Origin of the sequence: Micromonospora sp. CPCC 205554, assembly GCF_036902745.1 — a bacterium.
GTDB lineage: Bacteria > Actinomycetota > Actinomycetes > Mycobacteriales > Micromonosporaceae > Micromonospora > Micromonospora tulbaghiae.
This window is the reverse complement of the sequence record NZ_JBAKHP010000007.1, coordinates 56,209-282,265: the sequence shown is the minus strand read 5'-3', so window position 1 is coordinate 282,265 and position 226,057 is coordinate 56,209. Positions and strand designations below refer to the sequence as shown.

At 72.3% G+C, this 226,057-nt stretch carries 214 protein-coding genes and 2 tRNA genes (2 of these 216 running past the window's edge); 86 read left to right on the top strand and 130 right to left on the bottom strand.

Annotated elements, in window-relative coordinates:
- Positions 1-490, bottom strand: partial view of a helix-turn-helix domain-containing protein gene (locus tag V6U82_RS13155; protein ID WP_128137874.1) — the 5' portion only. It extends 392 nt beyond the left edge of the window; the window shows 490 of its 882 coding nt (coding positions 1-490); the start codon lies at positions 488-490; its stop codon lies off the left edge, out of view.
- 851 nt (positions 491-1,341) lie between these two features.
- Between V6U82_RS13155 and V6U82_RS13150 the strand changes: the two genes are divergently transcribed.
- Together V6U82_RS13150 and V6U82_RS13145 are read left to right on the top strand one after the other, a co-directional pair.
- Positions 1,342-1,629, top strand: a complete 288-nt coding sequence (locus V6U82_RS13150; protein WP_018785581.1) for a hypothetical protein — start codon at positions 1,342-1,344, stop codon at positions 1,627-1,629.
- Positions 1,630-1,727: 98 nt separating this feature from the next.
- Entirely contained in the window at positions 1,728-2,225 is a 498-nt protein-coding gene (locus V6U82_RS13145; protein WP_334461084.1) for a hypothetical protein, read from the top strand.
- A gap of 12 nt (positions 2,226-2,237) precedes the next feature.
- On the opposite strand, the gene V6U82_RS13140 is transcribed toward V6U82_RS13145, so the two are convergent.
- Entirely contained in the window at positions 2,238-3,257 is a 1,020-nt protein-coding gene (locus V6U82_RS13140) for a PASTA domain-containing protein (protein WP_334461069.1), read from the bottom strand.
- A gap of 97 nt (positions 3,258-3,354) precedes the next feature.
- Positions 3,355-4,026 (bottom strand): PASTA domain-containing protein, encoded by a 672-nt coding sequence (locus tag V6U82_RS13135; RefSeq protein ID WP_334461068.1) that lies wholly within the window; start codon positions 4,024-4,026, stop codon positions 3,355-3,357.
- Positions 4,027-4,129: 103 nt separating this feature from the next.
- On the opposite strand from V6U82_RS13135, the gene V6U82_RS13130 reads away from it, so the two are divergent.
- Positions 4,130-5,629 carry a hypothetical protein gene (locus tag V6U82_RS13130; protein WP_334461067.1) on the top strand — a complete coding sequence of 500 codons (1,500 nt, stop codon included), beginning with the start codon at positions 4,130-4,132 and terminating at the stop codon, positions 5,627-5,629.
- Positions 5,630-5,772: 143 nt separating this feature from the next.
- Here V6U82_RS13130 and V6U82_RS13125 read toward each other — a convergent pair whose 3' ends face one another.
- The gene (locus tag V6U82_RS13125) at positions 5,773-7,251 is read right to left on the bottom strand and encodes a glutamate--cysteine ligase (RefSeq protein ID WP_128138736.1); all 1,479 of its coding nucleotides are present in this window, start codon (positions 7,249-7,251) and stop codon (positions 5,773-5,775) included.
- A 254-nt stretch (positions 7,252-7,505) separates the two neighbouring features.
- The gene (locus V6U82_RS13120) at positions 7,506-8,087 is read right to left on the bottom strand and encodes a YceI family protein (RefSeq protein ID WP_334461066.1); all 582 of its coding nucleotides are present in this window, start codon (positions 8,085-8,087) and stop codon (positions 7,506-7,508) included.
- A gap of 101 nt (positions 8,088-8,188) precedes the next feature.
- On the opposite strand from V6U82_RS13120, the gene V6U82_RS13115 reads away from it, so the two are divergent.
- Positions 8,189-8,680, top strand: a complete 492-nt coding sequence (locus V6U82_RS13115; protein WP_128138734.1) for a MarR family winged helix-turn-helix transcriptional regulator — start codon at positions 8,189-8,191, stop codon at positions 8,678-8,680.
- Between the two features lie 259 nt (positions 8,681-8,939).
- Here the strand turns inward: V6U82_RS13115 and V6U82_RS13110 are convergent, their stop codons facing one another.
- The 8 genes from V6U82_RS13110 to V6U82_RS13075 form a co-directional block, all read right to left on the bottom strand.
- Complete coding sequence (locus V6U82_RS13110; RefSeq protein ID WP_334461065.1) at positions 8,940-11,477, bottom strand: ATP-binding protein; 2,538 nt, start codon at positions 11,475-11,477, stop codon at positions 8,940-8,942.
- A 100-nt stretch (positions 11,478-11,577) separates the two neighbouring features.
- Entirely contained in the window at positions 11,578-12,726 is a 1,149-nt protein-coding gene (locus V6U82_RS13105) for an acyl-CoA dehydrogenase family protein (protein WP_334461063.1), read from the bottom strand.
- A gap of 90 nt (positions 12,727-12,816) precedes the next feature.
- Positions 12,817-14,349, bottom strand: coding sequence for an acyl-CoA carboxylase subunit beta (locus tag V6U82_RS13100; RefSeq protein ID WP_334461061.1), 1,533 nt, complete (start codon positions 14,347-14,349; stop codon positions 12,817-12,819).
- A 203-nt stretch (positions 14,350-14,552) separates the two neighbouring features.
- Complete coding sequence (locus tag V6U82_RS13095) at positions 14,553-15,473, bottom strand: hydroxymethylglutaryl-CoA lyase (RefSeq protein ID WP_334461060.1); 921 nt, start codon at positions 15,471-15,473, stop codon at positions 14,553-14,555.
- Positions 15,474-15,514: 41 nt separating this feature from the next.
- Entirely contained in the window at positions 15,515-16,852 is a 1,338-nt protein-coding gene (locus tag V6U82_RS13090) for an acetyl-CoA carboxylase biotin carboxylase subunit (protein WP_334461083.1), read from the bottom strand.
- Positions 16,853-16,929: 77 nt separating this feature from the next.
- Positions 16,930-17,544 (bottom strand): TetR/AcrR family transcriptional regulator, encoded by a 615-nt coding sequence (locus tag V6U82_RS13085; RefSeq protein ID WP_120572441.1) that lies wholly within the window; start codon positions 17,542-17,544, stop codon positions 16,930-16,932.
- Between the two features lie 71 nt (positions 17,545-17,615).
- A complete protein-coding gene (locus V6U82_RS13080) occupies positions 17,616-20,459 on the bottom strand; it encodes a hypothetical protein (protein WP_334461059.1) in 2,844 nt (947 codons plus the stop codon).
- A complete protein-coding gene (locus tag V6U82_RS13075; RefSeq protein WP_334461058.1) occupies positions 20,452-22,245 on the bottom strand; it encodes an HSP90 family protein in 1,794 nt (597 codons plus the stop codon). Before V6U82_RS13075 ends, V6U82_RS13080 begins: the two co-directional genes overlap by 8 nt.
- Before the next feature lie 118 nt (positions 22,246-22,363).
- Between V6U82_RS13075 and V6U82_RS13070 the strand changes: the two genes are divergently transcribed.
- A complete protein-coding gene (locus V6U82_RS13070; RefSeq protein ID WP_334461057.1) occupies positions 22,364-23,635 on the top strand; it encodes an MFS transporter in 1,272 nt (423 codons plus the stop codon).
- A gap of 106 nt (positions 23,636-23,741) precedes the next feature.
- Here V6U82_RS13070 and V6U82_RS13065 read toward each other — a convergent pair whose 3' ends face one another.
- A complete protein-coding gene (locus V6U82_RS13065) occupies positions 23,742-24,887 on the bottom strand; it encodes an FAD-dependent monooxygenase (protein WP_334461055.1) in 1,146 nt (381 codons plus the stop codon).
- Between the two features lie 91 nt (positions 24,888-24,978).
- Here V6U82_RS13065 and V6U82_RS13060 point away from each other — a divergent pair, with 91 nt between their 5' ends.
- The 3 genes from V6U82_RS13060 to V6U82_RS13050 are packed head-to-tail and all read left to right on the top strand — an operon-like array spanning position 24,979 to position 27,650.
- The gene (locus V6U82_RS13060; RefSeq protein ID WP_334461054.1) at positions 24,979-25,578 is read left to right on the top strand and encodes a TetR/AcrR family transcriptional regulator; all 600 of its coding nucleotides are present in this window, start codon (positions 24,979-24,981) and stop codon (positions 25,576-25,578) included.
- A gap of 16 nt (positions 25,579-25,594) precedes the next feature.
- The gene (locus V6U82_RS13055) at positions 25,595-26,035 is read left to right on the top strand and encodes a SigE family RNA polymerase sigma factor (RefSeq protein WP_334461053.1); all 441 of its coding nucleotides are present in this window, start codon (positions 25,595-25,597) and stop codon (positions 26,033-26,035) included.
- A gap of 52 nt (positions 26,036-26,087) precedes the next feature.
- Complete coding sequence (locus tag V6U82_RS13050; protein ID WP_334461052.1) at positions 26,088-27,650, top strand: recombinase family protein; 1,563 nt, start codon at positions 26,088-26,090, stop codon at positions 27,648-27,650.
- A 151-nt stretch (positions 27,651-27,801) separates the two neighbouring features.
- On the opposite strand, the gene V6U82_RS13045 is transcribed toward V6U82_RS13050, so the two are convergent.
- Together V6U82_RS13045 and V6U82_RS13040 are read right to left on the bottom strand one after the other, a co-directional pair.
- Positions 27,802-28,017 (bottom strand): hypothetical protein, encoded by a 216-nt coding sequence (locus tag V6U82_RS13045; RefSeq protein ID WP_147252735.1) that lies wholly within the window; start codon positions 28,015-28,017, stop codon positions 27,802-27,804.
- A gap of 82 nt (positions 28,018-28,099) precedes the next feature.
- Complete coding sequence (locus V6U82_RS13040; RefSeq protein ID WP_128136648.1) at positions 28,100-28,879, bottom strand: hypothetical protein; 780 nt, start codon at positions 28,877-28,879, stop codon at positions 28,100-28,102.
- A 723-nt stretch (positions 28,880-29,602) separates the two neighbouring features.
- Between V6U82_RS13040 and V6U82_RS13035 the strand changes: the two genes are divergently transcribed.
- The 7 genes from V6U82_RS13035 to V6U82_RS13005 all read left to right on the top strand — a co-directional run bounded on the left by V6U82_RS13035 (position 29,603) and on the right by V6U82_RS13005 (position 36,046).
- Positions 29,603-29,782, top strand: coding sequence for a hypothetical protein (locus V6U82_RS13035; RefSeq protein ID WP_334461051.1), 180 nt, complete (start codon positions 29,603-29,605; stop codon positions 29,780-29,782).
- A gap of 955 nt (positions 29,783-30,737) precedes the next feature.
- The gene (locus V6U82_RS13030) at positions 30,738-31,493 is read left to right on the top strand and encodes a DUF2637 domain-containing protein (protein WP_442933434.1); all 756 of its coding nucleotides are present in this window, start codon (positions 30,738-30,740) and stop codon (positions 31,491-31,493) included.
- A 453-nt stretch (positions 31,494-31,946) separates the two neighbouring features.
- The gene (locus V6U82_RS13025; protein ID WP_334461049.1) at positions 31,947-32,882 is read left to right on the top strand and encodes a replication-relaxation family protein; all 936 of its coding nucleotides are present in this window, start codon (positions 31,947-31,949) and stop codon (positions 32,880-32,882) included.
- An 855-nt stretch (positions 32,883-33,737) separates the two neighbouring features.
- On the top strand, positions 33,738-34,088 hold the full coding sequence (locus V6U82_RS13020) for a hypothetical protein (protein ID WP_334461048.1): 351 nt from the start codon (positions 33,738-33,740) through the stop codon (positions 34,086-34,088).
- A 122-nt stretch (positions 34,089-34,210) separates the two neighbouring features.
- On the top strand, positions 34,211-34,555 hold the full coding sequence (locus V6U82_RS13015) for an STAS domain-containing protein (protein ID WP_334461047.1): 345 nt from the start codon (positions 34,211-34,213) through the stop codon (positions 34,553-34,555).
- A 54-nt stretch (positions 34,556-34,609) separates the two neighbouring features.
- Positions 34,610-35,368, top strand: coding sequence for an XRE family transcriptional regulator (locus V6U82_RS13010; protein ID WP_334461046.1), 759 nt, complete (start codon positions 34,610-34,612; stop codon positions 35,366-35,368).
- Positions 35,369-35,401: 33 nt separating this feature from the next.
- Positions 35,402-36,046: a GNAT family N-acetyltransferase gene (locus V6U82_RS13005; RefSeq protein ID WP_334461045.1), complete on the top strand. Its 645-nt coding sequence runs from the start codon at positions 35,402-35,404 to the stop codon at positions 36,044-36,046.
- Positions 36,047-36,081: 35 nt separating this feature from the next.
- Here V6U82_RS13005 and V6U82_RS13000 read toward each other — a convergent pair whose 3' ends face one another.
- Positions 36,082-37,242, bottom strand: coding sequence for a hypothetical protein (locus V6U82_RS13000; RefSeq protein WP_334461044.1), 1,161 nt, complete (start codon positions 37,240-37,242; stop codon positions 36,082-36,084).
- 254 nt (positions 37,243-37,496) lie between these two features.
- On the bottom strand, positions 37,497-37,895 hold the full coding sequence (locus tag V6U82_RS12995; protein ID WP_334461043.1) for a peptidase inhibitor family I36 protein: 399 nt from the start codon (positions 37,893-37,895) through the stop codon (positions 37,497-37,499).
- A 363-nt stretch (positions 37,896-38,258) separates the two neighbouring features.
- Here V6U82_RS12995 and V6U82_RS12990 point away from each other — a divergent pair, with 363 nt between their 5' ends.
- Entirely contained in the window at positions 38,259-39,452 is a 1,194-nt protein-coding gene (locus V6U82_RS12990) for a hypothetical protein (RefSeq protein WP_334461042.1), read from the top strand.
- 43 nt (positions 39,453-39,495) lie between these two features.
- On the opposite strand, the gene V6U82_RS12985 is transcribed toward V6U82_RS12990, so the two are convergent.
- The 4 genes from V6U82_RS12985 to V6U82_RS12970 all read right to left on the bottom strand — a co-directional run bounded on the left by V6U82_RS12985 (position 39,496) and on the right by V6U82_RS12970 (position 44,800).
- A complete protein-coding gene (locus V6U82_RS12985) occupies positions 39,496-40,398 on the bottom strand; it encodes a sulfurtransferase (protein WP_334461041.1) in 903 nt (300 codons plus the stop codon).
- A gap of 90 nt (positions 40,399-40,488) precedes the next feature.
- The gene (locus tag V6U82_RS12980; RefSeq protein ID WP_334461040.1) at positions 40,489-43,422 is read right to left on the bottom strand and encodes a hypothetical protein; all 2,934 of its coding nucleotides are present in this window, start codon (positions 43,420-43,422) and stop codon (positions 40,489-40,491) included.
- A gap of 158 nt (positions 43,423-43,580) precedes the next feature.
- Complete coding sequence (locus V6U82_RS12975; protein WP_334461039.1) at positions 43,581-44,027, bottom strand: hypothetical protein; 447 nt, start codon at positions 44,025-44,027, stop codon at positions 43,581-43,583.
- Between the two features lie 2 nt (positions 44,028-44,029).
- Positions 44,030-44,800: an SGNH/GDSL hydrolase family protein gene (locus V6U82_RS12970; RefSeq protein WP_334461038.1), complete on the bottom strand. Its 771-nt coding sequence runs from the start codon at positions 44,798-44,800 to the stop codon at positions 44,030-44,032.
- 254 nt (positions 44,801-45,054) lie between these two features.
- Between V6U82_RS12970 and V6U82_RS12965 the strand changes: the two genes are divergently transcribed.
- Positions 45,055-46,539, top strand: a complete 1,485-nt coding sequence (locus tag V6U82_RS12965) for a hypothetical protein (RefSeq protein ID WP_334461037.1) — start codon at positions 45,055-45,057, stop codon at positions 46,537-46,539.
- Positions 46,540-46,558: 19 nt separating this feature from the next.
- Entirely contained in the window at positions 46,559-47,959 is a 1,401-nt protein-coding gene (locus V6U82_RS12960) for a PQQ-like beta-propeller repeat protein (RefSeq protein WP_334461036.1), read from the top strand.
- Positions 47,960-47,974: 15 nt separating this feature from the next.
- Here V6U82_RS12960 and V6U82_RS12955 read toward each other — a convergent pair whose 3' ends face one another.
- From V6U82_RS12955 to V6U82_RS12945, 3 genes are read right to left on the bottom strand one after another with little or no spacing between them, the layout of a single operon-like run.
- A complete protein-coding gene (locus V6U82_RS12955) occupies positions 47,975-48,490 on the bottom strand; it encodes a putative immunity protein (protein WP_128137519.1) in 516 nt (171 codons plus the stop codon).
- Positions 48,487-49,044 carry a putative immunity protein gene (locus V6U82_RS12950; protein WP_334461034.1) on the bottom strand — a complete coding sequence of 186 codons (558 nt, stop codon included), beginning with the start codon at positions 49,042-49,044 and terminating at the stop codon, positions 48,487-48,489. The genes V6U82_RS12955 and V6U82_RS12950 overlap by 4 nt, the downstream gene beginning before the upstream one ends.
- Positions 49,041-49,376 (bottom strand): hypothetical protein, encoded by a 336-nt coding sequence (locus V6U82_RS12945; protein ID WP_252451212.1) that lies wholly within the window; start codon positions 49,374-49,376, stop codon positions 49,041-49,043. Before V6U82_RS12945 ends, V6U82_RS12950 begins: the two co-directional genes overlap by 4 nt.
- Positions 49,377-49,471: 95 nt before the next feature.
- Here V6U82_RS12945 and V6U82_RS12940 point away from each other — a divergent pair, with 95 nt between their 5' ends.
- The gene (locus tag V6U82_RS12940) at positions 49,472-50,275 is read left to right on the top strand and encodes a DUF5753 domain-containing protein (RefSeq protein WP_334461033.1); all 804 of its coding nucleotides are present in this window, start codon (positions 49,472-49,474) and stop codon (positions 50,273-50,275) included.
- On the top strand, positions 50,266-50,457 hold the full coding sequence (locus V6U82_RS12935) for a DUF397 domain-containing protein (protein ID WP_128137428.1): 192 nt from the start codon (positions 50,266-50,268) through the stop codon (positions 50,455-50,457). The genes V6U82_RS12940 and V6U82_RS12935 overlap by 10 nt, the downstream gene beginning before the upstream one ends.
- Here V6U82_RS12935 and V6U82_RS12930 read toward each other — a convergent pair.
- Positions 50,432-51,199 (bottom strand): class I SAM-dependent methyltransferase, encoded by a 768-nt coding sequence (locus V6U82_RS12930; RefSeq protein ID WP_128137427.1) that lies wholly within the window; start codon positions 51,197-51,199, stop codon positions 50,432-50,434. The two genes, V6U82_RS12935 and V6U82_RS12930, sit on opposite strands and share 26 nt — an antisense overlap.
- A 119-nt stretch (positions 51,200-51,318) precedes the next feature.
- Here V6U82_RS12930 and V6U82_RS12925 point away from each other — a divergent pair, with 119 nt between their 5' ends.
- The 4 genes from V6U82_RS12925 to V6U82_RS12910 are packed head-to-tail and all read left to right on the top strand — an operon-like array spanning position 51,319 to position 53,616.
- On the top strand, positions 51,319-51,666 hold the full coding sequence (locus V6U82_RS12925; protein WP_262012885.1) for a PadR family transcriptional regulator: 348 nt from the start codon (positions 51,319-51,321) through the stop codon (positions 51,664-51,666).
- Positions 51,667-51,668: 2 nt separating this feature from the next.
- A complete protein-coding gene (locus V6U82_RS12920; RefSeq protein WP_128137983.1) occupies positions 51,669-52,046 on the top strand; it encodes a DUF1048 domain-containing protein in 378 nt (125 codons plus the stop codon).
- Positions 52,043-52,855 (top strand): ABC transporter ATP-binding protein, encoded by an 813-nt coding sequence (locus tag V6U82_RS12915; protein ID WP_128137984.1) that lies wholly within the window; start codon positions 52,043-52,045, stop codon positions 52,853-52,855. Before V6U82_RS12920 ends, V6U82_RS12915 begins: the two co-directional genes overlap by 4 nt.
- A complete protein-coding gene (locus V6U82_RS12910; RefSeq protein WP_128137985.1) occupies positions 52,852-53,616 on the top strand; it encodes an ABC transporter permease in 765 nt (254 codons plus the stop codon). The genes V6U82_RS12915 and V6U82_RS12910 overlap by 4 nt, the downstream gene beginning before the upstream one ends.
- Here the strand turns inward: V6U82_RS12910 and V6U82_RS12905 are convergent.
- Positions 53,609-54,016: a VOC family protein gene (locus V6U82_RS12905; RefSeq protein ID WP_334461032.1), complete on the bottom strand. Its 408-nt coding sequence runs from the start codon at positions 54,014-54,016 to the stop codon at positions 53,609-53,611. The genes V6U82_RS12910 and V6U82_RS12905 overlap by 8 nt on opposite strands.
- 94 nt (positions 54,017-54,110) lie before the next feature.
- Here V6U82_RS12905 and V6U82_RS12900 point away from each other — a divergent pair, with 94 nt between their 5' ends.
- The 4 genes from V6U82_RS12900 to V6U82_RS12885 all read left to right on the top strand — a co-directional run bounded on the left by V6U82_RS12900 (position 54,111) and on the right by V6U82_RS12885 (position 57,512).
- Complete coding sequence (locus tag V6U82_RS12900) at positions 54,111-55,880, top strand: proline--tRNA ligase (RefSeq protein WP_334461031.1); 1,770 nt, start codon at positions 54,111-54,113, stop codon at positions 55,878-55,880.
- A 54-nt stretch (positions 55,881-55,934) separates the two neighbouring features.
- The gene (locus V6U82_RS12895) at positions 55,935-56,354 is read left to right on the top strand and encodes a CBS domain-containing protein (protein ID WP_128137988.1); all 420 of its coding nucleotides are present in this window, start codon (positions 55,935-55,937) and stop codon (positions 56,352-56,354) included.
- Positions 56,355-56,433: 79 nt separating this feature from the next.
- Complete coding sequence (locus V6U82_RS12890) at positions 56,434-56,859, top strand: SufE family protein (RefSeq protein ID WP_128137989.1); 426 nt, start codon at positions 56,434-56,436, stop codon at positions 56,857-56,859.
- Positions 56,860-56,879: 20 nt separating this feature from the next.
- Positions 56,880-57,512 (top strand): DsbA family oxidoreductase, encoded by a 633-nt coding sequence (locus V6U82_RS12885; protein WP_128137990.1) that lies wholly within the window; start codon positions 56,880-56,882, stop codon positions 57,510-57,512.
- A 36-nt stretch (positions 57,513-57,548) separates the two neighbouring features.
- On the opposite strand, the gene V6U82_RS12880 is transcribed toward V6U82_RS12885, so the two are convergent.
- The 4 genes from V6U82_RS12880 to V6U82_RS12865 all read right to left on the bottom strand — a co-directional run bounded on the left by V6U82_RS12880 (position 57,549) and on the right by V6U82_RS12865 (position 60,856).
- Entirely contained in the window at positions 57,549-58,097 is a 549-nt protein-coding gene (locus V6U82_RS12880) for a YbaK/EbsC family protein (RefSeq protein WP_334461082.1), read from the bottom strand.
- Positions 58,098-58,156: 59 nt separating this feature from the next.
- Positions 58,157-58,354, bottom strand: coding sequence for a hypothetical protein (locus V6U82_RS12875; RefSeq protein ID WP_334461030.1), 198 nt, complete (start codon positions 58,352-58,354; stop codon positions 58,157-58,159).
- A 36-nt stretch (positions 58,355-58,390) separates the two neighbouring features.
- Positions 58,391-59,170, bottom strand: a complete 780-nt coding sequence (locus V6U82_RS12870; RefSeq protein ID WP_334461029.1) for an SDR family oxidoreductase — start codon at positions 59,168-59,170, stop codon at positions 58,391-58,393.
- A 309-nt stretch (positions 59,171-59,479) separates the two neighbouring features.
- The gene (locus tag V6U82_RS12865; RefSeq protein WP_334461028.1) at positions 59,480-60,856 is read right to left on the bottom strand and encodes an MFS transporter; all 1,377 of its coding nucleotides are present in this window, start codon (positions 60,854-60,856) and stop codon (positions 59,480-59,482) included.
- Between the two features lie 159 nt (positions 60,857-61,015).
- On the opposite strand from V6U82_RS12865, the gene V6U82_RS12860 reads away from it, so the two are divergent.
- Positions 61,016-65,530, top strand: a complete 4,515-nt coding sequence (locus tag V6U82_RS12860) for a cation-translocating P-type ATPase (protein WP_334461027.1) — start codon at positions 61,016-61,018, stop codon at positions 65,528-65,530.
- Positions 65,517-66,308: an MBL fold metallo-hydrolase gene (locus tag V6U82_RS12855; protein ID WP_128139202.1), complete on the top strand. Its 792-nt coding sequence runs from the start codon at positions 65,517-65,519 to the stop codon at positions 66,306-66,308. The genes V6U82_RS12860 and V6U82_RS12855 overlap by 14 nt, the downstream gene beginning before the upstream one ends.
- A 7-nt stretch (positions 66,309-66,315) precedes the next feature.
- On the opposite strand, the gene V6U82_RS12850 is transcribed toward V6U82_RS12855, so the two are convergent.
- Both V6U82_RS12850 and V6U82_RS12845 read right to left on the bottom strand, forming a co-directional pair.
- Positions 66,316-67,263, bottom strand: coding sequence for an L-threonylcarbamoyladenylate synthase (locus tag V6U82_RS12850; RefSeq protein WP_334461081.1), 948 nt, complete (start codon positions 67,261-67,263; stop codon positions 66,316-66,318).
- 89 nt (positions 67,264-67,352) lie between these two features.
- Positions 67,353-67,931 carry a helix-turn-helix domain-containing protein gene (locus V6U82_RS12845; RefSeq protein WP_334461026.1) on the bottom strand — a complete coding sequence of 193 codons (579 nt, stop codon included), beginning with the start codon at positions 67,929-67,931 and terminating at the stop codon, positions 67,353-67,355.
- Between the two features lie 65 nt (positions 67,932-67,996).
- On the opposite strand from V6U82_RS12845, the gene V6U82_RS12840 reads away from it, so the two are divergent.
- The gene (locus V6U82_RS12840) at positions 67,997-68,587 is read left to right on the top strand and encodes a dienelactone hydrolase family protein (protein ID WP_334461025.1); all 591 of its coding nucleotides are present in this window, start codon (positions 67,997-67,999) and stop codon (positions 68,585-68,587) included.
- A 42-nt stretch (positions 68,588-68,629) separates the two neighbouring features.
- Here the strand turns inward: V6U82_RS12840 and V6U82_RS12835 are convergent, their stop codons facing one another.
- From V6U82_RS12835 to V6U82_RS12825, 3 genes are read right to left on the bottom strand one after another with little or no spacing between them, the layout of a single operon-like run.
- The gene (locus V6U82_RS12835; RefSeq protein WP_258545002.1) at positions 68,630-69,184 is read right to left on the bottom strand and encodes a hypothetical protein; all 555 of its coding nucleotides are present in this window, start codon (positions 69,182-69,184) and stop codon (positions 68,630-68,632) included.
- Positions 69,185-69,195: 11 nt separating this feature from the next.
- On the bottom strand, positions 69,196-69,582 hold the full coding sequence (locus V6U82_RS12830; protein ID WP_128137629.1) for a VOC family protein: 387 nt from the start codon (positions 69,580-69,582) through the stop codon (positions 69,196-69,198).
- Positions 69,579-69,884 (bottom strand): ArsR/SmtB family transcription factor, encoded by a 306-nt coding sequence (locus tag V6U82_RS12825; RefSeq protein ID WP_128137630.1) that lies wholly within the window; start codon positions 69,882-69,884, stop codon positions 69,579-69,581. The genes V6U82_RS12830 and V6U82_RS12825 overlap by 4 nt, the downstream gene beginning before the upstream one ends.
- 51 nt (positions 69,885-69,935) lie before the next feature.
- Between V6U82_RS12825 and V6U82_RS12820 the strand changes: the two genes are divergently transcribed.
- From V6U82_RS12820 to V6U82_RS12810, 3 genes are all read left to right on the top strand, one after another.
- Positions 69,936-70,475 (top strand): AAA family ATPase, encoded by a 540-nt coding sequence (locus V6U82_RS12820; protein ID WP_334461024.1) that lies wholly within the window; start codon positions 69,936-69,938, stop codon positions 70,473-70,475.
- Positions 70,476-70,514: 39 nt separating this feature from the next.
- On the top strand, positions 70,515-71,249 hold the full coding sequence (locus V6U82_RS12815) for an LPXTG cell wall anchor domain-containing protein (RefSeq protein WP_334461023.1): 735 nt from the start codon (positions 70,515-70,517) through the stop codon (positions 71,247-71,249).
- A gap of 68 nt (positions 71,250-71,317) precedes the next feature.
- The gene (locus V6U82_RS12810; protein ID WP_334461022.1) at positions 71,318-71,800 is read left to right on the top strand and encodes an NUDIX hydrolase; all 483 of its coding nucleotides are present in this window, start codon (positions 71,318-71,320) and stop codon (positions 71,798-71,800) included.
- Here the strand turns inward: V6U82_RS12810 and V6U82_RS12805 are convergent.
- Positions 71,789-72,259, bottom strand: coding sequence for an ester cyclase (locus tag V6U82_RS12805; RefSeq protein ID WP_334461021.1), 471 nt, complete (start codon positions 72,257-72,259; stop codon positions 71,789-71,791). The genes V6U82_RS12810 and V6U82_RS12805 overlap by 12 nt on opposite strands.
- A 100-nt stretch (positions 72,260-72,359) precedes the next feature.
- Here V6U82_RS12805 and V6U82_RS12800 point away from each other — a divergent pair, with 100 nt between their 5' ends.
- Positions 72,360-73,001 carry a TetR/AcrR family transcriptional regulator gene (locus V6U82_RS12800; protein WP_334461020.1) on the top strand — a complete coding sequence of 214 codons (642 nt, stop codon included), beginning with the start codon at positions 72,360-72,362 and terminating at the stop codon, positions 72,999-73,001.
- Here V6U82_RS12800 and V6U82_RS12795 read toward each other — a convergent pair.
- The gene (locus V6U82_RS12795) at positions 72,938-73,642 is read right to left on the bottom strand and encodes a TetR/AcrR family transcriptional regulator (protein WP_128137634.1); all 705 of its coding nucleotides are present in this window, start codon (positions 73,640-73,642) and stop codon (positions 72,938-72,940) included. The genes V6U82_RS12800 and V6U82_RS12795 overlap by 64 nt on opposite strands.
- Positions 73,643-73,768: 126 nt before the next feature.
- On the opposite strand from V6U82_RS12795, the gene V6U82_RS12790 reads away from it, so the two are divergent.
- Entirely contained in the window at positions 73,769-74,548 is a 780-nt protein-coding gene (locus V6U82_RS12790; RefSeq protein ID WP_334461019.1) for an SDR family NAD(P)-dependent oxidoreductase, read from the top strand.
- The gene (locus V6U82_RS12785; protein WP_334461018.1) at positions 74,545-75,006 is read left to right on the top strand and encodes a nitroreductase/quinone reductase family protein; all 462 of its coding nucleotides are present in this window, start codon (positions 74,545-74,547) and stop codon (positions 75,004-75,006) included. Before V6U82_RS12790 ends, V6U82_RS12785 begins: the two co-directional genes overlap by 4 nt.
- Before the next feature lie 76 nt (positions 75,007-75,082).
- Here V6U82_RS12785 and V6U82_RS12780 read toward each other — a convergent pair.
- From V6U82_RS12780 to gyrB, 6 genes are all read right to left on the bottom strand, one after another.
- Positions 75,083-75,158, bottom strand: a tRNA-Ala gene (locus V6U82_RS12780).
- Positions 75,159-75,168: 10 nt separating this feature from the next.
- The gene (locus V6U82_RS12775; RefSeq protein WP_013283222.1) at positions 75,169-75,297 is read right to left on the bottom strand and encodes a DLW-39 family protein; all 129 of its coding nucleotides are present in this window, start codon (positions 75,295-75,297) and stop codon (positions 75,169-75,171) included.
- Between the two features lie 43 nt (positions 75,298-75,340).
- Positions 75,341-75,414: transfer RNA gene (locus tag V6U82_RS12770), tRNA-Ile, on the bottom strand.
- A gap of 144 nt (positions 75,415-75,558) precedes the next feature.
- Positions 75,559-76,485, bottom strand: coding sequence for a DUF3566 domain-containing protein (locus V6U82_RS12765; RefSeq protein ID WP_334461017.1), 927 nt, complete (start codon positions 76,483-76,485; stop codon positions 75,559-75,561).
- A gap of 3 nt (positions 76,486-76,488) precedes the next feature.
- A complete protein-coding gene (gyrA, locus tag V6U82_RS12760) occupies positions 76,489-80,268 on the bottom strand; it encodes an intein-containing DNA gyrase subunit A (protein WP_128137070.1) in 3,780 nt (1,259 codons plus the stop codon).
- A gap of 130 nt (positions 80,269-80,398) precedes the next feature.
- Positions 80,399-82,345, bottom strand: a complete 1,947-nt coding sequence (gene gyrB, locus V6U82_RS12755) for a DNA topoisomerase (ATP-hydrolyzing) subunit B (protein ID WP_128137069.1) — start codon at positions 82,343-82,345, stop codon at positions 80,399-80,401.
- 546 nt (positions 82,346-82,891) lie between these two features.
- On the opposite strand from gyrB, the gene V6U82_RS12750 reads away from it, so the two are divergent.
- Positions 82,892-83,446, top strand: coding sequence for a hypothetical protein (locus tag V6U82_RS12750; RefSeq protein WP_128137068.1), 555 nt, complete (start codon positions 82,892-82,894; stop codon positions 83,444-83,446).
- On the opposite strand, the gene V6U82_RS12745 is transcribed toward V6U82_RS12750, so the two are convergent.
- Positions 83,431-83,919: a MarR family winged helix-turn-helix transcriptional regulator gene (locus V6U82_RS12745; RefSeq protein WP_334461016.1), complete on the bottom strand. Its 489-nt coding sequence runs from the start codon at positions 83,917-83,919 to the stop codon at positions 83,431-83,433. The two genes, V6U82_RS12750 and V6U82_RS12745, sit on opposite strands and share 16 nt — an antisense overlap.
- Positions 83,920-84,003: 84 nt before the next feature.
- Between V6U82_RS12745 and V6U82_RS12740 the strand changes: the two genes are divergently transcribed.
- Entirely contained in the window at positions 84,004-84,243 is a 240-nt protein-coding gene (locus tag V6U82_RS12740) for a hypothetical protein (protein ID WP_013283216.1), read from the top strand.
- Here V6U82_RS12740 and V6U82_RS12735 read toward each other — a convergent pair.
- The 5 genes from V6U82_RS12735 to dnaA all read right to left on the bottom strand — a co-directional run bounded on the left by V6U82_RS12735 (position 84,234) and on the right by dnaA (position 91,146).
- A complete protein-coding gene (locus V6U82_RS12735; protein ID WP_334461015.1) occupies positions 84,234-84,839 on the bottom strand; it encodes a DUF721 domain-containing protein in 606 nt (201 codons plus the stop codon). The genes V6U82_RS12740 and V6U82_RS12735 overlap by 10 nt on opposite strands.
- A complete protein-coding gene (gene recF / locus V6U82_RS12730) occupies positions 84,829-85,962 on the bottom strand; it encodes a DNA replication/repair protein RecF (RefSeq protein WP_334461014.1) in 1,134 nt (377 codons plus the stop codon). Before recF ends, V6U82_RS12735 begins: the two co-directional genes overlap by 11 nt.
- Positions 85,963-85,978: 16 nt before the next feature.
- Positions 85,979-86,851 (bottom strand): phosphogluconate dehydrogenase (NAD(+)-dependent, decarboxylating), encoded by an 873-nt coding sequence (gene gnd / locus V6U82_RS12725; protein WP_334461013.1) that lies wholly within the window; start codon positions 86,849-86,851, stop codon positions 85,979-85,981.
- A gap of 40 nt (positions 86,852-86,891) precedes the next feature.
- Positions 86,892-88,025 carry a DNA polymerase III subunit beta gene (dnaN, locus tag V6U82_RS12720; RefSeq protein WP_013283212.1) on the bottom strand — a complete coding sequence of 378 codons (1,134 nt, stop codon included), beginning with the start codon at positions 88,023-88,025 and terminating at the stop codon, positions 86,892-86,894.
- A 1,276-nt stretch (positions 88,026-89,301) separates the two neighbouring features.
- Positions 89,302-91,146, bottom strand: a complete 1,845-nt coding sequence (gene dnaA, locus V6U82_RS12715) for a chromosomal replication initiator protein DnaA (RefSeq protein WP_442933436.1) — start codon at positions 91,144-91,146, stop codon at positions 89,302-89,304.
- A gap of 603 nt (positions 91,147-91,749) precedes the next feature.
- On the opposite strand from dnaA, the gene rpmH reads away from it, so the two are divergent.
- The 9 genes from rpmH (at position 91,750) to V6U82_RS12670 (ending at position 100,929) form a co-directional block, all read left to right on the top strand.
- Positions 91,750-91,887 carry a 50S ribosomal protein L34 gene (rpmH, locus tag V6U82_RS12710; RefSeq protein WP_013289388.1) on the top strand — a complete coding sequence of 46 codons (138 nt, stop codon included), beginning with the start codon at positions 91,750-91,752 and terminating at the stop codon, positions 91,885-91,887.
- Positions 91,888-91,921: 34 nt separating this feature from the next.
- Positions 91,922-92,335, top strand: a complete 414-nt coding sequence (gene rnpA / locus V6U82_RS12705) for a ribonuclease P protein component (protein WP_334461011.1) — start codon at positions 91,922-91,924, stop codon at positions 92,333-92,335.
- Between the two features lie 44 nt (positions 92,336-92,379).
- Positions 92,380-92,619, top strand: a complete 240-nt coding sequence (gene yidD / locus V6U82_RS12700; RefSeq protein WP_258544755.1) for a membrane protein insertion efficiency factor YidD — start codon at positions 92,380-92,382, stop codon at positions 92,617-92,619.
- A complete protein-coding gene (gene yidC, locus V6U82_RS12695; protein ID WP_128136864.1) occupies positions 92,620-93,621 on the top strand; it encodes a membrane protein insertase YidC in 1,002 nt (333 codons plus the stop codon). It abuts the gene before it with no gap.
- A 210-nt stretch (positions 93,622-93,831) separates the two neighbouring features.
- On the top strand, positions 93,832-94,422 hold the full coding sequence (locus V6U82_RS12690) for a Jag family protein (protein ID WP_334461010.1): 591 nt from the start codon (positions 93,832-93,834) through the stop codon (positions 94,420-94,422).
- Positions 94,423-94,616: 194 nt separating this feature from the next.
- On the top strand, positions 94,617-95,516 hold the full coding sequence (gene rsmG / locus V6U82_RS12685; protein WP_442933435.1) for a 16S rRNA (guanine(527)-N(7))-methyltransferase RsmG: 900 nt from the start codon (positions 94,617-94,619) through the stop codon (positions 95,514-95,516).
- A 244-nt stretch (positions 95,517-95,760) separates the two neighbouring features.
- Positions 95,761-97,098: a ParA family protein gene (locus tag V6U82_RS12680; RefSeq protein ID WP_334461009.1), complete on the top strand. Its 1,338-nt coding sequence runs from the start codon at positions 95,761-95,763 to the stop codon at positions 97,096-97,098.
- Between the two features lie 27 nt (positions 97,099-97,125).
- The gene (locus V6U82_RS12675; RefSeq protein WP_334461008.1) at positions 97,126-98,166 is read left to right on the top strand and encodes a ParB/RepB/Spo0J family partition protein; all 1,041 of its coding nucleotides are present in this window, start codon (positions 97,126-97,128) and stop codon (positions 98,164-98,166) included.
- Between the two features lie 1,875 nt (positions 98,167-100,041).
- Positions 100,042-100,929: a hypothetical protein gene (locus V6U82_RS12670; protein WP_128136866.1), complete on the top strand. Its 888-nt coding sequence runs from the start codon at positions 100,042-100,044 to the stop codon at positions 100,927-100,929.
- A gap of 2 nt (positions 100,930-100,931) precedes the next feature.
- Here V6U82_RS12670 and V6U82_RS12665 read toward each other — a convergent pair whose 3' ends face one another.
- Entirely contained in the window at positions 100,932-101,924 is a 993-nt protein-coding gene (locus V6U82_RS12665; protein WP_334461007.1) for a D-alanine--D-alanine ligase family protein, read from the bottom strand.
- Positions 101,925-101,931: 7 nt separating this feature from the next.
- Positions 101,932-103,245 (bottom strand): aminotransferase-like domain-containing protein, encoded by a 1,314-nt coding sequence (locus V6U82_RS12660; RefSeq protein WP_128136867.1) that lies wholly within the window; start codon positions 103,243-103,245, stop codon positions 101,932-101,934.
- Between the two features lie 282 nt (positions 103,246-103,527).
- Between V6U82_RS12660 and V6U82_RS12655 the strand changes: the two genes are divergently transcribed.
- The gene (locus V6U82_RS12655; protein WP_334461006.1) at positions 103,528-104,193 is read left to right on the top strand and encodes a GNAT family N-acetyltransferase; all 666 of its coding nucleotides are present in this window, start codon (positions 103,528-103,530) and stop codon (positions 104,191-104,193) included.
- Between the two features lie 8 nt (positions 104,194-104,201).
- Here the strand turns inward: V6U82_RS12655 and V6U82_RS12650 are convergent, their stop codons facing one another.
- From V6U82_RS12650 to murJ, 7 genes are all read right to left on the bottom strand, one after another.
- Entirely contained in the window at positions 104,202-105,362 is a 1,161-nt protein-coding gene (locus tag V6U82_RS12650; protein WP_128136869.1) for an N-acetylmuramoyl-L-alanine amidase, read from the bottom strand.
- A gap of 162 nt (positions 105,363-105,524) precedes the next feature.
- Positions 105,525-105,848 (bottom strand): thioredoxin, encoded by a 324-nt coding sequence (trxA, locus tag V6U82_RS12645; protein WP_013289375.1) that lies wholly within the window; start codon positions 105,846-105,848, stop codon positions 105,525-105,527.
- A 38-nt stretch (positions 105,849-105,886) separates the two neighbouring features.
- Positions 105,887-106,840 carry a thioredoxin-disulfide reductase gene (gene trxB / locus V6U82_RS12640; protein WP_128136870.1) on the bottom strand — a complete coding sequence of 318 codons (954 nt, stop codon included), beginning with the start codon at positions 106,838-106,840 and terminating at the stop codon, positions 105,887-105,889.
- Positions 106,841-107,017: 177 nt separating this feature from the next.
- On the bottom strand, positions 107,018-107,959 hold the full coding sequence (locus V6U82_RS12635; RefSeq protein WP_334461005.1) for a hypothetical protein: 942 nt from the start codon (positions 107,957-107,959) through the stop codon (positions 107,018-107,020).
- Complete coding sequence (sigM, locus tag V6U82_RS12630; RefSeq protein WP_334461004.1) at positions 107,956-108,660, bottom strand: RNA polymerase sigma factor SigM; 705 nt, start codon at positions 108,658-108,660, stop codon at positions 107,956-107,958. The genes V6U82_RS12635 and sigM overlap by 4 nt, the downstream gene beginning before the upstream one ends.
- A gap of 43 nt (positions 108,661-108,703) precedes the next feature.
- Positions 108,704-110,314 (bottom strand): protein kinase family protein, encoded by a 1,611-nt coding sequence (locus V6U82_RS12625; protein ID WP_334461003.1) that lies wholly within the window; start codon positions 110,312-110,314, stop codon positions 108,704-108,706.
- A 410-nt stretch (positions 110,315-110,724) separates the two neighbouring features.
- A complete protein-coding gene (gene murJ / locus V6U82_RS12620; protein WP_128137627.1) occupies positions 110,725-112,473 on the bottom strand; it encodes a murein biosynthesis integral membrane protein MurJ in 1,749 nt (582 codons plus the stop codon).
- 132 nt (positions 112,474-112,605) lie between these two features.
- Here murJ and V6U82_RS12615 point away from each other — a divergent pair, with 132 nt between their 5' ends.
- Both V6U82_RS12615 and V6U82_RS12610 read left to right on the top strand, forming a co-directional pair.
- Positions 112,606-114,066, top strand: a complete 1,461-nt coding sequence (locus V6U82_RS12615) for a CCA tRNA nucleotidyltransferase (protein WP_128137626.1) — start codon at positions 112,606-112,608, stop codon at positions 114,064-114,066.
- A gap of 177 nt (positions 114,067-114,243) precedes the next feature.
- Positions 114,244-116,280 (top strand): S8 family serine peptidase, encoded by a 2,037-nt coding sequence (locus V6U82_RS12610; protein ID WP_334461002.1) that lies wholly within the window; start codon positions 114,244-114,246, stop codon positions 116,278-116,280.
- 57 nt (positions 116,281-116,337) lie between these two features.
- On the opposite strand, the gene V6U82_RS12605 is transcribed toward V6U82_RS12610, so the two are convergent.
- From V6U82_RS12605 to V6U82_RS12590, 4 genes are read right to left on the bottom strand one after another with little or no spacing between them, the layout of a single operon-like run.
- Positions 116,338-117,846, bottom strand: coding sequence for a flotillin family protein (locus V6U82_RS12605; RefSeq protein WP_334461001.1), 1,509 nt, complete (start codon positions 117,844-117,846; stop codon positions 116,338-116,340).
- A 25-nt stretch (positions 117,847-117,871) separates the two neighbouring features.
- A complete protein-coding gene (locus V6U82_RS12600; RefSeq protein WP_135244113.1) occupies positions 117,872-118,414 on the bottom strand; it encodes an NfeD family protein in 543 nt (180 codons plus the stop codon).
- A gap of 31 nt (positions 118,415-118,445) precedes the next feature.
- The gene (locus tag V6U82_RS12595) at positions 118,446-119,546 is read right to left on the bottom strand and encodes a TolB family protein (RefSeq protein WP_334461000.1); all 1,101 of its coding nucleotides are present in this window, start codon (positions 119,544-119,546) and stop codon (positions 118,446-118,448) included.
- Positions 119,543-120,052 (bottom strand): SigE family RNA polymerase sigma factor, encoded by a 510-nt coding sequence (locus tag V6U82_RS12590; protein WP_258545373.1) that lies wholly within the window; start codon positions 120,050-120,052, stop codon positions 119,543-119,545. Before V6U82_RS12590 ends, V6U82_RS12595 begins: the two co-directional genes overlap by 4 nt.
- A 67-nt stretch (positions 120,053-120,119) precedes the next feature.
- Here V6U82_RS12590 and V6U82_RS12585 point away from each other — a divergent pair, with 67 nt between their 5' ends.
- Positions 120,120-120,599, top strand: coding sequence for a methylated-DNA--[protein]-cysteine S-methyltransferase (locus tag V6U82_RS12585; RefSeq protein WP_128138743.1), 480 nt, complete (start codon positions 120,120-120,122; stop codon positions 120,597-120,599).
- A 65-nt stretch (positions 120,600-120,664) separates the two neighbouring features.
- Here V6U82_RS12585 and V6U82_RS12580 read toward each other — a convergent pair whose 3' ends face one another.
- A complete protein-coding gene (locus V6U82_RS12580) occupies positions 120,665-121,744 on the bottom strand; it encodes an inositol-3-phosphate synthase (protein WP_128138742.1) in 1,080 nt (359 codons plus the stop codon).
- A 23-nt stretch (positions 121,745-121,767) separates the two neighbouring features.
- Positions 121,768-122,406 (bottom strand): PadR family transcriptional regulator, encoded by a 639-nt coding sequence (locus tag V6U82_RS12575; protein ID WP_120572535.1) that lies wholly within the window; start codon positions 122,404-122,406, stop codon positions 121,768-121,770.
- A 174-nt stretch (positions 122,407-122,580) separates the two neighbouring features.
- On the opposite strand from V6U82_RS12575, the gene V6U82_RS12570 reads away from it, so the two are divergent.
- The 3 genes from V6U82_RS12570 (at position 122,581) to V6U82_RS12560 (ending at position 127,703) form a co-directional block, all read left to right on the top strand.
- Entirely contained in the window at positions 122,581-123,027 is a 447-nt protein-coding gene (locus tag V6U82_RS12570; RefSeq protein ID WP_120572536.1) for a DUF5318 domain-containing protein, read from the top strand.
- A 194-nt stretch (positions 123,028-123,221) separates the two neighbouring features.
- Complete coding sequence (locus V6U82_RS12565) at positions 123,222-126,026, top strand: transglycosylase domain-containing protein (protein WP_334460999.1); 2,805 nt, start codon at positions 123,222-123,224, stop codon at positions 126,024-126,026.
- A 120-nt stretch (positions 126,027-126,146) separates the two neighbouring features.
- Complete coding sequence (locus V6U82_RS12560; protein ID WP_128137517.1) at positions 126,147-127,703, top strand: glycosyltransferase family 87 protein; 1,557 nt, start codon at positions 126,147-126,149, stop codon at positions 127,701-127,703.
- 21 nt (positions 127,704-127,724) lie between these two features.
- Here the strand turns inward: V6U82_RS12560 and V6U82_RS12555 are convergent, their stop codons facing one another.
- Together V6U82_RS12555 and V6U82_RS12550 are read right to left on the bottom strand one after the other, a co-directional pair.
- On the bottom strand, positions 127,725-129,806 hold the full coding sequence (locus V6U82_RS12555) for a hypothetical protein (RefSeq protein WP_334460998.1): 2,082 nt from the start codon (positions 129,804-129,806) through the stop codon (positions 127,725-127,727).
- Positions 129,803-130,585, bottom strand: coding sequence for a deoxyribonuclease IV (locus V6U82_RS12550; protein WP_128137518.1), 783 nt, complete (start codon positions 130,583-130,585; stop codon positions 129,803-129,805). The genes V6U82_RS12555 and V6U82_RS12550 overlap by 4 nt, the downstream gene beginning before the upstream one ends.
- Positions 130,586-131,219: 634 nt before the next feature.
- On the opposite strand from V6U82_RS12550, the gene rpsF reads away from it, so the two are divergent.
- The 4 genes from rpsF (at position 131,220) to rplI (ending at position 132,861) form a co-directional block, all read left to right on the top strand.
- Complete coding sequence (gene rpsF / locus V6U82_RS12545) at positions 131,220-131,510, top strand: 30S ribosomal protein S6 (RefSeq protein ID WP_013289357.1); 291 nt, start codon at positions 131,220-131,222, stop codon at positions 131,508-131,510.
- A gap of 81 nt (positions 131,511-131,591) precedes the next feature.
- Positions 131,592-132,119 carry a single-stranded DNA-binding protein gene (locus V6U82_RS12540; protein WP_018788497.1) on the top strand — a complete coding sequence of 176 codons (528 nt, stop codon included), beginning with the start codon at positions 131,592-131,594 and terminating at the stop codon, positions 132,117-132,119.
- Positions 132,120-132,160: 41 nt separating this feature from the next.
- Entirely contained in the window at positions 132,161-132,400 is a 240-nt protein-coding gene (rpsR, locus tag V6U82_RS12535; protein ID WP_013289355.1) for a 30S ribosomal protein S18, read from the top strand.
- A 14-nt stretch (positions 132,401-132,414) separates the two neighbouring features.
- On the top strand, positions 132,415-132,861 hold the full coding sequence (gene rplI, locus V6U82_RS12530; protein ID WP_091413477.1) for a 50S ribosomal protein L9: 447 nt from the start codon (positions 132,415-132,417) through the stop codon (positions 132,859-132,861).
- 66 nt (positions 132,862-132,927) lie between these two features.
- Here the strand turns inward: rplI and V6U82_RS12525 are convergent, their stop codons facing one another.
- Positions 132,928-134,589, bottom strand: coding sequence for a hypothetical protein (locus V6U82_RS12525; RefSeq protein ID WP_334460997.1), 1,662 nt, complete (start codon positions 134,587-134,589; stop codon positions 132,928-132,930).
- 397 nt (positions 134,590-134,986) lie between these two features.
- Between V6U82_RS12525 and dnaB the strand changes: the two genes are divergently transcribed.
- Positions 134,987-136,390: a replicative DNA helicase gene (gene dnaB / locus V6U82_RS12520; RefSeq protein WP_334460996.1), complete on the top strand. Its 1,404-nt coding sequence runs from the start codon at positions 134,987-134,989 to the stop codon at positions 136,388-136,390.
- A 163-nt stretch (positions 136,391-136,553) separates the two neighbouring features.
- Entirely contained in the window at positions 136,554-137,162 is a 609-nt protein-coding gene (locus tag V6U82_RS12515) for a hypothetical protein (RefSeq protein ID WP_334460995.1), read from the top strand.
- A gap of 11 nt (positions 137,163-137,173) precedes the next feature.
- Here V6U82_RS12515 and V6U82_RS12510 read toward each other — a convergent pair whose 3' ends face one another.
- The 5 genes from V6U82_RS12510 to V6U82_RS12490 form a co-directional block, all read right to left on the bottom strand.
- Entirely contained in the window at positions 137,174-137,854 is a 681-nt protein-coding gene (locus V6U82_RS12510) for a maleylpyruvate isomerase N-terminal domain-containing protein (RefSeq protein WP_334460994.1), read from the bottom strand.
- Positions 137,855-137,948: 94 nt separating this feature from the next.
- Positions 137,949-138,344: a TFIIB-type zinc ribbon-containing protein gene (locus tag V6U82_RS12505; protein WP_334460993.1), complete on the bottom strand. Its 396-nt coding sequence runs from the start codon at positions 138,342-138,344 to the stop codon at positions 137,949-137,951.
- Positions 138,345-138,367: 23 nt separating this feature from the next.
- Complete coding sequence (locus V6U82_RS12500) at positions 138,368-139,000, bottom strand: phosphoribosyltransferase (protein ID WP_334460992.1); 633 nt, start codon at positions 138,998-139,000, stop codon at positions 138,368-138,370.
- A complete protein-coding gene (locus tag V6U82_RS12495) occupies positions 138,997-140,340 on the bottom strand; it encodes a glycosyltransferase 87 family protein (RefSeq protein ID WP_334460991.1) in 1,344 nt (447 codons plus the stop codon). The genes V6U82_RS12500 and V6U82_RS12495 overlap by 4 nt, the downstream gene beginning before the upstream one ends.
- A 40-nt stretch (positions 140,341-140,380) precedes the next feature.
- On the bottom strand, positions 140,381-142,915 hold the full coding sequence (locus V6U82_RS12490; protein ID WP_334460990.1) for a putative bifunctional diguanylate cyclase/phosphodiesterase: 2,535 nt from the start codon (positions 142,913-142,915) through the stop codon (positions 140,381-140,383).
- Positions 142,916-143,459: 544 nt separating this feature from the next.
- Here V6U82_RS12490 and V6U82_RS12485 point away from each other — a divergent pair.
- The 5 genes from V6U82_RS12485 (at position 143,460) to V6U82_RS12465 (ending at position 149,426) form a co-directional block, all read left to right on the top strand.
- Complete coding sequence (locus V6U82_RS12485; RefSeq protein ID WP_128137949.1) at positions 143,460-146,474, top strand: AfsR/SARP family transcriptional regulator; 3,015 nt, start codon at positions 143,460-143,462, stop codon at positions 146,472-146,474.
- A 235-nt stretch (positions 146,475-146,709) separates the two neighbouring features.
- Positions 146,710-147,201, top strand: coding sequence for a cyclic pyranopterin monophosphate synthase MoaC (moaC, locus tag V6U82_RS12480; RefSeq protein ID WP_252451841.1), 492 nt, complete (start codon positions 146,710-146,712; stop codon positions 147,199-147,201).
- Positions 147,198-147,668: a MogA/MoaB family molybdenum cofactor biosynthesis protein gene (locus tag V6U82_RS12475; RefSeq protein ID WP_013477514.1), complete on the top strand. Its 471-nt coding sequence runs from the start codon at positions 147,198-147,200 to the stop codon at positions 147,666-147,668. The genes moaC and V6U82_RS12475 overlap by 4 nt, the downstream gene beginning before the upstream one ends.
- A gap of 37 nt (positions 147,669-147,705) precedes the next feature.
- Positions 147,706-148,965, top strand: a complete 1,260-nt coding sequence (locus V6U82_RS12470; protein WP_334460989.1) for a molybdopterin molybdotransferase MoeA — start codon at positions 147,706-147,708, stop codon at positions 148,963-148,965.
- Positions 148,966-149,000: 35 nt separating this feature from the next.
- Positions 149,001-149,426: a molybdenum cofactor biosynthesis protein MoaE gene (locus V6U82_RS12465; RefSeq protein WP_334461080.1), complete on the top strand. Its 426-nt coding sequence runs from the start codon at positions 149,001-149,003 to the stop codon at positions 149,424-149,426.
- 9 nt (positions 149,427-149,435) lie between these two features.
- Here the strand turns inward: V6U82_RS12465 and V6U82_RS12460 are convergent, their stop codons facing one another.
- Positions 149,436-150,860, bottom strand: coding sequence for a glycosyltransferase 87 family protein (locus tag V6U82_RS12460; RefSeq protein WP_128138268.1), 1,425 nt, complete (start codon positions 150,858-150,860; stop codon positions 149,436-149,438).
- 206 nt (positions 150,861-151,066) lie between these two features.
- Positions 151,067-151,612, bottom strand: a complete 546-nt coding sequence (locus tag V6U82_RS12455) for a DoxX family protein (protein WP_120572551.1) — start codon at positions 151,610-151,612, stop codon at positions 151,067-151,069.
- Positions 151,613-151,747: 135 nt separating this feature from the next.
- On the opposite strand from V6U82_RS12455, the gene V6U82_RS12450 reads away from it, so the two are divergent.
- Complete coding sequence (locus V6U82_RS12450; RefSeq protein WP_334460988.1) at positions 151,748-152,293, top strand: GNAT family N-acetyltransferase; 546 nt, start codon at positions 151,748-151,750, stop codon at positions 152,291-152,293.
- A gap of 31 nt (positions 152,294-152,324) precedes the next feature.
- Here V6U82_RS12450 and V6U82_RS12445 read toward each other — a convergent pair whose 3' ends face one another.
- A complete protein-coding gene (locus V6U82_RS12445; RefSeq protein ID WP_120572553.1) occupies positions 152,325-153,560 on the bottom strand; it encodes an ATP-binding protein in 1,236 nt (411 codons plus the stop codon).
- Between the two features lie 165 nt (positions 153,561-153,725).
- A complete protein-coding gene (locus V6U82_RS12440) occupies positions 153,726-154,526 on the bottom strand; it encodes an LppU/SCO3897 family protein (RefSeq protein ID WP_334460987.1) in 801 nt (266 codons plus the stop codon).
- Positions 154,527-154,611: 85 nt separating this feature from the next.
- Between V6U82_RS12440 and V6U82_RS12435 the strand changes: the two genes are divergently transcribed.
- Positions 154,612-155,619 carry an EamA family transporter gene (locus tag V6U82_RS12435; protein WP_334460986.1) on the top strand — a complete coding sequence of 336 codons (1,008 nt, stop codon included), beginning with the start codon at positions 154,612-154,614 and terminating at the stop codon, positions 155,617-155,619.
- Between the two features lie 11 nt (positions 155,620-155,630).
- Entirely contained in the window at positions 155,631-156,260 is a 630-nt protein-coding gene (locus V6U82_RS12430; RefSeq protein ID WP_334460985.1) for an A24 family peptidase, read from the top strand.
- A gap of 9 nt (positions 156,261-156,269) precedes the next feature.
- Here the strand turns inward: V6U82_RS12430 and V6U82_RS12425 are convergent, their stop codons facing one another.
- The 5 genes from V6U82_RS12425 to V6U82_RS12405 all read right to left on the bottom strand — a co-directional run bounded on the left by V6U82_RS12425 (position 156,270) and on the right by V6U82_RS12405 (position 163,005).
- Positions 156,270-159,455, bottom strand: a complete 3,186-nt coding sequence (locus tag V6U82_RS12425; RefSeq protein ID WP_334460984.1) for a UvrD-helicase domain-containing protein — start codon at positions 159,453-159,455, stop codon at positions 156,270-156,272.
- A 94-nt stretch (positions 159,456-159,549) separates the two neighbouring features.
- Positions 159,550-160,812: a metallophosphoesterase gene (locus V6U82_RS12420; protein WP_435123992.1), complete on the bottom strand. Its 1,263-nt coding sequence runs from the start codon at positions 160,810-160,812 to the stop codon at positions 159,550-159,552.
- 20 nt (positions 160,813-160,832) lie between these two features.
- The gene (locus V6U82_RS12415) at positions 160,833-161,078 is read right to left on the bottom strand and encodes a MoaD/ThiS family protein (protein WP_013289332.1); all 246 of its coding nucleotides are present in this window, start codon (positions 161,076-161,078) and stop codon (positions 160,833-160,835) included.
- A 2-nt stretch (positions 161,079-161,080) separates the two neighbouring features.
- Positions 161,081-162,094, bottom strand: coding sequence for a GTP 3',8-cyclase MoaA (gene moaA / locus V6U82_RS12410; protein ID WP_334460982.1), 1,014 nt, complete (start codon positions 162,092-162,094; stop codon positions 161,081-161,083).
- Positions 162,091-163,005: a fructosamine kinase family protein gene (locus tag V6U82_RS12405; protein ID WP_334460981.1), complete on the bottom strand. Its 915-nt coding sequence runs from the start codon at positions 163,003-163,005 to the stop codon at positions 162,091-162,093. Before V6U82_RS12405 ends, moaA begins: the two co-directional genes overlap by 4 nt.
- A 152-nt stretch (positions 163,006-163,157) precedes the next feature.
- Here V6U82_RS12405 and V6U82_RS12400 point away from each other — a divergent pair, with 152 nt between their 5' ends.
- Entirely contained in the window at positions 163,158-164,243 is a 1,086-nt protein-coding gene (locus tag V6U82_RS12400) for a DUF4192 domain-containing protein (RefSeq protein ID WP_334460980.1), read from the top strand.
- A gap of 5 nt (positions 164,244-164,248) precedes the next feature.
- Here V6U82_RS12400 and fdhD read toward each other — a convergent pair whose 3' ends face one another.
- Positions 164,249-165,103, bottom strand: a complete 855-nt coding sequence (fdhD, locus tag V6U82_RS12395; protein WP_334460979.1) for a formate dehydrogenase accessory sulfurtransferase FdhD — start codon at positions 165,101-165,103, stop codon at positions 164,249-164,251.
- Positions 165,104-165,414: 311 nt separating this feature from the next.
- Here fdhD and mobA point away from each other — a divergent pair, with 311 nt between their 5' ends.
- The 3 genes from mobA (at position 165,415) to V6U82_RS12380 (ending at position 167,557) form a co-directional block, all read left to right on the top strand.
- A complete protein-coding gene (mobA, locus tag V6U82_RS12390; protein ID WP_334460978.1) occupies positions 165,415-166,110 on the top strand; it encodes a molybdenum cofactor guanylyltransferase in 696 nt (231 codons plus the stop codon).
- Entirely contained in the window at positions 166,107-166,364 is a 258-nt protein-coding gene (locus V6U82_RS12385) for a DUF6457 domain-containing protein (protein ID WP_091415945.1), read from the top strand. The genes mobA and V6U82_RS12385 overlap by 4 nt, the downstream gene beginning before the upstream one ends.
- A gap of 65 nt (positions 166,365-166,429) precedes the next feature.
- Positions 166,430-167,557, top strand: a complete 1,128-nt coding sequence (locus V6U82_RS12380) for a T3SS (YopN, CesT) and YbjN peptide-binding chaperone 1 (RefSeq protein ID WP_128139229.1) — start codon at positions 166,430-166,432, stop codon at positions 167,555-167,557.
- Between the two features lie 7 nt (positions 167,558-167,564).
- Here V6U82_RS12380 and V6U82_RS12375 read toward each other — a convergent pair whose 3' ends face one another.
- Positions 167,565-168,521, bottom strand: coding sequence for a zinc-binding dehydrogenase (locus tag V6U82_RS12375; RefSeq protein ID WP_334460977.1), 957 nt, complete (start codon positions 168,519-168,521; stop codon positions 167,565-167,567).
- A 55-nt stretch (positions 168,522-168,576) separates the two neighbouring features.
- Positions 168,577-169,035: an Lrp/AsnC family transcriptional regulator gene (locus V6U82_RS12370; protein ID WP_013289323.1), complete on the bottom strand. Its 459-nt coding sequence runs from the start codon at positions 169,033-169,035 to the stop codon at positions 168,577-168,579.
- A 59-nt stretch (positions 169,036-169,094) separates the two neighbouring features.
- Between V6U82_RS12370 and ddaH the strand changes: the two genes are divergently transcribed.
- Positions 169,095-169,928, top strand: coding sequence for a dimethylargininase (ddaH, locus tag V6U82_RS12365; protein ID WP_334460976.1), 834 nt, complete (start codon positions 169,095-169,097; stop codon positions 169,926-169,928).
- 66 nt (positions 169,929-169,994) lie between these two features.
- On the opposite strand, the gene V6U82_RS12360 is transcribed toward ddaH, so the two are convergent.
- The gene (locus V6U82_RS12360; RefSeq protein WP_128137659.1) at positions 169,995-171,215 is read right to left on the bottom strand and encodes an ABC transporter substrate-binding protein; all 1,221 of its coding nucleotides are present in this window, start codon (positions 171,213-171,215) and stop codon (positions 169,995-169,997) included.
- Positions 171,216-171,263: 48 nt separating this feature from the next.
- Positions 171,264-172,091 carry an alpha/beta hydrolase family protein gene (locus V6U82_RS12355; RefSeq protein ID WP_334460975.1) on the bottom strand — a complete coding sequence of 276 codons (828 nt, stop codon included), beginning with the start codon at positions 172,089-172,091 and terminating at the stop codon, positions 171,264-171,266.
- Positions 172,092-172,148: 57 nt separating this feature from the next.
- On the opposite strand from V6U82_RS12355, the gene V6U82_RS12350 reads away from it, so the two are divergent.
- Complete coding sequence (locus V6U82_RS12350) at positions 172,149-172,736, top strand: bacterial proteasome activator family protein (protein WP_334460974.1); 588 nt, start codon at positions 172,149-172,151, stop codon at positions 172,734-172,736.
- A gap of 35 nt (positions 172,737-172,771) precedes the next feature.
- Here V6U82_RS12350 and V6U82_RS12345 read toward each other — a convergent pair whose 3' ends face one another.
- From V6U82_RS12345 to V6U82_RS12335, 3 genes are all read right to left on the bottom strand, one after another.
- Positions 172,772-173,584: an HAD family hydrolase gene (locus V6U82_RS12345; protein ID WP_187691744.1), complete on the bottom strand. Its 813-nt coding sequence runs from the start codon at positions 173,582-173,584 to the stop codon at positions 172,772-172,774.
- Entirely contained in the window at positions 173,584-174,405 is an 822-nt protein-coding gene (locus V6U82_RS12340; protein ID WP_128137663.1) for an HAD family hydrolase, read from the bottom strand. The genes V6U82_RS12345 and V6U82_RS12340 overlap by 1 nt, the downstream gene beginning before the upstream one ends.
- A gap of 167 nt (positions 174,406-174,572) precedes the next feature.
- The gene (locus V6U82_RS12335) at positions 174,573-175,307 is read right to left on the bottom strand and encodes a hypothetical protein (protein WP_334460973.1); all 735 of its coding nucleotides are present in this window, start codon (positions 175,305-175,307) and stop codon (positions 174,573-174,575) included.
- 118 nt (positions 175,308-175,425) lie between these two features.
- Here V6U82_RS12335 and V6U82_RS12330 point away from each other — a divergent pair, with 118 nt between their 5' ends.
- The 3 genes from V6U82_RS12330 (at position 175,426) to V6U82_RS12320 (ending at position 177,102) form a co-directional block, all read left to right on the top strand.
- Positions 175,426-175,854: an OsmC family protein gene (locus tag V6U82_RS12330; protein ID WP_013289315.1), complete on the top strand. Its 429-nt coding sequence runs from the start codon at positions 175,426-175,428 to the stop codon at positions 175,852-175,854.
- Positions 175,855-175,943: 89 nt separating this feature from the next.
- Positions 175,944-176,288, top strand: a complete 345-nt coding sequence (locus V6U82_RS12325) for a metallopeptidase family protein (RefSeq protein WP_181726620.1) — start codon at positions 175,944-175,946, stop codon at positions 176,286-176,288.
- Positions 176,289-176,382: 94 nt separating this feature from the next.
- On the top strand, positions 176,383-177,102 hold the full coding sequence (locus tag V6U82_RS12320; RefSeq protein ID WP_120572570.1) for an AIM24 family protein: 720 nt from the start codon (positions 176,383-176,385) through the stop codon (positions 177,100-177,102).
- A 43-nt stretch (positions 177,103-177,145) separates the two neighbouring features.
- Here the strand turns inward: V6U82_RS12320 and pheA are convergent, their stop codons facing one another.
- The 4 genes from pheA to V6U82_RS12300 all read right to left on the bottom strand — a co-directional run bounded on the left by pheA (position 177,146) and on the right by V6U82_RS12300 (position 180,080).
- Complete coding sequence (gene pheA, locus V6U82_RS12315; RefSeq protein ID WP_334460972.1) at positions 177,146-178,102, bottom strand: prephenate dehydratase; 957 nt, start codon at positions 178,100-178,102, stop codon at positions 177,146-177,148.
- 10 nt (positions 178,103-178,112) lie between these two features.
- Positions 178,113-178,661: a hypothetical protein gene (locus tag V6U82_RS12310; RefSeq protein ID WP_334460971.1), complete on the bottom strand. Its 549-nt coding sequence runs from the start codon at positions 178,659-178,661 to the stop codon at positions 178,113-178,115.
- An 87-nt stretch (positions 178,662-178,748) separates the two neighbouring features.
- A complete protein-coding gene (locus V6U82_RS12305; RefSeq protein ID WP_128137083.1) occupies positions 178,749-179,198 on the bottom strand; it encodes a hypothetical protein in 450 nt (149 codons plus the stop codon).
- Between the two features lie 144 nt (positions 179,199-179,342).
- Positions 179,343-180,080, bottom strand: coding sequence for a hypothetical protein (locus V6U82_RS12300; protein ID WP_334460970.1), 738 nt, complete (start codon positions 180,078-180,080; stop codon positions 179,343-179,345).
- Between the two features lie 162 nt (positions 180,081-180,242).
- On the opposite strand from V6U82_RS12300, the gene V6U82_RS12295 reads away from it, so the two are divergent.
- The gene (locus tag V6U82_RS12295) at positions 180,243-181,457 is read left to right on the top strand and encodes an arginine deiminase (protein ID WP_334460969.1); all 1,215 of its coding nucleotides are present in this window, start codon (positions 180,243-180,245) and stop codon (positions 181,455-181,457) included.
- A gap of 10 nt (positions 181,458-181,467) precedes the next feature.
- On the opposite strand, the gene V6U82_RS12290 is transcribed toward V6U82_RS12295, so the two are convergent.
- The 12 genes from V6U82_RS12290 to V6U82_RS12235 form a co-directional block, all read right to left on the bottom strand.
- Entirely contained in the window at positions 181,468-182,352 is an 885-nt protein-coding gene (locus tag V6U82_RS12290) for a DUF5926 family protein (protein ID WP_128137084.1), read from the bottom strand.
- A gap of 86 nt (positions 182,353-182,438) precedes the next feature.
- Positions 182,439-182,888, bottom strand: coding sequence for an ATP-binding protein (locus V6U82_RS12285; protein WP_128137085.1), 450 nt, complete (start codon positions 182,886-182,888; stop codon positions 182,439-182,441).
- 31 nt (positions 182,889-182,919) lie between these two features.
- Positions 182,920-184,374: an ATP-binding protein gene (locus V6U82_RS12280; protein WP_128137086.1), complete on the bottom strand. Its 1,455-nt coding sequence runs from the start codon at positions 184,372-184,374 to the stop codon at positions 182,920-182,922.
- Positions 184,375-184,450: 76 nt separating this feature from the next.
- Positions 184,451-185,242 (bottom strand): glycerophosphodiester phosphodiesterase, encoded by a 792-nt coding sequence (locus V6U82_RS12275; protein ID WP_128137087.1) that lies wholly within the window; start codon positions 185,240-185,242, stop codon positions 184,451-184,453.
- A 15-nt stretch (positions 185,243-185,257) separates the two neighbouring features.
- On the bottom strand, positions 185,258-185,593 hold the full coding sequence (locus V6U82_RS12270; RefSeq protein WP_013289303.1) for a rhodanese-like domain-containing protein: 336 nt from the start codon (positions 185,591-185,593) through the stop codon (positions 185,258-185,260).
- A 28-nt stretch (positions 185,594-185,621) separates the two neighbouring features.
- Positions 185,622-186,497, bottom strand: a complete 876-nt coding sequence (locus V6U82_RS12265; RefSeq protein WP_128137089.1) for an LCP family protein — start codon at positions 186,495-186,497, stop codon at positions 185,622-185,624.
- A gap of 239 nt (positions 186,498-186,736) precedes the next feature.
- Positions 186,737-187,948, bottom strand: a complete 1,212-nt coding sequence (locus V6U82_RS12260) for an LCP family protein (RefSeq protein ID WP_128137090.1) — start codon at positions 187,946-187,948, stop codon at positions 186,737-186,739.
- A gap of 203 nt (positions 187,949-188,151) precedes the next feature.
- Entirely contained in the window at positions 188,152-189,399 is a 1,248-nt protein-coding gene (locus V6U82_RS12255; RefSeq protein WP_334460968.1) for an LCP family protein, read from the bottom strand.
- Positions 189,400-189,473: 74 nt separating this feature from the next.
- Complete coding sequence (locus tag V6U82_RS12250; RefSeq protein ID WP_128138238.1) at positions 189,474-190,451, bottom strand: NAD-dependent epimerase/dehydratase family protein; 978 nt, start codon at positions 190,449-190,451, stop codon at positions 189,474-189,476.
- Positions 190,452-190,518: 67 nt separating this feature from the next.
- Complete coding sequence (locus tag V6U82_RS12245; protein WP_128138237.1) at positions 190,519-192,192, bottom strand: solute symporter family protein; 1,674 nt, start codon at positions 192,190-192,192, stop codon at positions 190,519-190,521.
- On the bottom strand, positions 192,170-192,538 hold the full coding sequence (locus tag V6U82_RS12240; protein ID WP_018787449.1) for a DUF485 domain-containing protein: 369 nt from the start codon (positions 192,536-192,538) through the stop codon (positions 192,170-192,172). The genes V6U82_RS12245 and V6U82_RS12240 overlap by 23 nt, the downstream gene beginning before the upstream one ends.
- 238 nt (positions 192,539-192,776) lie before the next feature.
- The gene (locus V6U82_RS12235) at positions 192,777-193,364 is read right to left on the bottom strand and encodes a flavin reductase family protein (protein WP_334460967.1); all 588 of its coding nucleotides are present in this window, start codon (positions 193,362-193,364) and stop codon (positions 192,777-192,779) included.
- Between V6U82_RS12235 and V6U82_RS12230 the strand changes: the two genes are divergently transcribed.
- The gene (locus tag V6U82_RS12230) at positions 193,363-193,620 is read left to right on the top strand and encodes a hypothetical protein (protein ID WP_013289295.1); all 258 of its coding nucleotides are present in this window, start codon (positions 193,363-193,365) and stop codon (positions 193,618-193,620) included. The two genes, V6U82_RS12235 and V6U82_RS12230, sit on opposite strands and share 2 nt — an antisense overlap.
- A 6-nt stretch (positions 193,621-193,626) precedes the next feature.
- Here V6U82_RS12230 and V6U82_RS12225 read toward each other — a convergent pair whose 3' ends face one another.
- The 3 genes from V6U82_RS12225 to V6U82_RS12215 are packed head-to-tail and all read right to left on the bottom strand — an operon-like array spanning position 193,627 to position 196,561.
- The gene (locus tag V6U82_RS12225) at positions 193,627-194,118 is read right to left on the bottom strand and encodes an SRPBCC family protein (RefSeq protein WP_128138235.1); all 492 of its coding nucleotides are present in this window, start codon (positions 194,116-194,118) and stop codon (positions 193,627-193,629) included.
- Positions 194,118-195,812 (bottom strand): ABC transporter permease, encoded by a 1,695-nt coding sequence (locus tag V6U82_RS12220; RefSeq protein WP_334460966.1) that lies wholly within the window; start codon positions 195,810-195,812, stop codon positions 194,118-194,120. The genes V6U82_RS12225 and V6U82_RS12220 overlap by 1 nt, the downstream gene beginning before the upstream one ends.
- Entirely contained in the window at positions 195,797-196,561 is a 765-nt protein-coding gene (locus V6U82_RS12215) for an ABC transporter ATP-binding protein (protein WP_334460965.1), read from the bottom strand. Before V6U82_RS12215 ends, V6U82_RS12220 begins: the two co-directional genes overlap by 16 nt.
- 151 nt (positions 196,562-196,712) lie before the next feature.
- Here V6U82_RS12215 and V6U82_RS12210 point away from each other — a divergent pair, with 151 nt between their 5' ends.
- Both V6U82_RS12210 and V6U82_RS12205 read left to right on the top strand, forming a co-directional pair.
- Complete coding sequence (locus V6U82_RS12210) at positions 196,713-197,213, top strand: SigE family RNA polymerase sigma factor (protein ID WP_128139142.1); 501 nt, start codon at positions 196,713-196,715, stop codon at positions 197,211-197,213.
- Positions 197,206-198,063 (top strand): hypothetical protein, encoded by an 858-nt coding sequence (locus tag V6U82_RS12205; RefSeq protein WP_334460964.1) that lies wholly within the window; start codon positions 197,206-197,208, stop codon positions 198,061-198,063. The genes V6U82_RS12210 and V6U82_RS12205 overlap by 8 nt, the downstream gene beginning before the upstream one ends.
- A 38-nt stretch (positions 198,064-198,101) precedes the next feature.
- On the opposite strand, the gene V6U82_RS12200 is transcribed toward V6U82_RS12205, so the two are convergent.
- The 7 genes from V6U82_RS12200 to V6U82_RS12170 all read right to left on the bottom strand — a co-directional run bounded on the left by V6U82_RS12200 (position 198,102) and on the right by V6U82_RS12170 (position 205,828).
- On the bottom strand, positions 198,102-199,742 hold the full coding sequence (locus V6U82_RS12200; protein ID WP_128139023.1) for a sodium/solute symporter: 1,641 nt from the start codon (positions 199,740-199,742) through the stop codon (positions 198,102-198,104).
- Positions 199,742-200,092 carry a hypothetical protein gene (locus tag V6U82_RS12195; RefSeq protein ID WP_051090505.1) on the bottom strand — a complete coding sequence of 117 codons (351 nt, stop codon included), beginning with the start codon at positions 200,090-200,092 and terminating at the stop codon, positions 199,742-199,744. Before V6U82_RS12195 ends, V6U82_RS12200 begins: the two co-directional genes overlap by 1 nt.
- A 262-nt stretch (positions 200,093-200,354) precedes the next feature.
- Positions 200,355-201,020 carry a DUF5701 family protein gene (locus V6U82_RS12190; RefSeq protein WP_334460963.1) on the bottom strand — a complete coding sequence of 222 codons (666 nt, stop codon included), beginning with the start codon at positions 201,018-201,020 and terminating at the stop codon, positions 200,355-200,357.
- Between the two features lie 96 nt (positions 201,021-201,116).
- A complete protein-coding gene (locus V6U82_RS12185) occupies positions 201,117-201,884 on the bottom strand; it encodes a LytR/AlgR family response regulator transcription factor (protein WP_013289288.1) in 768 nt (255 codons plus the stop codon).
- The gene (locus V6U82_RS12180; protein WP_334460962.1) at positions 201,881-203,104 is read right to left on the bottom strand and encodes a histidine kinase; all 1,224 of its coding nucleotides are present in this window, start codon (positions 203,102-203,104) and stop codon (positions 201,881-201,883) included. Before V6U82_RS12180 ends, V6U82_RS12185 begins: the two co-directional genes overlap by 4 nt.
- Before the next feature lie 33 nt (positions 203,105-203,137).
- Positions 203,138-204,643 (bottom strand): sugar transferase, encoded by a 1,506-nt coding sequence (locus V6U82_RS12175; protein ID WP_334460961.1) that lies wholly within the window; start codon positions 204,641-204,643, stop codon positions 203,138-203,140.
- Positions 204,644-204,967: 324 nt separating this feature from the next.
- Complete coding sequence (locus tag V6U82_RS12170; protein ID WP_334460960.1) at positions 204,968-205,828, bottom strand: Fpg/Nei family DNA glycosylase; 861 nt, start codon at positions 205,826-205,828, stop codon at positions 204,968-204,970.
- 80 nt (positions 205,829-205,908) lie between these two features.
- On the opposite strand from V6U82_RS12170, the gene V6U82_RS12165 reads away from it, so the two are divergent.
- On the top strand, positions 205,909-207,168 hold the full coding sequence (locus V6U82_RS12165) for a glycosyltransferase (RefSeq protein WP_334460959.1): 1,260 nt from the start codon (positions 205,909-205,911) through the stop codon (positions 207,166-207,168).
- Positions 207,169-207,601: 433 nt separating this feature from the next.
- Here V6U82_RS12165 and V6U82_RS12160 read toward each other — a convergent pair whose 3' ends face one another.
- The 4 genes from V6U82_RS12160 to V6U82_RS12145 form a co-directional block, all read right to left on the bottom strand.
- Positions 207,602-208,324: a CDP-alcohol phosphatidyltransferase family protein gene (locus V6U82_RS12160; protein WP_334460958.1), complete on the bottom strand. Its 723-nt coding sequence runs from the start codon at positions 208,322-208,324 to the stop codon at positions 207,602-207,604.
- On the bottom strand, positions 208,299-209,366 hold the full coding sequence (locus V6U82_RS12155) for an iron-containing alcohol dehydrogenase family protein (protein ID WP_013289282.1): 1,068 nt from the start codon (positions 209,364-209,366) through the stop codon (positions 208,299-208,301). Before V6U82_RS12155 ends, V6U82_RS12160 begins: the two co-directional genes overlap by 26 nt.
- On the bottom strand, positions 209,354-210,085 hold the full coding sequence (locus V6U82_RS12150) for a phosphocholine cytidylyltransferase family protein (protein WP_128137126.1): 732 nt from the start codon (positions 210,083-210,085) through the stop codon (positions 209,354-209,356). The genes V6U82_RS12155 and V6U82_RS12150 overlap by 13 nt, the downstream gene beginning before the upstream one ends.
- A gap of 70 nt (positions 210,086-210,155) precedes the next feature.
- Positions 210,156-210,611 (bottom strand): NUDIX domain-containing protein, encoded by a 456-nt coding sequence (locus tag V6U82_RS12145; protein WP_258544816.1) that lies wholly within the window; start codon positions 210,609-210,611, stop codon positions 210,156-210,158.
- A 112-nt stretch (positions 210,612-210,723) separates the two neighbouring features.
- Here V6U82_RS12145 and V6U82_RS12140 point away from each other — a divergent pair, with 112 nt between their 5' ends.
- Positions 210,724-211,116, top strand: a complete 393-nt coding sequence (locus tag V6U82_RS12140) for a CBS domain-containing protein (protein ID WP_334460957.1) — start codon at positions 210,724-210,726, stop codon at positions 211,114-211,116.
- 94 nt (positions 211,117-211,210) lie between these two features.
- Here the strand turns inward: V6U82_RS12140 and V6U82_RS12135 are convergent, their stop codons facing one another.
- The 10 genes from V6U82_RS12135 to V6U82_RS12090 form a co-directional block, all read right to left on the bottom strand.
- Positions 211,211-213,052, bottom strand: a complete 1,842-nt coding sequence (locus V6U82_RS12135; protein WP_334461077.1) for a malectin domain-containing carbohydrate-binding protein — start codon at positions 213,050-213,052, stop codon at positions 211,211-211,213.
- Positions 213,053-213,111: 59 nt separating this feature from the next.
- Entirely contained in the window at positions 213,112-214,266 is a 1,155-nt protein-coding gene (locus V6U82_RS12130) for a hypothetical protein (RefSeq protein WP_334460956.1), read from the bottom strand.
- A gap of 244 nt (positions 214,267-214,510) precedes the next feature.
- Positions 214,511-215,527, bottom strand: a complete 1,017-nt coding sequence (locus tag V6U82_RS12125) for a glycoside hydrolase family 26 protein (RefSeq protein ID WP_334460955.1) — start codon at positions 215,525-215,527, stop codon at positions 214,511-214,513.
- 144 nt (positions 215,528-215,671) lie between these two features.
- On the bottom strand, positions 215,672-216,604 hold the full coding sequence (locus V6U82_RS12120; protein ID WP_128137130.1) for a sulfotransferase family protein: 933 nt from the start codon (positions 216,602-216,604) through the stop codon (positions 215,672-215,674).
- Between the two features lie 28 nt (positions 216,605-216,632).
- Positions 216,633-218,246, bottom strand: a complete 1,614-nt coding sequence (locus V6U82_RS12115; RefSeq protein WP_334460954.1) for an oligosaccharide flippase family protein — start codon at positions 218,244-218,246, stop codon at positions 216,633-216,635.
- A complete protein-coding gene (locus tag V6U82_RS12110) occupies positions 218,213-219,076 on the bottom strand; it encodes a sulfotransferase family protein (protein WP_121683229.1) in 864 nt (287 codons plus the stop codon). The genes V6U82_RS12115 and V6U82_RS12110 overlap by 34 nt, the downstream gene beginning before the upstream one ends.
- Positions 219,077-219,093: 17 nt before the next feature.
- Entirely contained in the window at positions 219,094-220,299 is a 1,206-nt protein-coding gene (locus V6U82_RS12105; protein ID WP_334460953.1) for a hypothetical protein, read from the bottom strand.
- Positions 220,299-221,783: an O-antigen ligase family protein gene (locus V6U82_RS12100; protein WP_334460952.1), complete on the bottom strand. Its 1,485-nt coding sequence runs from the start codon at positions 221,781-221,783 to the stop codon at positions 220,299-220,301. Before V6U82_RS12100 ends, V6U82_RS12105 begins: the two co-directional genes overlap by 1 nt.
- Positions 221,780-222,787 carry a DUF3048 domain-containing protein gene (locus V6U82_RS12095; protein ID WP_334460951.1) on the bottom strand — a complete coding sequence of 336 codons (1,008 nt, stop codon included), beginning with the start codon at positions 222,785-222,787 and terminating at the stop codon, positions 221,780-221,782. Before V6U82_RS12095 ends, V6U82_RS12100 begins: the two co-directional genes overlap by 4 nt.
- The gene (locus V6U82_RS12090) at positions 222,784-224,607 is read right to left on the bottom strand and encodes a Wzz/FepE/Etk N-terminal domain-containing protein (protein ID WP_334460950.1); all 1,824 of its coding nucleotides are present in this window, start codon (positions 224,605-224,607) and stop codon (positions 222,784-222,786) included. Before V6U82_RS12090 ends, V6U82_RS12095 begins: the two co-directional genes overlap by 4 nt.
- 499 nt (positions 224,608-225,106) lie before the next feature.
- Here V6U82_RS12090 and V6U82_RS12085 point away from each other — a divergent pair, with 499 nt between their 5' ends.
- Entirely contained in the window at positions 225,107-225,583 is a 477-nt protein-coding gene (locus V6U82_RS12085; protein ID WP_013289269.1) for a polysaccharide biosynthesis protein, read from the top strand.
- Positions 225,583-226,057, top strand: the 5' portion of a protein-coding gene (locus V6U82_RS12080) for a glycosyltransferase (RefSeq protein WP_128138883.1). It continues 107 nt past the right edge of the window; the window shows 475 of its 582 coding nt (coding positions 1-475); it begins with the start codon at positions 225,583-225,585; its stop codon lies off the right edge, out of view. The genes V6U82_RS12085 and V6U82_RS12080 overlap by 1 nt, the downstream gene beginning before the upstream one ends.

Here is a 226,057-nt window from a genome sequence, read left to right as displayed (position 1 = left end):
CGACCGGATCGTCCTGCGTCAACAACGACTGACGGCCCAGACGGACACGCACCCGTTGGTCGACCTGATCGTCGGTGAAGTCCGGCCGAGCCGCCCGGATCATCGCGCCGGCGTACTCCTCGGTCTCCAGCAGGCCCGGCACGACCTGCTGCTCGTACGCGCGGATGGAGCTGGCCGCGGCCTCCAGGCCGACGTACGCGCCGACGAGCACCGTGCTGTACGGATGCCACCAGCCCTTCTGCCGGGCCTCCCGGGCGATCTGCACCAGCTCGTCGCTCTCCGCGCCGACCACCCCGTAGATGCGGAGCATGTCGCGTACGTCGCGCGGGGTCGCCGTGGTGTGGCCGGTCTCGATCCGGGAGATCTTGGACGCCGAGCACTCCAACTGCTCGGCGACGACTTCGATGGTGATGCCCGCCGCCTCCCGCTGCCGGCGGAGTTCCGCCCCCAGCCGGCGGCGCCGGATGGTGGGGCTGCGCCGTTCGCTCACGGTGCCACCTCAGTTCGCGACTGCGGGGCTCGCAGGACCGGCTCACTCCTCGCGCTCACGGTGCCACCTCAGTTCGCGACTGCGGGGCTCGCAGGACCGGCTCACTCCTCGCGCTCACGGTGCCACCTCAGTTCGCGACTGCGGGGCTCGCAGGACCGGCTCACTCCTCGCGCTCACGGTGCCACCTCAGTTCGCGACTGCGGGGCTCGCAGGACCGGCTCACTCCTCGCGCTCACGGTGCCGTCCATCGGCTTGCGGGACCACGCTTCACAGTCACCCGGCTACCTCCGGTCGGTCGCGCCCGGTTCGGCTCCCACCGCGGGCGCGACCGGCGGGCGGCGGGTGTTCGTTCGCGGCAGGGGTGGTGCCGGTCGTCGACCGGCCGCGACGGGCGAAACCGGCGTCCAGTGTGCCGCTCCGATACCTGGCGCTTCAAGTTTCGGTGTTTGCGTGTCCGACTCACCTATCAGCAAAACTCGACGTGCAACTTGCATGTCGCACGTCCCTGATGCAGTCTGTCCGTATGGCACGGGTTACTCACCGTCTTCGCTTGATCTCCGGGCGTGGTGACACCACGGTCCGTGGGACGGCCGGAGGGGAGCCGTCCCGCGCCGTGCGACCTGCCCCGGAATGAAGACCCCGTCGCTGCACGCCAGCTTGGCTGCGGCGGCGGGAGCGGTAACCGGGAGCAGCCGGGTGATGGTCGGGTGGCGGTCCGCCACAGCGGGTACGGCCCGACCAGCACCGACACACCGACCGCCGGTCCACGAGGCAGACCCCCCGTCACCGGACCGCATCTGACCCCCGTTCAGCCTCGCCGGTCCTGCCGGCCGACCTTCCCAGGAGCCCATGTGCTTCCCCGCTCCGGTGACGTACTGCACGTGACACGCGCGGCGAGTGTCCAGTTCCTCCGACCGATCATGTTCCGGGTGATCCGGGTGCTCGACTGGCCGACCTACGACGGTTGGCTCTGGCTCGACGGCTACGAGTTGAACGCGGCGGGGGACGCGGTCAACCGGAGGTCGATCTTCGTACTCCAGGAGGGGTTGCGGCAGCTCCAGGCCGCGCCGGCTCCGCGTCAGCACACCGTGCGGACGGCCCGCCGCCCGGTGGTCCGGACCCCGGTCCGGGTCGGCTGACCTCACGATTCCCGGTCGGGAGGGCGTGCCGTCGCCATAGAATCGGTACGCCCACCCCGGCATGTTCCACCCCGCGCGCCATGGACCCTGAACCTGGGATGGTCATGGTCAACTTGCCCGCCGCGCGCCGGCACCACCGGTCCCGTATCGGCTATGCCCTCGGGCTCTTCCTCTTCCTCGTCACCGCGACCGCCCTCGCGCTCGCGGTACGTCATCCCGCCTTCTCCGCCACCCAGCAGCTCGCCGAGCCCGTACCGGCCCCGGAGATCACCGTGGCCGGCGAGGAAGGCCGGTCGGGGTCCGACGCGGCCGGGTCCGACAACGCCGGGTCCGGTCCGGCCGACTCCGATGCCGCCGACTCCGATGCCGCCGACTCCGACGAGCCGGACGACGAGGGCGGCTGGGCCGGCGCCGACCCGGCGGAGGACGAGGACGAACCGGCCTCGGGTGCCGGGGGCGGCGAGGGCGCGCTCGCCGAACGGCCCACCGACACGACCGACAACCTCAGCCGGTCGCTGTTCTACTCCGGGCTGCTCGGGCTCGCCATCTCGCTGGCCGGGCTGGGTCTGGTCGGCACCCGCAGACGCCAGTGGTGAGTCAGGGGCGCGTCAGGGCGTGGTGGTCGTCGCCGGAGCCGATCCGGGAGTGCTCGGCCCGCTCGTCGGCGGCGCGGGTACGGCCACCACGATGGTGACCCGGTCGTCCTCGCCCACCGGGTAACCGGCCTCCGGATCGGTGGAGATCACCGTGCCGGCGGGGCGGTCCGACGCCCGCCGCTGCACCCGGTAGTCCAGGTCCAGCCGGTCGAGCGCCGCCCGGGCAGCCGCCTCCGGCAGCCCCACCAGCGGCGGCATCGGCACCTCGACCGGTGCGGTCGTGGCCGGGGGCGTACTCGGCGGTGAGCTACTCGGCGCGGCACTGGTCGGCGCGGCGGTCGTCGGGGCGGCGCTCGTCTGCGCCGAGATGCTCGGCACCGCCGGGCCCGGATCGGAGTTCCGGTCGGCGGCACGCAGCGCCAGCCACACCCCCACCCCGATCAACCCGAGCAGGAGCAGTGCCAGGATGCCGAGCAGGATCGGCATCCACCAGCGGCGCCCGGCCTGCTCGTCGCCGTACCACTCGGCCCCGGGCTCGGGATAGCCCGCCGGCCGTGGTGGCGGCACCCCGGCCCGGCCGGACCAGGCGCCCACCGGTTCCTGCGGGGCGGTGGCGTCGAGCGGACGGCGCGGGCCGCCCTGCCCGGCGGGGCCGCCCGGTCCTGCCGCCCCGCCCTGTCCTGCCGGTGCGCCGGGCAACGGGCGGGTGGCGTCGCCCGCCTTCCGTGGCATGGCGCGGGTCGCCTCCACGTCTTCCCCGGCTGCATTCCGCGGCATCGCCCGCGTGGCGTCCACGTCCTCGCCGGTTGCGCCCCGGGGCATGGCGCGGGTGGCGTCCGGATCCTCCCCGGCCGCGTTCCTCGGCATCGCCCGCGTGGCGTCCGCGTCCGGCTCGGGAGGCGACGCTCGGGACGGGTCGGCGTCTGCACCGGCCGCGTCGCGAGGCATCGCGCGGGTCGCGTCGGCGTCCGGGGGCAGCGCCCGGGTCGCGTCCGCGTCGCCGGCGGGTGGTTCCTGACGGTCGTCGCTCATGGCACGTCCTTTCCCCACCGGGACGGGGCGCACGGCCCTCGATCGTCCACCGTAACGGTCCCCGGCGACACCGGCTGGGATCAGCGCGCCGCGCCCGTCAGGGAGTCGGCGACGGGGAGACAGTCGGCGGCGTGGACGCCTTGTCGCCGCAGGTGAGCGTCACCTGGTCGTTCCACCGGGCGGTGCCACCGGCCGCCGGCTCCTGCGCTGTGACCGGACCCTGGCGTCCGGTGGCGTACCGGGGATAGAGCCCCGCCTCCACCAGGTCGTCGGCCGCGTCGGAGCAGGACAGGGTGCTCACGTCGGGCACGGTGACGGCCGGCGCCGGCCCGGAGACCCACACGGTGACAGTGGTGCCGCGCTTCACCGGGGTGCCGGGAGCCGGTGAGGTGCGCTCCACGGTGCGTCCGGCGCCCGTACCGAACACCAGGCGCCAGCCGAGCCGGCGCTCGCGCAGGTCCCGGCGGGCCTGCTCGAAGTCCACGCCCACCACCTCGGGCACCGTGAGCCCGGCCGGGGCGCTGCTGCGCGTACCGGTCGGCCGGGCGGTGGCGGTCGGCGGCGCTGTGGTCGCGGAGGCCGATGTGGACGGGGCACCGACCGGTGCGGCGTCGCCGGGTGCGGCCGGGCGCTCCGGCTCACCGGCGAGGATCCACCCGACGCTGGCACCGATCACCGCCAGCAGGATCACGGCCACGCCACCGCCGAGGAGCATCCTGCCCCGTCCCGGTCCGCCGCCGTCGGCCACCGGTTCCCGCTCGTCCGTCATGCTCCCCGCCCCGATCATCGACGACCGTATCCGTTGCTGCGGAACGGTCACGGCCTGTCGTCACGACTCGCCGCGCCGACCTCGGGACGTTACGCTCCCCGGCATGGTCAGACGGGGCTGGGGAGGATCGACAGCCGCCGCGCTCGGCGTCGCCGCCGGCGCGGGCGCCGCGCAGCTCGGTTTCGGGTACGGGCTGGGCATCATCAACTGGGCGCCGGCCGGCGCGGTACGGGCCGAGGCGGCCTGGGTGGCGAGCCTCGCCTGGGCGACCTGGATCGCGGCGACATCGGTCATCGTCGGTGCGGTCTGCGCCCAGCGCCTGCGCGGGAGCGACGACGAGCCGCGGGGCACACTGCCCCGGCTCGGCCTGGCGCTCGCCGCGGGTGCCGGCGCGATCGTCACCGTGCTGCTGGTGGCGGTTCCGGCGCGGGCGGCACGGGTGCCGGACGTCGCCGCCCCGCAGGTCGTCGCCGCCGCGTACGCGGGTGCGGGGCTGCTGCTCGGTGTGCTGCTCGCCGTCTGGGCGCTGCACACCCGGGCCGCCGCCACGAACCTGATCGCCACCACCGGCTGGCTCTGGCTGCTCGCCGTGGTGTCGGTGGTCGACGGGGTGGTCGCCGGCCGTGGCCTGACCACCGCCCAGCTCGGCATCTGGCAGATCAGCGCGGACCGTGGCGCGTTCTGGATCCGCGACTACTTCTACTGGCCCGGTGCGCTCCTGTCGGTGCTCTCCGCCCTGGTGATCGGCCTGGTGGCGGCTCGCCGAGCCGCCCGTGCACCCGAGATCCGGGTCGGTGCGGCGGCCTCCGGGGCGGCCGGGCCGCTGCTCGTCGCGCTGGCGTACCTGCTGGCGGTGCCGCGCCTCGCCGGGATCGCCGCGGAACAGTTGTCGGCCCATCTGATCGCCCCGTACGCGGTGATCGCCGGTGTCGGCGGTTCGATGGTGATGGCCGCGCTGGCCCAGCGCGGCGAGCGCCGGAGCGCCCAGCGGGTGACACTGCCACGGCAGCGCACCGGCGAGCCGGACGAGATCAGCGGGGATGCCGACCCGGCCCCCGCAGACCTGACCGAGGCGGACCCGCAGTCGCCGTCGGGCACGTCGTCTACGACCCGGTCAGGCACGTCGCCGTCGGGCACCTCGAAGTCGGGCACGTCGGCTACGGGCCGGTCGGACAAGTCGGCGGCGAGCGGATCGGCTTCGGGCCTGTCAGACACCCCGGCATCGGGCCGGTCCGTGCCGGATGGCTCCGCGTCGAGCCGGTCGACGCCGGGCCGGTCGGCATCGGGCCTCGCCGACCTGGCGACCGCGCCGGACAAGGCACCGGACACGTCGGTCGGGCCGAGCCGGAACACCGGGGTGGAGGACGGACCGGGCACGGCATCCGGCCGGACGGACACCGAGCGGGGTCGTGCCACCCGGTCCGCCACCGGCCGCCGGGGCCGGGCCATCCCACCGCAGCGGCAACCCGAGGCATCCGAGCAGGCCGCCTCCGCAGGACCACACGACGGGACGAACCCGCAGGACGCCCTCCCGTCCCCGGGCAAGCCTTCCTCCCCAACCGACCCACCGGCCACCGACACCACCCGCCGCCGAGGCCGCTGAGCCCTCCCCACACCCACCCAGCCACGCCGATCTTGCAGTAGTGGCCCCTCGAATCTCCCGAATGCGAGGTTTGTCGGGGCGACAAGTGCAAGATCGACGAGGCGGAGGGCGGGCGGCGGGGAGAGGGGGCCCCGGGGGGGGTGTCAGTCGACGGGCCAGGTGTGGACGGGCTCGTTGCCGCGTTGCAGTTCGGCGTACCGCTGGACCATGTGGTGCAGCGCGGCTTCCCGGTCCAGGCCCCGGGTCCGCTCGGCCGTCCACACCGTCTCGGTCTGCCAGACCGCACCGTTGCGGCCGGTACGGCAGCGGCCCTCGATCACACCGAGCAGGCGGTCCCGCTCGGCCGGGGCGACGCCGAACCGGTCGAGCCCCTGGGCGGCCACCGGCAGCAGCGTGTCGAGTACGAGCGTGGTGACCGGCACGTCGCCGAGCCGGGGCCAGTGCAGGACCGCCTCGATGCCGCGCCGGGCGGCGGCGTGGAAGTTCTCCTCCGCCGAGCTGAACGTCAACTGGCTCCAGATGGGACGGTCCGACTCGGCGAGGCCGCGGGCCAGCCCGAAGTAGAAGGCGGCGTTGGCGAGCATGTCCACCACTGTCGGGCCGGCGGGCAGCACCCGGTTCTCCACCCGCAGGTGCGGGCGGTCGTTCATGATGTCGTAGACCGGGCGGTTCCAGCGGTAGACGGTGCCGTTGTGCAGCCGCAGCTCGCCGAGCTGGGGCACACCACCGGCGTGCAGCACCTCGACCGGGTCCTCCTCCTCGCAGATGGGCAGCAGCGGCGGGAAGTAGCGGACGTTCTCCTCGAACAGGTCGAAGATCGAGGTGATCCAGCGTTCGCCGAACCACACCCGGGGGCGTACGCCCTGGGCCTTCAGCTCGTCGGGCCGGGTGTCGGTGGCCTGCTGGAACAGCGCGATCCGGGTCTCCGCCCAGAGTTGCCGGCCGTAGAGGAACGGCGAGTTGGCACCGACGGCGACCTGTACGCCGGCGATGGCCTGGGAGGCGTTCCAGTAGTCGGCGAAGCTGTCCGGCGCGACCTGGAGGTGGAACTGGAGGCTGGTGCAGGCGGCCTCCGGCGCGATCGAGTCGGTGTGCGTACGCAGCCGCTCGACGCCGTTGATGTCCAGCTCGATGTCCTCGCCCCGGGCACCGACGATCTGGTCGTTGAGGACGCGGTACCGCTCGTTCGTGGAGAGGTTGTCGGCGACCAGGTGGCGTTCGGTGAGCGTCGGCAGGATCCCGACCATCATGATCGTCGCGTCGGACTTGGCGGCCCGTTCGTCGGCGCGGCTGAGGCTGCTGCGCAGGTCCTGCTCGTAGTCGGCGAAGCCGCTGCCCTCGATCAGCCGGGGCGAGGCGTTCAGTTCGAGGTTGAACTGCCCCAGTTCGGTCTGGAACAGCGGGTCGGCGATGTCGGCCAGGATCTGGTCGTTGCGCATCGCGGGTTCGGCGGCGGCGTCGATCAGGTTCAGCTCGATCTCCAGCCCGGTCATCGGGCGGTCGGCGTCGAAGCCGAAGTCGTCGAGCATCAGCGCGAAGACGTCCAGACATCGCCGGACCTTCTGCCGGTAGCGGACCCGATCCTCGCGGGAGAAGGCGCCCTGCTCGACGTCTCTGCCCATGTGTCCTCCCGGCGCTGGTGCGACGGAACCGTACCGTTCCGCAACGCATTGTGAACCATTCACGTGGTGGGCGTAAGTGCGCCCACCCCGCCGCCCGGCTGACGGGGCGACAGGTCTGCACCTGTACCCCGTCACCGCCGTCACCAGCGCGTCGGGGCGGAGAACTTCACGTGACGATTCGCACCGCCGGGGCGTACGCGAGAAGGGCCCGCACCGTCGGCGGACGGTGCGGGCCCCACGAGCCGGTGCCGGGCTCAGCCCTGGCGGATGGCCTCGCCCTCGATCTCGATCTTGACCTTGCGGCCGACCAGGACGCCGCCGGTCTCCAGCGCCACGTTCCAGGTCAGACCGAAGTCCTCCCGGTCGATCTCGGTGGAGGCGGAGAAGCCGAAGATGTCCTGCCCGAACGGGCTGCGGCCGACGCCCTCGAACTCCACCTCGAGCTCGACCTGACGGGTCACGCCCTTGATGGTCAGCTCGCCGACGAGCACGAACTCGTTGCCGTCGCGGGACTTCACCTCGGTGCTGCGGAACTCCAGCGTCGGGAACTGCTCCGCGTCGAGGAACTCCGGGCTGCGCAGGTGCGCGTCGCGGTCGGACTGCGCGGTGTTGATGCTGGCCGCCTGGATGCTGGCGGTGACCGAGGACTGCATCGGGTCGTCGGCGACGGTGATGGTGGCGGTGGCGTCCGCGAACTCACCGCGTACCTTGCTGACCATCATGTGCCGCGCGACGAATCCGACACGCTTGTGCGCGGCGTCCAGCACGTAGGTGCCGGGGGTGGGGATGGTGAGACCCTCCCAGTCGCGGGTAGTCGCCTCGGTGCTGCTGGTCATGATGCTCTCCTCCGGAGAAGAATGTTTAGGAGCCCAACGACTGACTGAGCAACTATAGTTGAGACAATATTCCCCGTGTCAAGTGTTGCTAGGATGGTGGCGTGGACCAGAACGTGTTCGACGACCCCCGGATCACTGCCGTCGGCCTGCTCGTCGAGGCGCACGCCGGGCTCGCCGCCCGGTTCGCCGCCCAGTTCGAGGAGCACGGCCTCTCCCCGGTCGAGTTCGAGGTGCTGACCCGGCTCGCCCGCTCACCCAACAACCAGCTGCGGATGACCGACCTGGCCGCGCAGACCTCGCTCTCCACCAGCGGCGTGACCCGCGTGGTGGACCGGATGGAGCGGGACGGGCTGATCTGCCGGCGCGCCTGCCCGTCCGACCGGCGCAGCTCCTTCGCCGTGGTGACCACCGCTGGCCTGAGCCGCCTGGACGACGTCCTTCCCGGCCACCTGCGGATCATCGAGCAGTGGTTCACCAGCCAGCTCGACCCGGCGCAGCTCGACGGGCTGCTGGACGGGCTGCGCCGGGTACGCGACGCGGTCCATCCGGGCGCGACCGCCGGCAGCACCGAGCCGGCCGAGAACGCCGCCTGACGGTCCGCGACCTGCCTGGTACTACCGACCGGTCACCGGCAGAATGACCGGCAGAACCGCCCGAACGGCCGGACAAAACGGTCCACATATTCGCGAATCGCTCGTCTGACCTCGGTAGTCTTCCGGCAGCGGGGGGCACCGGGGGGTGCTGGCGCGAGCGTGGAGCGAGGGGCAGCACCAGGGGGCTACTTCGCTCGCGCCACCCCCGCGCCCTCCGCCTCCCCGTGTCCGGCCGACGCGATCCGCCGGCCACTGGTGCTCATCGCCCGCGCCGGGCCGACAGGGAGAACAGCAGCTCCTCCTCCTGCGGCAGCAGGCTGACGCCGGTGACCCGCCGCGCCGCATCCAGCCGGTCCAGTACACGCGGGTCCGCGGTGCTGACCGCCAGCCCCACGAGCGCCTCGACCAGATCCCGCCGGTCCGCGACACCCTCGGCCGCGTCGGCAGCCGCGGCGAACCACTCCGCCGCCAGCTCCCGGTCCCCCCGGTGCAGCGCCACGTGCCCCTCGATCAACCCGCGCAGCGCGTCCTCGGTGCGGGCGTCCCCACCCGCGCCGGGTGGGTCGAGCATCTCCACGGCCGGTGGCCGGCGCCGTCCCGGCACCGCGCCCGACGGCCACAACTCGGCGACCGTGGCCAGCGCCTCGTCGGTGCGCCCGGCATGGGCGAGCGCCAACCCGACCGCGCCGACGGTCCGGCGCCGCCGCCCCGGATCACCCAGCTCCGCCAGCGCGACGGCCACCCGGCGCCCCTGCTCGACCGCCTCGGCGAACCGGCCCTCCAGGCGGGTCAGTTCGGCCTGATCGGCCCGCGCCAGCACCCGCAGGCGCTGGTCACCGCACTGCGCCGCCAGCCGGTCCACAGCGGCCAGCCGCCGCCGGGCGCCGGCCAGCCGCCCTTCGCGTACGTCGTGCCAGGTCAGGTGCGCCTGGGCGACGGCCATCTCGCGTACCCGGTGGTGGCGGGTGGCCGAGGCCAGCGCGGACTCGGCCTGCTCGCGGGCCTCGTCGTGCGCGCCGAGCCCGAGCAGCAGCGCGCAGAGCACGGACCGGGCGGACAGTTCACCGGTCACGTCGCCCGCCTCGGCGAAGACGGCCAGGGCGGCTCGGGCCGCCGGCAGTTCCTCCGCGCCCGCGCCGTGCTCGGCGGCCAGCCGGGCCGCGCCCAGCATGGCCCAGGCCCGCAGCGTGGGACGGGCACCCGCGGTACGCGGATCGGCGAGCAACCGCCGCAGGCGGCGGCGGCCGGAGACGTCCCGCCCGCGCAGCCGCCACCACCGGGGCAGTGAGGCGGCGAGCAGGAGCGCGGTCTCCGGCGCGTGCTCGGCGGCGTACGCCAGCGCGGCGGTGATGTCGCTCGTCGCCTCGTCGAGCGCGTGCACCGCGCCGGGCATCTGTGCGCCCACCAGCCCCGGGGCGGTGCGGTGGACCAGACCGGCGATCACCGCGGCGTGCCGCATCCGGATCCGGGCGGTCTCGCCGTCGGCGTCGGCCTGCTCCGCGGCGAAGTCGCGGACCGCGTCGAGCAGGCGGAACCGGAACGGGCCGGTGCCCCGGACGCTGAGCAGGCCCAGCTCGCGCAGCCGGTCCAGCATCGGCGCGGCGTCCCACCGCCGGCCGCCGTCGGCGAGCAGTTCCTCGGCCAGCTCGACCGACCAGCGGTTACGGAACGCGGACAGCCGCCGCAGCGCCGCCCGGTCGGCCGTGGCGAGCAGGTGATAGCTGGTCGCCACCGCGTCGCGCAGCGTCACCGTGCCGGCGGACGGGTCGGCGGGTTCCCAGCCGGGGCGTACGCCGGTCAGGTCCAGGACGCGGTCGCCGTAGCGGTCGAGCAGCTCCGTGACGTCGAGGATGCGTCCCCGTGCCGCCATCAGCTCGATGGCGAGCGGCAGTCCGCCGAGCCGGCGCACGAGCGCTGCCAGCGCCGGCAGCTCGGCCGGGGTGGGCGGTTCCCGGCGGGCCTGGGCCAGCCGGGCGGCGAACAGCGCCGCCGCCGGCCAGCGGTCCAGGTCGGCCCGGTCGGCGGGCTCGACGCCGGCCGGTGGCACGTCGAGCGGCGCGACCGGCCGGACCAGCTCGCCGGGCAGGCCCGCCGGGCGGCGACCGGTCACCAGCACCCGCAGCGCCGGCACGGCGGCGGTCAGGACGCGGAGCGCCTCGGCCACCGCGTCCGGCGCCCGGTCGACGGCGTCGACGAGCAGCAGCGCCCGCCGGTCGCCGATCCGGCAGGACAGGTCGGCCAGCCGGTTCACGCCGAACATCGACGCCGACGCGGCGAGCACGTCCGTGGCGTCCGAGCCCTCGCCCACGAGCACCCCGGCCACGCCCGCCGGGTGGCGGGCCGCCACCGCGTGCGCGACAGTGACGGCAAGCGCCGTCTTGCCCACCCCCGCGAGCCCCACCAGGCTCACCACCGGGTACGCGTCGAGCAGTCCGGACACCTCCGCCACGTCCCGTTCGCGGCCGAGCAGCGGTACGGGCTGGGGCAGCGCCACCGGCGGATCGTCGGCGGCGGCACCGGCGGCGGGAAGGCGGGACGCCGGGGGCCGGGCGGTGTCGACGAACTCGCGCCGCTCGTCACCGCTCAGGCCGAGCGCGTCGGCCAGCAGGTCGACTGTGGTGCGCTGGGGCCGGGTGGCCCGCCCCCGTTCCAGATCGCGGACCGTGCGCACGCCCACGCCGGCCCGGCCCGCCAGCTCGGCCTGGGTCAGGCCGACGGCGAGCCGGTGCCCGCGCAGCAGGTCGGACAGACCGGTACGACCGCCCGGGCCCCGCGCACGGTCATGATCCGGAGTCATGGGCACGAAGATTACGGATGGACTCCGACGCTCCACAGCCCATCGTCAACCACCCGACCGTCCACTGCCGATATCCGACAGGACGCTGTTTCGGGCGTCCTCACATGCCGAGGTCGCGCGCGATGATCATGCGCTGGACCTCGCTGGTGCCCTCGCCGATCTCCAGGATCTTGGAGTCGCGCCAGAAGCGGGCCACCGGGTACTCGTTCATGAAGCCGTACCCGCCGTGGATCTGCGTCGCCTCGCGGGCGTTGTCCACGGCGACGGTGGAGGCGTGCAGCTTGGCGATGGCCGCCTGGCGCTTGAACGGCTCACCGGCGAGCATCCGGGCGGCCGCGTCGTAGTAGGCGAGCCGGGCCGTGTGCGCCTTCATCTCCATGTCCGCGATCTTGAACTGGATCGCCTGGTAGTTGCCGATCGGCTGACCGAACGCCTGGCGCTCCTTCGCGTACTTGATCGACTCGTCCACGCAGCCCTGGGCCAGGCCGACGGCGAGCGCCGCGATGGCGATGCGGCCCTCGTCCAGGATGCGCAGGAACTGCGCGAAGCCCCGGCCGCGCTCTCCGAGCAGGTTCGCCGCCGGCACCCGGCAGTCGCCGAACGTCAGTTCGTGCGTGTCCGACGCGGTCCAGCCGACCTTCGAGTAGCCGGGCGCGACGGTGAAGCCGGGCGTACCCGACGGCACGATGATCGTGGACAGCTCCTTGCCGCCGTCCGGCCGCGTACCGGTGACGGCGGTGACGGTGACCAGCGCGGTGATGTCGGTGCCGGAGTTGGTGATGAACGCCTTCGAGCCGTTGATCACCCACTCGTCGCCGTCCAGGACCGCCCGCGTGCGGGTGCCGCCCGCGTCCGAGCCGGTGCCCGGCTCGGTGAGCCCGAACCCGGCCAGCGCCTCACCGCTGAGCAGCTTCGGCAGCCACTGCGCCTTCTGCTCCTCGGTGCCGAAGCGGTAGATCGGCATCGCGCCGAGCGACACCGCCGCCTCCAGCGTGATCGCCACGCTGGAGTCGACCCGGGCCAGCTCCTCCAGCGCCAGGCAGAGCGCGAAGTAGTCGCCGCCCATGCCGCCGTGCTCCTCCGCGAAGGGCAGCCCGAACAGGCCCATCTTGCCCATCTGCCGGACGATCTCGTACGGGAAGGTGTGCTGCTCGTAGTGCTCGGCGATGGTGGGTGCGACCACCTCGCGGGCGAACTCCCGCACGCTGGAGCGCAGCGCCTCCTGTTCGTCGCTGAGCCGGAAGTCCATCTGATCCTCCTGGTGGGACGGCGGTACGGACGGGCCGGGCGCTCGTGACGCCGGGGCGTGGGTCGGTCGGCCGGGGTGGGCGTGGGCCGGTCAGACGGGGGTGACGCCGTGCCGGCGCCGGGAGAAGTGCCGCTCCTTGCCGCGCGCGGCGGCGAACCGGCGTACCAGCTCGGCGCGCAGCTCGTGCGGCTCGACGATCGCGTCCACCACCAGCTCGCTGGCGAGGCGGACCACGTCGATGTCGCGCTCGTACTCCTCGCGCTTCGCGGCCACGAACGCGGCCCGCTCGGTCTCGTCCTCGATGGCCGCGATCTTGTTGGCGTAGACCGCGTTGACGGCGGCCTCCGCGCCCATCACCGCGATCTTCGCGGTGGGCAGCGCGATCGTGGCGTCCGGCTCGAAGCCGGGACCGGCCATCGCGTACAGACCAGCGCCGTACGCCTTGCGGACCACCACACAGATCTTGGGTACGGTCGCCTCGGAGATCGCCGTGATCATCTTCGCGCCGTGCCGGATGATGCCCTGCTTCTCCACCGCGCTGCCGACCATGAACCCGGGCACGTCGCTGAGGAACAGCAGCGGCACGTTGAACGCGTCGCAGAGCTGCACGAACCGGGTCGCCTTGTCGGCCGAGTCGACGAAGAGCACGCCGCCCTTGAACATCGAGTTGTTGCCGACCACGCCGACGACCTCGCCGTTCAGCCGGCCGAACCCGATGGTCAGCTCCTTGGCCCAGAGCGCCTGGATCTCGAAGAAGCTGCCGGAGTCGAGCAGACCCTTGACGTACCGGCGCATGTCGAACGCCTGCCGCTCGCTGGCCGGGACCAGCGCGGCCAGGTCGGCCTTCTCCGGCGCGCCCACCGCCTCGGCGGACGGCGGGTCCTGCTGCCAGTTCGACGGCAGGTAGGACAGGTACGTCCGCACCACGTCGAGCGCGTCGTTCTCGGTCTTGCAGAGGAAGTGACCCACGCCGGACTCGGCGCAGTGCACCTTCGCGCCGCCCATCGCCTCCAGCGTGGTCTTCTCGCCGGTGACCATCTCGACCATCCGGTCGGAGCCGAGGTACATGCTGGCGTTGCCGTCCACCATGGCGACCACGTCGCAGAACGCCGGGATGTACGCCCCGCCCGCCGCGCTCGGCCCGAACAGCGCGCAGACCTGCGGGATCGAGCCCGAGGCCCGGACCTGGTTCCAGAAGATCTTGCCGGCGCCGCGCCGCCCCGGGAACAGGTCGACCTGGTCGGTGATCCGGGCACCGGCCGAGTCGACCAGGTAGACCATCGGGACGCCGGTCGCGTACGCCCGCTCGATGATCCGGATGATCTTCTCGACGGTACGCGCGCCCCAGCTGCCGGCCTTGACCGTGGAGTCGTTGGCCATCAGGCACACCTGGCGGCCGTCGATCGTCGCGGTGCCGGTGATGACGCCGTCGGCGGGCAGACCGTCGGCCATCGCGTTGGCGTAGAGCCCGTCCTCGACGAAGGAACCCTCGTCGACCAGGTACGCCACGCGCTCGCGGGCGAACAGCTTCCCCTTCGCGGCGTTGGCCGCGTGGTACTTGTCCGCTCCGCCGGCGCGGGCGCGCTTGCGTAGCTGCTCCAGAGCCTCACCGTCGAGCGTCACGCCGACTCCCGTTGCCACGGCCCCCGCACAGGGCGCCCACCGACCTGAACGATCGTTAGGCTACCCCACCCGCCCCGTCCCCGGCACCCCGCCACACCCCCGCACCCCGTCCACCCCCGCTCATTTCGGTGATCAAGGAGTTCGTGTCCTCGATCGGGCACCCGGAGGACACGAACTCCTTGATCAACGGGAGACAGGGCTGGTCAGGAGGGGAGGGGGGTGAGGCGGGTTCGAGGGCCGGCCCGCAGGACTCCGGACGGGAGCTTCTTGCCCACCAGGGATTCGGCCAGCTCGGCGGCCCCGATCAGTGCGTCCAGGTCGATGCCGGTGTCGATGCCCATGTCGTGCAGCATGTGCACCGCCTCCTCGGTGGCCAGGTTGCCGCTGGCACCCGGGGCGTACGGGCAGCCGCCGAGGCCGCCGACGCTGGCGTCGAACTCGGTGACGCCCAGTTCCATCGCGGTGAGCATGTTCGCCAGGGCGGTACCCCGGGTGTTGTGGAAGTGCAGCAGCACCGGCAGGTGGGCGTTGCGGTCCCGGACCGCCGTGACCAGTTCGCGGACGCGCCGGGGCGTACCCATGCCCGTGGTGTCGCCGAAGGCGACGCGGTCCGCGCCGTCGCGGGCGACGCGGTCGACGATCGCGGCGACCCGGCGGGGGTCCACGTCGCCCTCGTAGGGGCAGCCGAAGCTGGTCGCCACGATCACCTCGGCGGTGGCACCCGCGCCGTGCAGCAGGTCGATCAGCTCGGCGATGTCGTCGAGGGACTCGTCGGTGGAGCGGTTGACGTTGCGGCGGTTGTGCGTGTCGCTGGCCGAGACCACCACCTCGATCTCGGTGAAGCCCGCCGCCAGCGCCCGCTGCGCGCCCCGGGTGTTCGGCACCAGGGCCGAGTAGCGCACCCCGTCGGCCTTCTCCGCCCGCTGCCACACCTCGTCGGCGTCGGCCATCTGCGGGATCGCCTTCGGGTGGACGAAGGAGACGGCCTCGATACGGCGTACCCCGGTGTGGGACAGCGCGTCGAGCAGCCGCACCTTGGCGTCGGTGGGAATGGGCTCCTCGTTCTGGAGGCCGTCGCGGGGACCGACCTCACGGATGCTCACGGATTCCGGAAGTTGCGCCATCAGGTTCACCTCACTTGAGTCGAGCATGACACCGGGTGGCGTCAGCGCATCCGGGAGACGATGCCGGTGTCGTAGTCGCCGGAGAGGAACTCCTCGTTCTCCAGCAGCTCGGCGAAGAACGGCAGGTTGCACTTCGGGCCGACGATCTCGAACTGGGCCACAGCCGCCCGCGCCCGCTGGATCGCCTCCTCGCGGGTGTCCCCGGTGAGGATCAGCTTGGCCATCAGGCTGTCGTAGAACGGCGTGACGGTGTTGCCGGCGACGTAGCCGGAGTCGACGCGCACGCCGGTGCCGGACGGCTCGTTCCAGGTGGTGATCGCGCCCGGACCGGGCAGGAAGCGCTTCGGGTCCTCGGCGTTGATCCGCAGCTCGATGGCGTGCCCGCGCGGGGTGAGCGCGTCCGGGTCGAACGTCGGCGCCAGGCCGGCCGCCACCCGCAACTGCTCCTCGACCAGGTCGACGCCGTAGACGTACTCGGTGACCGGATGCTCGACCTGGAGCCGCGTGTTCATCTCCAGGAAGAAGAACTCCTGCGTGGAGGGATCGAGCAAACATTCCACAGTCCCGGCGTTGCGGTAGTTCACCGCCTCGCCGGCCCGTACCGCCGCGGCCAGGAACCGCTCGCGCAGCTCGGGCGAGACCGCCGGGGACGGCGACTCCTCGACCAGCTTCTGGTTGCGCCGCTGCACCGAGCACTCCCGCTCGCCGAGGGCCACCACCCGGCCGTCGGCCAGGCCGAGGATCTGCACCTCGACGTGGCGCACCCGGGGGAAGTACCGCTCGATCAGCACCGAACCGTCGCCGAACATCCGCTCGGCGAACGCGCGGACCTTGTCGTACTCGGTGCGCAGCGCCGCTTCGTCGGCGGCCACGCCCATGCCCATGCCGCCGCCGCCCGCCGCGGCCTTGACCATCACCGGGTAGCCGATCTCCGCGGCGGCCGCGACCGCCGCGTCCAGGTCGCTCGCCGGCTCGGTGGTGCCGGGCGCGACCGGCACGCCGGCCGCCGCCATCAGGTTCCGAGCGTTGATCTTGTCGCCCATCGCGGTGATCGCGTCGGCGCCGGGCCCGACCCAGATCAGGCCGGCCCCTTCGACGGTACGGGCGAAGTCCGCGTTCTCGGACAGGAAGCCGTAGCCGGGGTGGATCGCCTGCGCGCCGGTGCTACGGGCGGCGTCGAGGATCGCCTCCACGTTCCGGTAGCTCTGCGCCGGGTTCGCCGGGCCGACGCAGACCGCCTCGTCGGCCTCGGTCACGAACGGCAGCCCGCCGTCGGCCTCCGAGTGCACCGCGATCGTCCGGATCCCGAGCCGCCTGCCGGTACGGATGATCCGCCGCGCGATCTCCCCCCGATTCGCGACCAACAACGATTCGATCATCTTCTGCACGGACGTGACCCCTTCTCGACGCAAAGCCGGGGTCTCTTCTTAACACGCGTTAAGGTGAGCGCGGCGTGTCAGGTCGGGTCGGTGGGCGCGAGCAGGGCCGCGAGGGTCGCGCCGCGCAACAGCTCGGCCCGGCGCCGGCGGTCCACCTCGCCGCCGAGGAACGGGGTCGAGTTCATCAGGCCGAACGCCGCGTGGGCGAGCACCCGGGCCTCGCCGTCGGGCAGGCCGGGGTGGAGCGCGGTCAGCACGGTGACCCATTCCTCGACGTACATCCGCTGGAGCCGGCGGATCCGGCGGCGCGGCTCGTCCGGGAGGCGGTCCAGCTCGTGCAGGTGCAACGCGATCACCGCCGGATTGGCCAGCGCGAAGTCGACATGAAAGTCGATCAGCGACTCCAGCGCCGCCCGCGGGTCGCCCGGGTGACCGGCGGCGCGTTCCCGCCCGCCCGCGAGCAACCCCTCGCTCACCGGGATCAGCGCGGCGACGAGCATCGCCTCCTTGCCGGCGAAGTGGTGGTAGAGCGCGGGACCGGTGACCCCGGCCGCCGCGCCGATGTCGTCCATCGACACACCGTGGTAGCCGCGCGCCGCGAAGAGGCCGACCGCGATCTCCAGGATCTCGTCCCGCCGGGACCGGCGCCGGGCCGCACCCGCCGCCCCCCGTGCCTGCTGTTCCACCGCCACCGGACCAGCCTAGACCTCGCGTTCGAGCTGGGGCAGCCGCGGTTACCCAACGGTTGCCCCAGCCCGTCGCGTCAGTCCTCCTCGATGCCGTGGTCGGCGCGGACCTTCGCCGCCTCGGCCTCCCGGCCCTGCTCGTCGAGCGCGCGGGCCAGCAGCCAGGCGGCCTGCGTGGCCGGGCGGGAACCGGTGGGCAGCCCGCCGAGGACCGGGCGCAGCAACCCCTCGGCCTGCTCCGGCCGGCCGTCGCGCAGCAGCAGCTCGCCGGTCAGCACCTCGACCTGCGCCGCCTCGCCGAACGCCTCGATCGACCGCAGGCGCTCCGGCACGCCGTCCACCCGGTCCAGCGCGGCGGTGAGCCGGTCCTCGCCGATCAGCACCCGGGCCACCGCGTCGGCGGCCATCGCCCGCTCGTACGTGACCACCGGCGGCTCGTCGGCCCCGGCCGGGAGCGCGGCCAACGCCTCGTCCACCCGCTCGATCGCGGCCACCGCGGCCGGCAGGTCACCGGACCAGTGCAGGGCGAGCAGTTCCCGCCGCCGGGCCCGCAGCTCGTCCACCTGGTAGCCGGCGAGCCGCCAGGCGGTCGCCGCCGCCGCGAACCGCTGCGCGGCCAGAGCGTCCCGGTCGGCGTCGTAGAGCAGACCACCGGACTCCTCCAGCACCTGCGCCCGGTGGGGGAGATTGTCCGGCCCGTCCAGGTTCTCGGCCAGCGTGTCGAGCACCGCCAGCGCCAGATCCGTCTCGCCGAGACCCGCGTAGATGCCCGACAGCAGGTGCCGGCACCGGTCCGCCTCGGCCTGCGCGCCGGCCCGGTCGAGCCCGAGCACCGCCTCCTCGGCCACCTCGGCGGCCTCGGCCAGCCGGCCGGCCACCCGGTACGCCTCGGCCAGCTCCCAGCGCAGCAGCGCGTCGCCCTCCAGCCCCTGCTCGACGCAGAGGGTGACCGCCTCGGCCAGATCCTCCACCGCCTCGCCGGCCCGGTCGGCGGCCATCAGCGCCCGGCCCCGGGTCACCCGCAGCGGCAGGTGGGCGCCGGCCGGTGCGACGGACAGCGCCTCCTCACAGGCGGCCACCGCGTCGGCCGGGTCGTCGGTGGCGCGGGCGTACGCCAGGCAGGCGCCAGTGAGCATCTCGGCGTCGCCCAGCTCGCCCGCCAGCCGACGCGACCGCGCCGCCGCGTCCCGGAACTCCTCGGCCCGTTCCAACTGCTCCAGCACGTGCGTGCGGTGCAGCGCGACCCGTCCGGCCAGCCACGCATCGGCGTCCGCGTCCGCCTCGGCCCGGTCGAGCGCGTCGAGCGCCTCCGCCCACCGCTCACGGTGCACGTGGGCCAGGGCGAGGCGGTCCCAACCGGCGGCCCGGTCACGCGGCCCGCCGTGCCCGGTCAGGTAGTCGGCCGACTCCCGGGCCAGGGCCAGGCCCTCGTCCGCGCTCTCGTCGACCATGCTGAGCAGCACACCGAGCCGCCCGGCCACCACCTGGGCGCGCAGCGGATCCGGCACCTCCCGCCACGCGGCCAGCGCCTCCCGGTTGACCTCGATCGCCACCGGTACGCCGTCGTCGTCCTGGGACAGTTCACCGGCCCGCAGCTCCAGCCGCCACGCCCTGGTGGTCGCGGGCAGGTCGGCGTCGCCGAACCGCTCGTCGTACGCGCGCAACGCGGCGACCAGGCCGTCCCGGCGGTTGGTGCGCCAGCACTCCTCGGCCAGCGCGAGCAGCTCGTCGGCACCGGCGTCGGCCGGCACGGTGACCGGCTGCGCGGAGGCCACCGGAGCCTCCGAGCCGGTACGCGGCGCGGGCACCGCCGGGCGGCGCAGGCTCGCGGACAGCGGCAGGTGCTCACCGACCGGCCCGGCCGCCAGCTTGCGGGCGATCAACCCGGACTGGTGCGTGGTGCCGTTGCGCGCGTCGAAGCGCTCGGCCAGCGCGGTCGCCGTACCGGCCAGCTCGTCGGCGAGCACGCCCGCCGGCACGTCGGCGGCCGGCCGCTCGCCGGAGGCGCGGCGGTGCACCGTCAACTCGGCCGGCACCTGACGCAGCGCGGCCGAGGCGGCGGCCGCGAAGTGCATCGCGGCGGCCGGGGTGGGTGCCCGGTCCAGCCAGTCCAGATGCCGCTCGACCAGCTCCAGCGCGCGGGCCTCGTTGCCGGTCACGGTGCAGAACTCGACATGGTCGGCGATGTCCCACAGGTCGGCCAGGTTGCCGCGCACCCGCCGGTACGCCTCCCGGTGCGCGTCCCGCGCGGCGTCGCCCCGGCCGGTCTCCCGGTAGGGCGTGAGCAGCGCGGTGAGGATCCCCTGCGGCTGCTCGCTACAGGTCAGCCGCCCGGCGAGCACCGGCTCGGCCAGCGCCACCGCCTCCTCGTGCCGGCCGTGCCGCACCAGGTGCGCGACCTGCGTGGTCGGGTCGCAGCCGGCGCAGTCGGACAGCGCGTCGCGGGGCGTGGTCATCCACTTGCGGTACCACTGCTCCGCCGCCTCGTCGTCGCCCAGGTGCGCGGCCACCAGGTAGCGGTGCTTGTAGACCGCCTGGAGCGAGTGCCCGGAGTCACGGTAGCGCCGTTCCATGTCGTCGAGCACCGCGTACGTCCGGTCCAGCGGCAGCTCCGGGAACTTCACCATGGCGTTGACCATGTACTTGAAGAACCAGAGCAGCTGGTGCGTGTAGCGCTGGTGGTAGGGCTGCGGATCCTTGTCGTACTCGGCCAGGCACCAGGAGAACGTGACGAAGGACTTCGCCGGTTCGCCGCCGTAGACGTACGCGGTGGTGCCCGTGACCCGGGCGGCGAAGGCGAGGTGCCGGTCGTCGCCCGCGTCGGCGCGGCGCAGCAGCTGTTCCAGCGCGGCGATCTGCCCCGGGCCGTACGGCATGGATTCGATCTCGTGGTGCATCCGCCAGAGGTCGTCGTCAGTCACGGATCTCTCCCGGTACGGCCCGGCCGAGCAGGCCGAGGAAGGAACTGTTCAGCAGTGCGGCGTCGGCCGCCCGGATCGGGTGGTGCCCGAGCAGCAGCGCCTGCCCGTAGAGCGCCTCGACGGCCAGCCCGACCAGCTCCGGGTCGGCGAGCGTGGTGACCCGGCGGACCAGCGGGTTGCGGTGGTTGAGCACCAGTTGCGGGCGGTCCGGCGGGGCGGACGCGGCGAGCGCGTCGAGCACGCCGCCCCACAGCTCGTCGGCCTTGTCCCGGCTGGCGGCGAGCTGGTCGTGGAACGCGGCCGAGCGGGACACCAGGTAGAGCGCCGGCAGCGAGACCGGGTCGTACGCCCGGATCACGACCTCGCAGCCGAGCCGTTCCAGGGCCCGCTGCGCGGCGGTGAGGAACGGCCGCAGGGCCAGTTCGGTCGCCGGGTCGAGGATCTCGAACCGGGTGGTCAGGTCGCTCGGCTCCAGCCGCTCGATCAGCACCGACCGGTCCACAGTGGGCAGCCGCTCGATCAGCTCGGTGTCGTACGTGTAGCCGCCGTTGACGACGGCCAGGTCCTGCGCGGCGGCCACGGCGGCGAGCTGGCGGAACTCGTCCAGGCTGGCGGCGTACCGGAGCACGCCGTGCCGCTGCCGGAACTCGGCGAGCGTGAGCGTGCCGACGTTGGTGTCCATCGGCCACCACTGGTCGACCAGCCGCAGCATCTCGTCGTCGTGCATCGCGAGCGCCTTGACCCCGAGGTGGTGCACCTGGAGGAACTCGCCGAGCCGGCGCGGGTCGTGCTTGGCGAGCCGGACCAGCCAGCCCCGGATCTGGTCGCCGAGCGCCTCCCGGACGGAGGTGAGCAGCGCGTCCTCGTAGAGCGCCTCCCGGCTGGCGGTGGGACGCAGCTCGCTGGCGTCGACCACGCAGTGGGCGAAGAAGGCCCACTCCGGCAGCAACCCGTCGGCGTGCTCGCTGAGCAGCATCCGCTTGAGGTAGACCCGGTGCCCGGCCCGCGCGGCCGGGTTCACCGCGGCGGGCAGGATGAACGCGACGCCGGTCAGGCCGGCCTCGGGCACCGACAGCGGCACCACGTCGAACGGGACGAAACCGAGCAGCTCCTGCGCGTACCGCTGGAGCGCGGCCCGGTCGACCGGCGCACCGGGCGTGGTCGGCCACGGCGGCGGGCCGGAGGTGGTCGGCGTGTCACCGACCCGGACGTCGACCGGCAGCAGGCTGCCGTAGAGGCGGGCCAGCTCGGTGACAGTGGGCACGCCGAGCCACTGGTCGGCGTCGCGCCGGGGCACCAGCGTCACCGTGGTGCCGGGCTCGTCGCGGGCCTGTTCCGGGTCGGCGAGCCGCACCGCGTACCGCCCGTCGGACCAGCCCGTCCAGAGCACTGTGGACTCGTCGGCGTGCCGGGTGACCACCCGGATCTCGTCCGCGACCAGGAAGCAGGAGAGCAGGCCGATGCCGAACTGGCCGAGGAACTCGTGCCGGGAGAAGCCCAGCCCGTCGCGCTTGGAGCTGCGGCCGATGGTGGCGAGCAGCTCGTGCACCTGCGCCTCGGTCAGGCCGATGCCGGTGTCGTACACGCGCAGCGTCCCGTCACCGGTCAGCTCGGGCGGCTCGATGCGGACCCGCGCCGGGGCGTTCGGCTCGGCCGACCGGCGCGCGGTGATCGCGTCGACGGCGTTCTGGAGCAGCTCGCGCACGTACACCCGCGGACTGCCGTAGAGGTGATGACTGAGCAGGTCGACCACGCCACGGAGGTCCACCTGGAAGGTGCGGTCCAATCGCGCTCCCGGTTCGGATTTTCGGCGCTCACCGTACCGGTCGGCGCCGACAGTGTCCGTCCCGTCCAACCCCGGCGGCTTGACCCTCGACCGGGTGCAGGGCACACCGTCTCCCGGCATGACGACCACCGCCGTCCTGGGCCGCGACTACCGGCTGCTCTGGTCCGCCGCCGTCTGCTCGCAGGTGGGGGACTCCCTGCGTACGCCGGCTCTGGCCCTGCTGGCCGCCACGCTCACCCGCGACCCTCGCGCGGTCGCCGCGGTGACGGTGGCCGGGCTCCTTCCGCCGCTGCTGTTCGGCCTGCACAGTGGCGTGTACGCGGACCGGTGGGACCGGCGGCGGACGATGGCGGTGGTGGACGGGGCGCGGGCCGTGGTGGTGGCGGCGCTGGCGTGGTCCGTGGCGACCGGACACGCCGGGATCGCCACGCTGGTCGTCGCCGCGTCGCTGCTCGCCCTGCTGGGCACGCTCTTCGACGCGTCCGCGTACGCGCTGCTGCCCACTGTGGTGCCACCCGAGGGAATGGCCGCCGCCAACGCCCGCCTCCAGGCCGGAACCGCTGTGGCGGGCGGTTTCGTCGGCGCACCGCTCGCCGGTGTCCTCTTCGCCGTATCCCCCGCGATCCCGTTCACCGCCGACGCCCTGACCTTCGCCCTCGCCGCCGCCCTCATCCTCGCCCTCCCCACCCCGACTCCCCGCCGATCTTGCACTTTCCGCCCGGTCAGGGCCGTACAAAGAGGACAGGCAAGGGGCCACAACCGCAAGATCAGCGAAAGCGGGGGCGGGGTGGGGGAAGGGGTTCGGGTTCTTCTCGGGGATCGGGTTCTCCGAGGGCTGACCGTGGGGACCGCCGGGTCGAATCTGGCCATCGGAGGGCTGGCCTCGGTGCTCGTGCTCTACGTGTTGGGCGTGCTGCGGGTGCCGGAGGCGGCGTACGGGCTGTTCGCCGCCGGTGCGATCGCGGGCGGGCTGGGCGGCGCGCTGCTCGCCGGACGGCTGGCCGCCCGCTTCGGCACGCTGCCCACGCTGCGCGTCGTGTTGCTCGGGCAGACGCTGGCACTGGCCGGATTCGCGCTGGCCCGGCACCCGCTGACCGGCGGGCTCGCGATGGCCGGGTTCACCGCCGGCACCACGATCTGGAACAGTCTGCGAGCCGCGTACGGGCAGCGGCACGTACCCCCGGATCTGCTCGGCCGGGTGGGTGCGGCACAGCGGGTGGCCGGGCTGGCCGCCGCACCGGTCGGGGCGGTGCTGGCCGGTCTCGCCGCCCAGGCGTTCGGCCTGACGCCTGTCCCCTGGGCCGCCGCCGCGGTCTTCGCCCTGGTCACGGCCGCCGTCTGGGCGACCTTCCGAGCGCCCAGCGGCCCGCCCGCCGCGCCACCGCACTGACCACCTGCCGGGCCGCGCGGGTCGGTCCACCGTCGGCCGAGCAGGTCACCTGCCGGGCGACGCGTGTCAGCAGCCAGGCCGCTCGGGTCACCCCCATGCCGCGCGGTCAACTGCCGGGCCGGGCGGGCTCGAAGCCGGCCAGGCGGACGGCGATGCGGTGGCGAACCGGCGGCAGCGCGGAGACCGCCCGGAGCAGCAGATTCCGCAGCGATCGCACGGCCGGTGGGGCGGCGGCGAGACGGGTCAGCCCGGCGGCGAAACCGAGCACCTCCTCGGCGAGGGGACGGCGGTCGGCGGCGTACCCGTCGAGGGCCTGCGGCCCGGCGGCGAGCGCGTCGCCGAGGGCGACCGCGTCCCGCAGGCCGAGGTTCATCCCCTGCCCACCGGCTGGGCTGTGCACGTGCGCCGCGTCCCCGGCGAGCAGCACCGGGCCGGAACGGTACGTGCTCGCGATCCGGTGGTGGATCCGGAACCGGGACGACCACGCCATGCCGGTGACCCGGTCCGGCCGGCGCGCCGGGCCGCGCTCGTCGAGCAGCGCCTGGAAGTGGTGCGCCTGCGGCTCGCGCGGCGCGTCGTCCACCGTGGCGACCAGCCGGACCGTGCCGTCGGGCAGCGGCGCCCAGACCAGTGGACCCTGCCGGGACAGGAAGAGGCTCACCTGGTCGCGCGGGAGCGTGCTGTCCACGTGGACGTCGGCGAGCAGGAACGACTCCCCGGGGTCGGCCGGGCCGCCGAAGCCGATGCCGGCGAGCTCGCGGACCCGGCTGTGCATCCCGTCCGCACCGACGACCCAGCGCGCCCGGACCGCGCGGCCGCCGTCGAAGCGCGCGACGGCGCCGTCGCCGTCGAGGTCCAGCCCGGTCATCTCGTACGGCCGCAGCACGCGCCCGCCGAGTGCGGTGAGCCGGTCGGTGAGCACCGCCTCGGTCTCAGCCTGCGAGATCAGCAGCGCGTACGGGTAGCGCGACGGCAACCGGTCGAAGGGGACGGTGAGCAGCACCCGGTCCCGGTCGCGGACGCTGAACCGGGCCGAGCGCAGCCCTCGGGCGGCCAGTGGCGCGGCGATCCCGATCCGGTCCAGCACTTCGAGGGTGCCGGCGTGCACGACTGCGGCGCGCGAGGTGACCGGCGGCTCGGCGAGCCGGTCGACGACTGTCGCGGTCACGCCGTGCCGGGCCAGCGTCACCGCCACGGCCAGGCCGGTCGGCCCGGCTCCCACCACGAGGACGTCAGTGCGTTCGGGCAGCATCGTTCCACCTCCGGGCTCGGGTCAACACCTGTTTGCCAACGCTTGTTGACTTCACTGTAGAGCCGATGTCAACACGTGTTGGCCTACAGTCGTGGACGTGACCGAACCCGCCACCCGCGCCCGCCGCTCGGACGCCACCCGGGCGGCCATCCTGCGCGCCGCCCGGGAACGCTTCGCCACCGACGGCTACGACCGGGCCACCATCCGGGCCATCGCCGCCGACGCCCGCATCGACCCCTCGATGGTGATGCGCTACTACGGCAGCAAGGAGGGACTCTTCGCCGCGGCGGCCGAGTTCGACCTGCGCCTGCCCGACCTGGCCGAGGTGCCGCCGGACCGGCTCGGCGAGACACTGACCCGGCACTTCGTGCGCCGCTGGGAGGCGGACGGGACACTCGTCGCCCTGCTCCGGGCCGCCGCCACCAACCCCGGCGCGGCCGAACGCATGCGCGGCGTCTTCGCCGACCAGCTCGCCACCGCGGTGGCCCGTTCCGTTGCCGGCCCGGCGACCGCCGCCCGCCGGGCCGGCCTGGTGGCCAGCCAGATCCTCGGTCTCGCGTTCACCCGGTACGTCGTCCGGCTGCCACCCGTGGTGGACCTCGACCCGGAGGAACTGGCCGCCTGGGTCGGCCCGACGATTCAGCGCTACCTGACCCAACCTTTGCCCCCGTCCCGCGCGTCTGGCGGGTGACGGAGGGAGGAGCCGGATGGGGCGGAACGCGGACGACGGGCGGGCGGACTACCTCGCCTTCGTCGAGTCGCACCAGCACCGGCTGCTGCGCGCCGCGTACCTGATCTGCGGGAACCGCCACCAGGCCGAGGACCTGCTCCAGGACGCGCTGCTCAAGCTGGCGCTGCGCTGGTCGTCGGTGCGCGACGGCGACCCGGCCGCATACGTGCGCGCCATCCTCTACCGCGACGCCGTCTCCTGGTGGCGGCGCCGACGACGGGAGTGGCTCAGCGCGTACCCCCCGGACCGGCCGGGCGCCGACGCGGACGCCGCGCTGCGGCTCACCGTGCGCGCGGCGCTGGACCGGCTGCCGCCACGCCAGCGGGCCGTCGTGGTGCTGCGCTACTTCGAGGACCTGACCGAGGTCGCCACCGCCGAGGCGCTGGGCGTCACAGTGGGCACTGTCAAGAATCGTTAGAAGCTAGGGTCGATGTTGCCGACATGAACGTCGATTTAGGGGGACGGTTCTGATGGTACGGCGTAAGGCCCGGTCGGGGAATCGGGGCCGGTTCGACAGCAAGGACGCGCTGCTGGCCGGTGGCGTAGAGGTGCGGGCGTTGCGGTATCAGCGTGCAAGTCAGGACAAGAAGGAGCAGGGCAAGAGCGTCCACGACCAGGGCGTGCTCAACCTGGCGGAGATCACGAAGCGGTCCTGGACGGACGTGGGGTCGTTCACCGACAACCACCGCTCGGCCAGCCGCCGCGCCACCAAGGAGCGCGAGCAGTTCGAGTTGCTGATCGAGCAGATACGCGCGGGCAAGGGCGACGTGCTGGTGGTCTGGGAGATCTCCCGCAAGGAACGCGACCTCGCGGTGTTCGTGAAGATCCGGGACATGTGCCACGAGGTCGGCCTCTACTTCTGGCTCGTCGGTGGAGTCTTGTATGACCTGCGGGACAAGAACGACCGGATGATGCTCGGTTTCCAGGCGGTGCAGGCGGAGTGGATGGCCGACTCGATCCGCGACAACGTGCTGCGCGGCATCGTCGGCGCCGCGGAAGCGGGCCGCCCGCACGGGAAGATTACCTACGGGTACCGGCGGATCTACGACCAGCGCACGAAGGCGTTGCTGCGGCAGGAGCCGGACAGCGAGATCCGCACGGCTGTCGCCGCGGACGGGACCATCACGGAGTACTCGCATGCGCAGGTGGTGCGGGATAACTTCCGCAAGGTCTCCGAGGGCATGCCCCTCACGGTCCGGGAGGCCGAACTCAACCGTCTCGGCATTCCTGCCTCGCAGGGTGGGATCTGGCGGCGGGGGATCTTGCGCAAGCAGTTGATGAACCCGGCCTACATCGGTAAGCGCGTCCTACGCGGGGAGATCGTCGGCGACGGGATTTGGCCGGCTCTGGTCGAGGAGGAGACGTACTGGTCGGTGGTGCGGATGCTGGGCGACCCGTCGCGGACGACGACCCGTCCCGCTCGTGCGGTGCATCTGCTGTCGTACTTGGTGCGCTGCGGGGTGTGTGACGGGCCGTTGTCGTCGCAGCGGCTCAACCGGCACAGCTGGACCGGCCAGGTGTACTCGTGCCTGCACCGGCGGTGCACGGCGGTGAAGGCCGAGTTCTTGGACGAGTACGTGCAGCGCACGGTGGTGGCGTGGCTGTCCCGCTCCGACGTGCACGACATCCTCACCGCCGCCAGCGCCACCGACGAGGAGGTCGCGCACGCCCGCGCCGAAGCCCAACGACTGCGCGGCGAGCTGGAGGACTGGCGCAAGCTGGGCGAGGAGGGCGAGGTCACCGCGATCGCCTACGCCCGCGCCGAGAAAGGCCTGCTCGCGCAGATCGCCGAGCACGAGCAACGCGCCGCCGATGCCGGGATTCCCGCCGTGCTCCGCGGACGCATCGGCGACCAGGCCGTGACGGCGTGGCAGGACCTCGGTGACGACATCCCGGTCAAGCGGGAGATCATCCGCCTCGTCGCCGACATCAAACTCCTGCGCGCCGGGTTCAAGGGCGAACGCCGCACCTTCGGCCGCCACCGCCTCGACTGGCGGTGGAAGTTCGGCCCGCAGGACCAGCAGGCCGGCTAAGTCGCGCGGGACGGCTGAGGCAAGTCGCAGGGGCGACTTGACCTTTTGAACGGGGTGAGTGTCGGTCGTGTCCGTCGCCCGCCCGCAGCGCATCGTGCCTGGCGTGGGACAGGCCGTCCGCTGGAAAGCGGCGGCTCGCGCGAAAGGGTGCTCAGGATTGGCTGTGGACCTCTTCGGCGCGCTCGAGTTTCGCGTTGGCCCGGCGTTCCTCCGTCAGGCCGGCGGCTAGGAAAATTGAACCAGTCACCATTATTGCCAGGAATAGCATGAGAATTCCCCACAGCCGGTGAACGGGCATCGTGAGGAGTGAAATAGCCGCAGCGACTATGAGGAGCAGCAACCCCGATCGACTCTTGCTATTAGCCATGTCGGTGATCATATCACTACGGGCATTGACGGGCCTCGGGGCCGGCGGATGCCGTCGGCCCCGAGGCTCTGTCCATCGACTGTCAGAGGTACGTCGCGCTGGTGGACTTCCTCAGCTTGCTGCCACCGTTGGCGTAGCTGATGCTGAAGAATCCCCACCCCGCGCTGGCGGTAAATCCGCCCGAGCCGTCCTGGTTGTGCTCGTATTGGAACTGGGCTCCGAGCTTGGTCGAACCGCAACCACTGGCGCCCGTCTTGTTGTAGGTCGCCTTGAAGTAGCCGTTGTCCGTCAGCAGCTTGAATCCGCTGGTTCGGTCGCGGATGCCGAAGATGGGGCTTCCGTTGACGCCGCCGTCGTCGACGTAGGTCTGGCCCGTGTAGTCGGCGCCGGTGTAGTCGGCCGCCTTCCTGACCAGGGCACCGGTTCGGAAGCAGCCGCTGCCGAGGTTGGACTGGATGGTCGCGACATCGTCCGGGTCGCTGCCGTTGACGTAGTTGTCGCGGAAGTTCCAGGACCCTGTGACGACGCGGTTCAGGTACAGGTCGTAGTTGAGGGTGATGGCCACGGTGAAGGCATCGGTCGGGACAGCGAAGGTGCGAGCACCCGGGGTGGCCTTGGCTTCCGCCGACTTCCTCGCGGCGAGTTCAGCTTCCGCCTCAGATGCGGTCAGGTCACGGTCGATACCGTTGATGCGGACCTTCATCGGCGGAAGGCCGTACTTCGTCAGCAACCGGTCGATGCCGGTGTAGTCGTTCGGATGCTGGTCGCTGAAGGTGTCGATTTCGGCCTGCGCTGCCACTCGCCAGTCCTTGGCGAGTGCCGCAGTGTGCCCGGTCAGCGATACTGCGATCGCGCTGAGCACGGCAACCACGGTCCGTGCTCCGATAGTACGGTACTTCACTCCCGGTCTCCCTACTTGGAATGAGTAATGGGACGCCAGGGGATTTGCTCAAGTGTCGGAATTCGGCACGCCGCAGCTGCTTAGCGCAAGTGCGCCTGAACTGTGATGGCCTGCTTCCATGCGCGAATGCCCCCGTAGGAAAGATCTCAACCCATCTACAAAGTGATGTCAACCGCTAACGCTTTGTAATCGTCGGCCGTCACTGGTGGTGAACGTTTCAGCGTCACAACAACGCGAGCGATTACCCTCTGCTGGCATGGCTGACTCACCGTGATCGAGGCCAATTTGTTTGTTATGTTAGCTTTTAAAGGCTTGTGACCGGGATAGGTGGTTCGAAGCAGCGGATGGGGTGGAGTTTCGCCGGGAGCTGGTGCCTTGCGTCTCGTGGGGTCGAGCGGCGGCTTGGGAGGTGGCGCCATCGGTCCACTTGTCGACCGCTCAGGGTGCCAGTGGCCTCACGCTGGGTCGGAAGCCAACGCAAGAGCATGTTTTCGCACTGACCAGGGACGAAGCCCACTCCCTGGTCGCCTGGTTCCAGGTGGCCGTCGACGCGGTGGCCGACGACCGGCCCTGCCAGTGCAGCCGTTCCTGCGCTGTGGTGGCCGTGCACCTGCATGAGGAAGATGGGCTGGACCAGTGTGCCTGTGTGAGTCCCACTCCGACACCGAGCATGACCCGAGGGCGATGCGTCCTCCGTTCGACAGCGGCTTCGGGAGCGGCCCGCCCCGGCACCGCGTGACCTTCTCCGGGGCACTCGCCGAATGGCCACTAGACGCATTCGGCTGGCTGGGCGACTTCCTCGCCGACCTGAGCGCACAGCACGGCATCACCACACCGGTGCCGCTCACCGTCACCTGCTCCTAGCAACCCCAAGCCGCCACAGCCGGCCAGGCGCTGAGATGAGGCCCGGCGAGCGCTAACCCCACCAGCCAGGCCCGCATTCGGAGGCCGCGTCTCAGCATGTGGACGGCTAGGGAAATCGTTTTGCCGGCGCAGAGTGGACGTGCCAGCACAACGACGGACACAGGCGGACTCGATAGCACTTAACCGGAGCGTTGGCAAGACTCGGTGGCGATCCGTTGCCAATCGGGGGTTGACTCCGTCAGATTCCCGGGGCGTAATGGAGAGACGTTCCCGCAGCGCCGACCGGCGCGGTCGGCCACACATGCAGCGGGCAGGCACCCCACGAATGGGGTGCCTGCCGTTGTTCGTACCGACGCCGAGGGGCGTGCAGAGATGGGAGGCCCCCGCATGAAGGACCGTTCGTCGGCGAGTTGAGCCGCCGCACCACGTGAGCGCTCCTGTGGCGCCGGTGGTGAGTCTTGATCCTTTGTGGCTCGGCTTGGCCGCCTGCCCCGTGTCCGTGCGTGTTGACCACAGCCCGCTGTGCGGGTTGTGGCGACGCCTGCTGCCCTGCTGCCTGCCCCTGCGCGGGGTCTGGCGTGTTCGTTGACTCGACCATAGTGACGTTTGTCGTCCCCAGCGTTTGCGAGGGGTCCGCCCAGCCGGGCATCACCCGGCAGGGTCGCGCCTGCCCGGACACCGACCGGAAGTCGGGCAGGCGCGGTCTGGGACGGACCTGAACCACCTGAAGTCGAACCGATCATCCACTTCTTTCGGGAGCAGAACGTGACCTCACACAACAACTACACGGAGGCGGCTGCCGCCGCGGTCCGCCTCCAGACGACAACGCCGAACGCGGCCGTGCACGCGCCGCCCGTACTCAGGTGGTGGGCCGTTGGCGACACCTGACCGACGAGATCCCCGCTCACCTGTCCGTCCGGGCTCGGGGCGGGAGCGGTGGGAGGACCGCGTCCAGGTGGCGATCATGTTGTTGATCGGCGGGGCGGCCGGCGCGGCGTCGTTCACCCACGTGCATGACGTCGCCGCCGGGCACGGGCAGCCGGGCTGGCTGGCCTGGGCCGACGCGGTCGTCCTGGAATTGATGTCGATCGCCGCCGGTTTGGAGTTGCGGCGCAAGCGGCGCCTGGGCACGAGCGTCGTCTTCCCCGCTTCGGTGCTGGTGGTGGCGGTGTCGCTGTCGCTGGCCGCGCAGGTGGTGGAGGCGGAAGCCTCGGTGATCGGCTGGATCGCCGCCGCCCTACCGGCCCTCGGGTTCCTGGCGATGGTGAAGATCGCCCTCGGCCGCGCCGATCCCACCACATCCCGCCCGACCGGCCAGCCAGTGCGCACCGAGCCCGGACCGCCGCCGACGGTCGACGCGTCGGTCCCGGACACCGGCCCGCCGGTGCCCGTCACCGCCACCGCGGTCCCGGACTCGCGGGCGGCGGTCCCCGCCGTCGCGAACCAACCTCGGGCGGTCCCGGACCGCCCGGACCATGAGGCGTCGACCGGCGAGGGCGGTCCGGAGGTCGGGGCGCTGGTCCCGGCCGCCCGGACCGCCGCCCGCGCCCTCACCGCCGAGGGGACACCGTTGTCCCGCAAGGCCCTCGCCCGACAGCTGCGCGCCGACGGGCACCAGTTGTCCAACGCCACCGCCTCCGCCCTCGTGCGCGTCCTGCGCGCCAACACCGCCCCGCCCACACCGGATCTGTCACAGAGGGAGGCCGCGTGACAGAGCCTCAACCCGTACGTCTGTCAGACCTGGCCGCCGCTGTCAGAGCACCGCGCGCGCCTGCTCAGGAAGCCTGCGACCTGACACAACCTGTCAGCGCACCCCCGCCGGCCGTCCGCCACCTCGCAGCGGTTGATGTACGCCCCGCACACCCAACCCACCTCTTCGACCTTGGAGCACCAACGATGATGTCGCAGTACAGCCATTACCAGCGTCGACCGTCCCGCCACTGGCGAGACTCATACGCACTCTCACCGCATCCTCACTCCCGGCCCGGTGCGGCCGGCGGTGTAGGGGTCAGCGTCGCTCTCCGTTCTCCGGTCCGTCTTGATCCTGACCCCCAACCTGACCCCCCACATCCGCTCACAGCCCAGGTCAACCCCGCTCTCAGCAGTCCGGGACCGCTCCAGACAGACCCTCCAGTCTCGGGTCTCCCCCCAGGGGCTTCTGCCCATGGGTAAACACCTACCTACCGCGGATCCGCTGCTGCGGCTACAGGCCAGCATCACCGCCCGCGATGACCGGCTCCTCGGCTGGCTCTACGACCACGGGGTGCTCACCACCGACCAGATCGCCGCCGCCCTGTTCCCGTCCCTGGACTTCACCCAACGCCGGCTGCGCCGCCTCACCGCCCTGCGCGCGGTCGACCGGTTCCGGCCCAACAAAGCCGACGGCGGCTCCTACCCCTACCACTACGTCCTGGACCAACTCGGCTACGACCACGTCCACGCCCAACGCGGACTCCCACGAGGCCGCCGGGACCAGGCCCGCCGCCGGAAACAGTCCCTGACCTCCCGGCCGGACCTGCCGCACCTGCTCGGCGGCAACCAGGTCTTCATCGACCTCGCCGCCCACGCCCGCACCCACGACGACGGGGACCTGGTCCGCTGGGAGCCCGCATCCGCCTACCACGAACCCGGCACCCTCTACCGGCAAGGCGGCGACCCGCACATCATCATCGCCGGAGCGACCGGTTTCCCCCGCCCGGACGGGGCCGGGGTGTGGACCGAGGACGGACGGTCCGTGCCGTTCTTCCTCGAGTACGACACCGGAGGTGAAAACCTGCAGGCCCTCATCGACAAGGTCATCAAGTACGAACGGCTCTATACCATGAGCACCTGGGCGTGGCCGGTGTTGTTCCATCTCCCGTCGGCCCGCCGGGAGGGGAACCTGCACCACCGGATCGCCGGCATCGGCCTCGAGACGATCGTCGCCACCACCACCGCCGACCTGCGCGCCGCACTGCACGCCAGCCCCGCCGAGCAGGTCTGGCAACTGGCCGACCGCGCCGGCCGTCACCGCCTCATCGACCTGCCCTACACCGACACCCGCCACGACACCGAGTTCCCCACCCACACCCCGCCCGACCAGGCAGACCGGGCCGCCTGATGGGGGCGGGGCGGAGCAAACGGCGCGCACGGGCCGCCCACTCGCCCACACGCCGCCGAACCCGCCCGTGCCCGCCCCCAATTCGGGGGCTGCCGTCACCGCCCGCCCTGTGGCCGGCACCGAGGCGACCGGGCCGGGCTGCGCGCCGGGCGGCAGCGGAGCGGCGGTTCCCGGAAGCTGTCACCGTCTGCCAACCGGACGCTGTTCGGCGACAGAGCCCACGACCGCCCGGCCCACTCACACCAGCGGCTCGCCCCTGTGAGTCGCTGTGAGTGGCGCATGTCTTCACTTCCACGGCCACCGGAGCTACAGTCCGCGGCCCTTCACCGACGCCGACCACGCCGCCGTCTCTGCACGGCCGGTCCGGCGATCGATCTTCAACGAGTTCCTACCACCGCGAAGGAGGTCCCCATGGCCCCACACCACGTCCTCACGCCACGAGCCGTCCTGGGAGGGACATGGCCACACGCCGTGACCAGACATCACGCGCGAACACACCACACCCGTCGCCGCCGACCCCGCCCACGCGGACAACCGACGGCGAGGCCCCGACCGCACACCCCGACACCGACCCTCCCGTCCTTCCGGGAACGCTGTCGATGGCCCGCTACCTGACCGACCCCGACACCGAAACCGAGATCCAAGCCCTCGCCGCCGAAGCCAACCTCCCCACCGTCGACCAAGCCGCCACCCTCGCCCGCCTACTCCGCCTACACCAACCCGCACCGCCACGCGCCGCGTGACCTGCGCCCGCCCGCACCGGGCGGGCGCAGCCCCCTTCACCCCGACGTCGTCAGAGTGAGCATCGCATCGCCTGGGCGACCTGCGCCGTGCGGCGACACTACGATGCGGGTCGTGGACACCCCACGCCGATGCGAGCACGCCTCCTACCTGCCGCCGGAGCTGCGTGACCAGGAGATCGCGCCCGAGCAGCTGTTCGCCGAGCCCTGCTCCTGCTATGGGACCGTCTACGTGCACAAAGGCCGCGATCTGCACCGGCGTGTCGTCTGGGTCGCCGCTTGGGTGGACGAGATCAACGGCCACACCGCCGGCATCGACCAGATCGAAGGCACCCGCGAAACTGTGCTCGCCTGGGCCCGCTCCCGGCCCGCCGCCGCGCACCTGATGCCCGCAGCTGACGGGTCGGGATGGGTGCCGCTGCCCGACACCGACGACGACATCGACCTGCCACCCCTCACGGACTGACGCCTGCGTCCCTCGCGGTCGGACGTCACGCCTACTCGCAGAGTAACCTTCAGGTGTCACCCAGCACCTCGCCGCGCTCGCAACCCCTCTCCTGCCAGCGGCGAGGCGCGGAGCGAGGAATCATGGACCTGACGATCATCACCTGCGGCGAGGGCCCGCTCGTGCGCCTGAGCCTCACCGGTCGCCTCGGCGCAGACGCCAGCGGACTCGTGTACGACGCCGTACTCGCCGCCCTGCCCGCCGACACCGTCCAGGACGTCGACCTCGACCTCGTCGGTGTGACGCGCTTCGATCCCGCCGCCACCAGCATCCTGGTGGCCTGCCACCGGGCCGTGCACGTCCGCGGCGGCACCCTGCGGCTGACCAACATCCCGCCCGCAGTCCGGCGGCAACTGTTCACCGCCGGACTGCTCGGCCTACTCGACGGAGACGGAAGCACCGCGCAGGTCCCGGCCCAGCCTGCATAGGCTGCCGGGACGGGACCTGTTGACTAGCGGCCAGCCGACGAGGTTGGCCTCCACATGGACCTGATCGCCAAGGCGAGCCAGGACCTCGGCCGCTTCCACGAAGCCATGACCCACGCCCGCACCCTGTACGTGTGCGCCGACAACGCCGACCACCAGGGACTTCGGGCCTGGGCACGTGGGCTGCAGAGCCTCATCGCCTACTGGGCCGGCCGTCCGCAGGAGGCCGTACGCTACGCCCGGAGCGGCGCCGAGTGCGCCACCAGCGTCAGCGGCTCCGTCGCCTCCTGGCTACCCGCCCTGGAGGCCCGCGCCTGGGCGGTCATGAACTCCCCCGACGACGCCAGCCAGGCACTCCGACGGGCCGTAGACCAGCGGGCCGCCCACCGACCCGACGACCTCGACGCCATCGGCGGCCTGCTCGCGTTCCCCCAGGCCAAGCAGAACTACTACGCCGCCGGAACGTACGTCTGCCTTGACGGCGAACACGACCGGGCCCAGGCCGAGGCGCTGTCCGCCCTCGACCTGTTCGAGCACGGCCGACCAGAAGACCGCTCGTTCAGCGATGAGGCCGGTGCCCGCGCCGAACTCGCCCTCGCCCGCGTCAACGCCGGCCACGTCGACGGCGCCCAAGAAGCACTCGCACCCGTCCTCGCACTCGAGCCCGACCGGCGCATCAGCGGAATCCTCACCAGCACCACCCGGATCCACCAGGCGCTGCGCAGGCGGCACCACGCCAACTCCCCGTTAGCAAGGAACCTCCGCGAGGAGATCGAAGCGTTCTGCCGCGTCCCTGCCGCCGCCCTCCCCGCCTAACTAACACTCACCGGCCCGACTACCGTCATCGTCGTGTTCCCCGTGACGATCACCGGCCCCCGCCTGACCCTGCGCGAGTTCCGGACCGACGACCTGGACGCGTCGATGGCGGTAGTCGGCGACCCCGAAGTCACCCGCACCCTCAGCTTCGAACCCCGCAGCCTGGCAGAACAGACCACACGCCTGGCACAAGACATCGAGCGGGCGCAGGCAGAACCGCGGCCGGACTACTACCTCGCGGTGGCCAACAACGCCGATCTGCTCATCGGGTTCATCCGCATAGGTCTCGGGCGCGACCACAGCGGCGAACTGGGCTACGCCATCCGCCCCGAAGACTGGGGCAGAGGCTACGCCACCGAAGCCGCCACACTCATGCTTAGCTTCGGCTTCAACACCCTGCGGCTACACCGCATCCAAGCAGCGTGCGGCCCGGACAATCACGCCTCCCAGCGCCTGCTCGCCCGACTCGCCTTCATACCCGAAGGCCGCATCCGAGACCACGTCTTCACCAACGGCGCCTGGAGGGACTCGCTCCTGTACTCGATCCTCGATCATGAATGGCAGAACTTCGTCTCGCCGGATGGTGCAGCGCCTCGAAGCCTCCATGGGATGATAGAAACCCTTCAGCGGCGCACCGAGTCGGACGACAGCGCGATGCCCGAATCGGGGGAGCTTTGACAGAAATAAATGTCGCTGCCGATAGGTACGGCTGGTTAGTTCCCAGGCGATCCAGAGGGCGCTGTCGTGGACAGAAAGTCTGCAGGCACACCGGCGTCGATCAACTGGTCGCGCATGCGGTCGAGCGAGCTGGGAGTCCAGTCAGGATAGGTCGACAGAAATAGCAGCCGCTGGGCAGCATCGCGGTCTACCCGAGCTGCCTCGATCGATGATTCGACCGCGCTCGCGGCCTGTTCCCAGAACTCGCCACGACGTGCGGTTCTCCCTGGAGTCAGGGTGGCGTGAATCGGATGCGACCGGGCGGCGAGAATCAGCGTTACAACGGCGAGCAGGCCGCCCGCGCCACTCAGAACGGGTAGCAGCCACGTGGGAGCGGCGGGCCAGTATGAGCTTGGCAAGAGAGCGCTATGTACGGTGGCTACCGGGCCACCGCTCTCGTCCTGCGCGCCTAACGTGCGTACGAGATTGCCATACATAGCGACAGTGGGGGCCACTAGAACCAGCGCGGTGGTGATGGCCAATGCGATGACCGTGGCCCGTTGTGCGGGTTGCGCTGGACGGATCCGCCGCGACGCCGTCGCAGCGAGCGACCATCCGGTGAACAGCCCAAGGCTCATTCCGGCGAGGCTGAGGGCGGGCAACGCGGGTGAGCTGGCAGCCCAGCTGCTCACCCGCACGATGCCGTCGTCGGCGACGGAACTGCCGTTGACTTCGATGATCAAGCCCTGCGATTCGGCCGTGAACCGGGCATACCGGCTCGGGAGGTAGGTGACAATCTTGTCGCCGGGATACAGCACGCCCGTCTGGTCGTCAACGACGGTGAGACCGGAGACGGACCAGCCAGCCGCGGCGAAGCGCTGCCGTGCCTGCGCGGGATCCCACTGAGAACTCAGCCTGACGTCGGCAGCTATCTTGCCAGCCGTCCTGGGTGAGGCTTCGCGTGAAATCACTGGTGCCTCCTCAACTCTGGTGGCCAGCCGAGTGAGGTCGTTCAGCGCTGCCGTGTCGGGTAGGTTAACCAGGGTCCGGACGCCTAGGTAGGAGCCGGCTGCCGCGCCGAAGGCGCCCACCAGCACCGAAGCGAGGACTACCGCGGCCAACGTGATGGGACGGCGATCGGGCAGCGAGAGCCATTGACGTATCCGTCTGACGATCGGGCGCGTCCAGTCGAGGACCGTGGACCAGAAGACGCTCATCCGGCCGCTCCCGTCGCGCGCTGCGTTCCGCCAAGCCGACTACTTGGCATGCCCCATACAGTACGGGTGCCTCTACCTACCGTCCATCGGACGGCGATCTCCGGACGACTCGCGAGGAAATCCCTGATAACTCCGGATGCCGGACAAGAAGTAGGCGTAGCTGCGATTGACGGAGTCGGTCGCCCGCCGGCCCACCAAGAGGTCAGGGCCTGCGGACGACCCCTATAGTGCTCGACGATCAACTGAACGAGTCGCTAGTTGACCGGCGCGTCGGTGTGAGCCTGACGGCAGACCCCGCAGTAGGAGTACGAGTTGATCACGAAGGGGAACGAGCCCCGGTCCTGGCCTGCGTAGACGATCGCCGACGAACCGCCGGAGACTCCGCACTTGTTCTGGCTGAACGTGAGGGTCACACTGGTGCCGTTGCTGACCGACCGCATCCCGAACGGCATGTTCTTGCACCAGGTGGAACCCGCGGGCCGCGGGCCCTGGTAGAAGGTGCCGGTGAAGTTCGAGCCCGACCAGGCGCAGATGAGCTCTCCGCTGCACCGGGCGAACGCAGAGTCGGCCTTCGCTTGGGCCACCCCCGGGACGGCGGCGGCTGACGAGACGGCAGCGGCGACCGCGAGCGCTGCGAACATTCTCTTGGTCATACTTTCTCCCTCCGTTAGACAGGCGAAGGGCATGACGACCAAGCGGGCATCGAGCCGCTCCGGTGATCCTCAAGAACGTTCCCCCGCTTAGGATCACACCCGTGACTCGACCCTAACCGTCGATCACCGTCAATGGCAAGCATCGACGAACTCGAATCGTGCAACTTCCACGTCGAATACGGCAAACCGGGAGGCACTTCTCGCCCAACAACCACACGGAAGCTGCCGTGTCGTTCGTGGCTTCTATGATCGCTTGACTACCGTCAAGAGCCAGTGCCACGACGCGCTGCGCCGACTGCGCGACGTCGTACCCGCCCCCGGCACGCCCGGAGACGACCTGGTGACCGGGATGGAGGCGAACCCGTGAACGAACCCGAGCTGACCCGGCTGCTGACCCGGGCCGCCGAGGACATCCGGCCGACCCGGCCGGCCGGGACGGGATGGCACCGGGCCGGGCGGGTCCGCCGCGCCCGCCGGGCCGCCGGTGCCGCAGCCGTCGCCGTGGTCCTGCTCGGCGGCGGTACGACGGCGCTGCTGCACCGCTCCGGCCCGCCCCCCACCACACCGGCCCGCCCGACTGTGACCTCGGCACCGAGCGCGCCGGTGGTGCAGCGGCCCCCGGACCGGCTCGGACAGGCGGGCGACCCGCTGGGCCGGCTCGGCGACCGGGTCGCCTACGACCTCTCCGACCGCCCGGTGCGCCGGGCGCTGGCGCTGTACCAGCCGGTCGACCCGGAGACCGGCGAGGCCGGCCCGGTCCGGGTGCTGGGCGACGACGGCATGGTCCGGGAACTGGACGTGGTGACGCTCGCGCCCACCCGCGACGCCGGGGGCAACGAGGCTGCGCCGCTCAAGCCGGGCAGCCTGTCGCCGGACGGCCGGACCGCCGCGTTCGCCCAGACCGGCGAGGTCGTCGTGGTCGGCCTGACCGACGGCGCGGTCCGCCGCTACCCGCTCACCGGCTACCTGGAACACGTGCTCTGGGCCGGGGACCGGCTGGTGGTCGGGGACAACGACACCGCGTACGAGCTGGACCGGCGCACCGGATCGGCACGGAAGCTCCCGGTCGACCCCTGGACGCTCGTCGTACCCGAGCCGGCCCGGTCCGGCGACCTGTTCACTGTGGGCGGCTGGTCCGGTGACGGCGGCCTGGCCGTACGCCGGTTCCCCGCCTCCGGTGGCACGCCGGAGCGGCTGCCGGTGACCACCGGGAAGCTGCCCCCCGGTTACCAGGTGAACGAGGTCTACGGGCGGGGCTGGCAGCGCGGCGACCGGATCGGCCAGGCCGGATGGACCACCACCACGGGTGCCGCCGGCACGATGAGCGGCGCCGAGGGCGTGGCGGTGCTCGACGCCCGTACCGGGGCGGTGACGCGCCTGCTCGACCTGGGCCGCGAGGACCGGGCGAAGGGGTGCTGCGAGGTGTACGGCTGGACCGCCGACGGCGCGCTGCTGCTCCGCTACGACGCCGGGCTGGCCCGGTGGCGGCCGGAGACCGGCGAGGTCGACCGGGTGGCGAGCAACGTCCCCGGCCGGCTGTCGATCGCCGCCCGCTGACCGGCCGGTCCCACCGCGGCGACGGCGGGACCGGCCGGGACGCTCAGCGGGTCAGGCCGCCGGGCTGGTCGCCCTTCACGACGGGCGCCCGGACCAGGTTGCCCCACTCGGTCCACGAGCCGTCGTAGTTGCGCACCTGCGGGAATCCGAGCAGGTGGTGCAGCACGAACCAGGTGTGGCTGGACCGCTCGCCGATCCGGCAGTACGCCACCACGTCGTCGGACGGGCTCAGCCCGAGCTGGTCGGCGTAGATGGCGCGCAGCTCGTCGGCGGACTTGAACGTGCCGTCGTCGTTCGCGGCGGACTTCCACGGCTTGCTCACCGCGCCCGGGATGTGCCCGCCACGCAGCGCGCCCTCCTGCGGGTAGTCCGGCATGTGCAGCATCTCGCCGGTGTACTCGCCGGGCGAACGCACGTCCACCAGCGGCCGGCCGGCCGCCACGTGCGCCATGACCTGCTCCCGGTACGCGCGGATCGGCGCGTCGTTGCGCTCCGGCACCGGGTACGAGGCGCGGGGCCGGCTCACCTTGTCCCGGGTCAGCTCCCGTCCCTCGGCGATCCACTTCTGCCGGCCGCCGTCGAGCAGCCGCACGTCCGGGTGACCGAAGAGGGAGAAGACCCAGAGGGCGTACGCGGCCCACCAGTTGAAGTTGTCGCCGTAGAAGACGACGGTGTCGTCCCGCCCGATGCCCTTCGCCGCGCACAGCTCGGCGAAGCTCGCGGCGTCCAGGTAGTCGCGGGTGACCTGGTCGTTTAGTTCGGTGTGCCAGTCGACCTTGACGGCGCCGGGGATGTGGCCGGTGTCGTAGAGGAGCACGTCCTCGTCGGACTCGACCACCACGAGCCCTTCGTCGCCCAGGTGCTCGGCCAGCCACTCGGTGGTGACGAGGCGCTGCGGGTCGGCGTACGACTGGAGGTGGGGATGCGGATCGGTCGGCACAGGCATGATCCCCAAGGTACGCCGGATCCGGAGCCCCGGATGTGACACCGGCCCCACCACCTCGGAAAGGTGGTGGGGCCGGTGCGGGTCAGGCGCTCAGCCCTCGACGACGAACCACTGGTACGCGGGGTCCGACTGGTTGCCGGACTTGTCGATCGCGTACACGGTCAGGGTGTGCCAGCCGGCCTCGGCCGGCGTGAGGGTGACCGAGGCGGAGCCGTCCGCACCCGCCGGGACGGTGACCTCCGGCGCGTAGTCGAACTGGTAGACGTACCTGTCGACGTCCGGCATCCCGGGGGTGAACGTGAAGACACCCGGCACGCCCGGACCGCCACCGGACCCGCCGATCGGGTATGTCGTCGAGCTGACGCCCGGCATGCTGCTGACGAGGAACGAGTAGCTCGCCTCCGGGGACAGCTCGCCGGACGCCGAGCGGGCCCGGACGGTGAGCGTGTTCCGGAAGGCCCGGTCCGGGGTGACGGTCAGCTCGGCGGCGGTGCCGTCGTTCACGTCGACGGTCTGCTCCGGGCCGCCGTTGAGCCGGTAGACGAACGCCACGGTGTCCGGCAGGTCGGAGTCGAAGCGGAAGCCACCGGGCACGCCGATGCCGCCGCTCGAACCCCACTCGTTGTACAGGTACGAGATGACCCGCGGCTGCGGGTCGCGGACGGTGAACCGGTATTCGCGCTGCTCGGTACGGGTGCCGTCAGCGGTCTCCGCGATCACCGTCAACTGGTGCCAGCCGGCCTGCTCCGGGGTCCAGGTGACGACGGCGGTCCCGTCGGCCGCCGCGTCGACGCTCGTCGTCTCCGCGCCCTGGAACGAGTAGTGGTACCGGACCACGTTCGACCGCTGCGGCGTGAAGGTGAACGTCCCGGCGACGCCGGGCAGCCCGCTGCTGCGGTCCTCCGGGTATTCCGCCGACCGGACCAGCGGCGCGTCGTTCACCAGGAACGTCCAGACCTGCTCGGGCGAGCGGGTGCCGTCCGCGGTGACCCCGACGACAGTGAGCGTGTGCGTCCCGCCCTCGGTGGGCGTCCAGCTCACCGTCGCCCGGTCGCCGGTCTCGACGCGCTGCTCGGCGCCGTCGTCGAACCGGTAGAGGAAGGCCACCGTCTCCGGGATCTCCGAGGTGAAGCGGAACTCGCCCGGCTGGCCCGGGCCACCCGTCGGCCAGTCGGCCCGGTACGGGTCGGCGGAGACCGCGGGACGCAGGTCCCGCACGCGGAAGAACCAGCTCGCCGGCTCCGACTCGGTGCCGTCCCGGCTCACGCTCCACACGGCGAGGTCGACCCAGCCCGCCTCGGTCGGTGTCCAGGTGACCGACGCGGTGCCGTCCGCCTCGGCCTCGACCGTCCGCTCCTCGCCCGCGATCCGGTAGCGGTAGCTGACGGTGTCGGGCAGTCGTGGGGTGAAGGTGAAGACACCCGGGATGCCCTGTCCGCCGCCGGCGCCGTACTCCTCGTAGACGGTGGCCGAGATCTTCGGTTCGGTCGGCAGGAAGAACTCGTGGCTGCCGGTGACCTCCACGCCGCCGGCCGTGACGCTGGTGACGGTGAGGGTGCGGAAGCCGCCCCGGGTCGCGGTGACGGTGATCGCGGCGGAGCCGTCCGCCGCGGCCTCCACCGTCCGCTCGGGGTCGCCGTCCAGGGCGTAGCGGTAGCGCACCACCCCGTCCATCTGCGGCCGCAGCTGGAACGTGGCAGGCACCCCGATCTCGTTCAGGCGTCCCTCGACGATCGGCGACACGTCCCGGGCGAAGAAGTCGTACTCGGTGCTCTCGGAGCGGTTCCCGGCCGCGTCGTAGCTCCACACCCGCAACATGTTGATGCTCGGACGGGGCGTCAGCGTGACGGTCGCCGACCCGCCCGGCCGGTCCGCGCCGACCGTCTTCTCACCGAGCTGGTTCAACGAGTAGCCGAACCGCACCGCGTCGGTGGCACCGTTGGCGCTGAAGGTGAACTCGCCGGGCAGGGCCGGGTGCGACTCGCGGTCGTCGGGGAAGTCGGTGGAGGTGACGGTCGGTGCCGTGGCCGGGCCACGGACGTCGAGGCGGAAGTAGCAGACCGGGCTCCACTCGCCGGTGGCACGGCTGTCCTTCGCCCGCATCTGCCAGGCGTACGTCCGGTCGTGTTCGAACGGCGACGGATACATCTGGTCGTAGCGGCCGGTGGCGCGCTCGCCGTCGCGGGCGTAGTCCGCCCGCTCGATGCGCGCCTCCGGCTGGTCGACCGGCCAGGCGGCGAAGGAGACGTCGAGCTGGTCGGTGCCACCGCCGTCGTTACGATCCCGGTCGTGCACCACTCCGGAAAGGGTGGGGTTGCGGGTCACCTGGTACGGCTCGGTGGTGGTGCACGCCGTGCCGTCGGTGGTCTGCAGGTCGGTCGGCACGCCGGGGCGGAAGTTGTAGTCGATCGAGATGCCGACGGTGGTGGCGTACTTGCGTGCCAGTGCCGGATCCCGTTCGGCGTCGGCGGGCAGCCGCAGCGAGAGGGTCAGCGTCGACCGGCCCTCGGCGAGCGCCTGGCGCAGCCCTTCGATCGCGTCGAACTCCACCCGGGGCGCCGGGCAGATGATCTGGTCGGTGAGCTGGCGACTGTCGACCAGGCCCAGGTCGGCCGGTGGCTTCCGCCAGCTCGACCGGGTGTTGTAGGCGGCGGTGCGCCACAGCTCGATCTTCGGGCGCTTGGTGCAGTCCGCGCCGGCCGTCTCCTTGACGTCGAGCTTGGCCGACTCGATGTCCGCTCCCCGGTAGCGGGAGATGTCGAACGTGAAGTAGGCGCGCGACGTGTGCGGGCGACCCTTCGCGTCCGTCCAGGTGCCGACCGGCACGTCACCGGGCCGATCGATATTGATCTTGGCGGGCGAGTGCGAGTCGGTCCAGGCCCACGAGGTGTTTCTCTCGTAGCGGATGTCGTACGCGGCCGCCGGCGCCGCGGTGGCGGTCACCGTTCCGGCCGCGACCACGATCGACAGCGCGGCGGCGAGCAGGCTTCGCCGGCCGGTCCGACGTGGATTTCTGTCAGGCATGAGGGTCAAACCCCATCCACCTTTCCCCGATGTCTCCCCGTGCTCGATCGACGGGGGCAGCGGATGCTATCCAGCCGGGCGGACATCGGGCGATCCCGATAGGCGACCGAGGGATCACATCGGACGATCGGCGGTGAAGGTCGGCCCGTCCGGCGGGGTCAGGCGCGGCGGTGCACCAGCCGTCCGGCGACCACTGTGGCCAGGCAGGAGCCGTCCGGGCCGAACACGGCGAGGTCGGCCCGCCCGCCGGTCACCAGCGCGGGCGGCCGGGCGGCGGGCAGCACCGCCACGTCGTTGCGGGCCGCGGCGGACCGCAGCGCCGGATCGGCCACGTGCTCGTCGAGCACGGCGGCGACGCCGAGCCGGAACAGCGCGTGCACCCGCTCGCGGGGCGTGGGCGCCGGGGGCAGCGGGCCGTCGTGCACGAGCGCCGGACCGAGCGTGCCGGCCCACCGCCGCACCCGCACCCGGGGGTACGCGCCGGACAGCTCGGCCGCCGGCACGATCGCCTCGACCCGGTCACCGGCGACCACGACGGCGAGCCCGGCGCGGGGTGGATCGCCGGATGTCAGCCGCAGCAGGTCGGCGGCGTGGACCGTACGCACGCTCAGTCGGCGTCGACCGGCCCGAGCACCGGCCGTTTCGCGGTGACGAAGTCGCCGGAGGACCGCCCGGTCAGCCGGCGCTTGATCCACGGCGCCAGGTGCTTGCCGGCCCAGCGCAGGTCGGCGGCGCGCGCGGCGAGCCACGGGCTGGGCGCCGGGTGCGGCGGCACCAGCAGCCACTCCTCGTCACAGCCGACGCCGAGCGCGGTCAGCACCTGCGCGGCGACCCGGCGGTGGCCCTCCGCCGACAGGTGGATCCGGTCGGTGCTCCAGAGCAGCGGGTTGAGGTAGGTGTCGTCGGCGTACAGGTCGACCAGGATCGCGCCGTGCCGCTCGGCCACCTCGCCGACCACCCGGTTGAGCAGCTTCACACGCGGAACCATCATCCGCTGGCCGGGCAGCCGGGACATCACGTCGGCGAACCGGAACAGCACCACGTCGCTGCCGCCGGACCGCAGCCGCTGCACGACCGCGTCGAAGCGGGGGACGAACGCGTCCGGGTCGAAGCTGCGGCGGAGCACGTCGTTGCCGCCGGCCGCGAAGCTGATCAGGTCGGGCTTCATGGCCAGCGCGGCGGGCACCTGCTCGGCCACCACGTTCGGGAACAGCCGGCCCCGGATGGCCAGGTTGGCGTACCCGAAGTCGGGACCGGCCTCGGCGGCGAGGCGGGTGGCGACCAGATCGGCCCAGCCCCGGTAGCTGCCGTCCGGATAGGCGTCGTCCATACCCTCGGTGAAGCTGTCGCCCACCGCCACGTAGCTGCGCCAGCGCACGGCGCCTCCCTCAGACGTCCCGGCAGAAGTGCGTCGCACAGTCTGTCACCGCGCGGGCCGGTCCCGCTGGCCCTGGACGCCGGACGTGGCGGATGTCTCGACGTCCTGTTCACGCGAGGCACCCGAGGGGACAAATCCGTCCGACACGTCCGGCGGGGCAGAATCCGTCGCCCGGACCGGGGATGATGTCTGCCGTCATCCGGCCGGGCGAAACCGTCCGGCCGGTCCCGCACACCGCACGAGCGAGGAACCACATGACGCAGGGGCACCCACCGGCGGCGGGCTGGCCACCGCCCGGCAACGCCGACCCCCGGTACGGCGCAGCACCGCCGCCCGCGCAGCCGGGGTCGTGGGGGCCGCCGCCCGCGGCACCGAAGTCCCGCCGAGGGCTGTGGATCGGGCTCGCGGCGGGCGCGCTCGCGCTGGCGGTCTGCGCCGGTACGGCGGTCGGCGTCGGACTGGGCATGCGTGGCGACGACGAGGACGGCCCGGCGCCGAAGGCCGCGGCCGGCGCGAACGGCGTCACCGTCACGAACGCCGAGCTGACCGCCCTGCTCGACCGGCACAGCAAGGCGCTGGCGGCGAAGGACCTGGACGGCTATCTGGCCGCCTTCGACCCGGCCCGCAAGGAGCTGATCGCCGGGCAGACCCGGCTCTTCCGCAACCTGGCGAGGCTGCCGCTGTCGGTGGCCCGCTACGAGACGATCGAGCAGCAGGGCCGCACCAGCGACGCGTTCGGGAAGGGCGTGACGTTCCAGCTCGACGTCTCCTTCGTGCACCAGTTCGACGGCTTCGACCTGGCCCCGGTCACCGAGTGGTACCGCTGGACCGTCGTCCGCACCGGCAAGGACGCGCCGATCCGGGTCACCGCTGTGACCGGCGCGCCGGCGGCCGGGAACGGCGGCTCGAAGACCGTCTACTACCCCGGCCCGTGGGACAAGTGGCGGGAGATCCACGTCGAGCGGACCCCGCACGCCCTGGTCATCGCCGACGCCACCCGGGCCGAGGTGGCGAAGCGGTACGCCCCGGCCGCCGAGGCCGCCGTCGTGCACGATCTGAACGTGTGGCGGGCCGGTGGCCTGCCCGGCCCGGTGCCGAACGGCTTCGTCTTCGCCCTGGCCAAGGGGAAGGACGAGCTGACCACGCTCTACCGGATCGGCACCGAGAAGGCCACCGAGGCGGGCTTCTCGCTGGGCCTGGTAGCGGCCGAGCGCAAGGACGGCAAGGACACGATCGGCGGCACCCGGATCGTGGTGGACACCGAGGAGCCGTACTTCACCCGTACCGGCGGCGCCAACGACGCCGGCATGGTGTTCCGGCACGAGGTGGCGCACTCGCTGATGACGCCCCGTACCGACCTGGCCGCCTCGGACGCGTTCAGCAGGCTCGACGAGTGGGTGGTCGAGGGCTTCGCCGAGTACGTCGCGTTCCACGGCCGGCCGCTGAGCGCCAGCGACCGCACCGCGCCCGCGAAGCGGCTGGTCCGCGACGGGTGGAACGGCAGGCTGCCCGGCAACGGCGAGTGGGACAACCCGGACCGGCTGGGCTTCCACTACTGGCTCGGGCACGCCGCGATGAACCACCTGGCCGAGAAGCACGGCGAGGCGAAGCTGTTCCGCTTCGTCGAGGCGGTCTACGGCGGCGCACCGGCCGACCGCGCCGCCCGGGACGTGCTGGGCGTGTCGCTCGACGAGTTCGAGGCCGGCTGGGCCGCCTACGTCCGCGCACAGGCGCGTTGACCGGGAACGGAGACGACTGATGACGTACCACCAGCAGCAGCCGCCGCCCGCGTACCCACCGGCGGGCTGGCCGGGCCCGGCCGGTGCGCCGCCGACGGCGCCGAAGAAGCGCGGCCGCGTGGCGTTGCTCGTCGCCGGTGGCCTGGTGGCCGTGCTGGCCATCGCCGGCGGCACCGCCTACGGCGTGTCCCGGCTGGTCGGCGGCGGTGACGACGACGGGAAGAAGCTGCGTACCGCCTGGGTGCTCGACTTCCCGGAGCGGCAGCGCAACGGGCTGAAGACGTACGACGGGCAGGACATGTTCGGCGCCTGGCTGATCGGCGACGCGGTGGTCCGGGCACAGCCGGACGGGATCATCGCCTACCGGCTCGACGACGGCGCCCAGGCGTGGGGCGTGCCCGCGCCACAGGCGACGTCACTGTGCGCGGCCGCGCAGACGCTGGCCGAGGGGCGGGGTGTGGTGGCGCTCGGTTCCGCCGACTCCTGCGACACGCTCGTCGGGTTCGACGCGGCCGGCGGCACGCAGACGTGGCGCGTGACGTTCCCCGTCGAACGCCGGACGGGCCGGTCCGAGATCGTCGCCCCGGACCTGTCGGTGGCCGCCGGGCAGGTGGTCGTCCGCAGCGGCGAGAGCGTCCTCGGCTACTCGCTGGCCGACGGCAAGCGGCTGTGGCAGACCGACGCCGACCGGCTGCTGCCCGGCCGCGACTGCCGCCTGACCGACGCGCAGGCCGCCGGGGACCAGGCGGTGGTGACCACGCTCTGCGACGGGGACCGGGGGGCGCTGCTCGGCCTGGATCCGGCCACCGGCAAGCCGCGCTGGCAGCAGCAACTGCCGGCCGCGCAGCAGAGCGACGGGGTGCTGAGCGTCGACCCGCTGGTCAGCCTGCCCGGCCTGAGCACCGAGACGTTCGTCGCCCGCGACGCCACCGGCAAGGCGCGGGCCACGTTCGGCAACCCCGTCGACGGTACGCGGTTCAGCGACCTTCCGGTCAACCGCTCCAACACGGTCAGCGGGCCGGACATCCGGCCGTACCTGGCCGACGCGGACACGCTCTACCTGCCGACCGAGGCGGCGAACGTCGGCGGCAAGATGCGCCAGGCCAACCAGGTGGTGGCGATCGACCTGGCCACCGGCAAGCGGCGCTGGGTGTCGGCCGGGCACACCGACAGCGAGGTGGAACTCGTCCGCCTCGACGAACAGGGCGTGCTGGCGTGGGAGGTGGGCGACCGGCGGGATCTCGCCCCGCGACTGGTCCGGATCGACCCCGCCACCGGCACGGTGAGCGTGCTGGCCGAGGCGCCGCTGTCGGCCGGCACCGAGGGCAGCGACGCGAAGGTGCTGGAGCGCGACGGCACCGTGGTGCTGGTGCCGTGGAAGCACGTCACCGCGGACGCGGCCGTCACCGTGCTGCGCTGACCGGCCGCAGCGGCGTCAGCAGTCGAAGACCGACCAGCAGATGTCGTTGCGCAACCGCTGGTCGTCCAGGACCAGCTCGCGGATCTCCACCGGGAGCTGGTCACGCTGCCACCGGCACTCGTCGCGCCCGGCCGCCTCGCCGAGACCGGCGGGCGCCGCCGCGCGTACCGCCTTGATCGCGTACGCGGCGGCGCCGAGTTCGTGGGCGGCCACGTGGGCCACGACGGCGGCCTGACCGGCGGCGTACGCGGCGTTGCGCGCGGCACCGCGCAGGTCCCGGGCCGCGCCCATGGCGTGACCGCCGGCCGCGCGCGCCTGCATCATCCGGACCTCGCCCCGCACCCAGGCCCGGGCGTGCTCGATCGCCTCGCGCGGACGCGGATCGTCCGGCCGGACCGCCTCGAACAGCCCGAGGACGTGCTCGGCGCAGGTGGCCGCCCAGAGCGCCAGCAGGTGGTGGTGCTCGTCGGTGAGCGTGCCGCCCCGGCGGATGGTGGTGAACCGGGGATCGCGGATCTTCGGCAGGATCACGACGCGGTCTCCGGTCCGGTGCCGCCCCGGCGCAGGTCGTGGTCGAGGCTGCTCATCAGCCGCGCGACCCGGCTGCCGCCGCCGGTCACCGGCGGATAGCGGCGCAGCACGTCCACGAGCGCGGGCGTGGCGAGCCGCCGGTACCGGTCCAGCACCGCCTGCCCGACGGTCTCGTCGCCGCCGGCCTCCAGTTCGGCGACGCGCGCGGCGTTGGCGGCGGCCCGCAGGATGTGGCCGACCTGGGTGGCTTTCGCGATCGGGTGCAGGTACGCGGCCGCGGCGGCGTCACCGGCGGCCCGGGCGGCCAGGCGCGCGGCCTCGGTGGGCGCGGACCGGGCGGCCCGGTGCGCGTCGAGGGACGTGACCCGCTGGAGTTTCGTCCGGGCGGCGCCGCGCGCGAACGTCCGGGCCGCCTCGACAGCCGCGCGGGGGCGCGGGTCACCGGGAACCGCCCGCTCGTAGACCGGGAGGACGTCCTCCGCGTGCCGGACCGCGTACCGCGCCACCTCGCGCAGCTCGTCCGTCGTCAGGTCGAAGTCCCCGGGCGCTGTCATGTCGCGGGCATCGTATCGGTGATGCTCCGCCGGTACGGGCCCCAGCCGACGAACCGTTCGAACAGCTCGCGCGGGGTCGGCCCGTCGTGTGGGTTGAGGCGGAACAGGTCGTGGGTGGCCTCGTGGTACAGCCCGGACAGGTAGACGGCCAGGTCGACGGGGTGGTCCGCGTACTCGACCTTGAGCAGCAGGCGGGCCTGCGCGCAGGGCCACGGTCCGCCGCAGGCGCGGCAGAGCCAGAGCGGCCTGATCGGCAGGTGGGCCGGGTGGTCCGGCGGGTAGGGGCGGGGCCGATCGGGGTACGGCCCGAGCCGCGGTACGGGAAGGTTCATGCGTGACAGTCTGCTGACGGCACCACTACGCTCGGAAGCCGTCACGGTCGGTCCGGGGAGAGGCCGGGAGACCGGCGGCGGACTGAGGAGGGCGTGTGGAGAACGAGCCGACCGCCGAGCTGATCCGCGCGCAACTGCGGCGGCTGCGGCTGCGGGCCGAGCTGAGCCAGGAGGAGTTCGGGAGGCTCGTGCACTTCTCCGGCTCCCAGGTGTCGGCGGTCGAGCTGGGCCACCGGCCGCTCGACCGGTTCTTCCTCGCCCGGGCCGACGAGGTGCTCGGCACCGGCGGGCTGTTGATGTCGCTGCTCAAGCTCGCCGAGCGCGACGGCCAGCCGAGCTGGTTCCGCCCCTGGCTCGAAGCCGAACGCCAGGCGCAGCAGTTGCGCTGTTACCAGCCGAGCCTCATCCCGGGCCTGTTGCAGACCGAGAACTACGCCCGCGCGATGATCCGCACCGACGACATGCTCGCCGAACAGGAGGCCGAACGGCGACTCGCGGTCCGGCTCGACCGGCAGACGGTGCTCGCCGGCGCCGATCCACCCAAGTTCGTTGCCGTAATCGAGGAAACCGTGCTGCGCCGCGCCGACGAGAGCTTTCGCGGGTTGATGAGCCAGCAGGTGGCACACCTGATCGACGCGAGCAGCCACCCACATGTCGCGGTACACGTCATCCCGGCCGACGTCGGCCTGCACATCGGACTGACCGGACCGTTCACTCTCGCTAGGGGCGGCGACGGAGGGTGGATCGGGTATCTGGAGAACCAACTCGGCGGAACAGCGATCGACAAAGATGAAGACGTAGCTATCCTGCTGTCCAGATGGGAGAGCGTCCGGAGTGAGGCACTGTCCCGCCGGCAGTCGATCGAGCTGATGAAGGAAGTGGTCGAGTCATGGAGCTGATCGGCGCGGTCTGGCGCAAGTCCACCCGTAGCGGGCAGAGCGAGTGTGTCGAGGTGGCGGACAATTTGGCCGGGGTGGTCGGGGTACGGGACAGCAAGGACCCGGCCGGGCCGGCACTCACCTTCACGCCCGACGCCTGGCGCGCCTTCGTCCGGGTCAGCGGGAGCCGCGCGCCGCGCTGATCAGCACCGTGTGCTTGCGTACCCGGAAGGCGCCTTCGGCGTCGATGCGGGCCTGGATCGCCGCGCGGGCGGCCGCCTCCTGCGCGGCGGTGAGCGGCCCGATCATGCTGGCGACGTACGCCAGGATCGGCTCCGCGGCCGGCACCACCAGCTCGTCCGGGTAGCGCTCGACCGTCACGTCGTCGAAGTGGGCGGCGACCCGGGCCGGTGTCGCCTCGGCGGTGACGTCGTTCCGGTCGTGGAACCGGACGGCCAGGTCGGGACGCCCGATCACCGGGCCGAGCGTGTTCAGCTCGGCCAGGTGGTCGCGGCCGTTCACGGCGACGGCCAGCCGCCCGCCGGGGCGCAGCACCCGGGCGAACTCGCGCAGCGCGGCGTCCGGGTCGTCCAGGTGGTAGAGCATGCTGTTGGCGATCACCGCATCGGCGACGCCGGCACGGATCGGCAGGTACGTGGCGTCGCAGCGCAGCACCCGGGCGCCGGGCACCTCGCGCAGCCGCGCGCACATGGCGGGTGAGAAGTCGGTGAGGGTGAGCCGGCCGCGACGGCCGACCCGGCGCCACAGCTCGCCGGTGCCGGCGCCCACCTCCAGCACATCCCCGGTCAGCGGCAGCCGCTCGCCCAGCCAGGCGAACCAGCCCTGCGGGTTCGTGCCGTACGAGTGCAGCGCGATGCGGGCGGTCAGGTTTCCGGTGGTCGTCGCGTACTGGCTCACGGCTCGGGCCGACGGAGTGGTGGTCATCACCCGAACGTAGAGGAAGCGGTTCTCCGAGACCTCGGTATCAAGCGTTGCTAGCTACCGGTACCTAGTGTTACTTTCTACTGGTACTCAGCGACGCTTAATAGCGAGGGGACGAGGACATGGCCAACCAGATGACGGAGATGCTGAAGGGCACTCTCGAAGGCATCGTCCTGGCGATCCTGGCCCGCCGATCCGCGTACGGCTACGAGATCACCGCCTGGCTGCGCGACCGCGGATTCTCGGACATCGCGGAAGGCACCATCTACGCGCTGCTCGTCCGCGTCGAGCAACGCGGTTTCGTGGACGTGGAGAAGGTTCCCTCCGAGAAGGGGCCCCCGCGGAAGGTGTATTCGATCAACGCGAAGGGGCGGGAGCAGCTCGCCGAGTTCTGGCGGACGTGGAGCGTCCTCGCGGAGCGCATCGACCACCTTCGTGACAACGACGACCGGCACGACGAAGGAGCATGAGCATGGCCGCGAAGTGGATCGAGACGCTCGTCGGATCGCTCGACCAGAAGAAGCAGTACAAGCGACACATGGCCCGCATGGAGGCCCTGCCGGAACCCCATCGCAGCGCGGCCAAGGCGCTCCAGCGGTACTTCATGTACCAGGGAGGGATCGTCGACGGGAACACACTCGTCGCGATGCTCGGCGACTCCGTGGACCTCTGGGAGCGCGCGGTCGCCGACGGCACGCCCGTCCGCGCGATCGTCGGCGACGACCCCGTCGAGTTCGCCGAGACGTTCGTGCAGGCGTACTCCGGGAGGCAGTGGATCGACAAGGAGCGCGAGCGCCTCCGGAAGGCGATCGACGCCGCCGGCGGCGACAGCGGGGAGGAACACGCATGACCACCACGACGCGCGGACCCGCCATCCGGGTACGTGGCATCACCAAGTCCTACAAGGACCTGCACGTGCTGCGGGGCGTCGACTTCGAGGTGACGGCCGGGAGCATCTTCGCTCTGCTCGGCTCGAACGGCGCCGGAAAGACCACGCTCGTGCGGATCCTGTCGACGCTGCTGAAGGCGGACACCGGCACCGCGATCGTCCACGGCTTCGACGTCGCTTCGGCTCCCGCCGAGGTACGCAAGTCGATCAGCCTGACCGGCCAGTTCGCCGCCGTCGACGAAATGCTCACCGGCCGGGAGAACCTGGTCCTGGTCGCGAAGCTCCGTCACCTGAGGAATCCGGGTGCGATCGCCGACGACATGCTGGCCCGTTTCTCGCTCACCGACGCGGGGAACCGCCGGGCGGGGACGTACTCGGGCGGCATGCGCCGACGGCTGGACATCGCGATGAGTCTCGTCGGCAACCCGCCGGTCGTGTTCCTCGACGAGCCGACCACCGGCCTCGACCCGCAGGCCCGCATCGAGGTCTGGCGGACGGTGCGGCAGCTCGCCGAGGACGGCACCACCATCCTGCTGACCACCCAGTACCTCGACGAGGCCGAGCAACTCGCCGACCGGATCGCGATCCTGCACGAGGGGACGATCATCCAGAACGGCACTCTCGCCGAGCTGAAGCGGCTTCTCCCGACCGCGAAGGTCGAGTACGTCGAGAAGCAGCCGACCCTTGAGGACGTCTTCCTCGCCCTCGTGGGCCACACCGCCGGCACCGGCGACAAGGCAGCCGTGCCCGCAGGAGAGGAATCCCGATGACCACCCATGTCCTCAGCGACACCGGAACCCTCACCGGCCGCTCCCTGCGGCACATCCTCCGCAGCCCGGACACCATCATCACCACGGCGGTCACCCCCGTCGCGCTGATGCTGCTCTTCGTGTACGTGCTCGGTGGAGCCATCGACACCGGATCCGGCGAGTCGTACATCAACTACATGCTCCCGGGCATCCTCCTCATCACGATCGCATCCGGCATCGCCTACACGGCGTACCGCCTGTTCCTCGACATGCAGGGCGGCATCTTCGAGCGCTTCCAGTCGATGCCGATCCCGCGGCCCTCAGTGCTCTGGGCGCACGTCCTGACCTCACTCGTCGCCAACCTGGCCTCGCTCGTGATCGTCACGGGCGTCGCCCTGATCATGGGATTCCGGACGGGCGCATCGGTGGTCGACTGGCTCGCCGCAGCCGGCATCCTGATCCTGTTCACCCTCGCCCTGACCTGGGTCGCCGTGATCGCGGGCCTGTCCGCCAAGACCGTCGACGGCGCGAGCGCCTTCAGCTACCCGCTGATCTTCCTGCCCTTCATCAGCTCGGCGTTCGTCCCCACCGACTCGATGCCCGGCCCGGTCGCCTGGTTCGCCGACAACCAGCCGGTGACGTCGATCGTGAACACTCTCCGCGCGCTCTTCGCTCAGCAACCCGTCGGCAACGACGTCTGGATCGCGCTCGCCTGGTGCGCCGGCCTGCTCCTGGCCGCCTACGCCGCCGCGACGGCGATCTACCGCACGAAGGTCAGCTAACCGATGGTGGGAGCCGGTCACCCGTGGAGAGGTAGAGGCAGAACGGGTGACCGGCCGGGTCGAGGTGCACCCGGACGTCGTCCTGCGGCTGGAAGTCGGCCACGGTCGCGCCCACCGACACCGCGTACGCCGAGGCGGCCTCCAATTCGTCGACCTTGATGTCCAGGTGGGTCATCATCGGCGTGTCGCCGGGCCCGGCGGGCCACACCGGGCGCACGTAGGCCGGCTCGTCCTGGAACGCCAGCCAGGTGCCGCCGTCCGGCGGAGCCAGCACCACCCAGTCGGGCTCGTCCTCGCGGCGGGACCAGCCGAGCAGCCGCTCGTAGAACGCGGCCAGGTCCTGTGCGGACGGTGCGTCGAGCACGAAACTGCTCAGTTCCAACGTCGGTCGATCCACCATGCCACCCTTCCTACCCCGCCCCTGCGACAACCTCACCCGGCACTAGCGCGGAAAGGGATCGCCCGGCCGTACGCGCTCGCCGTACGCTGCGGCAATGCTGCTGCGCATGTCGACCCTGCTGCTCCGGACCCTGCGCGAGGACCCGGCCGACGCGGAGGTGCCGAGCCACCGGCTGCTGCTGCGCGCCGGTTACGTCCGCCGGGCCGCGCCGGGCGGCTACACCTGGCTGCCGCTGGGCAAGCTCGTGCTGGACCGGATCACCGCGATCGTGCGGGACGAGATGACCGCGATCGGCGACCAGGAGGTGCACTTCCCGGCACTGCTCCCGGCCGAGCCGTACCGGACCAGCGGGCGGTGGACCGAGTACGGGGACGACATCTTCACGCTCGCCGACCGCAAGGGCGCCGAGCACCTGCTCGCACCGACCCACGAGGAGTTGGCCGCGCTGCTGGTGAAGGATCTGTTCACGTCGTACCGGGACTTCCCGGTGACGCTGTTCCAGATCCAGACCAAGTTCCGCGACGAGGCGCGGCCCCGGGCCGGTCTGCTGCGCGGGCGCGAGTTCCTGATGAAGGACGCCTACTCGTTCGACCTGGACGAGGCCGGGCTCCGGGCGGCCTACGACCGGCACCGGGCCGCCTACGAGCGCGTCTTCACCCGGCTCGGGCTGGACTTCACCACCGTCCACGCGATGTCCGGCGCGATGGGTGGGTCCGCGTCGGAGGAGTTCCTGGCCGCCACGCCGGTCGGCGAGGACACGTTCGTCGGCTGCACCGCCTGCGACTACGCGGCGAACACCGAGGCGGTGGTGACCCGTGCGCCGGCCGCCGGTGACCCGGACGCGCACCCGCCCGCCGAGGTGCACGACACCCCGGAGACGCCGACCATCGCCGCCCTGGTCGAGCTGGCCGAGGCCCGGAAACTGGGCGGGCGCACCGGCTGGACCGCCGCCGACACGTTGAAGAACGTGGTCCTCACCGTCCGCCGCCCCGGCGCCGAACAGGGCGAGCCGCTGGTCATCGGTCTGCCCGGGGACCGCGAGGTGGACCTCAAGCGGGTCGAGGCGGTGCTCGCCCCGGCCACGGTGGCGGTATTCGAGGACTGGGACGCCCACCCGGAGCTGGTCCGCGGCTACATCGGGCCGCAGATCCTCGCCAAGCACGGCATCCGCTACCTGGTCGACCCCCGCGTGGTGCCCGGCACCACGTGGCTGACCGGCGCGAACGAGCCGGGCCGGCACGCCACCGACGTGGTCTGCGGGCGCGACTTCGTACCGGACGGCACGATCGAGGCGGCCGAGGTGCGGCCCGGCGATCCCTGCCCGGCCTGCGCCGACGGCGAGCTGACCATCCGGCGGGGCATCGAGGTCGGGCACATCTTCCAGCTCGGACGCCGGTACACCGACGCGTTCGCGGTCGACGTGCTCGGCCCCGAGGGCAAGCCGGTCCGGCCGACCATGGGCTGTTACGGCATCGGCGTGTCCCGGGCGGTCGCCGCTGTCGCCGAACAGCACCACGACGACCGAGGGCTGGTCTGGCCGGCCGCTGTCGCGCCGTGCGACGTACACCTGATCGCCGCCGGGAAGGGGCCGCAGCTCGACGCGGCGCTCGACCTCGGCGGGCGTCTCGCCGCCGCCGGCCTGCGGGTGCTGGTCGACGACCGCACGCACGTGTCCGCCGGGGTGAAGTTCACCGACGCCGAGCTGATCGGCATCCCGCGCGCCGTCGTGGTCGGCCGCCGCCTGGCCGACGGGTACGTGGAACTGCGCGACCGGGCCACCGGCGAGCGCACCGAGCTGCCGGTGGAGGCCATCGTGGAGCGCCTGCGCGACGAGGTGGGCACGACGCGCCGCGACGGGGTGTAGCGAGCGCGCCACCGGGTACCGCAGACGGATCGACCGAAGCTTTCGGAGGCTCTCATGTTCCGCGTCAGTGACGTGATGACCAGGCAGGTGGTCTACCTCCCGGCGGAGACCCCGTTGGACGAGGCGGCCCGGGTGATGAAGGAGTCGGACATCGGCGACGTGGTGGTGACCGACGGCGCCACGCTCGCCGGCATGTTGACCGACCGCGACATCGTGGTCCGGGCGGTCGCCGAGCGGGCCGACCCCGGCACCACCACGATCGGCTCGATCATCACCCGCGAGGTGGTGATGATCGAGCAGCACTGCACGGCGAACGAGGCGGCGGCGCTGATGCGCGAGCGCAACATCCGCCGGGTGCTCGTGTGCGACAACGACCGCAAGCTCGTCGGCATCGTCTCCCTCGGCGACCTCGCCATGCAGCTCGACCCCCAGTCGGCGCTCAGCGACATCAGCGAGGCCGCGCCGAACGTGTGAGCCGAGGGCCCCGCACGTGCGGCGGGGCCCCGCTCGGCACCGCCGGGTGGCGACGCGCGGCGGCGGATAGCCTCGACCCATGCCCGAGATGCCGACCAAGCTGGCCGAGATCGTCGACGAGTTCGCCGCCGCGCCCCGCGACGTCGTCCTGGAGATGCTGCTGGAGTTCGCCGACGTGATCCCGCCCCTGCCCGAGGGCGTGAACCGGGAGGAGCTGGAGCAGGTCCCCGAGTGCCAGACCGCGTTCTTCCTGCGCGCCGAGGTGAACGCGGACAAGACCGTGAGCACCGTCTTCGACTGCCCGCCGGAGGCGCCCACCACCCGGGCGTTCGCCGGCATCCTCGCCGAAGGGCTGGCCGGGGCGAGCGCCGAGGACGTGCTGGCCGTACCGGACGACCTCTACCAGCGGATGGGCCTCGCGCAGGCGATCAGCCCGCTGCGGGTACGCGGCGGCACCGCCATCCTGGCCCGGCTCAAGCGCCAGGTCCGGGAACAGATCTCCTGACCTGCGGGTTGTCGCTGGTCATGGACATCGAGATCTACGCCGACGTGGTCTGCCCCTGGTGCTGGATCGGCAAGCGCCGGCTGGAACAGGCCCTGGAGTCGTACGACGGCGAGGTGACCGTCCGGTTCCGGCCGTTCCAGCTCGACCCGACGCCGGTCACCGAGCCGAAGCCGCTGCTGGAGGCGCTCGGCGACAAGTTCGGCGGACGGGACAAGGCCGAGGGGATGGCCGCGCACGTGACGGGCGTCGCGGCGGGCGCGGGCCTCGACCTGCGGTTCGACCGGGCGGTGGCGGCGAACACCTTCGACGCGCACCGCCTCGTGCGCTTCGCCACCGAGCACGGCCGCTCGGCCGAGATGGTCGAGCGGCTCTACCGGGCGCACTTCCACGACGGCGTCGACGTCGGCTCGATCGACGCGCTCGTCACACTGGCCGGCGAGGCCGGACTGGACGAGACCGAGGCGCGGCAGTACCTGGAGTCGAACCTGGGCCGCCGGGAGGTCGCCGCCGACCTGAGCACCGCCCACCAGCTCGGCGTCTCCAGCGTGCCCACGTTCGTGCTGGCCGGGAAGTACGCGGTCACCGGCGCTCAGGAGCCGGAGACGCTGCTCGCCGCGCTGCGCGAGGTGGCGCAGCGCGAAGCGGCAGCCTGATGTTTCACGTGGAACAAGATCGATGCGGATGAGGACCTAGGCCGACCTGGCCAGGTTCTCCACCACCCTCGCCCCGGGCAGCGCGCCGAGCGCCGGCCCGGGCAGGGCGATCTTGCTGTGCCGTACGCCGGACCCGATGATCACGTGCGGCGTGGCGACCACCCGGGAGTCGACGAGGATCGGCCAGTCCGCCGGCAGGCCGATCGGCGTGATGCCGCCGTACTCCATGCCGCTCGACTCCACCGCCTCGGCCATCGGCGCGAAGCTCGCCTTGCGCACGTCGAGCAGCTTGCGGACCACGCCGTTCACGTCGGCGCGGGTGGTGGCGAGCACGACACAGGCCGCGTACCGGGTCTCGCCGCCGCGCTTACCGGCGACCACCACGCAGTTGGCCGACTCCTCCAGCCCCACCTCGTACGCCTCGCAGAAGGCAGCGGTGTCGGCCAGGTCGGCGTCGATCGGGGCGACCAGTACGTCGTCCACGTCCACCGGGGCCTCGTCCGGCCACACCTGCACCGCGGCGGCGACCGGCGGGGCGAGCAGGTCGAGCCGGGTACGGACCGGCTCCGTCTTCAGCGTCCCCATCATGCCGCGATCCTCGCACCCGCCCGGCGGATCGACCCGCCGGACCCCGCCTCAGCCCTTCAGTTGGGATTGGTGAGGAACGCGTTCTCCTGGGTGAAGTCCCGGCTCTCGGTCGTGGTGAGCTGCCGGCGGCGCAGCACCTCGGTACGGTTCGCCTCGGCGTCCTCGATGCCGTGCCGGACGCCGACCCGGATCACGCCGTAGAGGAAGACGAAACCGAAGACGTAGAGGACCACTGTGGCGACGAAGACCAGCATGCGGTCACCGTAGGCCGGCGCGGACCCGACTGGTTCTCATCTTCCGTCGGTTCCCCCGTACGTGTCCGCGAGGTAGTCGACCCAGGTCCGGGTGCCGGCCGGTGTGGCGGTCGTGGTGAGACCACCGGCGCGCAACTCCCGCCCGAGCCGGCCGGGAATCCGGACCGGCAGCAGCGGGCGGCGCACCCGCCGCGCCGCGAGCCAGGCCCGGGCCGCCTCGTCGAAGCGCAGCACCTCCGGCCCGCCGAAGTCCTCCACCCGGTTCGACGGGCCGGCCAGCAGCAGGACCGCGAGCCGGTCCGCCACCTCACCCGGGTCGACCGGCTGGGCGAGCACCGCCCGGTCCCCGATCACCGGACCGAGGCGGCTCGCGCCGCTCAGCAGCCCGGCCAGGAACTCCGGGAACTGGGTCGCCCGCAGCACGCTCCACGGCACCGGTCCGGCGGCCACCACCTGCTCGGCCGCGAGTTTGTGCCGGTAATAGCCGAGCGGCACCCGGTCGACGCCGACGATCGACACGAAGACCAGGTGACGAACCCCGGCGTGACCGGCGGCCACTGCCAGCCGGCGGGTGCCGAGCACATCGACGTCGTGGGTACGCCGCTGCGGCGACGAGGCCAGGTGCAGCACCGCGTCCACTCCGGCGACCGCCTCCGCCAGCCCGGCGCCGGTGGCCAGGTCGGCGGTCACCCACTCGACCCCGTCCCCGGTACGCGGCCGGCGGCTCGTCGCACGCAGCGTGAAGCCCTCGTCCCGCAGCCGCAGCACCGCCACCCGCCCGAGCCGCCCGGTCGCGCCGGTCACCAGCACCCGCATCGCCACTCCTCCCGCTCACGCGCAGCCGCCACACCGCGGCTCCCCGGTGGGACGGAACGCCGACCCGCATCGTGACAGCCGCCCGACCGCTACGCCCCCCACCCGATCCTGCGCCACCCGACGCCCTGCCCGGCCCGGATCACTCCGTCCGAGCCCGCACCCGGCCCTCTCGGCCCTCCGCTCCCCTCGCCCTGCCAACCGATCAAGGAGTTTGTGTCAGATTCCGGGCCGCCATCCGACACAAACTCCTTGATCAACCGGGAGGGGAGGGCGGAACGGGTACGGGCGGTCAGACGATGGGGGTGGGGGTCAGGGGGTGGGGCGGGGGACCACGCGGCCGGCCACTACCAGGCCGAGCAGGGCGCAGGCGGCGGCGACGGCCAGCGTGGTGGCGTAGCCGGCCGGGCCGGGGGACGCACCGGCGGCCAGGACCGCGCCGGTGAGCGCCAGCACCGTGGCGGCGGCGAGCGAGTCGCCCAGTTGCAGCGCGGAACTGTTGCGGCCCTGCTCGGCCGGGGCGGACTGCTCCAGGGTGAGCACCGACAGCGACGGATAGAGCAGGCCCATGCCCAGCCCGGCCACCGACCAGCTCAGCACGGCCGGCAGCACCGGCAGTCCGGGCACCAGCGCCGACGCCACGCCCGCCGTACCGATCGTGATGCAGGCCAGCCCGGCCCGGGGCAGCGTCGCCGCCGAACGGGGTGAGCCGATCCGGCCCTGGATCCACGAACCCACCGACCAGGACAGTGCCCCGACGGTCAGCACCAGGCCGGCGCCGGTGGGCGAGAACCCGCGCTCCCGGGACAGCATCAGCGGGATCACCACCTCGGCGGCGACGAACGCCGCCGACGCCAGCGCGCGCAGCCCGATCACCGTCGGCAGTCCCCGTGCCGCGCGCAGGAAACCGGCCGGCAGCAGGTGCGGCACGCAGACCAGCAGCCCGGCCAGCGCCACGGCGATCAGACCGGCGGCGAGCGCGCCGCGCTGCTGCCCCCCGTAGTGCAGCAGTGCGGCGCTCGCCCCCGCCCCGCAGGCCCAGCCGATCCGGGCCAGGGCACCCGCCGGCGGGCGGGTCGCCACGGTGGCGGTCAGCGCCCGCAGCCCCGGCTGGATCAGCAGCGCCGCCGGGATCGCCACCGCCGGCACCGCGAGGAACACCCACCGCCAGCCCAGGTGTTCCACGATCAGTCCGGCCAGCGCCGGGCCGACCAGCGACGGCACCACCCACGCCGCGGCGAACGCGGCGAAGATCCGCCGCCGCAACTGCTCCGGGTACGCCTGACCGACGATCACGTAGAGCGCCACCGAGACCAGTCCGGAGCCGAAGCCCTGCACCACCCGCCCGACGACGAGCACCTCCATGGTCGTCGCGGCGCCGGCCACCACAAGCCCCGCGACGAACCAGACGACCCCGTGCCACATGGCCGGGCGTGGCCCCCGCGCGTCGCACCAGATGCCGGAGGCGACCATCGCCACCACGCCGGAGGCGAACGGGCCGCCGAACGCCAGCGCGTACAGGCCGAGCCCGTCGAGGCTGCGCGCCACAGTCGGCATGGCGGTGCCCACCGCCAGCGCCTCGAACGCGAGCAGGGACACCAGGGCGACGCTGCCCACCGTCATCGCCCGCAGGCGCGGCGACCACAGGTCGACGGGTGGATCAGCCGGTACGGCGGTGGTGCTGGTCATGGCGTTCAGCCTCGGACCTCACCCCCGGTTGAGGTCAACTGTGTCGCGCGTCTCGTCGGCACGGCAACGACAGGCCGACGCCGGAACTTCTGCCGTCGGGGTGGCATAACGGACGCCGCGCCGGGAAGTCGGGCCGCCGGGACGAGACCGGGAGGCGAGATGGCGCTGGGACGGTTCGCCGGCCTCCTGCTGTCGCCGACGGTCGTGCCGGAGGCCGCCGCACGCGTCGCGCGTACCATCGGGTCGGCCCTGCCCACGGACGCCGTGCCGGCCCGGGTCACCGAGGTCGCGGGGAGCGTCGGTACGGCAGCGGCCCGGCTGGCCCGCCTCACCGGTCTGACCAGCCGCCGGGTGTGGTCGCAGGACGGCCGGCACCACATCGAGGTGCACGGCGTCTGCCAGGACGGCGGTGACCGGCTGGCCCGTCAGGTCGAGGCGGCGCTGGAGTCGATGCCGGGCGTCACCTGGGCGCGGGTCAACGCCCCGTCGGGCCGGGTGGTGGTGGCGACCGGGGATCCGGCGCCCAAGCTGCGCGACCTGATCGCCACGGTGGCGCGCGTGGAGCGGACCTGCCCGTACGAGCCGGACCCGGAGATCGAACCGCCGCAGCCGCCCGAGGACGGTCCGCGCACCGCGCGGACGTTCGGCGCGCTGCTGTCCGACGTGCTCGGGCTGGGCATCTCCGCCGCCACCCGGGTGCTGCCGCTGACCCCGATTCCCGCCGAGGTGGCCGGGCTGCTGGGCGCTGTCGACCTCCACCCGAAGCTGCACGCGCTGGCCGGGCTGGGCATCCGCGCCGACCCGCGCGCCGAGGTGCTGTTCCCGCTGGCCGAGGCCGTGGTGCAGGGTCTCACCGGCGGCTGGGCCGGGATCGTGCTCGACGGGGCGCAGCGCGTCGTGCAGTGGGGCGAGGCGGGTGCCCAACTGGCCGCGTGGAGCCGGGCCGAACCGCGCCTGACCGGCGACCCGGAACACGCGGTCGCCCGGGTGCCGGACGGCGAGCGGCCCTGCCCGGTGCCGGACGGGCAGCCCGAGCGGTACGCCAAGCGGGTGCTTCCGGCCGGCGCGGTCGCCGGGGCGGCGGCGCTGCCGGTGCTGGGACCGAAGCGGGCCGCCGCGCTGGCGCTGTCCTCGCTGCCGAAGGCACCCGGCTCCGGCCGCGAGGGGTACGGCGCCCAGCTCGGCCGGATGCTCGCCCGGCGCGGTGTGATCGCGATGGACCGCAGCGTGCTGCGGGAGCTGGACCGGATCGACACTGTGGTGCTCGATGCGGCGGTGCTCGGCTCGGACCGGGGCGTCCTGGCCGATCTCGCGCCGCTGGCCGACGTCGACACCGGGCAGGTCGCCGCCCGGGCGTTCGCGTTGTTCGACCCGGCCGAGCCGGACGCGGTACGCGCCGACGGCGGCTGGCGGATCGGCCCGCTGGACCGCCTCGGCGCCGACGATCCCGGGGACACCCCGGACAGCGCCCGGCTGCGCGCCGACGGTGGACGGCTGCTCGGGCTGGCCGAGAACGGACGGCTCGCCGCCGTCCTGCGGGTCGAGCCGGAGCCCGCGCCCGGCGTGGACGCGCTGGCGTCGGCCGCCCGGCAGGCGGGCCTGCGGCTCGTGGTCGGCGGCCCGGACGACGGCCGGTACGACTTCGCCGACCTGCTCGTGCCCGGTGGTCCCCGGCTCGCCGACGCGGTGCACGACCTGCAACGCGAGGGCGCTGTGGTGATGGTGGTCTCCGGTGAGCGGTCGGCGCTCGCCGCGTCCGACTGCGGCCTCGGCGTGTACGGCCCGGACGACCTGCCGCCGTGGGGGGCGCACCTGCTCGTCGGCGACGACCTGCGGGTGCCGGCCCTGCTCGTCGACGCCGCCGGGGTGGCCCGCCGGATGACCGAGCAGAACATCCGGATCGCCATGGCGGGCAGCGGGCTCGGCGCGCTCGGCGCGTTCACCGCCGACCGGCGGCGACTGCCCCGCCCGGCCCTGGCGGCGGTGAACGGCGCGGCGGCGCTCGCGTTCGCGCACGGCGTGTTCCGGGCGCACCGGCTGCCGGACCGTACCGGCGCCCCGATGCCCGCGCTCACCGCCTGGCACCTCATGCCGGCGCAGACCGTCCTGGACCAGCTCGACACCGGCCCGTCCGGGCTGACCGACGAGGAGGCGGCCCGTCGCCGGCGCGTCGAGGTCGGGGACGAGCACGGCCCGGCCGGGCTGCTCCGCTCGTTCGTCGAGGAGCTGTCCAACCCGCTCACCCCGGTGCTGGCCGCCGGTGCGGTGCTCTCCGCCGCGTTCGGCTCACTCGTCGACGCGGCACTGGTCGGCGGCGTGGTGGGCGGTTCGGCGCTGGTCGGCGCGGTGCACCAGCGCAACACGGAACGGTCCCTGGCCGAGTTGCTGTCCCGCTCGGCGGTCACCGCCCGGGTGGTGCGCGACGGCGAGGAGCGGGTGGTGCCCGCCGAGGAGCTGGTACGCGGCGACGTGATCACCGTCAGCTCCGGGGACGCCGTACCGGCCGACTGCCGGGTGCTGACCAGCGACGGGCTGGAGGCGGACGAGTCGTCACTGACCGGCGAGTCGCTGCCGGTGGCGAAGAGCCCCGATCCGGTGGTGGCGGCGGCCATCGCGGAACGGCACTCGATGCTGTTCGAGGGCACCACTGTCGCCGCCGGGCACGGCACCGCCGTGGTGGTGGCCACCGGCGCGGAGACCGAGGCCGGGCGGAGCCTCGCCATGGCCCGGGAGGCCCCGCCCGCCAGTGGCGTGGAGGCGCGACTCGGCAAGCTGACCAGCAGCGCCGTACCCCTGGCGGCCGCCTCGGCGATCGCGGTCGCGGGCGCGGGGCTGCTTCGGGGCGTACCCCTTGCCGAAACGGCGGCGACCGCCGCGAACCTGGCCGTGGCGTCGGTGCCGGAAGGGCTGCCGTTCCTGGTCAGCGCCGCGCAGCTGGCGGCGGCGCGGCGGCTGGCCGAGCACGGCGCCCTGGTCCGCAACCCCCGGACCATCGAGGCGCTGGGCCGGGTCGACGTGCTCTGTTTCGACAAGACCGGCACGCTCACCGAGGGGAAGCTGCTGCTGGCCGGGGTGGGTACGGGCGACGGCCGGTACGCCGTCCTGGACGAACTGGACGAGCCACTCCGGTCGACGCTGGCCGCCGCGGTGCGGGCCACCCCGTCCGCCGCCGACCCGGACGAGTTGCCGCAGCAGACCGACCGGACGGTACGCCACGGCGCGGACGCCGCCGGGGTGACCGAGCGGACCGGTGCGGCGGACTGGACCGCCACGGCCGGACTCCCGTTCGAGCCGTCCCGCGGCTACAGCGCCGCTGTCGGCCGCACCGCCGGCGGGCTGCTGCTGAGCGTGAAGGGCGCCCCCGAGTCGGTGCTGCCGCGCTGCGCGTCCCGGCGCACCGCCGAGGGCGACCGGCCGCTCGACGCGGCCGGACGCGAGGAGGTGCAGGCCATGCTGGCCGGGCGGGCCGGCGCCGGGCACCGCATCCTCGCCGTGGCCGAGTGCCCGGTCTCCACCGAGCAGGTGAGCGACGAGCAGGTCGACGGCCTGGTCTTCGTGGGTTTCCTGACCCTCGCCGACGGGGTGCGGGAGAGCGCCCGGCCGGCGGTGGCCCGGATCCGGGCGGCGGGCGTGCACACCGTCATGATCACCGGCGACCACCCGGCCACCGCCGAGGCGATCGCCGCCACGATCAGCCCGGACGACGGCGGGCAGCGCGTGGTCACGGCCACCGACCTGGACCGGCTGGACGACGCCGCGCTCGCCGAGCGCCTGATGGCGACCGACGTGGTGGCACGCTGCACGCCCGCCCACAAGGTACGGATCATCCAGGCGTTGCAGCGCCAGGACCGGACCGTCGCGATGACAGGTGACGGCGCCAACGACGCCCCGGCGATCCGGCTCGCCGACGTCGGTATCGCGCTCGGTCAACGGGGCACCCCCGCCGCACGCGCCGCCGCCGACCTGGTGGTCACCGACGACCGGCTGGAGACGATCATCGCCACGCTCGTCGAGGGACGGGCCATGTGGTCGTCGGTACGGCACGCGCTGAGCATCCTGGTCGGCGGCAACCTCGGCGAGATCGCGTTCAGTGTGCTGACCGCCGCCGCGACCGGCCGGTCCGCCCTGAACGGCCGGCAACTGCTGCTGGTCAACCTGCTCACCGACCTGGCGCCCGCGCTCGCCATCGCGGTCCGCCCGCCCGCCGACGACAGCGCCGACCACCTGCTGCGGGAAGGGCCGGACTCCTCGCTCGGCGTCACCATGACCCGGGAGATCGGGCTGCGCGCGGCGTCGACCACGCTGGGCGCGACCGCCGGCTGGACCATCGCCAGGTGGACCGGCACCCAGCGGCGGGCCGGCACCGTCGCGCTCGCCTCGCTGATCGGCACGCAGCTCGGGCAGACCGTCCTGGCCGGCGGCACCAGCCCCAGCGTGCTCGCCGCCACCGCCGCGTCGGTGGGTGTGCTCGTGGCCGTGGTGCAGACGCCCGGCGTCAGCCAGTTCTTCGGCTGCACCCCGCTCGGCCCGGTGGGCTGGACCATCGCCACCGGCTCCGCGCTCGGCGCCACGTTCGCCAACGGCGCGCTGACCAAGCTGGTCGACCGTCTGCCGCAGCCCGGCTCGCATGGGCGTCCCGATCAGGGGTACGGCGAAGGACATGACGACGCCTGAGGTCACGTTCGTCGGTACGGCGACCACTGTGCTGCGGATCGGCGGCTTCACGCTGCTCACCGACCCGAACTTCCTGCACCGGGGTCAGCGGGCGTACCTGGGCCGGGGCCTGTGGTCGAAGCGGAGCACCGACCCGGCGCTGACCATCCCCGAACTGCCCGCGCTGGACGCGGTGGTCCTGTCCCACCTGCACGGCGACCACTTCGACCGGGTCGCCCGGCGTGGACTGGACCGGTCGCTGCCGATCCTCACCACGCCGCAGGCGGAACGGAAGCTGCGCCGTTGGGGCTTCGGCGCGGCGGAAGGGCTGCCCACCTGGCGCGCGTTCGAGCTGCACCGGGGCGACGAGACGCTGCGCCTGACCGCCCTGCCCGGCCAGCACGGGCCCGGCCTGCTGGACCGCGCGCTCCCCGACGTGATGGGCAGCCTGATCGACCTGGAACAGGGCGGCGAGCGACGGTTCCGCCTCTACGTCACCGGGGACACGCTGCGCCGCCCGCAGCTCGCCGAGATCCCCGCCCGTTTCCCGGACATCGACGCCATGCTGATCCACCTGGGCGGCACCCGGATCGCCGGCATCCTGCTCACCATGGACGCCCGGCAGGGCGCCGACGTGGTGGAGCTGATCCGGCCGCGGCTCACCGTACCGATCCACTACGACGACTACCCGGTGTTCCGGTCGCCGCTGCGGCACTTCGTCGAGGAGGCCCGGCGGCGCGGCTTCGCCGGCCGGGTCCGTACCGTCAGTCGCGGCGAGACGGTCCCGCTGACGCCCTGACCGCCGCTCAGTGCCAGGTGGCGGCGGCCCGGCGCAGCCGGTCGTTGATCGCACGGCCCACGCCGGTCTCCGGCACCGGCTCGGCGACGATCTCGCTCACCCCGGCCGCGTCGAGCCGGTGCAGCGCGTCGAACAGGCGCGCCGCCGCGGCCGTCACGTCGCCGTCGGGCGACAGCACCTCCACCGCCGCCCAGTCGCCGTCCGCCGGTGGCTCCCGGAAGGCCAGGAATCCCCGCCGGCCGCCGCCGGGCTCGGCCGCCGCGCCCAACCGCAACGGGGTACGCGGGGCGTAGTGCGCGGCCAGCGTCCCGGGCGCGACCGGCTGACCGGAGCTGCCCTGGCGCACCTCGACCGGGCCGACCGCCTCGACGAGCGCCTCGACCGGCAGCGCGCCCAGCCGCAGCACCACCGGCCGGTCGCCCCGGGCGTCCACGATCGTCGACTCGATGCCGCACCGGGTGGGCCCGCCGTCGAGCACCACGTCCACCGCCCCGCCCAGCCCGGCCACCACGTGCTCGGCCCGGGTCGGGCTGAGCTGGCCGAACCGGTTGGCGCTCGGCGCGGCCACCGGTACGCCCGCGGCGGCGATCAGCGCCCGCGCCGACGGCTCGTCCGGCACCCGTACCGCCATGGTGTCCAGGCCGGAGGTGACGATCGGCGGGATGATCTCCGGCCGGTCCACGATCAGGGTGAGCGGACCGGGCCAGAACCGCTTCGCCAGCTCGGCCACCGCCGTGGGCACCTCGCCCACCAGCGCGGCCAGGTCGGCGGCGTCGGCCAGGTGGCTGATCAGCGGGTCGAAGCTGGGTCGCGCCTTCGCCTCGAAGATCCGCGCCGCGGCCCGGGCGTCGAGCGCGTTGGCGCCCAGCCCGTAGACCGTCTCGGTGGGAAAGGCGACCAGCCCGCCGGCGCGCAGGACGACGGCTGCCTCGTCGATGCCGCTCTCGGCCGGCAGGACGCGCGGGGATCCGGTGCTCACGCTTCCGACGCTAGCCTGCCCGGTCCGCCGCCCCGGCAAGACCCTGCCGTCGCGTGGCGGGGCCGTCAGTCGCGGGGATCGGTGTCGGGGAGCGTCGGCGCGTCCGTGGGGTAGAGGCCGGCGGCGAAGCCGTACACCTGGTCGCCGGCCCGGGGGATCTGCGCGAACCGCCGGGCCAGCGCCTGCACCTCCGCCCAGAACTCGCGGACGTCCTCGATCGGGATACGCGCGTGCACGAGCGTGCACCGCAACTCGTCGGCGGCGTGCGCGGCCGCCGCTTCGGCGGCTGCCTCGGCGAGCCCGTTCATCCGGGACACCACCTGCTTGTCCTCCGCCCGGCTGAGCGCGCCGACGTAGTAGGTGCGGGCCACCCGCCCGTAGAACCGCTCCTCGATGGCGCGTACCCGCCGGGTCCGCACCACGCGCAGCAGACCGGCGTCCACCAGCTGGTTCACGTGGTACGCGACGCTGCTCTTCGGCCGGTCGACGGCGCGGGCCATCTCGTTCACGGTGGCGGCGCGCTCCAGGAGCAGCTCCAGCAGCGTGCTCCGCAGCGGGTCGGCGAGCGCGCGCAGCTGCTCCGGAGCGGTGACCACGAGCAGGTCGTCGAGGTCGTAGTCCGGGATCCGCTGATTGACCGACATTTCTCGACCGTTCTAAGATTCTGGTTCGTTCGATAACTCTGGTCTGACAACTCAGGAGTGTAGTGATGGCCGAGATCGTGCTCTTCCACCACATTCAAGGGCTCACGGACGGCGTCCGCGCCCTCGCCGACTCCCTCCGGTCCGCCGGGCACACCGTCCACGCCCCCGACCTCTTCGACGGCGAACGGCCGGCCACCATCGAGGACGGTGCCGCGCTGACCAAGCGGATCGGCGGCGACGTCCTCGACCGGCGCGCCGACGCGCTCGTCGCCGACCTGCCCGCCGGCCTCGTCTACGCGGGTGTCTCCTGGGGTGCCGCCATCGCCCAGCGGCTCGCCCAGACCCGGGCCGGCGCCCGCGCCGCCCTGCTCTACGAGGCCTGCCTGCCGGTGACCGGCGAGTGGGCGATCGGCCCGTGGCCCGACGGGGTGGCGGTGCAGGTGCACGGCATGGAGCACGACCCGTTCTTCGGGCTGGAAGGAGACGTGGACGCCGCCCGCGAGCTGGTGTCGATCGTCGGTCCCGAACGCGGCGAGCTGTACGTCTACCCCGGCGACCGGCACCTCTTCACCGACAGTTCGCTGCCCTCGTACGACCCCGAGGCGACAGCGCTGGTGGTGAGCCGCAGCCGCGAACTGCTCGACCGGCTCACCTGAGGAGCGCGCGGCTCTGCGCGCAGCCGGGCCCTCGACGCCGAATCAACGCCCTCCCGCCAGATCCTCCACGTCGGCGAAGCTCGCCACCCGGTCGCACTCGCCCTCGGTCAGTTTGTTGATCAGCGCCTTGGCCGCCTGCGCCTGGGCAGTGGTGGGCAACGCACCGGCCAACAGGTCCGGTAGGACCAGCTCGTAGCCGACCCGGGCCCGCGGTGAGTAGCGGTGACGGCTGCGGGTCACCGCTGTCGCCACCCGGAGCGCGTGCTCGTTGCCGCGCGGCACGTGCGGGCGGTCCTGTTCGCGCGCGCCGAACCGCATCCGGTGGCGGAACTCGCACACCTCACACGTGATCGGCCCGGCAGTGAGCCGCTCCCGGCAGGCGGGACAGGTCAACCGGTCCACCGCACCGTCCACGGTCCGCCAGTCGTACGCCCCGGGGTCGTCCACGACGAGCCAGGCCAGCTCACATTCCTCCGGCGACCCCGGGACCACGTCCAGCTCACCACGCAGCCGCTCCCAGGCGTCGCGGATCTCGCCTTCCAACCGCGCCACCGCCGCGGCCAGCGCCGGACTTCGCCACGGCCTCAGCTCGTCCACGCTCCGGCCGGCTACCGGTACTGTGCGATCTGGATCAGGTTGCCACAGGTGTCGTCGAACACCGCGGTGGTCACCGGACCCATGTCGACCGGCTCCTGGGTGAACAGCACGCCGAGGCCCCGCAGCCGGTCGTGCTCGGCGGCGACGTCGTCCACCGCGAACTGCGTCAGCGGGATCCCGTCCGTCGCCAGCGCCTCCTTGAACGCCTTGGCGGCCGGGTGCGCGTCGGGCTCCAGCAGCAGCTCCACGCCGTCCGGCGCGTCGGGCGAGACCACCGTCAGCCAGCGGTACTCCCCGGTCGGCACGTCGGTCTTCTTCACGAAGCCCAGCACCTCGGTGTAGAAGCGCAGGGCCCTGTCCTGGTCGTCGACGTACACGCTGGTGAGGTTGATTCTCATGGGTTCTCCTGGATGGGTGCGGCGGACCTGAGCCAACGCTCGGTGATGGACCGCAGCGGGCGGGTGTCGAGGTGGTGGAACTTGTAGCGACCCTGGCGCCGCGTGACGATCAGGCCGGCGGCCTCCAGGACGTCGAGGTGCTGGGAGATCGCCTGCCGGGACGAGCCGACCTGGTGCTTGGTGGCCAGCCGGCCGCAGATCTCGAACAAGGTCTGACCGTCGCGCTCGGTCAGCTCGTCGAGGATCAGGCGCCGGGTGGGATCGGCCAGCGCCTGGTAGAGATCGCCCACGTCACCCACCATATGCAAGTAGCAGCTTGCCTATCAAGAGGCTGCACACCATCGGAGGACGTCATGCCCGGATACATCCTCACCGGCACCCCCGGCTCCGGTAAGACCGCGATCCTGCGGCACCTGGAGATCGACGGCCATCCCGTCGTGGAGGAGGCCGCGACCGACGTGATCGCGCTTGACCAGGCGCTCGGCCGACCGGAACCGTGGCGCGAGCCGGGCTTCGCCGAGCGGGTGCTGGATCTCCAGCGGAGGCGCCGGCGCCGCGCCGACACCCATGCCGACCTCGTGGTCTTCCACGACCGCTCACCCGTCTGCACGCTCGCGTTGTGCCGCCACCTGGGGTTGACGCCGCCGCGCGCCCTGCTCGACGAGATCGAGCGCATGACCGTCGAGCGTCAGTACGAACGGACCGTCTTCTTCGTCCGGAATCAGGGCTTCGTCGAGGCGACCGCGGCCCGGCGGATCAGCTTCGAGGAGTCGCTCGTCTTCGAGCGGATCCACGAGCTGACGTACCGCGAGGCGGGATTCGATCTCGTCGACGTGCCCGCCGGCACGCTGCCGGCGCGGGTGGCGGCGATCAAGCGGGCCGTCGACCAGTAACATCTCCATGTTTTGATTTCTCACGGGGAGGAAAACCGCATGCGGAAGATCGCGGCCGGCGCCTTGATGGCTCTGGCCTTCTTGATTCCGGCGGCGCCTACGGCGGCCCAGGCGGCAACGCCGGGGCTGAACGAGGCATGCCAAACGGTCGAACGCAAGGTGTACAAGGACATCCGGGAACTCGTCACCATCGACCTGGACACAGCCGACGTCGGCCAGGTGCGGCTGCTGGCCTACCGGATTCTGGATGCGGCGAAGGCCGACTCGTTGACCGTCCTGCCCGGCGCGATCGAGGAGCGGCTGAAGGGCACCTCGGACGATCTCCGCGCGTTCCTCAAGGACGACGTGCAGGACGTCTGGTCGAGGGATCTGCGCGTCGCAGTGGCCCAGTCGTTGGCCGGTGCCGGGACCAACGTGCGGGCAGCCGCGCAGAAGTTGCTCGACAACCCGTCGACCGACGCCTACCTGGCCTACCTGAACAACGGCCTGTACGCCGCACGTGAACTCGACTGCGCGTCGCAGCCCACGCCGACGCCGTCGTCCCGGCCCACGTCGGCGCCGAGCGCCACGCCCAGCGCCACGACGACTTTCGCACCGCCCCCTGCTCCCTCCGCCAGCGAGGGTGCCCCCGGCGGCGAGGGCGGCGAAGGCGGTGGACTGCCCGTGACCGGTGCCGACAGCGTGACCGTGGCCGGCATCGGCGGTGCGCTCCTGCTCCTCGGCGGCGCGGCCTTCGTGATCGGACGCCGTCGGCGCTCCCGCTTCGTGGCATAGCTCCATCGGCGCGCCCAGCTCGACGTCTCATCGGGCTGGGCGCGCTCGTCTTTCGATAACCTTCGTGGATGTCGTCGATCCGCGCGGTCGCCATCGCCGTACCGCGGCGTGGCGACGACGTCCTCGTGTTCGAGTACCACGACTCCACGAAGGACGAGACGTTCTACCGCCCCTTGGGCGGGGGGATCGACTTCGGCGAGACGGCCGAGGCGGCCGTACGACGCGAACTGCGCGAGGAACTCGGCGTCGAGCTTCTCGACGTGCGCCTCCTGGGCGTTCTGGAGAACCTCTTCCACGCCTTCGGCCGCGACGGGCACGAGATCGTCTTCAGCTTCGACTGCCGGCTCGCCGACCGGTCCCTCTACGAGCGGGACGCCGTCGGTGAGATACGCGACGACGCGGGCACGAAGGTGATGTGGCGATCGCTGCACAGCTTCGACGCCGGTAGTCCGCTCTACCCGGCCGGCCTCGTCGAGTTGCTTCGCGGCGAGATGAACCGGTCGAGGATTCCGTTGTCGCAGGCGGTGCCGCGCGTGGAGCTACGCCCCTGAGGCGTCTGCCTCGGCGGCCTCGATCGCCGACGTGAAGTCGGGGCCGGCCCCGATCTGGGCGAGCAACACGTTCGCCGCGTTGTAGCAGTTGAAGGTCTCGACTTTCCCCTCACGGAGGTACCAGAGATCCGCCGTCGGCACATCGATACGGTTACCGGTCGGACGGATGTCGCCGACCGGAGTGGGGAAGGCACCCAGATGCGTCCCCTGAATTCGTAGTTCGACAGCGACGACGTCACCGATCACATGAACGCCGAGCAACTCCCGGTGCACATCGGGAAAGATGCCGGCGAAGCCCGTCAACGCCTGCGGAATCTGATCCCCGCGGAAGGTCTGCGAATTCGGCACGTCGTTGAACGTCCCGTCCTCGGTGAACAGGTCACGAAAACCCGGGCCGTCGAGCACGCTCCCCTCCGCCAACCGGTATGCCTCGCGTACCACCTCTTCGTTACTTCTCACGTCTGCGCCTCCTCGGCGGTTGGTGTCGCGCTCTCATCGATGCGCTCCGACGAAGCTAGCAAGTTTTTGACCATATGGTCAATAACGTAGGCTCGGTCACATGCCGCGGCCCCGCAAGTTCGTCGAGAGCGATGTCGTCAGCAGCGCGAGCGAGGTGTTCGCGGTGCACGGCCTCGCCGCGACGCTGGACGACCTGGTGCGAGCGACGGGCCTGGGAAAACAGAGCTTGTACAACGCGTTCGGCGGGAAGCGGGAACTGTTCTTCCGGGCCCTCTCCGAGGACCGGGAGGAAGCGACGCGCGCCGTCTCGGAAGCACTCGGACACGACGCCGCGTCGCCGCTGGAACGAATCCGGGGTCACATGCTCACGATGGCGATCGAGTTCAGCAGCGGTGATCGGCGGATCTCGCTCACCACGCGCGCGCTGGTCGACTCGACCGGCGAGGAGGATCCCCTCTCGACCGTCACGAAGGCCGGCATCGAGCAGCTCGCCGGGATCTACGCCCAGTGCCTGGAGCATGCGCGGGACAACGGGGACCTCCCGGAGGACGCGAACGTGCAGTCACTGGCGGTGTACTTCGTCGCCATCACCCGAGGGATGGAGTTGCTCGGGCGCGCCGGCGTGGGCCGCGCCGTTCTCACCGCTGTCGCACTCGATGCGCTTCGCGTGCTCCACGGTCAGCGGATGGGCGAGGCCGGTGGACGGACGCGGTTCGGGGAACCGCCGGCAGCTGAGGACTGACCTTCGTCCGGCCGAGACGCGTCTTCGGTGCCGTATCGCGCGACCATGGTTCGGACGGCCTCCTCCACGACCTCGGTTGCGCGGGCAGGCGTCACCGTCCAGTCCGGGAGCAGAAGGTTCGGCCAGAACAGGTAGTTGGAGATCATCCCGAGGAACTGCGTAGCGGCCATCTCCGGGTCGGCGATGTCCGCGATCCCCGCGTCGCGCTCGGCCAGCAGGTAGATCCGGACGGACTCGAAGTACGGCAGCTTGCCCTGCGAGAAGTGTGCCTTGGCCAGCTCGGGAAAGCGTGGCAGCTCGGCGATGACGATGCGGAACAGGTCGGTCATCTCCGGCTGGCTCACCAGCGTCGCGTAGCGCCGTCCCAGAACGGTCAGGCCGGCCGCCAGGTCACCGGCGGGCGGCACGTCGGCGACGTCCTTCTCGGCCCACGAGTCGACGACGATGGCATCGAACAATGCCGCCTTCGTCGGAAACTGCTTGAACAGCGTTGCTTTCGACACGCCGGCACTGTCGGCGATACGCGCCAGTGATGCCCGGTCGTAGCCCAACTCGAGGAAGAGCTCAGTGGCGGCCTGGACGATGAGCGCGCGCTTCTCCTCAGCCACACGCTGGTGATAGGCCGACGGCGCTGGGGTCATCCACCCATCATAGCGAGGTGAGTGGGTTGACTCACCACCAGAGGGGGCGTAGCTTCGGCATGGTGAGTCGCTCGACTCACCGCCCGGTCTCGGGTTGACGTCCCTCGTACACACTCGGAGGATCCGATGTCCCGCTTCGCCGATCAGACCGTTCTCGTCACCGGCGGCACCGGTGGGCAGGGGGCCAGCCACGTTCGCGCCCTGCATGCCGAAGGCGCCAACGTCGTCATCGCCGACATCGACGCCGAGCGTGGCGCCGGCCTCGCCGCCGAACTGGGAGACGGGGCGCGTTTCGTCCGCCTCGACGTGTCCCGGGAGGAGTCGTGGGCCGCCGCCGTCGCAGAGACCGAGAATGCCTTCGGCGCGCTCACGATCCTGGTCAACAACGCCGGGGTGCAGAACCCGCCGGCCCTCATCGAGTCCACCGACCCGGCTACGTGGGCCCGCATCCTCGACATCAACCTCACCGGCACTTTCCTCGGCATCAAGGCAGCCGCCCCGGCGCTGCGGCGCGCGGGGGGAGGAGTGATCGTCAACATCGGCTCCACCATGGGCATCGGCGGTACCGCCTTCTACGCGCCCTATGTCGCCAGCAAATGGGCGGTTCGAGGACTCACGCAGACCGCCGCCCTTGAGCTGGGCCGCGACAACATCCGCGTCAACGCGATCCACCCCGGCGTCGTCGCCACTCCGTTCATCACCGAGCCGGCAGCCGGCAGCGACGCCCCGATCGCCGACTTCTACTCACCCGAACCGTTCGCCGTCCCGCGACTCGGGCAGCCCGCCGACATCACCGCGCTGCTGTTGTTCCTCACGTCGCCGCACGCGGCCTTCATCACCGGCGCCGAGTACGTCATCGACGGCGGACTGCTCCTCGGCCCCGCACTGCAGAAGGAAGCCGCATGAACCCCGCGGACCAGCACGGTGAGCGCAACGCGCCTGACCCGCTGGCGCACCTGCCGCACGAGATCAGACGCGCCATCGAGATCACGCCCGCGGCCGGAACCCGCGAACGAATCGTGGACATCACCACCACCGGCCGACGTACCGGACGACCCCGCCGCATCAAGATCTTCTTCTATCGCGCGCACGGCGCGACCTATCTCTGCAGCGGAGCGGGCGGAGGCGCGACCAGCTGGTACGCGAACCTACGAGCGAACCCCGCTTTCACCTTCCACCTCAAGAACGGCATCAGAGCGGACCTGCCGGCGCACGCGACCACCGTCACCGACCCCACGGAACGGGCCGCAGTGATCGCGGCCATCGTGGACGACCTCAACCAGCCCCACGACCCGGGCACCATCAGACCGACCCGTCCAGACGACTGGGCCGCCAGCAGGCTGATGCGAATCGACTTCGACTGAGCCGCTTCGGATGTCGTGAAGCGGTGAACGAGACAGGTACGACGCACCCGGGACCGAGGTCAACCGGGGAAAGTGCTGGTGGAGCCCAGGGGACTCGAACCCCTAACCCCTGCCTTGCAAAGGCAGTGCTCTGCCAGTTGAGCTAGGGCCCCGTGACGGTGCTCAGCGCAGGTCGGGCGCCGTGGTCGCCTCGTGCCACAGGGCGCGCTCGTCGTTCGAGGCCTTGACCTTCTTGGCCACGACGGCGGCCACACCGACGATGCCGGCCAGGATCAGGAGCTTCTTGAACATGTGCTTGACCCCTCGCGCTCGACTGTCGTCGGACGATGTGCGGTGGGGCTAGCTGGAATCGAACCAGCGACCTCAGAGTTATCAGCTCTGCGCTCTAACCGACTGAGCTATAGCCCCGCGTAGCGACGAGCTAGGTTAACCCATCGCCTCCACCGCGCCCAAATCGGGGGTCCGTGGTGGAAGCACCCGCGCCATCTCGAACCTACCCGGACGCACGACGCCGGGGCGACCGCTTTACGCGGCGCCCCGGCGTCGGATTGATCAGTCCCGCTCGGCGAGCGTCAGCTCGATCCCGCCGACCAGGTCGGCGCAGACGTTGTAGACGAACGCGCTGAGCGTGGCCAGCGCGGTGAACAGCACGACGTTCACCAGGCCGATCAGCGCCGACGTCAGGATCACGCCCTTGGCGGTGATCCGGAAGCCGCCGCCACCCTGGCCGCCACCGGCGTTCACCAGGTCGGTGAGGCTGTCGTTGACGCTCTTGAACACACCCATGGCGTCCAGCGCCAGGTAGAGCACCGACGTCGCCACGACGACCACGATGAAGAGCACCACGGACACCGCGAAGGCGAACTTCATCACCGACCACGGGTCGATCCGCTTCAGGTTCAGCCGGGCCCGTCGCGGTCCGCGCGACGCGGCCGAGCTGACCGAGGTACGCGCGGCGCGTACCGCCTCACCCACGCGCGCGGCGCCGACGGCCGCCGCGCCGCTGATGCCCGGCGGCAGGCCACCACCGTTGGCGGGGCGGGCCTGGGCGCTCGCGGCGCCGCTCGGGCGCGAGCCGTCGGGCGACGCCTTCGGGGCGGTGCCCAGGCCGGCGCCGATCCGCGGCTGCGTGCCGGTCGTCCCGGTTGAGGCCCGGCCGGCAGCCGACGAGGGCTTGATCGGCTGGGTGCTCGTGGCGTTCGCGGGCTTGGCGGCCGGTGCGGCCAGGCCGTCGGCCGACGTCGGCGCGTCGACCTTGGTCTCGGCCGAGTCCCGGGGACCGGAGTCCTCTCCCGGCTTGTCCGGAGGCGGGGCCATGCCGGGAGCCCGGGTGAACTTCGGGGCAGGCGCGTCGGCGGGAACCGTGGCCCGGCCCACAGCCGCGCGGCCGGTCGCTGGTGTGCCGCCCTGCGCGGCCTCCTCCTCGACCGGAGTGGCCGAGGTCCCCTTGTTCCCCGACTTCGCCTGTGTCTCCGTCATCAACTAGTCCTGTTCGTCAGGCTCGTCGGCATTGCGAGCAATCGCCACGATAGTCACGCCGTCCGGGAGGTCCATCAGCTTGACCCCCATTGTGTTCCGGTCACGCGTACGGCGTACAGGCTTCACCGGAGTCCGGATGACGCCGCCGTTGCTCGTGATGGCGAACAGCTCGTCCTCCGGATCGATCACGACCGCGCCGACCAGGCCACCGCGTCGCTCGGTGATCTTCGCGGTCAGCACGCCCTTACCTCCCCGGCCCTGGACCGGGTATTCCTCGATCGGGGTACGTTTCGCATAACCCCCGTTCGTCGCGACCAGAACGTCCAGACCCTCTCGCACCACCTCGACGGCGAGCAACTCGTCCTCGCCGCTGAAGCGCATGCCGATCACCCCGGAAGTGGCCCGGCCCATCGGGCGCAGCGCCTCGTCGGTGGCGTTGAAGCGGATCGCCTGGGCGTTCTTCGACACGAGCAGCAGGTCGTCCTCCGGAGCGACCAGGACCGCACCGACCAGTTCGTCCTCATCGCGCAGGTTGACCGCGATGATGCCGCCGGAACGGTTGGAGTCGAACTCCTCGAGCCGCGTCTTCTTCACCAGGCCGTTCTTCGTGGCCAGTACCAGGTAGGGGGCCACCTGGTAATTCGGGATTTCAATGATCTGCGCGATCTGCTCGTCGGGCTGGAACGCGAGCAGGTTGGCCACGTGCTGGCCCTTGGCCACCCTACTGGCCTCGGGAAGCTCGTACGCCTTCGCCCGGTAGACCCGACCCTTGTTCGTGAAGAACAGGATCCAGTCGTGGGTAGAGCATACGAAGAAGTGGCTGACGATGTCGTCCTGGCGGAGCGTCGCCCCGCTGACGCCCTTCCCGCCGCGCCGCTGCGACCGGTAGAGGTCGACCTTGGTCCGCTTCGCGTACCCGGTGCGGGTGATCGTCACCACCACGTCCTCGCGGGCGATGAGGTCCTCCATCGAGACCTCGCCGTCGAACGGGACGATCTTCGTGCGCCGCTCGTCGCCCCACTTCGCGACGATCTCGCCCAGCTCCTCCGAGACGATCTGCCGCTGCCGCTCCGGCTTGGCCAGGATGTCCTTGAGGTCGGCGATCTCCAGTTCGAGCTTCGCCAGGTCGTCCAGGATCCGCTGCCGCTCCAGGGCGGCGAGCCGGCGCAGCTGCATGTCCAGGATCGCGGTCGCCTGGACCTCGTCGATGTCCAGCAGCCGGATCAGGCCCTGCCGGGCGTCCTCCACCGTGGGCGAGCGGCGGATCAGGGCGATCACCTCGTCCAGCGCGTCCAGCGCCTTGGACAGACCGCGCAGGATGTGCGCCCGCTCCTCGGCCTTGCGCAGCCGGAACGCGGTCCGCCGCCGGATCACCTCGATCTGGTGCTCGACGTAGTAGCGGATGAACTGGGCCAGGTTGAGCGTGCGCGGCACACCGTCGACCAGCGCCAGCATGTTGGCGCCGAACGTCTCCTGGAGCTGGGTGTGCTTGTAGAGGTTGTTCAGCACCACCTTGGCGACCGCGTCGCGCTTGAGCACGAGCACGATCCGCATGCCGGTACGGCCGGAGGACTCGTCGCGGATGTCGGCGATGCCGGCGAGCTTGCCCTCCTTGATCAGCTCAGCGATGCGCTCGGCGAGGTTGTCCGGGTTGACCTGGTAGGGCAGCTCGCTGACCACGAGCGCCGGCCGGCCCCGCTTGTCCTCCTCCACCTCGACCACGGCGCGCATCCGAATCGAGCCGCGCCCGGTCCGGTACGCGTCCTGGATGGCCGCCTGGCCGACGATCAGGCCGTGGGTCGGGAAGTCCGGGCCCTTGACGATCTCCAGCAGGGCTTCCAGCGTGGTGGCCTCGTCGGCCTCCGGGTGCTCCAGGCACCACTGCACGGCCGCGCCGATCTCGCGCAGGTTGTGCGGCGGGATCTTGGTGGCCATGCCGACCGCGATGCCCTCGGAGCCGTTGATCAGGAGGTTCGGGATACGCGACGGCAGGATGGTGGGCTCCTTGGCCCGGCCGTCGTAGTTGTCCTGCAGGTCGACGGTGTCCTCGTCGATGTCCCGCAGCATCTCCATCGCCAGCGGGTCGAGCTTGCACTCGGTGTTGTGGCTGACGAATCCGTCGGAGACGAACGAGTGATCCTCGGTGTCCACCCGGATGCTGTAGACCGGCTGCACTCCCGCGTCGGTGACGTCGGTCACCTCGGCGTAGTAGAAGCGGCCGTCTACGAGCGGTTCGACCACGTCGAGGATGCCCGGCTCGGTGATCCGGGCGGCGATCTCGTCGCGGTCCCGCTCCCAGCGCTCGATCCGGTCCACGTTGTGCCGGCGCAGCCAGTCGCGCTCGGTCCACCGGCTCGCGCCGTGCTCGCGGACGAAGTCGCCGACGAACGGCACGTGATCGCCGGAGAGCGCGGTGCTGCTCGCCGGCACCTGGGCCAGCTCGGATTCCAGTTTGGCCTGCTTGCGGCCGAGGAAGCCGACGTGAGCGGCGAAGATCCGGGCGTCCCGCCGGTTGGTGACGACGACCTTGATCTCGCCGTCGTCGTACCGGCACTGCCGGCTGACCACGCCGAACTCCAGCAGCAGCTGCTGCACCTCGCGGGCCAGCCGCTCGCTGCGGGTCGAGTAGGAGACCTGGATCGTGTGGCGGGGCAGCAGCGACGACGAGCCGTCGCCCTCGAACAGCGCCTGGAGGAAGGCCCGCTTGACCGCGGCCGGTCCGCGCCAGACGAACTCCGGCACGAACTTGCCGGCGCTCCGCGCGCCCACCATCTCGCCGAGCACGCTCGCCCGCAGTGCGGAGAGGTTCTGTACGTCGAGTTCGTGCAGCGTGCTGCCGGAGGCGATGACCCGCTCGGCGACGTACCGGGGGCCGCCGACCGCGATGTCGTAGGCGGTGAGGACCCGGACGAAGAACTCCCGGTCCACGTTGTTGAAGCCGGCCCGCTGCTCCGACACCCAGCCCTCGGACACGAACGCGCCCGCGAGCACGGCTGCCTCGACGTGCTCCAGCATCGGGTAGCCGATCTCGTCCGGCACCGTGCGCTGCAGGACCACCCGGTCGCCCGGGGCGATCTCGGCGAGCAGCTTCCACAGCAGGGTCGGCACGCCGGCCACGTTCACCAGGCAGAGCACCGGGTGGTTGTGGGTGCCGGTCAGCTCGTACCCCTCGCGGGTGCGCAGCCGCAGCGTCGGGTGCTCGCCGGAGTGGAAGAACCTGCTGGCGCGGACCAGGTCACCGTTGCGGTCACGGACCTTCAGGTCGACGTCGGTCTCGCTGCTCGGCGCGGCGTCCGGCACGATGTCGCCGATCCGGACGGTGCCGTCGACGGTACGAACCCGGGCATCTGCCGTGAGGCAGTAACGCATGGCGGCGGCCGGATCGTTTCCGGGCGAGCCGAAGTTGCCGTTGCCGTCGACCAGCGGGTAGCGCAGCGACCACGGCTGCGCCATCCGGACCAGCGCGTCGTAGATGGCCGAGTCGCCGTGCGGGTGGAACTGGCCCATCACGTCACCGACGACGCGGGAGCACTTCACGTACCCGCGGTCCGGCCGGTAGCCGGAGTCGAACATGGCGTAGAGGATCTTGCGGTGGACCGGCTTGAGCCCGTCCCGGACGTCCGGCAGGGCCCGCCCGACGATGACGCTCATCGCGTAGTCGAGGTACGAGCGCTGCATCTCGACCTCGAGGCCGACCGGCTCGATGCGGTCGTGCTGGACGACCGCCGCCAGTGTCTCCGGGGTCTCCGGCTCGTTCGGGGTGGACTCGGGAGTATCGGTCACTGTTAACCCTTATCAGACTCAGAGTCGTGGTCTCGCTGTGGATAACGGCTGTGGAAAGCGGCCAGACTGTGGATAACTCTGTGGACTGCCGGGCCGGCCGGTGGATGTCCGGCCGGCCCGGGCGCGTCCGTCAGATGTCCAGGAACCGCACGTCCTTGGCGTTGCGCTGGATGAACGACCGGCGAGCCTCGACGTCCTCGCCCATCAGGACGCTGAACAGCTCGTCCGCGGTGGCGGCGTCGTCGAGCGTGACCTGGCGCAGCGTACGCGTGGCCGGGTTCATCGTGGTCTCCCACAGCTCGGGGTAGTTCATCTCGCCGAGACCCTTGAACCGCTGGATGTCGTCCGGGCGGGCGTTGGGCTTCTTCTGCTGGCGCAGGGCGATCAGCCCGTCGCGCTCGCGGTCCGAGTACGCGTACTGGGCGTCGTCACCCTTCTTGTTCCACTTGATCTTGTAGAGCGGCGGGGCGGCCAGGTAGACGTGGCCCAGCTCGACCAGCGGCCGCATGAAGCGGAACAGCAGGGTGAGCAGCAGCGTCTGGATGTGCTGGCCGTCCACGTCGGCGTCGGCCATCAGCACGATCTTGTGGTAGCGCAGCTTCTCGATGTCGAAGTCGTCGTGGATGCCGGTGCCGAGCGCGGTGATCAGCGCCTGCACCTCGGCGTTCTTGAGCACCCGGTCGATCCGGGCCTTCTCGACGTTGAGGATCTTGCCGCGGATCGGCAGGATCGCCTGGACGCGCGGGTCGCGGCCCTGCTTGGCCGAGCCGCCGGCCGAGTCGCCCTCGACGATGAAGACCTCGGACTCGCGCGGGTCGGTGGACTGGCAGTCGGCCAGCTTGCCGGGCATCGAGCCGGACTCCAGCAGCGACTTGCGCCGAGCGAGCTTGCGCGCCTGCTGGGCGGCGATCCGGGCCCGCGCCGCCTGGGACGCCTTCTGGATGATGATCTTCGCCTCGGCCGGGTTGCGGTCGAACCAGTCGACGAGCGACTCGTTGCAGACCCGCTGCACGAAGCCCTTGACCGGGGTGTTGCCCAGCTTGGTCTTGGTCTGGCCCTCGAACTGCGGGTCGGTGAGCTTGACCGAGATGATCGCGGCCAGGCCCTCGCGGATGTCCTCACCCGAGAGGCGCTCGTCGCCCTTGAGCAGCTTGCGCTCCGCGCCGTAGCGGTTCACGACGCTGGTCAGCGCGGCCCGGAAGCCCTCCTCGTGGGTGCCGCCCTCGTGGGTGTTGATGTTGTTGGCGAAGGTGTAGACCGACTCGCCGTACGACTCGTTCCACTGCATGGCGATCTCGACCGACATGCCCGTCTCCTCGGCGCCGAACTCGACCACCGTCTTGTGGATCGGGCTCTTGGAGGCGTTGAGGTGCCGGACGAAGTCGGCGATGCCGCCCTCGTAGTGGAAGGTGACCTCGCGGGTCTTGCCGTCCTCGTCCTCCGGCACCCGCTCGTCGAGCAGGTGGATGGTGAGGCCCCGGGTGAGGAAGGCCATCTCCTGGAGGCGCCGGTAGATGGTGTGGAAGTCGAAGTCGACCGTCTCGAAGACGTCCGGGTCGGGCCAGAAGGAGACGGCCGAACCGGTGCGGTCGGTCTCCTCACCCTTCTCCAGCGGCGTCGGCTTGGAGTGGTTGTACTGCTGGCGCCAGACGAAGCCGTCCTTGTGGATCTCCACGGCCATCCGGGTGGACAGCGCGTTCACCACGGAGACGCCGACGCCGTGCAGGCCGCCGGAGACGGCATACGCCTTGCCGTCGAACTTGCCGCCCGCGTGCAGCACGGTCAGGGCGACCTCGACACCCGGCTTCTTCAGCTTGGGGTGCAGGTCGACCGGGAAGCCACGGCCGTTGTCGGTCACCCGGACACCGCCGTCGGCCAGCAGCACCACGTCGATGGTGTCGCAGTGCCCGGCCAGCGCCTCGTCCACCGCGTTGTCGACGACCTCCCACACCAGGTGGTGCAGACCGCGCTCGCCGGTGGACCCGATGTACATACCGGGCCGCTTCCGGACCGCTTCGAGGCCCTCGAGAACGGTGATGGACTCGGCGCCGTACTTCTTGTTGTCCTCCGCTGCCACCCTCGGCCACTTTCTCGCACCGGCCGCGCGTGGGCGCGGGGGCGCGGGTTCGGCGGACAGGACGCGACGTCGGCGCGCATGGACCGCCCCTGGGATCGCCAGGTCGGATCATGTGCGCCGGGCGCCGCGGTTGCCCGCGGATCGCGATCGGCTCGGACCCGATGCGGGACTATGATCGAGGGCCCACCGGGCCCCTGTCCGTCGCTCCGTCTCGGGTCTTTCGTCTCGCCCCCAATCTTACTGTGCGGAGCCGACCAAACCGCCACTCGGCACCCTCTCCGAGGCGGCTGAGAATGCCGTAGCCGGACGAACCGCGCCGCCCACGACTCCCCCTACACGCCATTGGGGCGGTGCCGCGCCACCGGCCACCGTGAGCCGCGACGGTCATCCGACCGGTGATCGGCGGCTGCCCCGACCGGGGGTCGCGGCCGGGCCCGGCGTGCCGTAGCTTTTGCGGCGCCGCCGTTGCGGTCTTGATCTTTTGCGCCCGGAACCGGGACGATCGTCGGAGATGGTCCGAAAACGCTTGGTGAGAGGTGACGCCAGATGGGGCTGGACAACGTCGCGGTGCACTGGCCGCGAACCGGCCGCTTCTACGATCCGGTCGCGCCGGCTGAGTTCGTGGACTTCGGCGAGATCGTGGACGTGCCCCGGATCTCCGCGCCGACCGCGGCGCTCGCCGAGCTGATCGCGAAGACCGGCACGGTACGCGCGACCGCGTACACCGAGTTGGTCGACCTGATCCTCGGGCTGGAAAATGTGCTCTACGCCACGGAGAACGCGGTCGAGGACGAGGATCCGGTGATCGACCCGGACGGCTGCTCCTGGATCGCCGAGGGCGTGGAGAAGTTCGTCGCGCGGCACCGGCCGTACGGCGAGGCGGTCACGTTCGAGTCGGTGAGCGAGGTGCTCCGCGCGCTGCTCGGCGACGGGCGGCTGGCCGAGCAGCAGCTCCGCTGGCTGGACAGCCGGCTGGACCGGCTGCGGGACGAGAGCGGCGACCCGCCGCAGTGGAACTTCACCTGCGCCGAGCTGAGCGTGCTCGCGGCCTTCTACCGGCGCTGCGCGGAGCGCGGCTTCGCGGTCTACGCCGACGCCTGACCCGGCGGCGCAGCGCCGGGAGAGGACGTGGCCCGGTTGGCGGCGGCGATCACCTCGGTCAGCGCCGAGTGCAGGTGCCGCAGGTCGGCCAGGGGCAGGCCGAGGCGCTGCACGATGGCCGGCGGGATCCGCTCGGCCTGCGCCCGCAGCGCCTGCCCGGCGGCGGTGAGCGAGACGGCCAGGCTGCGTTCGTCGGCGGCGTCCCGCTCCCGCCGGATGTAGCCGGCCGCCTCCAGCCGCTTGAGCAGCGGCGACAGCGTGCCGGGGTCGAGTTGGAGCAGCCGGCTCAGATCCCGCCCGGACAGCGGCGCGTGCTGCCAGAGCGCCAGCATGACCAGGTATTGCGGGTGGGTGAGCCCCATCGGCTCCAGCAGCGGGCGGTAGACCGCGACGACGCTCCGGGCCGCGACGGAGAGCGCGAAGCAGACCTGCTGCTCCAGCGCCAGGGGATCCTCCTCGATGCCGTCGGTCACCCTCGTCCTCCTCGTCGTCGTTGCGATCGTAGCAACGATTGGTGTACCAATGGTTTGCACACAAAACAGCGAGAGGGCGGCGGGATGAGCGACGACGAGCAGGTGGGCGACGCCTCCGGCAAGGGTGGCCGCCTGTTGGGCTGGGTGTTCCGCAACCTCGCCGGCCCGTCCCAGGTGCAGGGCGCGGTGCAGGGCGGCTCGAAGCTGGCCCGCGACGCGTGGAAGGAAGACCTGGAGCGCCGCAAGCAGTGGAGCCGTGAGCAGCGCGAACTCAAGCGCGCCCGGCGGGAGGCGCGGCGTTCGGGTGGTGTCGGTCAGCCGTAGGTGTCGCGGGGACCGCGCCCGCGTACCCGACGAGGGCCGCGCGACCACGACGGCGCCGCCGGCCCGTGGATGTGCAGTTTGCGCACCACGTTGTGGCCGACCTCCCGGGCGATCTGCTGCAACAGCGAGCCCGCCAGCAGACGCAACTGGGTCGCCCACGCCGTCGAGCGGGCCTCCACCGTCAGCTCGCCGTCCTCCAGCTTGACCGGGCGGCTGTGCTGCGCGACCTCCGGGCCGACCACCTTCTCCCACGCGCCGAACACCGTCGCCTCGGCCGCCGGCTGCTGCCAGCCCCGCGCCTTCATCAGCTTGTCCAGCACCGCGCCGAGCGGCTGCGGGTCGCGCGGGTCCGGCCCCGGCCCGGAGTAGCCGCGCAGCCGCTTCTCGCCGTCGCCGCGGACCGCGCCGCGCCGCCGGGGGGCCGCCGCCTGCCGCCGGGCCTTCGCCGCGTCGAGCACCGCCCGCGCCAGTTCCGGCCCGGTCGCGCCCTCCGGCGGGTTCGCGGCCGGCTCGCCGTCCGCGGGCTTTCCAGGGGTACGCGCGTCGCGTCCCGGCCCGAGCCGTGCGGGCGGGAGCTGCACCTCGTCATCCGGCACGTCGCACCGTCCCCTCGCCCACCGCGTACCGGGTGCCGCGCAGGGTCGCCGGCACGTCGTCGTCCACGGCGCAGGTGACCAGGAGCTGGCTGGCGCCGCCGACCAGCTCGGCCAGCCGTTCCCGGCGGCCGGTGTCCAGCTCGGCGAAGACGTCGTCGAGCACCAGCACCGGCTCGATGCCGTCGGCGCGCAGAAGGTCGTACCCGGCCAGCCGCAACGCCAGCGCGTACGACCAGGACTCCCCGTGGCTCGCGTACCCCTTGGCGGGCAGCGGGCCGAGCGTGAGCGCCAGGTCGTCGCGGTGCGGGCCGACGAGCGTGGTGCCGCGCTCGATCTCGGCGGTACGGTTCGCGGTCAGCGCGGCGGCGAGCGCCTCCGCCAGCGCCGCCCGGTCGGCGCCGGATTCGGGCAGCTCCACCGAGGGCCGGTACGCGATGCCCGCCGCGCCGCGGCCCGCGGCCACCGCGTCGTACGCCTTCGCGACGTGCGGGGTCAGCGCGGCGACCAGCTCCAGGCGGCCGGCGAGCAGGTCCGCGCCGTGCTGCGCCAGATGCGCGTCCCACACGGCCAGCGTCGACAGGTCGCCGCCGCGTGTGCCGCCGGTCTTGCGAGCGAGGTACGAGGTACGCAGCAGCGCGTTGCGTTGCTTGACCACGCGCTCGTAGTCGGCGCGTACACCCGCGTAGCGGGGCTGGCGGGTGACCAGCAGGTCGTCCAGGTAGCGGCGCCGTTCGGCCGGGTCGCCCCGGACCAGTTCCAGATCCTCCGGCGCGAACAGCACGAGGCGCAGCGCGCCGAGGACGTCCCGGGCGCGCCGGGCCGGAGACCGGCCGAGCCGGGCCCGGTTGGCCTTGCCCGGCACGATCTCCAACTCGACCAGCAGTTCCCGGCCCTCGTGCACCACCGCGCAGCGGATCACCGCCGAGGCGGCGCCCATCCGGACCAGCGGGGCATCGGTGGCGACCCGGTGCGAGTCCAGGGTCGCCACGTAGCCGAGCGCCTCGACCAGGTTGGTCTTGCCAACGCCGTTGGCGCCGACGAGCACGTTCGGACCCGGCTCCAGGTCGACGCCGACGCGCTCGTAGGAGCGGAAGTCGACCAGTTCGAGCCGGCGGACGTACACAGCCTGTGGATACCGGTCAGCGCTTGTGGACGGCGTGGCCGCCGAACTGCTGGCGCAGCGCGGCGACGGCCTTCATCGCGGGTGAGTCGTCCTGCCGGGAGGCGAACCGGGCGAAGAGCGACGCGGTGATGACGTTGAGCGGCACGGCGAGCCGGACCGCCTCGTCCACGGTCCAGCGCCCCTCGCCGGTGTCCTCGGTGTAGCCGCTCAGCTCGGCCAGCTCCGGATCCTCGTCGAGCGCCCGGTCCAGCAGGTCGAGCAGCCAGGACCGCACGACGGTGCCCTCGCGCCACGACTTGAACACGCCGGGGACGTTCGTCACCAGCTCCGAGGCGGCCAGCAGCTCGTAGCCCTCGGCGTACGCGTGCATCAGGCCGTACTCGATGCCGTTGTGCACCATCTTGGCGTAGTGGCCGGCGCCGACCGGGCCGGCGTGCACGAAGCCGAACTCGCCCTCGGGCTTGAGTGCCTCGAAGATCGGCATCAGGCGCTCGACGTGCTCCTGCGCGCCGCCGACCATCAGCGCGTACCCGTTCTGCCGGCCCCAGACGCCGCCGGAGACGCCGACGTCGATGTAGCCGATGCCCTGCTCGTTGAGGCGCTCGGCGCGCGGGGCGTCGTCGCTGAACCGGGAGTTGCCGCCGTCGATGATGATGTCGCCCTCGCCGAGCACACCGGCGAGCTCGTCGATGGTGGCGTCGGTGACGCCGGCCGGGACCATGACCCAGACCGCGCGGGGCGACTGGAGCTTCCCGGCAAGTTCGGCCAGGCTCGCGGCGTCGCTGATCTCCGGGTTGTGGTCGTAGCCGACCACCTCGTGCCCGGCGGCGCGCAACCGCTCCCGCATGTTGCCGCCCATGCGGCCGAGTCCTACCAGGCCGAGCTGCATCTGCTCCTACCTCCGTACGTCAGGGTCGTGCTGCCTGCGATCAGCGGGACACGCGGATCGGCATGATGAGGTACCGGTACCCCGGGATGACCTCGCCATCCTCGCCGGCCGGGGAGATGACCGCGGGCTTGAACGCGTCGACGAACCGGAGCAGGGCGTGCTGCGCGCCCAGGTTGGCCAGACCGTCGATGAGGTACTGCGGGTTGAACCCGATGGTCAGCGGCTCGCCACTGAAGGTGGCCTCCATGGCCTCGCTGGCCCGGGCCTCCTCGGTGCCGCCCGCCTCGACCACGAGACCGTCGGCGCTGAAGCTGAGCAGGACCGGGGTGGTGCGCTCGGCGACCAGCGCGACGCGCTTGACCACCTCGATGAGCGCGGCGACGGCGACGCGGGCCTCGGCGTTGTGGTCGGCCGGGAACAGCGAGCGCACCGGCGGGTAGTTGGCGCCGTCGAGCAGCCGGCTGGTGGTCCGGCGGGTGCCGCCGGAGAAACCGATCATGCCTTCACCGGCGCCACCGGAGGACAGCGCCATGGTGACGTGCCCGCCGAGCGGGCCGAGCGCCTTCGCGGTGTCGTGCAGCGTACGGGCCGGGACCAGCGCGTTGAGGCTGATCTCCGGGTCGTCCGGGTTCCACTCCATCTCGCGCAGCGCGAGGCGGTAGCGGTCGGTCGCCAGCATGGCCATCGTGCTGCCGCTCAGCTCGATCCGGACGCCGGTCATCATCGGCAGCGTCTCGTCGCGGCCCGCGGCGACTGCCACCTGGGCCACGGCGGAGGCGAAGGCGGCCGCGTCGACGGTGCCGGCGCTCTCCGGCATCTCCGGCAGCGTCGGGTAGTCCTCCACCGGCATGGTGGGCAGCGTGAACCGGGCGCTGCCGCAGACCAGTTCGAGGTGGGCGCCGACGGCGGCGATGTCCACCGGCTTGGCCGGCAGGGCCTTGGTGATCTCGGCGAGCAGGCGGCCGGAGACCAGGGCGGCGCCGTCCGCGTCACCCTGCACCTCGACGGTCACCTGGCTGGAGACCTCGTAGTCGAAGCCGGAGACCTGGAGGTTGCCGTCGGTGACCCGGAGCATCACTCCGGCCAGCACCGGTACGGAGGGTCGGTTGGGCAGGCTCTTGGCGGTCCACGCGACCGCCTCGGCGAGCGCGTCGCGCTCCACTCGGAACTTCATCAATGCCTCCGCGTCGACGTCAGCGACAACTCTCTCATGCCGACCGCTGCCACCCGTCCCGCCCGACCGTGCGGGTACCCATCGCACCTTAAGGCGCTGGGGCATCGGCTGTGCGCCCGACCCCGTGGATCCAGGTGCCCGGGCGACTGCCGACGGCAGTGCTTCGGCCCGATCCACAGGAAGTCCAACGGTGATGATTGGTTTTTGTTGTTTAGAAGAGATAACTCATCGTCTTCATCGCACCTGTGCAAACTGTGGAGAACTTGCGTCCGTGCAGGTCAGACACGTTATCCACCGGTGGTTTGGCTGTGGAGAACCAGGGGTAAAACTCGTGTCCCGGTCCACAGCCCTCGTCGGCCGCCGGGTTTTCCACGGCTGTCCACCGGTTGTCCACCGGTAATCCACCGGTTTTCTCCCCAGCGCTGTGGACAGCGCCGGGCGGCTCCACAGCCGTCATCCCCAGAACCTTCAACAGCTCGCCCACAGGCGGACCGCCGCCTGGGGACAACGTGACCGTCATCCCCAGGCATCCACAGCGTCGTCCCCAGGAGTTGTCCACAGTCTGTGGGTAACCGGCCGGGTGCGAAGCGTGGTTGTCCACCGCCTGTGACACAGGGGCTGTGGACAACGGGTACGAGCTGTGGACGAACACACGCCCGATCCTGGGCCCTCCACCGGCTCGAGGGTCAACAGTTCCCCGCTGTCGGCTACCTGCCACCCGCCCGAGCCCGCCGCGCCGGCGCCGAAATGGTCGCCTGGCTCACGCCGCCCCTCCCGCAGCTCCGCCTGCCTTACCCCGCCCGCCCCTGCCCCTCGCCCTGCGCCCCTCGCTCCGCTCCGCCCGCCCTGCTTCGGCTGATCATGAAGTTAGCGGCATTTCGCGTCCGGTTTGTCGCCGCCAACTTCATGATCGACGGGGAGGCCGGTGGGCGAGAGCGAGGGCGGGACGTAGCGGTGAGGGATCCCTGTGGCCGCCGATCATCTCCCGATCAAGGCTCGGCGCTCAGCTCCGGCGAGATCTTGGTAGGAAACGGCCCCTATGGGGGCGCCAAGCTTCCAAGATCTGCGGGGATGTTCGTTCGCGCACGAGGTGCCATGGTCGATCATGGAGTCGGTGGTCCCTCGGGATGCCGTTCTCGTCCCGAGGCGGGTACGTTCGCGCGTCCGCCCTCCTTGTTGATCAAGGAGTTTGGGGCGGGAATGACGCGTCTCCCTGACACAAACTCCTTGATCACCGGCGGAGCGGCCCACGGAGGCGGCGCAGTGGGAGAGAGAGTCAGGTGTTCTGCTTGATGCGGTTGGTCAGCTCGGCGATCTGGTTGTAGAGCGAGCGCCGCTCCGCCATCTGCTGACGGATCTTGCGGTCCGCGTGCATCACCGTCGTGTGGTCCCGGCCGCCGAACGCCTGCCCGATCCGGGGCAGCGACAGGTCGGTCAGCTCGCGGCACAGGTACATGGCCACCTGACGCGCGTTCACCAGCACCCGGGAGCGGGAGTGGCCGCGCAGGTCCTCCAGGCTCACACCGAAGTAGTCGGCAGTCGACACCATGATCTGGTCCGCGGTGATCTCCGGGCCGGCGCCGTCCGGGATGAAGTCCCGCAGCACCTCCTCGGCCAGCGACAACTCGACCGAGGAGCGGGTGAGGCTGGCGAAGGCGGTGACGCGGATCAGCGCCCCCTCGAGCTCGCGGATCGAGTTCGACACCCGGGACGCGATGAACTCCAGGACGTCCGGCGGGGCGAACAGCCGCTCCTGCGCCGCCTTCTTCTGCAGGATCGCGATGCGTGTCTCCAGGTCCGGCGGCTGGATGTCGGCCAGCAGGCCCCACTCGAAGCGCGTACGCAGCCGGTCCTCCAGCGTCGCCAGCTGCTTCGGCGAGCGGTCGGACGTGATCACGATCTGCTTGTTGGCGTTGTGCAGGGTGTTGAAGGTGTGGAAGAACTCCTCCTGCGTCCGTTCCCGGTTCTCCAGGAACTGGATGTCGTCGATCAGGAGGATGTCCACGTCCCGGTAGCGGCGCTGGAACGCGCTCGTCTTGTCGTCGCGCAGCGAGTTGATGAAGTCGTTGGTGAATTCCTCGGTCGAGACGTACCGGACCGAGCGCGCGTTGCCGAGCGTCGTGGCGTAGTGCCCGATGGCGTGCAGCAGGTGCGTCTTGCCCAGCCCGGAGCTGCCGTAGATGAACAGCGGGTTGTACGCCTTCGCCGGCGACTCGGCCACCGCCACGCTCGCGGCGTGCGCGAACCGGTTGGACGAGCCGATGACGAACGTCTCGAACATGTACTTCGGGTTGAGCCGGTTGCCGCCGCTCTCCGTACCGCCGGGGAGCCTGCGGTCGGCCTGGCCGCCGCCGGGGCGGTGGTGGTCGGCGCCACCGCGGCCGGGACCGTTGTCGGTGGCGCCGTCGCGGGGCAGGCCGCGCATCGGCGCGGGGCCGGCGGCCGGGCTCTCCCGGTAGCGGGGCTCGTATCCGCCGGCGTCGGGCACCGGCGGTTCGACCCGGGTGCGCTCGTCGAAGGCGTGGCGTTCGGGCGCGGTGCGCACCGGCTCGGCGAACGCGGCGCTGAAAAGCGCGTCCTGCGCGTCCCGGCCGGCCGGGATCAGATGCGGGCGGCCGCCGTCGGCGGTCCGCTGGCGCGGCGCCGGCTCGTCGAGCGGCTGCTCCGGGCGCTGTTCCGCGTAACCGGGTTCGGAGCGGGACTCGGCGTACCCGGAATCGGGGCGGGACTCGGCGTAACCGGGTTCCGGGCGCGGCGACGGGAAGGCCGGGGCGGACGCGGGCGGGCCGGGCTGGTCGAAGCCGGGCAGCGGGGCGGCGCCGTCGTGCTCGGGCAGCGGTTCGGGGCTGCTGCGGTAGACAGTGCCGGCCGGGCGGGCACTCGGGTCGTCGGCGACCCGTACGGTCACCGCCACCTGGATCGGCCGGCCGAGCCGGCGGCTCAACGCCTCGGTGATGGCCGGGCGGAGCCGGGACTCGATCACGTCCCGGGTGAAGGCGTCCGGCACCGAGAGCAGAGCGGTGTCCTCGACGATCGCCCGCAGCCGGGTGAGCCGGAGGTACGCCCGTTGCTGCGCGGAGATGATCTCGTCGGCGAGTTCGTCGGTGGTCGCCGTCCACACCGCGGCAAGGTCGGTCGCTCCGGTCACCGTCGTGCCACCCCCTCGCCTGCTCCTTCTCACGCCCGCCCGGACGGCTGACCGGTCGTCATCCACAAGTTATCCACAGCCTGTGTACCGACCGATTGTGGCCGCCCACCGGACGCGGGTCGGACCTGCCCCCCTCGATCCACGGAGGCGCTGAAGCGGGTTCACCGTGCCGAACGATTCAACAGCGTGTCCGGTCTTGCCGATCGGCGACAAACCCCGGACCCCCGACGCCGACCGCAATCGCGCACGCTAACAGCGCGGACCCCACAGCATCAACCGGCGACACCCTGACGACCTTGGCAACATCAGTGAAAACCGCCCCTTCGGTCGCGCTTCCCCGCAGGTCGGACGCCCGAGTGTGACGTTTGACGGTCGTTGCGCCCCTGCGTAGGCTGGAGCGGCTGCTCTCTCGCCCTCTGCTAGGGTGATTGATGCTTGCTGTCCGTGGCTGTCACCCCGCATCGCCGGGGAGCGTGTCACGGCAGCGCCGATCGGAGGTCACCGACAGGTGATCTGGACCAGCACACGACCCCGGGCGATCCGCCGCGCGGGGCGTACGACAACGGAGAGCCTGACGTGAGCAAGCGCACCTACCAGCCGAACAACCGCCGGCGCGCGAAGACCCACGGCTTCCGGCTGCGCATGCGCACCCGTGCCGGCCGCGCCATCATCTCGACCCGTCGCTCCAAGGGCCGCGCCCGCCTGTCGGCCTGACGCCGACAGGTCCGGTCCGGGGACGTGGGCAGTCGTGCTGGCCGCCGCGCAACGACTGCGGCGCAGTAACGACTTCGCCGCAGCGGTTCGCGGTGGCCGACGCGTCGGCCGTGGCGCCGTCGTGGTCCACCTGACCCTCCCCGAGCCGATCGGCACCACCGCGACACTCTCGCCGGAGCCGGCGCGAGGCAGCGGTGCGGAGACCTCCGCACCGAGCCGCGCCGGCTTCGTCGTGTCCAAGGCCGTCGGCGGCGCGGTGGTCCGCAACAAGGTCCGCCGCCGGCTCCGGCACCTGGTCCGAGAGCGGCTGGCCGAGCTGCCCGCCGGCAGCACCCTCGTGGTACGTGCGCTGCCCGCGGCAGCCGACGCGACGTACGCCCGGCTCGGGGCCGACCTGGACGCTGCTCTCGCCGCCGCGCGGACCCCCCGGGGACGGCGGTCGCGGTGACCGGCCCGACGACTGCGACTCCGCCGCCCACAACCGGTGCCCGCATGCTGCTGGCGCCCATCATCGCGTACCGTCGGTGGATAAGTCCGGCACTGCCGGCCCGCTGCCGGTTCTATCCGTCGTGCAGTGCCTACGCCGTCGAGGCGGTGTCCCGGCACGGCGCGCTGCGGGGAGCCTGGCTGACGGTCCGTCGGCTGTCGCGCTGCCACCCCTTCCACCCTGGTGGACACGACCCGGTTCCGGAGCCGGGCGCCCGCCGCCGTTCCGACGTGACTGGAGCCTGAGTGTTTAGTCTCGACTGGATCTACTACGCGATCTCGTGGATCCTGCTGGCCTGGCACTCGGCCTGGGACGCCATCGGAGTTCCGGTCGGGGCCGTGATCGGTACGAACTGGGCCTGGATCCTCGCCATCATCTTCCTGGTGGTGACGGTCCGGGTGATCCTCTTCCCGGTCTTCGTCAAGCAGATCAAGTCGCAGCGTGCCATGCAGGCGCTCCAGCCCAAGGTGAAGGAGCTCCAGGAGAAGCACAAGGGTGACCGGGAGACGCTCCAGAAGGAGATGATGGAGCTCTATCGGAAGGAAAAGGCCAACCCGCTCATGGGCTGCCTTCCGATGTTCCTCCAGATCCCGGTCTTCCTGGGCCTGTTCCACACGCTCCGGCGGCTCAACCCCGACAACCAGGGCAAGACCCTGTACGGCTGGACCGTCGACCAGTTCAACAGCGCCTCCAACGCGAAGCTGTTCACCGCGCCGATCTCCGGCAAGTTCGGCTCCACCGCCGACGAGCTGAGCCGGCTCGGCGCGAGCACCGGCACCGTCAAGGTGGTCGCCGGCATCCTGGTGCTCATCATGATCGCCACCACCTACCTGACCAGCCGTCAGATGATCCTCAAGACCGGCTGGGCGGAGGACCCGCAGCAGCGCATGGTGCAGCGGCTGATGCTCTACGGCATCCCGCTGTCGCTGCTGGTCTCGGGTGCGATCTTCCCGATCGGTGTGATCATCTACTGGGTCACCAACAACCTCTTCACGCTCGGCCAGCAGCAGTGGGTGCTGCGGAAGTTCCCGCCGCCGCCGACCGCGAAGAGCGCCACCTCCGGCAAGAGCACCTCCGGCAAGGGCCCGGTGCAGCCGGCCAAGGCCAGTGGCCTGTTCGGCCGCAAGGCGGCCCAGCCGCCGGCGAAGGCTCCGGCCGCGGCGCCGAAGGTGGCCGGCCCGAAGCCGGGCGCCAAGCCGGTCAACCCGAAGAAGGGCGGCAACCGGCCCGCCAAGCGACAGGGCTGAGCCCACAGGGCCACCGCCGCGACGTCGGCGGTGGCCCGTTCCGGCCGCGTGCTGCCATCCGAGGAGTCGGCGCCGGGCCGGAATCGCCGCGCGGAGCGCGGACACGGGCGAAACTGGCCCGTACAGACGTGCCCGAGGGCACCCGGCGAACCTCCCGCCGGCCCCGGGAGACCAGCGGACCCCCGACGGTCCGGCCGAGCGAGTACGGAGATGAGACCCGTGACCGAGACCAGCATCCCCAGCGCCGACCAGTCCCTGGACGAGGAGACCCCCGTTACCGCCGCCACCGAGACCGACGACGCCGCGGGCGAGGCCCGGGAGAAGAAGGCCCCGGCCGAGAGCGACCTGTTCCGGCAGAGCGAGATCGCCGCCGACTACGTCGAGGGTCTGCTGGACATCCTCGACTACGACGGCGACATCGACGAGCTGGTGTCCGGTGGCCGCCCGGTCGTCGAGGTGGTCGGCGGCCGGCTCCAGAACCTGGTCGGCCAGCGCGGCGCGACCCTGGAGGCGCTCCAGGAGCTCGCCCGGCTGGCCGTGTTCCGTCAGACCGGCACCCCGAGCCGGCTGCTGCTCGACGTCGGCGGCTACCGGGCCGCCCGGCGCAAGGAGCTGGCCGCAGTGGCGAAGAACGCGGTCGAGAAGGTCAAGGAGCACGGCGAGCCGGTGCGCCTGGAGCCGATGTCCGCGTTCGAGCGCAAGTGCGTGCACGACGTGGTGAACGCGATGAGCGGGGTGGAGAGCGAGTCGGAGGGCGTCGAGCCCAACCGCCGCATCGTCGTCCGGCCGGTGGCGGACTGAGGTCAGTGATCTCCGACGAGACGACGGCAGGAGCCGTGACCGGCCCGGGCGGTACGCCGCCCGGGCCGTCGGCTGTGCGCCCCGACAACACTGTCGACCCGGTCTTCTCCGACGAGGACGGGCCGGCCGACCCGGCGTACCCGGGAAGGGCGGGGACCGACCCCGGCGAGCCCGCCTTCTCCGCCGAGCCTGCGGTGGTGACCGGGATGGAGCCCGCCGACCCGGCGGTGGACGTGACACCCGCCTTCTCCGGTGAGCAGGCGGCGGACGTGACGCCGGCCGACCCGGCCGCGGTGGCCGACCCGGTCTTCGCGGAGCCGTCGGAGGACACACCGTCCCTCGTGGACAGTGGTGCCGCGCCCGACCCGGCGTCGGCGACGCTGCCGCCCGAACTGGCAGAGGCCGCCCGCGCGTTGTTCGGCGACCGGCTCGACCTGGCCGCCGCGTACGCCGAGCTGCTCGCCACCGACGGCGTGGTCCGCGGCCTGATCGGCCCCCGCGAGACGCCGCGGCTCTGGGAGCGGCACCTGCTCAACTGCGCGGTGGTGGCGGAACGGATCCCGGAGGGGGCCAGCGTGATCGACGTCGGCTCCGGAGCCGGGCTGCCCGGTCTGGTGCTGGCGATCGCGCGTCCCGACCTCACCGTGACGCTCGTCGAGCCGCTGGCTCGGCGGACCGCCTTCCTGATCGAGGCGGTCCAGCGTCTCGGCCTGACCCGGGACGTCCGTGTGTTCCGTGGGCGGGCCGAGGAGGCGGCGGCCGGCTCGCGTGACCGGGAACCGCTGAGCGCCGACATCGTGACGGCCCGCGCGGTGGCGCCACTGGACCGGCTCGCCTCCTGGTGCCTGCCGCTCGTGGCCCCCGGCGGCCGGCTCGTCGCGCTCAAGGGCGCCTCGGCCGCCGACGAGATCACCGAGCACTCCGAGGCCGTGATCCGCCTCGGAGGTGGGACGCCGGAACTGCATCGCTGCGGCGACGGGGTGATCGAACCCGCGGCGACGGTGGTCGAGGTGGTCCGGGAACGCGTGGTCAACCCGCGCCGTCCGAAGAAGCCGAAACGGTCGCGTGGCGGTCGCCGTCGCGGCGACCGCTGAGCGGTACGCCATTCCGCACGCCCGATCCGGTCGTTGGACCGGTGGGCGTGACGCGATCGATCGCAACCCGACATGGACCCACCGCGCCCGTCGGCCGTAGGCTGACCGCGCGTCGATAGTGTGGAACGGCGGTGCCGGGCGGCACCCGAACCCGATGGTTCCCGCCGAGCCGACGGCGCCGTGCGAGGCGCGGACGCGATTCGACGGGTGCGGACCGACCATCCGGAGCGGGTAGGGATGACAGGTGCATGACGACGGCAGGTACGACGATCCACGGTTGACCGGACCAGGAGGCCAGCCCTCCGCCGACCCCGTTTCACGTGAAACCAACGACCAGGAGTGGGCGGTGAACGAGTCCGGCGAACCGTCCTCCCCGTACCCGGCGCAGCCGTCCAGGCGACGGGAGCCGTCGGCCGGCGGGCCCGTACGTCCTGTCTCGTCGGTACCGGCGAACGTACCGCCGGCCCGCGACCCGCTCGACCCGGCCGACGGCCCGGTGAACGCACCCACACCGCGCCCGCCCGCGGTGCGGGCGAACGCCGCGGTGCCGACCCGCTACGAACCCCAGCCGCCCGTCTCGGCCGTGCCCTATCAGGCCGCCCCCGATGTCACCGTGGCGCCGTCCGACACGCCACAGGCAGACGGGAACGGGGTCGAGGTAGACGCCAGCACGTACGTTTCACGTGAAACCCCGACGCGCGAAGAGGATGATCCACCGTTGGCTATGGAGGCGATGCGCGCCGTGCAGATCCTGAATCCCAGTGGCGAGGTCACCATGCCGCGCCCCGACCGGACCCGGGTGATGTGCGTCGCCAACCAGAAGGGCGGCGTGGGCAAGACGACCACCACCGTGAACCTCGCCGTGGCGCTCGCGCTGCACGGCAACCGGGTGCTCGTGGTCGACCTTGACCCCCAGGGCAACGCCTCCACCGGTCTGAACGTGCCGCACCACACGGGCGTGCCCGACGTGTACGACTGCCTGATCGACAGCGTGCCGCTGGAGGAGGTGGCCCAGGCCGTCGAGGGCATCCCGAACCTGTGGTGCGTACCGGCCACGATCGACCTGGCCGGCGCCGAGATCGAGCTGGTCTCCGTGGTGGCCCGGGAGTCGCGCCTGGCGCGGGCCATCGCCGCGTATCCGGGGCACTTCGACTACGTCTTCATAGACTGCCCGCCGTCGCTCGGCCTGCTCACCGTCAACGCGCTCGTGGCCGCGCAGGAGGTGCTGATCCCGATCCAGTGCGAGTACTACGCGCTGGAGGGACTCAACCAGTTGATCAACAACATCAACCTGGTTCGTCAGCACCTCAACCCCAAGCTTGAGGTCTCCACCATCCTGCTCACCATGTACGACAGGCGCACCCGGCTGGCCGACGCGGTGGAGCAGGACGTCCGGAACCACTTCGGTGACAAGGTGCTCCAGGCCGTCATCCCCCGCAACGTGCGTGTCTCCGAGGCACCGAGCTACGGCCAGTCGGTGATGACCTACGATCCCGGTTCGCGGGGAGCCACGAGTTACTTCGAGGCCGCCCAGGAGATCGCGGAGCGAGGCGTCAAGGAGCCGGTGAGCCGGAATGCGTAGTGCGGAGATGTCGCTGGGAGGCGTCGCATGAAGAACCGTCCCCGCGGCGGGCTGGGCCGAGGGCTCGGCGCCCTCATCCCCACCGGACCGGTACCGGGCGCCGAACCGGCTGCCGTCGAGCCGGAGTCGTCGGCCGCTGCCGCGTCGCCGCCGGCTCCGGTCGCCGGTGCGACCGCTGCCATCACCGGCGGCGTCGGAAGCACCCCGTCCCCGGCCGTCGAGCCGGAGCCTCTGCTGAGCCCGGTGCCCGGGGCCCGCTTCGCGGAGATCCCGGTCGACGCGATCGTGCCGAACCCGAAGCAGCCCCGGCACGTCTTCGACGAGGAGGCGCTGGAGGAACTGAAGACCTCGATCCAGGAGGTCGGCTTCCTCCAGCCGATCGTGGTCCGCCAGCTCGACCCCGAGAAGTTCGAACTCGTGATGGGCGAGCGGCGCTGGCGTGCCGCCCAGGCGGTCGGCCGGGAGACCATCCCCGCGATCGTCCGGGACACCAAGGACGACGCGATGCTCCGGGACGCGCTCCTGGAGAACATCCACCGCGCCAACCTCAACCCGCTCGAAGAGGCGGCGGCGTACCAGCAACTGCTGGAGGAATTCGGCGCCACGCACGAGGAACTGGCCCGGCGGATCGGCCGCAGCCGCCCGCAGATCTCCAACACCATCCGGCTGATGAACCTGCCGCCCGCCGTGCAGCGCCGGGTCGCCGCCGGCGTCCTCTCCGCCGGCCACGCCCGGGCTCTGCTCAGCCTGGACAACGCCGAGGCGCAGGAGGCGCTTGCGGAGCGGATCGTCCGCGAGGGCATCACGGTACGCGGCGCCGAGGAACTGGTGCACCTGGCGCTCGCCGAGGAGCCGGCGAAGACGGCGGCCGCCAAGCGCCGGCCGAAGCCGCACGCGCCGGCGCTCACCGATCTCGCGGACCGGCTCTCCGATCGGTTCGACACCCGGGTGAAGGTCGACATCGGCCGCAGCAAGGGCAAGATCACGATCGAGTTCGCCACCGTCGACGACCTGGAGCGGATCGTCGGCATCATCGGCGTCGGCGAGGAGGGGCAGCCCGAGGCGTAGCCCGGGTCCTCCCGGTTGTCGATCCGGCCGCACTGCCCGACGAGGGGGTGCGGCCGGACCTGTATTCCGGGCTGCTCCGGCGGCGCGTCTACGTGGTCGAGCCGGTGGCGCTCGCCACGGTTTCGGGCCAGAGATGCGGATCGCATCGCGTACGGCAACCCGACCGCCAGTTCCTGGGCAGCCTGGTTGCGTTGGTCGCCTGCCGGCCGACGCCCGTGGTTTCACGTGAAACGGGAAACGGCCGGGGCGTGCTGCGCCCGCCGCGGATCGTTGCGAACCCCGCTTGTCGACAGGCCGAGGGGCCGAAGGTCCGCTCGACCTCAGGCGGGCGGGCCGCCGGTACCGGCGGCCCGCAGCGACGGGAGTCTGCTTCGGCCTTCCCGCAGCGAGGGCAGTCTGCTTCGGCCGTCCCGCAGCGAGGGGAGTCTGCTTCAGGCGTCTCGCAGCGACGTGAGTCGGCACCGGCCGGCCGATAGCGACGGGAGCTGGTCAGGTCTCGACGGTTGCGGAATCCGCCGTCGACGGTTGGCTCGTCTGCCCGATCCACCGCTCGGGTGCAGGGCTGCGACCGGTCGCCACCGTCCGCCGCGAACCGCGCGTGCATCGGAAGGGCCACCCGTCGAACCCCGATCTCCGCCCAGCGGGCCGGGCTCGTTCCCGGGCCGCCGACGGTCAGCGGTTCCCGCCCGGCACCCATAGCGCGTCGCCGGGCCGCGCCCGTAACACCGGCCCGGGCCACGGTGCTGAACGCCGAGACCTGACGGCTCGCTCGGGCTCGGGTGGAAGCTGCGTTTCTCTGACAACGAGCTTCGGTACTCGCCCGAATCGCCGGGCCGGGCCCGGCCCGGCTGGCTGCGTCCGGGGCCCGGACTACCGAGCCCCGCTCCGGCCCTGCCGAGCCCTGTCCCGTTCCGTCCCTTCCGGATGACGCGGGAACCTCAGTCCGTCGGATGGGCCGGGAACCGCGGAGCGCCCGACCCTGGCGTGAGGAGCCCAGACCGACGCGACGGGCCGAGCAGTGGCGGCGGGCCAGTACAGGGGACAGGCCGAATCACACTGGCGCCGCTATCGGATCGACCCGATGGGTCCTGAGCGGAGAGCCCGGACTGCCGGGCGCGGTCGGGTCGGTCGGACCGCATCACTCAGCCCACGTCGCGGTGTGGGCCGGGGCCGCCCGGGCACGGTGAGCCGGAGGAACGGGCACATGCGCGCCCGGCGAGATGGCGCCGTTTCACGTGAAACGGCACCCCGAATCGCCGCTGGCGCTGCGGCAGCCCTCACTCCGGCTGCGCCGGGTGCAAGCGATGCCGCGCGGCCTCGCGGCCGGGCCGCCCGCCGCGATGTCCACCCGCCCATGCAATCGGTCAGCACCGCGTCGAGGCGTGAAGGCTGAGCGGTAGCCTCTCGGCTCCCTCGCGGTCGGTTCCGACGAACGTCACCGCCTCCGGAACGACGCCGCCTCTCGGTCCGCCCGGGCGGGCCCGCCCGATCACTCGTCGTCTACCGCCAGCCTGGAGAAGCGGCCCTTGGAACGCAACCGCTCGGCATAAGCGAGCCGGGCAACCCGCGCCGAGCAGATAGGCGGGGTTCGCCGTTTCACGTGAAACACGCGAGAAGAACGCCGCCGGCAGCCGGTGCGGATCGGTCGCCGGATCGTTGGAAGAACGGACCCGGACGCGCTCCGGGTTATCCACAGGGGTTGTCCACAGGCTCGCCCCGTTTCACGTGAAACGAAGCGAGGAAACCCTTGCTGAGCAGTGCATGACGCGCTGTGCTGGTGATCTCGGCAGCCTGTGGACAACGCGGTGGACAACCGGTGCGCGGCCAGTGGAACGGGTAGGGACAGGCGTCGCCAACTCGGTTAGGGTCAGCGTCGTGCCGGACACCCCTCCCTCAGTTCCCGACTTCACTCAGTGGCCGTCCTTCCCCTTCGAGGGCGATCTCCGCGTCAAGCAGCTCGACGAGCCCGTACCGTTCGAACCTCCCCGCCGTGGCGAGGCGGACCGGGAGTGCACCGCCTGCAACGCGCCCGACGAGGCGTACATCTGGGTCGGTGAGCGGTGGCGCGTCCGCGCCATGGACCGGCCCACCGGCCTGCCGATGGTCCTGATCCTGGAGTCCCGCTCCCACCTGGATCTGGGCGACCTGCCGAACCTGCTCGCCGCCGAGCTGGGCGTGATGACCGTCCGCCTGGAGCGGGCCGTGCGCTCGCTCGACGGGGTGGCCCGCGTCCACGTGAACCGGTGGGGCGACGGCTCGGCGCACCTGCACCTGTGGTTCCTGGCCCGGCCGTACGGGCGGCTGCAACTGCGGGGCACGTTCCTGTCGCTGTGGGACTCGATCCTGCCGCCGATCTCCGAGGACCAGTGGCGGGAGAACCTGGCGATGGTGGCCGCGTGGCTCGCCGAGTTCGGTGGCCGCCCGTTGGCCGAGCCGCCGCGCATCCAGTGGCAGGCGCCGTCGAGTCTCTCCCCGACCTCCCCCGCGAACGCCGCTGAGGAGCCCGAGGAGGAGTCCGTGTCGGTGATCGAGGCTGCGGACGAGATCCCGGAGTCCGACGCGGCAGCGGACCTCTCAGACGCCTCGGCGGACCCGTCGGAGCCCGGCCCGGCAGCGCAGGCCGGCCCCTCGCCGGACGACGCATCGGGCAGCTCGCCGAGCAGCGCCCAGAACAGCGCGCCGGAGAGGGAGGAAGAGGCCGAGGTCGAGCCGGAGAACGCCCCGAACGATCAGCAGAGCGCGACGCGTACCCCGCAGAGCTGAGGTCAGCGGCGGGCGGCGGCCCGGGTCACGAGTGTGCCGAGGACGCGGCCGAAGTCCAGCCCGGCCGCCTGGATCGCCAGCGGCAGCAGCGACGTCTCGGTCATGCCCGGGGAGACGTTGACCTCCAGCACGTGCGGATCGCCTCCACCGTCGACGATCAGGTCGACCCGGGACACGTCGCGCAGCCCGAGCGCGGTGTGCGCGGCGAGCGCCACCTCGGTCACCCGAGCGGTCGTCGCGGCGTCCAGCCGGGCGGGCGCGTGCCAGGTGGTTCGCCCGGCGGTGTAGCGGGCCGCGTAGTCGTAGACGCCGTTGCGCGGCACGATCTCGACCGGGGGCAGGGCCTGCGGCCCCTTGCCGAGGTCGAGCACGGAGACCGCCACGTCCATCCCGGGGACGTAGCGTTCCACGAGCGCGGTCTGGTCGTACGCGAAACAACCCACCATCGCGGCCGGCAGCGACGCCGCCTCCCGGACCACGGCGGCGCCCAGTCCGGAACCGCCCTGCGCGGGCTTGACCATCAGCGGCAGCCCGAGGCGGTCGACGATCCGGTCCAGGACGGCCACTGCGCCCAACTCGGAGAAACGGTCGTGCGGCAGCGCCACCCAGTCGGGCGTCGGGATGCCCGCCTCGCGCAGCACCGCCTTGGCGGACGGCTTGTCCCAGGCGAGGCGGGAGGACCGGGCGTCGCAGCCGACGTAGGGCACGTCCCAGAGGTCGAGTACGCCGCGCAGCGAGCCGTCCTCGCCGGTGGCGCCGTGCAGGGCGATCACCACGGCATCCGGCGGGTCAGCGGTCAGGGCGGGCAGCAATGCCACGTCGGCGTCGCGCAGTTCCGCGTCGACGCCGACGGCGCGCAGCGCGTCGAGCACCCGGCGCCCCGACCGCAGTGAGACGTCCCGTTCGTAGGAGAGGCCGCCCGCGAGCACGAGTACGTGCAACTCGTCGGCTGCGGATCCGGTCACGGGAGGCGGTGCGGCGGGGCTGTCGGACATGCGGGCATCATGCCAAGTCGGGACCGGGCGCGTCCGAACCGCCCTGGCGGCGGCGGGGTCCGGCGCCGCCGACCGCGCCGAAGACCTTGCGCATGGCGATCTCCTGCTCCATCACCCCGGCCAGCCGGCGCACGCCCTCGCGGATCCGCTCCGGCGTCGGGAAGGAGAAGTTGAGCCGCATGTTCCCGGTGCCGGTGCCGTCGGCGTAGAAGCCGGTCCCCGGCACGTACGCGACGCGGGCGGCCACGGCACGCGGCATCATCGCCTTGGAGTCGAGCCCGTCGGGCAGCGTCGCCCAGACGAACAGGCCGCCGCGCGGAGTGGTCCAGGTGGTGCCCTCCGGCATCAGGTCGGCCATCGCGTCGAGCAGCGCGTCCCGGCGCTCGCGGTAGACCTCGCGGTAGACCTTGAGCTGCTGCCGCCAGGGCATGGTGCCGAGGTACGTCGAGACGGCCGACTGCGCGTAGGCGCTCGGGCAGAGGATCTGCGCCTCGCTGGCGATGACCAGCTTGTCGCGGACCGCGTGCGGGGCCAGGATCCAGCCCACCCGCAGGCCCGGCGCGAACGTCTTGGAGAACGTGCTCAGGTAGAAGACCCCGTCGCGCCGCCGGGCCCGCAGCGGCCTGGGCGCCTCACCCTCGAAACCGAGCTGACCGTACGGGTCGTCCTCCACCACGAGCAGCCCGGCGCGCTCACAGATGTCGAGCACCCGTTCGCGCCGCTCCTCGCTCAGCGTCACGCCGGCGGGGTTCTGGTAGGTGGGGATGGTGTAGAGGAACTTCACCCGCCGGCCGGCGCGCGCCAGGTCGGCGATGGCCACCTCCAGCGCCTCCGGGATGAGCCCCTCGTCGTCCATCGGCACGTGGGCGACCTGGGCCTGGGCGGCCTGGAACACCCCGAGCGCGCCGACGTACGTCGGGCCCTCGGCGAGCACCACGTCACCCGGGTCCAGGAAGAGGCGGGCCACCAGGTCGAGGGCCTGCTGGCCGCCGACTGTCACCACCACGTCCTCCGGGGAGGCGCCGCAGGAGGCGTCGATCCCGGACAGGGACATCACCTCGCAGATCCGCTCGCGCAGCTCGGGGGTGCCCTGGCCGATGCCGTACTGGAGGGTGGTGGCGCCGTGCTCGGAGCCGAGCCGGCCGAGCATCTCGCCGACCGCGTCCAGCGGCAGCGCAGCGATGTAGGGTGCCCCACCGGCGAGCGAGACGACCTCCGGCCGGCTGGCCACCGCGAAGAGCGCCCGGATCTCCGAGGCGGTCATCCCGCGGACGCGCCGGGCGTACCGGTCGGTGTAGTCGTCGAGCGTCGTGCCGGTCATGGACATCACCTCGATCGGGTGTCGGCGGGGCTGCCGCCCGGTGTGGTACCCGCGATGCCGACATCCATTGGCGGCGGGGGCCGGTTGGTCGATCGTAGTCCCCGGTGACGGTCGCGGCACCGGCCGTGTGGACACGTCCACATCCCGGACCCGCCGTCGGCCGTCCGGGCGGGGGTTCGCGCGTTCCCTCCCGTACCGCCGGACAGGGGCGTACGATCGCTCGTCGGGAGCAGGAGGGCGCGGGACACACCGACGCTCCGAGCCTATTGGTGGGGTGCGCTCATGTCGCGACGTCTGGTCAGCCTGACCCTGGACACGCTGGAGGACCTGCCTCGATCCTGCCGGCGTTGCGTCTACTGGGAGCTGGATCCGGTCTCCGCCGAGCGTGCCTGCGCCGCCGGCGACCCGGGCCTGGAGAAGGAGGCGTGGGTCTCCCAGACGCTGCTGGAGTGGGGCTCCTGCGGGAAGCTCGTCTACGTCGACGGCATGCCCGCCGGTTTCGTCATGTACGCGCCGCCGGCGTACGTTCCGCGCTCGATGGCGTTTCCCACCTCGCCGGTCTCGGCGGACGCGGCGCTGCTGATGACGGCGCACGTGGTGCCCGCCTTCGCCGACGGCGGACTGGGCCGGATGCTCGTGCAGGGCGTGGCCCGCGACCTGACCAAGCGCGGCATCAAGGCGATCGAGGCGTTCGGCGACGCGAAGTTCGGCGACGACGCGGACGCCCCGGGCCGCGCGTGCGTGGCGCCCGCCGACTTCTTCCTCTCGGTGGGCTTCAAGACGGTCCGGCCGCACCCGCGCTACCCCCGCCTGCGGCTGGAGTTGCGTACGGCGCTGAGCTGGAAGTCGGACGTCGAGTACGCGCTGGAGAAGCTGCTCGGCTCGATGAGCCCGGAGACGCTGCTGCGGCCGGTCCGCCCGGCGCCCGCCACCCGTTCGACGAGCTGAGTCGCGGGTCAGTCGACGACGGTGCCGGCGGCGACGATCGCCCGCAGTTCGCTCACGTCGATCGAGCCGGTCGGCACGTCCCGCTCGATCGGCAGGTACATCCGCTGCACCCCGGCCACGATGGCCTCGACCACCCGGTCCCGGAAGCGCGGGTCGACGAGCCGCGCCCGGTCGTCGGGTGAGGTGAGGTAGCCGACCTCGACGCGTACCGCGGGCATCCGGGTGAGCCGGAGCAGCTCCCAGGCCTTGGCGTGGGTACGGCAGTCGCGCAGCCCGGTGCGGGCCACGATCTCCCGCTGCACGAGCCCGGCGAGGCGTTCCCCGGTCGCCGAGGTGACGCCGTTGTCGGTGCCGTAGTGGTAGGTGGCCACGCCCTCGGCCTCCGGGTTGGCGTGCCCGTCGGTGTGCAGCGAGATGAACACGTCGGCGCCGAGGGAGTTGGCGAGCTGGGCCCGGTCGGCGTCCGGCAGGCAGTCGCCGGGTGACGGGCCCCGGGTGAGCTGCACCCGTACGCCGGCTGCGGCGAGCCGCCCCTCCAGCCGGCTGGCGAGGTCGTGCACGAGGTCCGCCTCGTTCCAGCGCAGCGTGCCGTCGGGCACCACCACACCCGGGTCGGTGCCGCCGTGCCCCGGGTCGATCACCACGGTCCGCCCGACGAGCGTCGGCCCGGCCTGCCGGATGGCGTCGGACTCGCGCAGCCACTGCGGGCGCCCGCCGACCACCTTCCGGCCGAGGCGGCGCAGGGCGTTGACGGTGTGCGGCCCGCACGAGCCGTCCGGCTTGAGGCCCATCTCCCGCTGGAACTGCGCCACCGCGCGGGAGGTGCGGATGCCGTAGATGGCGTCGGCGCGTCCCACGTCGTACCCCATCTCCAGCAGGCGTTCCTGGAGCGAGCGGACGTCCTCGCCGGTCAGCGGCTCCGGTACGGCGTGGTAGAGGGCGCGGGCGCCGAACCGCCAGCGGGCCGCGTCGAGCGCCCGCCAGGTCTCGGCGCCGACCCGCCCGTCGACGCTGAGGCCGCGGGACTGCTGGAAGGCCCTTACCGCACGTTCGGTCTGGGCGTCGTAGTCGTCGCCTCCGGCCTCGGCGGGAAGAAGTTCCAGGCCGGCGAGGACGGTACGGATCTCGGCCACCGCCGGTCCCTGGTCACCGGGTCGGATCGGACGCACGACGACCCCCTCTGCACGGACGGTGGCGGACCGGAACTCCGACGGATGCTTACGGAGCGTACCGTGGCCGATACCCGACGGGTTCGCGTTCATGCAGGTCAGGAAAGCCGGAACCCCCGCCACCGGGCGTGGTGACGGGGGTTGCGGCGGTGTCGGTACGGCTCAGAGAGCCGACTCGATGAGCTTGACCAGCTCGCCCTTCGGCTTGGCGCCGGCGATCGACTGCACCGGCTGGCCGTTCTTGAAGATGGTCAGCGTCGGCACCGACATCACCCGGTAGGCGCGGGCCGTCTCCGGGTTCTCGTCGATGTTGAGCTTGACGATGGTGACCTGGTCCTTCATCTCGCCGGCGATCTCCTCCAGCAGCGGCGAGACCTTGCGGCAGGGGCCGCACCACTCCGCCCAGAAGTCGACCAGCACCGGCTTGTCGGACTGCAGCACGTCGCTGACGAAGCTGGCGTCCGTGACCGCCTTGGTTGCTCCCACTATGAACTCTCCTCCTCCGAACCTTGCTCGTGGAACTCTCAGCCCTGGATGGTGGCGATGAACCGCTCGGCGTCCAGCGCGGCGGCGCAGCCGGTGCCGGCCGCCGTGATGGCCTGCCGGTAGGTGTGGTCGACGACGTCACCCGCCGCGAACACACCGGGCACGCTGGTACGGGTGCTGGGGGCCTGCACCTTCACGTATCCCTCGTCGTCCAGCTCCACCTGACCGCGGAACAGCTCGCTGCGCGGGTCGTGCCCGATCGCCACGAACACGCCCGTGACGTCGAGCACCTTGCTCTCGCCGGTGTGCACGTTGCGCACCCGTACGCCGTTGACCTTGCCGTCGTCGCCGAGGATCTCCTCGACCACTGTGTTCCACTCGACCTTGATCTTCTCGTTGCTCAGCGCGCGGTCGGCCATGATCTTGCTGGCGCGGAACGAGTCGCGGCGGTGGAGGATGGTCACCGACTCGGCGAAGCGGGTGAGGAAGCTGGCCTCCTCCATCGCCGAGTCGCCGCCGCCGACCACCACGATGTGCTGGTTGCGGAAGAAGAAGCCGTCACAGGTGGCACAGGACGACACGCCGTGGCCGAGGTATTCCTGCTCGCCCGGCACGCCCAGCGGGCGCCAGGCCGAGCCGGTGGAGAGGATGACGGCGCGGGCGCGGTAGGCGGTCTCGCCCACCCACACGGTGCTCACCGCGTCCGAGCCGATCTCGCCGGTGTCCTTCAGCTCGACCCGCGTCACGTCGTCGGTGAGGAACTCGGCGCCGAAGCGCTCGGCCTGCTTGCGCATGTTGTCCATCAGCTCGGGGCCGAGGATGCCGTCCGCGAAGCCGGGGAAGTTCTCCACCTCGGTGGTGGTCATCAGCGCGCCACCCGACTGCACGCCCTCGATCACCAGGGGCTTCAGGTTGGCGCGGGCGGCGTAGACCGCCGCCGTGTAGCCGGCCGGACCGGAGCCGATGATGATCAGGTTGCGGACCTCGTCCACTGCCGTCTCCCGATGTGTGTGTTCGTCACCGGCCGCACCGATGTCGATCCCGAGTGCCGACGGCTCTAGGGGCGCCGGCGCCTGACTTGCAGAACGCCATCGTACGAAGCGGGGATTCCCGAGCCGGTCATCCGGTGGGTCAGGTCACGTGGCGGGACAAGCGTCGTGACCGCGTTTTCACCCTACCCGCGTCCGGAACCGCGTGTCCGCGCCGGACCCGGGTACCCCGCACTCCGGCCCGCTCACCCAGCCCCAGCGGGCGCCGTCCGCGTCCGCGAACGTCACCACGAGCGCCGGTACGCCCTGGAAGCGGGCGTAGTCGACCATGTTCACGGTGAGCGGCCCGGAGCCGTGCTCGGCCCCGATCGCGGTGAGGCACGCGGCGAGCGTCTCCGGCCGGGTCAGCCGGTCCAGCCCGCCGGGGGCGCTGAGGCGTCGGCCCTCGCTGTACAGGGGCGTCTCCGCACCGTCCTTCGCCGCGCCGGACGGCCCGGCCATGTCCCCCGGCATCGACTTCGCTCCGGCGGGCACCCGGCCGACGGCGAGGCGTTCCGGCGTCCAGTCGGTGCCGCTGCGCATTGCCGGTCCGGTGGTCCGGTACGGCGCGCCGGCCATCGGCGCCGCCTCCCGGGCCGCCTGGTCGGCCGTACCGCCGTCGCCCGAGTCGGCCATCCGGCCCACACCGAGCCCCACCGCGGCGACCGAGGCCGCGGCCAGCGCCACCGGCCCGGCGATGCGGGCCCAGCGCCGGGGACGGCGACCGGGTCCGCTGTGCCGGTCTGGGCGGGGTGCCGTGCCGGGTGGACGGCCGGCGCCGCCGGACTGCGCCGGGACGACCGGCGTACCGTCGCGCAGCGCGGGGCCGGCCCCGGCGAGCGCCGCCGTGATCCGGTCGGCCACCGCCTGCGGCATCTCCGGCGCGGGGGCCGCGGCCCAGCCGGCCAGGTCGGCGCCGACCAGGTCGACCGCGTCGGCGAGATCGGCGTACGCGGCCCGCCACGCCGGGTCCTGCTCGACCAGCCGGGCCACTGTCGCCTGCTCGGGGGTGTCGTCCAGCGCCCCGCCGAGGTAGTCGGCGAGCAGGTCGTGGTCGACCTCGCTGAACTCCCGGGAAGTCACGGCTCCTCCTGGCTGACGGCCTGACGGGACGCTCCCGACGAGGATCCGACGCCCTCGGGGCGCCTGCGGTTCCCGGGAGTGAGCCGCGGCACGTCGTCGGCCGGGTCGTCGGCGCCGGTACGCAGGTGGCCGAGCAGCACGGCGAGGCGGGCCCGGCCACGGGCGCACCGGCTCTTCACGGTGCCCTCGGCGACGCCGAGCATGGCGGCGACCTCGGCCACCGGGTAACCCTGCACGTCGACCAGCACCAGCGCGGCCCGCTGTTCGGCGGGCAGTGCCGCGAGCGCCTGCCGGACCACGAGCGCGGTGTCGTGGTCGCGGGCCGGCGCGGCCGGTTCCGGACCGCCGGTGTGCCGGCCCGGTTCGCCGTCGGTGTGCACGCCGTCGGGCAGCGGGACGGTGGCGTGGGTCTGCCGTCGCCGGATCCGGTCCAGGCAGGCGTTCACCACGATCCGGTGCAGCCAGGTGGTGACCGCCGAGTCGCCCCGGAACCGGGCCGCCGCGCGGTGCGCCGACAGCATGGCGTCCTGGAGGGCGTCGGCGGCCTCCTCGCGGTCGCCGATCGTGCGCAGCGCGACCGCCCAGAGGCGGTCCCGGTGCCGTTGGAACAGCTCGGTGAAGGCGTCCCGGTCACCTGCCGCGTGCGCCCGGAGCAGTTCCAGGTCGGAGCGGCCGGGCTGCCCGCCGTCGCGTTCCGCCATCACCACATCCGAGGGAGGTGGCGCGGCGGGGACGGCAGCCGGGTCACGAGCCCTGGACCGTGATCTCCTGGACGCCGAGCTTCCAGCTGTTGCCGCTGTCCTTCGCCGGCAGCTTGGTGATCCAGAACAGCAGGTACTGGTACTTCTGGTCGGGCTCGAACGCGTTGAAGATCATCTTGGTGCCGCCGTCCTCGTTCGGCGGTCCGACCACCGTCGAGTAGGCGTTCACGAGCTGCTTGTCGCCCGAGGAGGTGGACGGGAAGTCGCCGCGGGTGCCGGTGCGAAGCTCGACGGTGGCGCCGGTGGCCGAGAGCGTGGCCTCCAGCTGCTTGACCGTGTGCGGGGCGCCCAGGTCGATCCAGACGCCCATGCCCTTCTTGAGGCCGCCGAACTTGGCGTTGGTGCGGTAGCTGTTGGTCTCCCAGCCGTCGTCGTCGTCGCCGTCGATGACCTTCTCGGCGTTGCGCACCTCGGCGCGGTCGCCCTCAGGATCGATGATCCGTACGTCCTGGATGGTGATCTTGCGGACCTGCGCGGCGGGTTCGTCCCCGCCCCCGGTGGCCGGCGCGCTGTTCGACGGCTGGGCGACCGGCTCCTTGTCGCCGTCGTCGCCACCACCGAGCGCGTTGATGCCGATGAGCAGCCCGACCAGGGCCACAGCCAGCAGGCCGGCGATGCCGATGGCGACCTTGCGGCCACCGGCCGCGGCCAGCGGGGAGGGCTCCTCGCCGGGGTCGGCGGTGAAACGCAGCGGGCCGGCCTGCTCCAGGAACTGCTCGTCGGCCGGGATGTCGAGCCGGCTCAGCTCGGCGGCCAGCACGTCCGACGACGGCGGCGCGATCTCCGGGTCGAGCAGGTCCATGGTGAGGTCGTCGAGGTAGGCCGGCACACCGGCGCGCATCTGCCGGGGCGCGGCGATGGCGCCACCGGCGTCCCGGACGGCGTCCGGCAGGGCGGCGCGGCCGTGCCCGGCGGTGGCGCCGTGCAGCGGGGCCTCGCCGTGCGGCCAGTGCCCGGTCAAGGCGAAGTAGAGCACCCCGCCGACCGCGCGCAGGTCGTTCTCCTGGCTGTCCGCCCCGTCGGTACGCGCGTCGGCGAGCACCACCCGGCCGTCGTCGCTGATCATGACGGTGCCGGGGTGGAGGTTGCCGTGCACCATGCCGGTGGCGTGCACGGCGGCGAGGGCGCTGGCGACGGCGTTGCCGATGGCGGTGGCCCGGGCCGGGTCCAGCGGCCCGTCGGCGGCGACCATCTCGCGCAGCGACTGCCCGTCGACCCACTCGCGGACCACGTAGGCCCGGTCGTCCTCGTCGATCGCGTCGTAGACACCGACCAGGTTGGGGTGGATGACGCGGCTGGCGGCGACCGCGGCCTGAAGCATCTCGGTGGCGGAGTCGCCACCCGGGTAGCGGAGGACCACGGCGACGGGACGGCGGAGCACCACGTCGACACCGCGCCAGACCAGCCGGCCCGCGCTGTCGTTGTTGATGTGCTCGACCAGTTCGTACCGCTCCGCGAGCAGCTCACCGACCGTGGGAGCACCGAAGGTCACGACCGCAGGAGAGGTCTCCTCCGCTTCCTGACCCTCGCCGACCTGGGTCACCCGTCCTCCCTCGGTGATCGCGTCGATCGATGGACCCGTGCTGCTGGGCATGTGGCTTCCCGCTCTGCCTTCGGTGGAACGGCCGGCGGTCTCGACACCCGCGTCGATCCCGGTCGTACCCGTCGAGAGCGACCTTACCCGGGATGCCCGGTTCTCCGACATGTCATCTTCCCGCTGTGACCGGCCGGAAGGCCAGTCGCCACGGGCCCCGGCCGGGTCGCCCGCCCACCCGGCGGGCAAGCCGGACACGCACCGTCAATCTAAAGGTTGGCGGCAACGAGGCGGCACAGGGGCGTACCGGTGCGGCGGCGGGGAGGTTTACCCCGCCCCGGCCTGCGCTCCCTCGTCCGTACGGTTGGTTGTCCACAGGCCGAGAGGCCCAGTGGACGGCGGAATTCCAAGTTATCCACAGCCGTATCCCCAGCCTGGTGATCCTCGTTCACCGTCGGTCACCGAGGGGGTCAACGCCCGAGTCGCCGCCGGACCATCCCGACCACCTCGGTGATCTCGCCGATCCGCAGCACCATGGCGAGCCCGAGGTAGGTCGCCCCGATCGCCGCGCCGCCGATCACCAACTGGACCGCGGCGGCGAGCCAGCTCAGGCTCGCCGGGTCGCCGGGGAGCACCGCCACCACGAGCACACCGACGAGCGCCGCGCCGAGCGCCGCCACGACCACCCGGCCGAGCGTCCGCATGATCCCGCCCAGCCCGATCCGGCCCACCCGGGGCCGCAGCAGCATCGCCGAGATGATCGCCGCCGCCAGGTACGACACCGCGTTGCCGAGCATCATCCCGGCCGCCGCGAACGTGTTCGAGAACAGCAGGAACAGGCCCACCTGGAGCAGGACGCGCAGCGCCACCACCGGAATGTTGATCAGAGCCGGGGTACGGGTGTCCGGCAGCGCGTAGAACGCGAAGGTGAAGAGCTGGCTCACCGCGAACGGCACCAGGCCGAGCGCCGCCACCAGCAGCACGGTCGAGGTGGCCACCGCGTTGTCGCCGGTGAACGCGCCGTACCGGAACACCACCACCGAGATCGGGGCGGCCAGCACCGCGTAGCAGACCGCGATGGGCGCGAGCACCGCGGTGACCATCCGGGTGCCCCGGGACAGGTCGGCGGTGACGTCGTGGAACCGGTTCTCGGCGGCCGCCGCGCTCATCCGGGGCATCAGCGCGGTGATGATCGAGACGGCGATGATGCCGTGCGCCATCATCAGCAGCAGGAAGACGTTGTTGTAGATCAGCAGGCCGGCGTTCTCGCCGTCCCCGCCGGTGGCCCGGTTGAGCAGGTTGACCACCACGAAGAGGCCGAGCTGGTTGACCGCGACGTAGCAGAACATCCAGGCGCCGAGCCGGGCCAGCTCGCGCAGCCCCAGCTCGCGGAAGTCGAACCGCGCCTTCCACCGGAAGCCGACCTTGCGCAGCGCGGGCAGCAGGCCGACCGCCTGCACCGCCACGCCCAGCAGCGTGCCGCCGCCGACCAGCAGGATCCGGTCCCAGCCCACCTCGCCGGGCCGGAGTCCGGTCGCGCCGAAGACGACGATGTACAGGCCGAACGTGCCGATCGAGACGAGGTTGTTGAGGATCGGCGCCCACATCGGGGCGGCGAAGTGCCCCCGGGTGTTCAGCACCGCGGCGATCAACGCGCTGATGCCGGTGAAGAACAGCATCGGCAGCATCAGGTACGACAGCCGGGTGACGAGCCTGGTGTACGCCGGGTCGTCGCCACCGGCCGCGTACACGGCGGTCAGCACCGGGGCCAGCAGCACCGCGATCAGCGCGGTCGCTGCGAGCGCCAGCACCGCGAGGGTCAGCAGGCGCTGCGCGTACGCCTCGCCCCGGTCCGCGTCGATCTTGCGGCGGCGGACCAGCACCGGCACCAGGACGCTCGTCAGCACGCCGCCGAGCAGGAACTCGTACACCTGGTTGGGCAGGAACTGGGCGGTGGTGAACGCGTCGCCGACCATGGTGCCGAGCGCGGCGCCGATCATCAGGTTGCGGACGAAGCCCGTACCCCGGCTCACCAGGCTGCCGACGGCCATCACCGCGCTGTTCGCCGCGGCGCTGGTCTCGGCGACCACCTCCTGCGGCGGCGCGACGGCCTCGACGCCGGGCTGGTTCAGCGGCTCGGCGGAGATGAAGGTGGCGCCGTCGTCCGGCGGCAGGCCGCCGCCGTGCGCGTTCGCGCTGCGGTAGAGCCCGCCGCTCATCTGCCAGCCTCCAAGGGGTACGTGGCGACCGGGCCCGGCCGGCCCCGCCCAACCGGAACCTTAGTCAACCCGGGCCCGTTACCCGCGCCCGGCGCGGTCGATCCACCCCCGGCCCGATAGGCTGGCGATCCCATGTCCGAAGCCTCCGCCTCCCACGCCGCCGACCGCCGCGAACTGACCGCCGCGCAGCGCAACGCCGTCGCCGAACTGCTCCGAGTCTCACCGGTCGCCGACGAGCTGGGCCGGCGCTTCGCCCGGGCCGGTCACGAACTGCACCTGGTGGGCGGATCCGTCCGCGACGCGCTGCTCGGCCGACTCGGCAACGACCTCGACTTCTGCACCGACGCCCACCCGGACGAGACCATCAAGGTCATCCGCGGCTGGGCGGAGTCGATCTGGGAGACCGGGCGCGAGTTCGGCACCATCGCCTGCCAGCGCGACGGCCTCAACCTGGAGATCACCACGTTCCGCGCGGAGGTCTACGACCAGGTCAGCCGCAACCCGGTGGTGCAGTACGGCACCAGCCTGACCGAAGACCTCAAGCGCCGCGACTTCACCGTCAACGCGATGGCGGTCAGTCTCCCCGACCACCGGTTCACCGATCCGTACGGCGGGCTTGCGGACCTGGCCGCCAAGATCATCCGCACCCCCGGGACGCCGCAGGAGTCGTTCCGCGACGACCCGCTGCGGATGCTGCGTGCGGCCCGGTTCGCCGCCCAGCTCCGCTTCGCCGTCCACCCGGACGTCCGCGCCGCGATGACCGAGATGGCCGGCGACCTGGACCGGATCACCGCCGAGCGGATCCGGGACGAGTTCACCAAGCTGCTCTGCGGCGCCGACCCGATCACCGGGCTGCGCCTGCTCGTCGACACCGGGCTGGCCGAGCGCTTCCTGCCCGAGCTGACCGGGCTGAAGCTCACCATCGACGAGCACGCCCAGCACAAGGACGTCTACGAGCACACGCTCACAGTGGTCAGCAACGCCATGTCGCTGGAGTCCGACGGCTGCGACTTCGTGCTGCGGATGGCCGCGCTGATGCACGACGTCGGCAAGCCCGCCACCAAGGCGGTCGGCGCGGACGGCCGGGTCAGCTTCCACCACCACGAGGTGGTGGGTGCCCGGCTGACCAAGAACCGGATGAAGGCGCTGCGCTACTCCAAGGAGATCACCTCCCAGGTGGTCAAGCTGGTCGGGCTGCACCTGCGCTTCTACGGGTACGGCCGGGGCGAGTGGACCGACTCGGCGGTGCGCCGGTACGTCACCGACGCCGGTGACCTGCTGTCCCGGCTGCACAAGCTGACCCGGTCCGACTGCACCACCCGCAACCGGCGCAAGGCGGCCCAGCTCGCGGCCGACTACGACGCGCTGGAGGAGCGGATCGCCCGGATCGCCGCCGAGGAGGACCTGGCCCGGGTCCGGCCCGACCTGGACGGCAACGCGATCATGGAGCTGCTCGGCGTACCGCCGGGGCCGGTGGTCGGCCGGGCCTGGCAGCACCTCAAGGAGCTGCGCCTGGAGCGCGGGCCGCTGGACCGCGACGAGGCCGAGGCGGAGCTGCTGCGCTGGGCACGCGACGAGGGCATCACCGGCTGACGCCGGTGGCGGAATCTGACGACGATACGCCGGCGTGTCGACCGAACGGTTGACCCGTTCCGGTCGATGTCTCCCGCATGATGGGTCATCGCCAGCCGCTGGATCGACGGATGCGGCTGCGCTGATCTTCATCCGCCCGTCCGACCCGGACGGTCGCTGGACACGGGGAGTCAATTCGTGACACGTCACAGCGGCCTGCGCCGCTCCGCGCTCGTGGGGCTGGCCCTCACCAGCGCCACCTCCATCCTCTGCGCCACAGTCGCCGGGCCGGCCCTGGCCGACCCGAAGCGACCGTCGGTCCGTGGCGCCGGCACGGCCGAGGCGGTGCCCGGCCGCTACATCGTGGTCCTCAAGAACGGCAAGACCACCCCGGCCAAGGTGAAGTCCGCCGCGTCCGCGCTGGCCGGCGAGCACGGCGGCACCGTCCGCCGGGTCTTCGGCAAGGCGCTGAACGGCTACTCGGCCACCATGGACGCCCGGCAGGCCGCACGGCTCGCGGCCGACCCGGACGTCGAGTACGTCCAGCAGGTCCAGCGCTGGAGCACCGCCGGCACCCAGACCACCCCGCCGTGGGGCCTGGACCGGATCGACCAGCTCAAGACCCGGACCGATGGCAGGTACACCTACCCGTCGACCGGCGCCGGGGTGACCGCGTACGTGATCGACACCGGCATCGACATCGACCACCAGGACTTCGGCGGGCGCGCCCGCAACGGCTACGACGCGGTCGAGCAGGACGACGTCGCGCAGGACTGCGACGGGCACGGCACGCACGTGGCCGGCACGATCGGCGGTACGACGTACGGCGTCGCGAAGGGCGTCGACCTGGTCGCCGTCCGGGTCCTCGACTGCTCCGGCAGCGGCGACACCGAGCAGGTGATCGCCGGCATCGAGTGGGTCACCGCCAACGCCACCGGGCCGTCCGTCGCCAACATGAGCCTCGGCGTCGACCGCGTCGACCAGGCCGTGAACGACGCGGTCACCCGCTCGATCGCGTCCGGCATCACCTACGCCGTCGCGGCCGGCAACAGCATGCAGGACGCCTGCGGCTCCTCGCCGGCGAGCGTGCCCGCCGCCATCACCGTGGGCGCCACCGACCGGGTCGACATGCGCGCCTGGTTCTCCAACTACGGCCGTTGCCTGGACGTGTTCGCCCCCGGCACCGGCGTCGTCTCGGCCAAGGCCGGCACCAGCGCCGGCACGGAGTCGATGAACGGCACCTCGATGGCGTCCCCGCACGTGGCCGGTGCCGCCGCGCTGCTGCTGGAGGAGCACCCGGGCTGGTCGCCGCAGCAGGTGCGCGACTCGGTCGTGACCACCGGCATCGGCGGCGCGGTGCACGACGTCATGGGCTCCACCGACCGGCTGCTGCACATCGGTTCGGCCGTGACGGCACGTGGCTCGTACGGGCTCAAGGCCCGGGTCAACGGCCGCTACGTCACGGCGGAGAGCGCCGGGACGAAGCCGCTGATCGCCCGGGGCACCGCCATCGGCGCCTGGGAGAAGTACGACGTGGTCGACGCCGGCGGGGGCCTGTTCGGCCTGCGGGCGCGGGTCACGAACAAGTTCGTCACGGCGGAGAGCGCCGGGGCGAAGCCGCTGATCGCCCGCGCGGCCACCATCGGCGCGTGGGAGAAGTTCCAGATCGTCGACAACACCGACGGCACGATCAGCCTGAAGGCGGCGATCAACGGCAGGTACGTCACGGCGCCGAGCACCACCTCCCCGCTGATCGCGAGCAAGACCGCGATCGGCACCGCCGAGAAGTTCGACTTCGACGCGCCGGCGCCCCTCGTGAGCATCAAGTCGGTGGCCGGGGGCAAGTTCGTGACGGCGGAGAGCGCCGGCGCGAAGCCGCTGATCGCCCGCTCGGCGACCGTCGGCGCCTGGGAGAAGTACGAGCTGGTGAACGTCGGCGACGGCTACGGCACCTTCGGCCTGAAGGCCCAGATCAACGGCAAGTTCGTCACCGCGGAGAGCGCCGGGGCGAAGCCGTTGATCGCCCGGGGCGCCTCGATCGGCGCGTGGGAGGGGATGTCGTTCCTCGACTACAACGCCGACGGCTCGGTCTACCTGTACGCGAACATCAACGAGAAGGCGGTCACCGCCGGCAGCGCCGGCACCAGCCAGCTCATCGCGAGCCGGACCATCGACTGGAACAGCCCGACCCTGGGTCTGGGCGCCGGCGAGAAGTTCGTCGTCGCCGTGCTCTGATCCGTGGCACCGCACGACGCCCGCCGGCTCCCCGAGGGGAACCGGCGGGCGTCGTCGTCACGGGGTGACGGTGCTGCCGTCCACCGTGGTCTTGCCGTTGTGCTGCGCGCTGCTGCCCAGCCGCGCCAGCAGCCCGGCCAGGTCGATGCCGGTCAGGTCGCTGCCGAGCTGGAGACCCTGGGCGACGTTTCCGGCCACCGACTTGGTCAGCGACGACGCGCCGTCGGTGGAGATCACGGTCATCTTGTCGATCGCGCCGATCGGGGCGCTGGCCGCGCCGACCACCTCCGGCAGCACCTTGACCAGCAGGTCCAGGACGGCCGCCTCGCCGTACGCGGCGAACGCCTCGGCCTTGCGGGCCATCGCGTCGGCCTCGGCCTGACCCTTGGCGAGGATGGCCGCGGCCTCGGCCTGACCCTCCCGCTCGACCGCCTCGGCGATCGCGGAACGACGACGCTGCTCGGCCTCGCCCTCCTTCGCGCCCTCGATCGCGTTCGCCTCGGCCAGCGCGGCCCGGCGGGCCCGCTCGCCCTCACCGGTGAGGCGGGCCTGCTCGGCTGACGCCTGCGCGGCGGCGATGGTGGCCTGCCGCTGCGCGTCGGCGTTGAGCACCGCCGCGTTGCGGGCCGCCTCGGCCTCCTGCTCGACCTTGTACCGGGCCGCGTCGGCCGGCTTGCGCACCTCGGTGTCGAGCTGGCGCTGCTTCAGCTCGGCGTTGCGCTCGGCCACCTTCTGCTGCTCGGAGAGGATCGCCTGGTCCCGCTCGGCCTGCGCGAGCGGCCCGGCCGCTGCCGACTTCGCCTTCGCCGCGTCGATCTCGGCCTGGATGCCGGCCTGCTTGAGCGCCAGGTTCCGGTTCGCCTCGGCGATCGCCTCCTCGGCGAGCAGCCGCTCCTGCTCGGCCTGCTGCCGGGCCCGCGCCTCGGCGATGGCCGCGTCCTTGAGCACCCGGGCGGCCTCCGGCCGGCCCAGGTCCTGGAGGTAGGAGCCCTCGGCCAGGATGTCCTGGAGCTGGAACGTGTCCAGCACCAGGCCCTGGTTGGTCATCGAGTGCTCGGCTTCCTCGGCGACCGCGCTGGCGAACGCCGCGCGATCCCGGATGATCTCCTCGACGGTGAGCCGCCCGACGATCGAGCGCAGCGCGCCGGCGAGCACCTCGCGGGTGAAGTTGTCGATCTCCTCCTGCTGGTTCAGGAAGCGCTGGGCGGCGGCGCGGATCGCGTCCTCGGTGCCGCCGACCTTGACGATCGCCACGCCGTGCAGCTCGGTGCGGATGCCCTGCTTGCTCACCGCGCCGCGGATGCTGACGTCGATCCGGCGGCTGGACAGGTCGAGCGACTGGAGCTTCTGCACCACCGGCAGGACGAACACCGATGCACCGAGCACGACCTTCTGCCCGGACATGTCGGTGGCCCGGCCGCCGTCGGCGGTCTGGGTGGTGCGGCCCTTGCGGCCGGTGACGATGAACGCCTGGTTCGGCCCGGCCACCTTGATCCGGGACAACACGAAGAGGACGAGGACGACGGCGAGGAGGACCGCGCCGCCGATGGCGACGAGCAGGGGCATGGGCGTTCCCGTCTGTGTGGTGGTGTCAGTAGGTCTCGACGTGCACGCTGGTCTCGCTCAGGGCTTCGACCACGAAGATCCGGGTGCCGACCGGGATCGGTCCGTCGGCGCGGGCGTTGAGCTTCACCGGCTGGCCGGCGAGGCGTACCCGTACCTCGCCGTAGCCGCCGCTGGGGATCGGCGTCACCACCAGCCCGATCGCGCCGGCCAGGTGGTCGCGGGTGGGTGTGGCGTCCGTGCGCATGTTGCGGGCCGCGCGGCTCAGCCGCGCCGCCAGCCAGCCGGTGGGCACGGCCGCGAGCGCGCCGCCGGCCACCGCCGCCGCGATCATTCCAGGGGTACGACCCCCGAGCAGTTCGTTGACGATCGCGCCGCCGAAGCCGAACGCCCCGGTGAACCCGGCGGCCGCCTCCAGCGACACCGGCCCGTCGACGTCCGGCTGGCCGAGGTGGAGCACTCCCGAGCCGAGCAGGGCGAGCGTCAGCACGCCGACACCGACCCCGCCGATGATCAGGAAGATGAGCGTCCCGGTGGCCATGACCTGCACGGTATCGACGCCGTGCAACATCGACTTTGCTCAGCGGACGTTCAGCGGCGGGTCAGCGCGGCGCGATCGTCACCTCGGCGAGGGAGAAGTCCTCCGGCAGTGGCTGACGCACGAGTTCGCGGCCGGTGGTGTCGGCGAGCACGAATTCTCGCGACCCGTACGGACGACGGTAGAGCAGGCGGTCGTCACCGACCCAGACGACGTCGGCCACCGGCAGCGGATTCACCACCCGGCCGGTCGCCGCCTCCACGAGCAGCGGCTCCGTCTGCCCCTGCACCACCACCAGTTTCCCGTCCGGTGACCAGGCCCACGGCCCGGCCGGGTCGCCCGGCAGCGGCTCGAAGCGGGTGGGCCGGCCGCTGTCCGCGGCGAAGAACTGGACGCCCCGCCGGAGGTGCCGGACCGACTCGGACCGGGGACGGCTCGGGTCGGTCTGCTGGAGCAGCACCTCCCGCCCGTCCCGCGTCCAGAGGAAGAAGCAGTAGTCGGTGCACGGGTAGCGGGTGGTGTCGACGGCGTGGGAGCGCGTGGTGCCATCGGCGCTCAGCACGACGAAACCGGAATGACCGACCCGCTCACTGGTGAACAGCAGGCTGCGGCCGTCCGGCGACCAGTTCGGCGAGCCGAGCGCGCGGCCCGGCTCGTACCAGCTGGTGGTTCCCCGGGCCAGATCGACCAGGCCGACCTGCCGGGGCCGGTCGTCGTCCCAGACCGCCACCAGCGAACCGGCGGGTGCGGGCAGAACGGCGTCGTAGCGGGCGTTGCCGAAGTACCGGCCGCGTCCCCGGTCGAGCAGGTACGACGGCCCGGCGGTGCCCGTCCGCGCCCGTGTGCCGGTGACCACCCAGTCGCCGGGCAGCACCAGCGGTCCGTCCGCCCAGTCCGGTCCGGGCGCCGACCGGACGACCGGCGACGGGTCGACGGTGACCGGCGGCGCGGTCGGCGGCGGAGCGGGGCGCGGACGGAGCAGGACGAACGGCAGGGCCACGGCGACCACTGCGACGAGCACGGCAGCCGCCGCGCCGGCACGCCGGCGACGGCGCAGCCGACGGCCCCGGCCGAGCGCGCGCGACGCCAGGTCCGGTGCGGGCGCGGCGCCGTCGGCGAGATCGTGTACGGCCGTCCGGAGCGTCTCGTCCAGTGACGTGCTCATCGGGTCACCTCCGTCCGGTTCGTCAGCTCGTCGAGCCCCGGCACCAGCTTCCGGAGCCGGGCCAGCGCCTTGGTGCTCTGGCTGGCCACGGTGCCGGGGCGGCAACCGAGCAGCGCGGCCGTCTGCTCGACGCTCAGGTCCTCCAGGTAGCGCAGGGTGAGCACGGCCCGCTGGCGTGGCGGCAGTGCCCGTAGCGCGTCCCGCACCAGCAGCCGCAGGTCGCTGTCGTCGCCGGCGGCCGGTCGCTCCGGCAGTTCGGCCACCGGCACCTCCGCCCGCCGCGCCCGTCGCCGCCAGCCGGAGACCTGGTCGTGGTAGAGGATCCGCTTCACGTACGGCTCCGCGTCGCCGTGGATCCGGGGCCAGCGGACGTACGCCTTGGCCAGCGCGTTCTGCAGCAGATCCTCCGCCGCGTGCTGGCTGCCGGCCAGCGCGTACGCGACCCGCAGCAGAGCCGCTCCCCGCTCGTTGACGAACGCGGTGAACTCCCCGTCGACCTCCGCCACCGTCCACCTCCGTATCTGGGACGCCCGGGGCGGGGAAATCTTTGCCCACCGCGCGACAATGGGTGACATGCGCTGGACCGTGCTCCACTCACCGATCGGGGAGTTCTCCGTCGGCACCGACGACGACGCGGTGCGCGGCGCGCACTTCGGCCGGGTGGACGGGGCGGCCGGCGAGCCCGGTGACGCGGTGGCCCGGCTGGCGGTGGCGGAGCTGCGGGCCTACTTCGCCGGTGAGTTGACCGAGTTCACGGTGCCGGTGTCGGCGCCCCGGGGCTCGGAGTTCGAGCGCGCGGTGTGGCGGGAGATGACCCGCATCCCGTACGGGGAGACGAAGACCTACGGCGAGGTGGCGAAGGCGGTCGGCGATCCCGGCGGCGCCCGGGCGGTCGGGGTGGCCTGCAACCGCAATCCGGTGCCGGTGATCGTGCCCTGTCACCGGATCGTCGGCGCGGGCGGCAAGCTGGTCGGCTTCGGTGGCGGGCTGCCGCGCAAGGTGACGCTGCTGGAGCTGGAGGCGTCAGTGGCGCTGCGGCGCGCCTGGTCCTGACGTACGCGAAGGAAGAAGGCCGGGTCCGCGCGGACCCGGCCTTCTTTCTCTTGCTCGTGCTTGCGTCAGCGCTCGATCTCGCCGGCGATGAACGCCTCGACGGCGGCGTGCGCGTCGTGGTCGGCGTACTGCTCCGGCGGGGACTTCATGAAGTACGAGGAGGCGGAGAGGATCGGGCCACCGATCTTCCGGTCCAGCGCGATCTTCGCGGCGCGGACGGCGTCGATGATGACACCGGCCGAGTTCGGCGAGTCCCACACCTCGAGCTTCAGCTCCGCGTTGAGCGGGGTGTCACCGAAGGAGCGGCCCTCCAGGCGGATGTACGCCCACTTGCGGTCGTCCAGCCACGGCACGTGGTCGGACGGGCCGATGTGCACGTCGCTCTTGCTCATCTCGTGCGGGATCTGGGAGGTCACCGACTGGGTCTTCGAGATCTTCTTCGAGACCAGGCGGTTGCGCTCCAGCATGTTCATGAAGTCCATGTTGCCGCCGAAGTTGAGCTGGTACGTGCGCAGCAGCTCGACCCCGCGGTCCTCGAAGAGCTTCGCCAGGGCGCGGTGCACGATGGTGGCGCCGACCTGGCTCTTGATGTCGTCGCCGACGATCGGCAGACCGGCGTCGGTGAACTTCTTCGCCCACTCCGGGTCGGAGGCGATGAAGACCGGCAGGGCGTTCACGAACGCGCAGCCGGCGTCGATCGCGGCCTGGGCGTAGAACTTGTCGGCCTCCTCCGAGCCCACCGGGAGGTAGGAGACGACCACGTCGACCTGCGCGTCGCGCAGCGCCTGCGCCACGTCGACGGGCGTGGCGTCCGACTCCTCGACGATCTCGCGGTAGTACTGGCCGAGACCGTCGAAGGTCGGGCCGCGCTGCACGGTGACGCCGGTCGGCGGCACGTCGCAGAGCTTGATCGTGTTGTTCTCGCTGGCGACGATCGCCTCTGCGAGGTCCATGCCCACCTTCTTGGCGTCCACGTCGAACGCCGCGACGAACTTCACGTCCGAGACGTGGTAGTCGCCGAAGGTGACGTGCATGAGACCCGGGACGCGGTCGTTCGGGTCGGCGTTCCGGTAGTACTCCACGCCCTGTACGAGGGACGAGGCGCAGTTACCCACACCGACGATGGCGACGCGGACGGAGCCCATAGCGTCTGCCTCCTTCTTCTTCATCACGGCCGCTCTGTCCTGGACGTTCCAGGCGTGGGCGGGCTGTCGTTGTCTCCTCGGCCACCGGCCGTCCCGGGTCGCGGGTCGGCCGGGGCCCGGCCGGAGCGCTCGTTGGCGATGAGCTCCTCCAGCCAGCGGACCTCGCGCTCACAGGCGTCGAGCCCGTGGCGTTGCAGTTCCAGGGTGTACGCGTCGAGGCGCTCGGCTGCCCGGCCGAGCACGTCACGAAGACCTTCGCGACGTTCCTCGATCTTGCGGCGACGACCTTCCAGGATCCGGAGCCGGGTGGCCTGGTCGGTCCGGGCGAAGAACGCGAAGTGCACGCCGAAGCCCGTGTCGTCGTACGTCTCGGGTCCAGCCTGCGCTATGAGCTGGGCGAAGCGTTCCTTGCCCTCCGCGGTAATGGTGTAGACCACCCGACCGCGTCGGCTGGTCAGCGCGGGTACCTCCTCGGCGGTCGCGGGTGTCTCGGCGGCTTCGGCGATCCATCCCGCCGCCTGCAGCCGGCGCAGGGTCGGGTAGAGAGAGCCGTAGCTGATCGCCGCCCGGATGGCGCCGAGCTTGGCGGTCAGCTCCTTGCGCAGCTCGTAGCCGTGCATGGGCGCCTCCTGCAGGAGGCCGAGGATGGCGAGCTCGAGCACGGGCCATCCCTTCTTTCCCCCTGCGCGGAGCGCTAACCACCGCGATGTATCGGACCGATACATCGCACGTTAGCGGAGAGGCGAGGGTGGGGCAAACCCCTGCTTACGCGACGCGGCCCTCACGGATCGTGACCGTGGTCGCCTGGGTTCGCCGGAGCGCGTACCCTTTGCCGCATGCGTACGCAGCGCCAGGTCGTCGACTACTCGCTCCAGAAGCGGGCTGTGCTGCGTGAACTGCTCGCCGGGCGGGTCGGCACGTACGACGTCTGCGACGCCTCGCCGTACCTGAAGAACGCTGCTCGTTTCCACGGCGAGCCGACCGACCACCGCTGCCCGATCTGCCGCAGCGAGAACCTGATCCACGTCCACTACATTTACGGTGACGAACTCAAGCAGTCGGCCGGCCAGGCGCGTACCCGGGCCGAGTTGCCCGTCCTGGCCATGACGCTGCGTGAGTTCCAGGTGTTCGTGGTGGAGGTCTGCCCCGGCTGCGACTGGAACCATCTCGTCGAGCAGTTCCTGCTCGGCCGGGACGGTCTCGCGGGCGAGGCGGAGGACGCGGACGAGTCGGTCGCGGCCAACGGCTCCACCCCTCGGCGAAGGCGAGAGGCGCAACGGTGAACGCGGCTGTTCCGATCGCTGCCGGCCCATTCCCCGGGCGGCAGGATCGACAGCCCTTAAGCGTAATTAGTCCGAATAGGTCGGATTTTACGGGCACGCGCCGGTACCACCGGCGGGTAACGTCCCGTGTTCCAGCTCACGGCAACCCGGTGGCGGCGCCCCCGCGCCCCACCGCGACCGGCAGGGTGTGAGGAATGAACTACGGCGATCCCAGTTCTTCGCGTGGGCGGGCCCAGATCCCGGGCCCGAACGGCGACCCCGGTTCCGAAGGGAGCCGGGGCGGGAACGGTTGGTCCGGCACGGCTGAGGCCGGCCCCTCGGCGCGCGCCTCCGCGACACCGTACGGCGCGGGTGGCCGGGCCTCGGTCGGCGGCGCCGCTCCGGTGCCGCGCGGAGTGTCCGGCTCGGCCTCGGTCGGCCGGGCCGGTACGGGCGGACGCGCCTCGGTGCCCGTCTCGCCGGCACCCGCCGTCTCCGGGCGCGCGGGCGCCGGCCGGGCGTCGGTGCCGGTCTCCCCGGCCGCACCGGCCGGGCGTGCCTCGGTGGGCGCGGCGAGCGTCGGCGGGCGTGCCAGCGTGGGCGGACGCGCGAGCGTCGGCGCGGCAGCGGTCGGTGGCCGCGCCCGGGTGCCCGGCGCCTCCGGCGGAGGTCCCGGCGGCCCGACCGGCCCCGGCCGGCGTGGCCGCGGCGAGGACCCGGCGCGGGCGAAGAAGCGCCGCCGGATCAACATCCTGATCGCCGGCTTCGCCGTGTTCATCATGCTCGCCGGCATCGGCGTGGTGAGTTTCACCTGGTACTCCACCAAGGTGGTGCTCCCGGAGGACACCATCCCGCCGCTGTCCACCACCATCTACGACTCGAGCGGCAAGACGGCCATCGCCCGGATCGGCGACCAGAACCGCCAGCTGGTCACCATCGACCAGATCCCGGAGCACGTCCAGCACGCGGTCGCCGCGGCGGAGGACCGGAACTTCTACGAGCACTCCGGTGTGGACTACAAGGGCATCGCCCGGGCCGCGTGGAACAACCTCACCGGCGGCGACAAGCAGGGTGCCTCGACCATCACCCAGCAGTACGCGCGCAACGCGTTCGAGAACCTGAACCAGGACACGTACGGCCGCAAGGTGAAGGAGGCGATCCTCGCCTCCAAGCTGAACGACACGTACGACAAGCGCGAGATCATGCAGCACTACCTGAACATCATCTACTTCGGCCGCGGCGCGTACGGCATCCAGGCGGCGGCACGGACCTACTTCGGCAAGGACGTCAAGAGCCTGACCGTAGCCGAGGCCGCTGTGCTCGCGGCGCTGATCAAGCAGCCGGAGCCGAGCGCCACCCACCAGGGCTACGACCCGGCGATCAACCCGACCGCCGCGCTGGACCGGTGGAACTACGTGATCAACGGCATGATCACGGAGAAGTGGCTGGACGCGCCGAACATGCCGGCGCACCCCACCGAGTACCCGACGAACATCGCGAAGCCGTCGAAGAACAGCGGTGGCGGCTTCGGCATCGACACCCCGTACGGCAACATCGTCAACTATGTCTCGCAGGAACTGCGCGAGATGAAGCTCTGCACCGACAACGAGGCCGAGGCGACCGACAAGAAGCCGCTGTGCGCCAAGGCGCTGAGCCGGGGTGGTTACAAGATCACCACCACCATCAACAAGAAGATGCAGGAGGCGGCGCTCGACGCGGCCCAGCGGGCCAAGAAGGGCTCCGAACTCGCCGGCCAGCCGTCCAACCTGATGGCCGCCGTGGTGTCCATCGACCCGCAGACCGGGCGCGTGCTCGCCTACTACGGCGGCGACAACGGCACCGGCACCGACTACGCCGGGAAGAACGTCGACAACGGCGTGGTCAGCGGCGGTCACTCGCCGGGTTCGAGCTTCAAGATCTACACGCTCGCGGCGGCGCTGAAGGAAGGCATCTCGCTCAAGTCCCGATGGAAGGGCACGGCGTTCACGCCGAAGGGCACCAAGTTCAAGGTCAGCAACGCCGGCGCGGACAAGGTCTCCTGCGGTGACTCCTGCACGCTCGAACTGTCGACGCTCAAGTCGCTGAACGTGCCGTTCTACTACATCACCGAGAAGATCGGCCCGGACAAGGTGCTCGACATGGCCAAGCAGGCCGGCGTCACCACCATGTGGCAGACCGACACCAACCCGGCCAAGGCGCACGACCTGACCAAGGCCGACCCGAAGGATCTCGCGCCGTCGCCGTTCTTCCACGTCCTCGGCTACGGCCAGTACCCGATCACCGTGCTCGACCATGCCAACGGCGTCGCCACCTTCGCCAACCAGGGCGTCTACCACAAGGCGCACTTCGTCCGGAAGGTGGAGAAGCAGAACCCGGTAACCGGTAAGTGGGACCTGGTCGGCGCGGAGAAGCTCAAGGGGCAGCAGCGGATCGACAAGGAGATCGTCGCCGACGTCACGTCCGTGCTGAAGCAGTACCCGGGCCAGATCAACAAGCGCCTCGAGGACGGCCGTCAGGTCGCCGAGAAGACCGGTACCTGGGAACTCAACGACAAGACGACCGCCAACGGTGACGCCTGGATGATCGGCTACACGCCGCAGCTCGCCACCGCGGTCTGGGTCGGCAACGTCAAGGACCGCAAGGCGATCAAGTACAAGGACGGCCGGGACATCAGTGGCGCCCGGATGCCGGGTGACATCTTCCAGCGCTTCATGAACGACGCGCTCAAGGGCAAGGACAAGGAGGAGTTCCCGCCCGCGGCGAACGTCGGCGAGGACGACACCGGCAACGGCGAGGCCCCGCCGCCGCCGAACGAGCCCGGCCAGCCGGGTGGCCCGAACTGCGACCCGCTGGGCCTGTTCTGCCCGGGCGGCACGCCCGGAGGTGGCAACCCCGGCGGCGGTGACCAGGGTGGAACGCCCGGCGGGGGCGGGCTCCCCGGCGGCGGCGGACGCCCCGGTGGCGGCGGCGGTGGCGGCGGCGGGCTGCTACCCAGCACACCACCGACACGACAGAACTGACACGTACCACCTGACGACGGCGGCCGGACCTCGGGTCCGGCCGCCGCCGCGTTTCGCGTACCGGAATTTCTCCGCGCGCGACGGGACGGCGACCCCCGGTGTACGGCAGGATGCCTCTCCATGAGCACCCAGTCGCCCGCAGGCATCGATGAGCCCGGCGCGTCCGAGGCGTCGCCACGATCCGCAGAGACGGTGGACCATCCGTCCCGCTCGGACTGGTTCGTCCGGGGCGCCTCCGGTCTGATCGGCGGGCCGCTCGGCGACCACGCCGCCGCCCTCGACCGGCCCGCCGGCCGGGAGAGCCGGTTCTGGACCGCCGGCCGGATCGTGCTGGCCCTGGTGTGCCTGACGCTGGCCCTGCACTGGGTGCAGAAGTCGCCCTGCCAGGACGGCGCCTGGCAGAACAACGTCCAGTACACCCGGATGTGCTACACCGACGTGCTGGCGCTCTACTACGCCGAGGGGCTCAACGAGGGCAAGGTGCCCTACGCCGACCACCCGGTGGAGTACCCGGTGCTGACCGGCTACTTCATGGGCGCTCTCGGCCTGCCGGTGCATGCCCTCGGCGCCGACAACCCCGCCATCAACCAGGGCCAGTGGTTCTACAACCTGAACGCGCTGGTACTCGGCGCGCTCGCGGTCGCCACCGTCGCGGTGATCCTCAGCCTGCGCCGACGCCGACCCTGGGACGCCGCGCTGTTCGCGCTCTCCCCGGCGCTCGTGCTCACCGCCACCGTCAACTGGGATCTGCTCGCCATCGGCCTGGCCGCGTTCGGCCTGCTGGCCTGGGCGCGCGCCCGGCCCGACCGGTACGCGCTCCTGCTGCCCGGCGTGGCGGGCGTCCTCATCGGACTGGGCGGCGCGGCCAAGATGTGGCCGCTGTTCCTCCTCGGCCCGATCCTGGTCCTCGCGTTGCGCGCCGGCAAGATGCCGGCCGGGCTCGTCGCCACGGCGACCGCGCTGGTGACGCTCGTGGCGGTGAATCTGCCGGTGGCGATCCCCTACCGGGAGAACTGGGAACGCTTCTTCGACCTGAACACCACACGTCCCATCGACTGGGGCACGCTCTGGTACATCGGCCGCTACCTGGACGGCCGGATCAGCCCGTCCTCGCCCGGCCAGCTCGGGCCCTTCGAGTGGCTCAACGCGAACATCTCCACCCTCAACTGGCTGTCGTATCTCCTCTTCGGCCTGGCCTGCCTCGGCGTGGCCGGACTGGCGCTGCTCGCGCCGCGCCGCCCCCGGCTGGCCCAGCTCGCCTTCCTGGTGGTCGCCGCGTTCCTCATCTTCAGCAAGGTGTGGTCCCAGCAGTTCGTGCTCTGGCTGCTGCCGCTCGCGGTGCTCGCCCGGCCGCGCTGGGGCGCGTTCCTGGCCTGGCAGGTCGCCGAGGTCTGCTACTTCGCCGCGTTCTACGGCGAACTGCTCGGCACGGCCATGTCCCGGCCGGTCTTCCCCGAGGGCGTCTTCGTGCTGGCGTCGAGCCTGCGCCTGATCACCGTGGCGGTGCTCTGCGGGTTCGTGATCCGGGACATCATGCGGCCCGAACTGGACGTCGTCCGGCACACCTACGCCGACGACCCGGACGGCGGGGTGCTCGACGGCGCGCCCGACGCGCCCTGGCATCAACGCTGGCGCGCGCGTGCCGCCGAACGGCCCGCCGAACCCGTTCCGGTGTGACCGAGACGGTCGTGTTCCGGTCTACAGCCGGAACACGACCGCCTCGCCGACCTGCTCCCGGGTCACGCCCGGCGTGTCGACCGGCCGGTCGAGCATCCCCTCCCACGGGGTGCCCGCCAGCTCGTCGCGCAGCACGACCACGTTCTTCACCCCGATCTGCCGCAGGTAGTCGACGCTCGCGTAGTCCGGGAAGCTCACTGTCGCCTCGCGGATCCGGGCCTGGGAACGCGGCGTGAAACCGCTGCCGCCGTTGACCATCGGCTGGAACCGGTCGGTGGACCAGAGCATCACCGGCTGGTCGAGGTTCTGGCTGCTCGGCAGCACCAGCATCGGGCCGTCGACGGTCCGCATCGCCGCCGGCTGCCGCGGCACCACCGGCTGCGGCGTCGCGTTCAGCCCTTCCACGAGCACCAGCGCCAACGGCAGCAGCGTGGCCAGGCGCAGCCACGGGCCCGGCCACGGCGGCACCCGTTCGGCGGCCAGCTCGCGTACCCGCATGCAGAACGCGGTGACCGCGCCGGCCGCGAGCAGACCCAGCAGCAGCGTGGTCCAGAGCATCATCCGGCCCGGCGTGCGCAGCCCGCTCCAGCCCGGCAGGTAGTCGAACAACGGCACGTAGGTGAACCGGCCGCCGAAGAACCGGGTGCCCATCGCCAGCGCCATCGTCACGAGCACCCCGGCGAGCAGGAAGATCCGGTGCCGGACCCGCCAGACCGAGAAGAACAGGCCACCGGCGGCGAGCGCGTAGAGCGCGAAGCCCGGCAGCAGCGTCATCTCCGGGTGCCAGGGCAGCACGGCCCGGGCGCCCTCGTGCAGCCCGCCCCAGACCCGGGATTCGGCCGGCGCGGTGAAGAACCCGCTCACCGGCGGCGAGTAGAGCCCGATGTCACCGAGCGTCCGCTCCGCGTTCGGGTGCAGCTCGGCGACCTTGAAGTACGGCACCGCCAGCGCCGCGCCCACCGCGGCGAACGCGAGCCCGCCGAACACGTCGGCCAGGAACAGCCGCCGCCCGAACGGACGCTTCACCCGGCGCCGCCGCACGAACCACAGCACCACCGCGACCACACCGGTCCCGGCCAGCATGTACGCGAACGGCAACCCGATGCCGAACCCCAGGCTGAGCTGCCACGCGGCCACCAGCCACCCGGCGAACGCCCAGCCCGCGTGCCGGCGGCGCGGCCGGTAGCCGTACCGCAGCGACCAGCCGTGACCCCGGGCCAGCATGGCCAGCGCCAGTGGGATGCCGCCGTTGGAGAGGATGTGCAGGTGCCCCGCCTGGGCCAGCAGCCACGGCGCGTAGGCGAAGCTGGCCCCGGCCACCGCGCCGCCGATGCGGCCCGCGCCGAGCTGCCGGGCCAGCACGTACGCGCCGAACGCGGCGAGCGCGTGCGCCAGCACGAACATGATGTTGTAGCGCAGCACGGCGTGCTCCGGACCGGCCCCGATCAGGCCGGCCGGGGCGTACCCGAGGAGCGTGTCGGAGAACGCGAAGCTCCAGTTCTCCGGATAGAACGTGTTCGCGTGCCACAGCATCGCCGGGTCGGTCCGCAGGATGTGGCCGGACCACGCCATCTGCCACGCCTGCAGGCTCGGATCCCAGTAGTCCTGCGGCAGCGTGTGCCGCGGATAGCGCAACGTGGGCCAGGTCATCGCCGCGGCCAGCGCCAGCGCGGCGACGGCGGCGAGCGTCCACTCGTGCACCAGGAACCGGCCGACCGCGCGGACGGCCCGGCGGGCCCGGCCGAGCACCGGCTCCGGCGCGGGCCCGAACGCGGACCAGGGATCGGCGGGCTCGTCGCCGGCCGTACCCGTTGCGCTCTTGTCCCCGGCGCCGGCCTTCTCTCCGGTGGCGTCGTCCCGGGCGTCGGCCTTCTTCCCGGTGGCGTCGTCGCTGACGGAGCTGTCCCCGGCGCTCCCGGCCCCGTCGGAAGGGTTCGCCCCGGCCTTCTCCGTGTCGTCCTTGCCGGATGCGCTCCCGGCCGTACCACCCTCGCCGGGCGGGGCCGCCCCGGCCGTCTCGTCCGGCCGGTCCTGCGTGCCCGTCCCGTCCGGGAGGGGCTCGGCGCCGGGGCGGCCGGTGGTGCCGGACTGCTCGGTCGTCACGCCGCCGCGCCCAGCTGCCCGCGCAGGAACGCGATGTCGGCGGTCTGACCCTCGACGCCACCGGGGGTCTCCACGATCACCGGCGCGCCCGCCGCGCGGATCACCGCCACCAGCAGCTCCGGGTCGATGGTGCCGCCGGTCAGGTTGTCGTGCCGGTCCTGGCCGGAGTTGAACGCGCCCTTGGAGTTGTTGGCGTGGATCAGGTCGATCCGGCCGGTGATCGCCTTCACCCGGTCGACCAGGCCCAGCAGTTCCTCGCCGCCCGCGTACGCGTGGCAGGTGTCCAGGCAGAAGCCGACCTCGTGGTCGCCGAGCGCGTCCCAGAGCCGGGCCAGCGAGTCGAGATGCCGGGCGCAGGCGTTGTCGCCGCCGGCGGTGTTCTCGATCAGCACCGGCAGCGGGAAGCCGCCCGAGTCCGCCGCGTACGCGAAGGTCTTGCGCCAGTTGTCGAAGCCGACGGCGACGTCGTGGCCGGCGTTGACGTGGCCGCCGTGGACGATCAGCCCCTTGGCCCCGACGTCCGCCGCGGCGGTGGCGTGGGCGAGCAGCAGCTTGCGGCTGGGGATGCGGATCCGGTTGTTGAGCGTGGCCACGTTGATCACGTACGGCGCGTGCACGTAGAGGTCGACGTCGGCGGAACGCAGGCGCTCGGCGTCCTCGCGCGGCTTCGGGGCCTTCCAGCCCTGCGGGTCGGCCAGGAAGAACTGGACCGCCTCGGCCTGCCGGGCGGCCGCCTCGGCCAGCGGGTCGGTCGGGTCGACGTGGGCTCCGATTCGCATGCAGGGCAGCCTACGTCGCGCCTGGGACGGTCGGCGCGCTCGCGCGAGGCGCCCGGCGGGTCGAACGCGTCACCACCCGGCCCGGCGGTCGTTGTCCGAGGTGGGATCGATGGTCGACGCTCCGCCCGAACGTGGTCCACAGCACGGACGGGCGAGGGTGGACCCCCGGAAACGGGACGCCCCGCCGTGCGGCCCGGCACGACGGGGCGGGATCCGCTCGTCATCCCGGTACGGGAGGCCAGCAGTAGGACCAATTCCTCCATTTACCCCAAGTGGTGACGAGAGCCATTGTATGGTCAGACCAGGTGACAACACGATAAAGCTCCGCGGGGCGTCTTCGATCCAACCTCATCGGTGTGGTCGTTCCTCCCCAGGTCCCACCCAAGGAATGCGGACGGGACGCCCCGCGGTCCCGTGGACAGGGGTCCACCTGCCGGCTCGCCGGAGGTGGGCCCCTGTCGCCGCACCCGGCTCACCGGGACCACCGGCCCGGCCATGATCGTCCGGACCGGCTATCCTGGTCCGGTTGTCCGTGTGTCCGGCCGGGTTCCCCCGGCACCGGCGCGGGCAACGACGCACGACCTCCTGCCACGGAAGGACCGTGGCCGCTTAGCCCACAGGAGGTGAGCACGTCTTGCGTCATTACGAAGTCATGGTGATCCTCGACCCCAGCCTCGAGGAGCGCACCGTCGCCCCGTCGCTCGACACGTACCTGAACGTGATCCGGACCGCGGGTGGCTCGGTGGAGAAGACCGACGTGTGGGGCCGCCGGCGCCTCGCGTACGAGATCAACAAGAAGGCCGAGGGCATCTACGCCGTCATCGACCTCCAGGCGACGCCGGAGGCCGTTGGCGAGCTGGACCGTCAGCTCCGACTCAACGAGTCGGTGCTGCGCACCAAGGTCATCCGCCCGGAGATGCGCTGAGCATCTAGACCCGGACGTCCGGATCACAAGCCTCATCCACGCTGTCGTACGGCTCTGAGAGCCTGAACGGCACAAAGATGAGTGCGCGAGGAGATGGTCATGGCAGGAGACACCACCATCACGGTCATCGGCAACCTGACCGATGACCCCGAGTTGCGATTCACCCCCTCCGGCGCGGCGGTCGCCAAGTTCCGGGTCGCTTCGACGCCCCGGTTCATGGACAAGGCCTCCGGCGAGTGGAAGGACGGCGAGCCGCTGTTCCTCTCGTGCACGGTCTGGCGCCAGGCCGCCGAGAACGTCGCCGAGTCGCTGCAGCGCGGCGCTCGCGTGATCGTGTCCGGCCGACTGCGCCAGCGGTCGTACGAGACCCGCGAGGGTGAGAAGCGCACCGTCATCGAGCTGGAGGTCGACGAGATCGGCCCGTCGCTGCGCTACGCCACGGCGAAGGTGCAGAAGATGTCCCGCTCCGGTGGCGGTGGCGGCGGCTTCGGTGGTGGTGGCGGCCAGGGCGGCGGCGGAGGCAACTTCGACGACCCCTGGGCCTCTGCTGCCCCCGCCCCCTCCCGCGGTGGTTCGGGCGGAAACTTCGACGAGGAGCCTCCGTTCTAATGGCGCCGAGCGCCCGCGATCGCAAACCAGGAGCACGAGCAATGGCTAAGGCTGCGGCACTTCGCAAGCCGAAGAAGAAGGTGAACCCGCTCGACAAGGACGGGATCACCTACATCGATTACAAGGACACCGCGCTGCTGCGCAAGTTCATCTCCGACCGCGGCAAGATCCGCGCTCGACGGGTGACCGGCGTGACCTCGCAGCAGCAGCGGCAGATCGCCCGTGCGGTCAAGAACGCCCGCGAGATGGCGCTCCTGCCGTACACGGCCACGACCCGCTGAGAGGAGGCACGGACATGAAGATCATCCTGACTCAGGAGGTGTCCGGCCTCGGCTCTCCGGGCGACATCGTCGAGGTGAAGGACGGCTTCGGCCGTAACTACCTGCTGCCGCAGGGCTTCGCGATCGCCTGGACCAAGGGCGCGGAGAAGCAGGTCACGGTCATCAAGCGGGCCCGCTCGGCCCGCGAGATCCGCGACCTCGGCCACGCCACCGAGGTCAAGACCCAGGTCGAGGGTCTGAAGGTCAACCTGAAGGCCCGCGCCGGCGACGGCGGGCGGCTCTTCGGCTCGGTCACCCCGGCCGAGATCGTCGACGCCGTCAAGGCCGCCGGCGGCCCGACCCTGGACCGCCGCCGGCTGGAGCTGCCCGGCCACATCAAGTCGCTCGGCTCCTACCCGGTCAGCATCCGGCTGCACCCGGAGGTCACCGCCAAGTTCGACCTGAACGTGGTCAAGGGCTGACACCCGAAGCACGACGCGAAAGGCCCGCACCGGTCGCCGGTGCGGGCCTTTCCACATCCCCGCCGCTCAACCGAGCGGCCTGCCCGTCACCGCGCTGATCACCACGGTGGACAGGCCGCCACCCACCACCGCGGCCGCCAGCGCCACCGTCGCCGACCGCCACGTCGTCCCGACCCGCCGCAGCAGCACCGCCACCACCAGACTGCTCACCATCGCCAGCCCGAACCGCGGCGCCGCCGACATCAGCGACTCCAGCGCGTGCGCACGCGGCGAGTCACAGCCACCGCCGGTGATGTCCGTGACGCACCCCGCCGGAGGCTGACCGCTCAGGAACAGCAGACCGATCACCAGCAGCACCGCCGGAACCAGATAGCAGGCCGCCGTGTAGACCAGCGGCCGCAACGGACCACCCGGATCCGGGTCCAGCAGGTCGTCCTCCAGCCGCCGGCCCCACGAACCGCCGCCGATCGTCTCCACCCGCCGCCGCAACGTCGACGGCGCCGGCTCCACCGGGCCACGGCGAGGCACGGTACGCGGACGCGGCGCCGAGTACGCCACCGCGGGCGAGCGCGGAGCCGTCGACGGCGTCTCCATCCACCGGGGATCGTCACCGGAGAGCCGGGTACCCGACCAGAACGCCTCAGCCCGTTCCGGTGACGCCCAGCCCTCCCGCACCGGCGGCGCCGAACGGTCCCACGGATCGGCCTGCGCGTACCGGTCGCCGGTGTCCCGCACCGGCTCCAGGAAACCGGTGTCGGTGAACCGGTCCCACTCACCCGTGTGCTCCGTACGGTCCCACCGGCTCTCCGCCCGCTCCCGGCGGCTCGCGGGCACCGGCCGGTCCCAGGCGTGCACCCCCGACGCATCCCACGGATCGACGGCGGGCGGCTCCACCTGCTCACGCTCAGCCGTCCGGCGACGCTGCCACGGATCCGCCGCCGGTTGCGGCCGCGCTGACTCCGCCGACGCCCTCGCCGCCGTCTGCCCCCAGCTCGGCTCCGACTCCGCAGCCGTCGCCGCCGACCGGCCCGCATCCGACGCCGCCGGCCACTCGGCATCCGTCCCCGAACGCGACCACGCACCGTCCGAGGCCGCCGGCCGCGACCAGGCGGAGTCCGACCCGGCCGGCGGCGGCCAGGAGGAACCCGACGCCGACCGGCGACGCCGACCCACCGGCCGGTCACCGTCCGATCCCGCCGGCCCCTCGCTCGCACCCGCCGACTCCGGCAGCCCGGACCAGGTCACCTGCGGCCGGCGCGTCGCCGCCCGACGCGGACGACTCCGGGGCGCCGGCCCCGACACCGGCTCGTCGTCCTCGTCCGCGCGCCGGTTGCCCACGTACCCCCGCTCCTGCGGGGCGTCCATCGTCCACTCGGCGGTGTGGTCCGACAACGGACCCGCGCCGATCGCGCGCAGATCGCGACGCGGGCCGGCGTCCGCCCGCCGGCCACCGCCGGAGGACGGCGTCTCCACCTCGTCGTCGTCCGGCGCGGCATGCCGGCCGCCGCCGTCCACGCGACTCACCCCGGACTCCAGGGCCCAACGGGGAAGGTACGTCTCCACCGGCTCGTCCTGGCCACGCTCGATCGCCCGCCGCCGGCTCGCCGTGCGGTAACCCTCCGGCGCGTACGGGTCGACCCGGCGCGGCCCGGCGGACTCGTCCCAGGAACCGCTCGGCCGTCGCTCGCGCGGGCTGTCCTCCCCGCGTCCCCAGTCCCGGTGTCTCACGGCCGGAGCGTGACCTCTCTCAACCCGAAAGTAAACCCGCTGTCCCAGGTGTCGCCGTTCGCAGCGATAGTACGGGACGAACGACGACAAAGCTCAGCCGGAAATCTTCCGTCCACAGGGTGGGGATAGGAAAAGCCCAGGTCAGAGGCGATAAGCCCGGAATTCCCCATCACTTTTCCACACCCCTGTGCACACCCTGCGCACATGCTTGTCCCCAGGCGTCCACAGGTTGTCCCGAGGCTCATCCACCGGCCTTGTTGAGCGGTTGACCTCGGGTTCCGTATCGTGGTCCACCGACCGCCGGGCGATGACCCCCGATCGACCGGAGGGTCGGCGCAGAGTTGTCATACCCCGGCGATACAGCTGGACTCGATCCGACGCAGCGAGGGGGGAACCCGTGTCGGTCACCGACGAGACGCGTGCGGAACGGACCGGGGGGCAACCGCCCGAGCCGCGGCCGCGCGATGCGGCGTTCGAGAAGACACCACCCCAGGACGTCGCCGCCGAGCAGTGCGTACTCGGCGGCATGCTGCTCTCCAAGGACGCCATCGCGGACGTCGTGGAGATCCTGAAGACCAACGACTTCTACCGCCCGGTCCACGCCACCATCTTCGACGCGATCCTGGACATCTACGGACGCGGCGAACCCGCCGACCCGATCACCGTGGCGGCCGCGCTCGCCGACTCCGGCGACCTCGCCCGCATCGGCGGCGCCCCCTACCTGCACACGCTGATCGCCAGCGTGCCCACCGCCGCGAACGCCGCCTACTACGCCCGCATCGTCGGCGAACGAGCGGTGCTCCGCCGGCTGGTCGAGGCCGGCACCCGGATCGTGCAGCTCGGCTACGGCACCGGCCCGAGCGGCAGCCGCGACGTGGACGACATCGTCGACCTCGCCCAGCAGGCCGTCTACGAGATCACCGAGAAGCGCGTCAGCGAGGACTTCGCCGTCCTGGCCGACATGCTCCAGCCGACGCTCGACGAGATCGAGGCGGTCGGCGCCCAGGGCGGGGTGATGACGGGTGTGCCGACCGGCTTCACCGACCTCGACCGCCTGCTCAACGGCCTGCACGCCGGCCAACTCATTATTGTTGCAGGCAGGCCTGGTCTCGGAAAATCAACGGCGTCTATGGATTTTGCCCGGAATGCTGCGATTCGAGCGAATCAAGCGTCGGCGATCTTCTCGCTGGAAATGAGCAAGGTCGAGATCGTCATGCGACTCCTCTCGGCCGAGGCGCGCGTACCGCTGCACGTCCTACGCAGCGGGCAGCTCTCCGACGACGACTGGACCAAGCTGGCCCGCTGCATGGGCGAGATCAGCGAGGCACCGCTCTTCGTCGACGACACGCCCAGCATGAACCTCATGGAGATCCGGGCGAAGGCGCGGCGGCTCAAGCAGAAACACGACCTGAAGCTGATCGTCGTCGACTATCTCCAGCTGATGACCTCGCCGAAGCGCACCGAGAGCCGGCAGCAGGAGGTCGCGGACCTGTCCCGTGGCCTGAAGCTGCTGGCCAAGGAGGTCGAGTGCCCGGTGATCGCGGTGAGTCAGCTGAACCGTGGTCCCGAGCAGCGCACCGACAAGCGACCGCAATTGTCCGACTTGCGCGAATCAGGATCAATTGAGCAAGATGCCGACGTTGTAATACTTTTGCACCGCGACGACTACTACGACAAGGAGTCGCCGCGGGCAGGCGAGGCGGACTTCATAATCGCCAAGCACAGGAATGGGCCGACGGACACGGTGACGGTCGCGGCCCAGCTGCACCTGTCGCGCTTCGTGGACATGGCGATCGTGTGACCACCGATGGGCGCCGGCTGACTCCCTCCCAACGGGAGGACATCATCGACTGCGCGTCCACGGAGAGAGTCTCACCGCCATCGGCGTGCGCTACGGCGTGACGAGGCAAGCGATCCGGGCGGTGCTCCGCCGTAACGGAGTACCACCGCGTCGCACGGGCACGTTGACGGACGCCCAACGAAACGAGGTCCTGCACAGGTTTCTCGGTGGAGCGTCGCTCAACCAGATCGCCGCCGATTTCGGTGTCACCGCACCGGCGGTACGTGGCCTGCTCACGCGCGACCGCGAACATCTGGTCGCGCTCCGCAGCTTCCTGGGATGTGACAACAGCATCTCGGCGACCAGTCCAACCCACGGTTCCTGCCAGTTCTCCGTACGTTCACAGCGACTGGCAGACCGGCTCATCGAGTTGGGTCGATACCAAGAGACCGTCGACGAGCGGCTCGTCGGATCACGCGACTTCTGGCGGGGCATCGTCGACGGTGACGGCTCCCTCGGCATCTACCAGCGCCCCGCCCCGAGCACTCGGTCACTCACCCAGTTCAGAGTGGTGGGACGGTGGCACGTGCTCGAGGCCTTCGTGGCGTTCCTGGAGCGCAACGGCATCCTCGGATTGTCGGTGCGCCCGCACCGCAGCATCTTCAACGTGGGGACCACGTGCGGGCCGGCGGAGCGGATCGCGAGGTTGCTCTACGAGGATGCCGTGCCGGCTCTGGCCCGTAAGGCGGAGATCGCTGCGCGGATGATCGCCCGGCAGCGCGCAGCAACCTGACCTGAGCGGCGTCAGCCGAGCAGCGGGAACCATCCGGCTGCCTCGCCCAGTTCCAGCCGGTCCCGGTCGGTGAGCGGCACCCGCCCGGCGGCCTTCAGCAGGTAGTCGTGGTCGTCCCAGCCGGCCGGCCGCACCGCGTCGTCGCTGAGCAGTCCGTCCATCGTGGTCACCGCGACCCGCGTCGGGTTCGCCGCCGGCCGCGGCGCGTCCGGTAGATCCACCACCAGGTCCAGGTGGTGGATGACCGCCTCGGTGGTCAGGGTGGCGAGCAGATGGGGTACGCGCAGCACGTGGCCCTGCGTGGTCACGTACCCGTCGGGGTCGGCGGCGGTGGCCGCGCGGACGGCGGCGGGCGCGGTGTCGGCCCAGAGGCGGACCACGCCGGTGGGCCGGTCGAAGGCGGCGGCGGAGCGGCGGGCCCACCAGGCGTGGCCTGTGCCCGCGTCGTCGTCGCCGGGGGCGAACGCACGCCAGTAGCTGACGTCGTCCACGTCGGCCGGCCCCAGAGCGGGGCTGGCCAGGGCGACGAGCGCGCGCTGGGCGTCGCAGAGCACGTGGAAGAGCAGGTCGGCGACGAGCCAGCCGCGGCAGCGGGTGGGTCGTTGCAGGCCGGCGTCGTCGAGCGGGGTGACCACGGCGGTGATGCCGTCGTACGCCTGGGCCAGCGCCTCGTGCTGCCGGATCGGGCTCATGCCGAGCAGCCTGCCACGGTGTGGCAGGTGCGGCACGCCGACGAGCGCGCCGGGTCGATGCGGTGCACCGGCCCGGCGTGCGCGTGGTCGGCGGTCAGTCGAACAGTTCGCCGAGGAAGCCGTGCTTCTTCTTCCGGCGGTAGTGGCCGTGGTAGCCGTAGTGCTGCTGCTGGCTGTGGCCGTACGCGGGCTGCGCGTAGCCGTGGCCGGGCGGCGGCGGAGGAGGGGGCGGGGGGACGGCGCCGTAGCCGGGCTGGTGCGGCGCGGCGGGCGGGGGCGGCGGGGGTGGCGGGTAGCCGGCACCGGCCGGCGCGGCCTGCTGCGGGGCGCCGCCGTGCTGCCGGTTCCAGTTGGCCTCGGCCTCGAACAGCTTCTCGAGCTCGCCGCGATCGAGGAAGATGCCCCGGCATTCGCCGCACTGGTCGATGACTACTCCGCTGCGCTCGTACTGGCGCATCTCTCCGCGGCACTTAGGACAGGTCATCTGCATGACAACGACGGTACCGGGTGTTTTCACGCGGTGGCGGTCAGCGCCCGCGTCACCTCGTCGTCGGAAACCTCGTGGAAGTCCTCGTAGTACGCGCCGACGGCGGTGAAGTCGTGCGGGAGTTGGCTGCTCACGACCGTGTCGGCTTCGGCGGCGAGCATGTCGTACGCCTGCTCGGAGCCGACCGGGACGGCGACCAGGACGCGGGCGGCGCCGAGGTGGCGGGCGACCTGGACGGCGGCGCGTGCGGTGGCGCCGGTGGCGAGTCCGTCGTCCACGATGACGGCGGTGCGGCCGGTGAGGTCGAGCGGTGGTCGGCCGCCGCGGTAGCGCTGTTCGCGGCGTTCCAGTTCGGCCTGTTCGCGGCGGCGGACCTGGGCCCTGTCGTTGTCGCTGATCCGGCCGGCGACCATCTCGTTGAGGACCTGGACGCCGCCGGGGCCGAGTGCGCCGTACGCGACCTCGGGTGCCCAGGGCACGCCGAGTTTGCGGACGACGAGCACGTCCAGTGGTGCGCCGAGCCGGTCGGCGACCACCCGGGCGACGGGTACGCCGCCGCGGACCAGGCCGAGAACGATGACGTCGGGCCGGCCGGCGAGGTCGGTGAGGCGTTCGGCGAGTTCGCGTCCCGCCTCGGCCCGGTCGCGGTAGGTGGTCATCTCTCAGGTGTACGCCTTCCGGCCGGATCGCGCGGGGCGGTTGCCGGGAATGCCGCCGGGTCGTCCGGTCGGGTGAGCGCCAGCGCGGGGGCGAGGACGAGCAGGGCGGCCGGGTAGAGCAGGTACCCGAAGCGGGTGGAGGGCATCAGCAGGATCGCGGCGAGCAGCCCGTACCCGCAGATGAGGGCGGTGGCGGCGGCGGTGCCGGGCGGGCGGCGCAGCAGCCGGACGGCGATGGCCAGTCCGGCGGCGACGAGCAGCGCGGCGGCGACGGCGCGGCCGGCGGGGAGTGTCTCGGCGATGAGGTGCCCGGGGAACGGTGACTGGGCGGGGCTGGTGACGAGGCCGTGGCCGAGGGGGAAGCGCAGCACGTTCTCGACGAGGGCGTCGCGGTCGACGAGCAGCACCGGGACGAGCGCGAGGACGGGCAGGCCGATGGCGCCGAGGGCGGTGCGGAGTGCGGCCCGGCGGGTGGCGGCCCAGAAGATCAGGACGACGGCGACCGGCCAGGCGAAGAGTTTCAGGGCGCCGGCGGCGCCGACGGCGAGGCCGGCCCGGCCGGGTCGTCCGGCGGCGGCGAGCGCGAGGGCGAGGAGGCAGAGCGCGAGTACGGGAAGGTCGTCGCCGCCGGTGGCCAGGGTGAGCGCGCAGACGGGCAGGACGGTGGCGGCCTGGACGGCGCGCAGGACGGCGGCGTCGCGGCGTGCCGCGGCCGGGCTGCCGCTTGCGCGCAGCGTGGCGACGAGGGCGACGAGGGTGAGCGCGGTGACCAGGGCGAACCAGACGCGGGAGTCGGTCCACCAGGCGTCGACGGCGGCTCGGGGCAGCCCGAACAGCGCCATGCCGGGCTGGTAGGGGGTGTAGCCGAGGAGTTGTTCGCCGGGGGGCAGGGCGGCGATGGCGTCGGGTCCGAGGTAGGGGGTGCCGTGCTCGGCGAGGCGGGCGCCGGCGTGTTCGACCACGATCACCTCCTCCTGGGCGCGGTCGGTGCGTCCACCGGCGCGTTCGATGCTCTGCGTGACGATCGGCAGCAGCGCGGTGGCGGCCCAGGTCAGACCGGCGACGGTCCACCGCGCGGGCAGGCCGGCCAGGGGGGTGCCGGGGTGGGGGCGACGGGCGAACAGTTGGGTGGTCGCCGCGAGCGTGGCGAGCGCGTACCCGATGGTGGCGACGGTGCCCCAGGCGCGGTGCGGCGGGAGGGTGGAGGTGGCGGCGGTGATCGCGGCGAAGACGGTGGCGGCGGCGTAGAGGCCCAGGTCCAGGGCGAGGCCGCCGGCGGCGGTGTCGAGTGCCGACCAGCGGCGGGAGACGGGGGTTGCCGGGTCGGCGTGGGCGGTCACGCGGGCCAGTGTGGCAGACCGGCGGGGTGGCCGAGCCGGGTCAGGGCTGCCGGGCGTCGGTGGCGGCGGGGGGCGACGGGCGGGTGCGGCCGGTGCGGCGGCCGGGGAGGCGGATGACGGCGCCGGCGTCGTGCAGCGCGGGTGCGAGCGCGCCGGTCCGGCCGCCGTGGCCGCGCTGGAGGGCGGCGAGCAGCGCGGCGGCGGGCAGCGGCCGGGCGAACAGGTGGCCCTGGCCGGCGGCGCAGCCGAGTTCCCAGAGCGCGCGGCGTTGCGGTTCGCTCTCCACGCCCTCGGCGACGACGGTGAGGTCGAGGCTGCGGCCGAGGTCGAGGGTGGAGCGGATCACGGCGGCGGCTTCGGGGGCGGTCTCCATGGCGCCGACGAAGCTGCGGTCGATCTTCAGTTCGTGTACGGGGATGCGGGAGAGCAGGGAGAGCGACGAGTAGCCGGTGCCGAAGTCGTCGAGTGCCAGCCGGACGCCGGAGTCACGCAGGCGGCTGAGTACGCGGTCGACCACGTCGAGCTGGCTGAGCGTGAGCGTCTCGGTCAGTTCCAGCACAAGCCGGTCCGGCGGGAGGTCGTGGGCGCGCAGCCGGGCCAGCACGGCGCCGGGGAAGCGTGCGTCGAGCAGGCTGCGCGGCGACACGTTCACCGAGACGGGCAGGTCGAAGCCGGCGTCGCGCCAGGAGCCGGCGGCGATGAGTGCCTGGTCGAGGATCGCCTCGGCGAACGCGGGGAGCAGCCCGGAGCGTTCCACCGCTTCGAGGAAGCGCAGCGGGTCGATGAGCCCGTGGGTGGGGTGGTGCCAGCGGGCCAGGGCTTCGGCGCCGATCACTTCGCCGCCGGCCAGGTCGACGATGGGCTGGAAGTTGACAGTGAACTCGTGGTCGGCGACGGCGCGGGGCAGTTCGCCGCCGAGGGTGAGCCGGCTCAGGTCGGCCGTGTCGCGGGCCGGTGCGTAGGTGGCGACGCGCTGGCCGGCGCGTTTTGCCTGGTACATGGCCACGTCGGCGCGGCGCAGCAGTTCCGGCATGCCGCCGGTGGCGGGGGCGACGGCGATGCCGCCGCTGGCCTCCACGCTGATCCGCATGCCGTCGAGGTCGAGCGGGTCGTGCAGTGCCGCGAGCAGGGCCTCGGCGCGGTGGGCGGCGACGGCCGGGGCGGGCAGGCCCCGCAGGAGGACGGCGAACTCGTCGCCGCCGAGCCGGGCGACCAGGTCGTTGGGGTTCGCGGCGTCGCGCAGCCGTTCGGCGACCTGGATCAGTACCCGGTCACCGGCGCCGTGCCCGAGGGTGTCGTTGACCTCCTTGAAGTGGTTGAGGTCGATCAGGACCAGGGCGGTGACGCCGTCGGCGTGCCGGGTGGTGAGCTGGGCGCTGCCCTCGTCGAGCAGGTGCCGCCGGTTGGACAGGCCGGTGAGGGCGTCGTGGGTGGCGGCGTAGGCGTGGTCCTCGGCGATGCGGGCGAGTTCGGCGTACGCCTGCGCGTTGCGGACCGCGGTGCAGAGGGCGGAGGCGAAGGTACGCAGGGTGTACTGCTCGCGTTCGGAAAGCTCGACCGGGCCGGCGAACCGCAGTCGCAGCACGCCGACGTCGTCGGTGCGGTCGTGGCCCTCCAGCGGGACCGGCATGACCTGACCGTCGACGGCGCTGGGCTGGGGGGCCGTTCCGTCGTACGCGATGTCGGTGCCGTTGCCCCGGACGGTGCGTCCGCCGTCGCGCAGCTCGATCTCGACCTCGTCGGCGGAGAAGAGTTCGCTGGCCTCGGTGACCGCGGTGGTGAGCACCTGGTCGAGGTCGACCACGTTGAGGGCGTCGGTGGCGCGGGCCAGGCGCTGCCACGCCTGCTGCTCGGTGCGGGTGCGGATCCGGGCGGAGTAGGCCAGGTGCAGGCTGAGGACGAGCGGTGGCACGGCGAGCAGCAATCGGGGGTCTGCCCGCAGGATGAGTACTGTGCACGCGGCGACGAGGAAGCGGACCGCGAACCCGGCGACCCGCAGGTCGAGGTCGGTACGGAACTGGCGGACGATGGGTGTCCCGGACGCGAGTGCGATGACCGGCATGGCCAGGAGATCATCGAGTAGTGCCGCTACCAGGTAGACGATGGCCAGGGTGCCTATGAGGCCACCTATCGACGGCGACTCACCCGGCCAGTCGAGGAGCGACGCGACGGCCACCGTGCCGCCTGCGATCAGCACGTTCTTCCCGATTCCGAAGGCTGACTTGATCGCCGGCAGACGCAGGATGATCGAGGACGCAGCGACACCCAGCACGGTGCTGGCGACGACCCAGGAGGCCGGTGCGATCGCTACACCCATCACCACAGCTGTTTCCACCCAGGCGATGGAGTGCGTGGTGGAGCGGACCCGGATCGACGCTTTGACGACACCGCCCAGCGTGATCATGAAGATGAGCGTGGCGAAGGTCCCGATATCCCGGACCGAATCGGGAAGAGTCCGGGGCAGGGAGGCGATGGCGCCGACCACCACGCCTGACGCGAGAACGACGATGAGACCGACGAGCGTCAGCAGGCGTCGATCGGTCCCAGCATCGCGTCGTCCGGCGGTGCGACTCATGCAGCTCCCAGGGCTGAGAGGCTGACGCACGTGCTGGTGGGTTGCCAGCGGCGTGACCAAGAGCTTACCGCGAGGAGTTTCTCGGCGAAAAGTGCCGCATTTTCAGTGCCACTCGCTACCGCGCATCGCCGAACTCCTTTCCTGCTCTTTTCGAAGCCTTTACGGCGGGGCAAAACCTCGAAAGGAGCCTAGGAGAGGAAAGGTCCTGGTTAGAAGACATAAATGTCGCTATGCGCAATATCAGCTAAGTCTGTGCTAATTAATGACGTTCTGTCCATCGTGGTGATGCAGAGCGAAGTCACCAGCATCCTGCCGGTGCTTGCCCGGTTGCGGATTGCAACCAAGGTCGACCGCACCACGTGTGATGCTGTCAGCCTGGGTGACCCTTAGACGGGAATACAACCGTCGGGCGGCGCAGCTTTCATGCCTCAATGGCCGCATCGGTGGCGCCCCTGCTCCTCGGTAGCCGGTCAGCGACGGCCCGCAGTGAAGACTAGGATTTGGACTAGCGTAATTGAGTTCGCGAAATCCGGAGTCGGACGGCGTGAAGATTCGGGTCCTCGGCGGCCTGGCGGCGTACTACGAGGGCGGCTCGGTGCACCTCGGTACCCCGAAGCAGCAGCTTGTCCTGGGGATGCTCGCCGTTCATGCGGGTCGGCTCGTGACGCTCGACAAGCTGGTGGACGAGCTGTGGCCAGACTCGCCTCCTCGGTCGGCCGTGCCTAACGTGCGCACATATGCGGCCAACCTCAGACGGACGTTCGTGGATGCCGGCGGAGAAGCGATGGTCGTTCGCCGACCGGGCGGATACCAACTGTTGATCAGCCCGGACGCCGTTGACCTGGCCCGGATCGAGCGTCAGATCGCCCACGCGCGTGCCTTGGCCGACGAAGGCCACGCAAGCGCCGCAATCCGTGTGCTCACCGATGCCGTCGACAACTGGTCGGGTTCACTTCTTCCCGGGCTGCCGCTGGGGCCCGTGTTGTCCGCCCGCCGCGAAGTGGCCGAGCGGGAATACGAGGCTGCGCTGGTGCTCCTGGCCGGCTTCCACCTGAGCTCTGGGCAACCGGAGGATGCCATCCGGCTTCTTCGACCCCATGCCGCCCGTCAACCCACCCGGGAAGGGCTTCAGACGGTTCTCATGGAAGCTCTGCTTGCCAGTGAGGACTCGGCCGGTGCGGCTGCCGTCTACCGGTCCACGCGTGCGGCGCTGGATGAAGAATTGGGCGTGCGGCCGGGTCCGCGGCTGGACGAGCTGCATCGAAAGGCACTCGAGACCGGTCGACGACTGCCGCACTCGCCTGACCTGTCGGCGTCCAGCAGCCCTCGGGCGGCACCTTCCGTAAGTTGGCTTCCTCGGCCGACAACCGATTTCGTCGGCCGCCAGGACGTGCTGGACCGGCTGCTGCGCGAAATCATGAGGCGTTCTGAGCAGGCGGCCGTCGTCCAGGTGATCGACGGGATGGCAGGCTGCGGCAAGACGACTCTCGCAGTCCGGTTGGCCGAGATGTTGCGAACGCAGCATCCGGATGGCCAGTTGTTCGTCGACCTGCGAGGGCACGGAGAAACTGCTGCTCTGGAACCGCAGGCGGTGCTGTTGACCCTGCTTCGGCAGTTGGGCGTGCCTCCAGGGCGGGTGCCGACCGACTTCGAGGATCGAGCCGATCTCTGGCGCCGTGAGTTGGCACAACGCAGGACGGTGCTGGTCTTGGACAACGCGGCAAGCGTTGAGCAGGTGCTCCCGCTGTTGCCCGAAGGCGTGGGAACCGTGGTGCTGATAACCACGCGGTCGAGGCTGCTCGCAACCGAACTTGGAGTTCCGGAGTCACTGGAAGTCCTGACCCCCGCCGAGGCCGTCGCCCTGCTTGCCTCCACTGCTGGTGCAGACCGGGTGCGAGCAGAGGAGGAGGCGGCAGACGAGGTGGTACGCCGCTGCGGCTATCTTCCCCTGGCCATACGGCTTGCCGGAGCACGGTTGGCGCACCGCCCGAGTTGGCTGGTTGCAGATCTGGCGGCTCGACTCGCCGATGAGCGCGGTCGGCTAGGCCAGATCGCAGTAGGTGACCGGACGTTGGTCGACGCATTCTCGACCTCCTATGAACCGCTCGATGAGCGAAGCCGGCAGGTGTTCCGGCTTCTCGCGCTCCATCCCGGCGACGATCTCAGTTCACCGATGGCGGCGGCGGTGGTCAATCTCCCGCTTCCCGAGACCGAGCGGGTTCTTGACGACTTGGTCGATCGCCATCTGCTCGAGGAGAAGGCGAACGGGCGCTATCGGTTGCACGACCTGGTTCGCGAGTACGCCAGTGAGCTCTCGCGGCGCATCGATCCCCCGCGGGTCCTAAGGGAGGCGACGGACCGCCTTCTCGAGCTGTGTCTTCACGCAGCACTGTCCGTGGCGGCGGAGCTGGAGCCGCGTCTGATGGGGAGCGAACTGGCCGCCGAACCACCTTCCCGCCCGGATCTGGTCGCGGCGATCAGCCCGGACATAGAGTGGCTGGAACGCGAACGGACTACCCTTACCGCTCTCGTCGCGTACGCCACGGAAATAGGTAGCGACGAGTTCTCCTGGCGGCTGGCGCGCTCGCTTTGGCGCTTCTTCTACATAAGAACGTACTTCGATGACATGCTGTCGACCCACCGGTGTGGTTTGCGCTCAGCCCAGCGTCTCGGTGATCGAGAGGCGACCGCCCAGATGCAGAACTACCTCGCCTCCGCCTACGTGCGAACCGGTGACTATCCCGCAGCGACCAAGCTGGTGGAATCAGCGGTTGAGATCTATGAGGAGTTGGGCGACACGCGTAAGGCGGCTCGCTTCCGTGCCAATCTTACGGTCGTCTACTGGTTGACCGGGCAACTAGAGGCGGCAGCGCAATTGGGCGCGTATCTACGACGGGAGGTTTTGCTGGGTCGCCATGCCTGGATTGACCTCGTGCTACCGAATCACGGCATCGCGCTGGCAGCAATCGGTAGGTACCAGGAGGCGTTGCAACTTCATCGACTGCACCTGTTCCTGGCGAGATCCGCATCAGACCAATTTCAATTGCTCAATGCTCTGGGGCACATCGGTATGGTCAGGTCGAGGATGGGGGAATTCGAACCTGCTGTTCGGATCATGGAAGCTTCGCTGCGGCTACGGGATCGGACCGGCCATCGTTACGGCGAGCCGGAGCTTCGGGTGGATCTCGGCATCGCCCTACGCGAGCTCGAGCGGCTGGACGAGGCTCGTCATCAGCACGAAACGGCCTTGCGGTTGGCGCTCGACAACGGTGAACGCCACGCTCAGTGCGCCGCTTTGAACGAGCTCGGAACGACCGCCGGGGCCCAGGGAGATCCACAGGAAGCGATCCGCCTGCATGAGCAGGCTCTGAAGTTGGCCACCCGTATCGCACACCCGCAGGAACAAGGCCGTGCTCTGGCTCGGCTCGGTAGCCTCCTAGTGGACAAGGATCCGGGCGAAGCGCGCCGGCTGTGGCAGAGGGCGCTGGCGATCTTCGAGCGAATCGGTGGGCCGGAACAGCAGCGCGTCCGCGCTCTGCTCCTCGGCATGAGCCACTGAACCGGCTTATCGATTTCTTATCGCGGCGTTCGTTAGCGTCCCCGGTATCGGCCACGGGGTGGGTTCACCGCCAGAGCGGACCCGGCCGGACGAGGCCCCCACCGCCAGTTCCCCCCAGCGAATCGGCGGTGGGCAGGTGAGGGAGGAGCGTCGTGCATCGGCACCCGACACGACGCTCCTCCCCGCCGCAGGCCGGGGCGCCCGCAGCGTCGTACCCGGCGGATAGGGTCGGGCCGTGACCGAACCCGCGCAGCTCACCCACGTCGACCCGGCCGGTGCGGCCCGGATGGTCGACGTCTCCGCCAAGCCGGTCTCGGGCCGGCTCGCGGTCGCCGCCGGCCGCCTCCGCACCACCGCCGAGGTGGTGGACCTGCTGCGCCGCGACGGCCTGCCCAAGGGCGACGCGCTCGCCGTCGGCCGGCTCGCCGGCATCATGGGCGCCAAGCGCACTCCCGACCTGATCCCGCTGTGCCACCCGATCGCGCTGCACGGCGTCACCGTCGACCTGGAGCTCACCGCCGACACGGTGGAGATCACCGCCACCGCGAAGACCGCCGACCGCACGGGCGTGGAGATGGAGGCACTGACCGCGGTGGCGGTCGCCGGCCTCGCCCTGGTCGACATGGTGAAGGCGGTCGACCCGGCCGCGTCGGTGGACGCCGTGCGGGTGCTCCGCAAGGAGGGCGGCAAGACCGGCGAGTGGGTCCGGCCGGAGGACCGGCCGTGATCCGGGCCCGGGTGATCGTGGCGTCCAACCGGGCCGCCGCCGGGGTGTACGAGGACACCAGCGGCCCGCTGCTCGTGACCGGGCTGCGCGAGCTGGGGTGCGAGGTCGACGCTCCGGTGGTGGTGCCGGACGGCGAACCGGTCGGCGACGCCCTGCGCGCGGCCCGCGCCGACGGCGTCGACGTGGTGCTGACCAGCGGTGGCACCGGCATCACCCCGACCGATCGCACGCCCGACGTGACGCGCGCGCTGCTCGACTACGAGATCCCCGGCATCGCCGAGGCGATCCGCGCGCACAGCCGTGACACCGTGCCGACGGCGGCGTTGTCCCGCGGGCTGGCCGGGGTGACCGGCCGGACGCTCGTGGTCAACCTGCCCGGTTCGCGCGGCGGCGCCCGCGACGGCCTGGCGGTGCTCGGGCCGATCCTGCGGCACGCCGTCGACCAGCTTCGCGGCGGCGACCACTGAACCCGCGAGGCGCGTGCCCCGGCGCTAGGCTCGCCGGATGAGCACGGAAACCGAAGCCGCCGCGGCCGAGGCGGGCACGCCACCCCCGGCCGGGTGGGAGGAGGCCCGCTCCCGGGTGTACGCGGTGGGCCTGTCCGCCGCGCTTCCCGCGGTCGCCCGTCCGCTGGCCGAGGCCGACGGGCACACCCTGGCCGAGCCGCTGACCACGCGTACCGACCTGCCCGCGTTCCCCACCTCCAGCGTGGACGGCTGGGCGGTGCGCGGCCCGGGTCCGTGGCGGGTGGTCGGACGGGTGCTCGCCGGGCACACCGCACCTGCGCTGGAAGCCGACGGCAGCACCGTGGAGATCGCCACCGGTGCGATGGTTCCCGAGGGCACGACCGCGATCCTGCGGATCGAGGAGTCGACGCGTACGGCGGACGGCCTGGTGTCCGGCACGCCCCGCCCGGCGCCGGAGTGGCGGGAGCCGGGCGAGGAGGCGTACCTCGGGGAGGAACTGTTGCCCGCCGGCACGCCCGTGGACCCGGCGGTGATCGGCCTGGCCGCCTCCTGCGGGCTCGACACGCTGCGGGTCCGCCGCCCGCCCCGCGCCGCGCTGCTGGTCTTCGGCGACGAACTGCTCACCTCCGGTCCGCCCGGCGCGGGCCGGGTCCGGGACGCGCTCGGCCCGTCGGTGCCGGCCTGGCTGCGCCGCTACGGCTGCCAGGTGCGCGCGGCCGACGTGGTCGGCCCGGTCGCCGACACGCTGCCCGCGCACGTGGCGGCGCTGCGGGGCGCGCTCGCCAACGCGGACCTGGTCTGCACCACCGGCGGCACCATGCACGGCCCGGTCGACCACCTGCACCCGACGCTGGAGGCGCTCGGCGCCGACTACGTGGTGAACACCGTGGCGGTGCGTCCCGGTTTCCCGATGCTGCTCGCCCGGCTGGTGGACGGCGACGGGCGGGTGCGGTTCGTGGCCGGCCTGCCCGGCAACCCGCAGTCAGCGGTGGTGGCGCTCGTGTCGCTCGTGGCGCCCCTGCTCGCCGGTCTCACCGGACGGCCGATGCCGGTGCTGCCGCACGTGACACTCGCCGAGCCGATTCCCGGGCGCGGCGACTACACCCATCTGGCGCTGGCCCGCTGGGACCGCGTCGCCGGCACCGCGTTCCCCGTGCGGCACGTCGGCTCGGCGATGCTGCGCGGGCTGGCCGGCGCGGACGGGTTCGCGGTGATCCGGCCCGGCGCCAGCGGCGCGGCCGGCGACCGGGTGCCGCTCGTGCCGCTGCCGCTGACCCCCGGGGAGCGATTCGGTTGAGCGCGACGAACGAGCCGACGGGAGACGTCGTGACAGTGGAAGCAGGCGTGGTGCTCGGCGCGGTGACCGACCGGCCGCTCGACCTGGCCGCGCACGAGGCGGCGGTCGCCGACCGCCGGGCCGGCGCGGTGGTGTCCTTCCAGGGCGTGGTCCGCGACCACGACCACGGGCGGGGGGTCACCCGGCTGGAGTACGAGGGCCACCCCACCGCCGAGGCGGTGCTGCGCGAGGTGGCGGCCGAGATCGCGGCCGACCCGCAGGTGTACGCGGTGGCGGTGTCGCACCGGATCGGCCCGCTGGAGATCGGGGACGTGGCACTGGTGGCGGCGGTCAGCACGGCCCACCGGGCGGCCGCGTTCGCCGCCTGCGCACGCCTGGTCGACGAGGTGAAGGCGCGGCTGCCGATCTGGAAGCGCCAGGTCTTCGACGACGGCACCGAGGAGTGGGTGAACTGCCCCTGAACCGTCCGCTCAGCGCCGGGCGGCCAGCGCGGCGGTGCGGGCCAGCCGCTCGTGGTAGAACGCCGGCTCGGCGCCAGGACGCCACGGCAGCGCCGCGACGAGCACGATCAGCGCGATGGCCAGGGAATTCTCCATCAACGCCCCGAACAGGCCGTCCTGGTAGTGGGACACCTCGGGGAGCTGGTGCTCGTACGGCCAGATCGGTGAGATCAGGAACAGCAGGTAGAGCCCGAGCGCGCCGACGCCGTGGCGGAGCCCGGTCAGCGTCGGGTACCAGATCGGCGGGCGCAGTGCCGGCACGCCGTTGGCCGACGGGCCGCCGGTGCCGCGTGGCGGCAGGCCGCGGCTGGCTTCGCGGCGGCGTACCGCGGCGTCGGCCAGCACGATGATCGCCGGGATGACCCAGATCAGGTGGTGCGACCAGGAGATCGGGCTGATCACGTTGGCGGTGAGCCCGACCAGCGTGAACGCGGTCAGCTCGTCGCCGTCGGCGCGGGCGCTCATCGCCCGGGACAGGCCCAGCGCGAGGATCAGCACCGAGAACGCCAGCCAGAGCAGGCCGGGCGTCTCGATCGAGTCGTAGAGCCGCGCCAGCAGACCGGCGAGGGACTGGTTGGCGGTCATGTCCGCCGCGCCGACCCGCTCGGTCTGCCACAGCACGCCGGTGAAGTACGCGCGGGACTCCTCACCGAGTACGCCGAACGTCACGACGGTCACGCCGATCGCGGTGCCGACGGCGGTGAGCGCGGCCCGCCACTGCCGGGTGAGCATCAGGTAGGCCACGAACAGCGCCGGGGTGAGCTTGACCGCTGTGGCGAGCCCGATGCCCACACCGGCCCAGGCGCCGCTGTAGACGAACCGGGCCAGGGGCGAATCGGCCGTCTCGTAGTGGGTGCCCCGCTTGGCCCGCCAGCGCAGGCCCACCATGTCCGCCATGATCAGCACGAAGAGCAGCAGGTTGACCTGCCCGTAGCCGAGCGTCTCCCGGGACGGCTCGATGGCGACCGCGAGCGGGGTGGCGATGCCGACGGTGAACCAGAGCGGCCAGCCGAGGCGGTCCACGATGGGCCGTAGCAGCGCGGCGAGGACGACAGCGAGCGCGCCGATGCTGGCGAGCGCGTTGACGAAACCGGCGCCGTCGACCGGCAGCCAGGACATCGGCAGCATGACCAGGGCGGCGAACGGCGGGTAGGTGAAGCCCAGCGTGGTCGAGGGCGCGACGAAGTCGTACAGCTCGTTGCCGCCGGCCCACCACAGCACCGCGCCGTGGTAGATCTTCATGTCGAAGAAGTTGTACGGCCGTCCGAAAGCGCCGATGGCGAGCCACGCGGCGTACGACACGGCGGCGACGACGCCGAGACGCACCACGATCCGGCGGTCGACGCGGGAGGTCGGGGCGAGGCGGTTGGTCCGTCTACCGACTGTCGCCGGCATGGCGTGGCCACCCCCGTACCAAGGTCGTCGTACCCGTCCAGGTCCAGAACGGAGCCTAGAACGGCGCCTCACGTTGCTGCCTCCCGCGTTACGCGACCGTGTCCGATCCCACACGTGTTTTTGACATTTCCACCGCGTTAACGGGTCTCGGACGGTTCAGGTGATTGGTGGCCTTGCGGGGGGTGGTGGCCGTACGAAAACGCTTGTCAGCCGGGCATGCGGCGGGCGGTCGACGCGGAGCGTACGGCGATCTTCGCCTCGCGCCGCGCGGTGCGGACCGCGCGCTTGACCGACCGGCGTGAGTGGTCGATCCGGTGGCCGGCGCGCCAGCGCAGGCCCGGCTTGCCCTCGGTGTCGGCGGCGGCGAGGAGGAGGCCACCGAGCAGGCCGAGGTTCTTCAGGAAGTGGATCTGGTTGTTGTTGCGGGCGGCCGGGTCGTCGTTGTTCCAGAAGGCGTGACCGGCGGCGGTGGTCGGGATCAGCGTGGCCGCGAGCACCAGCGCGGCCGGACGGGTGAACCGGCCGGTGGCGAACATCAGGCCGCCGACGAGCTGGGTGGCCGCGTTGGCCCGGATCAGCGAGACCGTGTCGGTGGGGATGCGGGGGTGCACGTTCTGGATCAGCGGGGCGACCTTCCCGGTGACCGGTTCCGCGGCCTGCACCAGGCGTTCCGGATTGCGCAGGTTGCGGGCGCCGCTGACCACGAAGATGCCGCTCAACATGACTCGGGCGAGGGAGCGCACGGGCTTCATGGCTCAGTCTTACCCCGTCGAGGGCGTCGTCATCCCCGCAACACACGAAAGGTATCGGCCGACGTGGACGTCCGAACGGTATCGATTTCAGCGACCGTCGCGGATGGACCGGTTGCGTTCGGTAAGGTCGCGCGGGTGACGACGCTGCGACTACGCCCGGAGGGCCCGGCCGACGAGGCGCCGGTGGCCCGGGTGCTGGCCGCCGCCTTCGCTCGCCCCGACGTGGCCACCCCACCGGAGGTCGGCCTGGTAGAGGAGTTGCGGCACAGCCCGGCGTGGATCCCGGAGCTGGCCATGGTCGCCGAATACGGCGGCGAGGTGGTGGCGTACGCGCTGCTCACGCGCGTCGGCGTACGCACCGAACGCGGCACCTGGCCGGCGCTGGCCCTCGGTCCGGTGGCGGTGGCGCGGCACCGGCAGCGGCTGGGGCACGGCACGGCGGCGGTGCAGGCGGCGCTGGACGCGGCAGCCGAGCTGGGCGAGCGGCTGGTGGTGGTGCTGGGGGATCCGGCGTACTACCGGCGGTTCGGGTTCGGCCCGGCGGACCGACTCGGCCTGACCAGTCCCTGGTCCGGGCTGGGTGAGCCGTGGCAGGCGCTGGTGCTGCCGCCGTCGGCGAGCGGAGAGCCGCCACCGCCGGCGGGCGAGGTGGTCTTCCCGCCGCCGTGGTCGCGGGTCTGAGCGGCCCGAACGGCCTCAGCGGCCCGAACGGTCAGGCGGGCTGGGTGCGCAGGTAGCGGCCGAAGTGCGGCACCGTGAACGCCACGGTCCCCCGCTCGCCGGAGTAGATCAGCCCCTTCTTGATCAGCGCGTCCCGGGCCGGGGAGAGGCTGGCCGGTTTGCGGCCGAGCGCGCGGGCGATCTCGGCGGTCGGCACCGCCGCGTCCATGTCGTCCCGGCCGCCCTCCTCGCCGTCGACCAGCGCCAGCGTGGCCATCGCGCGCATGTACTCGCGTTCGGCGGGCGTGGCCCGCTCGAACCGGGAGCCGAAGAACCCCACCGCCAGCTCGGCCTCCGCCTCGGGAGCGGCGACCCGGACGTCCGCCGCTGTGATCGGGGAGCGGGGCGCGTGGTCCCAGGTGGCCTTGCCGTACGCCTGGACGAAGTAGGGATAGCCGCCGGACTTCTCGTAGAGCAGGTCGAGGGCCTTCTGCTCGTACTCGACCTCCTCCCGCTCGGCCGGCGCGCAGAGCGCCTGGTCGGCGGCGATCCGGTCGAGCCGGTCGATGCGCTGGTAGCGGTAGAGCCGCTCGGAGTACGACTTGGCGGCGCTGAGGACGGCCGGCAGGTGCGGCAACCCCGCGCCCACGACGATGAGCGGCGCGCCGAGCTGGGACAGCTCGTGGCAGGCGGCGCAGAGCGCGGAGACGTCCTCGGCGCCGACGTCCTGCATCTCGTCGATGAAGACGGCGATGCCGGTGCCGACGTCGGTGGCGACCGCCGCCGCGTCGCTGAGCAGTTCGACCAGGTCGATCTCGATGTCGCCGGAGTCGGCGCGCCCGCTGCTCGCGGGCACGTCGATGCCGGGCTGCCAGCGGTCGCGCAGCTTTGGTGCCGCGCCGCCGCGCCCGGTGGGTGCGGAGCGTTGCGCGAACGCCTTGAGTACGCCGAGGAACGCGTCGATCCGGTCCGGGGCGCGGTGCCGGGGCGCCAGTTCGCGGACCGCCATGTGCAGCGCGGCGGCGATCGGCCGGCGCAGCGACTGGTCCGGCCGGGCCTCGATCTTGCCGGTGCCCCAGAGGTGGTTGATCGCCTCGGAGCGCAGCGTGTTGAGCAGGACCGTCTTGCCCACTCCTCGCAGGCCGGTGAGCATCAGGCTGCGTTCGGGGCGGCCGCGGGCGATCCGTTCCAGCACCACGTCGAAGACGTCCAGTTCCCGCCCCCGCCCGGCGAGTTCGGGCGGGCGCTGGCCGGCGCCCGGTGCGTACGGGTTGCGGACCGGATCCACGAATCGCACAGTATCGGGTTCTCTAGCGACCAGGCTAGATGTGCGTAGAGGCGGCTACCGCGTGTCGGCGTCGACACAAAACTAGGGCTGTCTAGCGTGGATGCTAGACAGCCCTAGTTTTGGCTACCGGTCCTCACGCGCCGCGCCCGGCGGCCCTGTCGGCGCTCAGCGGCGCTTCAGGCAGAGCACGAAGTCGAGTGTGTCCAGCTCGCTGTCGAAGAAGTACCAGTCGGTGTAGCCGGCCACCTTCCCGCACTTCGCCTCCGCGTCCTTCTTGCCGCTCGTCGCGCCGTCGATGCGGCGCAGCACCTCGTACGTCTTCGGGGCACAGTCGGCGATCACCAGCTTCGGCTGACCGCCACCACCCTCGTTGGCGACACACTGGCCCGCCTTGACGAAGCGCGGATCGGTCGAGGAGGCCGGGGCCGCCGTCGTGGGCGTCGTGTCGGCCGGCTCGCTCGGCGGCGCCTCACTCGGATCCGCGGCCGGCGGGGTGGCAGCGGTCGTGCCGCCGGTCGGGGTCTGCTCGTCCCGGCCCAGCAGCCAGTACGCCCCGGCGCCGCCCAGCAGCAGCACCGCCAGCACGATCACGACCACCAGCAACGGGCCCTTCCCGCGCTTCGGCGGGGGCGTCGGCTCGGCGTACGGCGGCTGGCCACCGCCGTACTGCGGCCCGGCGTAGGGGTCGCCCGGGTGGCCCTGCTGCGGCGGCCCGGGGGACCAGGCCGGACCCGGCTCGTAGCGCTGCGTCGGCGGCCCGTACTGCTGCGTGGGCGGACCGTACTGATCGGCGGGCGGCCCGTACGGCCGCGCGCCCGGCGGCGGGCCGTACTGCGGGTCGGGCTGCGGGGCGTAACGCGGGTCGCCCTGCGGTGCGTAGCGGGGGTCGGGCTGCGGGGCGTAGCCGTCGTCGGGCCGTCCCCAGGGCTCGGGAGAGCCGCCGCCCGGTGGACCGAAGTTCGACATGAACGCCTCCTGCGTACGCCAGTGCTGAGAGGCCGGCCACCAACTGGGGACGCCGACGCCGTGGTCACCGTAGCGTGGTCCCACGATGAGCTCACGCCCCACGAGTGCGACGAACGTCGTCGATTCCGCGACGCCGCCGGCCCGCACCGCGCTGATCTGGACCGCCCTCGTGCTGGTCTACCTGCTCTGGGGCTCGACCTACCTGGGCATCCGGGTCGCTGTCGAGTCCCTGCCGCCACTCATCTCGGCGGCGATGCGGTTCGCCGCCGCAGCGGTGGTGCTCGCCGTGGTGCTGCGCCTGCGGCGCGGACCCGGTGCCCTGCGGGTGCCCGCGCGCCGCGTCGGCTCCGCCGCGCTCGTCGGCGTGCTGCTGCTGGCCGGCGGCAACGGTCTGGTGGTGCTCGCCGAGTCCGGCCCGGCCGGGACCGCCGTACCCTCCGGTGTCGCCGCGCTGCTCGTCGCCACGGTGCCGCTGCTCGTGGTGCTGCTGCGGACGGCAGGCGGGGACCGGCCCCGGCCGTGGACGTTCCTCGGGGTGGCGCTCGGCTTCGCCGGCCTGATCCTGCTCGTGCTGCCCCGCGACGGGGTGGACGGCGTGCCGGTGGCCGGCGCGCTCACGGTGGTCGCCGCGGCGGCGAGCTGGTCGGTCGGCTCGTACCTGTCCGGGAAGATCCTGATGCCCGCCGACCCGTTCGTCGCCACCGTCTACGAGATGGTCGCCGGCGCGGCGGTGCTCGCGCTCGTCGGCGTGGCCCGTGGCGAGTTGCGCGGATTCTCCTTCGCCGACGTGACCGGGCGGTCCTGGGCGGCCATGGCCTACCTGATGGTGGCCGGTTCGCTCGTCGCGTTCACCGCGTACGTCTGGCTGCTCGCCCACGCGCCGATCTCCCTGGTCTCCACGTACGCGTACGTGAACCCGGTGGTCGCGGTGGCGCTCGGCGCGTTGTTCGTCGCGGAACCGATCACCTCGCAGGTGCTGATGGGCGGCGCGGTCATCGTGGTCGGCGTGGCGGTGGTGGTCAGCACCGAGCGACCCCGCCGGTCCCCGCCACCAGCCGTCGACGGGGCATCCGCGGAGCCGGCCGGGCGGTAGCGTCCCGGCCCGTGTCGGCACTGCTGGTGACTGGGGTCGCGCTTCTCGGCACGGCGGCCGGGTGGGCGGCCGTCCCGGTCGGCCGGTCGTTCGTCACAGTTCCCGCCGGCGGTGCCCCGCGCCGGAGCGCGTTCGCCCTGCTCGGTGCTGTGGTGTTCGGCGGGCTCGCCGCCGCCCGGGGCGGCGAGCCGGCGCTGCCCGCGCTGCTGCCGGTCGCCGCCGCCGGGCTGGTCCTCGCGGTCACCGACGTGGCAGCGCTGCGGCTGCCCGACCCGCTCGTCGGCGTGGTCGCGCTCGGCGGAGGGCTCGGCCTGATCGCTGCCACGGCGGCGACCGGTGAACCGCGCCGCCTGGTCGTCGCGGTGGCCGGAGCCGCGCTCTCCTTCATCGGGTACGCGCTGCTGGCACTGCTGCCCCGCGCCCGGCTCGGCTTCGGCGACGTGAAGCTCGCCGCCGCGCTCGGGTTGCCGCTGGGCTGGCTCGGCTGGCCGGCGCTGCGACTCGGGCTGCTCCTGCCGCACATGCTCGCCGGAGCAGCGGTGCTCGTCCTGTTCGCCGCCGGCCGGGTACGCCGGGACACGCCGGTGCCGTTCGGCCCGGCGCTGCTCGGCGGCGCATGGCTCGCCGCCGTCCTCACCTGAGAGGTGCCGTCAGATCAGCCGGAGCTGGTGGTCCTTCGGGCGGCGGGGTTCGGTCGAGTCCAGACGCTCGAACAGCGCCGGGTCGATCACGTCGAGGAACGGCGACGGGCGGGTGTCGCGTTCCGCGCCGTGCCGGGCGCGGCGGCCCGCGCGGCTGACGTAGAGCCGGTCCTGTGCCCGGGTCAGCCCGACGAAGAACAGCCGGCGCTCCTCGGCCACCGCGTCGTCGTCCGGCTCGGAGCCGGGCCAGCGCAGCGGCAGCAGGCCGTCCTCGGCGCCGACCAGGAACACCACCGGGAACTCCAGGCCCTTCGCGGCGTGCAGCGTGAGCAGCGTGACCGCCTCGGCGCGAGGGTCGAGCGCGTCCACCTCCGCGCCGGTGGCGAGCTGGTTGAGGAACAGGTCGAGATCGTCGCCGCAGCGCCGGGCCAGCGGGGTGAGCAGGTCCACCGCGGTGCGGACGTCCTCGGGGCGTACCGCGCCGGAGCCGTCGAGCGTCGGCACCGCGAAGCGCTCGGCCAGGATCTGCCCGGCCTGGCGTACCCGGGCGGCGAGCGAGCCGTCCAGACCGGCGTGGCGCAGCTCGCGGGCGATGGCCGGCACGCCGGGACGATCGCGCAGCCGGTCGTGCGAGCGCTTCTGCACCGGGATGTTGGCCCGGGCCAGCGCGTCCACGATCGGCGCGGCCTGCGCGTCGGTGCGGTACAGCACCGCGATGTCGGAGAAGGACAGCGAGGTGGCCCGTCCGTCGATCCGCCCCGAGTCGAGCGAGCGGTGGGACAGGCCGCCGACCAGCTCGTCCACGGTACGGACCACGAAGTCGGCCTCGTCGTGGGCGGAACTCGCCGCGTACCGGCCGACCAGCGGCGCCTCCGGGTCGAGCCGGGCCGGGTCGAGACGCCGGCCCCGCACCAGCGACGACGGCGCGATGGCCTGCACGGCGGCGGCCAGGATCGGCGCCGAGGAGCGGTAGTTGCGGTTCAGCCGGACCAGCCGCGCGTCGGTGAAGTCCTGCGAGAAGCGCAGGAAGTAGCCCACGTCGGCGCCCCGGAACGAGTAGATCGCCTGATCCGGGTCACCGATCGCGCACAGGTTGCCGTCCGGCGGGCTGAGCAGCCGCAGCAGCTCGTACTGCACCGCGTCGACGTCCTGGTACTCGTCGACGAAGATCCACTTCCACCGCTCGCGGTACTCGCGGACCAGCTTCCGGTCGCCCTTCAGCAGCGACACCGGCAGCGTCAGCAGCTCGTCCAGGTCGACCAGGTCCCGCTTGCGCAGCAGCGCCGTGTACCGCTCGTCGTCGTCGCCGGCCTCGGCGCGCGCCGCCGCCCGGTCCGCGTCGTCGGCGATCCGGAAGTCCGCCGGCAGCCCGGCCGCCGCCGCGTTCTCCCGCAGCACGGTCAGGCCCAGCGAGTGGAACGTGCCGACTGTGACGTCCTCGGCGACCGGGCCGAGCAGCCCGTCCAGCCGGTGCCGCAGCTCCTCGGCCGCCCGCCGGGTGAACGTGATCGCCAGGCACTGATCAGGGAAGACGTTCAGCTCCGCGCACAGGTACGCGATCCGGTGGGTCAGCGTCCGGGTCTTGCCGGTGCCCGGACCGGCCACGATGAGCAGCGGGCCGCCCGGCGCCGAGGCGGCCACCCGCTGCATCGCGTCCAGCCGGTCCAGCAGACCGGTGCCGACCTCCTCCATCCCGGCGAGCATCGGCTCGAACGGCTCGTGCGGGGACGGCGGCGGCGCGATCGGGGGCGCGGGCGGCGGCGTCCGCTTCGGCTCCGGCCGGGCCGCCGCCGGGCGCTTGGCCTTCGGCTTCGGCGCCGGCTCCGCGGGCCGCCGCTGCGCGGGCACCGGTACGTCGAACAGCGTCTCCTGCCCGGCCCGGGCACCCGAGGCGCCCAGTTCCGCCGGGTCGAACAGCGTGATCACGCCGTACTCGCCGTCGTAGCCCGGCACCCGGCGCACCTCGCCGCGGCGCAGCCGGCCGATGCCCTCCGCGAGCAGCTCGCCGCCGACGCGGCCGATCTCGGAGATCGGCGTACGCGTCAGGATCTCCAGCTCCGGGCCGAGCGCGGCGATCAGCTCGTTGAGCTTGCCCTCGACCTTCTTCGACCGCGCGCCGACCTGGTTCAGCTCACCCAGGATCTCGGCCAGCGGCACCAGGTGGGCCACCTCGCGGGCGTGCGCCGGACGGTGCCCCGCCGGGCGGTCCGCCAGCTCCTCGACCCGGCTGAGTACGCCCACCGTCAGCGGCTTGCCGCACTCCGGGCAGCGTCCGCCCGCCTCGCGGGTCCGCTCCGGCGACCAGTTCACGCCGCACAGGCGGTGCCCGTCGGCGTGGTACTTGCCCTCCTCCGGGAAGAACTCCACGGTACCCGCCAGCCCGTCGCCGGTACGCAGCGCCTCGCGGATGGCGAAGTAGTCGCGGGCGGCCGTCAGGACCGTGGCCTCCCGGGCCAGCGCGGGCGGCGAGTGCGCGTCCGAGTTCGACACCAGCTGGTAGCGGTCCAGGCTGCTGACCCGCCAGTTCATCTCCGGGTCGGACGACAGGCCGGTCTCCACCGCGAAGATGTGCTCGGCCAGGTCGGCGTAGCAGTCGGCGATCGCGTCGAAGCCGGACTTCGAGCCGAGCGCGGAGAACCAGGGCGTCCAGATGTGCGCGGGCACCAGGTAGCCGTCCGGGCTCGCCTCCAGCGTGATCTCCAGCAGGTCGCGGGAGTCCAGCCCGAGGATCGGCCGTCCGTCCGAGCCGAGGTTGCCGATCCGGCCCAGCGCGGTGTTGAACCGGGCCACCGCGTCCAGGTCCGGCAGGTAGATCAGGTGGTGCACCTTGCGCGTGCGGTCGTCGCGCTTGTAGATCGTGGAGATCTCCACGCTCAGCATGTACCGGACCGGGTCCGCCTCCGCCTCACTGGCGAGCCGGGGCGGCAGCCGCCGGGCGACGTCCCGCTCCGCGTCGGGCGAGAGCCGGTACAGGCCCGGCTCGGCCGGGTGCAGCGTCTCGCGCAGGTGGTCGTACCAGGCGGGGTGGGTGAAGTCGCCGGTGCCGAGCACGCCGATGCCCTTACGCCGGGCCCACCAGGCCAGGTTCGGCAGGGTCAGGTCGCGGCTGCACGCGCGGGAGTACTTCGAGTGGATGTGCAGATCCGCGACGTACGGCGGGAGGCCACCGGGGGGTGCGGCGCTGAACGGAGGCACGCCGCATCCTGTCACGTCCGGTCCCCCGCCCGCCCGTCGCCACGCGTACGGGTGACCTGAGCAATGCGGTGCTGGACTCGGCGGCCCGGGCACGCTATTGAGCGCGCAGCTCGACGAGCGTCACCTGGGGAGGCGCGCCCACCCGCACCGGCGGGCCCCAGAAACCGGCGCCGTTCGTGACGTAGACCTTCGTGCCGTCGACCTCGCCGAGGCCGGAGACCACCGGCTGCTGGAGCTTCACCGCCAGGTTGAACGGCACCATCTGACCGCCGTGCGTGTGCCCGGAGAGCTGGAGGTCGACGCCGAACTTCGCCGCCTCCTGCGCGGCCACCGGCTGGTGCGCCAGCAGCACCACCGGTCGGCTCGGGTCACGGTCGCCGAGGGCGGCGGCGTAGTCGGCGGGCGCGGCCACCCCGGTGCCGGCGGCGCTCACGTCGTTCACTCCGGCGAGGTCCAGCACGCCACCCCGGGCCTGGATCTCCTGCCGCTCGTTCTGGAGTACGCGCAGGCCGAGCCGGTCCACCTCGCGGACCCACTCCTCCACGCCGGAGTAGTACTCGTGGTTGCCGGTGACGAAGAAGCTGCCGTACCGGGACTGCAGGTCCCGCAGCGGCTCGGCGGCCTCGTCCAGCTCGGCCACCGTGCCGTCGACCAGGTCACCGACCACGGCGACCAGGTCGGCGTCCATCCGGTTGATCATCGCGACGATCCGCTCGGTGTGCGCCCGGCCGCGCAACGGCCCGAGGTGGATGTCGGAGACGGTGGCGATACGCAGGCCGTCCATGCTCCGGGGCAGCTTCGCCAGCGGGATCTGCACCCGGTCGAGCTGCGGTGGACCCATCGCGGTGCGGACGCCGTACCCGGTGACGCCGGCGGCGGTGAGCCCGGCGAAGATCGCCGCCCCGCGGGCGAGCAGCAGCCGCCGGGAGGGGTCGTGGTCCGGCGTGGGGGTGCCGGGCGGCGGCGCGTCGGCGGGGTCGACCGGCGGCGGCGTCGCACCCTCCGCCGTCGCCGCTCCCACGAGTGCGGGCTCGGGCTCCGGGCCGGCGGCGACCGCCGAGCGCGCCCGGCGGCGCAGCACGAGCCGGACCACTGCGGTCGGCACTTCGAGCACCAGCAGCAGCACCAGCAGGTAGAACATCAGCGCGACCCAGAGGTAACCGGGCCAGGCCAGCCAGTACCAGCCGCCGCGGGTGCCGGCCATGGTCACCGGTACGAGCACCGCCAGCGCCGCGATCGCCACGCCACCGGCCCGGCGCCACCGCCCGGGGCGCGTGGTGTCCCGGACCAGCCGCTTCCACAGGTAGAAGTGGATCAGGCCGATCACGAGCACGACGAAGCCCAGGAATGTCGCCATGGCCAGCACGTGGGCCCCCCTCAGCCGCCCGCGAAGGGCGGCAGCACGTCCACCGTCACCCCGGCCGGCAACAGTGCCCGTCGATCATGACAGGCCACGCCGTCGACCAGGAAACTCGCCGCCTTCAGCACCACCGCGAGGCGTTCGCCGTGCCGGGCGGCCAGGTCATCGAGGAGTTCGTCCAGGGAGCGGCCGGCGGATGCGGTCTCCTCGGATCGTCCGGCGGCGGCGCGGGCGCCGGCGAAGTAGCGGACTGTCAGCTCCATCCTCAGCCTCCGATCGCCGACATCGAGCGCGCGGGCTGGAGGAACGTCGGATCGTCGATGCCGTGCCCGGCCCGCTTGGCCCACATCGCGGCGCGCCAGCGCCGGGCCAGCTCCTCGTCGTCCGCGCCGTCGCGCAACGCGCCGCGCAGGTCCGACTCCTCGGTGGCGAACAGGCAGTTGCGTACCTGGCCGTCGGCGGTGAGCCGGGTGCGGTCGCAGTCGCCGCAGAACGGCCGCGTCACGCTGGCGATCACCCCGACCCGGGCCGGCCCGCCGTCCACCAGCCACGTCTCGGCCGGTGCCGCGCCCCGCTCGGACGGGTCCGGCGTCAGCGCGAACGCGGCGTGCAGCGAGGCCAGGATCTCGTCGGCGGTGACCATCGTCGAGCGGTCCCAGCCGTGCTGGGCGTCGAGTGGCATCTGCTCGATGAACCGCAGCTCGTAGCCGTGGGCGAGCGCGAACCGCAGCAGCTCCGGCGCCTCGTCGTCGTTCGTGCCGCGCATGAGCACTGAGTTGATCTTCACTGGGGTCAGCCCGGCCTCCGCCGCGCCGGCCAGCCCGGCGAGCACGTCGGCGAGCCGGTCGCGGCGGGTCAGCGCGGTGAACCGGTCCCGGTCCAGCGTGTCCAGCGAGACGTTGACGCGGTCCAGCCCGGCGGCGCGCAGCGCCGGCGCCATCCGGGCCAGGCCGATGCCGTTGGTGGTCAGCGAGATGCGCGGCCGGGGCGTGAGCGCGGCGACCGCCGCCACGATGCCGGGCAGGCCCGGGCGGATGAGCGGCTCACCGCCGGTGAAGCGCACCTCGGTGATGCCGAGCCGGGACACCGCGACACCGACCAGCCGGATGATCTCGTCGTCGGTGAGCAGTTGCGGACCGGCCAGCCAGGGCAGGCCCTCGGCCGGCATGCAGTAGGTGCAGCGCAGGTTGCACTTGTCGGTGAGCGAGACCCGCAGGTCCCGGGCGACGCGGCCGTACCGGTCGGCGAGGACGCCGTCGCTCGTCCGGGGGGCGCTCATCCGTCGACCGTAGCGCGGTCGGGCCCCCGGAGGGCGGCACGGGCGGTGGAGCGCACCGCGTCCGCGTACGCCGCGCCGAAGATCGCGGTGTGCACGAGCAACAGGTGCAACTGGTGCAGCGGCACCCGTTCCCGCCATCCGTCGGCCGGCGGCCACGCCTCCCGGTAGGCGGCCATGATGCGGTCCAGGTGCGGCGGGCCGCCGAACAGGGCGAGCTGCGCCAGGTCGGTCTCGCGGTGGCCGCCGTGCGCGGCCGGGTCGACCAGCCAGACCCGGCCGTCGGCGCCCCAGAGCAGGTTGCCGGGCCAGAGGTCGCCGTGCAGCCGGGCCGGCGGCTCGTCACCGCCGAACTCGCCGATCCGGCCGACGACCTGCTCGACGAGCGCCGCCCCGGCGTCGTCGAGCGCGCCGCCGTCGACCGACATGCGCAGGTAGGGCAGGAGGCGGTGCCGGGCGAACCACTCCGGCCAGGGACCGGGGCCGGGCGTGTTGTCCTGCGGCAGCGCGCCGATGAACCCGGGCCGGTCCGCGCCGAACGCGGGCGCCCCGGCGCGGTGCAGCCCGGCCAGGTCGCGGCCGAACGCCTCCGCGGCCTCCGGCGTCGGCTCGCCGGGCTCCACCCAGTCGAGCGCCAGCAGGTCGGGCAACGCGACGAGCACATCCGGTACGGGCACCGAGCCGGCCTCGCGCAGCCAGCGCAGCCCGGCCGCCTCGGCGGCGAAGAAGCCCTCCGGCAGCGGACGCGCCGCCCGTTCCGGCCAGGTCTTGGCGAACACCGAGTGCCCGTCGTCGAGCGTCAGCCGGGAGGCCGCGCAGATGTCACCACCGGAGACCGGGGTCTCCCGGATCCGCTGGTGGGTCAGGAAGGTCGGCAGGTGCTCCGGGTGTGCCCGCAGGTACGCCAGGTCCATGAGCGCAAGGTAGCGGTTACCCCGGACATCCGTGTGCCGAGCGGCGTCGCCGATCGCTGTTGAGCTGGGCCGATACGCTCCGTATCTGTGGACGGACCGCGTGTCGTCCACAGGGGCGGACGTGGCGGCCCCCGACCGCCCACGCTCCCGGCATGAACTCCACCGAGCCAGCGCGCCTCTCCGTCCGCTCGCCGGCCGACATGGTCGCGGCCGTGCCCTACCTGCTCGGCTTCCATCCCGCAGACAGCGTCGTGGTGGTCGCCGTACGCGGTCGGCGCGTCGTCTTCGCCGCCCGTGGCGACCTGCCCGCACCGGGAGCCGACCCCGGCCCGGCGGCCCGGCATCTGGCGCAGGTGGTCGCCCGGCAGGACGCCGACGCCGCCACAGTCGTCGGCTACGGTCCGGCGGCCCGGGTGACAGGCGTCGTGGACGCGATCGGCGACGCGCTGACCGCCATCGGGGTGGCGGTGCTCGACGCGCTGCGGGTCACCGAGGGCCGCTGGTTCTCGTACCTGTGCGCCGAGCCGTCCTGCTGCCCGCCCGACGGCACCCCGTACGACCCGGCCGCCAGCCGGGTCGGCGCGGCCGCGGTGTTCGCCGGTCAGGTGGCCCTGCCCGACCGGGCCGCGCTCGCCGCGCAGGTGTCCCCGCTCGACGGGCCGGTCCGGCTCGCCATGCGCCGGGCCACCGATCGCGCCCGCCTCCGCCTGGCCGCGCTCACCGGACGACCGTCAACGCCGCCGGCAGGGAGCCCGGCCGGAGGCCTGCCAGCCGACAGTTCGAGGGCGGGTGGGGAGCCGCGGGCCGTGCGGACGGCGGGCACGGCGGCCGTGCGAGCCGCCATCCGGCGGCAGCGGCGCGGCGAACGGCTGGACGACGACGAGGTGGCCTGGCTGACAGTGCTCCTCACCCACGTCGCGGTACGCGACCACGCCTGGTCCCGCATCGACGGCCGGGACGAGGACATCAGCCTCTGGACGGACGTGCTGCGACGCGCCGAGCCGGACCTGATCGCCGCGCCGGGCTGCCTGCTCGCGTTCGCCGCCTGGCGCTCGGGGCACGGGGCACTGGCCGCCGTAGCCCTGGAACGGGTGCTGTCCGCCCACCCCGGCTATTCGCTCGCGGTGCTGCTCGACGAGGCGCTCCGGCGCGGGGTCGCCCCGTCCGCGCTCGACGGGTGGCCCGGTTCCGACGACGGCGCGGTGCTGCGGCGCCGCCGACGCCGGCCACGCCGGTGAGCGGGTCAGCCGGCGACGCGCGGCGCCCCGGTGTAGACGTTCATGGTCGGTCCGCGCAGGAAGCCGACCAGCGTCATCCCGGCCTCCTCGGCCAGTTCGACGGCGAGCGTGCTCGGTGCGGACACCGCCGCGAGCAGCGGCACGCCCGCCATCCACGCCTTCTGGGTGAGTTCGAAGCTGGCCCGTCCGGAGACCAGCAGCACGTGCCCGGCCAGCGGCAGCCGCCCTTCCCGGGTGGCCCAGCCGAGCACCTTGTCCACCGCGTTGTGCCGCCCGACGTCCTCGCGCAGCACGACCAGCTCCCCGTCGGGGGTGAAGAGGCCGGCGGCGTGCAGGCCGCCGGTGCGGTCGAAGGCGCGCTGCGCGGCGCGCAGGCGGTCCGGCAGCCCGGCGAGCAGGTCGGCGGTGACCACCAGCGGGTCGTCCCGCACCGCGAACTGCGAGCGGGTCCGCACGGAGTCGATGCTCGCCTTGCCGCACACGCCGCACGAGCTGGTGGTGTAGAAGTTGCGCGAAGGGTCGGTGACGGGTTCCGGCACGCCGGGCGAGAGCACCACGTCGACCACGTTGTAGGTGTTCGGGGTCTCCGCCCCGGCGCAGAGTTGCGCGGTGTGCACGTCCTCCGCGGACCGGATCAGCCCTTCGGTGAGCAGGAAGCCGATGGCCAGGTCCAGGTCGTCACCGGGCGTCCGCATCGTCACCGCCAGCGGCCGGCGTCGGCCCGGACCGGCCGCGCCGACGCGGATCTCCAGCGGCTCCTCCACGGCCAGGGTGTCCTGCCGACGGATCCGCCCCCGGCCGTCCCCGGCCGCGTCGAGGTCGATCCGCAGCACACCACGCCGATCCGTCGCCCGTCCCATGCCGCCATCCTCCCCGGGTGCCCCGTCGCCCGCACGTCGCCCCAGCTCTTCCCACCCACCCCGGCCCGCCCGCCCACCCCGGCCCGCCCACCCCGGCCCGCCCGGCCCGCCCGGCCGAGGCCGACCAAGGCCCACCCAGGCCGGCCAAGGCCGATGATCGACACCAGTTCGGCGAAGTGGCGGTGTCGGAGGCCCATGGATGCCACCACTCCGGCGAAGAGCAGTCGATCAACGTCGGAAAACCGCTGAGCAACGCCGGGCGCCGACCCGAGCCGGGACGCGGCGGTCGTGGCTGTGGCTACTGTGAGGCCGTGACGGGGTACGCGGCGATTCTGCTCGCCGGTGGCGCGGCCCGGCGGATGGGCGGCGTGGACAAGCCGGCCCGGGCGGTCGGCGGCCGGCCGATGCTGCACCGGGTGCTGGACGCGGTGGCCGACGCGGACCAGCGGATCGTGGTCGGCTCGTCCGGCGCGCTGCCCAGGGGAGTCCGGACGGCCCAGGAAGATCCGCCAGGGGCCGGTCCGGTAGCCGCTACGGCAGCCGGGTTGGCGTGGCTCGACCCCGGTACGACGACAGTCGCCGTGCTCGCCGCCGACCTGCCGCTACTCACCACCGCAGCGGTGGCCGAGCTGCGACGCGCGCTCGCCGCCCGTCACTCCCGCGACGACCCGCCGCCCGCGCTCGACGCCGCAGCCGCCGGACCGCAAGACGCACCGGCGGTCGCCCGGCGGGGGACCCTGGACGGTCGGCCCGCCGCGCTCGCCTGCTACGTGGACGGGGACGGCCGTCGCCAGCACCTCTGCGCGGTCTGGCGGGTGCCGGCCCTGCGGGCCGCCCTCGACCGGCTCGCCGCGACGCGGGGCGGCTCGCTCGACGGGGCGCCGGTACGCGGGCTGCTGGCCGGCCTCGCCGTACGGGAGGTGTCCTGGTCCGGCTCGGGGCCGCCGCCCTGGTTCGACTGCGACACTGACGAGGACGTACGCCTGGCGGAGGAGTGGACGAGATGACGGTGCTGGACGACTGGGTCACGGCGGTCTGCGCCGAACTCGACCTGGACCCGGCGGGGGTGCCCGTGCCGACGGTGCTCGACGTGGCCCGGGACGTGGCCCACCAGGTGGTCCGGCCGGGTGCGCCGGTCACCGCGTACCTGCTGGGGCTGGCGGTGGGGCGCGGCGCGGACCCGGCCGCGGCGGCCGAGCGGCTCAGCGCGCTGGCCGGTTCCTGGCCGGTGGACCTGGGCGGTTCCACACCTGGGGATTAGCGCCTCTCGCGGGATTCGGTCCTCTTCGCGCGTGGGTAGGGTGGCGGGAACGGACGGAGGCGATCATGACGGCAGACCACCCCTCGGCGCCGGTCGACGAGCCTGCCGGCGGCACGCCGGAGCACCACACCACCGGCAGCGCGCCGGAGCACCACGAGTCGATCCTGCTCGACGAGCCGACCACGGCCGATCTGCGGGCCAAGGTCACCGAGGCCTGGCGGGAGTTCGCCCGGGCGCTCGCCGACCGGCTGCGCGGGCTGCCCGCCGGTGGGCACCTGGAGGTCACGCTCGACCCGACCGCCTCGGGCACCGGCGACGCCGTCTACTCGGTGAGTGTGGACGCGGGCGAGGAGGGTCGCGTCTCGGCCCGCGCGGTCGGCAACGCCACGCTTCCGCAGGGCTACCGGCTGGACCGGGCGGCGGTGGCCGACATGGTGGCGCTCGGCTGGTCGCCGCCGGGTGTGGTGCCCGGCTCCGGCGAGCAGTTCGGGCTGGACTGCGGCGCCGACGAGGCGACCCGGCTGGCCGCCGTGCTGTCCCGGACGCTGCGGGACGTCTACGGTGCCCCGCATCCGGCCTTCCTCGTCTACCTGGTGCACGACGCCGAGGGCGAGCCGCTGCCGGTGGAACCGCTCGGCACCGCCCGCAGCGAGTTCGGCCCGGACCGCGACGTCGAGGCCGACCTGGACGAGGCGCTGGCCGCGGCGGCCGCCGCGCAGTCCGGCGAGAACGACGTGCTGGCGCTGGAGGAGCGGGTCCGCACCGTCGTGTCGACCATGCTGAAGTCCGCGTCCGACCAGCTCCAGGTCGACTCCGACGGTGACATCAACATCCGGGCCGGCTCGGCCATGGTCTTCGTCCGGGTACGCGACAACCCGCCGCTGGTGGACGTCTTCTCGCCGGTGCTGACCGAGGTCGAGCCGACCGAACGCCTCTACGTGAAGCTCTCCGAGCTGACCAACCGGATGCCGATCGGCCGGCTCTACTGCGCGGACGACACGGTGTGGGCGTCCATCCCGGTCTTCGGCCGCAACTTCCAGCCCACCCACCTGATGCTCGCGGTGCAGGTGATGACCGGTCTCGCGGACGAGCTGGACGACCGCCTGCACGGCGAGTTCGGCGGCAAGCGCTTCTTCGGTGAGGGCGACAAGCCGGCGCGGGCCGAGGAGCACCGCACCGGCATGTACCTCTGAGCCCGGATCAGCGTACGTCGAGCAGCGTCTTGCCCACCGTCTCCCTGGCCTCGATCGCGGCGTGCGCGGCGGCGGCCCGTTCCAGCGGGAAGCGCTGCCCGATCAGCGGCCGCAGCCGCCCGGCCGCGCCCTCGGCGAGTGCCGCCTCGGTGAGGGCGCGCAGCTCGTCCGGGCCGGGCCGGGGGCTGAGCAGAGTCACCCCGCGTGCGGCTGCGGACTCGGCCGGGATGTCCGCCCAGGCGCCGCCGGCCAGCCCGAAGCTGAGCATCCGGCCGCCGGGGTCCAGCAGGTCGAACGCCTCCCGGGCGAGCGGCCCGCCGACGCCGTCGAACACCACGTCGACGGCGCCCACGGCGTCCCGGACCCGGTCGGTCCAGCCGGCCTGCCGGTAGTCGACGACCACGTCGAGGCCGGCGGCCCGGAGCAGGTCGACCTTCCGGGCGCCGCCGGCGGCGCCCACCACAGTGGCGCCGGCGGTCGCCGCCAGCTGCGTGAGCAGCGATCCGACGCCACCGGCCGCCGCCTCGACCAGGACCCGGTCGCCCGGCCGCAGCCCGGCCGCGCGGGCCAGCATCAGGGCGGTCCGGCCGTCGGCCATCAACGCCACCGCCGCGTCGAGCGCCAACCCCGGGGGTACGGGGACAGGCGCGCTCCGGTCGACCACGACGCGCTCGGCGTACCCGCCGGTGCCGCCGGTGGCGGTGACCACGACGCGGCCGGCGAGCGCCGGGTCGACGCCCGGCCCCAGCGTGGTGATCGTGCCGCCGACGCCGTTGCCGGGGATCACCGGCAGTTCGGCGCCGAACGGCCCGAAGCCGCTGGCCCGGAACATCGTCTCGACGAACGTGATGTTCGCGTGTGCCACGTCGACGAGCACCTGACCCGGTCCGGGTGCCGGGTCGGGTGCCGTCCCGGGCACGAGCACGTCGGGTCCGCCGAACTCCCGTAGCCACACCGCACGCATACCGCCCCCTCGCTTCGAGCCGGTCACCAGTGCACGACATGAAGCGGGGTTGAGGTCAAGGCGTGGACGGTCCGACGCCGGGGGACTCGACCAGCCGGGAGAGCACGATGGTGCTGCGGGACGACGTGACGAACGATTCGGCCCGCAGCCGTTCCAGCGCCTCCTCCAGGTGCGAGATGTCCGCGGCGCGCAGGTGCACGAGCGCGTCCGCCTCGCCGGAGACGGTGTACGCGCCGACCACCTCGGGGTGCCGGCGGGCGGCGGCACCGATCTGCGCCGGAGTGGTCCGGCCGGCGCAGAACAGTTCGACGAACGCCTCGGTGGTCCAGCCGACCGCGGCCGGGTCGACGACGGCGGTGAATCCCCGGATCACCCCGGCGGATCGGAGGCGGTCGACCCGTCGTTTGACGGCGGGGGCGGAGAGTGACACCCGGCTGCCGATGTCCGCGTACGAGGCGCGAGCATCCGCGACGAGTAACGCAATGATTCGCTGGTCGACCGCGTCTATCTGCAACGTTCTGCTCCCGGGAAGCAATGGTTGTGGCTGTTACCAAAGTTGTACCGTACCTACTCTTGGTGACCGTGAACCAGCAGCGAGTCTCGCGAAAGCGGACATATCTCATGTGCTCGCCCGAGCACTTCACGGTTGAGTACGCGATCAACCCGTGGATGGACGTGACCACGCCGGTCGACGCCGACCTGGCGGTCAAGCAGTGGGACCGGCTGCGGGAGACGCTCGCCGGGCTGGGCCACGAGGTGCACCTGCTCACCCCCGAGGCGGGGCTGCCGGACATGGTCTACGCGGCCAACGGCGCCTTCGTGGTCGACGGCTCGGTTTACGGCGCCCGGTTCAAGTACGAGCAGCGGGCCGCCGAGGCCGCCGCGCACCGGGCGTTCTACGAGGAGCACGGCTGGCGGTTCATCGCCCCGAGCGAGACCAACGAGGGCGAGGGCGACTTCGCGTACCTGCCGGAGGCGCACGGCGGGCTGATCCTCGCCGGGTACGGCTTCCGGACCGAGCCGGCCGCGCACGCCGAGGCGCAGGAGGCGCTCGGGCGGCCGGTGGTCTCGCTGCACCTGGTCGACCCGCGCTTCTACCACCTGGACGTCGCGCTGGCCTCGATCGACGACGAGAACATCGTCTACTACCCGGGGGCCTTCTCCGCCGCCAGTCAGAAGGTGCTGGCCCAGCTCTTCCCGGACGCGATCGTCGCGGACGACGAGGACGCGCTGGCGTTCGGCCTGAACCTGGTCAGCGACGGGCTCAACGTGGTGCTGAACAACGAGGCGATTCGGCTCGCCGGCAAGCTGAAGGCCGCCGGCTACCACCCGGTCCCGGTGGAGCTGGCCGAGCTGAAGAAGGGCGGTGGCAGCGTCAAGTGCTGCATCGCCGAGCTGCGGCACTGAGCCACGCCTCGACGCGAAGGGCGGCCTCCCGGTGGGAGACCGCCCTTGCGCGTGTACGGGGGCCGGTCAGCCCAGCGTCGCCAGCTCGTTGATCACGACGTTGGACAGCAGCCGGCCGTCGGTCTGCACCCGCCGCAGGTACCACTTCTGCTGCGGCGTACGGGTCTGGTTGAACTGCCAGGTGCCGCGCGGACTGTCCACCTGGCCGACCTTGCCCAGCGCCAGGTTGACCTGCTGCGGCGAGGGGTTTCCCCCGGCCAGCCGGATCGCCTTGTCCAGCACCAGCGCGGCGTCGTAGGAGGCCATCGCGTACGTGGTGGGCGCCGAGTTGAACGTCTTCCGGTACGCCGAGGCGAAGATCCGGTTCGCGGTGTTGTTGAGGTCGGCCGAGTAGTTCAGCGCGGTCTCGATGCCGTACGACTGGATCAGCTTGCGCTCGCGGCCCTTCTCCCCGTCGTCGAGCTGGTCGAGCGCGGTGCCCTCGGTGAGGAAGCCGGGGGCGTAGATCGGTCCCCGGTAGCCCTGGGCGTAGAGCTGCTTGACGAACTGCACGGCCTGCGCGCCGGAGTAGTGGCAGAACACCGCGTCCGGCTTGCGTTCGAGCGCCTTGCGGATCGGCCCGGAGTAGAGCGACCGGGACGGGTTGGGGTCGTCCTCGGTGAAGATCGGGTCCTCGGTGAGCCGGCGGCCGCGCTCGTACGCGCGCCGCAGCCCTTCGATGACGTCCTGGCTACCCAGGCCGCGGGTGCCGAAGATGGCGATCCGGCTGGAGGCGTCCAGCTTCTGGCGCAGGTACTCGCCGAGCGCCTCGCCGGGCTCGGTCAGCACGTACGACGTGCGCCAGATGTAGACGACGCCCTGGAGCGTCGACGGGGAGGCGTTGGAGCCCAGCAGGGGCACCCGGGCCTCCTCGACCGCGTTCTTGATGCCGGTCATCACGGTCGGGCTGACCACGCCGGTGAGCGCGAGCACGCCCTCCTTGAGAAGCCGGTCGACGGCGGCCTTGCCGGTGGCGGCGGTGTCGCCCTCCTCGGCGGTCACGAGCGTGACCGGGTGGCCGGCGATCTGCTGGCCGCGCATGCTGAGGAAGAGCTGGAAGCCGTTGGTGATCTCGTCGCCGATGGCCTTGTTCGCCCCGCTGCCGGGCACGATCAGCCCGACTTTGATCGGGCTGCCGGATCCGGTCTGCTCCCCGTCGTCGTCCCCGGAGCCGCAACCCGCCGCCAGTCCGGTGGTACCCAGCGCGGCCAGCAGTTGCAGCGCCCGCCTGCGGTTCATCTGTGCCACCGATTTCCTTCCCGACGGGGTGGCTATGGTGCACACCCCTTCGGCGTTCTACCTGGTCGACGACGCTGCGTCAATGCCCGGAAGATCATCGTGAAGCGACCGCAACGCCTCGATCACCCGGGGCCAGGCGGCGGAGCCCGGCGCGATCAGCCCGAAATGCTCGCATTCGGGCAGCTCAACGAGCGTGGCTGAGCCTCCGGCGGCCTGATCTGCGGCTACCCAGGACCGGCTGATCGCGATCGGAACCTGGACATCTTGACCACCGTGAATGACTACCGTGCGTGTTCGCATCGGTACGAATTCCGACGGATCCGCCGCCGCGTACCGGTCCGGCACGTCGTCCGGGCCGCCGCCGAGCAGCGCGGCCACCGCCCCGCCGTCCAGGTCCAGCCGGTACGCCTGCGCGAGGTCGGCCACCGGCGCCAGCGCGAGCACCCCGCCGACCGTCTCCGGGGCGTGCGCGGCCACGTACAGGGACAGGTGCCCGCCCGCGGAGTGACCGACCAGGATCGGCGGCACGGGTGCCACCCGGCCGGGCAGCCCCGCGGCGGCGAGTTCCGGCAGCGCGGCGATCCCGGCACGGACGTCGGTGAGCGTGTGCGGCCACCCTCCGCCCGGCCGGCCGGTCCGGCGGTACTCGATCTGCGCGACCGGGTGGCCGAGCGCGGCGAGCGCCGCCGCCATCGGGCCGGTGTGGGTCCGGTCGTACTCCGCCCGCCAGAAGCCGCCGTGCACCACGACCACGAGCGGCCGGGGCGGCCCGTCGCCCGCCGGGAGGCGCAGGTCGGCGCACTGGTCCGGGTGGTCGCCGTAGGAGACCGTGGCATCCGGGGGCGGGGACGGGCGGGTCAGCACCTCGCGCGGGTCGGAGAGCATGCGGCGACGGTAGCGTCCGCCGGTCCGGCCGCGTGCACATGGTCGGCGTGGGTAAAGATGGGTGCCATGACCGAAGCGCACTCCGCCGGACACGACGACAAACAGGGCAACGATGGCATCCCCGGCACCGTGGTGGTGGTCGGGCCGGACGGCCGCCCGGTCGGCACGGTGCAGACCGACGAGGGCAAGGGCGAGGACCCGACCCGTCTGGTCGAGCAGCCGGCCAAGGTGATGCGGATCGGCAGCATGATCAAGCAGCTGCTGGAGGAGGTGAAGGCGGCGCCGCTCGACGACGCGAGCCGGCACCGGATGCGGGAGATCCACGAGCGCTCGATCGTCGAGCTGAAGGAGGGCCTCGCCCCCGAGCTGCGCGAGGAGCTGGAGCGGATCTCGCTGCCGTTCACCGAGCAGCAGGCACCGAGCGAGGGTGAGCTGCGCATCGCGCACGCCCAGCTGGTGGGCTGGCTGGAGGGGCTGTTCCACGGCATCCAGGCCGCGCTGGTGGCCCAGCAGATGGCCGCCCGCGTCCAGCTGGAGCAGATGCGCTCCGGCCGCCAGGCGCTGCCGAGCGGCCCGGGCGGCGTGATTCCGGGCATGCCGGGGATGCCCGGCGGCGAGGGCCACGCGCCCGGCCAGTACCTCTAACGCGTCGGCCGGGGCGCGTCACGCGCCCCGGCCGCTCAGTCCACCCCGAAGACCTTCTCCAGGTACGCGGCGACGCCGTCCTCGGTGTTGGGCCCGGTGACCTCGTGTGCGATCTCGCGTACGGCCGGGTGGGCGTTCGCGACGGCCACCGCCCGTCCGGCCCAGGCCAGCATCGGCACGTCGTTGGGCATGTCGCCGAAGGCCAGCACGTCCCGCTCGCCGATGCCGAGCCGCTCCGCGTACCAGGCCAGACCGGCCGCCTTGGTGACGCCGGCCGCCGAGATCTCGATCAGCCCGCTGTACGACGAGTGGGTCGCCTCGGCCAGCCCTTCCAGCGCGCCCGCCACCACCTGCACGAAGACGTCCGGGTCCTGCTCACCGGCCCGGGCCAGCAGCTTCACCGCGGGCGCGGACAGCAGCTCCTCGGGCGACTCGACGGCCCGGATCGCGTCGAGGTCGGCGTCCCAGCGCAGCGGGTAGTGCGCCTCGTGCCGCATCTGCCGGCTGTCCACGATCTCCACCGCGAAGCTCACCCCGGGCACCTCGGCGCGCAGGCGCCGGGCCACCTCCGCCAGCAGCTCCGGGGCGAGCGGGTCGGCCCGCAGCACCTGGTCGGTGACCGGGTCGTACACCACCGCGCCGTTGGCGCAGATCGCCGGCAGCGGCTCGGCGAGCTGCTCGTACACCATCTGGAGCCAGCGGATCGGACGGCCGGTGACCAGGACCACCGGCGTGCCGGCGGCGTTGATGCGGGCCAGCACCGCGGCGGTACGCGCGCTGAGCGTCCGGTCGTCGCGCAGCAGCGTGCCGTCGATGTCGGAGGCGACGAGGCGAGGTGGATCTTCCATCAGCGGGAGAGTAGCCGGTCCAGGTAGACCGCGACGCCGTCGTCGTCGTTGCGCAAGGTGATCTCGTCCGCCGCGGCGCGCACCTCCGGGTGGGCGTTCGCCACCGCCACCCGCGCCCAGCCCGCCCAGTCGAACATCGGCAGGTCGTTGGGCTGGTCGCCGAAGACCAGCACGTCGGCCGGGTCCACGCCGAGCCGCTCGGCGATGACGCTCAGCCCGCTGGCCTTGTCGGTGCGCGGCGGGCAGATCTCGACGAAGTCGAGCCCGGCCTGGGTGAGCGTGGCCACGTCCGGTGGCACGATCGCCCGCGCCGCGGCCAGCAGCTCGTCCACGTGGTGGTCGGCGGTCCGCGCGAAGGCCTTGATCACGTCGCAGGACAGGCACTCGACCCGGCTGCGCGCCTCGAACCGGTCCGGGTAGGGCCAGCTCGGGTGGTAGTCGCCCCAGAGCGGCGCGTCGTGCTCGTCCGACGCCTCCACCATCACGGTGAGCGGCCCGACGGCGGCCTCCAGGTCGGTGAGGATCCGGGCCAGCACCTCGCCGGGCAGCCGCTCGTCCCGCAGCACCAGGGGCCCCTCCGGGTCGCTCTGGTCCACCACCCGGCCGCCGCCGGCCATCACCAGGTAGTCGGCGGCCCGGATGTCGTTGCGGGTGAGTTCGGTCAGGCGCGGTCCGCGGCCGGTCGCGCCCACCACCGGGATGCCGGCGGACCGCACCCGGTCCAGCACCCGATGGGTGTACGCGGAGACGGTCTCGTCGCTGCGGACGAGCGTGCCGTCCAGGTCGGTGGCGATCAGCTTGGGCAGTCCCGGGCGGGTCATGGTTCCTCCTTCGCCCGCCGCCGTCACGCCGGCCGACCAGGTCCTCGGTGCCGCGACCATGGGACGGCGGGCAGCAACCGTATCTCGCGGAACGGGCGGCAACCACGGCTTTCCGGCGAATCGGCGGCGAAGCTCCGGTGGCCGGCGTACGCGCTGCCGGACCTGGTTCAGTACGACCGTTCGGGGCCGGCGAACGGCACCGTGGGCTGCACCGTCAGGTCCGCCGGGGCCGGCGGCACGTCCTCCTCGTCCGCCCGGCGGCGGCGGTCGGGCCGGTCCTCGTCCGGCTCCCCGTCGGCGGGCGTCCCGCCGGCCGCCCGGCCGGCCAGGTGCAGCGCGGCCGCCAGCAGCGCGACGGCGACGAACGCGCTGACCAGGCCGCGTCCGTGCTCGACCTCCAGGCGCTGCTCGCCGACGAAGAACAGGATGCGCCGGGCCAGCTGTTCGAGCGAGGCGGCGGTCGCGACGAGCACCCCGAGCACGCCCGCCGCGAGACCCAGCCCGGCCAGCCGGGCGTGCTGCCGTACCGCAGGGGCGCCGCGCAGCGCCAGCCCCACCACGACCGACAGCCCGAGCAGGCCCACGAGGTACGTCGTACCGAACCCGCCGATCTCGGAGATGCCGCCGGTCAGCCGGGCGGGCGCGTCGTCGCCCCGGGTCTCGGCCGGCACCGTGATCGCCAGCCACTCACCGAGCAGCGAGGCGATCGCGGCGACCGCGCCGAGCCCGGTGAGCACGGGCGGCAGGCGGCGGTCCCGGCCCAGCGCGGCGAGCGAGCGCGCGGCCCGGCCGGACGACTCCGGCTCGGCGTCGCCCCACTCGACGATCGTGGTGTCGTCGGACCGGTTGTCCTGGACGGGGATTCGCTTGTCCTGCCGGGGAACGGGGAGATCCTGCGACATGGCCACCCTTCCCGTACGCGGGCCTGCGTCGAATCATGGCACAGCCCGCTCCCGGGGGCCGGGATCGCGACCCCGAGGTCCGGTGCGGGCCGGCGCGCTTTCGGTTAGCGTCGGTGCCATGCCTATCCGTACCGCATCCGCTCGCTGGCAGGGCAACCTCACCGAGGGGTCCGGCACCGTCCGCACCGGCAAGGGCGGCCTGTCCGGCAACTACTCCTTCAAGTCGCGCTTCGAGGAGGGCGAGGGCACCAACCCCGAGGAGCTGATCGGCGCCGCGCACGCCGGCTGCTTCTCGATGGCCCTCTCCAAGCAGCTCGCCGACGCCGGCGCCCAGGAGACGGCGGTGGAGACCACCGCCAAGGTGCACTTCGACAAGACCGACGCCGGCATGACGGTGACCCGCATCGACCTGGAGACCGTGGGCCAGGTTCCGGGCATCGACCAGGCCGAGTTCACCAAGCTCGCCGAGGCGGCCAAGGAGAACTGCCCGATCTCCCGGCTGCTGTCGCCGGGCGCGCAGATCACGCTGAACGCCCGTCTGGCCTGACATCGCGTACGGCACGGCGGGGGTGTCCTGCGGGACGCCCTCGCCGTGCGGTGTGCCCGATCCGGAGGGAGTGACCGGGCCGCGTGGCCGTGGAGATGAGCCGGGACCGGTTCGAGGAACTGGTCGGCGAGGCGCTCGACGAGGTGCCCGAGGAGCTGCTCGGGCTGATGAGCAACGTGGTCATCCTGGTGGAGGACGACCCGCCGCCGGGCGAGGATCTGCTCGGCCTGTACGAGGGGCATTCGCTCACCTCTCGCGGCTGGGACTACTCCGGTGTGCTGCCCGACCGCATCCTGATCTACCGCAACCCGATCCTGGCGATCTGCGACACCGACGACGACGTCGTCGACGAGGTGGCGATCACCGTGGTGCACGAGATCGCCCACCACTTCGGCATCGACGACGAGCGCCTGCACGCCCTGGGCTGGGGCTGACCGGCCTCCGGCGCGTCTCCGCCCGGCTGGTTCCGGCGGTTGCGCCGGTCCCCTAACCTGCGGATCAGCAGATCCTGATGCAGGAGGAAAACCCATGCGCAGCGCGCTGTTCTCCGCGGAGAACCTTGAGAAGGAGTCCCAGCAGCCGGGCATGCGGTTGCAGAACTCCAAGATGCTGAAGATCGAGCTGAACGGCGAGGCGATGGCCCGGGTCGGCTCGATGGTCGCCTACCAGGGGCAGGTGCAGTTCCAGGCCCTCGGCTCCGGCGGCATCGGCAAGTTCATCAAGCAGCGGCTCACCGGTGAGGGCGTGCCGCTGATGAAGGTCTCCGGGCGCGGCGACGTCTTCCTCGCCGACTTCGCCAAGGACGTGCACGTCATCGACCTGGAGCCGGGCGACGCGCTGTCCATCAACGGCTCCAGCGTGCTGGCGTTCGACTCGACGCTCCAGTACGACATCAAGATGGTCGGCGGCGCCGGTTTCGCGTCCTCGTCCGGCCTGTTCAACTGTGTCTTCACCGGCCACGGCCGGATCGCCGTCACCACCAAGGGCACCCCGGTGGTGCTCAACGTGGACGCGCCGACGTACGTGGACCCGCAGGCGGCGGTCTGCTGGTCGGCGAACCTCCAGACCGGCTACCACCGCGCCGAGCAGCTCGGGCTCGGCACGCTGCTCGGCCGCAGCACCGGTGAGGCGTTCACGATGAGCTTCGCCGGTCAGGGCTTCGTCGTGGTCCAGCCCTCGGAGGAGCCTCCGGTGGCCGGCAGCGGCTCGCAGCAGCAGGGCGGCGTGCTCGGCGGCCTGCTTCAGTGACCCTCCGATGCCCGGGACGTCCGCCGAGGTCGCCCCGGGCCGGTCAGCTCAGCTCGCCGGCCCGCAGCCGGGCCACCCAGGCCGCCGCGTCGGCGTAGTCGGCGTCGGTGAGACCGGGCGGCACCGGCGCCTGCTGGTCACCCGCCGCCGTGCTCCAGCGGTGCCGGGGGTACGACCCCAGGAACCGCACGTCGGCGCAGACCCGGCGCAGCCCCTGCAACGCCTCGCCGAGGCGTACGTCGGCGACGTGCCCGGCGCAGTCCAGGAAGAACACGTAGCGGCCGAGCGCCTCGCCGGTCGGGCGGGACTCGATGCGGGTCATGTTCACGCCGCGCACCGCCAGTTCCATCAGCACCGCCAGCAGCGCGCCCACCCGGTCGTGGGCCAGGCACACCGCGAGCGAGGTGAGGTCGTCGCCGGTGGGCGGCGGGGGCGGGCCGGGGCGGGAGACGAGCGCGAACCGGGTCACCGCGTCCGGGTGGTCGGCGATCTTGTCGGCCAGCACCGCCAGACGGTGCCGGGTCGCGCCGATCGGGGCGCAGATGGCCGCGTCGTACTCGCCGCTCGCCGCCCCGGCCGCGGCGGCGCCGTTGGAGAGCACGTCGACCACTGTGGCGTCGGGCAGGTGCTCCCGCAGCCAGCCCCGGCACTGGGTGGACGCCTGCGGGTGCGCCGCGACGGAGCGGACGTCGGCCAGTGTGGTGCCGGTGCGGGCGGCCAGCACGAAGTCCACCGGGAGGACCACCTCGCGGGTGATCACCAGTGGGTCGCCCTCGACCAGTTCATCGAGCGTCACCCCGACCGCGCCGCCGATGGAGTTCTCCAGCGGCACCAGCGCCGCGTCCGCCTCCCCGGCGCGTACCGCGTCGAGCGCCTCACCGACGCTGCGGGCCGGCGTGCGGTCCCCGCGCTCGGCGGCGGGCACCGTACGCAGGGCCTGCTCGGCGAAGGTGCCCTCGGGGCCCAGGTAGACGAAGCGGGTCGGCGGTGTTCCCGGCATGCCGACCAGCCTACGCACCCGGCGTGCCGTCGCAGGCCAGGGTACGGATGCCGACCGGCGCCACGGTCCGTACCTCGACGCCGCACACGTCCGTGCCGGCGGTGACCAGCTTCGGCGTGCCGGTCTCGCCGCGCGTGACCACCTGCAACTCCTCGTGCCCGGTGACAGTCAGCACCGTGTACTGCCAGCCCTCGGCGCAGAGCGGACCGGTCGCCACCGTCACCTTCACGTCGCGGGGCAGCACGCCGGCGGATCCGCGCAGCAGCGCGACGATCCGGTCGCCGGACGGCCGCCCCCGGCAGGGCGCCGCCGGGGCCGGCACGGACGGCGACATCGTGGGCGGGAGGACCGGCGCCGGCGAGGTCGGGGTGGCGCTCGGGCCGGGCGTGGCGGACGCCGACGGGACCGGGACGGGCGTGGCGGCGGCGGGTGGCGGCGCGCGCAGCTCGGGCGGGGTGCCGCAGGCGGCGAGGGCGAGCAGCGCCACCAGCGCCGGCGCAAGCGGACGGCGGCGGCGTCGGGGGTGTGGGGTGCGGGGCACGGGGGCGTCCTCGGGCATCGAGGGATGTCGTCGTGTGGTGGGGCCGATGCCATCGTAGGAGCAGGACCGGCCCGGGTGAAGCGCGCCGGGCAGATCGCGGCGAGGTCAGACCGCGGAGAGGAAGGTGAGCGAGCCGGCCACCGCGCCGTCGGAGAGCACCGGCGTGGAGATGGCGTCGACAGTCCGGCCGGCGTCGGAGCCGGGCTGCTGCACCCGCAGCAGGCCGCGGGCGAGCCGCCCGGAGTGCAGTGCGAGCAGCGGCGGGATCTTGTCGGTCTCCTGCTCGGTCAGCTCGCTCGGGCTCGCCGTGAAGTCGACCAGGCGCAGGCCGCCCTCCAGCAGCGGCAGCCCGATGACGTCCTCCGGGGCGCCCAGGCAGAGCAGGTCGCAGCCGGACGAGGAGATCGCCACGACGGTGGTGCCCTCGTCGATCAGCAGGCACGGCTCGGCGGCCCGGGAGACCATGCCGGACCACTGCCCGAAGTTGTCGGACTCCTGCTCGGTGGATGCCGCGGGCGCGAACACTTCCGAGAGTGAGAGTTCGACGTGGGCCACCGCGCCTCCTATGTACACCGACGGTCTGTCCACGCTAGCCGGTCGGTGCGGCGGAAGCATCGGCTGCCGGGCGGCCGGCGACGGCGCGGACCGACGGAACCAGTCGGGGGCGGTGCCGTGGGCCGCGTGGCGTCGCCGGAGACGTTACCGGCGGGCGGCCCGCTTGTCAGCGGCCGTTCGGCCCTCGTCATACCACCGGTAGTCGGCGGTTGGACGGTACGTGCCGTTGAACCACGTCGCCGGCGCCTGCGCGACGCGGGAGAGCTTCTCGGCCGTGGCCGGACTGATCCGGTTCCCACCGGCCACGAGCAGGCGGTCCAGCTCGCGGTGGGTGGCCATGAGGCAGTCCTTCGGCAGGCCGTAGACGCTGATCACCCCGGAGCCGACGAACGTCAGCACCGGGGTGACCGGGATCGGCAGGCCGACCGCGTCGGAGAGGGCCTTGCTGGCACGCTTCGCGTCCCGGCGCGCCTCCGCCACGTACGGCGGGCGCTTGCCGTTGATCTGGACCACGTCTCCGGCCACGAGCACCCGGGCCCGGCCGTGGTCGGCGATGGTGACCGCGAACAGGCCGCTCGGGCCGATGGCCAGGAACCCGGCCCGGTCGTCGCGGCCGCGGTCGAGCAGCATGTCCGCCGGGTCCGTCCGGGGCCACTCGATGACGTGCCAGGCGGGACCGAGGTGGTCGAGCTGGCCCAGGGCGCGGGCCCCTGCCGCTTCCAACCGGCGGGCCCCCCGCTCCGCCCGGCGACGCCGGGCCCACTCCAATGGAGTCGGTCGGGCCGGCTCGAGCACCGAGGTGGGCTCGACCCGGGAGTGCGGCACCGTGCGGGGCGGCAGTGCCCTGCTCGGTACGGCTCGACGAGCGGGAAAGACAGTCATCGCGACCTCCGGCAAAAGGTCTCTCGAAGTTATGTCTCCACTACCCTACGTTGCGCCCCCGGGGGCTCGGCAAGTTGGACCGCCGGAGTGAGTGCGGATGAATGCCATATTCATTCACACTTCTTTTCCGGATGGTGCGCAAGCCTGCCCTAGGCTGCGGGGGTGACCCACTATGTGGACAGCGAAGTCGCCCGGCTCGGGACGGTGCTGCTGCACCGCCCGGGACCGGAACTGGCCCGCCTCACCCCACGGAACAACGACAGCCTCCTGTTCGACGCTATCCCATGGGTGGGACGCGCGCAGGAGGAGCACGACGCGTTCTCGGCCGCGCTGCGGTCCCGCGGGGTCGAGGTGCTCTACCTGACCGACCTGCTGGTCGAGACGCTCGCCGTGGCGGACGCCCGGGCCGAGCTGACCGACCAGGTGCTGCGGTCCCGCCGGCTCGGCCACACCCTGCGGCGCCGGGTCGCCGACCACCTGGCGTACCTCGACCCGGCCGGGCTGGCCGACGTGCTCACCGCCGGGCTCGCCCACGAGGAACTGCGGATCGGCGCCGACCGCCCCGGCGGTCTGGTCTGGACGCTCATGGACCGGCACGACTTCGTCATCGACCCGCTGCCCAACCTGCTGTTCACCCGCGACTCGTCGGTCTGGATCGGCGACCGGGTCGGAGTGACCAGCCTGGCCATGCCGGCCCGGCGGCGGGAGACCACGCTCACCGACGCGATCTACCGCTACCATCCGCGTTTCGCCGGCACCGAGTTCGTCTACCACCCCCGGCTGGAGCACCTGGAGGGCGGCGACGTGCTGCTGCTCGCGCCGGGGGTGCTCGCCGTCGGCGTCGGCGAACGCACCACCCCGGCCGGCGCGGAACGGCTGGCCCGGCAGGTGTTCGCGGCCGGGCTGGCGCACACCATCCTGGTGGTGCCGATCGCGCAGGAACGCGCCACCATGCACCTGGACACGATCTGCACCATGGTCGACGTCGACGCCGTGCTGATGTACGCGAACGTCGCCGACGAACTGTCCGCGTACACGGTCATCGCCGGCGCGGACGGCGACGACCTGCGGGTCGACGGCCCGGCGCCGTTCCTGCGGGCCGCCGCCGACGCGATGGACCTCGACCAGCTCCGGGTGATCGACACCGGCCTCGACCCGGTCACCGCCGAACGCGAGCAGTGGGACGACGGCAACAACACGCTCGCGCTCGCGCCCCGGCTCTGCGTCGGGTACGAGCGCAACGTGGAGACCAACGCGCAACTGGAACGGGCCGGTATCGAGGTGATCGCCATCGCCGGGTCGGAACTGGGCTCCGGGCGGGGCGGCCCGCGCTGCATGTCCTGCCCGCTGGTGCGGGAGAAGGGCGGGGCCGCCTGACCCGGAGGCGTCAGCGCAGCGTCAGCTGGCGGCCGAGCAGGCCCTGGCGGGCCCGGCGGCCGGTCGCGTCGAGCGGCTCCCGGTCCGCGACCGCCTCGGCGTAGCGCTTGGCGAACTCCGCCACCGGCGCCTCCCACTCGGCGGCCGGGGTGTCCTCCGGCAGGTCCCACACCGGCGCGAGGCGCCCGTGCGCCCGGAACATGCCCGCGAATTTCGTGTCGTCGCCGAGCGTCAGCGCGCCCGCCGCGGCGAGCCGGGACAGCGCGTCCAGCGCGGTGTCCTCGTCCTCGGGCAGGACCAGGCGTACGTGGGCCTTCTCCGGCACCTGGCACCAGTACGCGGCCCGCGCCGCGGCCAGCTTCACGGTCGGGTAGATGGCCGAGTTGGCCCGCTCCAGGGACGCCTGCACGTTCGGGTCGTCGGCGGCGCCCGGGTCGAGCCAGAAGTCGAACCCGTCGTGCATGCTGATCTCCAGCGGGCCGTCCACCAGGATGTCCTGGAGGCGGGGGCCCGGCCCGGGCAGCGGCGGCACGCTCACCTGACCGCCCGGCTCGGTCCGCAGCGCGGAGATCAGCGCGTCGGCCAGGTCACGGGAGACGTCGCCGGACTGCTGGTGCCGTTGCAGGCCGATGAAGACCCGCCCGTCCGGCTTGGTCATCGCCGGGGCGGCCATCGGCAGCACGGTGGCCAGCGTGACCGGCCGGTCGCCGTACTCCTCGATCAGTTCCGGGGTCAGCCGCAGGGGCGCGGACGCGGCCGGGACCAGCTCACGCAGGGCGATCCACTCCGGCTCGTCGGCGAGGCCCTCGAACGGCCGGGGCACGAAGACGTCGCGCACCTTCTCCCGCTTCGGGGTGGCCTCGACGGCCCGCTGGTTCTTCCGACGCTTGCTCATGCGCCCGCTCCGCTCCGCTCGCTCATGGCGAGACAGCCTAGATGCCGCGCCTCGGCGGTGCGGGCCGGACCCGTCCGCCGCGTCGGTCAGACGGCCGCGACCAGGTCCGTCCGCTGCACCGGGACCGGGTCGAACCGGGCCCACACGCTCTGGCCCAGGCCGTCGCGCTCCACGCCCCAGCCGCTGGCCAGCCCGGCGACGATGTGCAGTCCCCGCCCGTCCGCCGCGTCCGGCGAGGCGATACGCATGCACGGGCCGGCGCCGGCACCGCCGTCGGTGACCCGGAGTTCGACGCTCGGGCCCTGCTCGGTCGTCCGCAGCCGCCAGGCGACCCGGACGACGCCGCCGGGCAGCGCGTCGGCGTGCCGGACCGCGTTGCCGACCAGTTCGGCGAGGACCGCGACCAGGTCGGCCACCAGGACCGGGGGTACGACACCGGTCAGCTCGTCGGCGAGCCGGTGCCGGGCCAGGCGCGCGCCGGTGGCGTCGTGGGGCACCACCACGCACCACGACCGTTCGGCCGGACCAGTCGACACGTCGTTCCTTCCCCGCCCGCGAGCGCCCCGGTCAACCCCGGGGCAGCCGCACCTCTGCGACCGTACCGCCACCGGCTCTGGGCCGGAGGGATACCCATCCATTCTGCTGTTCAACGATCTGGCGGACGAGATAGAGACCGAGCCCGGCACCGGGATACCGGCGGCGGTCGCCGGACTCCCCCTGCCAGAACCGGTCGAAGGCCCGCTCCACGTGCTCCGGCCGGATGCCGATGCCCCGGTCGGCCACCCGGAACGAGACGGTCCGCTCGTTCGCCTCGGCGGTGATCTCGATCGGCGTGTCCGGCAGCGAGTACTTCCCGGCGTTGGTGCCCAGCTCGGTGAGCACCGTGGCGAGGCTGTGCCGGTCGCCGAGCGCCTTGGGCAGATCGGCGGGCAGGTCGAGCACGACCCGGTGCCGGACGTCCGCCGGCAGGTCGGCCACCGCCGCCCGTAGCGCGTCGACCAGGTCGAACGGCGCGGCCGGTTCACCACCGGGCCGGTTCTCGGTGGCGGCGGTCAGCAGCCGGTCCACCAGGCGGGCCAGTTCGTTCGCGCGCTGCCCGATGATCCGGGCGGCCTGCCTCCGGTCGCCGTCGCTCAGCGAGTCCCAGTGGTCGGTGAGCGTGTCCGCGTACCCCTTGATCACGGTGACCGGGGTACGCAGCTCGTGACTGGTCACCGCGACGAACAGATCCCGGTCGTGGTCGCGCCGCTGCTGGTCGGTGGTGTCGCGGAAGCTGACCACCCGCAGCGCGTTCGGGCCGGGCAGCTCGCCGGAGGTGATCCGCAGCCACCGCCCGTCCGGCAGCCGGTGGTCGAGCACCTGGCCGGGCGGCGGCAACGGGAACGGCAGCGGACGGCTCAGCGCCTCCTCCGCCGGCCGGCCGGTCACCTGGACCGCGGCCGGGTTCCAGAGCCGGACCCGCCCGTCCCGGTCCACCACCGCGAGTCCGTCGGCGAGCGCCGCCACGACCGGGCCGTCACCGTGTACGGGCAGGCCGGTCTGGTCGCCGTACATGTGGGCGACGCACGCGGCGACGTAGCCGATGACGGCGCGTTGCGACGGTTGCAGCGGCTCGCCCACCGGGTAGAGCGCGTGCAGGCTGCCGACGGTGAGCCCGCCGATCTCGGCGCGCGCCACGATCATCCGGCAGAGGCCCCGGCCGGCGACCTCGTCGGCGAGCGCGCCGGGGATCGCGTCGACCCGGACCTCCCGCACCGGCGGACCGGCGAGCAGGCAGACGGTGGCCGGGTCGCTGGCGGGCAGCGGCCGGCCGAGGACGAACTCGGCGCTGCCGGTCGCCGCGATCACCCGGCCCCCGGCCGGGGTGAACTCCACGAAGACCAGACCGGCCGCGCCGACCGCCGGTTCGACCTCGCGGAGCAGACGGGTGAGCACGGCGAATCCGGACTCGCCCGAGTTGATCATGTTGATCACTGCGGTGTGGCCGGCGATGAAGGCGGGGTAGTCGGTTCGCTCCGGCATGTCCCGAGTGTGCCGCGCCGTCCGCGTCCGGGACACCCCCGGCCGGTCGACGGTTCCCGGTACCGATCGACGGGACTCACCGGCCCAGCCGGGCCAGCGCGTGGGCCGGCCGGTCCGTGATCACCCCGTCCACGCCGGCTTCGAGCACGAGTTCCAGGTCCTCCGGCTCGTTGACGGTCCAGACGTACACCGAGTTTCCGGCGGCGCGCAGCGCGGGGACCAGGCGCGGGCGAGCCCGGACGAGGTCCACGCCGGGGCCGGCGATCCGGGCGCCGAACGGCAGCCGGCCCAGCGGCAGCAGGCGCGGCAGCACCTCCAGCAGCAGCACCGTGGGCAGCGCCGGGGCGAGTTCCCGGATCCGGCGTACGGCGAGCGGCGAGAACGACATCACGGTCACCTGGACCGGATGGTCCGGGCGGGGCTCGGCCAGCCCGTACCGGCGCAGCATCTCGACCAGGCGGCGCTCGACGTCGCCCCGGTAACGGGACGGGTGCTTCGTCTCGATCAGCAGCCGGACCGGCCGCCCGGCGGCCAGCACCGCGTCGAGCAGCCGCTCCAGCGTGAGCAGCCGGGTGTGCGACTCGTCGAGCGGCGCGTCGTCCTCGGCGAGCGTCGCGGCCCGGTGCCAGGAGCCGAAGTCGAGCGCCTCCAGCTCGGCGAGCGTCCGCGCGCTGACCAGCCCACGGCCGTTGCTGGTGCGGTCCAGCCGGCGGTCGTGCACGCAGACCAGGTGCCCGTCGCGGGTCAGCCGGACGTCGCACTCCAGCCCGTCCGCGCCCTCGTCGAGCGCGCGCAGGTAGGCGGCGAGCGTGTGCTCCGGCAGGTCGTACGAGGCACCGCGATGGGCGAAGACCAGGGGGACGGTCACGGCCGCGTCACCGGCTCAGGCGACCCGGCCCGGCTGCCCGTCGTCGGTGACCACCGGACGGCCGGCGGCGGCCCAGTCGCCCATCCCCCCGTCGACGTTGCGCACCTGGTCCCAGCCGTTGCGCATGAGGTAACCGACCACCTGGGCGGAACGTCCGCCCGAGCGGCAGATCACCGCGACGTCGCGGTCCTGCGGGATCTCGGCGATCCGGGCGGGCAGCTCGGTCATCGGCAGGTGATGGGCGGCCGGCGCGTGGCCGGCGGCCCACTCGTCGTCCTCCCGGACGTCGAGCAGGTAGACGTCGTCGGGCACGGCCGACGCGGGGACGCTGGGTAGTGAGGCTCCGAACACGGTCACCAAGCCTAGTCGCCCACGCCGCTCACAGCCGGTTGACCCAGCGCGGGTTGGCGCCGGCCCACTCCGGCACGCGCGTGTCGCGCAGCGCGGTGAACAGCCCGCCGCCGCCGTTGTCCAGCACCACGTACGAGACGCCGTCGATGGTCTGCGGGTAGGAGGGCACCTGGACCCCGCGCAGGGCGTCCGCGGGCAGGCCGCGCAGCGCGAACAACAGCTCGTCCAGGGGTACGCCGTTGGTGTCCACGGTCAGTGCCCCGCCGGCCGCGCGGAGCACCCGGTCCAGCTTGACCGGGTCGCTGCGCAGCCGCGTCTCACCCGCCCGGTCGAGCACCGCCCGCAGCATCTGCTGCTGGTGCCGCTGCCGGTCGTAGTCACCGCCGGGCAGGTCGTAGCGCTGCCGCACGTAGTCGAGCGTCCGTGCGCCGTCCATCTGCTGGCAGCCGGCGTCGAACTGGTGCCGGGTGTGGATCGAGCGCACCGGCGTGTCCACGCACATCCGGATGCCGCCGAGCTGGTCGATCACCTGCTTGAAGCCGGAGAAGTCGACGAGTGCGGCCCCGTCGAAGCGGATGCCGGTGAGCCGGCTCAGGGTGGTGCTGAGCAGCCGCGCGCCGCCCTCACCGCCGCCGCCGTGCTCGTACGCGGCGTTGACCTTGTCCTGGCCGCCGGGGAAGCCCGGTGCCGGGGGGAGCGCCACCAGCAGGTCGCGCGGTACGGAGATCAGGTACGCCTGCCGCATCCCGGCCGGTACGTGCACGATCAGGATGCTGTCGGAGCGCTGGTCCTCCGGGTTCGCGCCGGGCCGGTGGTCCGAGCCGATCAGCAGGTAGTTGAGCGCGCCGTCCAGGTCTGTCCGCTTGTTCCGGGCGGCCGGGTCGAGCAGTTGCTCCTTGGCCACGGTGCGGTCGTAGCGCGAGGTGAGCCAGTGCAGCCCGGCGACGCCGAGCGTGGCGAGCAGGACCAGGACGAGCCCGGTGCCGAGCAGGAACCGGGCCCAGCGGGCGGGTCCACCCCGCCCGCGTCGGTTCCGTGCTGGCCTGGACGTGACGATCCCCCCGTAGCCGCGACATGAGACCCGCTCACGTCAGGCTACGGGGGGATCGGCCGACCGGTATCGCTTTCGCGCAGGTCAGCAGGTCATTTACGGGTCGAGAGGACGTCCGGGTTGTTCACCACGAACTCGGCCAGCTTGTCGTTCTTGACCGCCCTGAACATGTCCATGCTGACCTCGTTGAGGATCTCCCGGTTGCCGTTGCCGTTGAAGGTGCCGCCGTTGGTGCGGAGCATGACCAGGTCGTTGCCGGTCACACCCTTCATGGTGAAGATGAAGTCCTCGATCGACACACCGCCGGTGTCCAGGACGAACGCCTTGCCGGCCGCCTTGATCAGCGCGTTCAGCTTGATCGGGTTGGTCAACGTCCCGCTCTGGCTCGCCTTCTTCGCCATCGCCTTGATCAGTTGCTGCTGATTCTGCTGCCGATCGTAGTCGCCGTTGCGGAGTGTCTTGCGCTGCCGGGAGTAATCCAGCGCCTGCCACCCCTCCATCTCCTGGCAACCCTTCTTGTAGCTCACCGGCTTCATCCTCTTGCCGGTCTTCTTGGCGTCCGCGTTCCACATCGGCTTGCCGTCGACGTACGACATGTGCAGCGAAGAGACGTCCTGGGTCACACAGATGTTGACCGTGCCGATCGCGTCGATGACGTTCTTGAAGCCGCCGAAGTTGATGATCGCGGCGCCGTCGAAGCTGATGCCGGTCATGCCCTTGATTGTCTTGGCCATGAGCTGGGCACCGCCCTCCCAGCCGCCGCCGTTCTGGGCGCCGTGGAAGAAGGCCGCGTTGATCTTGTCGACGCCGCCCCGGTAACCGCTCTTCTCAAAGGCCGGGATGCGGGCCTCGGTGTCCCGGGGGATCGAGATCAGGTACGCCTGGTCGTGGCTGGCCGGGATGTGCAACACGATGATCGTGTCCGACCGGACGTCGTCGGCGGCCCAGCGGGCCCGCGCGTCCACGCCGAGCAGCAGCATGTCGATCGGGCCTTCGAGGCTGTTGCCGCCCTCCGCCTCGGTCTTGCCCGCCTCGCCGAGAAGATTGCGCTGGGCGATGTTGCTGGTGGCCTGGCCGATGACCGCCTTGCTGCCGACGATCGCGACGCCGCTGGTCACCATCAGCACCGCGCCGAGCACCAGCGTGAGCTTCGCCCAGAGCGGGTCCTTGCGCTTGGTGCGCTTCTTCTTGCCACCGCCGGGACCGCGACCGCCGGAACCGGGCTGTGTGGGGATGACCGGAGGAACCCGCCCGGATGATCCGGGTGCCGGTGACTGCGGGCGACGGCTGGTCTGGACCGACATGCGTGCTCCAGCTCGGTGATCGGGGGCGGGACCACTTTACGTATCTGTTCCCGTTCTCGCGACCTCGTAGGGGCGCAATTCCCGTCAATACCGGACGACATCTTCGGGTTGTGGCCGAACGGGCAGGGGTAAGGAGCCGGTCGGCGGTTGGCCTCCGTGACGGCGAGGTCCTAGCGCTCGAGACCGGTCATGTGGTGCCGGCGTCAGCCGCCCGCGTTGTCGCCCGAACCCTTCTGGTTCGCCTGCATCCACTCGGCCATCCGGTCCGCGGCGATGGCCTTGTACATCGCCAGCGCCTTCTCCCGGTCGGAGACCACCACCGACTGGCCGTCGATGGTCTGGCCGCCCAGGTGCGGGCTGGTGACGAACGTCAGGTTCTCACCCCGCAGGCTGCGGAACTGCACTGCCATGTCGGTCAACGAGAATCCCTGGTCGACCGTGACGGCGGCGGTGACCGCCTTGAGGAAGTCGTTCAGCTTCTTCGGGTTGGTGAGCGTCCCGGTGCTCGCCGCCTTGTCCATCAGCGCCTTCAGGAACTCCTGCTGGTGCCGCATCCGGGCGAAGTCGCCGTCCGGGAACTGCTTGCGCTGCCGGACCCAGTCCAGCGCCTCGGCGCCGTTCATGTGGTTCACGCCCTTGGTGAACGTCCGGTACGGCTTGTGGATCGAGGTGATGGTCCGCTCCACCTTGAGGTCCACCCCGCCCAGGGCGTCGGTGACCTCCTTGAAGCCGCCGAAGTCGATGGCCATGACGTGGTCGATCCGTACGTCGGTGAAGCACTCCACGGTCTTCACCGCGAGCGGCAGGCCGCCGAACGCGAACGCCGCGTTGATCTTGTTGCGCGAGCCGGAGTCGCAGGACGCGCCCGCGCTCTCCGGGATCGGCACGTACAGGTCACGCGGCACCGAGACCAGGTAGGCGCTCTTGTGGTCGGCCGGGATGTGCATGACGATCACGGTGTCCGCGCGCCACTTGCCGCTCCCGTCGACCGGGGCGTCCGGATCCCGCGAGTCACTGCCCACGAGCAGGATGTTGAACGCACCCTCGACCTGCTTGGCCGGCCGTCCACCGGTGATCCCGGCGAACGGGTCGGTGCGCGCCAGGTCGTCGTCCAGGTTGCGGGCGTAGAACCAGGCGCCGAGGCCGCCGAGCAGCGCCAGCACCAGCACCGCGACGCCGGCCACCAGGCCGATGCGCCCCCAGCGCGGCCGGGGGCCACGCCGCCCGGGCCCGCCCGGACCACCGCCGCCCGGACCACCGGGGCCGGTCGGCCCCACCGGACCGCCGGGACCGCCCGAGCGGGGCGCCTCGTCGTGTGCGGGGTACCACCTGGTTTCCGAGGGCCGGGCGCGCCCGGTGGTGGCCCGGCCGGAGCCGGGAACCTGGGCGCGGCCCGCGCCCCGGCTCAGGTGGCGGGGGATCGGGGCGCCGGCAGACGAGGTCGCTGACATGTAACCGAGGGTAGGTCGGCCGGGCCACCGACGCCCTCGTACGCGCGCCGGTGTCAGCCGCGTCCCCGTCGGGTTCAGTACCCGAGCCGCCCGCGGAAGTACTCGATCGTGCGTCGGAGGCCGTCTTCGGGCGTGACGCTCGGCTCGTATCCGAGCAGTTCGCGGGCGAGGGTCAGGTCCGGGCGGCGCATCTCCGGGTCGTCCGAGGCCCGAGTGATGTAGCTCACCTCGGACGTGCTGCCGGTGAGTGACACGATCGTCTCGGCCAGTTGCCGCATCGACATCTCGTGCTCGGTGCCGCAGTTGATCGGGCCGGTCTCGGTCGAGTCGAGCAGCAGCAGGATGCCGCGCACCAGGTCGTCGACGTAGCAGATCGAGCGGGTCTGGTTGCCGGTGCCGTGCACCGTGATCGGCTCGCCGCGCAGCGCCTGGGAGATGAACGTCGGGATGGCCCGGCCGTCGTCCGGGCGCATCCGCGGACCGTACGTGTTGAAGATCCGTACGATCGCGGTGTCGGTGCCCCGGCTGCGGTGGTAGGCCATGGTGGCCGCCTCGGAGAACCGCTTCGCCTCGTCGTAGACGCTGCGGATGCCGATCGGGTTGACGTTGCCCCAGTACGTCTCGCGCTGCGGGTGCTCCTTCGGGTCGCCGTACGCCTCGGAGGTGGAGGCCATCAGGAACCGGGCGCCGTCGTCGGTGGCCCGCTCCAGCAGCGCCAGCGTGGCCACCGAGCCGACCCGGAGGATCTCCACCGGCAGCTTCTCGAAGTCGGTGGGGCTGGCCGGGGACGCCATGTGCAGGATCGCGTCGAACCGCTCGGTCATCGCCGGGTGGTTCGGCAGGCCGTCGGAGATGTCCGCCTCGACGAGCGTGAAGGTCGGCCGGTCCAGCAGGTGGGCGACGTTGTCCTTGGACCCGGTGACGAAGTTGTCCAGCACCACGACGTCGCAGCCGCGCTCGACGAGCCGGTCGACCAGGTGGGACGGTACGAAACCGGCGCCGCCGGTGACGAGGATGCGGTGTCCGGTTCCGAAGCGGGGAGCGACCTTCATGGCGGTCAGCCTATACACGCGAGGCGGGGCCCCCGCGTAAGGCAGGGGCCCCGCTCGACGGTGGTGCTCAGTGGGCGCCGGCTCCGGTGAGCGAGCGCACCTCCAGCTCCGCGTACTTCTCCTCGTCGCTCTCCTTGGACAGGATCGTGCCGAGCCAGCCGCACAGGAAGCCGAACGGGATCGAGATGATGCCCGGGTTCGACAGCGGGAACCACTGCCAGTCGTGGTCGGGGAACATCGCCGTCGGCGCGCCGGAGACGACCGGCGAGAAGAAGACGAGCACCACGGCGGCGAGCAGGCCGCCGTAGATGGCCCAGACCGCGCCCGAGGTGTTGAACCGCTTCCAGAACAGGCTGTAGAGGATCGCCGGCAGGTTGCCCGACGCGGCCACCGCGAACGCCAGCGCGACCAGGAACGCCACGTTGAGGTTCTGCGCGTAGATCGACAGGACGATCGAGACCGCGCCGATCACCAGCGCGGAGATGCGGGCGACAGTCACCTCCTGCCGTTCCGACGCCTGCCCGTTCTTCACCACGTTGGCGTAGAAGTCGTGCGCCAGGCTGGACGACGACGCCAGGGTGAGCCCGGCGACCACCGCGAGGATCGTGGCGAACGCGACCGCTGCGATGATCGCCAGCAGTGTCGCGCCGCCCAGGTCCCCGCCGAGGAACTGCTCTCCCAGCTTCTCGGCGAGCTGTGGCGCCGCGGTGTTGCCCGCCTTGTCCTGCGCGGTGATCTCCGACCCGCCGACGATCGCCGCCGCACCGAAGCCGAGCGCCAGGGTGAGCAGGTAGAACGTGCCGATGATGCCGATCGCCCAGAGCACGCTCTTGCGGGCCGCCCGCGCGGTCGGCACGGTGTAGAAGCGGATCAGGATGTGCGGCAGGCCGGCCGTGCCGAGGACCAGCGCGATGCCCAGCGAGAGCAGGTCCATCTTGCTGTAGAACGTCTTCAGCGCGTCGCCGGGTGTCTCCACGCCGTAGCGCAACCCGGGTTCGAGGAACGCCGCTCCCTTGCCCGACGCGCTGGCCGCGTCGCCGAGCAGCGAGGACAGGTTGAACTTGTACTTGGCGAGCACCAGCAGCGTCATCGCCAGCGCGCCACCCATCAGCAGGAACGCCTTGACGATCTGCACGTAGGTGGTGCCCTTCATGCCGCCGACCGTCACGTAGATGATCATCAGGGCGCCGACCAGGATGATGGTGGCGACCTTGGCGGTGTCGGCGTCCATGCCGAGGAAGGTGGTGTCCGGCTTGATGCCGAGCAGCAGCGCGACGAGCGCGCCGGCGCCGACCATCTGGGCCAGCAGGTAGAAGATCGACACGGTGATGGTGGAGACCGCCGCCGCGGTCCGGACCGGCCGCTGCCGCATCCGGAACGCCAGCACGTCCGCCATCGTGTACCGGCCGGAGTTGCGCAGCAGTTCGGCCACGAGCAGCAGCGCCACCAGCCAGGCGACCAGGAAGCCGATCGAGTACAGGAAGCCGTCGTAGCCGTAGAGCGCGATGATGCCGGCGATGCCCAGGAAGGACGCCGCCGACATGTAGTCGCCGCCGATCGCCATGCCGTTCTGGAAGCCGGAGAAGGACCGGCCGCCGGCGTAGAAGTCGGTGGCGGTCTTGGTCTGCCGGCTGGCCCAGACGGTGATCGCGAGTGTGATCGCCACGAAGATCAGGAACAGCGTGATGGTGAGGTTCCGGGCGGTGGTGCTGCCCGCCTCAGCCGCGAGGACCGTGTTCATGGGTCACCTCCCCGATCTCGTCGCGGATCCGGTCGGCGACCGGGTCGATCCGGCGGTTGGCGAACCGCGAGTAGAGCCAGGCGATGACGAACGTGGAGACGAACTGGAGCAGGCCGAAGACCAGGGCGACGTTGATGTTGCCGATCAGCTTCGTGCCCATGAATCCCCGCGCGTACGCGGAGAGGATGACGTAGAGCGCGTACCACAGGAAGAACGCGACGGTCATCGGGAAGACGAAGCCGCGTAGCGCGCGACGCAACCCGGCGAACTCGTCCGACCGCTGGACGGCGAGGTACCGTTCCGCCGCCGACTCGGCGGGTGCGGACGCGGGTGTGTCCGTGGACATCTGTGGATCACCACCTTCGCAGGCGTGGGGGAGTTTCGCGCACGGTAGAGAGCGCGCTCCCGGCCCGGGAAGGCTCCGCCGCCGGGCGGCGAACGGCTGCGCCGAACGGCACCCCCACTGCGCCCAGTGACCCACATCACTCCGCTAACCGGTCCCCCGAACCCCGTCGATCATGAAGTTGACGGCGGCAAATCGGACGCGGATCGCGGTCAACCTCATGATCGCCGGAGTAAGGGGGTCAGTCCGGGAGGTCGTGGTAGCGGCCTCGGTAGTGCAGCAACGGGGGTGTGTCCCGGGGGAGGTCCACCGACTCGATCGTGGCCTCGACCAGCAGGCTCCAGCCGTACTCGCGAGCGGTGTTTAGGCGGCACCCCGCCCAGCCGCCGGCGTCCGCCGGCACCGGGCCGTACGGCGTCTCGGTCCAGGCGTCGATCGCGAACAGGCCGCCGGGCGACGGGAACAGGCCGGCGAAGCGGTCCGCGAGCTGCCGGTGCTGCGGGCCCAGCGGGGCCACCGCGAACCGTCCGGCCTCCTCGATCGCCGCCCACAGGTCCGACTCCGGGTCGACCAGGCCGAGTAGCCGGTCCGGCTCGCCCTCGGCCACGAGCGTGGAGGAGACGGTCAGCCCGGCCGGGCCGGGCGCGGTCCAGAGCGTCACCGGGGCGGCCAGCCGTCCGCGCAGCCGGCGTACCGGCGAGCGTTGCGCGGCCGGCGCCGCGAACGGATCGGTGGAGTGGATCTGCGCGCCCGGCTCTGGATTCACGTGAAACATTGTGCCGCCCGTCCCCGGGTGAGGCTCGACGGGACGCCCTACCCTGCCGGGCATGGCTCTCGTCCCGCCGCAGAAGCTCGCCCAGGACCGGATGGTCAGCGCCGACGCCGTTCTCGGTGGTCAGGTCGATCTTCGTGCCTACCCGTACCGGCATCTGATGGTCATCGCCCGGCACAAGTGGGGCAGCAGCGGGTTCCCGCCGCTCATGGCGGCGGTCGAGCACCTGTCGAACTACGGCTGGGACCTGGTGAACGTGCTCAGCGTCGGCGACGGCCACCACGTCTACGCGGCGATGCGCCGCACCGCGTGACGGGGATCAGTCGTCGGCGAGCAGGCGGCGGGCGGCGGCCAGCACCTCCGGGTCGGCGCAGCCGGCCGCGTACCCGGCGATCCGGCGGCGGATGTCGCGCCCGAGCAACCACTCCCCGATCCGCTCGGCGACCGGACGCAGGAACGCCGGCCGGCAGCGGAAGTTGTACCGCCACGTCGCGGTCGTGGTGCCGGGATCAGGGCCGGGCGCGAACCGCCAGCCGCCGCCGAACCGCTCGAAGAACCACGGTCCGCGCACCATCTTCATGCCGACGTTGGTCGGCGGCGACCAGGAGACGTACTCGCTGACCATGACCAGGCCGTGTCGGGAGCGGGTGTACGTGCGCACGCCCCGGCCGGGCCGCGTCGCGCCGTCGACGAAGTGCTGCTCGCGGACGAACGGATCCCAGCGGTAGCGCACCGGGGCGGTGGTCTGGGAGACGGCGAACGCCAGCTCCGGCGGAACCGGGACCGTGACGACCGCCTCGACGACAGGCATCAGCGCTTCGGCGTGACAGCGGCCAGCAGCTCGGGCTGCCGGTGGTCGAGCGTGTCCCCCGCCATGTACGCGCCGAGCAGCGCCGCGCCCCCGCCGTACGCCAGGCCGATCGGCAGCGCCAGCCAGAGCCACACGTCGCCGAGCAGCGCGGCGGCCACCACGAACGGCACCGCCACCACCGCCGAGCCGACCATGGAGACCAGGGTGAGCAGGCCCTTGGTGAATCCCGCGCCGCTGTTCATGGCGAACGGGTTGCTCGACTCGGGCAGCGAGTACGCGCCGAGCACGGAGACGAACGCGTTGATCGCCAGCCCGCAGCCGTACGCGGCGAACAACGCGCCACCCATGACGCCGAGCCACTCGGGCCGGCCGAGGACGATCGCCAGCGCGACCGCGATCACGACGAGCATCGGCACCACGTAGATCGAGAACGCGGCCATCCGGGCCCGCAGCTCCACCCGCCCGGGCACGCCGGCGACCAGGTTCGCGGCGTACGAGCTGCCGTCGAAGCCGAACTGGTTGGCGAGCGTCACCGACGCGAGCGCCCCGACGAAGATCATGGTGAGGCTGACCAGCGCCGGCGACGAGTCGGCGGTGGCCTGCTCGAACGCGGCGCCGCCCTCGGACAGGAACGCGGGGCCGCCGAGGTTGACCATCAGCGGCACGAACACGCCGACCACGGCGACGGTGATCAGGTTGGCCCGTCGCCGGGCGTCCCGCCACCAGTAGCGGCACTCGCGGGCGATGAGCGCGCCGAACCGGTCCCGCCGGGTCCAGCCCACCGCGCGGGGGAAGAGCTGCGCGACCGCGCCGCCGGCCACGCCGCGCGGCGTCCGCGCGGGGCCGCTGCTCGCCGTGCCCACCATCGCCGACTCCAGCGACCGCGACCACCAGAACAGGAGTACGCCGAGCGTCGCGACCGCGATCAGCAGCTTCACCACGGCGGCGCCGGCCCGGCCCTCCGCCACGTCGACACCGGCGGTCCACGGTGCGCCGAACGGCGTCCAGCCGACCACCCGGGCCACGCCGTCCAGCCGGTCCCAGTCGGTCTGCCGTACCGCGGCGAGCACCAGCAACTGCAGCGGCCCGAGGAGGGCGGCCAGCACCGCGAGCAGCACGGCGGCCAGGTCGCGTACCCGGCGGGAGCGCAGCATCGTCGCGAACGCGCTCGTGATCGCGCGGGCGCCGGCCAGGCAGACGAGCAGCCCGAGGACGACGCCGAGCGCGCCGACCAGGGCGGCCGCCCATCCGCCGAGCGAACCGGCGGTGACCACCAGCCCGGCCGCCGTGATCGCCGTCGCCAGGGCCGGCACGCTGACCAGCGCGGCGGCCAGCAGGCCGGTGACCAGGGTGCGGCGGGACAGCGGCAGCAGCGCGAACCGGGCCGGGTCGAGCGTCTCGTCCACGCCGAAGAAGACGAGCGGCAGGAGCAGCCAGCCGAGCGTCAGCACGCCACCGCCGAAGGCGGCGATCATCAGCGCGTACCGTGACTCACCGGCCAGCCCCGGCGCGGCCAGCAGGAAGAACCCGACGGCGGCGAACCAGAGCCCGAACAGCAGGCCGAGGACGAACAGCGCCACCCGCCAGGTCTGACCCCGGAAGTTGTTGCCGAGCACCCGCAGCTTGAGCCGGACGAAGTGCCAGGGCGACACACGCCGGGCCGGACGCTCGGGGACGGTCACCGGGACAGCCACGACAGCTCCTCACCGGTCGCGGTCCGGCCGCCGACCACCTCCACGAAGACGTCCTCCAGCGACCGGTCGCCGCGCACCTCGGCCAGCGTGCCGACCCGCTTGATCCGGCCCTCGGCCAGGATCGCCACGTGGGAGCAGAGCCGCTCGACCACCTCCATGACGTGGCTGGAGAAGATCACCGTGCCGCCGCCGCTGACGTACCGGTGCAGGATGTCGCGGATCAGCGCCGCCGAGACCGGGTCGACCGCCTCGAACGGCTCGTCCAGCACCAGCAGGCGCGGACCGTGCAGCAGCGCGCAGGCCAGCCCGATCTTCTTCTTCATGCCCGCCGAGTAGTCGACCACGAGCGTGCGGCCGGCGTCGGAGAGCGCCAGCACGTCGAGCACCTCCGCCGCCCGGTGGTCGACCACCGCCGGGTCCATGCCGCGCAGCAGACCGTGGTACGCCAGCAGCTCCGCCCCGCTCAGCCGGTCGAAGAGGCGTACGCCGTCCGGCATCACGCCGAGCAGGCTCTTGGCGCGGACCGGGTCGGCCCAGACGTCGTACCCGAGCACCCGCGCCTCACCGGCGTCGGGCCGCAGCAGGCCGACGGCCATGGAGAGGGTGGTGGTCTTGCCTGCTCCGTTCGGGCCGAGCAGGCCGTAGAACGAGCCGGTCGGCACGGCGAGGTCGACGCCCGCCACCGCGACCTTGGTGTCGAAGCGCTTGGCCAGACCGCGAAGGGAGAGCGCCGGGTGCTGATCGGTCATGGTCCGACCGTATCGGGCTCCGGCCAGCCGCTGCTCGGACGGCAGGATGATCTCGCGTCATCCCTGAGAGGTACGAGTCGGATCACCGACCGCCGGCAACCGGCGAGGGGGGCGGTGGGTGTCAGTCGCAGGGACGGCAGCGGGGAGAGACATGGATTCGGACAGTGGGTTCGAGGAGTTCTACCGGAACAGCAGACAACGCGTGGTGACGGTGCTGTACGCGCTCGGCGGCGACCGGGCCGAGGCGCAGGACGCCGCCCAGGAGGCGTACGCGCGGGCCTGGCAGCGCTGGTCGCAGGTCAGCGAGTACGACGATCCGGAGGCGTGGGTCCGTACCGTCGGCCACCGCCTGCTGGTCAACCGGTGGCGCAAGGTTCGCAACAGCGTCGTCGCCTACCGGCGGCACGGACCGCCACCGCCCGTGCGGCCACCCTCGGAGAACACGGTGGCGCTCGTCGCCGCGCTGCGGCAGCTCTCCGCGGACCAGCGGCAGGCAGTCGTTCTGTACCACCTGGCCGACCTGTCGGTCGCGGAGATAGCCGCACAGACCGGTGTGCCCAGCGGCACGGTCAAGGCTCGCCTCTCCCGGGGCCGCAAAGCCCTCGCCGCCCTGCTCGACATGACCCTGCCGGAGGAGATCCGCAATGCCTGATCCGATCTTCTCGGACCTGTACCGGGACACCGAGCACCTCGTCTGGGCACCCACCGAGCAGGTGCGCCGTCGAGGTCGGCAGCGGACGCGGCGTACCCAGATCGCCGCCGGGCTGGCCGCCGCGGTGGCGGTGGGCGTCGTCGCGTCGGGTGTGGCGCTGGCCCGTCCCGACGCCGCACCGCCACCCGTGCCCCCGGCGACGGTGGCTCCCACCACGCCGGCGCCGTCGCCCACGCCGAGCGCCACGCCGTCGGCCGAGCCGTCCGCGAGCGGGACGCCGACGCCGAGTCGCACCGCAGGAGAGCCGGTCGCCAGCATCGGCGGCGGGCCGACCAGCCGTTCGCCGAGCCGGACGATTCCGGCGGCGGCGATGCTCCAGCTCGCCGACCTGCCGGCGGGCTTCACGATGCGTACGGGAAAGGTGGACGGCGACTGGTCCCTGGAGTTCATGGCCTCCCTCTGCGTGAACGAGTCGCCGACGCTGTCCGACGGGGAGGTGGCCACCCGGTCGGTGGCGTTCGACTCGCCCAGCGACTGGGTCGTCCAGCGAGTGACCCGGCACTCGGGCACCTCCGCCGCCACGGTTATGAAGAATCTCCGCAGGCTGGTCACGGGCTGCGAGATGGAGCAGCCGGGCGACTCACTGTCGATCATGGCCGAGTCGCTCGGCGGCGACGACGGGGTGCTGGTGGGCAGCGAGGTCGGAGGGAGGCCCGGTCGCTGGCTCGTCGTCCGGCAGGGCGATCTGGTGGCGCAGGTGCGCCTCGACTCCCAGACCACGCCCACCGAGGCCCGCCGTACCGCCCGGTCGGTGGCGAACCGGCTGTGCGGCGGCACGGACGCCTGCTGACGGGTGCTCGTGTGAGGCGGGGCCGAGCGGGCCCCGCCTCACAGGCGCAGCGACTCCGGGGTGTGCAGGCGGAGCATGGTGGCGCCGACGTCGCGGGGCAGCCGCCGTCGGCTCGCCATCGACACCACCACCATGACGGTGAACGCGAGCGGCACCGTCCACGCGGCCGGCTGGGTGGTGAGCGTCGCCGGCCACCCGGTCAGCGGCGGGCCGAGCACGGTGAGCAGCACCGCGCCGACCGCCGCGCCGCCGCCGACCAGCACGCCGGCGGCGGCGCCCAGGTCGGTCAGGCCGCGCCACCAGATGCCGAGCACCAGCAGCGGGCAGAAACTCGATGCGGCCACCGCGAACGCCAGCCCCACCACCTGGGACACATCCAGCCCGGACACGTTCAGGGAGAGCACCGCCGGCACGCCGCCGGCGATCACCGTGGCGATCCGGAAGCCGCGCACCGAGCCTCGGCCCAGCACGTCGGTGGAGATCACCCCGGCCACGCTGGTGAGCAGGCCGGACGACGTGGACAGGAACGCCGCGAACGCGCCGGCCGCGACCAGCGCGGCGAGCAGCCGGCCGGTGGTGCCGTCGCCGAGCGCGGCGCCGGGCAGCAGCACCACCACCGCGTCGGTCTGGCCGCTGACGAGCAGTTGCGGCGTGTAGATGCGGCCCAGCACGCCGTACACGGTGGGCAGCAGGTAGAAGACGCCGACGAGCGCCAGCACCACGAGTGTGGTGCGGCGGGCGGCGGCGCCGTCTGGGTTGGTGTAGAAGCGGACCAGCACGTGCGGCAGGCCCATGGTGCCGAGGAACGTGGCCAGGATCAGCGAGTACGTGGCGAACAGCCCACGGTCGTCCTCGCCCGCCGTGTCCGGCAGCAGCCATTCGGTGGCGCCGGTCGCCGCGCCGGACACCTCCGGCACCGGGTCACCGGCGGCGAATTCGAGGCGGTCGCCGGGGCGTACCTCCCGGATGTCGCCGTCGGGCAGGGTGAGCGTCGCGCGGTGCTCGACCACGACAGTGGTCGCGGTCCGGAACGTCGGCCCGTCGGGCGGGGTCACCGCCGGGCGGGCGTCGGCCTGCCACTGCAACGCCAGGAAGATCGCGGGTACGGCGAGCGCGGTGAGCTTCAGCCAGTACTGGAACGCCTGCACGAACGTGATCGCCCGCATGCCGCCCAGCGCCACGTTCGCGGTCACCACCACCGCCACCAGCAGCGCGCCCAGCGGGTACGGCGAGCCGGTGAGCGTGGCGAGCGTCAGCCCGGCGCCCTGCAACTGCGGCACCAGGTAGAGCCAGCCGATGAAGATCACGAAGACGGTGGCGAGCGTGCGCAGCCGGCGCGAGCCGAGCCGCACCTCGCAGAAGTCGGGCAGTGTGAACGCGCCGGAGCGGCGCAGCGGCGCGGCCACGAACAGCAGCAGCGCGAGGTATCCGGCGGCGAAGCCGACCGGGTACCAGAGCACGTCCACGCCGTACTTGAGGATCAGTCCGGCGACGCCGAGGAAGCTCGCCGCCGACAGGTACTCCCCGCCGATCGCGGCGGCGTTCCAGGTCGGGCTGACCGCCCGGGACGCGACCAGGAAGTCCGAGGTGGTCCTGGCCAGCCGCAGCCCGTAGAAGCCGATGCCGACGGTGACCAGGGTGACGGCGACGATCGCCGGGACCACGTAGCCGTTGGACATCAGCGTTCCGGCCGTCGGATCAGGTCGACGAAGTCCTGCTCGTTGCGTTCCGCCAGCCGCACGTACGCCCAGCCGACCACGATCAGGAACGGGAAGGACACGACGCCGAGCAGCAGCCACGGCAGGTTGACCCCGAGCACCGTGACCCGGCCGACAGCGGGCGCGATGGCGAACAGCCAGGGCAGGCCGCCGAGGCCGATCAGCACCAGCAGGCTGAGCCGCAGCGCGAGGGAGAGCTGGGCGCGCATCAGCCCCTGCACGAGCGTCTCGCCGACCGGGGTCTGCTGGGTCAGCTCGGATCGGGTGCGGTCGGCCGGGTCGCCCGTCCGGGAGACCTCGGCCAGCACGATCCGGGTCCGCTTCGGCGCGGCGGCCGGCTGCGACCCGCTGCCCGGCTCGGCGGGCGGTGGGGACGCGCGCGGGCCGGGAACCGGGGCGGCCCCGGCGGGCCGCCCCGGCAGATGCTGTTCCTCGGCTCCGGTCACCCCCGGCAGTCTCGCCCGCTCAGCGGGAATGTCAAGAGCACTGTTCCGAGCCCTGTGCACAACCTGTGGATAACGCTTCACGGCTGTGGATAACCCGGTGGATGGCGTGGCGTCGTTGTGGACAGCATCAGTCCAGCCCTACCCGTACCGGGTTCGCGGTCGCCGAGCCGAGCCAGGTGTGCGGGTTGCCGAACCAGCACCAGCCGAGCTTCGGCGCGCCCTGGCTGATCCAGAGCGCCGGCACCCGCCGGTCGCCGCAGCGCGACCCGACGAGCGAGAAGCACCTGTTGCTCGCCAGTGCCTGCGGGTGCAGCGTGACGAAGGCCAGTCCCTCGTCGATGGTGATCGGCAGTCGGTCCTTCGCGGTCATGTCCGCCAGCGCGGCCGACGGCGGCACGTTGCGGTACTCCTCGCCCCGGTCCACGTCGAAGAGCAGGTACGCGGGGCCGGGCGGCACCTCCAGCTCCTTGATCGGGTCGAACGTGGGCAGGTCGTCGGCGGGGAAGTTCCGGTCGAGGACGCCGGTCTTGCGCTTGCCGGCGAGCGTGGTGAGCGCGATCCGTTCCGGCACCGGCACCAGTTCCCGCGTGGTCACCAGCAGGAACGGCACCCGCGCGTCGGTGGGGCCGGCCAGCCCGGCGGCACCGGTCACGGCCGCGTCTCGCAGCGGGGTGAGCAGCGCCCGGAACTCCTCCTCCTCGGTCTGTCCGGCCAGCGCCGGGTAGCCGAGCTGGACGAGCCGGTCGAGCTGGCGGTCGAATTCGGTAGCGGCGTCGAAACGGTCGTCGGACATGCGGTCCTCCACCTTGTCGTACGGTCTGCCGTACATTGTACGTCAGTGCGCGACAGCGACAAGCCGACGACCGCGCGCCGCCGGCGACCCCGCCCCTCAGCGACTCCAGTCCTGTTTCGCGGCGCGGACCAGCTTGTCCTTCAGCTCCCGGGTGTGCCGCCGGCTCACCGGCAACTCGGATCCGTCGATCACCACCACGTAGCCGGAGTTGACCAGCCGCAGCTCGGCGATGAGCCGCAGCTGCACCAGGTAGGAGCGGTGGATCCGGACGAACCCGGCGTCGGCCCAGCGCTCGGCCAGCGTCGCCAGCGAGACCCGGACCAGGTGCGACCCCTCCGCCGTGTGCAGCCGCGCGTAGTCGCCCTGCGCCTCCACCCACCGCACCGCCGAGCGGGGCAGCATCCGGGTGGTGCCGGCCAGCTCGATCGGGATGGTCGGATCCTCCTCCGCCCGCGCCAGCGCGGCCGGATGCGACGGCACCACCCGGGAGCCGATCACCCGGCGCAGCGACTCGGCCAGCCGCTCGGCGCGTACCGGCTTGCGCACGTAGTCGGTGGCACCCAGGTCGAACGCGTCCACCGCGCCGTCGTCGTACGCGGTGACGAACACGATCGCCGGCGGACGGGCGAACCGGCGCAGCACCCGGGCCAGCTCCATGCCGTCCAGCCCCGGCATCCGGATGTCGAGGAACACCACGTCCACGTCGTCGTCGCGCAGCACGCGCAGCGCCTCGGTCGCGTCCCCGGCCGTGTGCAGCCGGGCCACCCGGGGGTCGGCGCGCAGGTGGTACGCCAGCTCGTCGAGCGCGGGCGGCTCGTCGTCCACCGCCAGCACCCGGAGGAATCCGGTACCGGTGACGGTCACGACGACGCCCGGACGCCGGGGTGGAACTTCGGTACGCGCATGCTGACCTTCGTACCCGAACCCAGGCCGGTCTCCACGACCAGGCCGAACCCGTCCCCGAAGACCGACCGGAGCCGTTCGTCGACGTTCGAGAGGCCGACGTGCTGCCCCGGATCGTCGGCCGGGTCGCCGGTCGTGCCCGACACCTCGGCGATACCGGCGGTAAGCGTCGTCGGATCCATCCCCACCCCGTCGTCCTCCACCGTGATGTGACACTCCGCGCCCGCGTCCCGGGCCTCGATGCTCACCATGCCGGTGCCCGGCTTGCGGGACAACCCGTGGCGGACGGCGTTCTCCACGAGCGGCTGGAGGCAGAGGAACGGCAACGTCACCGGCAGCACCTCCGGCGCGATCTGGAGGCGCACCTGGAGCCGTTCGCCGAAACGCGCCCGCTCGATGGTCAGGTAGCGGTCGATCGAGCGGAGCTCCTCGGCGAGCGTGGTGAACTCGCCGTGCGCCCGGAACGAGTAGCGGGTGAACTCGGCGAACTCCAGGATCAGCTCCCGCGCCCGCTCCGGGTCGGTGCGCACGAACGAGCCGATCGCGGTGAGCGCGTTGTAGATGAAGTGCGGGCTGATCTGGGCGCGCAACGCGCGTACCTCGGCTCGCGCCAGCCTCTCCCGCGACGACTCCAGCTCGGCCAGCGCGAGCTGGTCACCCGCCCAGTGGGCGGTCTCCAGCGTCGCCTGCACCAGACCCGGGGCCGGGCGCTCGTCGGCCACCGCCACCAGCGCGCCGACCACCCGCCCGTCCGCCCGCAGGGGCGCCACCACCGCGCCGCGTACCGGGCAGTCGACCAGGTCGCAACGCAGCTCCGACTCGCCCAGCACTGTCGAGCGCCCGCTGTCGGCCGCCCGCCGGGCCGCCGCGACCAGCTGGTCGCCGTGGTGCGCGCCCTGCCCGTCGACCGCGAGCAACGCGTCCCGGTCCGTCAGCGCCAGCCCGGCCGCACCCACGAGGGCCCGCAGATGGCGTACGGCCTTCGCCGCGTCCGCCGCGGTCAGGCCGGCGCGCAGCGGTTCGGCGGCGAGCCCCGCGGTGTGCAGCACCTCGTACGTGGCCCGCTGCGTGGCGGTGGCGATGCCCCGCCGGCCGCGCAGCCGCAGCACCGCCCAGAGCGCCGCGGCCAACGCGGTGGTCAGCGAGACGACGGCGAAGACGGCGGAGAGGTTGCCACCCACGCAGCGATCCTGCCGGGTGCCGGCCCGGTAGCGCTAGTACGCGCCCTTGCGAGCCAGCACCACGCCGACGGTCCGCCACAGGATGCTCAGGTCGTACGCCAGCGACCAGTTGTCGACGTAGTAGAGGTCCAGCCGGACCGCCTCGTCCCAGGACAGGTCGGAACGGCCGGAGACCTGCCACAGACCGGTCATGCCGGGCCGGACCAGCAGCCGGCGCCGCACGTCGCCGAGGAAGTCGCCGTCGTCGGCGGGCAGCGGGCGCGGGCCGACGAGCGACATCTCGCCCCAGAGCACGTTGATCAGCTGGGGCAGCTCGTCCAGCGACGTGGCACGCAGGAAGCGGCCCACCGGGAAGACCCGGGGATCCTGCTTCATCTTGAACAGCATGCCGTCGGTCTCGTTCCGGTCGACCAGGCCGGCCAGCCGCTCCTCGGCGTCCACGTACATGGTCCGGAACTTCCAGACCCGGAACGTCCGCCCCTCGTGGCCCACGCGGGGCTGGCGGAAGAAGACCGGCCCGGGGTCGGAGATCCGGATCGCGACGGCGATGGCGAGGAAGAGCGGGATCAGCAGCAGCAGGCCCAGCCCGGCGGCGACCCGGTCCATCAGGTTCTTGGCCAGCAGCGCCGGCCCGGACAGGGTCGGCTCCTCGACGTGCAGCAGCGGCAGGCCCTCGATCGGGCGGATGTGCACCCGGGGACCGGCGATGTCGGTGAGCTGGGGCGCGACCACCAGGTCGACGCCGGAGCCCTCCAGCTGCCAGGCCAGACGTCGCAGCTCGCCCGGCTCGGCGCTGGCCGAGCCGCAGACCGCGATCGTGTCGCCGCCGACCTCACGCACCAGGGCCAGGACGTCGCGGCCCGCGTACACCGGGACCGGGGTCTCCAGGCCGCGCGCGGCGGCGTACCCGTCGGTGAGGTGGATGGCCACCGGCACCAGGCCGACGGACGGGTTCCGGGTGACAGTGGTGTAGACCTCCAGGCACTCCGGAAGCGTGCCGACCAGCACCATCCGGTGCCCGGCGTGGCCGGCGCGGCGGCGCAGCGCGTGCAGGCAGGCCCGGGCGATCATGCGGACGAGCAGGATCAGCAGCAGGGCGCCGAGCAGCGCGAAGCCGACCGTCCATCGGGACAGGGTGGTCTTCGTGGCGAAGGCGAGGAACGAGACGGTCGCGGCGACCGCCACACCGCCGCGGATCACCCGCTTGTACTCGTCCGGGCCGAGCCCCAGGTAGCGCCGGTCGTAGGCCCGGTTGCCCCAGAGGATGAGCACCCAGCCGAGCGGCAGCAGGACGAACGCCACGGTGTAGAACCACGCCTCGGGCGCGTCCCGGAAGCCGGAGGCGGCCTGCTCGAAGATCTGCACGGCCAGGAAGCTGGCCAGGGCGGCCGCGCCGAAGTCGAGCAGCAGCAGGAGGGCGATGTAGGGCCGGTGCCACCGGGACACCCGGCGCCGGGCGCGGGCCCACGCCGACCGGGGTACGCCGTTGTGCGACGGCGGAGTCGGCGGCTGGATCTCAAAGCTGTCGACGTGCCGCACGCTCTTGCTCCGGCCTCTGTCGGTTACCGGGCGCTGGAGGCTTGTCGTCACCTCAACCCATGTCCTCCCGCATGACCCGCGTCCTCACTCGGCGTGAGGGCCCGGGTCGCTCACCGTCCCAGTCTCCCACGCGGGCCCGGCCCGGACCGGCCCCCGCGAGGAAGCCGTTCCGCTGGTGCTCGGTGAGATCTGGCCGGCTCCGAATCAGTTGTGAAGCCGGGGACCGAGCCACTATACCGATGGATGACGGCTCGGGTAGAGGGGCGGACCGGACCTTCGGCGATCGCCGGTCGATTCCGCTCGGTAACCGGCGAATGCCATTACTCACCGTACGAGCCGGGACAACCTTCGGTCAGCCAGCGGCTTGCCGCCGGTCTGACAGGTGGGGCAGTACTGGAGGCTCGAATCGGCGAACGACACCTCCCGGACGGTGTCGCCGCAGACCGGACACGGCAGCCCTTTCCGGGCGTGCACCTTGAGGCCCGAGCGTTTCTCGCCCTTCAGCTCCGCGGCCCGCTGGCCCATCGACCGGCGTACCGCGTCGCCGAGGACCGTGCGCGTCGCCGCGTGCAGGCCGGCGAGCTGGTCGTCGGTGAGCCGGTCGGTGATCGCGAACGGCGAGAGCCGCGCCGCGTGCAGGATCTCGTCGGAGTACGCGTTCCCCACCCCGGCCAGCACCGACTGGTCGGTCAGCACGCCCTTCACCTGACCTCGGCGGCTGCGCAGCCGCTCGGCGAAGGTCGGGAGATCCGCCTCCAGCGCGTCCGGCCCGAGCTTCGCCACACCCGGCACCTGCGCCGGGTCGGTGACCAGGTAGGCGGCCAGCTTCTTCTGGGTGCCGGCCTCGGTCAGGTCGAAGCCGGAGCCGTCGTCGAGGCGTACGCGCACCGCGATCGGGCCCTTGCCGGGCCGCAGCGGGGTCGCCGACGGGAACGCCTCCCGGTAGTGCAGCCAGCCCGCCCGGGCCAGGTGGACCACCAGGTGCAGTCCCTCGTCGAACCGGACGTCCAGGAACTTGCCGTACCGGCCGGCGCCGGTGACCGCACGGCCGGCGACCGCGCTCGGGGGCGGGTCGTACGTCTTCAGCGCGTTGATCGCGGCGACCTCGAACCGCTCGACGCGGCGGCCCACCGCACGCTCGCGCAGGTAACCGGCGAGCGCTTCCACCTCCGGTAGTTCGGGCATCGTCCAACGGTAGCCTTCTTTCCCGTGAGCGCGAGGAATGAGCTTGCGAGTCCCGCAGTCGCGAACGAAAGGCGAGCTCTGTGAGAATCGTGGTGGCGCACAACCGGTATCGGGAAGCCCAGCCCTCCGGCGAGAACACCATCGTCGACGCGGAGATCGCCCAGCTCACCGCCGCCGGCGTGGAGGTGCTGCCGTTCCTGCGCAGCTCGGACGAGATTCCGTCGATGTCCAAGCCGGCCAAGGCGCTGCTGCCGATCTCGCCGATCTGGGCCCCGAAGGCCCAGCACGACCTGGACCGCCTGCTCACCGAGCACCGGCCGGACGTGTTGCACCTGCACAACCCGTACCCCCTGCTCTCGCCCTGGGTGGTGCGGACCGCGCACAAGCGCGGCGTGCCGGTGGTGCAGACCGTGCACAACTACCGGCAGGTCTGCTCCTCGGGCCTGTACTTCCGCGACGGCGTGATCTGCCAGGACTGCCGGGGGCGGACGCTGGGGGTACCGGCGATCGTGCACCGCTGCTACCGCAACTCGCGGGCGCAGAGCGCGCTGATGGCGACCACGCTCGCCGTGCACCGTCCCACCTGGAAGTCGGTGGACCGGTACATCGCGCTCACCACGGCGGTCGCTGATCATCTGCGCGACTACGGCATTCCGGACGACCGGATCGTGGTCAAGCCGAACGCCGTGCCCGACCCGGGCACCCCGGCGCCGTCGGGGAACGGCTTCCTCTTCATGGGCCGGCTCAGCCCGGAGAAGGGCTTGGACCTGCTGCTCGCGGCGTGGCGGCGGCACCCGGTGGGCGCGCTCGGCCCGCTGCGCATCGCCGGTGACGGCGAGCTGCGTCCGCTGGCCGAGGCGGCCGCCGCCGAACGGCCCGACGTGCTCTATCTGGGCCAGCTCGACCGTCCCGGGGTACGCGCGGCGCTGGCCGACAGCTCCGTGGTGCTTGCCACCTCCACCTGGCACGACGTGCTGCCCACCGTGATCATCGAGGCGCTGGCGGCCGGGCGGCCGGTGCTCGGGACCGCGCTCGGCGGCATCCCGTACCTGGTGGGCGCGGACGGTCCTCGCGAGCCCGCCGGCACCGGCCCGGCCGAGGTGGCCACCGCGGCGCCGGGCGACGGGCGGGTCGCGTTGCCGTCAGGGGTGCAGCGTGGCGAGGCCGGCTGGGTGGTGGCACCCGAGGTGGAGGCGCTGGCCGCGGCCCTGCCGCTGGCCTCCGCCGAGGCGCGGGCGCTCGCCGGGGCGGCCCGCAGCCGGTACGAGCGCACCTTCCACCCCGACGTGATCACCAAGCGCCTGATCGACGTCTACGCGGGCTTGCAGAGCCGCGCCTGACGCGGTCTGAGCACTGTGCGTCACTGGCCGGTGCGTACCTGAGTGGGGTAACCCTCTGTGATGGGCGGTTTCCGGCCGACCCGCGCCCTCGATCATCGATCATGGGCTTGAACTGCTCGAATGTCTGAAAGCCTGCTCCGTCGGCAGATGCCTCTCCGCCGCCTTTGCTCTGCAGCCACCGACGCAGCGGTGACCGAGAGTTCCTGGTGCGCGGACGGCTGCAGAGCAAAGGCGCCGAAGGCGAACCACCGGCCCGCGCGGGGATGTCACTATCAGTGACCGACGTTCGGCTCGGCGGCAGAGGGGCTCGCCCGCAGCCGCCATCGGTGCACCGGCCCGGGGGCCGTCTTCCTACCGGGTGACGGCGGCGCGAGAGGGCAGGGCACGACGGCAGCGGAGGGGCCGAGGAGGGCGGCGAAGCCGGGACCGGCCCTCAGCGCAGGGAGGCGCGGGCGGAGAAGGCGATGCTCGCCAGCAGGAAGCCGCCGTTGACGACGGTGAACGCCACCATCACCCAGAACGCCAGCGCGGGCGCGAAGGCCAGCACCAGGCCGGCCACGAAGATCACCGCACCGTAGTCGCGGACCAGCTTCACCAGGCGTACCGGGAGCGACGTCGAGGTGACCATGCTCGCCGCGTTCGGCCCCGCCTGCATCACCGACGTCACCAGGTTGACCATCCAGGTGCCCGCGAACACGGCCACCAGCCAGACCGGCGTGGACGGGCGCTGCGCCACGGCTGTCGCGCCGATGGCGGCCACCAGCGCGATCTGGGCGGCCACGTCGCAGAGCACGTCGATCCGGGCGCCGGCCGCGCTGCGCTGATCGGTCACCCGGGCAAGCTGCCCGTCAGCGCAGTCCAGTGCGTACGCGATCTGCCAGGCGACCAGGGCGACCAGCCCGACCACCCAGGCCGGGACGGTGCCGGCGGCCACGTCGTCGGCGAGCGCCACCACGGTGACCGAGGCGGCCAGCCCCAGCACCAGGTTCGTGAGCGTCAGCGCGGTCGGGCGCAGGCCCAACCGCTGGGCGCCCAACGCGAAGGCCGCCCCGATCCACTGGCTGATCGACTCGCTGAACAGGCCGCCTCCCCGGTTGACCCGGTGGAAGTCGGCGACGGTGGGACGGGGCTCAGCCAATGTGGTCGCGGAGGGCACCGGCGTAGTCTGCCAGCCGCTCCCGCGTCTCGGTAGCCGACATCGCGAGGTGCTCGAGGATGGTGTAGCGGTCCGGCCGGGTGGCCGGTGCGAACTGCACCGCCTCGACGAACTGGTCGTCGGTCAGCTCGACCTCGGCGGGCAGCCGGGGCAGTCCGTGCCGGGTCAGGCAGGCCGCCATCTCGGCGAACCGGCGCTCGTCGCCGCGCAGGAACGTGCAGAACAGCGCACCGAGCCCGGCCAGCTCGCCGTGCGAGGCGGTGCCGGGGAACAGCGCGTCGATCGCGTGCATGATCTCGTGGCAGCCGCCGCTGCACGGCCGGCTGGTGCCCTCGATCGCCATCGCCAGACCACTGGAGATCAGCGCGTCGGCGAGCACCGTGACGAAGCCGTCGTCGCTCATGTCGCCCGGGTGGTTGAGCACCGCCTCGGCACCGGCGCGCGACAGCGAGGCCGCCAGCCCGTCGACCCGCTCACCGCGTACCCGCCGGGCCAGTTCCCAGTCCGCCAGCGCGCTGATGTTGCTCACCACGTCACCGACACCGGCCCGGTTGTGCCGCTCCGGCCCGGCCTCCACGAAGTCCAGGTCCACGATCACCGCGATCGGGATGTGCACGCCGTAGGAGCCCTTCAGGCCCTCGGTGATCAGGCTGGCGACCGGGGAGGCGATGCCGTCGTTGGCGAGGCTCGTCGCCACCGACACCATCGGCAGGCCGCGCCGGGTCGCCGCGTACTTCGCCACGTCGATCGTCTTGCCGCCGCCGATGCCGACCACCGCGTCGTACGACCGGGTGCGCAGCTTCGCCCCCAGGTCGTCGGCGGCGTCGAGCGTCCCCCCGGCCACCGTGAACACGTCCGCCGAGCGCAGCGACGGCCGGATCAGCTCGGCGATCCGTTCGCCCTGCCCCGGCCCGACCACCACTGCGACGTCGCCACCGGCGGAGATCCGCCCGTCGGAGAGGATCGCCGCCAGGTCGGCCACCGCGCCCCGCCGCACGTCGATGTGCAGCGGGGTGAGGACGCTGCGGGCTAGTAGCGGCACGCGATCTCCCGCGCCCGGGCCAGATCGGCGTGGTTGTCGACCTCGACCCAGGAGACGTCACCGATCGGGGCCGCCCGCACCTCGCCACCGCGCTCGGCGAACTCCTGGTAGCCGTCCTCGTAGTAGAGGTTCGGGTCACGCCGCCAGGTCGCCTCCAGCGCGTCCGCGAGCGGCTCGGCCACCTGCGGCTCGATCAGCGTCGCGCCGATGTACTCGCCGTACGCCTCGCCCGGGTCCATCAGCTTGGTGATGCGGGTGAGCTGGCCGGCGGCGTCGAAGGTGGTCTTCATCTCCTCCTCGGCCAGCGGCTTGAGCGTGTCCACGGCGAGCAGGATGCCCGGACCGCGCTCGGCCAGCAGCGTCTTCTCCACGCTCACCGGATGCACGGTGTCGCCGTTGACGAGCAGCACACCACGGGAGAAGTGCTCACGCGCCAGCCAGAGCGAGTACGCGTTGTTCCACTCCTCGGCCTTGTCGTTGTGGACCAGGGTGATCGTGACGCCGTACCTCTCCTCCAGCGCCGCCTGGCGCTGCCGCACCGCGTCGGCCGCGTAGCCGACCACGATCACGACCTCGTTCAGCCCCACCTCGGCGAGGTTGCGCAGCGCGATGTCGAGGATGGTGGTCTCCCCGTCGACCGGCACCAGGGCCTTGGGCAGGGTGTCGGTGTACGGCCGCAGCCGGCGCCCCGCTCCCGCGGCGAGCACCATCCCGATCATGCCGACACGCTCCTCTTCTCGACCCGATTCCACCCGGCGAGGATATCGCCGGGCGCCGGGCGGCCGTGGTTCAGCCCGTCAGCCCGATCGAGCGCAGCGCGGCGAAGCCGTCCTCCGCGATCCGCCGGATCAGCCCGTCGTTGACGTCCCGGTGCTCGTCGAGCAGCGCGATCTCCGACTCCGCGAGCCAGCGGAACTCGGTGTGCTTGCCGGCTTCCAGCCGGGGCCGGCTCAGGTCGCCGTCCACCCGGATCAGGAAGTCGGTCTCCACCCGGGTCAGCCCGTCGTCGGCGGTGTACCGGTATTCGCCGACCAGGCCGAGCACGTGCGACACGGCCCAGCCGGTCTCCTCGGTGACCTCCCGGCGCAGCGCGTCGTCGATCTCCTCGCCCGGTTCGAGGTGGCCGCCGACGATGTCCCAGCAGTTCGGGAAGAGGCGCCGCTCGGGGGATCGGCGTTGGATGAAGATGCGGCCGTCGTCGTCGACGATCAGCGCGCCGGCGCAGCGGAGGGGCTCGGTGGGCACCCTCCGACAGTAGCCATCCGGGCCGTATCCGGCGATGCCCGTTCTTGTCCCGGTACGCATCGAGGGCCCACCATGTCCGTACTCAGTCGCCGTCCCACAGGGGTGATGTGTGATGCAGGTACGGGAAGCGATGTCCAACGAGGTACTCGTGGTCGGGCCGGAGCACACGCTCCGGCAGGCGGCCCGGATGATGTCGGCCCGCGGTGTCGGGTCGGCGGTCGTGATCGACCCGGACTCCGAGGGGGTCGGGATCATGACCGAACGCGATGTGCTGAAGGCGATCGGAGCCGGGCTCGACCCGGATGTCGAGCGCACCGGCGCACACCTGACCTGGGACGTCGTCTACGCCGGCCCGGACTGGACGGTCGAGGAGGCAGCCGCGGCGATGGCCCGGGGCGGGTTCCGTCACCTGGTCGTGCTCGACGGCCGGGAGGTGGCAGGAGTGATCTCGGTACGGGACCTGATGCGGGTCTGGGCGGTGGAGCACGCGCCGACCCGTACCTGATGTGGTCCGGCGCGACCGGCGCCGGAGAAAGGGCGATGGCCCGGCCGATATCGGCCGGGCCATCGTCGTATCTGTTCTCGGTCGTGCCCGCCCGTCAGGGGCCGACGAAGACCGAGGTGCCGCGCCAGTCCACGTCGTCGACGCCCGGACCGCTGCGCACCGTGGCGGAGCCGGTCGGCACGCCGTCGGACCACGCCATCGAGGACAGGTTGCCGGTGCTCCGGGAGACGACGTAGAGCGTGTCGCCGTCCAGGAACAGGCCGCCCGCGTCGGCGAAGGCGGTGGTGCCGGTGACCGTGTTGCGCTCGGCGCCGACGGTGCCGGTGTCCGGCGCGAACCCGCGCCAGAACAGCGTGCTCTGACCGGCCAGCGAGTAGTAGATCCGGCCGCTCTTGTAGAACATCGCGGTCACGTTCGGCAGCTCCGCGGAGAAGTTGCCGGTCATGCCGGCGTAGGTGGAGCCCTCCGGCGCGGAACCGGTGACGACCGTGTCCCACTTCGCGTCGTGGTACGGGTCCAGCTTCTTCGGGGTGCCGAACTCGCTGCCGTCGAACGAGCGCTTGTAGAGGTCGCCGCCGACGCCGTAGAACAGGTCACCACCGACCCAGAACGCGCCCTTGATGTTCGACCAGCCGGTGTTGTCGCCGTTCGGCACCGACATCGCGTTGCCGACCGAGGTCGCGCCGTCGTACGTCCGCTTGGTGATGCTGTCCACCGTGGTGGCCGGCGGCACCGGCGGCAGCTTGACGATCTCGATGCCCTGCACCAGCGGGTTCTCCAGGACACGACCGAAGTCGATGTCGATGTTGCCGTCGCTGGTGATCGGGAACGCGCGCATGGTGCCCCGGTTGGTGGCGCCGATCGCGGTGATCGGGTCGAAGTTGCTCAGCTTGACCACGCCGTCGATCGACACGTTGAACTTGCGCTTGCCGGCGGTGGCGGTGCCGGACCAGCGGTTCGCCAGGTAGAGGCGCACCTGCACCGGCGTGCCGGCCGGGACCGGGAAGTCCCACTGCATGTCCGGCGCGGGCGACTCGTCCCACCGCTCCGCGTTGAACAGCTCGACCGGCGTACCCGACGGCACCGTGCCGTCGAGCGACGCGTTCGTGGTGTAGCTGGTCACCTGGTTGCCGGCGTTGTGGTAGGTGCTCGGCGCGGCGGCGGTGTCCGCGGCCCAGGCCGGGCCGCTCGGCGCGGCCAGCTGGTCGCCGCCCGCGTTGACCCGGTAGAGCACGTCCGAGGCGTCCGGCGTGGGCGCGGTCTTGACGATCTCGATGCCGTGCAGCAGCGGGTTCTGGAGCACCCGGCCGAAGTCGATGTCGACCACGCCGTCACTGACCACCGAGATGGACTGCATGGTGCCGCGGTCGGTCCCGCCGGCCGCGACGACCGGGTCGAAGTCGTTCAGCTTGAGCACGCCGTCGATGCTGACGTCGAACTTGCGGGCGCCCGGCTTGCTCGTGCCGGACCAGCGGTTGGCCATGTAGATCCGGACGTCGACCCGGGTGCCGGCCGCGACCGGGATGTCCCACTGCATGTCCGGCGCGGTCGCCTCGTCCCACCGCTCGGTGTTGAAGAGCGTGGCCGGCGTGCTCGCCGGCACGGTGGGGTCGAACGTCGCGTTCGTGGTGTAGCTGGTGACCTGGTTGCCGGTGTTGTGGTACGGGCTGGGCTCGGTGGCGCTGTCGGCGGCCCAGTCCGGTCCGCCGTCGGTCGCCGGGATGGCCGGACCACCGGCGTTGACCCGGTAGAGCACCTCGGTCTGCGCCGCGCGGCCGGCCTGGTAGACGTTGCCGGGAAGGCCCTTGGTGCTGGTCGAGTGCGGGGTGCTGCCCCCGTCCAGCGGGAAGAAGGCGATCCGCTTGCGCTGGTAGTCGAAGTTGCCGATGTATTCCTGGTCGCTGCCGAGCCAGAGGCCCTCCTGGGTCACCAGCATCTCGGTGACGCCGTAGCCGCGCGGGTGGCGGCCCGGGTTCCAGGACAGCGGCAGGCCGCTCACCGGGTCGAGCGCGGCGATGCTGGCCCGCGGCACCGCGCCCGGTCCGGCCTTGTCGCGGGCGAGCGGGTTGTTCGACCAGCGGAAGTGACCGCCGACGTAGATGGCCTTCTCGCTGATGCCGACCGAGAGGAACGTGTCGCCGCCGCTGAAGTTCGTCCAGGTCGGCTTCTGGCCGGCGCCGGTGGCGGAGGTCTCCCAGCGGGCCGCGGAGTCGCAGAGCGTGCCCGGTACGACGCGCCGGTGGTGACCACCACGAAGTACTTGCTGTCCGGGGAGAACTGGACGTCGCGCACCCACGAGTCGAACGCGGTGTACTTGCAGGCTGCGGAGTAGCCGTCGGTGTTCCAGTCGGCGATGGTCGCGGAGTTCTCACCGAGGTTGATCCGCACGATCTGGTCGTGCACGACGCCGTCGGCCTTCTTGAAGTTGCCGATCACCACGAGGTGCTTGCCGTCGGGGGAGACGGAGAACTTCTCCACGCCGACACCGGCCGAGGCCCCGTTGTTGGTCGGGGTCCAGTTGTGGTTCTCGGTCAGCGCCACGGTGAGGTACTCGTCCACCGCGCCCGTGGTCGGGTTCAGCGAGGCCAGCCCGTTGCGGTTGGTCGTCGCGGTCACGGTGGTGAAGATGCCGCCGACCAGCAGGTGGCCGTCGACGAGCGCGATGTCGTTCACGGTGCCGTTGAACGCCGGGCCCTTGAACCCGTCGACGGGGGTGCCGTCCGCGACGTTCAGCAGCGCCAGCTTGCGGAAGTTCTTGTCGCCGACCTTGTTGAACTTGCCGGCGACGTAGACCGTGCCCGGGGTCGGGCCGGCGATGACGGCGGTGACGTCACCGTCGAGCACCGGCGCGAACGCGTTGTCGATCTTGCCGGTCGCCTTGTCGAAGGCGAGCAGTCCGCGGCGGTCGACCGGGGTGGGTGAGGAACCCCGGTTCTGCGCGTTGGTGAACGAGCCGCCGACGATCACCTTGCTGCCGGCGTCGTGGATGGCCACGACATTGCCGTCGTTGATGTTCGGCGTCTTGTCCGAGGGCACCTCGCCGACCATCGTGCTGTGGTCGGGCGCGGGCGCCGTGGCCGGCGCGGCGAGCGCCGGCACCGGTGTGAACAAGGTGGCGATGCCGAGCACGGCAGCGCCGAAGGCGGACACCGAGCGGTGTCTCAGGATCGAGGAAGCCACAGGCTACTCCGGGGGGAAACGTCGGAGGCGCTGCGATCGTGGTCGGTGCCGACATGAGGCGGGGCGTCACCCGACCGACCGCAGACGTGAGAGCAATACCTTCTCGCATTCGGCCGTCGCCCGTCCACCCGGGTTCGGCCTTTTTGGCCGAGGAAACGCCCCGGGTCACACGAAAGACGAGCGACGATCACCTGGCGGACACGGAGGGTGGTCCTCAGGAAACACTCAGGTCGGGTATCGGCGGTTGGAAGTACGGATCGGTCGCCATCTCCCGGAAGACCTGCTCGCTCTCCGGGTCGTTGCCGAACGTGCTGTCGTAGATCGGCTTCTCCGTCTGCCGGGCGGCGAAGTAGACAGCCGCCTTGATCTGCGGGTGCTTCTTCAGGTACGGCCCGACCTCGCGCATCCAGTCGGCCCGCTGGCCCGGCCGGCCGTCCTGGGTCAGGCCGTACTCGCCGATGATGACCGGCCGCGGATGCTTCTTGGCGAACGCCATGAAGTGGTCCATCCGGTTGGAGAAGCTGTTCCACTCCGGGCTGGGATAGACGTCCGCGCAGAGCCAGTCGACCTGGTCGTCGCCGGGGTAGTAGGCGGCGGCCCGCCGCTGCGGCTCGGCGAACCCGTCGGCGTGCGGGCACCACACCCAGCCCGCGTTGGTGACGCCCATCTCGGTGAAGATGCCACGGACGTGCTTCCAGGCGGCGACGTAGTCCTCCGGCGAGTGCATGCTCGCGGCCAGGTTCGGCCGGTCCATCTCCCACCGGTAGCGCAGCAGCACCGGGACGCCGAACTCCTTGACGTCCTTCGCGCGCTGCCGGATCAGCGAGTCGTAGACGCCGCTGACAGTGGACCGGGTGTCGGTGCCCTGCCACGAGATCATCTGGAGCTTGCCCCGGGACTGGAACAACTTCTCGGTGGCGCTCGGGAACGGCTCGTTCCACTCGTGGAACATGTGCGCGATGGCGAGATTGCCGCCGGCCGCCTGGTTGAACGCGTCGAACGCCGCGGCCCGCCCGCTGGCGTTGTGGTACTGCGGCTTGACCCAGGTGCCGAGCCAGGCCCCCTTCTCGGGCGGCTCCGGCCCGCGACCGGTGGTGCGGACCGGCGCGGTCCGCGGTGTCACAGTCGGCGGGGGCGGCGCGACAGTCGTCTCCTCGCCGGACCGTTCGGAGCCGATGTCACAGGCCGCCACCGCCGGTGCCAGCAAGGCCAGGCCCAGCACGGCAGCCATCGTCAGTCGTAACCGTCGTACCACCGCAACCTCTCCCCAGGATGGTCGCCGGCCACGGTTCGGGGGCCCTGACGGATCCGCGTGGGCGGAGAGGCACGCCGGGCCGGGCGGGCGACCCCTGGCACTCTACCTGTGACGCGGCGTTCAGGCGGGGTAGCCGAGTTGCGCCAGCAGCGGCCCGGCCTGAGCCATCACGTCGGCCAGATCCTTTTCGGTCAGTCGCTGCCGCCAGCGCCCCACCGAACCCGGCCGTGCCTTGGCGAAGCGGGCGTGCAGCGCCTCCCGCCCGGCCGCGTCACGGACCTCCAGGAAGTCGGCCACGACCTCGGCCGCCTCGGCCGGGCGGGTGACGACGTCCTCGTAGCGCAGGTGCCGCACCCGCTCCGCGGGCAGCTCGGCGAGCTGGGTCAGCGCGCTGCCGGTGAACCGCCGCCACATCCAGGCCGACCGGCCCAGGTCGGAGACCTGCGTGAACTCGTCGCGCCGCTCCGGCTCCACCCAGAACCGGGGCGCGGCGCCCCACGGCGTACCGCCCCGGCCGCTGCGACCGCTGCCCGTGGACGCCGCGTTCAGCCAGGGCTGCTCGGCGTGCGACACCGCCACGTCCCGCCCGTCCCGGTAGACGTGCAGGAAGACCGCGTCCGGGAAGACCTCGGTCAGGAACGGCACGATGAAGCAGTTCTCCGGGTCCTTCTCGGCGAAGCGCAGGCCGCCGTGCCCGGACGCGGCGAGCAGCGCGCCGTAGTAGCCCCGGAAGTAGCGGGCGGCCCGCTGCGGTGTCCAGCTTCCCTCGTAGACACAGCGGGCGACGGCCTTGGTCAGGCGGGGTTCGAAGTGGTACGACACGTCCGGCAGCGCGCCGACGCAACTGCCGAGGAACGTGGTGCCGGAGCGCGGGGCGCCGAGGATGAAGATCGGCCGCTCCACCTTCAGGGTGAGCCGGCGGGTGCCCGCCTCCACCGGCCGTTCCAGCTCGCGGCGTTCCTTGCGGTCCGCCAGCAGCCCGACCGCGGCGAGCTTCGCGGCCTTCACGGTGGACAGGCCGGAGTGCGGGGCGAGGGGGGAGTCGCTTGTCATCGAAGGTCCCATCGGTGCGCAGGATCGGTCAGGACTGGGCGGCCGGGTCCGCCCCGGCCCGGTTGCGGCCACGGCGCAGGGCGCGCAGCGCGTCGAGGTGCAGGGTGCGCCGCCAGCGCCAGACACCCGCCGCGTACGCGGCCAGGCCGGCGACCGTGACCAGCGCGAGCACCAGCGGACCGGCGCCGAGCAGGGTCGCCACACCGAGCGGCAGGCCCAGCGCGACCACCGCCAGCGCCATCGCCGCCCGGGTACCGGCGCCGAACGGGTGCAGCCGCATCGACCACCAGAGCTGGGTCAGCGGCACCAGGTTGGTGACCAGGATGGAGACGGTCCAGGCCAGGGCCGCGCCGAGGATGCCGTAACGCGGGATGAGCACCAGGTTGCCGACCACGTTGAGCACGGTGCCCGTCATCGCGTTGTAGAACGTCCACGCGGTGCGCCCGGCCATGTTGAGCACCATGTCGACCATGCCGCAGCCGGTGGCCAGCAGCATGGTCAGCGCCAGCAGCACCACGACCCGGCGGCCGTCGCCGTACCCGGATCCGAACAGCGCCAGCATCGGCGTGGCGAACGCCGCGAAGATCAGGTACGCGGGCCAGGAGAGCAGGACCAGCCAGCCGGTGGCGGCCTGGTAGAGCTGGCTCGCCTCGGCCCGGTCGTCGCGGGCGAACGCGGCGGCCAGCCGGTGCTGCACCGAGCTGGACAGCGCGACGCTGGAGAGCTGACCCAGCGCCAGGAACCGGGTCGCGGCCGTGTAGATCGCCGCGTCCGCCGGCCCGCGCAACGCGCTGAGCAGCACGATGTCCAGCCGCTGCACCACGATCGCGGCGAGGCTGCTGACCGCGCGGGGCCCGGTGAAGCGCCAGAACGGCCCGGCCAGCTCGCGCGCCGGCACCGGCCGGGTCACCTGCCGCCCGGCCCGGCCGACCAGCCGGCTCAGCCAGAACAGCGCGACCACCGCGGCGATCAGGTACGGCACCACCCAGGCCAGCGGCAGCGCGACGGTGGCGGACAGGCCGAGCCACGCGGCCACCGCCACACCCAGGAACTGCACGAGCGTGCGGCCGAGCCGCTCCACCGTCAGCAGCGGGCGCATCTGCCCGAAGCCGCGGCAGGCGGCGAGCGCGTAGTCGTTGAGCGCGGCCAGCGGCACGAACGCGAGCAGGATGCGCAGCGCGGTGACCGCCTCCGGCCCGGCCTCCGGCATGGTGGCCCGGGCCAGCGCCGGTGCGGCCAGCCAGCCGGCCAGCCCGAGCAGCGTGCCGACCACCAGCACCGGCAGCAACCCGACCAGGATGGTGCCCCGGATCTGGTCCCGGCGGTCGAGCGTGCGCTGGCGGCTGACGAAGTAGACGGTGCCGACGTCGGTGCCGAGCCGAGCCGCCGACGCGGCGATCATGAACGCGCTGGTGGCCGCGAAGAACATGCCGGCCTCGCGGACCGACCAGCCCCGGGCGATGACGATGTTCAGGCCGAAGCCGGCCACCGCGGCCAGCCCGACCCCGACCAGGTTGGCGAAGCCCTGCCGGGCCGCGCCGCCCAGCCCCGCGCCCGGCCCGGGGGGCGGTGCGGTGAGCGTCGGGGTGCCGCCGGCGTCCGCCCGGGTCACCGCCGCCACGACGGCACGCGTCCCCACCACGCCGCCAGCCGCTCGTCGTACGGGGCGAAGTGGTCCTCCAGCCGGGTGCGCAGCTCCGCCGACATGGGCGAACGGGAGCGCGAGTTGTGCTTGCCGAACGCGATGTCCGCCCAGCGGGGCAGCCCGAGGAAGTCGCAGACCGCGTCGAAGGAGGGACGCGGGTCGGCGAAGAAGTCGTCGCTGTCGATGACGTGCATGCGGTCCCGGCCGACGAGCGCCTCCAGGCGCTCCAGCTGCTCGATGTAGCGGCCCCGAGCCAGGTACGCGTTGTGCTGGAGGTGCTCGCTCGCGTACGACGCGGAGCTGATCATCCGCTCCCGCTCGCCCGCCGTACGGGACTCCTCCAGAGCGAGCGCGCGCTCGAAGTCCGTCTCGGTCTCGTAGCCGCGGGCCAACTCGTGCGAGTGCGCCGAGTAGGCCCGCTCCACCGGGTCACGCAGCAGCACCAGCAGCTTCACCGAGGGCAGGTCCCGGGCGATGCGCTGCCCGGCCAGCGGGTGGAACATGTAGTACGGGCTGGACTCGCCGGTGATGCCGCGTACCCCGATCTGGGCCTTCACCGCCTCGGCCTTGCCGGTGGTGGGGAAGTGCCCGAGGTACCAGCTCATCCCCCGGTGGTAGTCCATGTCGAAGTAGTGCACGCCCTTGTGGTACGCGGGCGGCAGCACACCGGGATGCTGCGACAGCGTCTTGAACAGCGAGGTGGTGCCGCAGCGCTGCGCCCCCACGATCAGGAATCCCGGCACCATCCGCGAACCGGCGGTCAGCCGGCCGACCGTCCGGCTCACCGACTTCACCGCGCGGAGCGCCTGCTCCTTGGCCAGCGTCACGTCCCCACTCCTCACTCTCACCCGGCCCGGCGGGCCAGGTGTTCCTCGACGGCGGGCAGCAGCCAGGTGTCGACGTGCCCCAGTCGCGCACCCGCCTCCGCCTGCCGGTCCCGCAGGTAGCGCGCCGCCAGCTCCACGAGGTAGAGCACGGCGACCAGATCGGCGCCCCCACCGGTCTGGTCGAACGGCGCCAGGGTGGCCCCGGCGCCGGCGATCAGCGCCCGGGCCGCCTCGACCGGTTCCACCCCGTCGTGGCTCATCGCGCCCTGCACCGCCAGGTGCAGCGCGTCGTACCCGGCCGGCACGTCCGCCTCGAACCGCTCCCAGTCCCAGACCAGCACCCGGCCGTCGGCCAGCACCGCGCTGTTGCCGCCGTTCCAGTCCCCGTGCCAGGCGCCGAACGCGACCACCGGGTCGGCGTCCGCGACGGACTTCAGCGCCGCGCGCAGCCGCCCGGCCTCCGGCCGGGGCCCGAGCGCGTCCACCGCGGCGGTGAGCCGGGCCGCGTGCCCGCTGCCCGCCCACGACTGCCGGCGTACGCCGAGACAGCCGGCGACCGCCACCATCGCCGCGCGTTCGGCCGCCTCCGCGGCGGCCGGGGCGGCCCGGGGCAGCCGCACCGGCAGCGCCTCCTGCACGAGCAGCGCGTGGCCGTGCCAGTCGCCGTGGTGGCGTACCCCGGCCAGGACCACCGGGCCGAGCGGCACCTCGGCGAGGCGGCGCAGCGCGTCCGCCTCCGCGTGCACCAGCGCGCGGGTCAGCGGGTCGACGCCGAGCTTGGCATACCCGAGGGCCCGGCCGTCCGGGGCGAGCAGTTGCAGCACCGGCTTGCGGTTCGCCCGGGCCGGCCCGATGTGCAGGCTCACCAGCGCCGGCTCACCGAGAACCTCGGTCAGGTACGCGTCCAGCCCGCCGCCGTCGACCACCAGCCGGTCGCGGAACACCAGCGGACCCAGCCCGAGCCGGAACGCGGTGGACAGACCCTGCCGGACCAGCTTGGCCTTGCGGCCGACCGCCTCGGTGGAGTGCCGGACCGCGCTCGCCGCCGCCCGGCCCGAGCCGGTCGGCACGAGCAGCCGGGGGCGGGCCGCCGAGGGCACCACCACCCAGCCGGCGCCGCCGCGGCGCAGGCTGGGCTCGGCCGGCGCGGGCCAGATCAGCCCGGCCAGTTCACCGAGGTACGCGGCACGGCCGTCGCCGTCCGGGGGTACGCGGAACACCATCAGTGGTCACCGGTCTTTTCCAGTCGGGCCCGTAGCCCGGCGATCGTGCCCTCGGGTGGCGCCGGCGCGAGCGACCGGCGGATCCGGTCGTTGCGTGCCAGCAGGGCGACCGTGATCAGGGCGTAGGCGAGTGTCGCTTCCATCGCACCGTAGGTGAACTGGAAGAACAGCATGAGGATGAGCACGAGCGTGCCGGCGATGCCGATCGCGCTGTGGTCGCGCCGGTAGCGCCAGATGGAGTAGACGAAGAAGGCGTTGTAGCAGATGGCGCCGACCCAGCCCTGCCCGACGAGCAGCGCCCAGACCTGGCCGTTGCTGCCCAGCTCCCGGTTGCCGCACTGCTTGCAGTCCTCGGACTTGCCGATGGCGATGGACCGGTTGCTGCCGATCAGCGCCCGGTTGCCGCCGTACCCGAGGATCGGCGAGTGGTTGGCCGCGCTGACCGCGCCCTGGGACAGCGTGGTGCGGATGTCGTCGCTGTGGCCGTTCTGGAGGCGTTCGTCGAAGGTGCGGCCGAGCGGTGTGGCGACGATCAGCACCCCGATCAGCCCGACCGCCAGGGCGAGCCCACCGAGCACCACCATCCGGCCGCGCAGCGCGAGCCGCAGCGCCACGTACGCGGCGGCGATGCCGAGACCGATCCAGAGGCCGCGGTTCAGCGAGTAGACGATCGGGAAGATCGCCGCCAGGGCGATGGCCACGCCGGCGGTACGGCGCAGCGGCTTGCCCAGCACGACCCAGCCGACGATCAGCCAGACCAGCAGGATCGCGGTGTTCTGGCCCCACGAGTTCGTGTAGGTGAACGGCGCGGACGGGCGGGGCGAGCTGGCCTCCCCCTCGATCACCTGCTGCACCTGGGCGAACTTGATCTCCATGAGGGAGATGACGTACGGGTGACCGGCGATCGACTGGGGCAGGACGAAGCGCAGCGGCGCCACGAACTTGAGGTCCGGGAAGAGCGAGCCGATCCAGCCGCCGAGGACCACGACCACGCCCATGAACCCGAACAGCCGGACCATCCGGCGCTGGGACAGCTCCCGGTCGCGCAGGTTGTAGACGTAGAGCATCGTCACGGTCATCGCGAGGTAGTTGGCGAGCCGGATGCCCCAGCCGATGTACTTCCCGCTGCCGCCGGGCGGCAGCGTGTTCGGCGCGGTGAGGTCGAGGGTGAGCACGGACAGGAACACCCAGAGCAGCAGGACCATCCAGATCCCGAAGCCGGGCGGCACCCGCACCGGGCCGCGCTTGCGCATCTGCCAGACCATCGGCACCGCGAAGATGACGAAGACGAAGCTCGACACCCCGAGCACCCACCACAGCGGGTACAGCAGGAAGACCGCGATCAGCGGCCACGCCGTCGGCAGCCGCCATGACCAGCCTTCCGGCCGCACCGTCACCGGCCGGAGACGGTTCCCGTCCGGAGGCGACACCGCCCCGACCGGGACCGTCCCGCGCGCGGTGCGGGGCGGGGTGGCGGTGCTCATTTCACGGAGACCTTGGCGGTGGTCGGTGCGTAGATCACCCAGGCGTTGCCGGGCTGGGGATGCAGGAGGTCGCCGCCGGTGTCGACGAGCGTGCAGACCATGCCCAGGCCGGGCTTGCGCCACCGGCCCTTCGCGCTGTTCGGCCCGGACACCGCGACGACCGCGCCCTCGCCGAAGACGTTCGCCGACGGCAGTGAGCGCGGGGACGGCTTGCGCACGTCCAGCGTGCGGTATTCCATCGTCAGCACGATGACGGCGGCGGCGGTCACGGTGACCTTGCCGACCTTGCCGGCCCAGAGGGACTTCGCCTGGTCGTACCGCCAGACCATCGGCGGCCCGCCGGCCACGGTGACGGAGAGTTCGGTGGCGGGGGCGAGGTCGCGGGCGGCGAGCGCGTCGCCGTCGGCGGCGTGGTCGATCGGCGGGGAGGGCGGCTGCCCGCCCTTCGGGGCGGCCTTGAGCAGCGCGGCGGTGGAGGTGTAGTCGCCGGAGAAGACCTTGCCGCCGTCGTCCGGCGTGACGCCGTCGAGGTCGGAGTTCTCGAACTGGGAGAGGAAGCCGGTGGGGCCGCCGGCGTAGCCGACGAACGGGCGCAGCACCGCGAGCGACCGGATGTCGACCGGCCGGATCTCGGCGACCGGGCCGATCTTCGCGGCGTCCTTGGAGTGGAACACGGCGGTCAGGTGCAGGGTGTCGGACTCGGCGAACTCGGCGTAGACCAGGTCGGCGGCGTCCAGGCCGGCCGGGGTGGTGGCGGGGCTGACCCGCAGCGGCACCGCGACCGCCTGGCGGGTGGCCGCGGCCGGGGTGCCGACCGGCGCGCCGGTCAGCGGGCCGGTCGGCAGGGTCGGTGAGGCGCTGGCCGCCGACGGCGAGGCGGTGACGTCGCCCGGGTCCGCCACCTGGACCTTGCCGGGCTTGGGCTCGGGTTCGCTGCATCCCGTCCCGACGCCGAGGACGACGGCGGGAGCGAGCGCGGCACGGAGCATCTGCCGGCGGTTCACCCCAGGTCCTCGCCGGAGTCGAGGGCGTAGCTGCGGCCGTCGCCGTCACCGCGGGAGCGGTACGTGCCGCCGGTGCCGTTGAGCGGTGCCGGCTTGCCCGGAATGCTCTGGTTGCCCGGGTTCGGCGGTGGGGTGGCCTTGCCCGGTGCCGGCTTCGCCGGGGCGGGGCGGGACGACTGCATACGCGGCAGCACCATCGTGGACTCGGCGGACGGGCCGGGGCTCGGCCGGGGCTTGGGCCGGTTGGCCGGGGCCACGGGAGCACTCGATCCGCCCGAGCCGCCCGACGCCGCCGGGCGGCTGGCGCCACCGGCCGGGACGGGCAGGCGCGGGGCCAGCACCGCACCGATCACCGGGGCGTTCACCTGCTCGAACTGCTGCAGGGCGGCGGTGATCTCGCCGCTGCGGGTCTTGCCCGCCTCGGCCACCATAATCACCGCGTCGACGTACCGGCCCAGGGCCTGTGCCTCCACGGCGAACGTCGGCTGCGCGGTCTCGATGATCACGTGGTCGAAGCGCGCGGACAGCTCGTGCATGATCTCCAGCAGCCCGGCGACCGGCAGCTCGACCTCGGCGTCCAGGTCACCCGGCACCAGCACGCGGAGCTGGCCCAGCCCCGGCACCGGCGCCAGCGCCTTGAGCGGGGGAACGTCGCGGCGCAGCACCGAGGCGAGGCTGTGCCGCCCTTCGGCCACGCCGGTGATCGCGCCCACCGTCGAGTCGGGCTTGGTGGTGATCAGCGCGACCTGCTGGCCGGTGCGCGCGTACGCGGCGGCGAGGTTGGCGGCGACGAATCCGGCGGCGGTGCCGGCCGAGGCGTCGCAGATCAGCAACTGGCGACCGCGCCCGCCCTGCGCCGGTTCGGGCACGGCGGACAGCAGCACGTTGCGCAGCCGGCCCAGCTCGCGGGAGACCCGGTGGGTGGCCGGCAGGACGGCCAGCGACGGCGCGCGCACCGGCAGTTCCAGCAGCAGCGGCAGGCCGACCCGGTCGGAGATGTCGCGACCGCGCCGGATCCGGGTGTCGAGCCGGTCCAGCACCAGCGCCAGCACGATGCCGAGCAGCAGGCCCGCGCCCACGCCGCTGGCGAGGTTGAGCGTGCGGTTCGGTGAGCTGGGCGAGTCGGGGAGACGAGCGTCGGAGATGATCTCGCCGGGGTCGGAGCCGGCCGAGACCAGCGGGCTGAGCCGGTTGTTCAGGCCGGTGATCTGGCTGGTGAGCAGGCTCCGTTCGGCCTCGGCCCGCTCTCGCTCGGGCGAGTTCGACGGCGACGCCGCAATCCGCCCGGCGACGGCACTGAGCTGCTTCTGCAGCTCGGCGATCTGCTGCTTGAGCGCGGTCGTCTCGTTCTCCAGCGCCTTCTGCGCGGTGGCCTTGCGCAGGTCCAGATACGCCTGGGCGAACGCGTGCGAGCCCGACTGGGCGCCCTCGGGGCTGTTCGCCTCGTACGCCACCTGGAGGATCTGGCTGTTCGGCGGCACCTTGACGGTCACCGACTTGACCAGCTGGTCGGCACCGGTGTCGACCTTCATCAGCGCCTTGGCCCGCTCGGCCACCACCAGCGAGCGGACCACCTGGGCCTCGGTGTCGAGGTTGACCTTGGCGTTGGGGTTGCTCTCCGCGCCCGAGCCGAGCGGGCGCACCAGCAGCGAGGTGGTCGAGGTGTAGCGCGCCTCCTGGATCTGGTTCAGCGCGAGCCCACCGCCCAGCCCGAGGGCCGCGGCGAGCAGCAGGATCCACCAGCGGCGGCGCAGCCAGCCCAGGTATGCCATCAGGGCAAGACCGTCGGCGTCGCTCTCGGCCAAATGGGGTGAGGGCATCAGAGTCTGTCGCTCCCTTTCGACCGAGCCGGGCAGTCCACGGCACAGCTGGACCTGACCGTGGCCTTGAGTGTCCCCGATCCGAACGACGAGGGAAAGTCTGCTCACGTTCCGGTAAGCCTGCCCGGGTGTGGGCAGCCCGCGTAGAAATGGCCGATCGGCGCTGACCATTCGGCGGGTTTCCCGGTGTTGGGCCTGACCTGCCCCCGGATAAGCCGACGTCGCCGGCGGCTCTCGTGCGGAGCGGTGACGGAATCCTGACACATCTCACTTTCTCCCGGTGGCCCGGCCCGGTAGCCGGGGCGCACCGGGCTGACCTGGACGGTGACCGGCCGGTGCACATCCCAGTGGCGGGAATCGAGAGGTGAGCCGACCGGCGAGTCAGGATCCGTCCAATGGCCCCTTCAGTTGCCCATGGGCGCGCCAGTAGGTTGTCAGGACGCGTCCGAGGGGCATTCACAAAAATCCGGACGCGTCATCCGCGTACGGGAGGACTTTTGTGGTGAGCGGGTCAACCGAGGACTCGGGGCAGGTCCTGCTGGTGGGTTCCAGTGGCGGGCACCTGGCCCAGCTCCTGGCCCTGGAACCGTGGTACCGGGATCGGCGCCGCGCATGGGTAACGTTCGACACCCCGGACGCGCGCTCGCTGCTCGCCGGTGAGGACGTGGTCTGGGCGCACCACCCCACCACACGCAACGTCAAGAACCTGGTACGCAACGCGTTCCTCGCGCTGAAGGTGATCCGCCGGCGCCAGGTCGACGCCGTGGTCACCACCGGCGCCGGGGTCGCCCTGCCGTTCGTGGTGGCGGCCCGGATGCGCAAGATCCCGACCGTCTACATCGAGGTGTACGACCGGATCGACAGCGCGACGCTCACCGCCCGGCTCTGCCGTCCCTTCCTCTCCGCGATGCTCGTGCAGTGGGACGAGCAGCGCCGGATGTACCCGGAGGCCACCGTCGTGGGGAATCTCCTCTGATGGCGCACATTCCGCAGCAGCGCGACCGGCGATCCGCCGCGCCGTACGTGCTGGTCGTGGTCGGCACGGACGTGCACCGCTTCGACCGGCTGGTCGGCTGGCTGGAGCGCTGGCACGCGGCCCGGCCCGAGGTCCGGCTGGTCCTCCAGTACGGCCACAGCCGCACCCCGGCCCTGCCCGGGGCCACCCCGTTCCTCGGCCACGAGGAACTCCAGCGGGCGATGGCGGAGTCGACGCTCGTGGTCAGCCACGGCGGCCCGGCCACCATCACCGAGGCCCGGCGCAACGGCCACCTGCCGATCGTGGTGCCCCGCGACCCGTCGCACGACGAGCACGTCGACAACCACCAGCAGCTGTTCTCCCGCCGCCTGGGCGCGGCCGGCATGGTGCGGCTGTGCGAGTCCGAGGCCGAGCTGCTCGCCGCGCTGGACGAAGGGCTGGCCGACCCGAGCCGGTTCGTCCTGGCCGCCGACC

Coding starts and splice junctions, on each gene's coding strand:
- V6U82_RS12890 (WP_128137989.1), top strand. CDS start 56,434: ATGCCCGAGATGCCGACCAAGCTGGCCGAGATCGTCGACGAGTTCGCC.
- V6U82_RS12860 (WP_334461027.1), top strand. CDS start 61,016: ATGGCGCTGGGACGGTTCGCCGGCCTCCTGCTGTCGCCGACGGTCGTG.
- V6U82_RS12455 (WP_120572551.1), bottom strand. CDS start 151,612: ATGAAGCCCGTGCGCTCCCTCGCCCGAGTCATGTTGAGCGGCATCTTC.
- V6U82_RS12765 (WP_334461017.1), bottom strand. CDS start 76,485: ATGACGGAGACACAGGCGAAGTCGGGGAACAAGGGGACCTCGGCCACT.
- V6U82_RS12615 (WP_128137626.1), top strand. CDS start 112,606: ATGTCCGAAGCCTCCGCCTCCCACGCCGCCGACCGCCGCGAACTGACC.
- V6U82_RS12815 (WP_334461023.1), top strand. CDS start 70,515: ATGCGGAAGATCGCGGCCGGCGCCTTGATGGCTCTGGCCTTCTTGATT.
- V6U82_RS12825 (WP_128137630.1), bottom strand. CDS start 69,884: ATGGTGGGTGACGTGGGCGATCTCTACCAGGCGCTGGCCGATCCCACC.
- V6U82_RS12580 (WP_128138742.1), bottom strand. CDS start 121,744: ATGGGCTCCGTCCGCGTCGCCATCGTCGGTGTGGGTAACTGCGCCTCG.
- V6U82_RS12335 (WP_334460973.1), bottom strand. CDS start 175,307: ATGTCGCAGGATCTCCCCGTTCCCCGGCAGGACAAGCGAATCCCCGTC.
- V6U82_RS12205 (WP_334460964.1), top strand. CDS start 197,206: ATGCCTGATCCGATCTTCTCGGACCTGTACCGGGACACCGAGCACCTC.
- sigM (WP_334461004.1), bottom strand. CDS start 108,660: ATGGCGGAACGCGACGGCGGGCAGCCCGGCCGCTCCGACCTGGAACTG.
- V6U82_RS12920 (WP_128137983.1), top strand. CDS start 51,669: ATGGCCGCGAAGTGGATCGAGACGCTCGTCGGATCGCTCGACCAGAAG.
- V6U82_RS13055 (WP_334461053.1), top strand. CDS start 25,595: ATGGGGCGGAACGCGGACGACGGGCGGGCGGACTACCTCGCCTTCGTC.
- V6U82_RS12135 (WP_334461077.1), bottom strand. CDS start 213,052: ATGCTGGTGACCCAGGAGGGCCTCTGGCTCGGCAGCGACCAGGAATAC.
- V6U82_RS12385 (WP_091415945.1), top strand. CDS start 166,107: ATGACGGTGCTGGACGACTGGGTCACGGCGGTCTGCGCCGAACTCGAC.
- yidD (WP_258544755.1), top strand. CDS start 92,380: ATGCTGCTGGCGCCCATCATCGCGTACCGTCGGTGGATAAGTCCGGCA.
- V6U82_RS12985 (WP_334461041.1), bottom strand. CDS start 40,398: ATGCCTGTGCCGACCGATCCGCATCCCCACCTCCAGTCGTACGCCGAC.
- V6U82_RS12910 (WP_128137985.1), top strand. CDS start 52,852: ATGACCACCCATGTCCTCAGCGACACCGGAACCCTCACCGGCCGCTCC.
- V6U82_RS12950 (WP_334461034.1), bottom strand. CDS start 49,044: ATGACAGCGCCCGGGGACTTCGACCTGACGACGGACGAGCTGCGCGAG.
- V6U82_RS12460 (WP_128138268.1), bottom strand. CDS start 150,860: ATGCCGGCGACAGTCGGTAGACGGACCAACCGCCTCGCCCCGACCTCC.
- V6U82_RS12605 (WP_334461001.1), bottom strand. CDS start 117,846: ATGCCCCTGCTCGTCGCCATCGGCGGCGCGGTCCTCCTCGCCGTCGTC.
- fdhD (WP_334460979.1), bottom strand. CDS start 165,103: ATGGGACGGGCGACGGATCGGCGTGGTGTGCTGCGGATCGACCTCGAC.
- V6U82_RS13070 (WP_334461057.1), top strand. CDS start 22,364: ATGACGACCACCGCCGTCCTGGGCCGCGACTACCGGCTGCTCTGGTCC.
- V6U82_RS12230 (WP_013289295.1), top strand. CDS start 193,363: ATGGCTCTCGTCCCGCCGCAGAAGCTCGCCCAGGACCGGATGGTCAGC.
- V6U82_RS12675 (WP_334461008.1), top strand. CDS start 97,126: ATGAAGAACCGTCCCCGCGGCGGGCTGGGCCGAGGGCTCGGCGCCCTC.
- V6U82_RS12790 (WP_334461019.1), top strand. CDS start 73,769: ATGTCCCGCTTCGCCGATCAGACCGTTCTCGTCACCGGCGGCACCGGT.
- V6U82_RS13130 (WP_334461067.1), top strand. CDS start 4,130: ATGGTCAGACGGGGCTGGGGAGGATCGACAGCCGCCGCGCTCGGCGTC.
- V6U82_RS12320 (WP_120572570.1), top strand. CDS start 176,383: ATGCGCAGCGCGCTGTTCTCCGCGGAGAACCTTGAGAAGGAGTCCCAG.
- V6U82_RS12830 (WP_128137629.1), bottom strand. CDS start 69,582: ATGAGAATCAACCTCACCAGCGTGTACGTCGACGACCAGGACAGGGCC.
- V6U82_RS12980 (WP_334461040.1), bottom strand. CDS start 43,422: ATGCCTGACAGAAATCCACGTCGGACCGGCCGGCGAAGCCTGCTCGCC.
- V6U82_RS12740 (WP_013283216.1), top strand. CDS start 84,004: ATGAGCGACGACGAGCAGGTGGGCGACGCCTCCGGCAAGGGTGGCCGC.
- V6U82_RS13065 (WP_334461055.1), bottom strand. CDS start 24,887: ATGCTGCCCGAACGCACTGACGTCCTCGTGGTGGGAGCCGGGCCGACC.
- V6U82_RS12945 (WP_252451212.1), bottom strand. CDS start 49,376: ATGAACCTTCCCGTACCGCGGCTCGGGCCGTACCCCGATCGGCCCCGC.
- V6U82_RS12100 (WP_334460952.1), bottom strand. CDS start 221,783: ATGAGCACCGCCACCCCGCCCCGCACCGCGCGCGGGACGGTCCCGGTC.
- V6U82_RS12965 (WP_334461037.1), top strand. CDS start 45,055: ATGACGCAGGGGCACCCACCGGCGGCGGGCTGGCCACCGCCCGGCAAC.
- V6U82_RS12900 (WP_334461031.1), top strand. CDS start 54,111: ATGCTGCTGCGCATGTCGACCCTGCTGCTCCGGACCCTGCGCGAGGAC.
- V6U82_RS12310 (WP_334460971.1), bottom strand. CDS start 178,661: ATGCCCGAGGACGCCCCCGTGCCCCGCACCCCACACCCCCGACGCCGC.
- V6U82_RS12120 (WP_128137130.1), bottom strand. CDS start 216,604: ATGACAAGCGACTCCCCCCTCGCCCCGCACTCCGGCCTGTCCACCGTG.
- V6U82_RS12885 (WP_128137990.1), top strand. CDS start 56,880: ATGGACATCGAGATCTACGCCGACGTGGTCTGCCCCTGGTGCTGGATC.
- V6U82_RS12810 (WP_334461022.1), top strand. CDS start 71,318: ATGTCGTCGATCCGCGCGGTCGCCATCGCCGTACCGCGGCGTGGCGAC.
- V6U82_RS12915 (WP_128137984.1), top strand. CDS start 52,043: ATGACCACCACGACGCGCGGACCCGCCATCCGGGTACGTGGCATCACC.
- V6U82_RS13140 (WP_334461069.1), bottom strand. CDS start 3,257: ATGAGCGACGACCGTCAGGAACCACCCGCCGGCGACGCGGACGCGACC.
- V6U82_RS12260 (WP_128137090.1), bottom strand. CDS start 187,948: ATGTCGGTCCAGACCAGCCGTCGCCCGCAGTCACCGGCACCCGGATCA.
- V6U82_RS12795 (WP_128137634.1), bottom strand. CDS start 73,642: ATGACCCCAGCGCCGTCGGCCTATCACCAGCGTGTGGCTGAGGAGAAG.
- V6U82_RS13045 (WP_147252735.1), bottom strand. CDS start 28,017: ATGGCTAATAGCAAGAGTCGATCGGGGTTGCTGCTCCTCATAGTCGCT.
- V6U82_RS12925 (WP_262012885.1), top strand. CDS start 51,319: ATGGCCAACCAGATGACGGAGATGCTGAAGGGCACTCTCGAAGGCATC.
- V6U82_RS12250 (WP_128138238.1), bottom strand. CDS start 190,451: ATGAAGGTCGCTCCCCGCTTCGGAACCGGACACCGCATCCTCGTCACC.
- V6U82_RS12330 (WP_013289315.1), top strand. CDS start 175,426: ATGCCTATCCGTACCGCATCCGCTCGCTGGCAGGGCAACCTCACCGAG.
- V6U82_RS12840 (WP_334461025.1), top strand. CDS start 67,997: ATGGCCGAGATCGTGCTCTTCCACCACATTCAAGGGCTCACGGACGGC.
- V6U82_RS12435 (WP_334460986.1), top strand. CDS start 154,612: ATGAGCTCACGCCCCACGAGTGCGACGAACGTCGTCGATTCCGCGACG.
- V6U82_RS12105 (WP_334460953.1), bottom strand. CDS start 220,299: ATGGTGTTCCGCGTACCCCCGGACGGCGACGGCCGTGCCGCGTACCTC.
- V6U82_RS12510 (WP_334460994.1), bottom strand. CDS start 137,854: ATGAGCCCGATCCGGCAGCACGAGGCGCTGGCCCAGGCGTACGACGGC.
- V6U82_RS12375 (WP_334460977.1), bottom strand. CDS start 168,521: ATGCGTGCGGTGTGGCTACGGGAGTTCGGCGGACCCGACGTGCTCGTG.
- V6U82_RS12600 (WP_135244113.1), bottom strand. CDS start 118,414: ATGTTGCACGGCGTCGATACCGTGCAGGTCATGGCCACCGGGACGCTC.
- V6U82_RS12845 (WP_334461026.1), bottom strand. CDS start 67,931: ATGTCGGTCAATCAGCGGATCCCGGACTACGACCTCGACGACCTGCTC.
- V6U82_RS12665 (WP_334461007.1), bottom strand. CDS start 101,924: ATGTCCGACAGCCCCGCCGCACCGCCTCCCGTGACCGGATCCGCAGCC.
- V6U82_RS12340 (WP_128137663.1), bottom strand. CDS start 174,405: ATGACCCGCCCGGGACTGCCCAAGCTGATCGCCACCGACCTGGACGGC.
- V6U82_RS12550 (WP_128137518.1), bottom strand. CDS start 130,585: ATGCGAATCGGAGCCCACGTCGACCCGACCGACCCGCTGGCCGAGGCG.
- V6U82_RS12235 (WP_334460967.1), bottom strand. CDS start 193,364: ATGCCCGGCAGGGTAGGGCGTCCCGTCGAGCCTCACCCGGGGACGGGC.
- V6U82_RS13025 (WP_334461049.1), top strand. CDS start 31,947: ATGGGTAAACACCTACCTACCGCGGATCCGCTGCTGCGGCTACAGGCC.
- V6U82_RS12240 (WP_018787449.1), bottom strand. CDS start 192,538: ATGTCCACGGACACACCCGCGTCCGCACCCGCCGAGTCGGCGGCGGAA.
- V6U82_RS12660 (WP_128136867.1), bottom strand. CDS start 103,245: ATGACCGGCACGACGCTCGACGACTACACCGACCGGTACGCCCGGCGC.
- V6U82_RS12800 (WP_334461020.1), top strand. CDS start 72,360: ATGCCGCGGCCCCGCAAGTTCGTCGAGAGCGATGTCGTCAGCAGCGCG.
- rpsR (WP_013289355.1), top strand. CDS start 132,161: ATGGCTAAGGCTGCGGCACTTCGCAAGCCGAAGAAGAAGGTGAACCCG.
- V6U82_RS12855 (WP_128139202.1), top strand. CDS start 65,517: ATGACGACGCCTGAGGTCACGTTCGTCGGTACGGCGACCACTGTGCTG.
- V6U82_RS12935 (WP_128137428.1), top strand. CDS start 50,266: ATGGAGCTGATCGGCGCGGTCTGGCGCAAGTCCACCCGTAGCGGGCAG.
- V6U82_RS12775 (WP_013283222.1), bottom strand. CDS start 75,297: ATGTTCAAGAAGCTCCTGATCCTGGCCGGCATCGTCGGTGTGGCCGCC.
- pheA (WP_334460972.1), bottom strand. CDS start 178,102: ATGCCGGGAACACCGCCGACCCGCTTCGTCTACCTGGGCCCCGAGGGC.
- V6U82_RS13125 (WP_128138736.1), bottom strand. CDS start 7,251: ATGGGCAGAGACGTCGAGCAGGGCGCCTTCTCCCGCGAGGATCGGGTC.
- V6U82_RS12200 (WP_128139023.1), bottom strand. CDS start 199,742: ATGTCCAACGGCTACGTGGTCCCGGCGATCGTCGCCGTCACCCTGGTC.
- rplI (WP_091413477.1), top strand. CDS start 132,415: ATGAAGATCATCCTGACTCAGGAGGTGTCCGGCCTCGGCTCTCCGGGC.
- V6U82_RS12930 (WP_128137427.1), bottom strand. CDS start 51,199: ATGACCACCACTCCGTCGGCCCGAGCCGTGAGCCAGTACGCGACGACC.
- V6U82_RS12560 (WP_128137517.1), top strand. CDS start 126,147: ATGAGCACCCAGTCGCCCGCAGGCATCGATGAGCCCGGCGCGTCCGAG.
- V6U82_RS12355 (WP_334460975.1), bottom strand. CDS start 172,091: ATGCTCTCCGACCCGCGCGAGGTGCTGACCCGCCCGTCCCCGCCCCCG.
- V6U82_RS12895 (WP_128137988.1), top strand. CDS start 55,935: ATGTTCCGCGTCAGTGACGTGATGACCAGGCAGGTGGTCTACCTCCCG.
- V6U82_RS12820 (WP_334461024.1), top strand. CDS start 69,936: ATGCCCGGATACATCCTCACCGGCACCCCCGGCTCCGGTAAGACCGCG.
- V6U82_RS12905 (WP_334461032.1), bottom strand. CDS start 54,016: ATGGTGGATCGACCGACGTTGGAACTGAGCAGTTTCGTGCTCGACGCA.
- V6U82_RS12290 (WP_128137084.1), bottom strand. CDS start 182,352: ATGAGCAAGCGTCGGAAGAACCAGCGGGCCGTCGAGGCCACCCCGAAG.
- gnd (WP_334461013.1), bottom strand. CDS start 86,851: ATGCAGCTCGGCCTGGTAGGACTCGGCCGCATGGGCGGCAACATGCGG.
- V6U82_RS12500 (WP_334460992.1), bottom strand. CDS start 139,000: ATGACCACCTACCGCGACCGGGCCGAGGCGGGACGCGAACTCGCCGAA.
- V6U82_RS12170 (WP_334460960.1), bottom strand. CDS start 205,828: ATGCCCGAACTACCGGAGGTGGAAGCGCTCGCCGGTTACCTGCGCGAG.
- V6U82_RS12405 (WP_334460981.1), bottom strand. CDS start 163,005: ATGGACCTGGCGTACCTGCGGGCACACCCGGAGCACCTGCCGACCTTC.
- V6U82_RS13120 (WP_334461066.1), bottom strand. CDS start 8,087: ATGACCAGCAGCACCGAGGCGACTACCCGCGACTGGGAGGGTCTCACC.
- V6U82_RS12440 (WP_334460987.1), bottom strand. CDS start 154,526: ATGTCGAACTTCGGTCCACCGGGCGGCGGCTCTCCCGAGCCCTGGGGA.
- V6U82_RS12750 (WP_128137068.1), top strand. CDS start 82,892: ATGGGGCTGGACAACGTCGCGGTGCACTGGCCGCGAACCGGCCGCTTC.
- V6U82_RS12090 (WP_334460950.1), bottom strand. CDS start 224,607: ATGCCCTCACCCCATTTGGCCGAGAGCGACGCCGACGGTCTTGCCCTG.
- V6U82_RS12505 (WP_334460993.1), bottom strand. CDS start 138,344: ATGCAGATGACCTGTCCTAAGTGCCGCGGAGAGATGCGCCAGTACGAG.
- V6U82_RS12225 (WP_128138235.1), bottom strand. CDS start 194,118: ATGCCTGTCGTCGAGGCGGTCGTCACGGTCCCGGTTCCGCCGGAGCTG.
- V6U82_RS12380 (WP_128139229.1), top strand. CDS start 166,430: ATGACGGCAGACCACCCCTCGGCGCCGGTCGACGAGCCTGCCGGCGGC.
- V6U82_RS13000 (WP_334461044.1), bottom strand. CDS start 37,242: ATGAGCGTCTTCTGGTCCACGGTCCTCGACTGGACGCGCCCGATCGTC.
- V6U82_RS12210 (WP_128139142.1), top strand. CDS start 196,713: ATGGATTCGGACAGTGGGTTCGAGGAGTTCTACCGGAACAGCAGACAA.
- V6U82_RS12995 (WP_334461043.1), bottom strand. CDS start 37,895: ATGACCAAGAGAATGTTCGCAGCGCTCGCGGTCGCCGCTGCCGTCTCG.
- V6U82_RS12880 (WP_334461082.1), bottom strand. CDS start 58,097: ATGGGGACGCTGAAGACGGAGCCGGTCCGTACCCGGCTCGACCTGCTC.
- V6U82_RS13090 (WP_334461083.1), bottom strand. CDS start 16,852: ATGATCGAATCGTTGTTGGTCGCGAATCGGGGGGAGATCGCGCGGCGG.
- V6U82_RS12280 (WP_128137086.1), bottom strand. CDS start 184,374: ATGCCGGAGCGAACCGACTACCCCGCCTTCATCGCCGGCCACACCGCA.
- V6U82_RS12255 (WP_334460968.1), bottom strand. CDS start 189,399: ATGTCAGCGACCTCGTCTGCCGGCGCCCCGATCCCCCGCCACCTGAGC.
- V6U82_RS12875 (WP_334461030.1), bottom strand. CDS start 58,354: ATGCTGGTCTTCGTCGCCACAGTGGTCCTCTACGTCTTCGGTTTCGTC.
- dnaN (WP_013283212.1), bottom strand. CDS start 88,025: ATGAAGTTCCGAGTGGAGCGCGACGCGCTCGCCGAGGCGGTCGCGTGG.
- murJ (WP_128137627.1), bottom strand. CDS start 112,473: ATGAGCGGCGGGCTCTACCGCAGCGCGAACGCGCACGGCGGCGGCCTG.
- V6U82_RS13010 (WP_334461046.1), top strand. CDS start 34,610: ATGGACCTGATCGCCAAGGCGAGCCAGGACCTCGGCCGCTTCCACGAA.
- V6U82_RS12585 (WP_128138743.1), top strand. CDS start 120,120: ATGCGCTGGACCGTGCTCCACTCACCGATCGGGGAGTTCTCCGTCGGC.
- V6U82_RS12345 (WP_187691744.1), bottom strand. CDS start 173,584: ATGGAAGATCCACCTCGCCTCGTCGCCTCCGACATCGACGGCACGCTG.
- V6U82_RS12570 (WP_120572536.1), top strand. CDS start 122,581: ATGCGTACGCAGCGCCAGGTCGTCGACTACTCGCTCCAGAAGCGGGCT.
- V6U82_RS12595 (WP_334461000.1), bottom strand. CDS start 119,546: ATGAGCACGTCACTGGACGAGACGCTCCGGACGGCCGTACACGATCTC.
- V6U82_RS12960 (WP_334461036.1), top strand. CDS start 46,559: ATGACGTACCACCAGCAGCAGCCGCCGCCCGCGTACCCACCGGCGGGC.
- V6U82_RS12300 (WP_334460970.1), bottom strand. CDS start 180,080: ATGACTGTCTTTCCCGCTCGTCGAGCCGTACCGAGCAGGGCACTGCCG.
- V6U82_RS12565 (WP_334460999.1), top strand. CDS start 123,222: ATGAACTACGGCGATCCCAGTTCTTCGCGTGGGCGGGCCCAGATCCCG.
- V6U82_RS12870 (WP_334461029.1), bottom strand. CDS start 59,170: ATGCGGGTGCTGGTGACCGGCGCGACCGGGCGGCTCGGGCGGGTGGCG.
- V6U82_RS12490 (WP_334460990.1), bottom strand. CDS start 142,915: ATGAGTCGCACCGCCGGACGACGCGATGCTGGGACCGATCGACGCCTG.
- V6U82_RS12150 (WP_128137126.1), bottom strand. CDS start 210,085: ATGATCGGGATGGTGCTCGCCGCGGGAGCGGGGCGCCGGCTGCGGCCG.
- V6U82_RS13110 (WP_334461065.1), bottom strand. CDS start 11,477: ATGACTCCGGATCATGACCGTGCGCGGGGCCCGGGCGGTCGTACCGGT.
- moaA (WP_334460982.1), bottom strand. CDS start 162,094: ATGAGCGCCCCCCGGACGAGCGACGGCGTCCTCGCCGACCGGTACGGC.
- V6U82_RS12350 (WP_334460974.1), top strand. CDS start 172,149: ATGGGTGCCATGACCGAAGCGCACTCCGCCGGACACGACGACAAACAG.
- V6U82_RS13095 (WP_334461060.1), bottom strand. CDS start 15,473: ATGGCGCAACTTCCGGAATCCGTGAGCATCCGTGAGGTCGGTCCCCGC.
- V6U82_RS13050 (WP_334461052.1), top strand. CDS start 26,088: ATGGTACGGCGTAAGGCCCGGTCGGGGAATCGGGGCCGGTTCGACAGC.
- V6U82_RS12190 (WP_334460963.1), bottom strand. CDS start 201,020: ATGTCCGACGACCGTTTCGACGCCGCTACCGAATTCGACCGCCAGCTC.
- V6U82_RS13015 (WP_334461047.1), top strand. CDS start 34,211: ATGGACCTGACGATCATCACCTGCGGCGAGGGCCCGCTCGTGCGCCTG.
- V6U82_RS13145 (WP_334461084.1), top strand. CDS start 1,728: ATGGTCATGGTCAACTTGCCCGCCGCGCGCCGGCACCACCGGTCCCGT.
- V6U82_RS13135 (WP_334461068.1), bottom strand. CDS start 4,026: ATGACGGACGAGCGGGAACCGGTGGCCGACGGCGGCGGACCGGGACGG.
- V6U82_RS12655 (WP_334461006.1), top strand. CDS start 103,528: ATGTCGCGACGTCTGGTCAGCCTGACCCTGGACACGCTGGAGGACCTG.
- V6U82_RS12215 (WP_334460965.1), bottom strand. CDS start 196,561: ATGACCGATCAGCACCCGGCGCTCTCCCTTCGCGGTCTGGCCAAGCGC.
- V6U82_RS13035 (WP_334461051.1), top strand. CDS start 29,603: ATGCGTCCTCCGTTCGACAGCGGCTTCGGGAGCGGCCCGCCCCGGCAC.
- V6U82_RS12140 (WP_334460957.1), top strand. CDS start 210,724: ATGCAGGTACGGGAAGCGATGTCCAACGAGGTACTCGTGGTCGGGCCG.
- V6U82_RS12125 (WP_334460955.1), bottom strand. CDS start 215,527: ATGGCTGCCGTGCTGGGCCTGGCCTTGCTGGCACCGGCGGTGGCGGCC.
- V6U82_RS12415 (WP_013289332.1), bottom strand. CDS start 161,078: ATGGAGCTGACAGTCCGCTACTTCGCCGGCGCCCGCGCCGCCGCCGGA.
- V6U82_RS12470 (WP_334460989.1), top strand. CDS start 147,706: ATGAGCACGGAAACCGAAGCCGCCGCGGCCGAGGCGGGCACGCCACCC.
- V6U82_RS12400 (WP_334460980.1), top strand. CDS start 163,158: ATGAACTCCACCGAGCCAGCGCGCCTCTCCGTCCGCTCGCCGGCCGAC.
- V6U82_RS12690 (WP_334461010.1), top strand. CDS start 93,832: ATGAGACCCGTGACCGAGACCAGCATCCCCAGCGCCGACCAGTCCCTG.
- V6U82_RS12625 (WP_334461003.1), bottom strand. CDS start 110,314: ATGCCCAGCAGCACGGGTCCATCGATCGACGCGATCACCGAGGGAGGA.
- V6U82_RS13105 (WP_334461063.1), bottom strand. CDS start 12,726: ATGGACTTCCGGCTCAGCGACGAACAGGAGGCGCTGCGCTCCAGCGTG.
- V6U82_RS12865 (WP_334461028.1), bottom strand. CDS start 60,856: ATGACCAGCACCACCGCCGTACCGGCTGATCCACCCGTCGACCTGTGG.
- V6U82_RS12420 (WP_435123992.1), bottom strand. CDS start 160,812: ATGGCGACATTCCTGGGCTTCGTCGTGCTCGTGATCGGCCTGATCCAC.
- V6U82_RS12245 (WP_128138237.1), bottom strand. CDS start 192,192: ATGAACACGGTCCTCGCGGCTGAGGCGGGCAGCACCACCGCCCGGAAC.
- V6U82_RS12785 (WP_334461018.1), top strand. CDS start 74,545: ATGAACCCCGCGGACCAGCACGGTGAGCGCAACGCGCCTGACCCGCTG.